Raw genomic sequence first — 229,738 nt, 5'->3', positions numbered from 1 at the left:
AGCAGGCGCCCTTCGTCGGCGGGGTCGGCGACCCAAAGCCGCAGGGTCAGGGTGAAGCGGGTGCCGGCGGGCAGGGTCTCCATGCGCCAGAACGCGCCGGGCGCGGCGGCGCCGCTGCCGGGGTCGACCCGGTTTCCGGCGCGCACGGCGATCCCGGCCTCGGGCGGGAGTTCGGCGAAGGCGTCGTCGATGTCGAGAGCGCTGGCGGCGTTGACGGCGGTGCCGCCGGGGTCGGCGGGATCGGCGCCGCGCGCGGCCTCGCCGAACAGCTCGGCCACGGCGTCGGCGCGGTCGGGGCCCAGCCGCGCGGCCAGGTGGTGGCGCAGCAGCCCGGCCTGGGTGCTGGCGCGCAGCCGCGGCGCGTGGTCGAGGGGGTCGCGGTCGATGGGGGCGATGTCGGCGGCGGTGCGCGCGGAGTCGTCGGCCGAGCCGATGTGGGTGTCGCTGAGCAGCCGGACGCGGGCCGTGAGCTCCCACAGCACGACGGGGTGGCGGTGCGCGCCCGCGGCGAAGTCGGCCAGGTCGGCGGCGGGGTCGGCCGACCCGGCGCGGCCCGGGCCCGCGGGGGTCACCGGGCCTCCTCGCGGTGGCCGGTGTCGCGGCCGATCCAGGCGGCGGCCGCCAGCCAGCAGGTGATGAGCTGCACCGACAGCCGGGCGCGGACCTCGGGGCGGTCGCTCCAGGCGCGGGCGGCCGCGCCGGGGCCGCCGCCCCCGCGCCAGGTGAGGTCGACGGGCGCCAGCGCGGCGGCGAGCGCCGCGGGGTCGGGGCCGGCGTGGCGCCACCAGGCGCGGGGGTCGCCGGCGGCGGAGTCGAGCCACTGCGGCAGCGGGAGTTCGCGGTCGCCGTGGGGCACAGCGGTGGCCGCGAGGTCGGCGCGGGCGGGTTCGGGCAGGGGGGTGTGGGGCGCCGCGCGGTCGGGGTCGCCGGTGACCACGCCGGCCAGGCGGGTGAGGACGGCGCGGGGGTCGGCGGCGGGCGCCGAGGCGACCTCGCGCAGGCGGCCCAGCAGCGGCGCGGGCGGCAGCCGCGCCGAGCGGCGGGCGAGGTCGCGGGCGCGGGCGCGGACGGGGTCGGCCGCGGCTCGGGTGAGCAGGGTGTCCTGGAGCCGGGCCACGGGTGAGCGTGCGGGGTCGGCGGCGGCCTCGGCCGCGACCCAGGCGGGGTCGACGCGCACCGGGGAGCCGTCGCCGAGCGCCACCGGCCGGGTCCGGAATTCCGTCCTCTCCGGACCCGGCGGCTCCACGGCGGCTGGGGGGTGCGGCGGGGGGTCGGCGGTGTCCGTGCGGACCAGGGGGGCGTGGTCGGCGGGAACGGGACCGGGCGCGGCCACGGGCACCAGGACGGCGGCTCCGTGGCCGTCGGCCGCGCGGCGGCCCAGCGGGCGGGCCTCGACGGCGCGGATCTCGGCAAGGGTGATGGTCCGCAGCGCCCGCAGCCGGACCACGGAGCCGGGGGCGGCGGCCCACTGCTCGGCCATGGGGCCGCGGTAGAGGCGGTGGTAGGCGCCGACGGCCTCCTGCTGGATGTGGGCGCCCACGGGTTCGGCCGCGCCGGGGCCAAGGAGGTCGGCCAGCGCGCGGGCGGCCGCGGCGGTGAGCGCGGCGGGGGCGGGGCGGCCGCGGTGGTCGTCGACGAGCGCGGGCGAGAGCAGCAGGAGGTCGCGGACCTCGCCCGCGGGCCAGTCGCTGCGGCCGAAGTCGAGGCGGTCGGGGGTGAGCGGCGCGCCCTCGCCCAGCGCCGGGGCGACCCGGATGCCGCCGCCGTGGGCGCGGGTGCCGCCCGACCCCAGCGACAGCAGGCCGTCGGCGGCGGCCAGGGTGTCGAGGACGTGGGCGGCGAGGTCGGCCAGTTCGTCGGCGGAGCCGGCGGACAGCTGCCAGCGGGCCTCGTAGACCTGGCCGGGTTCGAGGCTGGTGGTGAGGTAGGGCACGCCGTGGCGGCCGGCGTCCTTGCGGGCCACGCCGAGGTACTGCTCGGTGCGGGTGAGGGGCACGGCGCGGCGGGCGAGGTCGGGGGTGACCAGGCCGCCGAGGGCGCGGTAGCTGATACCGGGCGCGGCGGGGGCGGCCAGGAGGTCGGCGAGGAGGGGGTCGGTGTGGCCGGGGGGCGTGTGGACGTGCCAGCAGCGCGGCGCGGGCACGGTGGCGGCGGCGCCGGCGGGGTCCTCCAGCCGGGGGAACGCCGGCGCGAAGCGGATGGCGCTGCCGCGGGCGATCCAGGGCTCCACGAGGTGGTCGCGGCCGGCGTGGCGCAGGGCGGCGGCGAGCATGCCGCGCTGCGCCCGGCCGTTGACCACGTGGTCGGTGGTGATGCGCAGGGGGTCGTAGCCCGAGCGGACCACCAGCGACTCGGTGAGCACGTAGCGCAGCGGAAGGTAGGAGTGCACGATCGCGCCGGGAGCGCCGGTGGGGTGGCCGGGCCGGAGGTCGGTGATCGTCACACCTCTCCTTCTCGGACACCGGGGCCCGGGGCCAGCCCCGCCCAGGTCAGGGTGGCGGCGTGGGCGGTGTCGGGATCGGGGTCGGGCTCGGCGGCGAGGCGGGCGTCGAGCCGCCCGCGCCCCCGGTTGGCCTTCAGCCCGGCCTGGGTGAACGCGAGGGCGGCCCGCGCCAGGCAGCGGAGTTCGGCGGGGTCGGGGCGGCGGGTCCAGCGCAGCGCGGCGGTGAGGCGCAGGCCGGGGTCGACGACGCGGACGGTGCGCAGCCGCGCCTCGGCGGCTGCGCCGTCGGCGTCGATCTCCACCCCGCTCTCGACGGAGGTGAAGGCGTCGGTCACGGCCCGCACCAGGGTGGCGGCCCCGCCGTCGAGGCCGCGCCGCTGCTCCACCGCCCAGGCGACGGCGGCCCGCACGGAGTGGGGCGGCAGGGCGTGGGAGACGCGCAGGATGCGGCCGGGACCGTGCTCGCGGGAGGCCCCGAACAGCGCGTGCGCGGCGGGCAGGAGGTCGGGGTCGGCCCGGACGGCGGTGACGGCGGCGTCGCGCAGCCGCGCGGCGATGCGGTGCCGGGGCAGGTAGGGCAGGCCGTGGGCGTCGGTGACGACGTCGGCGTCGGCGGCGGTGCCGGCGGCGCTGGTGCCGGCGAAGATGGCCGGCGCGGCGAGGTCGACCACCAGCACCGAGGGCAGGTCGGAGCGCTCCTCCGCGCCGTTCACCGGTGGCCTCCCGCCTCGGCTCCGGGCGCCGGCGGCGGCCGGGGGCCGGTCGGCGGGCAGGCCGGGACCGCCCGGGGCGGGGGTGGCCGGCGGCCGGGAGACGGGTGCGTGGAATGGGGTCATGGGCGGGAGGGTTCCTCGCGCGGGGGCGGCGGGCGGTGGGCCAGCGGGACGTCCAGGTGGAGGTCGAGCAGGGCGATGGCGTCGAGCAGGCGGCCGCGGTCGAAGGGTTCGGGCAGCCGGACCGGCAGGCCGAGGTCGCGGCGGCGGTCGAGTTCGGGCGCGGGGTCGCGGCCGTCCTGCAGCAGCGGGGCCAGCCGCGACAGCAGCCAGGAGCGCTGGCCCGCCATGGGCGCCGACCGCAGGCTGCCCGCCGACCCGGGGTCGAGGTAGCCGCGCAGGAACGCGCGGAAGTCGGAGCCGGACATGGGCAGGGCGGTGCGCCCGGAGCCGCCGGCGCGGTCCTCGTGCAGCCGCGCCACCACCCGGCCGGGGTCGTCGAAGACGTGGGACCAGGCCACCACGTGGTCGTGCATCCGGTGCGCGGCGGCCTTGCGGTGCTCCTTGGCGGTGTCGCACAGGGCGGCGCAGATGTCGTAGCCCACCGACAGCGGGGCGCCCACGGGCTGCACGGCGATCCCGATGCCCGCCGAGGGCACGCCCGTGGTGCGGCCGCCGGCGCCGAGCCGCCGGGTCCAGGGGGGTTCGCCGGCGCGGGCGGCCATGGCGGCGCGGGGGTCGCCGGCGGGGACCAGGGCGGGGTCGGTGTCGAGCCAGTCGAGGGCGAAGCGGGTGACGCTCCAGGCCAGGCGGGCGTCGCAGATGACCGTGAGGTCGTCGCCGGCCACCACCACCGGGCGCACCGGCACGTGGACGGCGCCGCGCACCGCGCGCGGGCGCAGCCGCCCGCCCGCGCCGTGCCCGAGGATGGCGGGTTCGCCGGAGTCGGGGTCGGTGCCGATGGCGCCGGCCACCGCGCGGATGACCGCCTGGGCCAGGCCCTCGGTGAGCCGGGCGATGTCGGCGGAGACGGTGCGCATGTGCGCCACGACGTCGGCGCCGGCCGCGTCGAGGGCGGCGTGGTAGCGCTTGAGGAGGTCGCCCAGGCCGTTGAAGTCGAGGTGGATGACCGCCAGGCGGCTGAGGTCGCCGATCTCGCGGCCGAGGTGGTCGACGTCGGTGGGGAGTTCGAGGCGGTCGGCCCCGGGCGGGGGCGCCAGGCCGCGCAGCCAGGTGCGGCTGTTGGTGTCGTGCCACTGGCGGGCGCGCACCCGGGCGGTGACGATGTCGCGCGCCGCGCGTTCGCGCACGGGCCCGCGGTCGCGGGTGTGGTCGAGCAGTTCGGCGGGGCGCCCGGTGACGTCGCAGGCGGCGGTGACGCCCAGCCCCAGCGCGGGCAGGTGGCCGGGCGCGGGCACCGCGCGGGCGGCCTGCAGCGCCGAGGGCAGCAGCCGCAGCGCCTCGGCCTGGGTGGCGGGGCCGGCGCCGGATGCGCCGTAGGCCACGTGCGTGACGATCGGGTTGAGCTGGTCGGAGAGGTCGCGCAGGCGGCGGGTGTAGCGGCCGGTGAAGGCGCGGGCGTGGTCGGCGGCGCGGAGGGGGTCGGTGAAGGCGATGTAGAGCGCGCCGCCGGCGTCGCGCAGCACGGCGCGGGAGTCGGCCGGGAGGTCGCGCAGCAGCGGCGCCAGGTGGGGCCCGGCGGGGTCGGTGAGGTCGGCCACGAGGGTGGCGCGGCCGATGGCGTCGAGCAGCCGCCGGCCCTCGTAGACGAACCGCTGGATGCCCGCGAGGTCGACGCCCACGACCACGCCGGCGGCCGGGCGCTGCCAAGCCGCCGCCGGCGGCGGGGCGGCCTGGGAGGCGGGGCCGGCGGTGGTCATGTGTGGTCTCCTGCGGGTTCAGAGCCGGAGGGCGGACAGGTGGGCGGCCAGGGCCGCGCGGAGGCGCGGGGTCCCGGGGTCCGCGGATACCACTCTCGGACGCCGGGTGTCCTCGTGGCCGGTGATCCGGTCGGCCGGGGGGGCGGTGTCGTCGGCGTCGTGGCCGGTGCCGCGCCACCAGGAGAACCAGTCGATGAGGTCGAGGGCACGCCGGGGGTCGCCGTCGCCGGGGCGGTGCAGGGCGAGGGTGGTGCCGGCGGTGCCGCAGCGGACGTTGAGGAGCGCGGCCGAGGCGAACACGTCGTGGGCCCACCCCCCGGCGCCGACGTCCTGCTCCTGGTGGGCGCCGCCGGAGGTGAAGTAGCGCAGCCGGGTGCGGCGCGGCGCGCTGAGGCCCAGGGCGCGGTCGGCCACGGTGAGGACGACGGTGGGGCGCTGCGGCGCGGAGTACTGCGGCAGCGGGGGCGCGCCGGCGGTGACGGTCTCGTCGACCCAGGCGGCGACCTCGTGGCCGGCCGCGAGGGCGCGGACCTCGGCGGCGGCGGCGTCGATGAGGGGGGCGTCGACCTGGCGGGCGGCGATGTCGGGGGCGATGGCCTCGGCGAGGGTGCCCGAGAGGAAGCGGTAGCCGCGCAGCAGCAGCCGCCACTCCACGGCCGCCGGGCTGTGGCGGCCCACCGGTCCGTGGGTGCGGCAGTAGACCTCGCGGGTGAGGGGCGAGACGTAGGTGATGCAGCCGCCGCGCTCGTGGGCGGCCAGGGCCAGGCCGATGCTCATGGCCTTGGTGCCGGTGGTGATGTCGGCCACGACGGGGGCGCGGGCGGGGCGGTACTGGTCGATCTTGGCGCGGGCGCGGGCGGCGACGTCGGCCACGTCGGCGGAGTCGACGGCGGCCTCGGCGAACTTCACGCGGTCGGGGTAGCCGTCGCGGCGCAGCCGGGCGGCGAGCCGGCGCCGGTTGACCGAGCGGAAGGAGTCGGGGTCCTCGGCGGCGAACAGGGCCCGCCGCACGGCGGAGTCGAGGGCGGACAGCTCCTTCTCGCTCTGCCGGGTGAACAGCAGCACGGCACGGGCGGGCAGGCAGGCGCGCACGGCGGCGAGGACCGACAGCCGGCTGCCGCCCAGCCCCATGATCAGCAGCGGGCGCGGCGCCGGGGCGGGGCCGTCGCCGGGCGGCGCGGTGTCGGCGGGGTCGCCGGACGCGGGGGCGGCGCCGCGCTCCGGTCCGGCCGCCGGGGCGCGGGGGGACGGCGGCGGGGTGTCGGCGCAGGGGGCGGGGGCCGCGGGCGGGGCGGTGGGGGGCCGCTGGGGGCGGTCGGGGGCGGGGCGGTCGGGGACGGGGGCGCAGCGCGCGGGGCGGGACAGGCTGGGGAGGCCGTGGGCGGGGGTGCGGTCGCGGGCGGACGCGGGGCGGGCGGCGACGCGGGCCGTGACGGCGGAGGCGCGCGGCGCGGGGTCGGCGGCGGCGGGGCCGCGCGCGGGGCGGCCCCCGCCGGTCGGTTCGGCGGCGGAAGGCGCGGCGGTGTCGCCGCCGGGCCCGGCGGGCCGCGCCGGTCCGGGCGCGGCGGGGCAGGACGCCGGGGGCGGGGCGGCGGGGGGCGGGAGGTGGAGGGCCGCCGGGTCGGGCGGCGCCGGGGCGGCCGGGCGGGGCGGCGCGGCGGGGAAGAAGCCGTCGATGACGTGCTGGGCCGAGGGGAAGTCGCGGGCCAGCTCGCCGAGGCTGCGGACGTGCAGGGGTGCCCCGCTGAGTTCGGGGTCGTAGGCCGCGAGGTGCTCGACCGAGCAGTCGCCCTTGCCGCCCTCGTGGACGAACAGCACCCGGGCCGCGCCGCCGAAGGCCCGCTGGGCCTTGGTGAGGGTCCAGCCGGCGGCGTCGAGGATGTGCGAGGGGTCGCGCTTGACCTCGACGCACAGCACCCGGTGCCGGTAGCGCACGATGAGGTCGAAGTCGCCGATGGAGGCGTGCGGGGCGCGGGGGTCGGGCATGACGCGGTTGCCCAGCACCTCGGCGCCGGGCACGCCGGCGAGCCGGCGGCGGAACAGTGCCAGCACCCGGGCCTCGGCCATGTCGCCGCTGCCGAGGTCGGCGGCGCGCCCGCGCCGCAGCCACGCCTCCTGCGCCGCCGCCTGGTCGCCGGGCCGCAGGTCGACGCCGTGGACCGCCGCCAGCGCGTCGACGGTCAGCGCGCCGCTGTCGATGCCGCCGGGGTGGAAGGAGCCGTCGGTGAACCGCAGGGTCTCCGACGTGGCGTCGAGGTAGCTGCGCCAGCGGTGGCGGTCGGGGAAGCGCTCGACGTGGCGCAGCACCGCGTGGGTGCTCATGACCTTGGTGCCGCCGGTGTAGCACAGCCGCCAGTCGCGTTGGAGGTCGGCCGCGAGCGCGGTGAAGCGCGCCCCGACCGCGTGGAAGTCGAAGGCGTCGTCACCGATGTCGAAGCGGCGGGCGACCTCGATGCGGGGGCACAGCCGGCGGGCCGTGGCCACGATGCGGGCGGCGCGCCGCGCGGTGTCGGCGGTGTGCACCAGCACCAGGCGGCGGGGCGTGAAGGTCAGCGCCGCCAGCAGCGCGGGCGTGGGACTGGTGCCCGCCAGGACGACCAGGGTGTCGGGGCCGCCGCCACCGTCGTGGGGGGCGGGGGTGTGGCTGTGCTCCGGTCTCCGCTCCATGGATCCGTTTCGCGCTGTCGCGTGCCGATACGGCACTTCCGGTAGTGATTCCCGCAATCAACCAGAAACCACTCTTTTCACCCCTGTGTCCGAGAGAAGTCATGCGATGGAGGTGATCACCCCTACGAACCACGACCAAGCCGCTCATGCAGGCACATCCCCTCGCACATACACGCTAGGCCCCGCACCGGCCCCTGGTGCGGACCGTCCACAGCAGGCGCCTCCGCCGCCACGGCGGCCGGAAGGAGGAGCGGTGCCACCACGACGGACACGGAACCACGTCGAGGCCCCGGACCGCCCCGGTTCTCCCCAATCCGCCCCGGCCCCGCCGGGGCACGGCACCGGCGGTCCCGGTCGCCGCGGTCAGCGCGGACCCACCCGGCAGACGGGATAGACCCACCCACCGCATGTTCCGCGCGTCGATCAGGGAAGTGGCTTCCCACCCCGGCCGACGGGACAGCGACCGCGCAGAGTACGACCTTGGCTTCCTTTTCGTCGTCCATCCCCGGTTGACGGGATAACAACGCCAGTTGTTGATGGGCGCTCCGTCCAGGGTCGGTCCTCCCCGGCAGACGGAATCTTTCCAACATCTGGCTCGCCTGCGAACGTGTTCGCCCAGCCCATATCCGGCAGACGGGATGGCTGCGGCCGAGGCTGTGGCAACACGGGCGGTTCCGGTCCCTGGGCGCTCGCCGCCCCGCGACCGGAACCGCCCGTTGCCGCGTGCGCCTGTCTCCGCACCGCAGCACCGCCGCACCCGCGGACGGTGCGCGGCCGGTGCCGCGGCGGGCCGGGTCCACTCCCGTCCTCCCCGTGTCCGCCACCACCTGAGCGCCCGGGGTCCGCGCCCACCGCCCCGGCGGCGCCGGCGCAGCCTCCGCCGGCGCCGGGGTCAGGCGCTGCGGCGGCCCAGGGCCTTGCAGCCCACGATCGTGCCGTCGGAGGAGCGCACCAGATCGGTCGGCACCAGCAGGTCGGTCCGCTCCGGATGGGCCATGGCCACGGCGGCCGACACGATGTACCACACGCCGCTCGCGGGCGCGGGCAGCATCGCCCGGCCGTAGTCCTCGGAGAACACCGGGATGCCCCCGATGCGGCCGATCTCGCAGCGGTCGACGGCCACGCGCACCGGCTTGGCCGCCGCCGGACAGCGGACGACGACGCGGTCATTGGAATCGAAGATCGTCACCTCGTGCGGTGTCAGGTTGACCAGCGGAACACGCATTCTTCCCTCTCACATCCCGAGCCGACGAGGCGGGCCGAGCGGACCTGCGCATGCTGCGGATCCCGCGCCCGCGGCCGAGGTCAGTCGAACAGCAACCCGTCAAATTCCTGTTCCTGAAACTCCGCGTACGTGGGACGCGGAGGCCGGGGCCGCCGGCGGTCTCGGGCGGGACCCCGTCGCCGCCCGGCTGCCACGTCGTTGCCGGTGGTGAGGGTGTCGACGCGCAGCGCCCCGAATCCCTGCGCGGTGTACTTGCCCACCCCGGTCAGCTCGATGAGTTCCAGTAGCGCCCCGAAGTCGGCCAGGCGCCGGCCGTCGGTGCCCCGCGGCAGGGTCAGCCGCAGGCCGCCCTCCCACCCGGGAACCGTGCGCCCGGCCGGGCCGGGGTGCTCGGTGGCGCGGATGGGCGCGGATTCGTCGGGGGCGCGGCGCAGCAGCGTGGTGACGTCGTCAATGCGGCGCAGCCAGGGCTCGGCGAGGTCGCGCGGTGCGAAGCGGGCGACGGCGCCCACCGCCCCGCTGCCGCTGAGCTGGCCCGACGCGGTGCGGTGCACCACGCCGAACAGCAGCCGCGGGCCGGGCCACGCCTGGAAGCTGTCCTCTCCGTCGTAGTTGCGGGCCAGGGAGACCACCGGGCTGAGGGTGTGCAGGGCGGCCTCGTGTACGACCCTGCGCGGTTCGGTCAGGATCGCGGTGTAGTCGCGCGCGTGGACGTCGGTGACCGAGAGCGGTTCGAGCAGGTGGTCGCCGACGCGCTGGACGCGGCCGACCAGGTCGGCGGGATCGGTCTCGGGCGGCTCGTCGTCGAGCCAGGTCAGGGACCACACCCACAGCCGGTCGGCCAGGGGCTGCGGCCATCCGTTCATGGCCCACTTCTTGGCTGCGCCGTGCTCGGGTCCGGGCTGCGGCCACCAGGTGTTCAACAGACCGTGACAGTCAACGGCGCGCACGGGCCGGGCGGCGTCGGCGTGGTCGCGCAGGACCAGCGTCCAGCGTCGTGGCATCGTCACTCCCCCTTTTCGCCGATGTGCCTCGGCCGTCGTGGGCGCGTCCGGATCGGGCCGGAGCATCCATTGCTCTCGGACAGGGACACCGGCGCCGTCCGAGAGGTGTCGGCACACGATCGAGCAGGAGGACGGGCCATGGCAGCACGCTGCTCGGCGGACCAGGACGGAGCCCGCTAGCCCATGAGTTGCGCAGACGACCACCCCGACCCGCAGCCCACGAACCGCGGCGCGCCGCGGCCGAGGCCACGCGACTGGCTGGACGCCTACGTCGACTGGCGGGTGTCGCGGCTCGACCCCGACCTCGCCGAGCCCGAGCCCGGCCGCGGCGGCGCCGAGGGAACCGATTCCCCGGCCGGCGCGGGCCCGGCGCGCGAGGCCCGCGCGGCGCCCGCGCCGCCGGTGCCCGAGGTCGCGGCCCCCGACCTCGCCGCCCACCTCGCGGAGCTGGCCGAGCGCTACCGCCGCCGCTCCGGGTAGGCGGCGGCCACCGCGGGCGCGGCCCGGCGGCCCGCCCGGCGGTGAGGCGATCGGCACACCGCGGCGGATCCGCGCGGGCGCCGTCCACCGCGGGCGGACCGGCTCCGACACCCGCCCGCCACTCAACAAAACACCGTTTCGCGTCCGGCATCCCCTTCCGTGCCTGCGCTTCTTGACTGTGCGCCGCGCGGGGCCCTACTTTCGTAGGTGACCACGCGCGTCACCAGGGCGGTGCCCCCTCGGCACCAGCCGACGTGGGTGTGTCACCGGGCACAACCGTCCTTCTTCTATGCACTTTCCCGGAGGAGCTGGGGAAGAGCCTCAGCCCCGTGCCACGGGGAGTAGAAGGACCTTGAGCACGCGCTGCCTGTTCACTGACCTTTTCGGTTCGACCGCGTTCCTGCACGCCCTGACCCGCGCCTTCGGCTGCGGCCGCTGCGACACCGGCCAGCACCAGCCCGCGCCCGAGACCCTGCAGACCTGCGACCGCCACGCCGCGCAGTTCGACTCCGCGGTCACGCTGCTGAGCGAGCACTGCCCCTGCGCCAGACACGGCGGCGCCGCCGACTCCAAGATCGCCAAGCGCATGGCCGACGTCCACGCGTCGCTGGACGCGGGCCAGTCGGTGTCGGCCCAGGTGCGCCGGCTGGGCTTCGCGCTGCGCGACACCGAGACCGACCGCGCCTTCGCGCGGCTGCGGCTGGTCTTCCCGCAGTGGTCGGGCCGCACGCTGCGCTGCGCCTTCTCCGAGCGCCCGCGCCGCTGGGCGCGCCAGCAGTCGGTCGCCTCGTGGGTGGCGCCCAGCGTGCTGGAGCAGGAGGCCCTGGCCGCGCTGGTACTGGCCGCCGGGTTCGGCCACCCCGCCGTGGACCTCCCCGACGAGCAGCCCGACGACCCCGAATCCGGCCTGGCGGGCGTGTTCGGCCGCGTCGGCGACCACGGGTTCACCCAGGAGTCCGGCGCGGTCCCGGTCGCCGACCGCGCCGGGCGTGCCGTCGCGGTCGTGCGGGAGCGCCCGCTGGTGTCGGTGCCCACCGCCGAGTACGTGCTGCGCAAGCTGCGCGAACTCGCCGACGGCGTCGACCCCGCGCGCGCCCGCACGGCCGACGAACTCCGCCGGGTGGGCCTGGCCGAGGCCCTGCGCGGCCTCGACGCCGAGGCCCTGGCCCGCATGCTCACCGGTGTGCTGCGCCGCCTCGCCGAGCGACTGCCCGAGCACTTCGACCTGCTGGAGCGGGCGCGCGGCCGGGCCCGCAGCGCCCCCTACCACCCCGTCGCCGACCCCGCGCCGACCGCGCCCGAGCCCTCGGCGGCCCGCTCCCCCGAGCGCCCCCGCCCCGAGTCCCTGCCCGAACCCGAGCAGGCGTGGCTGCGCTGGACCGCCTGGACCCTGGTCACCCAGGCGCGCCGCAACCCGGTGCACTACGCCACCAACCCCGCGGCCGCGCTCGACCGGTTCCTCGACGCCCACCTGCGGTCGCGCTCCTGGGCCATCCCCGCCGCCTGGTCGGCCGCCGTGCACGACGACGACGTCCGCGCCGACCTCCTCGACACCCTGGCCGAACTCGTGACCGCGGTGGAGTGAGGCGCCGGCACGCCCCGGTCCCCGGGCCCGCGGGGGTGCGGCCGACACCGGCCGCACCCCCGCGGGCCCGTTCACATGCGCACAGGGGCGGCACTGCGGTAGAAACCCGTCCATGACTGCATTCGACTGCCCCAAGTGCCCCGGAACCCTCTCGCGCCGCACGCTCGTCGGCGTCACCGTCGACCAGTGCGAGAAGTGCCGCGGCATCTTCCTCGACCGCGGCGAACTGGAGGAGCTGCTGGAGGCCGAGCACCGCTGGAGCCGCGGCTACGACGCCTCCTACACCGGCGGCCGCCACCAGCGCAGCGACGCCGAGGACCGCTTCGAGGACGACGACGCCACCCCCTACTACGGGGAGCGGCGCAAGCGCCAGGCGAGCTTCCTGGACGAGATCTTCGACTAGCCGGCCGGCCACCGGCACCCGCGCGGCGCCGCGCCCATCGTCCGCGATCGGCGCGGCCCCGTACCCGGGCCGGGCTCAACTGCGGGCCGGCACCGGTTCCCCGGCGTGGACCCGCTCGGCGCCGATGCGCGCGATGCGCTCGGTCCCCCACCGCCCCAAGGCCTCCAGGGCGGCGTTCAGCGACACCCCGTGCTCGGTCAGGGAGTACTCGACCTTCGGCGGCACCTGGCGGTACACCTCGCGGTGCACCAGGCCGTCCTCCTCCATCTCGCGCAGGTGCTGCACCAGCATCTTCTCGCTGACCCCCGGCAGGCCGCGCCGCAGCTCGGCGAACCGGCGCGTGCCGTGCTGCTCCAGCTCCCACAGGATCAGCGACTTCCACTTCCCGCTGACCACGTCCATCGCCGCGTCGATTCCGCAGAAGTACGGGCCGCGCCGCTCCGAGACCGCCATTCGCCCTCCCCTGGGCACTTACCCCAAGGTAAGTACCGCACTTTGAAGTCCGTACTGGTCAACGGTACCGCCAGACGGAAGGATCAGGGCAACGGGACAGACCGCGAGACGGTGAGAAAGACATGTCAGCCACGAAGGGCCTCCAGGTGAGCGTGCTGGGCCTGGGCGAGATGGGCCGCGCCCTGGCCGGCGCCCTGCTGGAGGCCGGCTACGCCACAACGGTGTGGAACCGCTCGCCGGGCAAGGCCGACGACCTGGTGGCGCGGGGCGCCCGCCCGGCGGAAACGGCCGGCGACGCGGTCCGGGCGGGCCGCCTGGTGGTCGTGTGCCTGCTGGACCACGCCTCGGTCCACGAGGTGCTCGACCCGGTCGCCGGGGACCTGGCCGGCCGCGCCGTGGTCAACGTGACCACGGTGACGCCCGACCAGGCGCGGGAACTCGCCGCCTGGGCGGCCGCGGCCGGGGCCGATTACCTGGACGGCGGGGTCATGGCCGTGCCGTCGATGATCGGCACCCCCGGCTCCTCGGTCCTCTACAGCGGCTCGGCCGAAATCTTCGAGGACTACCGGCCACTGCTGGAGGCGTGGGGAGCCGCCACCTACCACGGCGAGGACGCCGGCCTGGCGTCGCTGTACGACCTCGCGCTGCTGGCGGGCATGTACGTCATGTTCGCCGGGTTCATGCACGGGGCGGCCATGACGGCCCCGGCCGGACTGAAGGCGCGCGAGTTCGCCGCCATGGCCGCCCCGTGGCTGGCGGCCATGACCGCCGGCTTCGCGGGCTTCGCCGAAATCATCGACGGCGGCGACTACACCGTGCCGGGCCAGCAGAGCCTGCTGTTCTCCGACCTGGGCGACATGCTGGACGCCAGCGCCGCGCAGGGCATCAGCACCGAGGCGGTGGCGATGGTGCAGACCCTCATCCGGCGCCAGATCGACGCGGGGCACGGTGAGGAGGGCTTCGCCCGGATCTACGAGAGCATCAGGAACCCGCCCGCCCGCTCCTAATGGCGGGCCCCGGAGACCGCGGCGGCCCGGCGCGTGCGCGCCGGGCCGCGGCGGCGCGCACCGGCGATCATGATCACCGGGCACCCCGCGCTCCGCTAGGCTCTGCTGCGGACTTCGCGAAGTTCCGACCGCGATGTTCGTACACGTGTATGATTCGGTGGTGAACCCGCACCCACTACCGAAGGGACGCACCGCCGTGGTCACTGAGGTCTTCACGCGCAAGTACTGCGATCCGCACGCCCTCCGCGAGGAGAAGGTCGAGGCGACCGACGTCATCCAGTTCGCCTGGGAGGGCACGGTCCGCGAGGTCGACGCCTGCGACGAGTGCCGCAAGGAGCACGAGACCCGCTACGAGCCGCTGGTCGACTACTCCCGGCCCGTGAAGAAGCGCCGCGCCACCACCAAGAAGGCCGACACCAAGGCCGCCGCCCCGGGCGACGGCGACAGCGCCGACGGCTCCGACGAGTCCTGAGCCGGCGCTCTGACGTTCCCGGTGCTCCAGGCTTCCGCGGCCGGCGCGGTTCCATCCGGTGCCGGCTGCGCCGCGGCCGCCGCGCGCGCCGCACGCGGGCCGCGACCGTCCCGGCCGGTGCCCGGGTCCGGCCCCCGATGCGCGGCGCCGACGGCGTGAGCGGGGGAGACCAGCGCCCCATTTCACCAGTCTCCCCCGCCGCCTTTCAGGAGGGCTCTTCTCAGGTGCCGGCGGCGCCCGGCTCGGTCATCAGACCCGCCAGCGGCCCCATGCGCCGGGCGGGCAGCGCGCCCGCCACCGGCAGCCGGGCCTGCACCACGCCGTCGCGCGGCGGGCCGATGGTGGCGCCCATGCGGCGCATGATCCGCTGCATCTGGGCGTTGCCGGCCACGGTCTCGGCGCGGACCTCGGCCAGTCCCCAGTCGGCCGCGACCGCGGTGAGCACGCGGGTCAGCGCCGTTCCCACGCCCTTGTTCTGCCACTCGTCCTCGACCAGGAACGCGATCTCGCCGACCCCGGGGTCGAGGGTGTACATCAGGTGGGCCAGCGCCACGGGATCGCCGCCCCGGGCGGGGTAGGCCGCCAGGGTGAGGCCCAGCTCGGGGTCGCAGAACACCCCGAGCATGCGCGGCGTCAACTGGCGCACGCTGGAGAAGTAGCGCCGCCGCGTGGTCTCGCCCGAGCAGCGGCGGTGCAGCCGCTGGATCGCCTCGGCGTCGGCCGCGCCGACCTGGCGCACGTTGAGGTCGACCCCGCGCCCGGTGACCAGGCGCCCGTCGGTGGGCGCCGGGCCGCTGGGCGGCAGCACCGAGCGCACCAGGGCGTCGGCGCGGGCGGTCTCGGTCCAGGTGAACGGCTGGTCGGGGCGGCGCAGCCGCACCCCTCGCAGCGGCCCCACCGGTACCACCAGCGTGGTCTCGGGCTCCTCCAGGAACTCCGGTGCCGAGCGCGTGAGGTTGGTCCAGCGGGCGTCCTCGGCCTGCAGCAGCTCCCCCAGCGCCTCGGGCAGCCGGTTGGGCGCGCTGCGCAGCCGGGCGGTGAGCAGCAGGGCCTTGGTGACGTCGTCGCCGACCTCGCGCGGCTGGGCCGGGACCGCCGTGACGGAGTCGCTGTCGCTCACGCTGCGCCGCGCGACCTCGCGCAGCAGCGTGTAGTGCTCGCCGGGGACGTCGACGACGAACTCGTCCACCACCCCGGCCGCGTCGGCGTGGATGGACAGCCCCACGATGTTGCCGCCCTGGGCGGCCATGGCGTCGACCAGTCCGGCCAACTGCCCGGGCCGGTCCTCCACGACGGTGCGGATCCGCCACAAAGCCATTGCGCCCCCTTGCCGCTAGAGCGCGTCCCCCCGGGAGGCGCCGTTGCCTCCCGGGGGTGCGCGCCGACTCCCTTCCAGGATGGGAGGGGCACATTTCGGGCGTGCTACGCCGACGTTAGGACCTGCCGACACCGGTCGCGCTTTGCCGCGCGCCCCTCATGGCCGGCCCGCCACCCGCTCCCCGTCCTTCCACACCGCCGCGACCAGCGGCACACCGGGCCGGTAGGCGAGGTAGACCGGGTTGGGGGCCGCCAGCAGCACCAGGTCGGCGCGGGCGCCCACCCCCAGGTGCCCCACGTCGGTGCGGCGCAGCGCGCGGGCGCCGCCCGCCGTGGCCGCCCACAGCGCCTCGGCCGGCGTCATGCGCATCTCGCGCACGGCCAGCGCCACGCAGAAGGCCATGCTCGTGCTGAAGCACGTGCCGGGATTGCAGTCGCCGGCCAGCGCCACCACCGCGCCGGCGTCCAGCAGGGCGCGCGCGTCGGGGTAGGGCTGGCGGGTCGAGAAGTCCACGCCGGGCAGCAGTGTGGCCACCGTTCCCGGGCCGCCTGCGGCGGCGTCGGCGAGCGCGGCCACGTCCTCGCGGGTGAGGTGGGTGCAGTGGTCCACCGACGCCGCTCCCTCCTCCACCGCCACGCGCACGCCCGGCCCGGGCCCGAGCTGGTTGCCGTGCACGCGCAGGCCCAGCCCGCGCTCGCGGCCCGCCCGCAGCACGGCGCGCGCCTGGTCGGCGTCGAACGCGCCGCGCTCGCAGAACACGTCGATCCAGCGGGCGTGCGGCGCGCACGCCGCGAGCATGGGGCCGGTGACCAGGTCGACGTAGCCGGCGGGGTCCTCGGCGTACTCGGGCGGCACCACGTGGGCGCCCAGGAAGGTGGTCTCCTCGGTGAGGGAGGCGGCCACCCGCAGGCAGCGCTCCTCGTCGGCGACGCTGAGGCCGTAGCCCGACTTCACCTCCAGGGTGGTGGTGCCCTGGGCGCGTGCCTCGCGCAGCAGCCCGGCGGCGGTGGCCGCCAGTGCGGTGTCGTCGGCGGCGCGCACGGCCGCCACGGTGGTGCGGATCCCGCCCGCCTCATAGGGGCGTCCGCTCATGCGCGCCTCGAACTCCCGGCTGCGGTCACCGGCGAAGACGATGTGGGAGTGGCTGTCGACGAACCCGGGCACCACGCAGCGCCCGGCCGCGTCCACGCGGGTGTCGGCGGCGGGCGCCTGGGCGCGCGGCCCGGCCCAGGCGACCCGGCCGCCCTCGGCGACCAGGGCGGCGTCGGTGATCTCGCCCAGCGGGCCGGTGCCCAGGGCGGGGTCGTTGGTCACCAGGGTGCCGATGCGGTCGACCAGGACCGAGGCGGCGGCCGGCGCGGCGGGGCCGGGCGGGGTGGTGGTCACGGGCGTCGCGGCGCCGGGCCGCCCGTTCGGGCGCCGGGCGCCTGCCTCCCTTCCGGGTGCGGGCCGGCGGGCGCCGGCTCGGGGTTCACGCCGCGACCTCGCGGACGGCGGCGTCCAACTGGGCGGGGGCGTCGGGGATCAGCGTGTGGACGCCGTCGCGCACGATCCAGCGGCCGTCGGCCATGACGTGGCGCACGTCGGCGGCGGTGGCGGCGAAGACCGCGGCGTCGGCGGCGCGGGCGGGGTCGAACCCGGCCAGCCGCACGCCGTCGAGCCCCAGCACGACCAGGTCGGCGCGGGCGCCCGCGGCGATGCGCCCGGCCTCGGCGCCGCGCTCCCCCGTGGACCCGGCCCAGCCCAGGGCGGCGTGCCCGGCGGTGTGCAGCGCGGTGAGCAGGTCGGCGGCGGCCAGGGTGCCGCGTCGGCCGGTGCGCAGCCGTTCGTGCATCTCGGCGCCCCGGGCCTCCTCCCACAGGTCGATCGCGGAGTGGCCGTCGCTGCCCAGGGCCAGCGCGGTGCCGCGCAGCGCGGCCAGGTCGGGCAGGCCGTCGGCGAGGTCGCGCTCGGTGGTGGGGCACAGGCACACCCGCGCGCCGGCGGCGCGCACCAGCGCGGCGTCCTGGGGGGTGAGGTGGGTGGCGTGCACGAGGGTGGGCCGCAGCCGGTCCAGGAACCCGGTGTCGGCGAGGAGCCGGGCGGGGGTGGCGCCGTAGAAGGCGCGGCAGGCGGCGTTCTCGGCGGGCTGCTCGGAGAGGTGGACGTGCACGGCCGGCCAGCCCGCCTCGGCGCCGATGGCGGTGATGCGGGCGATCTGGTCGCGCGGGACCGCCCGCACCGAGTGGACGGCCGCGCCGAGCCGCGCGTGGCCGCCGCCGGGCTCGAACGCGGCCACCCGGGCGGCCCAGGTGTCGGCGTCGGTGTCGCCGAAGCGCGCCTGGGGACCCTCCAGCGGGGCGTGCCCGGCCGCGCCGTCCAGCCCGCCCGCCAGGTAGCAGGTGTCGAGCAGGGTGATGCGGATCCCGGCGTCGGCGGCGGCGGCCACCAGCGCCGCGCCCATGGCGTTGGGGTCGGCGTAGCGCCGCCCGGCCGGGTCGTGGTGCACGTAGTGGAACTCCCCGACGCAGGTGACCCCGGCCAGCGCCATCTCGGCGTAGACCGCGCGGGCCAGCCGGTGGTAGGAGTCGGGGTCCAGCCGCGCGGCCACCCGGTACATGGCGTCGCGCCAGGTCCAGAAGCTGCCGCCGTCCTCGCCGGTGCGCCCGCGCAGCGCCCGGTGGAAGGCGTGGGAGTGGGCGTTGGCCAGGCCGGCCACGACCAGCCCGTCCAGCCGCTCGGCGTCGGGCGGCGGCGCGGTGCCGGTGGACACGGCGGTGATGACCCCGCCGGCGGTCTCGACCAGCACGCCCGGCTGCGCGGCGCCGCCCGCGCGGGAGTCCGGCAGCGCCCACGCGCACCAGTGGCGTGCGGGCCGCGCGGCGGCGCTCACGCCTGCCCCTCCGGACCGGCCCCGGCGAGTTCGGCCAGCACCTCGGTCAGCGCGGCGACCCCGGCGTGGCGGTCGGCGGGCTCCACGAACTCCTCGGGGGCGTGGGAGAGACCGGTGGGGTTGCGCACGAACAGCATCGCGGTGGGCACCGCGCTGGACAGCACGGCGGCGTCGTGGCCGGCCCCGGTGGGCAGCACCGGCGCGGGGCCGGCCGCGCCGCCCACCAGCGCCGCGATCCGGTCGCGCAGCGCGCGGTCGAAGTGCACCACCGGCGAGGCGGACTCCAGGTAGGTGGCCAGGGTGACCCCGTGGTCGGCGGCGCTGCGCCGCGCGGCGGAGTCGACGCGCTGCACCACGGCGCGCAGCGCGGCCTCCGAGGGCGCCCGCGCGTCCAGCCAGGCGCGCACCCGCGAGGGGATGGCGTTGGTGCCGTTGGGCGCCACGTGCACCTTGCCGATCGTGGCCAGGGCGTCGTTGGCGTGCGCGGCGGCGCGGGCGGCCAGGACGGTCTCGGCGAAGGGCAGCATGGGGTCGTTGCGGTCGGCCAGCCGGGTGGTGCCGGCGTGGTCGGCCTGGCCGGCGAAGTCCAGCCGCCAGCGGCCGTGCGGCCACACCGCCGAGGCCACGCCGACGGGGGCGTCGGTGCGGGCCAGGGCGCGGCCCTGCTCCACGTGCAGCTCCACGAACACCCCGACGCGGCCGAGGAGGTCGGGGTCGGCGCCGATGCGCTCGGGGTCCAGCCCGGCCCCGGCCATGGCCGCCGCCCAGGTGGTGCCCTCGGCGTCGGTCAGGCGCGCGGCCCGGTCGGGGGTGATGGCGCCGGTCAGCAGCCGGGTGCCCAGGCACGGCACGCCGAAGCGGGCGCCCTCCTCCTCGACGAACACGGTGACGGCCAGGGGGCGGCGCGGGCGCAGCCCGCGCCCGCGCAGCTCGGCCACCGCCGCCAGGGCGCTGACCACGCCCAGCGGCCCGTCGTAGGCGCCGCCGTCGGGCACGGAGTCCAGGTGGGAGCCGGTGACCACCGCGTCGGGCCCGGGGGCGCCCCACCACGCCCACAGGTTGCCGTTGCGGTCGGTCTCGACGTCGAGGCCGAGCGCGCGGGCTGACTCGGTGAACCACGCGCGCACCTCGGCGTCGGCCGGGCCCCAGGAGAACCTGCGGTAGCCGCCGGTGGTGCGGTGCCGGCCCAGCGGGGCGAGCCGCTCCCACAGCCGGTCGAAGACCTCGCTCATCTGCCGCGTCCCCTCGTGGTGACTGGTGCTTGCGCCGCGTGCGCCGCGGGCCGTGCCGCGCCTTCGCCCGCGCCGGGCTAGCCGGCGGGGTCGGGGCCGCCGCCGTCGCGCATGGGCAGCCGGATGCCGTGGCGGTGCGCGACCTCCTCGGCCTCGGCGTACCCCGCGTCGGCGTGCCGGATGACACCGGTGGCGGGGTCGTTTGTCAGCACCCGCTCCAGCTTGGCGGCGGCCAGCGGGGTGCCGTCGGCCACGCTGACCTGCCCGGCGTGCAGCGACCGCCCCATGCCCACCCCTCCGCCGTGGTGGACGGACACCCACGAGGCGCCCGAGGACGCGGTGACCAGGGCGTTGAGCAGCGGCCAGTCGGCGATGGCGTCGGAGCCGTCGCGCATGGCCTCGGTCTCGCGGTAGGGCGAGGCCACCGACCCGGTGTCGAGGTGGTCGCGGCCGATGGCCAGCGGCGCGCTGACCTCGCCGGAGGCGACCAGTTCGTTGAACCGCAGCCCCGCCGCGGCGCGCTCGCCCTGGCCCAGCCAGCAGATGCGGGCGGGCAGCCCCTGGAACGCCACCCGCTCCCGCGCCATGCCGATCCAGCGGGCCAGGTGGGTGTTGTCGGGGAACAGCTCCAGCACGGCCCGGTCGGTGCGGGCGATGTCGGCGGGGTCTCCCGACAGCGCCGCCCACCGGAAGGGGCCCTTGCCCTCGCAGAACAGCGGGCGGATGTAGGCGGGCACGAACCCGGGGAAGTCGAACGCGCGGTCGTAGCCGGCGGCCCGCGCCTCGCCGCGGATGGAGTTTCCGTAGTCGAACACCTCGGCGCCGGCGTCGGCGAACCCGACCATGGCGGCCACGTGCGCGGCCATGGACTCCCGGGCGCGGCGGGCGCACTCCTCGGGGCGGGCGGCGGCGTAGTCGGCCCAGTCGGCGAAGTCCACACCGCTGGGCAGGTAGGCCAGCGGGTCGTGGGCGGAGGTCTGGTCGGTGACGATGTCGACGGGCGCGCCGCGCCGCAGCAGCTCGGGCAGCACGTCGGCGGCGTTGCCGAGCACGCCGATGGACAGGGGCCGGCGCTCGTCGCGGGCGCGTTCGGCCAGCGCGAGCGCCTCGTCGAGGCCGCCGGCGCGTGTGTCGAGGTAGCGGTGGGCGATGCGGCGCTCGATGCGGGAGGGGTCGCACTCCACGACGATCGCCACGCCCTCGTTCATGGTGACGGCCAGCGGCTGGGCGCCGCCCATGCCGCCCAGGCCGGCGGTGAGCGTGATGGTGCCGGCGAGGGTGCCGCCGAACCGCTTGGCGGCCACGGCGCCGAACGTCTCGTAGGTGCCCTGGAGGATCCCCTGGGTGCCGATGTAGATCCAGGACCCGGCGGTCATCTGCCCGTACATGGTCAGCCCGAGGGCCTCCAGGCGGCGGAACTCCGGCCAGGTGGCCCAGTCCCCCACGAGGTTGGCGTTGGCGATGAGCACGCGCGGCGCCCACTCGTGGGTGCGCAGCACGCCCACCGGCCGCCCCGACTGCACCAGGAGGGTCTCGTCGTCGGCCAGCGCGCGCAGTTCGCGGGTGATCGCCTCGAAGCTGGCCCAGTCGCGGGCGGCCCGGCCGCTGCCGCCGTAGACGACCAGCCGGTCGGGGTGCTCGGCGACCTCGGGGTCGAGGTTGTTGTGCAGCATGCGCAGGGCGGCCTCCTGGGCCCAGCCCTTGGCGGTGCGGGCGGTGCCGCGGGGCGCGCGCACGGTCCGCGCACCCGGTGTGGTGGTCATGGCGGGGTCCTCCTGGCGGTCAGCGCAGCGGGGTGACGGTGCGGGCGGCGGCGGTGACGGCGCCCTCGGCGATGAGGTCGGCGGCGGCCGCGATCTCGGGGGCGAGGTGGCGGTCGGGGCCGGGGCCGGGCACCCGGGCGCGCACGGCGTCGCGCACGGCCGCGGTGGCGGGCGCCGGGGAAAGCGGGGCGCGCAGGTCCAGGGCGCGGGCGGCGGTGATCAGCTCCACGGCCAGCACGGAGCGCAGTCCCGCCAGGGCGCGGCGCAGCTTGCGCGCGGCCGACCACCCCAGCGACACGTGGTCCTCCTGCATGGCCGAGCTGGGGATGGAGTCGACGCTGGCGGGCGCGGCCAGCCGCTTCAGCTCGGCGACGATGCCCGCCTGGGTGTACTGGGCGATCATGTGGCCGGAGTCCACGCCGGGGTCGTCGGCGAGGAACGCGGGCAGGCCGTGGGAGCGGGCGACGTCGAGCATGCGGTCGGTGCGCCGCTCGGCGATGGCGGCGACGTCGGCCACCGCGATCGCCAGGAAGTCCAGGGCGTAGCCCACGGGCGCGCCGTGGAAGTTGCCGTTGGACTCCACCCGGCCGTCCTCCAGCACCACCGGGTTGTCGATGACGGCGGCGAGTTCGCGCTCGGCCACGGCGCGGGCGTGGTCGAGGGTGTCGCGGGCGGCGCCGGCGACCTGCGGCGCGCAGCGCAGCGAGTAGGCGTCCTGCACGCGGGTGCAGTCGGGGCCGCGGTGGGAGGCCACGATCGCGGAGTCGGCCAGCAGCGCGCGCATGTTGGCCGCGGCGGCGGCCTGGCCGGGGTGAGGGCGCAGCGCCTGGAGTTCGGCGGCGAAGACCCGGTCGGTGCCCAGCAGCGCCTCGACGCTCATGGCGGCGGTGATGTCGGCGACCCGCAGCAGCTCCGCCAGGTCCGCCAGCGCCAGCAGCAGCATGCCCAGCATGCCGTCGGTGCCGTTGATGAGCGCCAGCCCCTCCTTGGCGGCCAGCCGGACCGGCTCCAGCCCGGCCGCCGCCAGCGCCTCGGCGGCGGGGCGCACCGCGCCCTCGGCGTCGCGCACCCGCCCCTCGCCCGTGAGGGCCAGGGCGACGTGCGCCAGCGGTGCGAGGTCGCCGGAGCAGCCGAGGCTGCCGTACTCGTGGACCTCGGGGGTGATTCCGGCGTTGAGCAGGCCGGCCAGGGCCTCGGCGGTGCCCGGGCGCACGCCCGTGGCGCCGCTGGCCAGGGTGCGCAGCCGCAGCACCATCAGCGCGCGGACCACCTCGCGCTCCACCTCCTCGCCGGTGCCGGCGGCGTGGGAGCGGATGAGCGAGGTCTGGAGGCGGGCGCGCGACTCGGGGGCGATGTGGCGGGTGGCCAGCGCGCCGAACCCGGTGCTGACTCCGTAGGCGGGCGCGGTGTCGGCGGCGAGGGCCTCGACGCGCTTGCGGCCCGCGGCCAGGGCCGCGCGGGCCTCGGCGGTGAGGCGCACGGGGGCGCCGTGGCGGGCCACGGCCACGACCGCCTCGGCGGTCAGGCCGCGGGGGCCGATGTCGATCGGGGTGGGCATACCCCTATTGCACGCGCCGCGGGCCCGGGGCGCGAGCCCCCACACCGTCGATGCGTCTGGTATCTCGGACGCGGGGGCCGGGCTTCAGGCGACGGCGGGCTCGGCCGCCTGGCGCGGGGACGCCGCGGCCGCCTCGGCCACCTCGCGCAGGGCCGCCAGTCCGTGCGCGACGGCCGGGTGGTCGGCGCTTCCGGCGCGCACGCAGGTGAGGATGGAGCGCACCGGCGTGGCGGAGCCGTGCAGCGGCACCCGCGCGATGGGGTGGGCGGTGGCGATCGGCAGCATGCGCGGCGCGAGGGTGACACCCAGCCCGTGGGCGACCAGCGCGGTGGCCGCGCTCCACTCGGTGGCCACGTGCGCCACGCGCGGGGTGAACCCGGCGGAGGCGCAGGCCACCTGCACCAGCCGGTGGTGGCCGCAGGAGTCGTCGGGGATGACCCAGTCCTCGCGCGCGGCCTCGGACAGGGCGACGCTGGACCGCCCGGCGAGGGGGTGGCCGGCGGGCACCAGCAGGTCGTGCGGCTCCTCGATGAGGACCCGCTGGTCGAAGCGGGAGTCCTCGGCGACCACGACCGTGGGATCGGGCACGAACACCGCGAGGTCGGCCGAGCCCGCCAGCAGCATGTCGAAGCACTCCCCGGTCTCGGCCTGGGTGACCGACACCGACAGCCGCGGGCGGGAGCGGCGCAGCAGTGCGGCGGCGGGCGCCAGCAGCACGGCGATGCCCGTGGCGAAGCCGGCGATGCGCAGCGGCCCGGCGTCGCCGTCGGCGTGCACGGCGAGGTCGGCCAGCGCCTGCTCCCAGCGGGTGCTCAGCGCGTCGGCGTGGTCCAGCAGCACCACGGCCGCCGAGGTCAGCCGCACCCGGCGGCCGTCGGGCTCCAGCAGCGCCACGCCCAGCTCCTTGGCGAGCTGGCGGATCTGCTGGGAGACGGCCGAGGGGCTCAGGTGCAGCGCCTCGGCCGCGCCGGTGACCGTGCCGTGGTGGTGGACCGCCCGCAGCACCCGCAGCCGTCGCAAGTCGAACATGAAGCCGAGGCTACACGGTTTCGTGCGCAAACCTGCGATGGACATGAACATAAGCGGCGGTCGAGACTGGAGGCATGGAAGCACACGCCGAACACGAGGCCCGCTGCCCCGACTGCGGATGGCCGGAAGCGGACGTCTACCAGGTGGTGTCGCGGCACCCGACCTCCACCGGAATGCTCCTCTACACCCGCTGCGCCTGCGGGCGGCTCCAGGTCCGCGCGCTGCGCGTGCCCGGCGTGGGCCGCCCCTGCGGCACCTGAGAGCCGATACCGGGCATGCCACAATCGCGGTATGAGCCATGTTCCAGCAGCCACGCGGGCCCTGCGGCTGCTGCGCTACCTGGCGACCCGCCCGGGCCCGGTGGCGGCAACGGCCATCGCCTCGGAGCTGGGCCTGCCGCGCTCCAGCGTCTACCAGCTCCTGGAGGCGATGGCCGAGGAGGGGTTCGTCGTCCACCTGCCCGAGGAGCACCGGTGGGGGCTGGGGGTGGCGGCCTTCGAGATCGGGTCGGCGTTCCTGCGCCACGACCCCCTGGAGCGCCTGGCCCGCCCGCTGCTGCGCCAACTGGTCGAGGAGACCGGCGCCACCGCGCACCTGGGCGTCCTGCACGGCGCCGACACCCTCTACCTGCTCAAGGAGCATCCGCCGCACACGCCCGCGCTGGTCACCGGCGTGGGCGTGCGGCTTCCCGCGCACCTGACCGCCTCGGGCCGGGCCCTGCTGGCCCACCTGCCGCGCGCCCAGGTGCGGGCGCTCTACCCCGACGCCGGGCACTTCGTGGACCGCACCGGGCGGGGGCCCCGCACCCCCGGTGAGCTGCGGGAGGTCCTGACCGCCGAGCGGCGGGCGGGGTTCTCGGTGGAGGAGGGGCAGGTGAGCGAGGGGTTCTCGTCGGTGGCGGCGGCCGCCTTCGACCACAACGGCGCGCCGGCGGCGGCGATCAGCCTGACCGTGCCCGCCGGCGACCGGCCGCTGCCGGTCCCGGCGCTGGCCGCGAGCGCGCGCGAGGCCGCCGCCGAACTCACCCGCAGGCTGGGCGGGCGCCGGCCGGGGTGAGTCGGCGGGCGCGGCGGGGCCGAGCGGTCAGTTGGCGTTGGCGCGCATGTAGGCCTCGACCTCGGCGCGGTCGGCGCGCAGCTTGGCCAGGGCCTCGTCGAGGATGAGGCGGCCCTCCTCCTCGCTGCGGCGCTCCTTCACGTAGGCGAGGTGGGTCTTGTAGGGCTCGGTGCGCGGCGGCGCCGGCGGGTTCTGCGGGTCCTTGCCGGCGGGGAAACCGCAGCGGGGGCAGTCCCACTCGTCGGGGACGGCGGCCTCGTGCGCGAAGCTCGGAACCACCTCGTGCTTGTTGGCGCAGTAGAAGGGGACCCGGATGCGCGGCGCGGACTCCCCGCGCTCGGCCTCACCCATCGGTCCGGCACCGACGCGGCTGCCACGGATGGCGCTGCCACTTCCCACGAGTAACTCCTTTGTCAACGGCGAAAGTGCGCTCCGCACGGCAACAGGGTGCGGTACACGCGGACCCGCGCCACGCGGGCGGGGCCAGGGGGCGTGTGGAGGAGGGCGGCTAGACGCCGCCCTGGTTGAGGAGCAGGCCCAGAGCCACCACGGCGACGATCCACACCAGGCCGATGGCGATGGTCAGCCGGTCCAGGTTGCGCTCGACGACCGAGGACCCGCCCAGGGAGGACGTGACGCCGCCCCCGAACAGGTCGGAGAGCCCGCCGCCCTTGCCCTTGTGCAACAGCACCATCAGGACCAGCAGCACGCTGCAGAGCATCACGACTATGGACAGACCGAGGATCACGTGCTCACCCGTAACTCGACCCCGATGCGGGGGAATTGATGACCTTGGGCTCCCCGGGTCCGTGTACCGGTCCACCGCGGCGGGCCGGCGGTCCAGTGGAGGAGGGACCGGGGACAATGCTGGATTCTACCGTGTGCCGCTGAGGCATACGTTGATTGCGGAAAGGTACCTCCGGGCAGTCTAACCCGGCGCCGGCGCTCCCTTGTCCGTTCCGGCCGCCCGCGCCCCCGCGCACGGCGGGGCCGGAGGCCGGGTGCCCGGCCGGGGAGGGGGCGCGGCGGCCCCGCTCCCCCGGCCGGGCACCGGGCTCAGCGCTCCCGGCCCAGACGGGCGATCCGCACGAACTCCTCGGGCTTGAGGCTGGCGCCGCCCACCAGGGCGCCGTCGACGTCGGCCTGCTCCATGATCCCGGCGATGTTGTCGCCCTTGACCGACCCGCCGTAAAGGATCCGGGTGGCGGCGGCGGTCTCGGCGGAGTACAGCTCGGCCAGGCGGGCCCGCAGCGCGCCGCAGACCTCCTGGGCGTCCTCGGGCGTGGCGACCTCGCCGGTGCCGATGGCCCACACCGGCTCGTAGGCGACCACCAGGCGCGCGGCCTGCTCGGCGGTGACGTCCTTGAGGGCGCCGTCGAGCTGGGCCAGGGTGTGGGACACCTGCCCGCCGGCCTTGCGGACGTCCAGGCCCTCGCCCAGGCACAGGATCGGCGTGATGTCGGCGGCGAAGGCGGCCTTCACCTTGGCGTTGACGACCGCGTCGTCCTCGTGGTGGTACTCGCGGCGCTCGGAGTGGCCGGCCAGCGCGTAGGCGCAGCCGAGCTTGGCGAGCATGGGGCCGGAGACCTCGCCGGTGTAGGCGCCCTTGTCGTGGGCGGAGATGTCCTGGGCGCCGTAGCCGATCCGCAGCTTGTCGCCGTCGACCAGGGTCTGCACGCTGCGCAGGCTGGTGAACGGCGGCAGCACGACGACCTCGGCGGTGTCGTGGTCGGCGTCGGTGAGCGAGAACGCCAGCTTCTGCACCAGGGCGATCGCCTCAAGGTGGTTGTTGTTCAGCTTCCAGTTGCCGGCGATCAACGGGGTGCGGGTGGGCTGTGCCATGGGTGTCGTTCCTCGGGGCTTGTGTGCGTGAAGGGCGTGCGCCGGCGGACCGGGGACGGGCCGCCGGCGCGGGGTCAGTCGGCCAGCGCCTCGATACCGGGCAGCCGCTTGCCCTCCAGGTACTCCAGGCTGGCGCCGCCGCCGGTGGAGATGTGGCCGAACGCCGACTCCGCAAAGCCCAGCGACCGCACGGCCGCGGCGGAGTCGCCGCCGCCCACCACGGTGAAGGCCCCGGAGTCGATGAGGGCCTGGGCCAGGGCGCGGGTGCCGTGGGAGTAGGGCTCCATCTCGAAGACGCCCATGGGCCCGTTCCAGAAGACGGTGGCGGTGTCGGCGAGCCGGCTCGCGAACAGCTCGCGGCTCTTGGGGCCGATGTCCAGGCCCATGCGGTCGGCCGGGATGGCGTCGGCGTCGACCGGGGCGTGGGGGGCGTCGGCGGAGAACGCCTCGGCGGCCACCACGTCGACCGGCAGCACGATCTCCACGCCCTGCTTCTCGGCGCGCTGGAGGTACTCGCGCACGGTGTCGAGCTGGTCCTCCTCCAGCAGGCTCTTACCGACCTCATAGCCCTTGGCCTTGAGGAAGGTGAAGACCATGCCGCCGCCGATGAGCAGGCGGTCGGCGGTGCCCAGCAGGTTGTCGATGACACCGAGCTTGTCGGAGACCTTGGAGCCGCCCAGGACCACCGCGTAGGGGCGGCGGGGGTCTCCGGTGAGGGTGCGCAGCACCTCGACCTCGGCCAGGACCAGGCCGCCCACCGCGTGCGGCAGGCGCTGGGGCAGGTCGTAGACGCTGGCGTGCCTGCGGTGCACCGCGCCGAAGCCGTCGCCGACGTAGAGGTCGGCCAGCCGCGCCAGGCGGTCGGCGAACTCGCCGCGCTCGGCGTCGTCCTTGCTGGTCTCGCCGGGCTCGAAGCGCAGGTTCTCGATGAGGGCGACCTCGCCGTCGGCCAGCGCCGCGGTCACCTCGCGGGCGGAGTCGCCGGCGGTGTCGGTGGCGAAGGCGACCTCGGTGCCCAGCAGCTCGCCCAGGCGCGCGGCCACGGGGCGCAGGGAGTAGGCGGGGTCGGGCGCGCCCTTGGGGCGGCCCAGGTGCGCCGCGACGACGACGCGGGCGCCGCGCTCGCGCAGCGTGGTGATCGTGGGCAGGCTGGCCCGGATGCGGCCGTCGTCGGTGATGCGGTCGCCGTCGAGGGGCACGTTGAGGTCGGCCCGGACGAACACGCGCTTGCCCGAGACGTCGAGGTCGTCGATGGTGCGCATGGGGTCTCCATTCCGCGGGAGTGGCGCCGTGTGGGGCGGGCCCGCGCGACGGCGGCGCCCCTCGCCACGGGCGGGGGGCGCCGCACCGGCGCTCACACGGCTGGGGTCGTCCGGAACTACAGGCGGGAGCCGACCAGCTTGGCCAGGTCCACGAGGCGGTTGGAGTAGCCCCACTCGTTGTCGTACCAGCCGATGACCTTGACGGTCGAGCCGAAGGCCATGGTCAGGCTGGAGTCGAAGGTGCAGGAGGCCGGGGTGCCGACGATGTCGGAGGAGACGATCTGGTCCTCGGTGTAGGTGAGGAACTGCTTGAGCGGCCCCTCGGCGGCGGCCTTGAACGCGGCGTTGACCTCGTCCTTGGTGACCTCGCGCTCCAGCTCCACCACCAGGTCGGTGACCGAGCCGTCGGGCACGGGCACCCGCATGGCGATGCCGTCGAGCTTGCCCTGCAGCTCGGGCAGCACCAGGGCGGTGGCCTTGGCGGCACCGGTGGTGGTGGGGATGATGTTCTGCGCGGCGGCGCGGGCCCGGCGCAGGTCCTTGTGCGGGAAGTCCAGGATGACCTGGTCGTTGGTGTATGCGTGGGTGGTGGTCATGAGGCCCTTGACGATGCCGAAGCTGTCGAGCAGGACCTTGGCCATCGGCGCCACGCAGTTGGTGGTGCAGGAGGCGTTGGACAGCACGTGGTGCTGGGCGGGGTCGTACTTGTCGTCGTTGACGCCCATCACGATGGTGATGTCCTCGCCCTTGGCGGGCGCGGAGACGATGACCTTCTTGGCACCGGCGTCGATGTGCTTCTTGGCGTCCTCGGCCTTGGTGAACCGGCCGGTGGACTCGATGACGACGTCGACACCGAGGTCGCCCCAGGGCAGCTTGCCCGGGTCGCGCTCCTCAAGGGTCTTGACGGTGGCGTTGCCGACGCGGATGGAGTCGTCGCCGACCTCCACGTCGCCTTCGAGGGTGCCCAGGACGGTGTCGTACTTGAGCAGGTGGGCAAGGGTGGCGTTGTCGGTGAGGTCGTTGACCGCGACGATCTCGACCTCGCTGCCGGCGGCGCGGGCCGCGCGCCAGAAGTTGCGGCCGATCCGGCCGAAACCGTTCACGCCTACACGGATGGTCACGGTAACCAAGCTCCTCACGTGTTCGTAGGTACTGCTGCCGCGGCCGACGCGAGGTCGGGCCAGGCGTGTCTTCAGCGCCGGGTTCACTTCCGAGCCTATCGCCCCCCAGCAGGGCGGTCGCGCGTGCCTCACCCCGGTACGGGGGGCCGGCGCCGGGACCATGCTCGCACCGGCACCGCTACAGGTCTAGACCATTTTCCGAAGTTTTCCGGACGGTCTGACCAGTCACAAAACGGCACACGGCCGGGCCCGCGCGCGGGGCCGCAGGGCGGCTCCGCGGCCCCGGGGACCGGGCGTGTGCGCCGGTGTTCAGGGCACCAGCATGTCGGCCGTGAGGTTGGCCTCGGTTCCGGGAATCCCGAGGTCGGCGGCGCGCTTGTCGGCCATGGCCAGCAGGCGGCGGATGCGCCCGGCGATGGCGTCCTTGGTCAGCGGCGGCGAGGACAGCTGGCCCAACTCCTCCAGCGACGCCTGCTTGTGGGCCAGCCGGAGCTGCCCGGCGGCCACCAGGTGCTCGGGCGCCTCGTCGCCGAGGATCTCCAGGGCCCGCTCCACGCGGGCGCCGGCGGCAACCGCGGCGCGGGCGCTGCGCCGCAGGTTGGCGTCGTCGAAGTTGGCCAGCCGGTTGGCGGTGGCGCGGACCTCGCGGCGCATCCGGCGCTCCTCCCAGGTCAGCACGCTGCCGTGGGCACCGAGCAGGGTCAGCAGCGCCCCGATGGAGTCGCCGTCGCGGACCACCACGCGGTCCACGCCGCGCACCTCGCGGGCCTTGGCGTGCACCTTGAGCCGGCGCGCGGCGCCCACCAGCGCCAGCGCGGCCTCGGGTCCGGGGCAGGTGACCTCCAGCGACATCGAGCGGCCCGGCTCGGTGAGGGAGCCGTGGGCCAGGAAGGCGCCGCGCCAGGCGGACTCGGCGTCGCAGGCGCCCCCGGCCACCACGTGGCGCGGCAGCCCGCGCACCGGGCGGCCGTTGTTGTCGATCAGGCCGGTCTGGCGGGCCAGGCTCTCGCCCTCCTTGATGACGCGCACGACGTAGCGGCTGCCCTTGCGCAGGCCGCTGGGCGCCAGCACGACGACCTCGGACTCATGGCCGAAGACCTCGGAGATGTCCTTGCGCAGCCGGCGCGCGGCCGAGCCGGTGTCCAACTCGGCCTCGATGACGATCCGGCCGCTGACCAGGTGCAGCCCGCCGGTGAAGCGGAGGATCGTGGAGACCTCGGCTTTGCGGCAGCACGGCTTGAGAACGGTCAGTCGGCTCAGCTCGTCCTTCACCACGCCGGTCATCGCCATGGACGCGTCCCCTCGCACACTCGGCTCCCCCGCGCACCGCCTGCCGGCCGCGCGCGTCCTTTCGTCGCAGACTACTGAACGCGGAGGAGATGGCCACGCCCCCGCCCGCGTGTCCGAAACCCCTGATCGAAACGGCGAGTCGTGATTTCCGATCCATGCCGTTCTCTGCCGATAGGCGACCGGGCCGGTGGGCGGGCCCGGGCGCCGGCGCGAGTGCCGGGCCCGGCCGGGCGCCCTCGCGTGGGTGGGATCACACGGAGGGGGCGCGCGGGCCGGGCTGCCGGGCCGGGCCGCCGGGCCGCCGGGCCGGGCGGAGGGGGCGGGCCGCTCTCAGTCGAGGGCGGACCCGCGCACGGGCAGCCCGGCGGCGCGGTAGACGGCGTCCAGCAGCGCCATGGTGTGCACGGCGTCGCGGGCGGGCGTGAGCACCGGGGCGCCCTCGCGCACGGCGGCGGCGAACGCCCGCAGCTGGGCGGTGTAGGTGGCATCGCCGGGGACGGTCTCGGTGCGCACGCCGTGCGGCGTGCGCACGCGCAGCCGGTGGAAGAGGTGCGGCATGAGGAAGTTGGCGACCCGCAGCTCGCCGTGCTCGCCCACCACGCGGGCGCCCACCGACAGCAGTTGGGCCGACCACAGCGAGGCCCGCAGCCGCCCGGAGGCGCCGGAGGGGAACGCCAGCTCGGCGGTCACCGCGCGGTCCACGGCGAGGGCGCGGCGCAGCGTGGCGGCGCGGGCGGCGACCACCTCGGGCTCCTCGCCGCCCAGCAGCCGCGCCAGGTGGGCGGCGTAGCAGCCGGTGTCCATGGCCGCGCCGCCGCCGAGGTCGTAGCGGTAGCGGATGTCGCCGGGCAGGGGCAGCGGCACGCACATGTCGACCTCCACGCGCCGCACCCGGCCCAGCTCACCGCCGCTGCCGGGGGCGGCGATGGCCGTTTGGGCGACCGTGGATGCCGGATCGTCGCGAAAGGCCCCGATTTTGTCTCACCCCGTGAGATTCAAGGCCTTGGGTGACCGGTTTGCCCGGTTTGCTCCCTGCGGCCCCACGCGGAGCGGAGAACGGCCGCGCTCGGCCTCCCCAGCCCCGGCCCGGCAGGCACCCGACGCCCCGGCCGCCTGGCCGCCGCCCGGCCCCCACTGAAAACGCCGCACTCCGCACTCCGATGCCACCTCAGACATCCGCAGCCCGAACGGATGACCGCACACCAGAGCCCGCCGCCGCCCTCGCCGCCCCCCGATGCCACCTCAGACGCCCGCAGCCCGAACCGATGACCGCACACCAGAGCCCGCCGCCGCCCTCGCCGCCCCGACGCTGCCCGAGCCATCAACCCGGCCGACCGAAACCGCCCGCCTGCGACCAACCGCCGGACTCGCCGCTGCCGTCACCGCCCTGGCCACTGCGGGGCGGTACCGGTGGGCGCTCGCCCGTACCCGAAGCGACCTGAACGGCTTTTCGGCACCGTTCCGCAACCGCGTTGCGCCACTGCGCCCTACTTCGCGGAACTCTTCCTGTCCGCGCTCCTTCTGTCGGCGCTCTTGTTGTCCCCGCTCTTCTTCTCGGGGCCCTTCTTCGCGGCGCCGCTCCGCTCCGCGCCCTTGTCGCCCCTGCCCTTGCCCTGCTCCTGCTTGCCGTTCCCCTGCTCGCCCGTCTTGCCCGACTTGCCCGTCTCCCCGGCCGTCTCCAGGAGGTAGTCGCGGAGCACCATCGCGTGGTTGCGGTCGGTGTCGTGGGCGGCGTAGAGCAGGGTCACCGGTCCCTCGGCCATGGCCTCCCGGAGGGGGCGCAGCGCCTCGGGGTTGTCCTCCAGTTCGGCGCGGTAGCGCCGCTGGAACCGGGGCCACCGCTCGGGGTCGGCGTGGAACCAGCGGCGCAGGTCGCTGCTGGGGGCGGCGTCCTTGGCCCAGTCATCGAAGTGCAGGGCCTCCTTGCTGACCCCGCGCGGCCAGAGGCGGTCCACCAGGAAGACCCGGCCGGGCGGCGGGGCCTCGTCCAGGTGGTCGCGCACCCGCCGCAGGTCGATGCGGTGCTTGCTCATACAGTGCCGATGCCCCGGTGCCCGCTCGCTAACCCGGCGTCCGGAGACCGGTGACCGGGTTGCTCCGGACCGGTGATCATCCCGTGACCAGGTGCTTCGCGCTCCTCCGAACCCGTACCCGCCGGTCGGGAACCGCCGCCCGCACCCAGCCGCGCCGTCCAGCCGGGCCGCCCGGCCACGCCCACCGCACCCCGCCCGGCCCCGACAGGCCTCCTCAGCCCCGCCCAGCCCCTGGCTAGCCCCGGAAGACCTCATCGAAAGCCGCCGCCAGCAGGTCCGGGTCGTGACGCGGCGAGCCGTCGCCGGCTGCCACGTCCTGCACGACGAGCCGGCCGCCCATCTCCTTGGCGACCTCGCCCACCCGGCTGGTGTCGCCGACGACCCCGCTGTCGGCCAGGACCACGTCGATGCCCAGGTGCGGCGCGTGCTCGGCCAGGACCTCAAGGTAGGTCTCCGGCCGGAAGTTGTCCGTCTCGCCCTTCTGCGGGGAGAGGTTGAGGGTGACCAACCGGCGCGCCTTGGTCTCCACCAGGGCGCGGGCGAGATCGGGCACCAGCAGGTGGGGCAGCACGCTGGTGAACCACGACCCCGGGCCGAAGACCACCCAGTCGGCCTCGCGGACCGCCTTCACCGCCTGCGGCGAGGCGGGCGGCTCCTCGGGGACCAGCGAGATCGAGCGCACCCGCCCCCGGGTGCTGGCGCAGGCGACCTGGCCGCGCACCGTGGTCAGGTCGTAAGGGCGGGCGGGGTCGACGCCCTCCACCTCGGCCACGATGTCCAGCGGCACCGAGGACATCGGCAGCACCCGCCCGTGGGCGCCCAGGAGCTGGCCCACCCAGTCGAGCCCGGCCACGGAGTCGCCCAGCAGCTCCCACAGCGCCACGATGAGCAGGTTGCCCACCGCGTGGCCGTGCAGCTCGCCTTCGGAGCGGAAGCGGTGCTGGATGACCTCGCTCCAGGTGTGGCCCCACTCGTCGTCGCCGCACAGCGCCGCCAGCGCCATGCGCAGGTCGCCCGGCGGCAGCACGCCCAGCTCCCGGCGCAGCCTGCCGCTGGAGCCCCCGTCGTCGGCGACGGTGACGACGGCGGTGATGTCGGTCGTGACCCGCCGCAGCGCCGAGAGCGACGCGTGGAGGCCGTGTCCGCCGCCGAGGGCGACCACCCGAGGCGGGGTGGGCTCGGCGGGGTCGTGTCTGCCCGGATCCATCGACGGCGCGGCGCTGGTCCCGCGTCTCCCGTCGTCGCTGCCGGGGCTGTTGTCTGACATGTGAGTCTGCGTACCTCGTGTCCCGATCATCGTGGACCGACCGCAGCGGCGATCGGCCGACCGCCGCGTCCATGACGCGCGGCGGCCACCGCGGATTCAGCCAATGCTAGGGCGTACCTGATCGGTACTCGTCCTGCTTCGCGGCTTTCGCACCCCGAATCGCGGCGGTCAGGGTGCCGATCCCCGTTCGCTCCGGGCGCACCGCCGCGGGGCGGGACACGCGCCCGCTCCGGCGCGTCGCGGCGGCGCTGCCGCGCAACCCGGCCACCGGGTGCGCCCGGCGCCACGGGCCGCCGCGGCCACGCGGCCCGGGGAGCCGGACGGCGGGACGGGCGGGGGGCAGCGGGACGGAACCCGGCAACACCCGCAGCCCCCGGCCCCGGTCGCGGCTCCGGCCCGAACCGGCCCAACCCGAACCCCGGAGGCCCCAACCCGGGCCGGCCCCGGTCCGGAACCCGAACGGCCCCACCCGACCCCGACCCGAGCCCGGCGGCCCGACCCGGACCCCACACCCGGCCGCCGGGTCACTCCCGCCCGACGTCGCGGTGCACCACGTGGACCTCGACCCCCTGCTCGCGCAGGCGCTCGCCGAACTGCTCGGCCATGGCCACACTGCGGTGCTTGCCGCCGGTGCAGCCGATCGCCAGGGTCATGTAGTGCTTGCCCTCGCGCTGGTAACCGGAGATGACCAGCCGCAGCACCTCGGCGTAGGAGTCGAGCATCTCCTTGGCACCGGTCTGGGCCAGCACGTACTCGCGAACGGGGGCGTCGCGGCCGTTCATGGCCCGGAGCTCGGGGACCCAGTGCGGGTTGGGCAGGAACCGGCAGTCCAGCACGAGGTCGGCGTCGACCGGCAGGCCGTGCTTGTAGCCGAAGGAGACCACGTTGGCGCGCGGCCGGGCCTCCTCGGCGTCGCCGAAGAAGCCGATCACCTTGGCCTTGAGCTGGTGCACGTTGAGCTGCGAGGTGTCGATCACGAGGTCGGCCTCGCCCCGGATGGCGCGCAGGGTCTCGCGCTCGCGGGAGATGCCGTCGGTGAGCCGGCCGTCGCCCTGTAGCGGGTGCGGGCGGCGCACGCTCTCGAAGCGGCGGACCAGGGTGTCGTCGCCCGCCTCAAGGAACACCACCCGCGCCGCGATGCCGCGTCTGCGCAGCTCCTCGACCGTGGAGAGCAGGTCCTCGGTGAAGGCCATGCTGCGGACGTCGACGACCGCCGCCACCCGCGGCACCGCGCCCTGGGTGCGTCCGGCCAGGTCGATCATCGTGGGCAGCAGCCCCGGCGGCAGGTTGTCGACGACGAACCAGTCCAGGTCCTCCAGCGCCCGCGCCGCGGTGCTGCGGCCCGCGCCCGACATTCCGGTGACGATGACGATCTCGGGCGGGAGTTCCCCGCTGAGGTCGCCGGCCGGCGTCTGGTCATCCCCCATGGTGTTGTCCGTTCCCGTCCGCCGTGCCGCGTTCGACCGTGCCGACGCCGCCCCTGTCATGGTTTCCTTCCTCGCCCGAGAGCCGCGCGTGGATGACCCCCGCCGTGGTCTTGCCGATACCGGGCACCTGCGCGATCTCCTCCTCGGTGGCCGCGGCCAGTCTCTTGACCGAGCCGAAGTGCTTGAGCAGTGCCGTGCGCCGCGCGGGCCCCAGGCCCGGGACGTCGTCCAGCGCGCTGCCGGTGAGCGCCTTGGCCCGCTTCTGCCGGTGGTAGGTGATGGCGAACCGGTGGGCCTCGTCGCGCACGCGCTGCAGGAGGTACAGGCCCTCGCCTGTGCGGGGCAGGATCACCGGGTCCTCGTCGTCGGGGAGCCACACCTCTTCCAGCCGTTTGGCGAGCCCGCACACCGCGATGTCGTCGATGCCCAGTTCGTCGAGCGCGCGCCGCGCCGCCTGCACCTGGGGCCGACCGCCGTCGACCACCACCAGGTTAGGGGGGTAGGCGAACTTGGCGGGCGCCTCGGCGGCGGGGCGCGCCGGGGCGCCGCCCGCGGCCTCGGCCCCGGCCGCGGGGCCCTCGCCGGGGCGTGCGGGGTCCGGTGCCCCGGGCGCCGCCGGACCGGCGCCGCCGGGGGCGGTGTCGCCGGGGGCGGAGCCGCCGGAACCGGCGTCGGCGCCGAGTTCGGCGCCCATGCGGTCGAGTTCGCCGGTGCGGCTGCTCTCCTCCAGGTAGCGGCTGAAGCGGCGCTTGATGACCTCGTGCATGGCCGCGACGTCGTTCTGCTCCGAGCGCCGCGCGGAGTCGCCGCCGACGCCGCCGGCCGCGCCCCGGATGCTGAACCGGCGGTACTCGGACTTGCGCGCCAGGCCGTCCTCGAACACCACCATGGACGCCACCACGTGTTCGCCCATGAGGTTGGAGATGTCGAAGCACTCGATGCGCAGCGGGGCTTCGTCAAGGCCCAGGGCGTCCTGGATCTCGCTGAGCGCGCGGCTGCGGGTGGTGAGGTCGCCGGCCCGCTGGGTCTTGTGCCGGGCCAGGGCCTGTTCGGCGTTCTTGGCGACGGTCTCCAGCAGGGCCTTCTTGTCGCCGCGCTGGGGGACCCGGAGGTCGACGGCGGCGCCGCGCCGCTCGGTGAGCCAGGCGACCACGGCGTCGCGGTCGGCCGGGGGCGCCGAGACCAGGACCTCGCGCGGGATGGCCGCGGTGTCGCCGCCCTCGGGCGAGCCGCCGCGGGGGGCGGGGGCGCCGGAAGTGTCGCCGCTACCGTAGGTCTGGGCGAGGAAGCGCTCCACGAGTTCGCCGGTGGTGACGTCCTCGACCTTGTCGACGACCCAGCCGCGCTGGCCCCGGATGCGCCCGCCGCGCACGTAGAAGACCTGCGCGGCGGCCTCCAACTGGTCCTCGGCGATGGCGATGACGTCGCAGTCGGTGGAGTCGCCCAGCACCACGGCCTGCTTCTCCAGCGCGGTGCGCAGCGCCTGGATGTCGTCGCGGATGCGGGCGGCGCGCTCGTACTCCTGCTCGGCGGCGGCCTCGCGCATGCTCTGCTCCAGGCGGCGGATGAACCGGCTGGTGTCGCCGGCCATGAAGGAGCAGAAGTCCTCGGCCAGGTGGCGGTGCTCCTCGGGGTCGACGCGGCCCACGCACGGGGCGGCGCACTTGCCGATGTAGCCCAGCAGGCAGGGCCGCCCGCTGTTGCGGGCGCTGCGGAACACCCCGGCCGAGCAGGTGCGCACCGGGAAGACCCGCAGCAGGAGGTCGACGGTCTCGCGGATGGCCCAGGCGTGGCCGTAGGGGCCGAAGTAGCGCACCCCCTTGCGCTTGGCGCCGCGCATGACCTGCACGCGCGGGAACTCCTCGTCCATGGTGACGGCGAGGTAGGGGTAGCTCTTGTCGTCGCGGTACTTGACGTTGAAGCGGGGGTCGTACTCCTTGATCCAGGAGTACTCCAACTGCAGGGCCTCGACCTCGGTGCCGACGACGGTCCAGTCGACGTCGGCGGCGGTGGAGACCATGGACTGGGTGCGCGGGTGCAGCCCGGCGAAGTCCTGGAAGTAGGAGGACAGGCGAGCGCGGAGGTTCTTGGCCTTGCCCACGTAGATGACCCGGCCGTGGGAGTCGCGGAAGCGGTACACACCGGGTGAGGTGGGGATCGATCCAGGGCGGGGCCGGAGGTGGGATTGCGCTGCCATGGCTCCATTGTGGTGGGCGGCGGGGGTGCTCGGCCACTCGTCGGGCCGCCTGGGGAAAACCCGGCCGGGCCGCCAGGACCGGGCGCCGCCGCGGCGGCCGCGGCCGGTGCGGCCGTTGGTCCCCGGCGCGCCGGACCGCCGCCGTCTAAGCTGGATCGCGGTTCCACGCGATCCCGCCGCGTGCGCAGTCTCATGTTCCGAATGTCACGATTCAGCATACACATGCCCTAGGTTAGGCGGGTATCGACCGAATTTCCCTAGAGCGAAGGGGACAGTTTCCGTGGATGTCGCACAGTGGATCGGGCTCGGCGTGGCCGTCCTGGTCTCCGTGCTCGTGGTCACGGTGGCGCACTGGCTGCTCACCCACCAGCTCTCCAAGGTCTCACCCCTGGCCGGCCCGCTGGTGAGGCACTGCCGCTACTCCGCCTACGCGGCCGCGGCGGTCATCGGAGTCAACGTCGCCCTGCCCACGCGGCGCGAGATGGAGGACCGCTCCCTCTTCCCCGTCATCGACCACGCCATGACGATCCTGCTGATCGCCACCCTGACGTGGTTCGCCCTCGGTATCGCCTACGCCATCACCGACACCGTCCTGGACCGGCTCGCGGTCAAGAACGCCGACGACGACCACCGCTCGCGGCGCCTGCAGACCCAGGTCCGGCTGCTGCGGCGGGTGGCCGCCACCGTCATCGGCATCCTGGCCGTCGCCGCGATCCTGTTCACGTTCCCCGCCGTGCAGGGCCTGGGCGCCGGGCTCCTCGCCTCGGCCGGCCTGCTGTCGGTCGTCGCCGGTATCGCCGCGCAGTCCACCCTGGGCAACGTGTTCGCCGGCCTCCAATTGGCCTTCAGCGACGCCCTGCGCCTCAACGACATCGTCGTCTTCCAGGGCGAGTGGGGTCGGGTCGAGGAGCTGAGCCTGACCACCGTCACCCTGCGGATGTGGGACGAGCGCCGCCTGGTCGTGCCCGTCTCCCACTTCACGACCAACCCCTTCGAGAACTGGACCAAGCAGGGCGCCTCCATCACCGGCTGGGTGATGCTGCAGGTCGACTGGGCCGTGCCGATCGACAAGATCCGCGAGGAGGTCGGCGAGTACGTCTCCCACCACCCCCTGTGGGACGGCCGCCGCTGGTCGCTGCAGGCCACCGACATCCTGGAGGGCGGCCTGGTGCAGCTGCGCGCGGTGGTCACCACCGCCGACTCCGACGCCCGCTGGGACCTGTGCTGCGACCTGCGCGAGCACCTGATCACCTACATCAACGAGAACTTCCCCGAAGCGCTCCCCCGCCGCCGCACCGAGTTCATCATGCCCGGCGACGAGGAACTGCCCTTCGCCGCGGTCTACACGGAGTCGGCCTACCGCTCCCGCACCGGCCGCGACGGCCACCGCGCGGGCTCCCCCGGCCCCGACGGCGCGCTGGCCGTCAAGGGGTCGAGCGGTTCGGAGACCGACACCCGCCCGGCCGAGGACGGCTCCGACGGCGAGTAGGGCCGGGTGCTCCGGGCGGCGCGGGCGGACCCCGCGGCGCCGCCCGGATCAGCGCGCGGGGGCGTCCTCGTCCAGCGTGATCTCGCCGTTGGCCACCGTGATCGGCAGCTCCCGCAGCGCCTCCACGGCCGGGCCCTTCAGCACGTCGCCGGTGGAGACGTCGAACTCGCTGCCGTGGCACAGGCAGTGGATGGTGCGCTCGACCTCCTGGATCGTGCATCCCGCGTGCGTGCACACGGCGCTGAACGCCTTGAAGTCGCCCTCGGCGGGCTGGGTCAGGACCATCTTGCCGTCGATGACGATCGTGCCACCGCCCACCGGGACCTCGTCGGTGCGGGCGATGACCGTGCCGCGCAGCCGCTCCCAGGGCGCGGGCCCGTCCTGGGGCGAGCCGCAGGCGCTCACGCCGAGCGCGGCCGCCCCCGCGACCCCCGCCGCCCCGAACAACCGCCGCCGGCTCATCCCGCAGGCACTTCCTGCGCACATGGCGCGGCCCCCCTTCAGCACGACCCTGGATTACTACGCACTGTAGTACCTGTGCGGGGGTGCATCGTCCGCGGGGCGGGGTGCGCGGGCGCTCAGTCCGTGCGGACGACCACCGTGGCGGCGATCTTGTCGTGCAGGCCCTGCCGGTTGGGCCGGTCCCACAGCGGCCACAGGTAGCAGGCCAGGATCACCCCGACGCCCACGGTGATGGTCCAGCCGGTGCTGTAGGACACCAGCGTGGGCAGGTTCAGCACGGAGGCGCGGGCGATCATCGACAGCACCGGGATGGGGCCGGGCCGCCCCGCGCCGCGCACCGGGGCGACCTCCAGCCCCATCAGGTGCATGCCCAGGGTGCGGCGCCACCGCTTCACGCAGACGGTCTCGTAGACGACCGACAGCACGAACGTGACGATGCCGTAGACGATCGAGAAGCTGGTCTCGGAGAACCCGCCGCTCAGCGCCTGGGCGCCCGCGAAGGTCAGCGACACGATGAACCCGAGGACCGCGATGGGCAGGGTCACCGCGACGCCGTCGATGACGCGGGCCCACACGCGCCGCCACCAGTCGGCGAGCGGGCGCCGCCCCGAGGGGTCGGCCGCCGGCCCCGCACCGCCCGGCACGGGGCGGTAGGGCGGCAGGGGCTCGTGCGGGAGCGGGACGGCGGCGGGGCCCTCGGCCGCCGGGTAGCGCGGCGGGGCGGCCGCCGGGCCGTCGGGGCCCGGGTAGGGCGGCGGAGCCGCGGCGTGGGGCAGCGGACCGTCGGGGCCCGGGTAGGGCGGTACGTGCCCGCTGGGGGCACCGGCGCCGCCGGCGTGCGGCGCGCTGCGGGGGGACCCGGCCGCGCCGTCATAGGGCGGGGGGTAGCTCATCGGGTCCGGACCTCCTCGGCGACTGCGGTGATCGAGAGTGTCGATTGGTATCGGGGGGTACTGGCGCAGTCCGACCCTACCGCCCGGCCGCCCGGCCCGGACCGGGCGCCGCGCGGCCGGTCCCGCCGCTCACCACGGCGGTTCCGGCGGCCTTGTCCTGCAGGCCGCGGTGGCGCGGGCGGTCGACCAGGGAGGACACGACCGCGTAGACCGACACCACCAGGCCCAGGAAGCTGACCACCGGGACGAAGTTGAGCAGCACCGACACGTACAGGATGGAGGAGCGCTTGAGCACGGCCACCGCGCCCGCGCGCGGCGCGCCCACCACCGGCTCGGCCTCGACCACGCGCAGCCGCAGCAGCAGCTTGCCCGGGGTGGCGCCGTAGACGGCGGTGAAGGCGGCCTCGTAGCCCAGGTAGAGCGCGAACAGCCCCACCGACAGCAGCAGGGTGGGCAGGACGTCCATGCGCAGGGGGTCGTCGGCGCCGGGCACGGTGCTGACCACCGCGGCGGTGACGAGCATGCCGATGGCGCCCAGGACGATTACGTCGACCAGCCGGGCCAGGATGCGGCGGCCGAGTGCGGCCGGCCGTTCGGCGGGGGTGTCCTGGCTCATGGTCGCTGTGCTCCTTTGCTGTCGGCGCGGCGGCCGGGGCGCCGCCGCGCCCGCCGCTAGACGATCTGGGCGAGGAAGTGCCCGGTGTAGGACTCCTCGACCTTGGCGACCTCCTCGGGGGTGCCGGTGGCCACCACGGTGCCGCCGCGCGATCCCCCCTCGGGGCCCATGTCGATGATGTAGTCGGCGGTCTTGATCACGTCGAGGTTGTGCTCGATGACGATGACCGTGTTGCCGCTGTCGGCAAGGCGGTTGAGCACGCCCAGCAGCTTGCGGATGTCCTCGAAGTGCAGGCCGGTGGTGGGCTCGTCCAACACGTAGACGGTACGCCCCGTGGAGCGGCGCTGGAGTTCGGCCGCGAGCTTCACCCGCTGGGCCTCGCCACCGGAGAGGGTGGTGGCGGGCTGGCCCAGCCGCACGTAGCCCAGGCCGACGTCGTTGAGGGTCTGCATGTGCCGGCGGATCGCGGAGATGGGCTCGAAGAAGTCCAGCGCCTCCTCGATCGGCATGTCGAGCACGTCGGCGATGGTCTTGCCCTTGTAGTGGACGTCGAGGGTCTCGCGGTTGTAGCGGGCGCCGTGGCAGACCTCGCAGGGCACGTAGACGTCGGGCAGGAACTGCATCTCGATCTTGATCGTGCCGTCGCCGGCGCACGCCTCGCACCGGCCGCCCTTGATGTTGAACGAGAAGCGGCCCGGCTGGTAGCCGCGCATCTTGGCCTCGGTGGTCTGCGCGAAGAGCTTGCGGATGTGGTCGAAGACCCCGGAGTAGGTGGCCGGGTTGGAGCGCGGGGTGCGGCCGATGGGGCTCTGGTCGACGTGCACGACCTTGTCGACCTGGTTGAGGCCGTTGACGCGGGTGTGGCGGCCGGGCACCGAGCGCGCGCCGTTCAACTCCTTGGCCAGCGCCTTGTACAGGATCTCGTTGACCAGGGTGGACTTGCCCGAGCCCGAGACGCCGGTGACGGCGGTGAACACGCCCAGGGGGAACGCGACGTCGATGTTCTTGAGGTTGTTCTCGCGGGCGCCCTTGACCACGAGTTCGCGGCCCTTGGCGCGCGGCCGGCGGACCTCGGGGACCTCGATGCGGCGGCGCCCGGTGAGGTAGTCGCCGGTCATCGAGGTGGTGCTGTTGAGGAGGTCGTTGACGGTGCCCGAGACGACGACCTCGCCGCCGTGCTCGCCGGCGCCGGGACCGATGTCGACCACCCAGTCGGCGGCGCGGATGGTGTCCTCGTCGTGCTCGACCACGATGAGGGTGTTGCCGATGTCGCGCAGCCGCTGGAGGGTCTCCAGCAGCCGGAAGTTGTCACGCTGGTGCAGGCCGATGGAGGGCTCGTCCAGGACGTAGAGGACGCCCACCAGGCCCGACCCGATCTGGGTGGCCAGGCGGATGCGCTGGGCCTCGCCGCCCGACAGGGAGCCGGCGGACCGCTCCAGGGAGAGGTAGTCCAGGCCGACGTCGAGCAGGAACCCGAGCCGGGCGTTGATCTCCTTGAGCACCTGGGCGGCGATGACCTGCTCGCGCTCGCTCAGCTTGAGGTCGCGCAGGAAGGCGGCGCACTCGCTGAGCGGCAGGGCGCTGACGTCGGCGATGGAGGAGCCGCCCACGGTCACGGCCAGCACCACCGGCTTGAGGCGGCGGCCCTGGCAGCTGGGGCAGGGCACGGTGCGCATGAAGCCTTCGAGGCGCTCGCGCCCGGAGTCGCTCTCGCTCTCGGAGTGGCGGCGCTTCACCCAGGGGATGACGCCCTCGAAGTTGGTGTAGTAGGAGCGGGTGCGGCCGTAGCGGTTGCGGTAGCGCACGTGCACCTGGGTGTCGTGGCCCTCCAGCAGGGCCTTGCGGGCGGCCTTGGGCAGCCGCTCCCAGGGGGTGTCCATGTCGAAGCCGATGGCGTCGCCCACGGCCTGGATGAGGCGGCCGAAGTACTCCAGGGCGTGCCCGCCCGACCACACCGCGATGGCGCCCTCGTTGAGGGTCTTGGCGGGGTCGGGGACCAGGAGTTCGGGGTCGACCTCCATGCGGGTGCCCAGGCCGGCGCAGTCGGGGCAGGCGCCGTAGGGCGAGTTGAAGGAGAAGGACCGCGGCTCCAGCTCCTCGAAGGAGAGGTCGTCGTAGGGGCAGTAGAGGTGCTCGGAGAACACCTTCTCGCGCTCGGGGTTGTCCTCGGGCTCGTCGACGAAGTCGAGCACGATGGTGCCGCCGGCCAGCTGCAGCGCGGTCTCGACGGAGTCGGTGAGCCGCTTCTGGGCGGACCCCTTGACGGTGAGCCGGTCGACCACGACGGAGATGTCGTGCTTCTCGTACTTCTTGAGCGCGGGGGCCTCGTCGAGGCGGACAAGGGTGCCGTCGACCATGGCGCGGGTGAAGCCCTTGGTCTGGAGGTCCTTGAACAGCTCGGTGTACTCGCCCTTGCGGCCGCGCACCACCGGCGCCAGCACCTGGAAGCGGGTGCCCTCGGGGAGCTCCAGGACGCGGTCGACGATCTGCTGGGGGGTCTGGCGGGCGATCTCACGCCCGCACTCGGGGCAGTGCGGCACGCCGATGCGCGCCCACAGCAGGCGCAGGTAGTCGTAGACCTCGGTGATGGTGCCGACGGTGGAGCGGGGGTTGCGGCTGGTGGACTTCTGGTCGATGGAGACCGCCGGGGACAGGCCCTCGATGAAGTCGACGTCGGGCTTGTCCATCTGGCCGAGGAACTGCCGGGCGTAGGCCGACAGCGACTCCACGTAGCGGCGCTGGCCCTCGGCGAAGATGGTGTCGAAGGCCAGGGAGGACTTGCCCGATCCCGACAGCCCCGTGAACACGATCATGGAGTCGCGCGGCAGGTCGAGCTTGACGTCCTTGAGGTTGTGCTCCCGGGCGCCCCGGATCACCAGCTCTTCGGCCATGTGGTTCATCAGCCCTTTCGGGATCGGCTCGCGCGTTCGGCGGCGGGCGGAGGGCCCGGCGCGAGGTTGGCGCGGTGGCATGGGGCAGACCGAGGACGATGGCTCGGTGCCGACCGCGGCGCGGGTCCGGACCTGTCAACGGTAACGAACCGGCCGAGGAGAAACTTCCGCCCCAGGCAGCGCCGCCCCCGGCCCTGGGGCCGGGGGCAACCACTATAGACGAACAGCCGTTCGAGTGCGGGTCACTCGCCGGAACCGCCGCGGACACCGCTTCCGGTGGGCTCGGGCTCCTTGCCCGGCTTCGAACGGGACTGGAACAGGCTGGCCACGACGGTGATGGTCATCACGCCGCAGATGACGCCCAGCGACAGGCCCGTGCTGATCTCGGGCACGGGCACGTGGTTCTCGTGCAGGGCGTGCAGGATCATCTTGATGCCGATGAACACCATGATGGCGGCCAGGCCCCAGCTGATGTAGGCCAGGCGGTCCATCAGGCCGGCCAGCAGGAAGTACAGCTGGCGCAGGCCCAGGAGCGCGAACGCGTTGGCGGTGAACACCAGGTAGGGGTCCTGGGTGAGGCCGAAGATGGCCGGGATGCTGTCGATCGCGAAGATGAGGTCGGTCATGCCGATGGCGACGATGACCATCAGCATCGGGGTGACGTGGCGGCGGCCGTCGAGCTTCACCATCAGCTTGGCGCCGTGGTAGTCGTCGGTCACCGGCCAGATCTTGCGGACCATCCGGACGGCGAAGCTGTCGGTGTAGTCCTTGTCCTCTTCGTCCTGCTTGACGTGGTCGCGGACGATCTTGATCGCCGTGAAGATCAGCAGCGCGCCGAAGGCGTAGAACACCTCGCTGAAGGCGTTGATGGCCTGGGCGCCGATGGCGATGAAGATACCGCGCATGATCAGCGCGATGACGATGCCGACCAGCAGGACCTCGTGCTGGTACTTCCGTGGCACCGCGAAGCTGCTCATGATCAGGTAGAACACGAACAGGTTGTCGACGCTGAGGCTCTTCTCGGTGATGAACCCGGCGAAGTACTCGCCGGCCAAGGTGCCGCCGCCGACATACCAGATGCCGAACCCGAACAGGATCGCGATGCCGATGTAGAAGGCAGCCCACCAGGCCGCCTGCTTCATGCCGAACTCGCGGGGACCGGACTTCTTACTCCAGGGGTGGTCGACGATGGCGAGATCGATTACCAGGATGGCAATCATGCCACCGATTGTGACCAGCCACACCCACAGGGGAACATCCACAGGCTACTCCTCCGGTTCCCATGCCCAAGCGCCGCTGCTGTGGACACACTCAAAGACCGGAGGTCTTTCCCGCCCGTCCGGCAGCCCCGTGTGAGACAGCCGTTAGGACCGACGGCACCGGGTCCGCGCCCGTGCGGACCGTGATGACGACACCGTCGCGTAAGGGATACTCCCCTCACCGCGTACCGCAGGACCCAACGCGTCGCGTTTGAAAATGGTTCCTCGGTCTCCTGTCATGATGCCATCCAAGGTCGTGTCGTGGAACCGTGCTTTGTGCCAGACCAACGTGGCGCACGTCGCATCGGCGTCCCGGACCATCGTGCGGTGAAGCGGGGACGGCCGCCCCCGCCGCGCAGGGTCGCGTAGACGCCGAGTACCTGGTCAAGGACGTCGTCCTCGGTGGGCAGGTGGGCCGCCGCGCGCGCCGCGCGGGTGCGCAGCCGGGCCGCCAGGTCGGGGTCGTCCAGCACCCCGCCCACCGCGCGGGCCAGCGCGTCGGGGTCCTCGGGGGCCACCAGCAGCGCGGACTCGGCGTAGCGGTCGGGGATTCCCCCCACGCAGGTGGCCACCACCGGGAGCTGGGCGCGCAGCGCCTCCATGACCACCAGCGAGGGGCCCTCCCAGCGGCTGGGCAGCACGAACACGTCGGCCGCGGCCAGCAGGTCGGCGACGTCGGCGCGGTGGCCCAGCAGCCGCACCGGCAGTCCGCGCTCGCGGACGGCGGCCTCGGCGCGGGCGCGCAGCGGGCCCTCCCCGGCGACCGCGATGACCGGGCGCGGGGTGCGCGCGCAGATGGCGGGGGCGGCGCGCAGCAGCACGTCGATCCCCTTCTGCGCGGCCAGGCGCGCCACCACCAGCACCAGCGGCCCCTCCCCCGCACCGAGTTCGGCACGCACCAGGTGGGGCGGGCGCCGCAGGGCGGCCAGCGGGGGCGCGGCCACCACGGCCGGGCGCACCCGGCGGGCACCGCCGCGGCGCATGCGCGCCTCCAGGTCGCCGGAGACGGCCAGGACCGCCTCGGCGCGGCGCGCCACCACGCGCTCCAGCACCGGGAACACCAGGCCGGCCGGACCCCGCAGCCGCGGCGGGGCGTTGTGCACGGTCACCGCGAGCGGCGCGGCTCCGGCCAGGGCGCACAGGGCGCCCGCGCGCACGCCGTGGGCGTGCACGACGTCCGCCTTGGCGCACAGCGCGCTGAGGCGCGCGAGCGCGGCGGTGTCGTGGAGCGGACGGGGGGTCCCCCCGATGTCGACCGCCGCGAAGCGGGCGCCGACGGCGGTGAAGCCGAACCGCTCCTCCGTGCCCGCCGGCCCGAGGACCGCCACCCGGTGGCCCCGGGCGGCGAGCCCCTCCGCCAGTGCCCGCACGTGATTGCCCACGCCTCCGCTACTGACCCCGATCACCAATGCGATGCGCATCCGCTCCGCCCTTCCCCTCCGCGTCGCGGCACCCCGCCGCCCGGATCCGGCGTCGTGCCTGGTCATGACCCCTGCATCCGCCCGGACCGGTACCGGAACCGGACGGAATCCACCGCGGCGCGCCCGGGCCGCGGTCGGCGCCGAGGGCCCGCCGGGGCGTCCGGGCGCCGTGGTCGGGTCCCCTGCCCGGGTCGCCGCGAGCCCACCCGGAGCCCGGGCCCGGCGCGGTCGGCGCGCCGCCGGGGCGGCCGGCCTGGGTGCCCGCCGCCCCGGCGGACCGGGCGGGTGCAGGGCCGCCGCGCCCCCGCGCTCACGGAGCGCCGCCGAGGTGGCCGCCGTGCTCGGGCGGGGCGGGGCGCGCGCGGCGCAGCCGGGCCAGGGCGGCGCGGGCCGAGGCCGGGTCCAGTGCCGACGCCGCCACGGCGAAGACCGCCGACGACACGGCGGCGGCCAGGAGGGCGCCGCCGGCCTCGGCGGCCGCGCCCCCGCCGTCGACCAGGGCGGCGGCGCCACCGCCCGCCACCGCGCCCAGGCAGCCGCCCACCACGGCGGCGGCCAGGGCGCGGCCCACCCCGGCCAGAGCCGCGCGGCCGTGGACGGCGAGGGTGGCGGCCACCAGCAGCACGGCGGCCAGGGTCAGCCCGGCGGAGGCGCTCGCGCCCAGCGCCGCGACCGTCCAGGCAGGCGGCACGATGGCGACCAGCACCGCGCCGCAGACCGCGACCCCCACCCACCCGGTGACCTGGGCCGCCGCGGCGGCGCGGCCGTGGTGGGAGGCGTACAGCGCCCGGCTGAGCAGGGCGCCCAGGCCGAACCCGAGCACGCCGGGGGCGTAGGCGACCAGCGCCCGGTGCAGGCCCTGGGGGTCGTGCTGGGCGAACACGGCGGCCACCGGCGCGGCCGCGCCCGCGAGCGCGGCGGCGAGCAGTCCGGCGGCCATCACCAGCGCCCGCGCGCTGCCCGCCAGCGTGGCGGCGAAGCCGTCGCGGTCGCCCTCGCCGTGGCGGACCGACAGAGCGGTGAACGCGCTGGTGGCGATGGGCACCGCCACGATCCCGTAGGGAAGCGTGAAGAGGGTCCAGGCGTAGGTCTGCAGGACCGCCGCTCCCCCGCCGCCCCGGTTGGCCAGGGCGAGGTTGACCAGCAGCACGACCTGCATGGCGGCCGGGGGCAGCAGCGCGGCGGCCGCCAGCGCGCGGGCGCGGCGGCCGGTGCCCGGCGGGAACGTCAGGCGGGGGCGCAGCCGCAGGCGCAGGCGGCGGGCGGGCACCAGCGCGGTGAGCAGGAGCGCGGCGACCCCGGCGGTGGTGCCCGCCGACAGCGCCAGTTCGGCGGGCACGGGCAGCCCGGCGGGGTCGTCGCGGTGGGGTCCGGCCAGCGGCACGAACGCGATGTAGGCGGCGATCACGACGACGCTGGAGACCAGCGGCGCCAGCGCGGGGGCGAGGAAGCGGCGGTGTGCCTGCAGGATGCCGTAGAGCACGGCGGCCAGGCCGTAGAGCAGCACCTGGGGCGCGAAGACGAGGAGGAACCGCGCGGACAGGGCCAGCAGGGCCGCCCGGTCGCATCCGGCGGCGGGCCCGAGCAGCACCGACATGGCGGGCACCGCGAGCGCGGCGGTCGCCGCGCTCAGCGGCACGGCCGCGACGGCCACCCACGTCAGCAGGGCCGAGGCGGTGTGCTCGACGTGCTCGCGCTCGCCCCGGGCGGCGGCCGAGGCGAGCACCGGCACCACCATCCCGGCCACGGCGCCGCCGATGACGGTCTCGAACAGGACGGTGGGGAGCTGGTTGGCGGTGACGTAGGCGGTCCCCAGGCAGGTGTCGCCCACGGTCTGGGAGAACACCAGCGTCCGCCCGAACCCGGCGAGCCGGGCCAGCGCCGTGGCCCCGGCGATGACCACCGCCGCCCCGGCCACCCCCGCACCCAGCCGCAGCGGAGTCACCGCTCCCCCGGCCCGACCCGACCCGCCAACCGCGCGTCCGCGCGCGCGAGGGGGTGGCCCCCGGTGGGGTGGACGCCGGTGCGGACCTGGCCCGCGGTCCCCGCGCACGCGGGGATGGTCCCCAGCGGAGCACGCGTGGCCGCTCGGGCCGGGGATGCGCCCCGCACGCGCGCGGGGAGCGCTCCGGTGCCTCCCCCGCCCTGGTCTTCGGCGCACGGTCTCCCCGCACGCGCGGCGAGCACCGCTCGGACACGGCCCGCGCGGCCGGCCCATCCCCGCGCGTGCGGGAAGCACAGGGCACCGTCGACCTCCGGCATCGGCGTTCGAGGCCCCTGCCAGCGCGCGCGGGGCGCGGGTGCCAGTGCGGAGCCGCCGGCCGGGTGCGTCGACACCCCCGCGCCGCGCCCGTGTTCGGGGCGCTGCGGCGGGTCGGCGGAGGGTAGCGTGCCCGGTGGCCTGGGGCCGCGCGGGCGGGCCGCGGCGGCGGCGCCGGGTGGGCCGGGTGAAGGGGCCCGGGGTGGACAGGTCATGGGCGACCTCTAGTGGTGGGGTTCGCGGGCGCCCCGCTGGCGGGGGACGGTGGGGCGGCGGGCGGGCTGCGGGGTGGGACGCGGCATGGGGGCGGTGGCGGCGACCGGGCCCGGAGGGTCGGCGGGACGGCGGCCGAGGTGGTCGAGGCGGCGCAGGGCCGGGGTGGCCTCGATGACCTCGGTGAAGCTGACGAACTCCGCCGCCAGGGTCAGCCCGGCGACCGCGCCCAGCGCCGCCAGGCGCGCCGGACGGGGCAGCGACGCGGCGGCGGCCGCGCCCAGGGCGGCGCCCAGGGCGTTGGCGCCGCAGTCGCCGAGCATCGCGCGCTCGGCCAGGTCCTCGGGCAGCAGCGCGGCGGCGGCCCCGGCCACCGCCCCCGCCAGGCCCGGGGCCGGACCGGCCAGGGCGGGCGCGGCTACCGCCAGCGCGGCCTTGGCCGCCCGGCCCGGTCGCAGATCGAGCAGGTTGCACAGGTTGGCGGTGGCGGCGATCAGCGCACCGTCGAGCAGGAGGTCGCCGGGGCGGCGCCGGCCCGAAAGCGCCGCGGCGGCCACGCCGGTGGCGCCGATCCCGGCGACCTTGACGGTGCCGGTGGTGAGGCGGCCCCGGGTGAGCGCGCCGAGGTGGCCGGCGAACCCGCGCGCGGTCGGCTCACCGGCGAGGTCGTCGTAGGCGCCGAAGACGGCCCCGCCCGCGGCGGCCATGACCGCGGCGGCGCGCAAACGCCGGGGCGTGCGGGGCGCCAGCGCGGCGCCGGCGCACAGCCCGAAGGCCAGGGCGGGGCCTTCGAGCAGGGTGACCTCGGCCCCTCGGTGGTTGGTCCGCGCCCACACGTCGCGCGACCGCTGCCGGGTGTGGAAGACGTCCTCGACCCGGCCCGCCTGGCGCGGGCTGACGAGCAGCCGGTAGGCGGTGCGGGCCGCTGCCGCGCCCAGCGCGGCGGAGGCCGCCCCGCCGCCCAGCCGCGCGAGGGCGGCGGGTGATCCGGGGGCCGCGGGCCTGCGGTGCGCGCGCCGGACGGCTGCGATGCCGCGCGGACGGGGCGCGGCGGGAGCCCACGCGGGCGGGAGCACGGCCATGGCGCGGTGTCCTTCCTGGCGGGTCGGCTGTCCGGTGAGCGGGCTATCCGGTGGGGTGGTCGCGGTCGGGGCGGGGCCGGGGCGCGGCCTTGCGGTCCTGGGCGGGGTCGGCCTCGTCGGTGGGCTCCGCCTCCTCCTCGGCGCGCGGCGCGGGCAGGGGGTCGGGCAGGAAGCCGTCGGTGCCCTCGGCGGTGCCGTAGGCGCCGGTGCGGCCCTGGGCGGCGGCGGCCACCACGAGCGCGGCGGCGACGTCGCCGGAGGCGCGGCCGGCGGAGTCGACGGTGCTGTAGGGCACCTGCTCGGCGCGGGCGCGGCCGACGAGTCCGCCGGGTCCGACCGAGGTGGTGCCGCCCACCAGCACGGCGGCCTCGGCGGCCTCGTGCAGGCCGCCCGCCACGGCGAGCATGATGTCGTTGCCGGTGGGCGCGTCGGTGCCGCCGGGTGCGGTGGAGGACGCGGCGGTGGCGGTGTCGGCGGCGAACGGTTCAGAGGGCGCCAGGACCACGGCGATGCGGGCGGCCTGGGCGGGTTCGCCGTGCACGGTCACCAGCCCGCCCTCGGCGAACGCGGCCAGCGCGGCCTCGGCGTCGAAGGCGGTGGTGTCCTTGCCGTCGGGGTCCTCGGTGCCGGTGACCTCGGGCACCAGGACGGCGTGGGCCAGCAGGGAGCCCGCGCGGGTGTGGGCGGCGCCTTCAGGCAGGTCGGCCCCTGCGGCGAGCTGGTCGGTGAGTTCGCCGACGAAGGCGGACTGGTCGGGGTCGAGGTAGGCGTCGGTGAGGACGACGCGGCCGGCGACCTCGCCGCCGGCCTGCTCGATGCGTTCGACCACGCCCGAGCGGAGGTCCTCGTGCACGCCGGGGGCCTCCACGACGGCCACGCCGACGCCGCTGAGGCGGTCGCGCAGCGCGTCCTCGGCGGTGGCGTCGGCGAGCTGGTCGACGCCGGTGCCGTAGCGCTCGGTGACGTCCTTCTCCGAGCGGAGCCGGTCGGACTCCTCGCGCAGTGCCGAGGTCTCGTCCTTGAGGGCGTTGAGCAGCGGGTCCTGGAGCATGGTGGTGCCCAGGACGATGCCCACGGCCAGCGCCAGGAAGACGGCGACGATGGACACCAGGTGGTAGCGGAAGTCGATCACGTCAGCAGTCCCGTGAACCAGTAGAGGAACGCGTCCCAGCGCGCGGCGATGGACGTGCGGTAGACGACGCCGGCCGGTGAGCTGTAGGCGGCCACGACGACGGTGAGCAGGGAGGCCGCCACCAGGAGCAGCAGCGCCCAGGGCGAGATGCGGTTGCGGTAGAGGCGGCTGACGCCCTTGGCGTCGACGAGCTTGCCGCCCACCCGCAGCCGGGTGAGGAAGGTGCTGGCCATGCCGGCGCGGCCCTTGTCGAGGAACTCCTCCAGGGTGGCGTGGGTGCCCACCGCGGCGATCAGCTCGGCGCCGGAGTCGTCGGCGAGCATCATGGCGACGTCCTCGCTGGTGCCGGCGGCGGGGAAGACGACGGCGTCGTGGCCGAGGTCGTGCACCCGCTTGAGGCCGGGCGCGCGGCCGTCGCGGTAGGCGTGCACGACGAGTTCGGCGCCGCAGGTGAGGGCGTGGTCGGAGACGGAGTCGAAGTCGCCGACGATGATGTCGGGGCGGTAGCCGGCCTCCAGCAGGGCGTCGGCGCCGCCGTCGACCCCCATGAGCACGGGCCGGTACTCGCGGATGTAGGAGCGCAGCGCGGCGAGGTCCTCGCGGTAGTGGTAGCCGCGCACGACGATGAGGACGTGGCGGCCCTCGATGCGGGTGGCGATCTCGGGCACGCCCACACCGTCGAGGAGGAGTTCGCGTTCGCGCCGCAGGTACTCCATGGTGTTGGCGGCGAACGCCTCCAGCTGCACCGACAGCCCGGCCCGCGCCTGGGCCATGGCGGCGTCGACGGCGGCGGAGTCCTGCACCACGCCCTTGGCCAGCGGGGTGTCGCCCCGGTAGAGGACGCCGCCCTCCAGCCGCAGGACCTCGCCCTCGCGGACGCGGGCGAAGACCTCGGGGCCGACCTGGTCGACCACGGGGATACCGGCCTCGACCAGGAGGCGGGGACCGAGGTTGGGGTAGCGCCCGCTGATGCCCTTGGCGGCGTTGACGACGGCCGCCGCGCCGCGTTCGACCAGGGCCTCGGCGCTGACGCGGTCGAGGTCGACGTGGTCGATGACGGCGATGTCGCCGGGGCGCAGCCGTTTGGTGAGGTCCTTGGTGCGGCGGTCGCAGCGTACGGGCGCGGTGACGCCGGAGGCGGTGCCGCCGCGCGGACGGCGCGCGCGGACCAGCCGCGCGCCGATCGCTTCGGGGACCTTCATCGCTCGCACCGTCCCAGGCCTGCGCCGTTGGAGTGACAGGAGCGTTACACAGTGTGATCGCAACAGGGCGCACGAGCCCCCGTGCCACACACCGTGTGCCGCATTCGCCACCCTAGGCGCTGAAGTGCTCACCGTGCGCGCACGACACCAGAGTTGTGGACAACCGGGGCGCAACCGCCCGCCCGCGCCGCGGCGGCCCCGGCCGGGCCTGGGGGGACGCGGGGGGCGGACGGTCAGTCGCCGCGGTCGGCGGCGGCGATGGTCAGCAGCTCCTCGGCGTGGGCGCGGCCCAGCTCGGAGTCCTCCAGCCCGGCCAGCATGCGCGACAGCTCGCGGGTGCGGCCGTCGCGGTCCAGGCGGGTCACGCCGCTCTCGGTGACGGTGCCGTCGTTGGACTTCTCGACCACCAGGTGGGCGTCGGCGAAGGCGGCCACCTGGGGCAGGTGGGTGACGACGATGACCTGGGCGCGGCGCGCCAGCCGGGCCAGCCGGCGGCCGATCTCGACGGCGGCCTTGCCGCCGACGCCGGCGTCGACCTCGTCGAAGACGAACGTGGGCACGGGGTCGGCCCCGGCGAAGACGACCTCGATGGCGAGCATGACGCGGGACAGCTCGCCGCCGGAGGCGCCCTTGTGCAGCGGCAGCGGCGGTGCGCTGGGGTGCGGCGCGAGCAGCACCTCGACGTCGTCGCGCCCGTGCGGGCCGAACTCGGTCCCGGTGGTGATCCGGACGCTGACGCGGGCGTGCGGCATGGCCAGCGCGGTCAGCTCCTCGGTGACGGCGGCGCCGAAGGCGTCGGCGGCCTCGGTGCGCACGGCCGTGAGGGTGTCGGCCAGCTCGGCGAGCCGGGCGCCGAGTTCGGCCTCCTCGGCGCGCAGCGCGTCGATGCGGTCGTCGTCGCCCTCCAGCTCGGCCAGCCGCTTGGCGGCGTCCTCGGCCCAGGCCAGGACGTCGTCGGTGGTGGCGCCGTACTTGCGGGAGAGCTGGGTGAGCAGGGCGCGGCGCTCCTGGACGGCGGCCAGCCGGGCGGGGTCGGCCTCGACCGACTCGGCGTAGGAGGCCAGCTCGGTGGCGGCGTCGGTGAGGACGTAGCCGACCTCGTCCAGGCGGTCGGCGATGGCGGCCAGGGCGGTGTCGTGCTCGCGCACCGCCGTGAGGGCCTGGCGGGCGGCGGCCAGCAGCCCGACCACGTCGGCCTGCACCTCGGCGGTGGGGTCGCCGGTCAGCGCCTCGTTGGCGGTGGTGGCCGCGATGCGCAGGGAGTCGGCGTGGGCCAGCCGGGTCTCCTCGGCCAGGAGTTCGGCGTCCTCGCCGGGCACCGGCTCGGCGGCGGCGATCTCCTCGACGCCGAAACGGAGCAGGTCGGCCTCCTGGGCGCGTTCGCGGGCCTGGGTGGTCAACTCCTCCAGCGCGGCGCAGACCTCGCGGTGGCGGCGGTAGGCCACGGTGTAGGCGTTGAGGGTGCGCGAGAGGGCCTCGCCAGCGTAGCGGTCCAGGGCCGCGCGCTGGCGCTCGGGGCGCAGCAGCCGCTGCTGGTCGGACTGGCCGTGCACCGCGACCAGGTCGTCGGCGAGGTAGGCCAGCACGCTGACCGGGGCCGACCGGCCGCCCAGGGTGGCGCGGGAGCGGCCCTCGGCGGAGACCGAGCGGGTGATGATGAGGACGTCGTCGTCGAGTTCGCCGCCGGCCTCGGCGACGCGCTCGGCGACGCGGCCCTCGGCGGGCACGGTCAGGCGGCCCTCGACAACGGCGCGGTCGGCGCCCGGGCGGACCCGCTGGGGGTCGGCGCGCCCGCCGAAGAGCAGCCCCAGGCCGGTCACCACCATGGTCTTGCCCGCGCCGGTCTCACCCGTGACGACGGTGAGGCCGGGCGACAGCTCCAGCACGGCGTCGTCGATGACGCCCAGTCCTTGGATGCGGACTTCTTCGAGCACCGGATCCTCTCCTGCTCACCTTCTGGTGTCCTCGGTCTCGGCGCGCCGACCAGGCCGGTCCGGGCGCGCCGCCGTTGCCCCGGCTCGGTCTACAGGTCGCGTTCGGCGCGCCCGCGCCAGCCGGCGACGGGCAGGGCGAACTTGGCGACCAGCCGGTCGGTGAACGGCGCCCGCTGCAGGCGCGCCAGGCGGACGGGCACATCGGAGCGGGTCACCTCGATACGCGCCCCTGCGGGCAATTCGACCATACGGCGTCCATCGCACCAGAGCACGCCCGCCGTGGTGTCGGGGACGATCTCGAAGGCCACGGTGGACTCCGGCGAGACGACGATGGGCCGCGCGAACAGCGCGTGGGCACTGATCGGGACGACCACCAGCGCCTCCACCTCGGGCCAGACGATCGGCCCTCCGGCGGAGAACGCGTGCGCCGTGGACCCCGTGGGTGTGGCGCACACCACACCGTCGCAGCCCCAGCGGGACAGCGGGCGGTCGTCGATCTCCAGCACCATGTCGAGCATCCGGCGGGAGTTGGCCTTCTCCAGGGTGGCCTCGTTCAGGGCCCAGGTGCGCACCGGCGGCGCGGTGCCGTGGCGGCCGCCGTTGAACACGGCGACGTCGAGGGTCATGCGCTCCTCGACCTCATAGGCGCGGTCCACGACGCTGCGGACGGTGGAGGTGAGGTCCTCGCGCTCGGCCTCGGCGAGGAACCCGACGTGGCCGAGGTTGACGCCCAGCAGCGGCGCGCCGGCCGGGCGCGCGATCTCGGCGGCGCGCAGCAGCGTGCCGTCGCCGCCCAGCACCAGGACCAACTCCACCCCGGCGGCGGCGTCGACCCCGCCGACCGCCTCGACGGGGTCGAGGTGGCAGCCGGCCAGCTTCAGCTCGTCGACCTCGGAGGCGAGCATCCGGACCGTCAGCCCGGCCTCGGTGAGGTTGCGGTGGACCAGTTGGGCGCTGCGGGTGGCCGCGGGGCGGCCGGTGTGCACGAGCAGCAGCACGCTGCGTCCGTCCTGGCCGGGGCTGGTCATCGCTGTCTCCGTACTATCGGGTGGCCGGGCGGGCAGGCCGCCGGGGCCTGGACCGATCGGGCCGGTTCGTCGTGGCGGCGGCGCCGGGGGCGGACCGCGCGGCCGGGGGCGACCGCCGAGCCACGCTACCCGCCCGCGCGGCGCGCATCTCCTCCGACGTTATCGACTCCGGCCGACACCGGGAGGCCGCCGCCGCGGCGCTACGGCCGCGCGGGCGGCGGGGCCCGGCTATTGCGGCCCCTCCTCGATGGCGCGGGCCAGCCGGTCCTCGGCCAGCGGCCCGGCGCCGGCGCGCAGCCACAGGAAGTACTCCACGTTGCCCGAGGGGCCCGGCAGCGGGCTGGCGGTGACGTCGGCGGTGCCCAGGCCCAGGGTGGCGGCGTGGCCGGCGACGGTGCGCACGGCGTCGGCGCGCAGCGCGGGGTCGCGCACCACGCCGCCCGCGCCGACGCGGTCGCGGCCCACCTCGAACTGCGGCTTGACCATGAGGGCGAAGTCGGCGCCGGGGTCGGCGCAGCGGACCAGCGGCGCGAGGACCAGGGTCAGGGAGATGAAGGAGAGGTCGCCGACGACGAGCGTGGGCAGGGGGTCGCCGACCTCTTCGGGGGTGAGTTCGCGGACGTTGCGGCGCTCCATGACGGTGACCCGGTCGTCGGCCCTCAGCGACCAGGCGAGCTGGCCGTAGCCGACGTCCACGGCCACCACCTGGGCCGCGCCCCGGCGCAGCAGGACGTCGGTGAAGCCGCCGGTGGAGGCTCCGGCGTCGAGGCAGCGGCGGCCCGCGGGGTCGATGCCGAAGGCGTCGAGGGCGCCGACCAGCTTGTGGGCGCCGCGCGAGACGTAGCCGGGGTCGGTGTCGGGGGCCTTGACGACGATGGCCTGGTCGGTGCCGACCTGCGTGGCGGGCTTGCTCGCGGGAACGCCGCCGACCAGGACGTGGCCGCCCTCGATCAGCTCCCCGGCGTGCCCGCGCGAGCGGGCGTGCCCGCGACGGACGAGTTCGGAGTCGAGTCGAGCGCGCCTAGCCACGGCGAACCCGCCCACGGACCATGGGCCGCACCTTGCACATGGCCCCACCTTAACGGCCCGAACCGACCCGGCCGCGCCCGTTTCCACAGCCCCCGGGGGACGGCCGCCCCGGCTCGCGGGCGGCGGAGCCGTTGTGCCGGGCCACCCTCGGGCGGGGGCGGAAGCCGGCGGCAGGGGAGCGGTTTCACGCCTGCGGCGCAAACGGTCAAGGGCCTCTCCCGAGCGGCGCGCTGCGACCGGACGACCGCAATTCCGGAACGACCCAAAAGGACATATGGCACAAACTTAAGCAAATTCCTTATTCGCCCGCCCGTGTCGCGGAAGGCGCCCCCGCCCTCGCCCGCACGCGGCCGCCCGGCAATGTCCCGTGGCCACCGCAGAGAATCGGCCGCCGTTTTCCGGGCCCCGCGCCGCGCCCCCTGCCCGCACCGGGTTGCGGACAGGGGGCGTGACGAATTCCGGACACGGTGAACGCAGGGGGTAGCGGCGAGCAGGCGTGCGGGGCCGCCGGATCCCGTGGCCGGGGAGGGGTGCCGGGGCGATCGTTCGACGGTGAGGGACCGCAGCCGCTCCGCCGTGGGGCGGCGGTGCCCGGCGGACGCGGGTACCGCGCGGCTGCGGGAAGAGGCGGGCGACGGCGCTAGCGGGACCGGGGCTCGCCCTGGTCCAGGCCGTTGAGGACGGTGGAAAGCTCGCGATGGAGTTCGTCGAAGACGGCAACGTGGTCCGACGTGGGCAGGTTGTCCAGCGCGGCCAGTCGTTCCCGCGCCATTTGCAGGGTTCGCTCGGCGATCCCGGCGGCTTGCTCGTCTTCCATGGCCGAATCGAGAGGGGTGCCGGTGTGGTTCACTTCCGTCACTTCCGCTCCGCCCTTCTCAGTGGACGTTGTGTTGTGCGCCCGCGCACGACCCGCCAAGGGTGTGATCACGGGAGTTGGGGATGGGAGCCCGGCCCACGCGGCCCGGCTCCGTGTCGCACTTGGCTGCTGTACTTCGCTTTAGTCGTTTTTCTTTCCCGACGTGCTGTTCCTACCACGTCCACCGGACCGCTTGGCAGTCGTGTTCTTGGCCGAACCGCTCTTGGCCGCCGCTCCCGAACGGGATGAGCTGGTCCGGGCCTTGGCCGACCGCTGCTGCTTGCCGGAGCCCTTCGCGGGCGCGGCGGCGTCGGGCGCCGGCTCGGCCGACGCCGCACCGGCACCGGAGTCCGGTGCGGGGGCCTCGTCCACGGCGCCGTCCACCGCACCGTCCGCCTCCCCCGACCGCTCCCGCGCCGCGGGTGCGGCCTCGGGCGCCGCGGGGGCGTGCTCGCCCTCACCCAGGACGAGCTGCCCCACCGCGGCCTGCCGCTCGGGCCCGGGGTCGCGCGGCGCCGACGGCCGCTCGCCGCCCGCCGGATCGGCGACCTCGTCAGCGGCGGGCCGCGCCTCCGGTCTTCCCGGAGCACTCGCGGACAGGTCGCCGGCGCCCTCCTGCGCGGAGGGCTCGGCCGCCGGCGCTCCGGTGGGGGCCGCGGCCTCGGCGAGGGGCGCCACGACACGCGGCTGGGCGCGCTGGGCGGCCAGCCGCCGCTCCAGCTCGGCGACGCGGCGGCCCAGCCGGTCGTACTCGGCGCGGCTGACGAGTTCGCGGCGCTCCAGCACGCGCTCGACCTCGGCGGCGATGAGGGAGTTGAGCGCCTCGCGGTTGGCCTGGCTGGTCTCGATCAGCTCGGCCGCCAGCGACTGGATGGTGGCGCCCGAGCGCGCGAAGCCGTTGGCGGCGGGTTCGCCCTCGCCCGCCGGCGCCGCCGTTGCCGGACCGCCGCCCACGGCGGTAAGCCGCGGCGCCGGAGCCGCCGGGCGGTCCTCGCCCGCCCGCAGCAGCACCTTGGCAGCGGCGACGGCACGCTTGCGGGTCAACTCGGTGAGCCCGTTGACGGCTTCGAGATAGGCGCGCACCGCGTCGACGACCATGGTTTCGTTGCTCCTTGCTGCTGGATTCCCGACTCGCTGGGGTCCACCCGCCGACTGCCGTGCGGCCGTGCCCGATCCGGTATGCCGCAGGGGGGACAGAGGGGGACGCAGGGGTCAACGCTACCGGGCGCCGCGCGTTCACGGGCGGTACTCGCCGGGGCTCCGGCGCCCCGGCCGCGCCCCCGCCCGCCCGGCCCGGCGCCCCGCCAGAGGCGCCCGCAGCACACCGGGCGCCCGGCCGGGCGCGTCCGCGCGCGGCACCATGCGGCATGATGGGGCCATGGCCAGCATCGAGCAGTGCCGGGAGGCGATCGACCGCGTCTCCGAACGCATCGCGAAGGTCGACCCCGCCGATCGGCGCAAGCACATCGTCGAGCGCTCCGTCAGCGTGATCGTGAGCGACCTGGACGCGGTGTTCGACATGCGCCTGACCGAGGACGGGCTGCGCGACGTGTCCCAGCGCGCCGCCGCCGACCCGGGCCAACGCGCCCAGGTGCGGATCACCGCCTCCAGCGACGACCTGGTCGAACTGGCCGAGGACCGGCTGGACTTCGCCAAGGCGATGCTGTCGGGCCGGGTCAAGCTGGACGCCGGCTTCGGCGACCTCATGCGGTTGCGCAAACTGCTCTGACCCGCCGCCCCCGGCGGGCTGTGAGAGGCCGCACCCGCCCGCGCCGGGGGACACCCCGGCGGCTGCGGGTATCGTTCCAGCGTGCGGACAGATGCGGGCGCGGAGGCCCTGGAGTTGGCGCCGCTGCGCGGCCTGCGCTACGCCAGTCCCGACGCGCGGACGCTGCTGGACTCCCCCGACTTCAACATCGCCCTGGCGCTCGCCCCGCCCTACGACCTCCTCGACGCCGCCGCGTTCGCCGACCTCACCCGGGCCGAGCCGCACAACGCGGTCCGGCTGACCGTGCCCCCGGCGGCGGTGGGGCAGGAGCCCGGCGGCGCGGAGCCGCCGATCACCGCCGCCGACCGCTACGCCGCCGCGGCCCGCACCCTGCGGCGCTGGATCGCCCAGGGGGTGCTGGTACGCGACCCCAGGCCCGCGCTCTACGTCTACGAGCAGACCCCGCCCGGCGGGCAGCGCCAGCGCGGGCTGATCGGCGCCCTGCGGCTGCCCGCGCCCGGCAGCGCCGTGGTGCGCCCGCACGAGGACGTCGCGCCGGGGCCCGTGGAGGACCGCGCGCGGCTGATGGCCGCCACCCAGGCCAACCTGGAGCCGATCTTCCTGCTCTACCGGGGCGGGACCGGCGCCGCGCGCGGCGCGGCCGCGCAGGTCACCGACACGGTCGCCGCCAGCCGGCCCCACCCGCTGGTGGACACGGTGACCGAGGACGGCGTGGCCCACCGGCTGTGGGCGGTCACCGACCCCGCCCTGCACCGCCAGGTCGCCGAGGACCTGGCGCAGCGGTCGGCCATGATCGCCGACGGCCACCACCGCTACGCCGCCTACCAGCGCCTCAAGGCGGGGCGCCACGGCCCCGGCCCCTGGGACCACGGGTTGGCGCTGCTGGTGGACTCCGACTCCTCCCCGCCCCGGCTGGGGGCGATCCACCGCGTGCTGCGCGGCATGGACGTGGACGCGGCGGTGGCCGCCCTGGCGGGCGCCGCCGAGGTGGTGCCGCTGCGCACCGACGGCGCCCCGGGCCGCCCCCGTGGCGACGCCGCCTACGGCGCGGCGCGGGCGGGCGGCACCGCCGGCGAGGCACCCGCCCTGGTGCTGGCCGACCCGGCCGACCACCGCCGGAGGTTCCTGGTGCGCGTGCCCCCCGACCGGCTGGCGGAGGCGTTCCCCGACCGCTCGTCCGCCTGGCGCGCCCTGCCCACCGCGCTGTTCCACCACCTGCTGCCGCGGTGGGGGGGCGAGGACCGGGTGGACCTGGTGCACGACGATCCCGAGGCCGCGGTCGCGGCGGCGCGGCCGGGCCGCGACACCGCCGCCCTGCTGGGACCGGCGCCGATCGAGCAGGTCTACGCGATCGCCGCGCACGGGGAGCTGACACCGCGCAAGTCGACGTCGTTCGGGCCCAAGCCGCGCACCGGCCTGGTGCTGCGCGGCGTGGAGGGCCCCTCGGCGGCCGAGCCGGGACCGCGCCGGCGCGCCCGGTGAACCGCGCGCCGCGCCGCCCCCGCGCAGGGGCGGCACCGGGCTGACCCGGCGCCGCGCCGCCCACGGGGCCGCACGCCGCGCGGCCCACCGCCCCGGCGCCACCGGGTGCGGGCACCGGAGGCGCCCGACCACCGCGGCCACCGCACGCACCGACACCGACACCACCGACCGCACCGCCATCCACGACACCGCGACGAAGGACGGATGATCCACGGCATGACACTGCTGAGCGCCCCCCAACCGCTGAACAGCGTCTACGACGCCGCCCTGCTCGATCTGGACGGCGTGGTCTACATCGGCCCCCGGGCGGTGCCCGCCGCCCCCGAGGCGGTGGACAAGGCCCGCGCGGCGGGCATGAAGGTGGCGTTCGTGACCAACAACGCCGCCCGCACTCCCGCCCGCACCGCCGAACGGCTCACCGGGATGGGGGTGGCCGCCGCGCCCGAGGACGTGGTGACCTCGGCCGAGGCCGCCGCGCGGCTGGTGGCCGACCGGTTCCCGGCGGGGTCGCCGGTGCTCGCGGTGGGCGACACCGGACTGCGCCTGGCCCTGCGCCGGCGCGGGCTGCGCCCGGCGTCGGTGGCCGCCGAGCGCCCGGTGGCGGTGGTGCAGGGCTACTCGCCCCGCCTGACCTACGACCTGATGGTGCAGGGCGCGCTGGCGGTCGCCGCCGGGGCGCTGTTCGTGGCCACCAACAACGACACCACCGCGCCCCTGGAGCACGGAATCCAGCCGGGCAACGGGGCGGCCGCCCGCGTGATCGCCCACGCCACCGGGCGCGAACCGGTGGTGGCGGGCAAGCCCGCGCGGCCGCTGCACGAGGAGGGCGTGCTGCGCACCGGCGCGGTGAACCCACTGGTGGTGGGCGACCGCCTGGACACCGACATCGAGGGCGCGACCGCGCGCGGCGCGGCGAGCATGCTGGTGCTGTCGGGGGTGACCACCCCGCTGGAGGCGGTGTGCGCGCGGCCCGAGCACCGCCCCTCCTACCTGGCGTGGGACCTGGCCGGGATCAACCAGACCCACCCCGAGGTGGCCGTGACCGCCCCGGGCACGGCCACCTGCGCCGGGTGGACGGCGGCGGCGGCCGGGGACACCCTGGCGCTCACCGGCGACGGCGACCGCCTCGACGGGCTGCGCGCGGTGTGCGCCGCCGCGTGGTCGGTGTTCCCCGACACCGCCCCGCCGCAGGCGCACGCGGCGCGGGCCCTCGCCCGTCTGGAGGGCCCGCGCACCTGAAAGCCCTGCGGCCGTACCGCGCCGCCCCGGCCGGGAAGCGGCCGGCGGCCGTCCCCGCGTGCGGGCCGTGCCCGGCTCAGGCGAACGCCGCGCCGACGCGCGGGGCCCGGTGGGCCGGACAGGTGCCCGCCGGTGCGGCCGCGCGGGGCGGAGCGGGCGGCGGCTCAGTCGGCCGCCGGACGTGCGGGCTCGCCCGCCGCGGCGGAGGGCTCGGCCCGGGCGAGGCGCCGCACGTGGCGGGCCTCGATCTCGACCACGCTGGCCGATCCCTTGGCCGAGCGCCAGAAGCGGCGCCGCAGCGCGCCGCTGACCTGGACGGTGTCGCCGATGCGCCAGTCGCGGGTGTCGTGCTCGATGGCGGTCTGGAAGCTGACGCACGTGATGGGGTCGGACGCCTGGTTGGGCCGCTGCTCCGACGGCGGGCGGGCGATCGACACCCGCCAGGAGGTGAGGCGGTCGCCCGAGGGGAGTTCGCGCACCGCGGGTTCGGCCGTGATCCGGCCGGCCACCACGACCTCGTTGCGGTGGCCGGCGGGATCGCGCCGCCGCACGGGGCGCGGCGCGGCGCCCCCGACCCCGGCGCGGAGGTCCGCTCCGGCCGTGGCGGCCGGGCCCGCGGGCGGCGCGGTGGCGAGAGCGGCGGTGGTGGACTGGGGCATGGTTCCTCCTGCGTTGGGCGCCGGCGGCTGACCGGACGTCGGCGGCTGCCGCCGCACCAGGCGGCGGGCCGGTTCGGACAACACCAGCATGGGCAGCCCCACCGCCCGCCGCACCCGCGATCGCGCACCTGTGGATAACTTCGCCGCGCCCACACCCGCCCCGCCCGTCCGCCCCACCTCCGCCGTGAACTACATTCGGTGGTCAGGGCGGTGGAAGGAGGCACACGGTGCACGACGACGTGGAACCGAACGCACTGCCCAGCGGGGTCACCGCGCTGGGCGACGACATCTTCGCGATCGACACTCGGATGGCCGGCTATCCCGGCATCACCTCCAGCTACCTGATCCGCACGGAGCGACCGTGCGTCGTGGAGGTGGGCACCGCCGGGTCGGCGCCCGTGCTGCGCGACGCGCTGGCGGCCCTGGGCATCGGCCCCGAGGACCTGGCCACCGTCGTCGTCACCCACATCCACCTGGACCACGCCGGCGGCGTCGGCGACATCGCCACGATGTTCCCCAACGCCGAGATCGTCGTCCACGAGCGCGGCGCACGCCACCTCGCCGACCCCGCGCGGCTGATGCGCAGCGCCCGCATGGTCTGGGGCGACAAGCTCGACCTGCTCTTCGGCGACCTGCGCCCCACCGACGCCGACCGCATCCGCGCCGTCGGCGAGACCGGCCGGATCGACCTGGGCGCCGGCCGGGCGCTGGTCAGCCACTACGCGCCCGGCCACGCCAAGCACCACATGGGGCTTGTCGACTCCGCCACCGGCGACCTCTACGTCGGCGACGCGCTGGGTGTCTACAACCCGCACACGGGCGAGGTCCGCCCGGCCACCCCGCCGCCCGACTTCGACATGGAGGCGGCGCAGTCCTCGCTGCGGCTGTTCGGCGACATCGCCCCCCGGCGGCTCATGTTCTCCCACTTCGGCGCGGTCGACACCGTCGAGCAGACGCTGGAGTCCTCCGCCGAGGAGCTGCGGGCCTGGGTCGACACCGTCCGCACCGCACGCGCCGACTCCCCCGACCTCGACCACGCCGTGGCGATGGTCCGCGAGCGGGTCGTCAGCCGCTACCGGCCGCGCCCCGAGGCCGCCACCGGCGACGACGCCCGGGCCGCCGAGGTCATGGACCTGCTGAGCGGCGTGCACAGCAACGTCGCCGGGATCGTCCACTGGCTCGACCGGGTGGCCGAGGACCAGCGCGCCGCCCGCGAGCGGGCGCGGCAGCAGGCCCAGGGCTGAGCCCACGCGGCCGCCTTACCCCCGCGGCGGGGGCGCCCCGGGCAGGCCCAGCGCGCGCAGCAGGTGGGCGTAAATGCCGTCGTCCCACGACAGGTCGTGCGGCAGGGTGTCGAACGCGCGGACCTCGGCGGTCTCGAACTCCCCCGTCAGCGGGGCCAGCGCGGCCACCTGGGCGTGGGTGACGACGGTGGTGTGCCCGTCGCGCAGGACGTAGTGCCCGGCGACGTGCACCTCGCCCAGCTCGGCGCCCGCCTCCTCGCGGGCCTCGCGGCGCGCGGTGGCCTCGGGGTCCTCCCCCGGCTCGGTGTGGCCTCCGGGGAACTCCCAGGCGCGGCGCCGATGGCGCACCAGCACCGGCCGGTCCCCGGCGAACAGCAGGCACACCACGGAGTCGTGGCGCTCGGGCAGCCGGCCCAGCACCACGGTCGCGCCGTTCAGCGGCTGCCGGCCGGTCATGGTGTGCGGCCACCTCCTTCTCACGCTCGTCGGCGCCCCCGCGTCCGCGCAGCTCACGGAGTCCGCGCCGCACATCGTAGTACCGGCCGCCCCGGCCCGGCCCGCAGCGCCCGGCCTGCGCTCCCCGCGCGGTCGAAACCCGGCCCGCCCGGCGAACACCCCCGAGCCGGACACAACATCGCAACAGCCCCGCGTGGGCGCACCGGTGTGGGGGTAGGTTGACCAAAACGCTCCCCGACCTCCCCATCCCCACCGTCGAAGGACCCCGGATGCCCCTCGGTCGTGCGGTTCACCCGCTGCGGCACGCGGTCGGCGCCGGGCGCCCGGCCGCCCCAGGACGACTGGTCGCGCTGGCGCTGGCGGCGGCCCTCGCCGCCGTGCTCACCGCCTGCTCGCTGCCCGGCCGGCCGAGCCAACCCGGGACGCTGACCACCGTGGCGGGCAGCGGTGCCACCGGCTGGCTGCACGGCGGCTACTCCGGCGACGCCGGGCCCGCCGCCCAGGCCCGCCTCAACGCCCCCCGCTCCATCGCCTTCAGCGCCGACGGCACCCTCTACATCGCCGACACCGACAACAACCGCATCCGCAGCGTCCACCCCGAAAGCGGCACCATCAACACCGTCGCCGGCGGCGGATCGGAGGACTGGGCCCAGGCCGACAGCGCCACCGCCGTGGCCCTGCCAGAGGTCACCGACCTGGCCGTGGACCCCTTCGGCCGGGTGCTCTACCTCGCCTCGATGCTGGACAACCAGGTCGCCGCCGTCGACCTGCACACCGGCCGCATCGAGATCCTGGCCGGCCGGCTCGACGGCACCGCCGCCGACACCCGCGACAGCGTCGACAGCGCCACCACCGGCCTGTGGTGGCCCTCGGGCATCGACGTCGGCCCCAACGGCACCCTCTACATCGCCGACAGCGGCAACCGGCGCATCCTCGCCGTCAGCCCCGACCACCTTCGCTACGACGGCCGCCTGCGCCCCGACTCCGTCCGCGTGATCGCCGGCACCGGAGCCGAGACCCCGTCCGGCTCCGACGGAGGCAACGGCGGTCCGGCCACCGAGGCCACCTTCGGCGAACTCGGCCGCATCACCGTGGCCCGCGACGGCACCGTCTACGTGGTCGACGGCCGGCGCCGCCTGCGCAGCATCGACCCCTACCGCCACACCATCCACGACGCCTGGACCGGGCGCCTGCCGCCCACCCCCGACGCCATGGCCGTGGACCCCCGCGAGGGCACGCTGTATGTCGCCGACGCCGCCACCCACCGCGCCATCGGGTTCGTGCCCGGCCGCCAGGACCCCTACGTCGTGGCCGGAACCGGCGACCCGGGGTTCTCCGAGGACGGCACGCCCGCCGAGGAGGCGCTGCTGCACGCGCCGGGCGGAATCGCCCTCAGCCCCTCCGGCGACCTCTACATCGCCGACACCCACAACCAGCGGGTGCGCCGCATCCCCGACATCCGCGCGCTCACGCCCGACCCCGCCCACTGACGGCCCCCCGCGCGCGCCTCGCCTCGGCCTTCGCCATGATGGTGCCACCGGCCGTCCCGCGCCCCTGCCCCGCCCCTCGGCGCCCCGGCCGCCGGCACCGCCGCCCCGGACCCGAGGAGCCCGCCCCATGGACGACCGCGAATCGCTCGGCGCGCTGTTCGAGGAGCACCGCCCCCGGCTGCGCGCGGTGGCCTACCGCCTGCTCGGCTCCGCCGGGGACGCCGACGACGCCGTGCAGGAGGCGTGGCTGCGGCTGAGCCGCAACGGCACCGACGGCGTGGACAACGCGCGGCGTGGCTGACAACCGTGGTGGGCCGCGTCAGCCTCAACATGCACATGCTGCGGGCGCGCAAGGCCCGGCGCGAGGACCCGCTCGACCCCGCCCCCGGCCGCCCCGGACCCCTCGCGGACGCCGCCGCTTTCGCCGAAACCCGCACCGCGCCCGCCGAGCGCCCGGCCGCGGACGACCCCGAGGAAGCGGCGGTACTCGCCGACTCCGTCGGCCTGGCGATGCTGGTCGTGCTCGACACCCTCTCCCCGGCCGAGCGGCTGGCGTTCGTCCTGCACGACATGTTCGCCGTTCCCTTCGACGAGATCGGCCCCCTCCTGGAGCGCTCCCCCGCCGCCGCCCGCCAGTTGGCCAGCCGCGCCCGCCGCCGGGTGAAGGGCGCTCCGGCGGTACCTGAGACCGACCTCGCCCGGCGGCGCCGCGTGGTGGAGGCGTTCCTCGCGGCCGCGCGCACCGGCGACTTCGAGGCGCTGGTGGGGCTTTTGGACCCCGATGTGGTGCTGCACGCCGACGGCGAGATCGTTCCCGGAGGCAGGCCCGTCGTGCGCGTCGGCCGCGACGCGGTGGCCCGGGGCGCGGTCCTGGCCTCGGTCCGCAGCCGCTTCGCCGAACCGGCGCTCGTGGACGGCTCGGTCGGCCTGGTCACGGCGCCGGGCGGACGGCTCTACTGCGTCCTCGCATTCACCGTGGTCGGCGACCGCGTCACCGCGATCGAGGTCATCGGCGCGCCCGAGCGGCTGCGCGGCCTGGAGATTCGCCGTGCTCGACGCGTGAGCCCCGCGCGGGCGGCGGGGCACGGGCACCCTGGAGGCCGGCGCGCCGGAGACGGGCGCGGGCGCTCCTGGAGGCCGCGCACGGTGGCGGAGCCCAGGAGCGCGGACGGATACGGGCCTCCTTCAGCCGGCGCGGACGGAAGGCGCGGTGTGCGGCGGAGGAACGGAAAAGGGCCGCGCCGCACCCCCGCAGGCGGGTGTGCGACGCGGCAGCGGTGCGCAGGCGCGTCGGCGTGGCCGACGTGCCTGGCGTGGACCGGTGCGGGTCGGGGCGCCGTGCCGCCGACCGCTACTGCTCCTCGTCCACCGAGCCCTCGGCCAGGTCGAGCGGCTGGGCATCGCGTCGCGGCGCCGCCGCCGGGGAGGCGGGGCCGGAGTCGGCGCCCGCCTCGGAGCCGCCGGCTGACGACCGGGCGGGTTCGACGGACTCGTCGCCGGACTCCTCGGAGGACTCCTCAGCGGGGGCCTCGTCAGCGGGCACCGCAGAGGACTCCACGGACGCCTCGGCGCCGGCGTCCGCCTCGGGCTCGACCGGGGCGGGCCCGGCTTCAGCGGCCGCGTCCTCGGCATCGGCAGCGGCCTCGGCCGAGGACACGGCGCGCTCGGCGGCCTCCGCCTCCTCGCCGGCCTCATCGACGCGCGGCCCCGGACCGGGCTTGCCGCCTTCGGCGGCCTCCGGCACGGCGGCCGCCTCGGGGCGGTCCGCGGAGGCGTCGGCCGCGGGCCGCCCCTCCGCCTCGGCCTCGGCGAACCCGTCCTCGTCGCCGTCCTCTGCGTAGGGGTCTTCGGCGTCGGTCCAGATGACGTCATCGCCGACGTCCACGATCTCGACGCCCTCCAGCGCGGCCAGGCGCTCGTCGGCGTCCGTGACACCCTCGCGGTCGACGGCCGAGGCGCGGGCGAAGAACTCCCGGGCCTCCTCCTCGCGCCCCACCTCAAGCAGGGCGTCGGCGTAGGCGTAGAACAGCCGGGCCACCCACGGGCGGGCGCGCCGCTCCTTCAGCTCCGGGACCTGGAGCTCCACCAGGGCGGCCTGGGGCTGCCCCAGGTCGCGGCGGGCTCCGGCGGCGACGATGCGCAGCTCGATGCGGTCCTCGATCGGCAGCTGGTCGGCCGCCGGATCGCGGGCGATGTCCAGAGCGCGCTCGGGACGGCCCAGGCCGCGCTCGCAGTCGGCGATGACCGGGAGGAAGTTGTCGCGCCCGGTCATGCGGCGGGCGGCCCGCAGGTCCGAAAGCGCCTCCTGCCACTTGCCCACCGTGTAGGCCGCGATGCCGGCGGCCTCGCGGACCACGCCGATGCGCGACGCCTTGCGGCGTGCGAAGACCGCATGCTGGTAGGCGCGCTCGGGGTCCTCGTCCAGCAGCCGCCCGGCCATGACCATGTGCCGGCCGACGACCTCGGCCAGCGTGCGCGGCAGCGTGCCCAGCTCGCTGCGGATCTCCGGGTCCAGCTGGGTGATGTGCACGTCCTCGGGGACGCTGGGGGCGACGTCGCGCGGGTCCTTCTCCTCGGCGGCGCGGTCGCGGTAGCCGGTGCGGCCGGCGCCCTGCTGCGGTCGGCCGCCGGGGCCGCCGCGCCGGTCCCGGTCGGGACGTCCGCCGCCCCCGCCGAACCGGCGGTCACCGGTCCGGCCGTCGCGGCGGCGGTCCTCGAACCGGCCGGTGTCACCGTCGCGGCCGCCTTCTCGGGCGTCGCGGCGCTCGCCGGATCGGAAGTCACGGTTGTAGGAGCCGCCGCGCTCGGAGCGCTCACCGGAACGGGAATCGCGGCTGTAGGAACCGCCGCGGCCGTAGGAGCCACCGCGTTCGTTGCGGTCGCCGCGCTCGGAACGCTCACCGCGCTCGCCGCCGCGATACCCGCCGCCTCCGGCGCCGCCGCCGTTCCCGCGCGGTCTGCCCGAGCCACCGCCGGAGCGGCCGGCCCCGAAGCCGCCGCCCTGGCGGTTGCCTCCTCTGCCACCGCCCTGGCCGCCGCCGTCGCGACCGCCACGGAAGCCGCCACCACGACCACCGCTGTCGCCGCTTCCGCGCCCGTACCCCGCTCGGGGACGACCGCTGTTGCCGCCACCTCGGCTACCACCGGTCCCTCCGGAACGGTGACCTCCATGGTTGCGTGCTCCGGAGCCTTCCCGGCCCCCGCGGCTATCGTCAGTCATGCTTCCGTCCGTAAACAGTCAAAAGCGCTGCCACTTGCGAGTAGCAGCGCATTGTCATTCTCGATCTTTCACTGTACGGCATGGTGTCACCCCCACCGGCCAGCTCACCGCGGGCCCCGCGTCCGTCGCAGGCCCCCAGCAGGACGAGACGCGCGACCGGCCGGCTGGGGGCAAGCGTCGACCGGAGGCGGGGGCGGGCCCCGGTCCGCCCCCGGCGGCGTGCGCAGGATGGCCCCGCCCCTCCGGAAGGGCCGGAGTTGCGTTTGATGCCCGCCCTGCGGCGACGCGATCGACGCCGGCAAGCCGACTGCGGCCTGGCCTCGGGCATAAAAAAAGGGGGTGGAGCCCCAAAAGACTCCACCCCCAACAAGAATTGCGGCAGCAACCTACTCTCCCACCCCACAACAGGGCAGTACCATCAGCGTAAAGAGGCTTAACGACCGGGTTCGGAAAGAGACCGGGTGTGACCCTCCCACCATAACCACCGCAAACCCAACCCCCACACCCACCAACAAAGCAGGCCCAGGGAAAACCAAAAACAATGAACAATGTGCGCGAACACCCAGCATCCATGGCGGACAAGCCCTCGGCCCATTAGTACCGGTCAGCTCCACGCCTCACAACGCTTCCACCACCAGCCTATCAACCCAGTCATCAACTGGAAGCCTTACCCCCACAACAGGGCAGGAGACCTCATCTCGGAGCAAGCTTCCCACTTAGATGCCTTCAGCGGTTATCTCTCCCGAACGTAGCCAACCAGCCATGCCCCTGGCGGAACAACTGGCACACCAGCGGTTCGTCCGTCCCGGTCCTCTCGTACTAGGGACAGCCCTCCACAAGTCTCCAACGCGCGCAGCGGATAGGGACCGAACTGTCTCACGACGTTCTAAACCCAGCTCGCGTGCCGCTTTAATGGGCGAACAGCCCAACCCTTGGGACCAACTCCAGCCCCAGGATGCGACGAGCCGACATCGAGGTGCCAAACCATCCCGTCGATACGGACTCTTGGGGAAGATCAGCCTGTTATCCCCGGGGTACCTTTTAGCCGTTGAGCGACACCACTTCCACACGCCGGTGCCGGATCACTAGTCCCTGCTTTCGCACCTGCTCGACACGTCCGTCTCACAGTCAAGCTCCCTTGTGCACTTACACTCACCACCTGATTACCAACCAGGCCGAGGGAACCTTTGGGCGCCTCCGTTACCCTTTAGGAGGCAACCGCCCCAGTTAAACTACCCACCAGACACTGTCCCCGAACCGGATCACGGCCCAAGGTTAGATGCCCGAAACAGCCAGAGTGGTATTTCACCAACGCCTCCACCACCACTAGCGTGACAGCTTCACAGGCTCCCACCTATCCTACACAAACCATCCCAAACACCAATGTCAAGCTATAGTGAAGGTCCCGGGGTCTTTCCGTCCTGCTGCGCGAAACGAGCATCTTTACTCGTACTGCAATTTCACCGGGCCCGCGGTTGAGACAGCGGGGAAGTCGTTACGCCATTCGTGCAGGTCGGAACTTACCCGACAAGGAATTTCGCTACCTTAGGATGGTTATAGTTACCACCGCCGTTTACTGGCGCTTAGATTCCCAGCGACACCCCTCCGAAAAAGGGGCTGACCAGTCCTCTTAACGTTCCAGCACCGGGCAGGCGTCAGTCCGTATACAGCGTCTTACAACTTAGCACGGACCTATGTTTTTAATAAACAGTCGCTTCCCCCTGGTATCTGCGACCCCACCCAGCTCAAGACGCAAAGGCCCATCACCAGACAGGGCTCCCCTTCTCCCAAAGTTACGGGGACAATTTGCCGAGTTCCTTAACCACGGTTCACCCGAACGCCTCGGTATACTCTACCTGACCACCTGCGTCGGTTTCGGGTACTGGCCGCCTGCGCACTCGCTAGAGGCTTTTCTCGACAGCACGGGATCACTCACTTCACCAAAAACGGCTCGGCATCACGCCTCACCCCTCACAGGGCACGGATTTACCAACACCCCGGGCTACACGCTTACCCCCGGACAACCACCGCCGGGTAGAGCTACCCCACTGCGTCACCCCATCACTTGCCTACACACCCATCGGATCCCAGACGCACCACAAGGCCAGACCCGAAGGCCCAACCCCAGACACGCCCGGTTAGCATCAGGGCTATCAACATGGACGCGCACAAACGGGTACGGGAATATCAACCCGTTATCCATCGACTACGCCTGTCGGCCTCGCCTTAGGTCCAGACTCACCCTGGGCGGATTAACCTGCCCCAGGAACCCTTAGTCAATCGGCGCCGGAGTTTCCCACTCCGGTATCGCTACTCATGCCTGCATTCTCACTCGCACACCCTCCACCCCAGATCACTCTGGAACTTCACCGGACGCACGACGCTCCCCTACCAACCCACACTCGCGTGCAGGCTCCACAGCTTCGGCGGTGTACTTAAGCCCCGCTACATTATCGGCGCAGAATCACTTGACCAGTGAGCTATTACGCACTCTTTAAAGGATGGCTGCTTCTAAGCCAACCTCCTGGTTGTCTCAGCAACTCCACAACCTTTCCCACTTAGCACACACTTAGGGGCCTTAGCTGATGATCTGGGCTGTTTCCCTCTCGACTACGAAGCTTATCCCCCGCAGTCTCACTGCCATGCTCCACTCCACCGGCATTCGGAGTTTATCTGACCTCAGTAACCTTGTCGGGCCCATCAGCCAAACAGTAGCTCTACCTCCAGGGAGCACCACACAACGCTGCACCTAAATGCATTTCGGGGAGAACCAGCTATCACGGAGTTTGATTGGCCTTTCACCCCTACCCACAGCTCATCCCCCAGGTTTTCAACCCTGGTGGGTTCGGGCCTCCACGAAGTCTTACCTCCGCTTCACCCTGGCCATGGGTAGATCACCCCGCTTCGGGTCCACAGCATGCGACTCAACGCCCTATTCAGACTCGCTTTCGCTACGGCTACCCCACCCGGGTTAACCTCGCCACACACCACGACTCGCAGGCTCATTCTTCAAAAGGCACGCCATCACCCCACACCAAAGCAGAGCTCTGACGGCTTGACAGCACACGGTTTCAGGTACTATTTCACAACCCCTCACCGGGGCACTTTTCACCTTTCCCTCACGGTACTCGTCCACTATCGGTCACCAGGACGTATTCAGGCTTAGCAGGTGGTCCTGCCAGATTCACACGGAATTCCTCGGGCTCCGCGCTACTCGGGAACGCATCCAATGAGACATGCCCTGCCTTCACCTACGGGACTCTCACCCACTACGGCGCCGCTTCCCAACGGCTTCAGCTAACAGAACACACCCCACACCAGGCCGGCAGACCCAGTACAGACACGCCCCACAACCCCACGAACGCAACGACTGCCGTCTATCACACGCCCGCGGTTTAGCCACCATCCCCTTTCGCTCACCACTACTCAGGGAATCACTATTGTTTTCTCTTCCTGCGGGTACTGAGATGTTTCACTTCCCCGCGTCACCACCAACCGCCCTATACATTCAGGCAGCGGCAACCCGACACAACTCGGGCTAGGTTCCCCCATTCGGACACCCACGGATCACAGCTCGGTTGACAACTCCCCGTGGACTATCGCGGCCTCCCACGTCCTTCATCGGCGCCTGGTGCCAAGGCATCCACCGTATGCCACACATACTTGGCCACCACAGATACAAGATGCTCGCGCACACTATCCACAAATCAAAACACCAGCCACACACCCAACCACAACCCCACAAACCCCACTCACAGAGGCTTGAGACCACGGGTCTTCATCAGGGTGGCAAGCAGGAAACAACCAACGGTTGCCCCCTCAGACACCCAACAGCGCGTGACAACATCCTTCGAACCACCCCGGAAACAGCCACCCAGGCCAGCCTGCACAACGCAGACCAACCCAGGCACCAACCGGGTCCACTTACGAGTCCGCCGGCATAACGGAAAAACAACCGGCTCAAAAGACTCCTTAGAAAGGAGGTGATCCAGCCGCACCTTCCGGTACGGCTACCTTGTTACGACTTCGTCCCAATCGCCAGCCCCACCTTCACTCACTCCCTCCCCGAAGGGTTAGGCCACAAGTTTCGGGTGTTGCCGACTTTCATGACGTGACGGGCGGTGTGTACAAGGCCCGGGAACGTATTCACCGCGGCATTGCTGATCCGCGATTACTAGCGACTCCACCTTCATGGGGTCGAGTTGCAGACCCCAATCCGAACTGAGACCGGCTTTTAGGGATTCGCTCCACCTCACGGCATCGCACGCCCACTGTACCGGCCATTGTAGCATGTTTGCAGCCCAAGACATAAGGGGCATGATGACTTGACGTCATCCCCACCTTCCTCCGAGTTGACCCCGGCAGTCTCCCATGAGTCCCCACCATCACGTGCTGGCAACATGGAACAAGGGTTGCGCTCGTTGCGGGACTTAACCCAACATCTCACGACACGAGCTGACGACAGCCATGCACCACCTGTCACCGATCCCAAAAAGGACCCACCATCTCTGATGGATTACCGGCGATGTCAAACCTTGGTAAGGTTCTTCGCGTTGCGTCGAATTAAGCAACATGCTCCGCCGCTTGTGCGGGCCCCCGTCAATTCCTTTGAGTTTTAGCCTTGCGGCCGTACTCCCCAGGCGGGGCGCTTAATGCGTTAGCTACGGCACGGGAACCGTGGAAAGCCCCCACACCTAGCGCCCAACGTTTACAGCGTGGACTACCAGGGTATCTAATCCTGTTCGCTCCCCACGCTTTCGCTCCTCAGCGTCAGGTAAGGCCCAGAGACCCGCCTTCGCCACCGGTGTTCCTCCTGATATCTGCGCATTTCACCGCTACACCAGGAATTCCAGTCTCCCCTACCTACCTCTAGCATGCCCGTATCCACTGCAAAACCGGAGTTAAGCCCCGGACTTGCACAGCAGACGCGACACACCACCTACGAGCTCTTTACGCCCAATAATTCCGGACAACGCTCGGACCCTACGTATTACCGCGGCTGCTGGCACGTAGTTGGCCGGTCCTTATTCCCCACCTACCGTCAACCCCCACCGATATGGGGGCCTGCGTCAGTGGTAAAAGAGGTTTACAACCCGAAGGCCGTCATCCCCCACGCGGCGTCGCTGCGTCAGGCTTCCGCCCATTGCGCAATATTCCCCACTGCTGCCTCCCGCAGGAGTCTGGGCCGTGTCTCAGTCCCAGTGTGGCCGGTCGCCCTCTCAGGCCGGCTACCCGTCACCGCCTTGGTAGGCCACTACCCCACCAACAAGCTGATAGGCCGCGAGCCCATCCCCAACCGAAACAACTTTCCACACACCACCATGCGGTGGCGTGTCGTATCCGGTATTAGACCGGGTTTCCCCGGCTTATCCCAGAGTCAGGGGCAGGTTGCTCACGTGTTACTCACCCGTTCGCCGCTCGTGTACCCCGAAGGGCCTTACCGCTCGACTTGCATGTGTTAAGCACGCCGCCAGCGTTCGTCCTGAGCCAGGATCAAACTCTCCATTAAAGGTCTTCAATCCTGACCGGCCCACCCACACAGGGCGGACCCATCAAAGGAACCCCGAACACCCGAGGGTGTTCAACGGGGCCAAAACAAACATGGCACAAAGAATGTCATACACGCGCTGTTGAGTTCTCAAGAAGCAACCGCTCACCGGGTACAAACCCCGAACCCACTCAATCGGCAGGCCCGCAAAGGCTCTTCCCCCACGGGGCGGATTCATCCGCTCGCGGAATCCCGAATCTTTTCGTGATCCCGTTTCGTTCTGGCTTTAATTTACCAGCCCTTCACGTGACCGCCAAATTGGCTTCCACCGTCCGGCCGGCGAATTCATTCGGCGAGTGCCGAGATGAGCCTTGAATCCACCAGGCACAACGCGCGGCCGTGCCGGGTTTCAGCGGATATCGGATGGTCCGGCTCGAACTGCCCGCACACCGGCGCGCGTTCACCGTCCCACAGCGACTTGCTTACGATAGGGTCCGCGCACGGAAACGTCAAACCAGCAGGTCGCGACGCTGATCGGGTCGCCGCGGTCGATCCGAGGGGATTCGCCTGATCTCGCTTCCGTGCTCACACGGCCGGGGGGCACTGACCTTCAGTGGCGGTCCGGTCCGCGTGGTAGGTCAAGTCTTGTTGTCTGCTCCCAGGAACCTGCCCCTGGGTCTGACGGGTTAAACACCTTCCCGGCGATCGATCATTCCGGCCCGCACCGGCCCCGCATCCGCCCGGTCCCGCGCCACCGCCCCCTCGTCCCCCGCCCCGGAGCCGACCGCGGACGCCCCGTCCCCGTGAGGGCCAACGCGAGCGCCGCCGGGGTCCGGGATTTCGGTCGTTGCCGGTAATCATTTGTTCACTCAGTGCGGCTTTACGGTTGCGTGGCCCGCGGGTGAGGCTCGGGATGTCCGAACCCCCGCTCAGGTTGGAGACACCATGCCGCATCCCGCCCGGTGGAGCGCTTCCGCGTTCCGCGCCGTCCTGGCCGCGCTCGCCGTGCCGGCCCTCCTCTTCGGCACCGCCGCACCCGCCCACGCCGCCCCTCCCCCGCCGCCGAGCCTGGCCGAGGCCCGCGAGCAGCTCGCGGCGCTCACCGTCGAGGCCGAGGGCTCGTCCTCCTCCTACGACCGCGACCTCTTCCCCCACTGGTCGCCCGTGGAGGGCAACTGCAACACCCGCGAGACCGTGCTGCGCCGCGACGGCACGGGCGTGGAGGTCGGCTCCGACTGCTACCCCGACGCCGGCTCCTGGACCAGCCCCTACGACGGCGCGACCACCTCGGTGCCCTCGGAGGTCAGCGTCGACCACATGGTGCCGCTGGCCGAGGCCTGGGTCTCGGGCGCCGACACGTGGTCCACCGCGCAGCGCGAGGACTTCGCCAACGACCTCTCCAGCCCGCAGCTGTGGGCCGTCAGCGGGTCCAGCAACAGCTCCAAGGGCGACCGCGACCCCGCCGAGTGGCTGCCGCCGCGCTCGGAGATCCACTGCGACTACGTCCGCAGCTGGATCAACGTGAAGTACGTGTGGGACCTCAGTGTGAACTCCGCCGAGCGCACCGCGCTGGGCGACCTGCTCGACAGCGCCTGCTGAGGCCGGCGGGGCCCATCGGCGGCCGGCGCGCGGGACGGCACGCGCGCCGGCCGCCGCCGTGTCAGCGGGCGAAGACGACCTTCTCCCCCAGGTACTCGGCGATGGCCAGCGACGACGTCGCGGCGGGCGAGGGCGCGTTGCGCACGCACACGATCCGGTCGTGGGTGTCCACGGCGAAGTCGTCGAGCAGGTCGCCGCGCCGGGTCAGCGCCTGGGCGCGCACGCCGGCCTCGGCCGGGCGGAGGTCGGCGGCGGTGATGGCGGGGACCAGTCGGCGGGCCTCGCGGGCGAAGACGGCGGCCGAGGCCGACACCGCCATCTCCCGGGCGCCCACGGTCCAGTGCCGCCGCGCCAGCCGCCAGAAGCCCGGCGCGGCCAGGGTGTCGGCGACGTCGCGCAGCCGCACGTCCCGCATGCGGTACCCCTCGCGGGCGGTGGCCAGGATGGCGTTGGGGCCGGCCATGACCTCGCCGTGCACGTGCCGGGTGAGGTGCACGCCCAGGAACGGGTAGCGCGGGTCGGGCACCGGGTAGATCAGGCCGCGCACCAGGTGGCGGCTCTCGGGGGCCAGCTCGTGGTACTGGCCGCGGAAGGGGACGATGCGGGGTTCGCGGGAGGCGCCGGCCATGCGGGCGAGGCGGTCGCTGTGCAGGCCGCCGCAGATCACCACGGTGTCGAAGGAGCGCTTCACGCGCTCGCCGCGCGGGTCGCCGGTGAGCACCTCGGCGCCGCCCGCCCCCTGGCGGAGCGCGATCACCGGCGCGCCCAGCAGCACCCGTCCGCCGGCCCGGCGGACGTCGTCGGCCAGGGCCTCGGCCACGGCGATGTAGTCGGTGATGGCGGTGGTGGGCGAGTGCAGCCCGGCCACGCCGCGCACGTGCGGCTCGATCTCGCGCAGCCCCTCGGGGCCTAAGCGCGCCACCCCCGGCACGCCGTTCTCCCGCGCCCGGCGCTCGATGTCGTCCAGCCGCGCGGCGTCCTCGCCGGTGCGGGCCACGAGCACCTTGCCGACCTGATCGAAGGGCAGGCCGCGCTCGGCGCAGTAGTCGCGCAGCAGCCCGGTGCCGCGCCGGCACAGCACCGCCTTGAGCGAGCCGGGACGGTAGTACAGCCCGGCGTGCACCACACCGCTGTTGTGCCCGGTCTGGTGGCGGGCGACCGCGTCCTCCTTCTCCAGCACCGTGACGCGCGCCCCCGGCCGGTTGAGGGTGATCCACCGGGCGAGGGCCAGGCCGATGATCCCCCCGCCGATGATCCCGATCCGCTCGATGTTCATCTGCGCACGGTAGCAAGGCGTTCCGGGCGGTCGCGGGCTCGGGGCGCGGTCACAGCGCGCGCAGGCCCTCCAGCAGCACGTGCAGCAGGTCGTCGCCGGTCAGCGCGGGTGCGGTGGCACAGGCGCGGAGGTCGCCGGCCTCGATCATGTCGGTGATGAGCAGCTTGGTGACGCTCAGCGGCAGGCCCAGGTGGGCGGACAGCTCGGCGACGCTCTGCGGCTGCTCGGCCAGCCGCAGCAGGGCCTCGCGCTCGGGGCGCAGGTGGTCGCCGGGCCGGGGCGCCCGTGCCGCCGCGACGCGGGTGAGCAGGTCCAGCCCGGTGGCGCCGCGCGCGGAGTCCAGGCCGATGGCGAACGGCCGCACCAGCCGCCCCGGAGACTCTTGCGCGGAGGGCCTACCGCTCACCGCGGGGCTCCGCGGGCAGGGGCTCGATCTCGGAGCGGGGCTCGCCGGGCACGACCGCGGGGCGGGGTGTCTGCGCCGCCCAGTCCAGCAGGTGCTCGGGCACCACGGCGGTGGCGCAGGTGCCGCCGTAGGGCGAGGGGCGCAGCCGCACCACGACGCCGTGGCGGGCGGCCAGCCGCGCCACGACGAACAGGCCCAGGCGGGGCTCCTCGGGCAGGGCCATGACGTCGAACTCGGGCGGATCGGCCAGGATGCGGTTGGCCTCGGCGTAGCCGTCCTCGGTCATGCCCAGGCCGCGGTCCTCGACGTCGATGGCCACCCCGCCGCTGACCCGCCCGCAGTTGACGTCGACCGAGCACGCCTTGGGCGAAAACTGGGTGGCGTTCTCGACCAGTTCGGCGACGAGGTGGACCACGTCGGCGACGGCGGCCCCGCGCAGCCGGGCCCGGGGCGCCGAGGTGAGCCGGACCCGCTCGTAGTCCTCGGTCTCGGTGATGGCGGCGCGCAGGACGTCGGCGACGGGCATCGGGTCGCGCCAGCGGCGGGCCGACCCCGCTCCGCTGAGGATGATGAGGTTGTCGGCGTAGCGCCGGGCGCGCGTGGCGAGGTGGTCCAGCCGGAACAGCCGGCGCAGGGCGCGCGGGTCGTCCTCGTCGGACTCGATCTCGTCGAGGATGCTGAGCTGGCGCTGCACGAGGGTCTGGTTGCGGTAGGCGATGCCGAGGAACACCCGGTTGGCGCCCTTGCGGATCTCGGCCTCCTTGACCGCGGCCCCCACGGCCGTGCGCTGGGCGGTGTTGAACGCGTCGGCGACCTGGCCGATCTCGTCGTCGCCGTAGCTGAGCCGGGGAAGCTCGGCGTCGAGGTCGACCCGCCCCCCGGCGCGGGCGCTGTCGACGATGGCGGGCAGCCGGGTGTCGCTCAGGCCGAGGGTGTCGGTGCGCAGGCGGCGCAGCCGGGCGGTGAGGCGGCGCGAGGAGCGCGAGGCGGCCACGATCGCGGCGGCCCCGGCCAGGAGGGTCAGCACGCTGCCCGCCGCCCCCCAGCCGATGCGGCGCAGCGCGGAGTTCCAGGCGGTGTCGGCGGCGAGGTCGGCCTGGGCGGCCACCACCCGGCCCAGCGCGGCGTCGGCGGGTCGGGCGGCGCGGTCCCAGGCGCCGGCGCCGACGCCGATGGCGGAGTTCCACGTGGCCGGGGCCCCGGGGGTCTCCGGAGGTGCCACGGGCGAGCGGGTCACGACCATGCGGGACATGTTCTCGGTGTCGCGCCAGGCGGCGGAGTCGACCATGGCGTCGTAGCGCTCGCGGGGCAGGCCGCGCAGCCCGTTGGCGGCGTCGGGCAGGGTGTCGCGGTAGGCGGCGGTGAGGTAGGTGAAGTGCGCGGTCTCCTCGTAGTCCATGCCGCCGGCGGCGATGGAGCCCGCGAGCAGGGCGTCGGCGCGCGCGTGCTGCTCGTGGACGGTGAGCAGCCGCCGGGCCAGCACGGCGTCGGAGACGCTTTCGCCCTCCTCCATCGGGCGCAGCAGCGCCGAGGAGATGTCGGAGGCGGCGACGACGAGGTCGGAGTAGGCGGCCAGGGCGGTGGCGCGGTCGGTCCGGCCGGAGTCGACGTCGGCGCGCACGGCGCCGAGGCGGTCGCGGTCGGACAGGAAGTCCCGGACGGTGCGGGCGATCTCGTTGTCCTCGCCGGGGCCCAGGGTGGGCGCGATGCCGGCGGCGGCGTCGACGGCCTCGTCGGTGCGGCGGCGCTGGGCGGCCAGCGCGGAGTGGGCCTGGCCGTTGTCGGGGTCACCCAGCCGCACCTGCGTGAGCCGGCGCTCCTCGCGGAGGCCGTCGGCGAGCCGGGTGAAGGCCGCGATGCCGTCGCGGCCCCGCGCGACCGAGAGCATCAGCTCGCCCGCCTGCACGAACCCCGTGGCGGTCATGACGGTCCACAGCACCAGGAAGCTGACGCTGGGAATCAGCACGATGCGGGTCAGCTGTCTGCGGATGGTCGGCCGGCGTGAGCGGCCGGTGTGTCGTGTCTCCATGGTCCCCCCAACCTGGAGCCAAGACGCTATCGCAGAAAGCCTCCCGTGCGTGGCCGTTTGGTCACATCAGGTGACAACGGCGAGGTCGCGGTGTTCTCGGCGGTGCGGCGTGCCCCGTACCGCCGAGAACACCGCGACGCGGCCCCGGGAGGCTACTCGCGGCGGTGGCGCGAGCCCACCGGCGCGGGAAGCTCCTCGACCGAGGGCGGGGTGTCGACGCCGAGGGTGTTGAGGACCTCGGCGTAGCGCAGGGCGGCGATCTTGGCCAGCGTGCTGCCCACGCCCAGGGGCGCGCAGCTGCGGGCGCCGTAGCGCTGGGCCAGCGGCTCCAGCCGCTCGGCGGGGAACTCGGGGCCGACCACGCTGGGCGCCAGCACCGGCCGCGAGCACCCGGCGGCGCGCAACTGCTCGAAGGCGTGGTCGAGGCTGGCGGGGTCGCCGAGGTCGGCGGGCAGGACGGTGATCCCCAGGCGGGCGGCCAGCAGCACGGCGGTGACCCCGGTGGCGTTGACGGCCTCGGCACCGCCCGCGGCGCCGACGACAACGCCGTCGGTCATGCGGGTGCCGGGGGCCACGACGCTGATGAGCCGCATGCGGTCGGCCCGCACGAACCCGGCCTCGGCCAGGCGCAGGTGCACGACCTCGGCGAGCATGGGGTGGGGGCCGAGCGCCTCGGTGACGCGGATGTCGGCGCCGGTCTGCTCGACGGCGGCGTTGATGGCTGCGGCGGTGCCCTCGTGCGGGGCGGTCACCACGGGCACGACGACGCCGCGCAGCGGGTGGCCCTCGCGGGGGCCGAGGTCGGCCAGGGCCTCGGTCAGGCCGGCGGTGCCGGCGCGGCCGTGCCGGATGGCGACCTCGGGGCGGTAGGCGCGCACGAGGTCGACCATCTGCGAACCGATGTCGCCGGCGGGATCGGCGGCCTCGCCGGTGTCGCCGCGCTCCCCCGCGGGACCCGTGGGAATGGCGAGGATGAGGGTCGGGGTGCCCACCCAGCTGTCGAAGGACAGGGGGTTGCGATGCCGACCGGAACGACGCCGCGGAAGATCGCGAGGGGGCAGTCTGTCCGGGTTTTGCATGCTGTCAGGGTTCACGCGAAGAATGCTAACGACTAGTGGGTGTTGATCTCTCCCGAAAGCCGTTTCCCGCGCTGAAAAACAGGGCCGGACCTCGGACTTCGGTGGACCACGGTCCAAACGGTGCGCCTATCGTAGCGGCCGCGCGGCGGGCGCCGGGCTGCGTCGGCGCATTACGTGCTCCACGAGCGCCAGCAGCACCGCCTTGCCCGCCGCGCGGTCGCGGGCGTCGGTGAAGAGAACGGGCACGTCAGGCGCGAGGTCCACGGCTTCCCGGACCTCCTCGGCGCCGTATCCGCAGGCGCCGTCGAACTGGTTGACGGCGACCACGAACGGAACCCGCCGGTGCTCGAAGAAGTCCACGGCCGGGAAGCAGGTGTCGAGCCGCCGGGTGTCGGCGAGCACGACCGCGCCCAGGGCGCCCTCGGCCAGTTCGTCCCACATGAACCAGAACCGGCCCTGGCCGGGGGTGCCGAACAGGTAGAGGACGACCTGGTCGGTGACGGTGATGCGGCCGAAGTCCAGCGCCACCGTGGTGGTGGTCTTCTCCTCCACCCCGCCGAGGTCGTCGACGCCCATGCTGGCCTCGGTCATGACCTCCTCGGTGCTCAGCGGCGCGATCTCGCTGACCGAGCCGACCATGGTGGTCTTGCCGACGCCGAACCCGCCGGCGATGAGGATCTTCACGGCCAGCGGGATGCCGGCGCCGGGGGCGCCGGAGGTGCCCGGGGTGTCAGAGTCTGCGGATGCCATCGAGAACCGCCTGAAGTACGTCCAGTTGGGGTGTGTCCGAAACGGGCAGGGGCGCCCGCGCGAGTACGTCGCCTGCCGTGATGAGGTCGCCCAGCAGCACCTTGACCACGGTGATGGGCAGGTCGAGCTGGGCGGACAGCTCGGCGACCGAGACCGGCCGGTCGCACATCCGCAGGATCGCGGCGTGCTCGGGCTCCAGGGCGGCGGCGTCGGCGGACTCGCGGGTGGCCACCACGATGCTGATCATGTCCAGGCCGGCGTCGACAGGCCGGGTGCGCCCGCCGGTGACCGTGTAGGGGCGCACCAGCGGGCCTGCGGCGCCGTGGCGCGGACCGCCCGCGGCGTCGCCGTGGCGCTGGCGCCGCTCCCGGACCGACTGCCGCGCCGCCTCGCGCGCCCGCGCCCCCCGGGCGGCGCCGGGGCGGGTGTCGTACCCCGGGGGGCCGCACTCGCCCGCGGTCCTCATGACCCCGAGCTTCCGGCCGTGACCGACTGAGGGAAGCGCGGCGCGGAGGTGAGGAACTGGCCCACCCGCTTGACGCGCATGTTCATCTCGTAGGCGATCAGCCCGACGTCGGCGGTCTCGGCGGCCAGCACGGCCAGGCAGGCGCCCTCGCCCGCCGCCGTGACGAACAGGTAGGCGTGCTCCATCTCGACCACGGTCTGGCGGACCGCGCCGCCGCCGAACTGGCGCCCGGTGCCCCGGGCCAGGCTCTGGAAGGCCGAGGCGACCGCCGACAGGTGCTCGCCGTCCTCGGGCGTGAGCGCGCGCGAGCGGCCGATGAGCAGGCCGTCGGCCGAGAGGACGATGGCGTGCTCGGCGCCGACGACCCGTTCGACCAGGTCGTCCAGCAGCCAGTTCAGGTCTCCTGCGGCGTGGTTGTTGTGCACCGTCACTCGTTCTCTCCCGTGTGTACGCCGGTGGGCCGGACCGCGGTGCGCTGGCGTGCCGCGCCCACGGGGGTGGGTCGAAGGGGGGTGGTGTCCGTGTCGTCGCCGCGGGGGGCGCGCCGCTCGGTGTCGGACTCGGCGGCGCCGCCGTCGGCGGGGACCGGATCGCGATCGTCGTCGGCGCGGCCGCGCAGGGTTCCCGCCTGGAAGGCGCTCATGATCCGGCGGATCTCCTCGGGGGAGCGCTCATCGGCCGCGGCGGGGTGGTCGGCGGCGGTCGGGGCCTGGCGCAACTGGGGCGCGAGGCTTGCCTGGCGGCGGCGCTTGGGGAGCGCGGGGCGCTCGCCGGGGTGCTCGGGCCCGGGGCCGGCGGCCGCGGGCGCCACGGGCACGGGTTCGGTGGCCGCGAGGTCGGCGGGGTGTTCCCCGCCGGCGGGGCCGGGGAGCGGCGCGGGCGCGCCGCCCTCGGTGACGGCCTCGGGGCGGCGCCGGGTGCCCCGGCGGACGGGCGGCGCCAGCAGGTCGCCCTCGGCGCGGGCGCGGGCCGCCGCGGGCGGCTCGGGTCTGCGGCGGCGGGGTTCGGCCGAGGACACCAGCGCGGCGGGGATGAGCACCACCGCGCGGGTGCCTCCGTAGGGCGAGGGGCACAGCCGCACGCGGACGTCGTGCTTGGCGGCCAGCCGCGCCACGACGAACAGGCCCAGCCGGGAGTCGCGGTTGAGCGCCATGACGTCGAACTCGGGGGCGTGGTCGAGGGTGGCGTTGGCGGCGGCCAGGCCGGCCTCGCTCATGCCCAGCCCGCGGTCCTCGATCTCGACGGCCACGCCCTTGGGCACGACCTCGCTGTGGATGTGCACCAGGGTGTGCGGCGGCGAGAAGGCGGTGGCGTTCTCGATCAGCTCGGCCACCAGGTGGATGATGTCGGCCACCACCGCGCCCGACAGCGAGAGGTCGGGCACCGCCCGCAGCTTGACGCGGGTGTACTCCTCGGTCTCGGAGATGGCGCCGCGCAGGATGTCCACGAGCGGGATGGGGTGGCGCCAGCGTCTGCCCGGCTGGGCGCCGCCGAGGATGATCAGGTTCTCGGCGTTGCGCCGGCCGCGCGTGGCCAGGTGGTCCAGGTGGAACAGGTCCTCCAGGAGGTCGGGGTCGTCCTCCTCGCGCTCGATGCGGTCCAGCAGCTGGAGCTGGCGCTGCACCAGCGACTGGTTGCGGTGGGCGATGGCGAGGAACACCCGGTTGACCCCGGCGCGGGTCTCGGCCTCCTTGACGGCGGCGCTGACGGCGGTGCGCTGGGCGATGTTGAAGGCGTCGGCGACCTGGCCGACCTCGTCGCGGCCGTGGTCGAGGCGGCGCAGCTCGGTGTCGAGGTCGACGGGGTCGCCGTCGGCCAGGCGGCGCACGATCCGGGGCAGCTCCTCGCGGGCGAGCAGCAGGGTGTCGGCGCGCAGCCGGCTGAGGCGGCGGGTGAGGTGGGCGGCGGAGCAGGAGGCCACGCCGTAGGCCACGGTGCCGGCGAACAGCGAGATGATGCCGCCGCCCACGGAGAGGTTGAACAGCCAGCTCCCGGCGGTGTCGGTGGCGTTGACGACGGCGCCCAGCTGGGCGCCGACGAGCGAGGCCAGCCCGGTGTGGACCTCGTCGGCGGCCGGGCGCCAGCCGTCGAGGCCGTCGGGCAGGGCGCCGGTGGCCCGGGGCTCGCCGGTGGCGGGGTCGGTCTCGGCGTCGGGCTGGTGGCGGGCGACGGTGTCGGCGAGCGCGCGCACCCGTCGCCACTCCGCGGACCCGGCGAGGTCCTCGTAGGCGGTGGCGGCCTCTCCGGCCAGCGCCGGGGCGGCCTCGGTGATACGGGAGCGCATGCCGTCGACGAGCGCGGTGAACCGGCTCTGCCGCTGCGGGGTGAGGGAGTCGGCGGCGATGGCGGCGCTGAGGAGGGTGTCGCCGCGGGCGAACTGCTCCTGGGCGCGCATCAGCCGGACGGCGTCGGCGGCGGCGGTGGCCGAGGCGCCGTCGTCGAGGCGGCGGGCGCGCAGGTCGTAGAGGCGCAGGCCGTCGCCGACGATGTCGGTGTAGGCGGTGGAGGCGCCGCTGGGCCCCAGGTCGCCGGCCGAGACGCGGCCGCGGATCTCCGAGCGCTGCCGGAGTTCGGCGAAGTAGGCGTCGGCGGCGCGGGCGATGTCGGGGTCGCCGCGGCCGGCCAGGAGGTCGGCGCGGGCGGCGACCTCGGTGACGGCGTCGTCGGTGGCCTCGGCCTGCCGGCGCAGCGCCGCGAGGGTTTCGGACGTGCCCTCGGCCGCGTGCACGGCGGCGAGGCGGCGTTCGCGCTGCAGTTCCACGAACGAGGCGTAGAGGTGGATGTCGGCGCGGCCGTCGCCGGTGGCGATCCGCAGCGAGATCGCCTGGGTCAGCAGCACCGCGCTCAGCACGGCGAACAGCACCAGGAACGTGATGCTGGGGATCAGGACGATCCGGTTGAGCTGGGCTCTGATGCTGCGCTCGGAGCCGCCCTGCCGACCCATGAAGCTCCTCCCACGACGCGGACGCATGCCGTGGGCACCCGGTGCACGGGATCGGCGCCGGACCAGCGGCGACACGCCCCGTCGTCACGCAGCGCGCAGGAGGGGATACCCGTGGTGCCCACAGTCCCAGGACGCTACATCATCGTTCGGGGCGGCGACGGGGGTTTCGCCGAACTCGCCGGCGGGCCGGGCGCTCGCCGAAAACGCCGGTGGGGGCCGCCGCGGGTGCGGCGGCCCCCACTGTGGCGCTGGGGCGCGGGCACCGGGGTGCCGAAGGCGCCGCGCGGGCGGGCGGGAGCCTCAGCCCTCGCCGGCGCCCTCCGCGGCGTACTCCCGGTGCGCGGCGATCTCGGCGCGGACCCGCTCCAGCTGCTCCTTGACGCGGGCGGGCGCGGTGCCGCCCTTGGCCGAGCGGGAGGCCAGCGATCCGGCGACGGTGAGCACCTCGCGCACGTCGGGGGTCAGGTGCGGCGAGATCGCGGCGAGGTCGGCGTCGGTGAGGTCGGGCAGGTCGATGCCGCGCTCCTCGCAGGCCCGCACGCAGGCGCCGGCGATCTCGTGGGCCTCGCGGAAGGGCACCCGCCGCCGCACCAGCCACTCGGCGATGTCGGTGGCCAGGGAGAAGCCCTGCGGGGCGAGTTCGGCCATGCGCTCGCGGTTGAAGACGAGCGTGGCCACCATGCCGGTGAAGGCGGGCAGCAGCAGGCCCAGGGTGTCGACCGCGTCGAAAACCGGCTCCTTGTCCTCCTGGAGGTCGCGGTTGTAGGCCAGCGGCAGGCCCTTGAGCGTGGTGAGCAGGCCCGCGAGGTCGCCGACGAGGCGGCCGGCCTTGCCGCGCGCCAGTTCGGCGATGTCGGGGTTCTTCTTCTGCGGCATGATCGAGGAGCCGGTGGAGAACGCGTCGTCGAGGGTGACGAAGGAGAACTCCTTGGTGGCCCACAGGATGACCTCCTCGGCCAGCCGCGAGAGGTCCACGCCGGTCATGGCGGCCACGAACGCGAACTCGGCCACCACGTCGCGGGCGGCGGTGCCGTCGATGGAGTTCTGGGCCGAGGCGGGGAACCCCAGGTCGGCGGCGACCGCGTCGGGGTCCAGGCCCAGCGACGACCCGGCCAGGGCGCCCGAGCCGTAGGCCGACACCGCGGCGCGGGCGTCCCAGTCGCGCAGCCGCGCCACGTCGCGCAGCAGCGGCCAGGCGTGCGCCAGCAGGTGGTGGGCCAGCAGCACCGGCTGGGCGTGCTGGAGGTGGGTGCGCCCGGGCATGGGGACGTCGATGTTGGCCTCGGCCTGGTCGGCGAGCGCGGCGGCGAGGTCGAGCACGTCGGAGGCGATGGCGCGGGCCTGCTCGCGCAGGTACATCCGGACCAGGGTGGCGATCTGGTCGTTGCGGGAGCGCCCGGCGCGCAGCCGCCCCCCCAGTTCGGGGCCCACGCGCTCGATGAAGCCGCGCTCCAGGGCGGTGTGGACGTCCTCGTCGGCGAGCACGGGGGTGAACGCGCCGGAGGCGACGTCGGCCTCCAGCCGGTCCAGGCCCGCGATCATCGCGTCCAGCTCGGGGTCGGTGAGCAGCCCGGCGGCGTGCAGGACGCGCGCGTGGGCGCGCGAGCCGGCGATGTCGTGGCGGGCCAGGCGCCAGTCGAAGTGGGTGCTCAGGGAGAGCCGCGCCAGCGCCTCGGAGGGGCCGCCGGAGAAGCGTCCGCCCCACAGGCGGGTGACCTCGGGTTCGCGCTCGTTGGCCACGGGTCGGTCCTTGTCGTGTGTCGGTGGGTCGGGTGCCCGCCCCGCGGGGCCGGTGGCGGTGCCGCGGGGCGGGCGGGGCCTGCTGGTCGGGTGTCAGCCCTGCCTGCGGTCGCGCACGCTGGCGATCTTGGCGGGCATGCTCCAGATGTCGATGAAGCCGCGGGCCAGGGACTGGTCGAAGGTGTCGCCGGTGTCGTAGGTGGCCAGGTCGTAGTCGTAGAGCGAGGCCTCGCTGCGGCGGCCGGTGACCACGGCGCGCCCGCCGTGCAGGACCATGCGGATGTCGCCGGTGACGTGCTTGTTGGCCTCGGCGATGAAGCCGTCCAGGGCGTTCTTCAACGGGGAGAACCACAGGCCGTCGTAGACCAGCTCGCCCCAGCGCTGGTCCACGCCGCGCTTGAAGCGGGCCAGCTCGCGCTCGACGGTGACGTTCTCCAGCTCCTGGTGGGCGGCGATGAGGGCGATGGCGCCGGGGGCCTCGTAGACCTCGCGGCTCTTGATGCCCACGAGGCGGTCCTCGACCATGTCGATGCGGCCCACGCCCTGGGCGCCGGCCCGCCGGTTCATCTCCTCGATGACCTGCAGCGGGGTCAGCTCCTTGCCGTCGATGGCGGTGGGCACGCCCGCGGTGAAGGTGATGACCAGCTCGTCGGGCTCGCGCGGCTCGGCCGGGTTGTCGGTGTAGGCGTAGACGTCCTCGATCGGGCCGTTCCAGATGTCCTCCAGGAACCCGGTCTCCACGGCGCGGCCGAAGAGGTTCTGGTCGATGGAGTAGGGCGACTTCTTGGTGACGTCGATCGGCAGGCCCTTCTCCTCGGCGAAGGCGATGGCCTTGTCGCGGGTCATGCCGGAGTCGCGGACGGGCGCCAGCACCTTCAGCTCGGGGAAGAGGGCGGCCAGGCCGGCCTCGAAGCGCACCTGGTCGTTGCCCTTGCCGGTGCAGCCGTGGGCGACCATGGTGGCGTTGTGGTACCGGGCGGCGTCGGCCAGGTGCTTGACGATGAGGGGGCGCGACAGCGCCGAGACCAGCGGGTAGCGGTCCATGTAGAGCGCGTTGGCCTGGAGCGCCGGAACGCAGTACTCGGTGGCGAACTCGTCCTTGGCGTCGGCGACGACCGCCTCGACGGCGCCGCAGTCCAGCGCGCGCTGGCGTACGACGTCGAGGTCCTCGCCGCCCTGGCCGCAGTCGATGGCCACGGCGACGACCTCGGCGCCGGTCTCCTCGGCGATCCAGCCGATGGCGACGGAGGTGTCCAGGCCCCCCGAGTACGCGAGTACGACCCGCTCGGACATGTGGTTCTCCTTGTGTGTGTGGGTGTGTGGCGTGGCCGTGGCCGCCCCCGGCAGGCCGCGGTGGTGGGCTCAGGGACGGCGATCGGCGAGCCGCAGCAGCGCTGATGCCAGTTCCCCGCCGCCCTCGGGGTCGCGGGAGATCACCAGGATGGTGTCGTCGCCGGCGATGGTGCCGAGGATGGCGTGGAAGTCGGTGTGGTCGATGGCCGAGGCCAGGTACTGCGCCGCTCCGGGCGGGGTGCGCACGATGACCATGTTGGCCGACGCCTCGGCCGAGACCAGGAGGTCCTGGGCGAGGCGGGTCAGGCGGGTGTTGGCGGCGTGCTCCAGGTCCAGGGTGTCGGGACGGGCGCGCTGGAGGCGCTCACCGCCCTCGCCGGGCAGGACGTAGATCAGGTCGCCGTCGACGGTGCGGAGCTTGACCGCGCCCAGTTCGTCCAGGTCGCGCGAGAGCGTGGCCTGGGTGACCTGGACGCCGTCCTCTGCCAGCAGCCGCGCCAACTCCGCCTGGGACCGGACGTCGTTCCTGGTGAGGACGTCGGTGATGCGGGCGTGGCGGGCCGTCTTGGTCATGGGGGCCGACCCCGTACCGTCGAGGGTCATCGCGGCCGGTCCTCGGCGGCGGGGTCGGCCGCGGGGTCGGCGGCGCGGGCCAGCAGGAAGTGCAGCAGCGCCTTCTGGGCGTGGCGGCGGTTCTCGGCCTGGTCCCACACGGCGCTGGAGGGGCCGTCGATGACCGCCGCGGCGATCTCCTCGCCGCGGTGGGCGGGCAGGCAGTGCAGGACGATCGCGTCGGGCGCGGCGGCGGCCAGGGCGGCCTCGTCCACGGCGTAGGGGCGGAAGGGCTCCTGGCGCTGGGCGGCCTCGTCCTCCTGGCCCATGGAGGTCCACACGTCGGTGGCCAGCACGTCGGCGCCGGCGGTGGCGGCGGCGGGGTCGGTGACGGCCTGGACCGAGCCGCCGGTGCGCGCGGCGATCTCGGCGGCGCGGGCCAGGACGGCGGGGTCGGGCTGGTAGCCCTCGGGGGCGCCGACGCGCACGTGCATGCCGGCCAGGGCGCCGCCCAGCAGGTAGGAGTGCGCCATGTTGTTGGCGCCGTCGCCCAGGTAGGTGAGGGTGAGGCCGGCCAGGTGGCCCTTGCGCTCCCGCACGGTCTGCAGGTCGGCGAGGATCTGGCAGGGGTGGAAGGAGTCGGTGAGGGCGTTGACGACGGGCACCCGGCTGTGGGCGGCCATCGCCTCCAGCCGCTCCTGGGCGAAGGTGCGCCATACGATGGCGGCGACCTGGCGCTCCAGGACGCGGGCGGTGTCCTCGATGGGCTCGCCGCGGCCGAGCTGGCTGGTCTGGGCGTCGATCACCAGGGGGGAACCGCCGAGGTCGGCCACGCCCACGGCGAAGGACACGCGGGTGCGGGTGGAGGGCTTGTCGAACAGCAGCGCGACGGTGCGGGGGCCCGCCAGCGGCCGCAGGGCGTAGGGGTCCTTCTTCATGGCGTCGGCCAGGTCGAGGATCTCGGCCTGCTCGGCGGGGGTGAGGTCGTCGTCGCGCAGGAAGTGGCGGACCTGTCCGGGTGCGGGGGTGGTCATCTGGCCTCCTTCAGGATGGCGGGCAGGGCCGCGGTGAACTCCAGGACCTCGTCCCGGGTGATGGTCAGGGGCGGCGCGACGCGCACGACGTCGGGTGCCACGGCGTTGACGAGGAAGCCGTGGGCGGCGGCGCGCTCCTGCACGGCCGCCGCGGCGGGCCGGGTGAGCTTGAGGCCGCGCCAGAGTCCGGCGCCGCGGCTCTCGGCGAGGAGGGGGGCGTCCAGGTCGGAGGTGCGGGCGGCCAGCAGGGCGCCCAGTTCGGCGGCGTTGGCCAGCAGGCCCTCGGCCTCGATGGTGTCCAGGACGGCGAGGGCGGCGGCGCAGGCCACGGGGTTTCCGCCGAAGGTGGAGCCGTGGTCGCCCTTGGCGAAGGCGTCGGCGTAGCGGCCGAACCCGACGCAGGCGCCGATGGGCAGGCCGCCGCCCAGGCCCTTGGCCAGGGTGAGGACGTCGGGCACGACGCCTTCGGCCTGGTGGGCGAACCAGCGGCCGGTGCGGCCGATACCGCTCTGGATCTCGTCCAGGACCATGGCGGCCCCGGCGGCGTCGCAGACGCGGCGGACCTCGGCGAGGTAGCCCGGCGGCGGGGGCACGACTCCGGCCTCGCCCTGGAGGGGCTCGACCACGACGGCGGCGCAGGTGTCGTCCACGGCGGCGCGCAGGGCGTCGGCGTCGCCGAAGGGCACGAAGTCCACGGTGGCGCCGAAGGGGCCGAAGGGCTCGCGGATGGCGGCCTTGCCGGTGACGGCCAGCGCGCCCAGGGAGCGGCCGTGGAAGCCGTTCTCGGCGGCGACGATCCGGGTGCGGGCAGGGCCCTGGGCGCGCCTGACGAGCTTGAGCGCGGCCTCGTTGGCCTCGGTGCCGGAGTTGGCGAGGAAGACGCGGGGGCCGCCGCCGGCGGCCGGGCCGCCCAGGAGGGCGACGAGGCGTTCGGCGAGCCGGACCTCGCGCTCGTGGAGGAAGAGGTTGCTGGTGTGGGCGAGGGCGGCGGTCTGGTCGGCCACGGCGGCCACCAGGGCGGGGTGGCCGTGGCCCAGCGCCGAGACGGCGATGCCCGCGATGAGGTCGAGGTAGCGGTTGCCGTCAACGTCCCAGACGTGGCGGCCCTCGCCGCGCGCCAGGGCGATGGGCGGGGTGCCGTAGTTGGGCATCAGCACCGCCTCGAAGCGGGCGCGGAGGTCGTCGTTGGCGCTCACTCGAACTCGCCTTCGTAGATGTCGACGGGGTCGGTGGGCTCGTCGGCCTCGGCCACGACCATGGTGCCGATCCCGTCGTTGGTGAACACTTCGAGCAGCATGGAGTCGGGGGTGCGGCCGTCGAGGATGTGGGCCTGGGGCACCCCGCCGCGCACGGCGGCCAGGCACGCCTCCATCTTGGGGACCATGCCGGCGGACAGCTCGGGCAGCATGGCCTCCAGCTCGCCGGCCGTCAGGCGGCTGATCAGCTCCTCGCACACCGGGTAGTCGGCGTAAAGGCCCTCGACGTCGGTGAGCACGACGAGCTTGCCTGCCTCCAGGGCGACGGCGAGCGCGGCGGCCGCGGTGTCGGCGTTGACGTTGTAGATCCCGCCGTCCTCGCCGCGGGCCACGCTGGAGACCACGGGGATGCGGCCGTCGTCGAGCAGGGTGCGCACCACGCCGGGCTGGACGTCGACGACCTCGCCGACCTGGCCGATGTCGACGGGGGCGCCGTCGACGTAGGCGGCCTTGCGCTCGGCGGTGATGAGGTGGGCGTCCTCGCCGGAGATCCCGACGGCGAAGGGGCCGTGGGAGTTGATCAGGCCGACGATCTCGCGGTTGACCTGCCCGACCAGGACCATGCGCACCACGTCCATGGTCTCGGGCGTGGTGACCCGCAGGCCGGCCTCGAAGCTGCTGGTGAGCCCGAGGCGGTCGAGGTGGGCGTTGATCTGGGGGCCGCCGCCGTGCACGACGACCGGGCGCAGCCCGGCGTAGCGCAGGAACACGATGTTCTGCGCGAAGCGCTCGCGCAGGGCGGGGTCGGTCATGGCGTTGCCGCCGTACTTGACCACGACGGTCTTGCCGTGGAAGCGGCTGAGCCAGGGCAGCGCCTCGATGAGGGTGTTGGCCTTGTCCAGGGCCTGCTTGCGTGAGGTCATGAGCTGTAGGCCGAGTTCTCTTCGACGTAGCCGTTGGTGAGGTCGGTGGTCCAGACGGTGGCGGCGGCGCTGCCCGCGGACAGGTCGATGGTGACGGTGACGTCGCGGCCGCTGAGGTCGACCTTGGCGCGGTCGTCGCCGATGGCCCCGCGGCGGCACACCCACACCCCGTTCAGGGCGACGTTGATCTCGGCGGGGTCGAAGGCGACCGAGGTGGTGCCGACCTCGGAGACGGCGCGGCCCCAGTTGGGGTCCTCGCCGTAGATGGCGCACTTGAACAGGTTGCTGCGGGCCACCGCGCGGGCGGCGGTGACCGCGTCCTCCTCGGTGGCGGCGCCGACGACCTCCACGGCGATGGTCTTGGTGGCGCCCTCGGCGTCGGCGATGAGCTGGCGCGCGAGGTCGTCGCAGACCTCGGTGAGCAGGGCCGCGAACTCGGCCTCGCTGGGGACGGTGCCCGAGGCGCCGCTGGCCATCAGCACGACGGTGTCGTTGGTGGACATGCAGCCGTCGGAGTCGACGCGTTCGAAGGTGACGCGGGTGGCGGCGCGCAGCAGGCCGTCGCACTGGGCGGGGGTGAGGTCGGCGTCGGTGGTGATGACGGCGAGCATGGTGGCCAGGGCGGGGGCGAGCATGCCGGCGCCCTTGGCCATGCCGCCGATGGTGTAGCCGGTGCCGCGCTTGAAGGCGATCTTGGCGACGGTGTCGGTGGTGCGGATGGCGTCGGCGGCGCTGAGCCCGCCGTCGCGGGCGGCTTCGGCCACGGCGCGCTCGACGCCGTCGAGCAGTTGGGGCATGGGCAGCCGCTCGCCGATGATGCCGGTGGAGCAGACGATGACCTCGCCGGCGGAGTCCTCCAGCGCGGCGGCGGCGTGCTCGGCGGTGGCGTGGGCGTCCTGGAACCCGGGCGCGCCGGTGCAGGCGTTGGCGCCGCCGGCGTTGAGGACCACGGCGCGCACCCGGCCGCCCTTGGCGACCTGCTGGGACCACAGCACGGGCGCGGCCTTGACGCGGTTGCGGGTGAACACGGCGGCGGCCGCGCGGGAGGGGCCGTCGTTGACGACGACGGCGACGTCGCGGGCGCCGTCGGGCTTCAGGCCGGCGCTGACGCCGGCGGCGCGGAATCCGTTGGGTGCGGTGACACTCACGATGGTGCCTTTCAGAGCGGTGTCGGGGCGGTGCCGGTCAAGCCGTTCAAGCCGATCACGCCGATCAGGGTGCGGACCCGGGATCAGGGCGCGACCCCGGCCGTGGGCAGGCCGGTGGTCTCGGGCAGGCCGAGCGCGATGTTGGCGCTCTGCACGGCGCCGCCCGCGGTGCCCTTGGTGAGGTTGTCGAGCGCGGCCACGGCGACCATCCGCCCGGCGGCGGGGTCGACGGTGACCTGGACCAGGGTGGTGTTGGCGCCCAGGGTCATGGCGGTGCTGGGCCAGGTGCCCTCGGGGAGGACGTGGACGAACGGCTCGTCGGCGTAGCGGTCGCGGTAGGCGGCGGCGACCGCCTCGGCGGTGACGCCCGGGAGCACCGGCGCGCTGCACGTGGCGAGGATGCCGCGCGGCATGGGGGCCAGGACGGGGGTGAAGGACAGCCGCACCGGTCCCCCGGCGACGGCCGACAGGTTCTGCGTGATCTCGGGGTTGTGGCGGTGGGTGCCGCCGACGCCGTAGGGGCTGACCGAGCCCATGACCTCGCTGCCGACCAGGTGCGGCTTGGGCGCCTTGCCCGCGCCGGAGGTGCCGGTGACGGCGACGACCACGGCCTCGGGTTCGACCAGCCCGGCGGCGAGGGCGGGGAACAGCGCGAGGGTGGCGGTGGTGACGTGGCAGCCGGGGACGGCGATGCGGCGGGTGGCGGCGAGCGCGTCGCGGGCTCCGGGGAGTTCGGGCAGGCCGTAGGGCCAGGTGCCGGCGTGGGGGGTGCCGTAGAAGGCTTCCCAGGCGTCGGCGTCGCGCAGCCGGAAGTCGGCGCCGCAGTCGACGACGAGCACGTCAGGGCCGAGTCGTTCGGCGATGGCGGCCGACTGCCCGTGCGGAAGGGCGAGGAAGACGACGTCGTGCCCGGCGAGGGTGTCGGCGGTGGTCTCCTCCAGCACCCGGTCGGCCAGCGGCAGCAGGTGCGGCTGGTGCTCGCCCAGCCGGCTCCCGGCGTTGCCACCGGCCGTCAGCGCCCCGATCTCGATCTCGGGGTGCGCGAGGAGCAGCCGCAGCAGTTCGCCCCCGGCATACCCACTGGCCCCGGCGACGGCGGCCGTGTACCCCATCTCGAACTCCCCCGGTTTGGCTGGCTGGTTCGGCCACTACGGCCGGTCCGCTGTTCTGGCCGGTCCAGCTGGTGCAACGGGACGGAACGCGGCCTGCCTGCCGATGATCGCCCCGCCATGAACCATCATGCATCCTCATGCAAGGTTATGCAAGCGGTGAGGAGAGGGGGAGCGAGGGGGGTGGCGGAGGGCAGCGGCGGAGCGGAGAGACAGAGGGAGCGGAGAGGGCGGAGGAAGTGGAGGAGGGCGGAGGGGGTGGAGGGCCCGGGCAGGCGATCAACGGAATGGAGGTCGGGCGGTGGAGGTTGCGACGGGGCACCGACGGCAGCGGGCGGCCCGGGTACGCGATCACCGACCAGCAGGGCTGGACGGCCCAGGCGGCGACGGGGGCGGCGGGGCCCGGCGCCTCGGCAGAGAGGCAAGGAATCGGGCGAACCTGACGATAACCACCCGGGACGTCTCAACATATGAGACGCGGCCGCGTTATCCGCGGCGATCCAGCATCCCCGGCACCGGTTTTGTCGAAAACCTGCACCTCGTCGCCTTCGCAAGCCAAATTACCATCCCCCAAAACAGACATAAAGAATAAATCAGCCCGCGTACCGTAAGAGTCGTCTCACATAATGGACTACCGACCGCAATTCCCGCCGGGAGGGCGGCCATTTCTCGTCTCGACCGGGGGGCGATTCGGGCAATCATCTACAAAGGCCGTAGTTGAAAGTAGACCTGTCAGCGCTATTCGCTTTCCGCCCCCGCGACAGGCCGATATCGCCCGATGAGACCCGCCGCCCCCGTCGCCTCCGCCTGCCAACCGTCCCGCGACCCGATGACCGCCCACCCGAGCCATCCGTCCTCGTCGCCGCCCCGATGCCGCCTCCACCACGCACTCTGGGTATCGATGTCACGAGCCGCTGCCACCCGCCGCCGTCGCCGCCCCCGTCGCAACCCCGACCAACTGACCGCAGGACCGACAAACGGCCAGGCCAACCCACCGCCGCCCGTCGCCGCCCTCGCCGCGGCCCCGGCCGACCGGCGCGCGGAACGACGGCCGCCCCGCTCAGTCGTCTGCCGCTTTCAGCGCCGCCCCCGCAGCGCCGCCACCCTCAGCGCCGTCGTTCTCACCTGTCGCGACGCGCAGCCCCGAGCCCGACACCTGTTCGGGGCCCGGCCCCGACCGGCCCCAGGCAGGTGCTATCTCCCCGCGATGCGGCCCGCGATCTCGGCCAGGCGCGAGGTGCGGGACACGCGGTCGGACTCGCGGCGGTCTGCTCCCCGGTAGAGGCCGTAGACGAGGTGGGTGCCGACCCAGCGCAGGGGCTCCGGCTCCCAGCCGCGCACGCGGTGGCCGACCCAGGGCAGTTGGGTGAGGTCGGTGCGGCGCCCCAGGATCAGGTCGCGCAGGGTGCGGCCGGCCAGGTTGCTGGTGGTCACGCCGTTGCCGACGTATCCGCCCGCCCAGCCCAGGCCGCTCTCCTGGTCCAGGTTGACCGTGGGGCGCCAGTCGCGCGGCACTCCGAGGACGCCCGACCAGGCGTGGGCCACGGGGACCTCCGAGGCGACCGGGAAGAGCCGGGCGAGCACCCGCCACAGCTCGGCGATGGTCTGCGGCGGGGTCGCCCCCCGGTCGTCGCGGGCCGAGCCGAAGCGGTAGGGCACGCCCCGGCCGCCGATGGCGATCCGCCCGTCGGCGGTGCGCTGGGCGTAGAAGTACGCGTGCGCCTGGTCGCCGAGCACCTCGTGCCGCTCCCAGCCGATGTGGTCCCACATGGCCTCGGTCAGCGGCTCGGTGACGATCATCGAACTGTTCATCGGCAGCCACTCCCGCCGCCACCCCTGGATGGTGGAGGTGAAGCCCTCGGTGGCCCGGATGACGTGGTCGGCGCGCACCGTTCCGCCCTCGGTAACGGCGCCCGGCCGGACCGCGCCGTCACGCGGCTGGATCTCGGTGACGGCGGTGCCCTCGAAGATGTCCACGCCCAGCGCCTCGACCGCCGCCGCCAGGCCCACCACAAGCTTGGCCGGGTGGACACGCGCGGCGTGCGGGCTGTAGGCCGCCGCGACGGCGCCGTCGACCTGGAGGCGCGGTTCGCCGTGGGGGTCGAGCAGGTAGAGGTCCTCGGGCCAGTAGCCCCAGGTGTGCAGCTCCTCGACCTCGGTGATCAGCCGGGCCTTCTGCGCGGGGTTGGTGGCGACCAGGCGCATGCCGCCCTTGACGATGTCGGCCTCGATGCCCTCGGCGGCGGCGACCGCGATGACCTCGTCAACGGAGTCCATCATGGCGCGCTGCAGGGCGACCATTCCGCCCTTGCCGCCCTTGCCGCCCTTGCCGCCGGTGCCTGCCTTGGCGCCCGCACCGGCCCTGCCGACCTTGCCGATCCTGCCGATTCCGCCGCCGCCCGCGCCGCCGGCCCTCCCGCGTCCGGTGCCCCTGCCTCCGGGAGCGGCGTCGCCTTCGGCGCCGTAGGGCCGCCGCGACCCGGCGAACTCGGCCGAGAGCCAGCCGCCGTTGCGCCCCGAGGCGCCGAACCCGGCGAACTCCCGCTCCAGGACGGCGACGCGCAGGTCGGGCTGGGCTTTCTTGAGGTAGTAGGCGGTCCACAGGCCGGTGTAGCCGGCGCCGACAATGCAGACGTCGTAGTCGGCGGAGCCGGGAAGGGCGGGCCGGCGCTCGGGCAGGCCGATGTCGCGGAACCAGAACGACACGCCGCCGTTGCGGAACTCCTGGGAGCGCGGAATGGCGCGCATCTCGGCTGCGCTGGCGAACGGCTTCATGGAACCCCCGGCTGTCCGGCTGGCTGCTGCTGTGGATCAGCCGTCAGGCTATCGGGGGTACGGCGTCCGGATTCGCCCTGACTCCTGTGGTGTGCGCGACCTGGCCGGATGCGGACGGAATCGCCCCGCGCCGACGACGCGTGGAACGCGGGCCCTCGGCGCGCGCCCGCAGCGCGGGCGGCAGCCCCGCCCCGGCGCCGGAAACGCCTGCGGCAGCGCGGATCGCGGTTGGGGTCACCCTTGGTGGGCGCGGGCGCTGTCGCGCAGGATGCGGGCGTAGCGGGCGACGGCGCGCACGCCGTCCTCGCCCAGCGGCTTGAGGACGTGTTCGCGCAGCAGGCGCACGTGGCGGGCGCGGGCCTCCTCGGCGAGGGCGCGGCCCTCGGGGGTGAGTTCGGCGTAGACGACGCGGCGGTCGTGGTCGCAGGAGGCGCGGACCACGTACCCCTTGGCCACCAGGCGGTCGGCGAGCTTGGTGAATCCGCCGCTGCTCAGGCTGACCTCGCGGGCCAGGGTGCTCATGGGCAGCCGGTTGCCCGGGGAGCGCTGGAGGCGGATCAGCACCTCGAACCAGGGGCCGGCCATGTCCTCGCCGCTGGGGTGGACACCGCGCAGCAGGAGCGGGGAGGTGTCGTTGAGGGCCTCGACCAGCAGGCCCCACGCGGTGATCAGGTCGTCGTCGCTGGGGGCGGCCGGGGTGTGGGGGGCGGCCGGAACGGCGCCGCCGCCCTCGCCGCCGACGCGTTCGGGGGCCACCGCCCCGGATCGTTCGCCCACCGGTGCCTCCCCTGGTCACGTGCGGCGGCCGGCCTGGTCAGCCCGCACCGCGAAACTACCGCGCGCCACCGACAGGCCCGCGTCTCCGCGCCTCTCTCCGGCTGACGGCTGCGGGGCCGGCGGGGAACGCTACGTGGTGTCGATTGTACGACATAAAACTTATCACAAGGAAATATCTTCCCAGAAAGGGACAACGCGGGCAGGCGACCTTCTCCCCGCCGCTCCCGCCCCACCCGTCCGCACCCTCCCGCACGCCCTCCCGCACACATCCTCCCCACGCACGCCGGCGCCCGGGGCACGACGGGCCGGTGGCCCGCCGCACCCCGGGCGCCGGGGATACGGCCTTCGGACGGACGGCGCTCGCCGCGGGTCGCCACGGGTCTTTGCAGGTCGCCGCGGCTCCCGACGGCGGCGCCGCCCGCCCGCGCTAGTGCCGCTGGGCGACAGCGTCCAGCGCGGCGCGCAGGGTCGACACCAGGTGGTCGATCTGCTCCCAGGTGATGACGAGCGGCGGCGACACCAGCAGCGAGTGCGGGATCGCGCGCAGGATCACGCCGCGGGCGCGGGCCTCGGCGAAGACCTCGGCGGTGGTGATCCCGCGCTGCTCCAGCGCCTCCTCGGTGAGCTGCACCGCCGCCATCACCCCGGTGCCCGAGCGGACCTCGCGCACCAGCGGGTGGTCGGCCAGCGTGCGCATGGCAGCGTCGAGCTGGGACTCCACCTCCAGTGCCACCGTGAACAGGTCCTCGCGCTCCAGGATGTCGAGGTTGGCCAGCGCGGCCGCGCAGCACGTGGGGTGCCCGGCGTAGGTGGTGCCGTGGTGGAACGGGTTGCCCGGCCGGTCCCAGAACGGCTCGGCGATCGCGCCGCTGGTGATGACGCCGCCCAGCGGCAGGTAGCCGCTGGACACGCCCTTGGCGAAGACGATCATGTCGGGGCGCACGCCGTAGCGCTCGATGCCGAACCAGTTGCCCATGCGGGCGAAGGCGCAGATCACGCTGTCCACGACGAACAGCACCCCGTACCGGCGGCAGACCTCCGAGACCCCGGCGAAGTACTCGGCGTCGACGGCGTAGACCCCGCCCGAGCCGATCACCGGCTCGGCGAAGAAGGCGGCCACCCGGTCCGGCCCCACCCGCAGGATCTCCTCCTCCAGCGCCCGCACGGAGTCGTGCGGCACCACGGAGTTCTCGCGCACCATGGTGCCGAACCCGGTGCGGAAGCGGTCCATGCCGATGATGCTGGTGCCCACCCCGTGCAGGCCGTGGTAGCCCCCGGTGCGGCTGATGAAGTGGGTCTTGCCGGGCCGGCCCAGCGCCGCCCAGTAGCGCCGCGCCAGTTTGGCCGCGGTCTCGATGGACTCCCCTCCGCCGCAGGTGAGGATCACCCGGGGATCGGCGACGGGGGCGTGCGCGGCCAGGCGCTCGCTCAGCTCCAGGGCCGGGGCGTTGGCGAAGTCGCCGTAGACGGTGAACGCGTCGAGCTGGGTCAACTGGCGGTGGACCGCGTCGGCGATCTCGGTGCGGCCGTGGCCGACGTTGCAGTACCAGAGGCTGGCGGTGCCGTCGAGGTAGCGGTCGCCGTTGTCGTCCCACAGCCACGGGCCCTCAGCGCGGGCCACGACGAACTTCGGCCCCTGCGAGACCGAGTACATATCGCTGAACGTGTGCCAGAAGCGGCTGGGCTCCACCCGCTCTAGCGGTGTGCGCGCATACGAAACCACTGTTTCGGTCATGAAGCGACCTCCGAGCCGAGCGTGCGTGCGAACGCATGCAGAAAAACGCCGAATGAAACAGCCGTTCCGCGAGTGCCCGGGATCCGGATCGCGGCAGGTGCCTGCAGGTTAAGTTCTATGAAGCGCCGCGAGCAAGAGGCGAAACAAAGAAGTCTCCCCCGATTAACAGGGATCATGCGCGGTACCCGTGCACGTGCTTGCCAAAACCCCGCCCCAGCAGGGAAAACGGGCGGAAAAAAAAGTTGCCGCAACAGGTTTTGGCCCCGCCCCATCCGGTCGTGGACCGGGTGGGACGGGGCCGTGCGCCCCGGCGCGGGAGGCCGGAGCCCTGTGTGTCCGCCGTCCTCCGCTGGTCTCGGCTGCTCACCCGCCTTCGCGGGCGGCGGCGCGCAGCGGGCCGGCGCCCCGCACCGCCCACACCCGGGCGCCGCGGGGCGCCCCGCCTCAGCCGCGCAGCACCGCGCCGGTGCGCTCGGCCGCCGCGGCCACGGCGGCGTCGCGGGCCGCCGCGATCTCCTCGGTCTTCAGCGTGCGGTCGGGCGCGCGGAACCGCAGCGCGTAGGCGAGCGAGCGCCGCCCCTCCCCCACCTGGGCGCCGGTGTAGACGTCGAACAACCGGACGTCCTCCAGCAGCGCGCCCGCGCCCTCGCGCAGCGCGCGTTCGACGTCGGCCGCCGGCACGGAGTCGGACACCACCAGGGCGACGTCCTGCAGCGCCACCGGGTAGCCCGACACCAGCGGCGCCCGCACCGGAGCGCCCGCCGCGCCGACGGCGTCGAGGTCCAGCTCCACGGCGACCGTGCGCTCGGGCAGGCCGAAGGCGGCGACCACGCGCGGGTGCAGCTCACCCGCGTGGCCCACCAGCCGCTCGCCGCCCTCGGCCGCCGCGTCGGCGACGTACAGCGCGGCGCAGCGGCCCGGGTGCCAGGGCGCGTACTGGGCGGCCCGCACGGTCAGCTCGGCGTTGGCCAGCCGGGCGACCTCGCGCGCGGTCTCGACCGCGTCGGCCCAGGTGGCGGCGCGGCCCGCACCCCACCAGCCGGGCAGGTCGCGGTGGCCCGCCATGACGGCCGCCACCCGGCGCGGCTGCTCGGGCAGCGCGGTCTGCAGCGCGGCCAGCTCCTCGGCCGTGGGACCGCGGTCGACCGGGGGCATCGGCGCCCGGTCGGGGGCGCCGGGCCGGGGCAGGAACACCGGGCCGATCTCGTAGAGCGCGAGGTCGCCGAACCCGCGCCCCACGTTGCGGACCAGCGCCTTGAGCAGGCCCGGCAGCAGCGTGGTGCGCAGCAGCGGCTCGTCGTCGTTCAGCGGGTTGGCCAGCTTCAGCGCGGTGCGGCGGACGTCGTCGGCCGGCAACTGGAGGTTGTCGAAGTCGCGCACACCCACGAACGGGTAGGCCATGACCTCGGCGAACCCGGTGGCGGCGAGTTTGCGGCCCACCGTGCGGCGCAGCCGCTGCTCGGGGGTCAGCCCGTGGCCGGCCCGCGCGCGCGGCGCGATGGAGGGGATCGCGTCATAGCCCTCCAGCCGGATGACCTCCTCGGCGAGGTCGTTGGGGTCGGTGAGGTCGGGCCGCCAGGTGGGCGGGACCACGCGCAGCGTGTCGCCGTCGGCCTCGACCGCGCACCCCACCTGCGCCAGCCGCTCCCGCACCCGCTCGCGCGGGTACTCCACCCCGGCCACGCGGGAGGGGTGGTCGGCCGCGACGGCGATGGGCGCGCGCGGCGCGGTGGTGTCGATGTGGGTGTAGCCGGGCTCGACCGCTCCCCCGCCCAGCTCGGCCAGCAGCCGCACCGCGCGGGTGGCCGCCGCGAGCTGGAGCGCGGAGTCCACCCCCCGCTCGAAGCGGCGCGAGGACTCCGAGGAGAGCTGGTGGCGGCGCGACGCGCGGGCGATGTGGGTCTCGGCGAAGTGGGCCGCCTCGATGAGCACGTTGGTGGAGTTGAGCCCGATCTCGGTGGTCAGCCCGCCCATGACGCCGGCGATGTTGATCGGCCCGGACTCGTCGGCGATGACGATGTCGTCGGGGTCCAGTGTCCGCTTGACGTGGTCGAGGGTCTCCAGCCGCTCGCCCGGCCGGGCCAGGCGGACCTCGATGGGCCCGCGCACCGCGTCGCGGTCCCAGGCGTGCAGCGGCTGGCCCAGCTCCATCATCACGTAGTTGGTGATGTCCACGGCCAGCGAGACCGACCGCACCCCGGTCAGGGCCAGGCGGCGCTTCATCCACAGCGGCGTGGGCGCCTCGGGGTCGAACCCGGTGACCCCGCGCAGCACGTAGCGGTCGCACACCGCCGGGTCGGCCACCGACGCCGGGTGCCCGCCGCCGGGCGCGCCGTCGGCCTCGACGTCGGCGGGGTCGCGGAAGGCGGTGCCGTAGGCCGCGGCGGCCTCGCGCGCCACGCCCCGCACCGACAGCGCGTAGCCGCGGTCGGGGGTGACGGCGATGTCGAGGACGTCCTCGCGCAGCCCCAGCAGCGCGTAGGCGTCGTCGCCGGGCGCGGCGGCGCCCTCGGGCAGCACGATGATGCCCGCGTGGTCCTCCCACAGGGCCAGCTCCGAGGCCGAGCAGATCATGCCCTCGGAGACGCGGCCGTAGGTCTTGCGGGCCCCGATGGCGAACCCGCCCGGCAGCTCGCTGCCGGGCAGCGCCACCACCACCAGGTCGCCTTCGGCGAAGTTGCGCGCGCCGCAGATGATGTTCTGCGGCTCGCCGGTGCCGTTGGCCGCGCCGACGTCCACCCGGCAGTAGCGGATCGGCTTCTTGAAGCCGGTCAGCTCCTCAATCTCCAGCACCCGGCCGACGTGGATCGGCCCGGTGATGTCGGCGCCGACCGCGTCGACGGTCTCGACCTCCAGCCCGAGCGCGATCAGCCGGGCCGCCAGCTCGCGGGCGGTGGTGCCCTCGGGCAGGTCGGTGTACTCCCTGAGCCAGGAAACGGGGACGCGCATCAGATCTCCATCCCGAACGCCGCGGTGAAGCGGACGTCACCCTCGACCATGTCGTGCATGTCGGCCACGCCGTGGGCGAACATCAGCGAGCGCTCCACGCCCAGGCCGAAGGCCCAGCCGCTGTAGCGGTCGGTGTCCACCCCGGCGGCGGTGAGCACGCGCGGGTTGACGATCCCGCAGCCGCCCAGCTCGATCCAGCCCTCCGAGGAGCAGGTGCGGCAGGGGTTGGCGGGGTCGCCGACCGAGGCGCCGCGGCACACGAAGCACTCCATGTCGACCTCGGCGGAGGGCTCGGTGAAGGGGAAGTAGGAGGGCCGGAACCGCGTGCGCAGCCCGCTGCCGAACATGCCGTCGACGAAGGCGTCGATGGCGCCGCGCAGGTGGCCCATGGTGATGCCCTCGTCCACGACCAGCCCTTCGAGCTGGTGGAAGACGGGGGTGTGGGTGGCGTCCAGCTCGTCGGTGCGGTAGGTGGTGCCCGGCGCCACGACGTAGACGGGCAGCTCGCGCTCGACCAGGGCGCGCACCTGCACCGGGGAGGTGTGGGTGCGCAGGACCGTCCGGGAGTCGCCCCCGGAGGGCGACTCCACGAAGAAGGTGTCCTGCATGGTGCGCGCGGGGTGGTCGGGCAGGAAGTTGAGCGCGTCGAAGTTGAACCACTCGGCCTCGACCTCGGGGCCCTCGGCGACGTCGAAGCCCATGGCCACAAAGATGTCGGCCATGCGCTCGGCCACCGTGGTCACCGGGTGGCGCCCGCCGGGGGTGGAGCGGCGGGTGGGCAGGGTGACGTCGACCGCCTCCTCGACCAGGACGCGGGCGTCGCGCTCCTCCTCCAGCTCGGCCTGGCGGCGCTTGAGCGCCTCGCCGATGTCGCGGCGGGCGCCGCCGACGCGCTTGCCCGCCTCGGCGCGGGCCGCCGGCGGCAGCGCGCCGATCTCGCGGTTGGCCAGGGCCAGCGGGGAGCGGTCGCCGGCGTGGGCCAGCCGCGCGGCCTTGAGCTGGTCGAGGTCGGCCGCGGCGGCGACGGCGGCCAGGGCCTCGTCGCGCATGCGGGCGACCTCGTCGGGGCTGAGCGGGGTCACCTCGACCGGATCGTATGAGTTGTTGGGTGCTGACATGATTGATCGCCTCGCCGCCGCGCGCGGGACGCGGGCGGCCGTTACGGCCCACCGCACACGCGGGGGCTCAAGCCGACAGGAACCTGGTGGAGACCGCCCGCCGCGGTGCCGCCCTAACGCGCCCTCTCAGGCGAACTCGGGGGTGCCGGCGGGCACGGTAAATCGGAACTCGGCACCGCCGCTGGGCGCGCGGCCGACCGTGATCGCGCCGCCGTGGGCCTCGATCAGGCCCTTGACGATGAACAGCCCCAGGCCGGTGCCGCCGCGGCGCCGGGTGCGCCAGAACCGGCGGAAGACACGCGGAACGGCCTCGGGCGCGATGCCCTTGCCTTCGTCGCGTACCAGCACCACGGCTCCGTCCTCGTAGGGCTCGATCACAATGGTGACAGTACCAGCGCCGTGGCGCACCGCGTTTTCCACCAGGTTGGCGAGGATCTGCTCGATCTTGTCGGCGTCCAGCCACAGCTCGGGCAGCGGGCCGCGGACGTCGAGCCGGTAGCGTTCGGCGGGCTCCCCCGCCGCCACCCGCCCGGCCACGAGTTTGCGGGCGAGGTCGGGCAGGTCGACCACCTGCTTGCGGATCTCCAGCCGGCCCGCCTCGATGCGCGACACGCTCAGCAGCTCGGTGATGAGCCGGGTGACGCGGTCGGCGTCGGCGTTGACGGTCTCCAGCATGAAGATCTTCTGCTTGTCGGTGAGGCGGTCCCACTTGCCCAGCAGGGTGGCGGTGAACCCCTTGACGCTGGTCAGCGGCGAGCGCAGCTCGTGGGCGACGGTGGAGACCAGGTCGGCGCGGCCGCGTTCGCCGCGCGCGCGGTGGGAGGCGTCGCGCAGGGTGATCACCAGCCGCGACAGCTCGCCGCCGGGGGTGTCGCGGACGTAGCGCGCGGCCACCAGGATCTCGCGGCCGTCGACCAGGAACAGCGGCCGCTCGGGCTGGCGGGTGCGGGTGCGCAGCCCGCCGTAGGGGTCGCTGCACTTCCACCAGTCGCGGCCGTCGGAGTCGTGCAGGGCGAGCACGTCGCGGAAGTCGCGGCCCAGCGCGGACTCGGCGGGCACCCGCGCCAGCCGGGCGGCCATGCGGTTGAAGGTGACGACGCGGCCGGCGCGGTCGGCCACGACCAGGCCGTCGGGCAGGTCCTCGGCCGTGAGCACGGGAGCCGCGCCCTGCGGGTCCGCGCCGGATCGCTCCCCTGGTTGGTCGCCGCCCACGACCGCCTCCCCATGCCTCATGTGACCGCCCGCCGGAGATCATTACCCGCGGACACCGCCCGCTACGCTCGGCAGTGCCCGCCGCTGTGGCTGTGAGGCGCCGTGCGCGCCCCTCACCGGCGGCTCGTGGATGAGAGCTTGAGCGTATCGGCAATACGGGGGAGGCGGGCAACCCGCCGAACGCGGGAAAAGCTGGGCATACGCGGGATGGCGCGGAAACGGCGGCGGCTCCGGGGCGGGCGGGTCCCGGCGGGCCGGTCCGAGCGCCCCGGGCGGCGGGCGGACCGCAGCGGGCTAGGCCCCGCCCGCGTGGCCCGCGGCGGGCGCGCCCGCGCGCTGCTGGCGCGCGGTGGTGTACAGGCACACGGCGGCGGCCGTGGCCAGATTCAGGCTTTCCGCCGAGCCGTAAATGGGGACGCTGACGGCGCCGTCGGTCAGCGCCACGGTCTCCTCGGGCAGGCCCCACGCCTCGTTGCCGAACACCCAGCCCACGGGGCCGTCGAGGCCCCCGGAGTCGGCCACGGCGTGCAGGTCGCGCTCGCCGCCGCCGTCGGCGGCGAAGACGCGGGCGCCGGCGGCCCGCAGGTGCGCCACCGCCTCGGCGACGGGCACGCCCACCACGATGGGCAGGTGGAACAGGCTCCCGGCCGAGGCGCGCACGCACTTGCCGTTGTAGGGATCGACCGAGGCGTCGGTGAAGACGACGACGTCGGCGCCGGCCGCGTCGGCGGTGCGCACGACGGTCCCGGCGTTGCCGGGGTCGCGCACGTGCGAGAGCACCGCGGCCAGGCGGATCTCGCCGACGTCGGCCAGGCCCACGTCGACGAAGTCGCACACCGCGAGCAGGCCCTGGGGGGTGACGGTCTGGGCCAGTTCGGCCATGACCTCCAGGCTCACCCGGTGGACGGGGATCCCGCGCGCGTGCGCGGCGTCGGCCAGGTCCGCGTGGCGCTGGGCGGCCTCGGCGGTGGTGAACAGCTCGTGCACCCCGCCGGGCGCCGCCAGCGCCTCGCGTACGGCCTGCGGGCCCTCGGCGAGGAAGCGCCGCTCACGCTGGCGGAACGCGCGCTTGGCGAGCCGACGAGCCCCCTTGATCCGGGGTGACCTGGCGCTGGTGAACTCGTGGCCCGCCATGGCTTGCGACGTCCCTGTGCTGCGACCGGGCTCAGGCCGCGGTCTGCTTGATGTCGCCGGGCAGGGCGTCCTTGGCGGTCGTGACGAGGGCGGCGAAGGCGGCCTCGTCGTTGACGGCCAGTTCGGCGAGCATGCGGCGGTCGACCTCGATGCCGGCGGCCTTGAGGCCCTGCATGAAGCGGTTGTAGGTCAGGCCGTGGGCGCGCGCACCGGCGTTGATGCGCTGGATCCACAGCCGGCGGAACTGCCCCTTGCGGTCCTTGCGGTCCCGGTAGGAGTAGGTCATCGAGTGGAGCATCTGCTCCTTGGCCTTGCGGTACAGCCGCGAACGCTGGCCGCGGTAGCCGCTGGCCCGCTCGAGGACGACCCGGCGCTTCTTCTTGGCGTTGAGAGCCCGCTTCACGCGTGCCACTGTGACTCCCTTAGTGGTTGGACATCCGACGCGTCCGCGGAGGGGGCAGGGGTCGCCCGCCGGTTCCCGGCGCTGTCGAAGGGTGTGGAAGGAACGGTCCGGCTCTAGGCGCGGTTGCCGAGAAGCTTCTTGATCTTCTTGACGTCGTTCTGGGCCAGCTCGACCTGGCCGGAGATGCGTCGGGTGCGCTTGCTCGGCTTGTGCTCCAGCAAGTGGTTCTTGTTGGCGCGGAGGCGCATGATCTTGCCCGAGCCGGTCACGCGGAAGCGCCTGCTGGCGCCGCTGTGCGTCTTGTTCTTACTCTTCGACATGATCGCCGTCGTCTCCTACCTGCTCATCGATCGGCGCCACCGGGTTTGTGGTGGCGCGGCTACTGTGGGCACAGCACATCGGCACGCCGCGGTGTACCGCCGCCGCCGATGGCGACGGTGGTACACCGCGGTGCATCAACGTACTCCGGGCTGACGCCTACGGCCGGCGTCGGCCGCGAGTCAGCTGCCCTGCCCGGCCTGCTCCTCCTGGCGCTGCTCGCGCCGGGGTCGGGGGCCGGCCGCGCGGGCCTCGGCCTTGTGCTCGGACCGCCGCTTGTGGGGGCCGATCACCATGACCATGTTGCGGCCGTCCTGCTTGGGCTGGGACTCCACCGCGCCCAGGTCCTGGACGTCCTCCGCCAGGCGGGCCAGCAGGCGGCGCCCCAGTTCGGGACGGGACTGCTCGCGACCGCGGAACATGATCGTCACCTTGACCTTGTCCCCGCCCTTGAGGAACCGGACGACGTGACCCTTCTTGGTCTCGTAGTCGTGCGGGTCGATCTTGGGGCGGAGCTTGATCTCCTTGATGATCGTGTTCGACTGGTTCCGGCGCGACTCGCGCGCCTTGACCGCGGACTCGTACTTGTACTTGCCGTAGTCCATCAGCTTGGCGACCGGCGGGCGGGCCGTGGGCGCGACCTCGACGAGGTCGAGCTGGGCCTCCTCGGCCAGGCGCAGGGCGTCCTGCACCGGGACGATGCCGACCTGCTCTCCGTTGGGTCCGACGAGTCGGACCTCGGCCACCCGGATTCGGTCATTGATGCGGGGCTCGGCGCTGATGGGACCCCTCCCTAGCTTTGTCGTAATTCCTATGGGGGGCCACCCGGTCCGTACGCGGACCCTGAAAGCGAAAACCCCGCCAGCGGTGTGCAAGCGGGGTGATCCACCGGTACGCGTCGGGACCGGCGGGGCGAACCGCCACCGCCGCGACGCGTGAGCCGCCGTTGCCGACGACTACGGCACACCCACTGGTGCGCCGCCGACCGGAACCCGCCCGGAGCTGCGCCCCGGCAGGTGGGAGGATCCGCCTCCGCTTACGCGTGTCCGGCGCTTGGCGCGCCGGATCAAGTCAGAACACCACTCTATCAGGAAATCCGCCCTACCCAGTACCGCACCGGGCGGCCGGGTGGCAACCACCCCTGCCAACGCCGCCGGCCGGGGCGCTATTCCCCGAACCGCCCGCGCCATGGGGCCTGCCGCGCGTTGTCGGAAGGCATGGGGGCTAGGTCCTGTTTTTTGAAAGGTCTGCGGGGCGGGCTGGTCTTCGGTAATCCTTGGGATTCATGGTCCGACGCCATGAACTCACCGACGCCGAGTGGGACCTGCTCGCCCCGCTCATGCCCGCCCACCCCCGCAAAGGCAAGCGGTGGGCCGACCACCGCCGCGTCATCAACGCCATCCTCTACCGCACCAGGACAGGCATCCCCTGGCGCGACCTGCCCGAACGCTACGGCCCCTGGGAAACCGCCGCCGGACGCCACCGCCGCTGGTGCCTGGACGGCACCTGGCAGCGCATCGCCGACCGGCTGCGCATCGACGCCCTCACCGGCGCCGAACTCACCGCCGGTATCGACTCCACCGTGATCCGCGCCCACCACCACGCCGCCGGAGCCCCAAAAAAGGGGAGGCGGCCCGGGACGAAGGGGACAGGGCCCAAGCACTCGGGCGCTCGCGGGGCGGCTGGTCCACCAAGATCCACCTGATCGCCGACACCCGCCGGCGGCCGCTGGTCCTGGCCCTCACCCCCGGCCAGCACGCCGACACGGTGATGCTGCGGCCTCTGCTGGAGCGGCTGCGCCTGGCGCGCTCCGGGGGGCGGGCGCGCACCCGCCTGGACCGGTTGCTGGGCGATAAGGCCTACTCCAGCCGCGCCAACCGGTCCTACCTGCGCCGGCGCAAGACCAAGGCGACCATCGCCGAGCCCGCCGACCAGCGGGCCAACCGGCTGCGGCGCGGTTCGGCGGGCGGCAGGCCCCCGTCCTTCGACCGGGAGGCCTACCGCTTGCGCAACACCGTCGAGCGCGCGATCAACCTGCTCAAGCAGAACCGCGCGGTGGCCACCCGCTATGACAAGCGGGCCGTGATCTTCGAGGGCACCGTCCAGGTGGCCTCGATCAGAATCTGGCTGCGCGACCTTACCCGTTCAACAAACACTGCCTAGGCGCCGCCGGACGCGGCGCGCCGCGCCAACTCGGCCAGCCCGGCCTCGCGCATGGCCGCCACCGGCGCGCGCTCGGCACCGGTCATCAGCTCCACCTGCCGGGCGGCCTGGTGCAGCAGCATCGCGAACCCGCCGACCACGGTGCCCCCGGCGGCCTCGACGGCGGCGGCCGCCGCCGTGGGCCAGGGGGCGTAGACCACGTCGAACAGCGCCGCGCCGCTGCCGGCCAGCTCGGCGGCGTAGGGGTCGGCCGCACCCGAGGGCAGGGTGGAGACCACCAGGTCCACCCCCAGGTGCCGGCCGATGTCGGCGAGCGGCGCCACGGACACGCGCGTCTTCAGGCGTTCGGCGGCGGCCACCACGCCCCCGGCGCGCGCGGGGTCGCGGGCCAGCACGGTCACGGCGCCCTCAGCGGTGGCGCCCAGGTCGCGCAGCGCGGCGACGGCCGAGGCGGCGGTGGCGCCGCCGCCCAGCACCGCCGCCGAGGCGACCCGGTGCACGCCCCGCTCGGCCAGCGCGGCGGTGATCCCGTGGACGTCGGTGTTGTAGGCACGGCGCCGGCCGCCGGCGAACACCAGCGTGTTGGCGCCGCCGACCTCCTGGGCGGCGGCGTCGGCCTCGTCGGCCAGCTCCAGCGCGGCGCGCTTGAGCGGCATGGTCAGCGACAGGCCGGCCCAGGAGGCGTCGCACTCGGCCAGGAAGGCGGCCAGGCCGGGCTCGGCGCACTCGTGGCGGGAGTAGGTCCACTCCCCGTCCAGGCCCAGCGCGGTGTAGGCCGCCGTGTGCAGCACCGGCGACAGGGAGTGGGCGATCGGCGAGCCCAGGACCGCCGCGCGTCTCACAGGTCTCCTCGATTCTGCTCGAACTCCAGCTTGAGCTGCTCGAATTCCTCGTAGGTCTCGGCGAACTCGGTGACGCCGTTCTCGGGGTCGGTGGCCACGAAGTACAGCCACTCCCCCTCGGCGGGGTTCAGCGCCGCCTCGATGGCCTGCCGGCCGGGGCTGACGATGGGCCCGGCCGGCAGGCCGGTGCGGCCGTAGGTGGCGTACTCGCTGTCAGCGGCCTTGCACTCGGCGAGCTGGTCGTTGGTCAGTGCGATGCCGTACTCGCCGATGACGTAGAAGCAGGTGCTGTCCATGCCCAGCTCCATGACGGCTTCGAGCCGGTTGTAGACCACGCGGGCGACCTTGGGCATGTCCTCGGCCGAGCCCGACTCCGCCTGGACGATCGCGGCGACCGCCATGGCCTCGTTGGGCGTGAGGTTGCGCTCGGCGGCGGCGTCCTCCAGGTCGACGTCCTCGGCGACCTCGTGGAACCGGTCGACCATGCGCCGCAGCAGCGCCGAGGCGTCGGCGTCGGCGGGCATGTCGTAGGTGTCGGGGAACAGGTAGCCCTCGGCGCCCTGCTCGGCGTAGTCGGGCAGGCCCAGCGCCTCGGTGTCCTCCAGGGCGGCGCGCAACTCCTCCATGGGGATGCCGGTGTTCTCGTGGAGCAGCCGCAGCACCTCGTCGGCGCGCAGGCCCTCCTTGAAGGTGATGTGGGCCTGGAGCCGCGCGGAGGGGTCCATCAGCAGCTCCACGGCGGCGTCGCCGCTCATCTGCTCGTGCAGCCGGTAGGTGCCGGGCGCGACGTTGCCGCCGTGGGAGCCCAGCGCGTTGAGGAACGCGCCCGGGCTGGCGACGACCCCCTGGGCGACCAGTTCGTCGGCGATGGCCTGCCCGGTGGCGCCCTCCTCGACCACGATCTCGACCGAGCCGCTGCCCTCACCCTCGTAGTCGGGCGGGAACAGGTAGGTGCGGCCGAGCGCGAACCCGCCGGCGCCCACCCCGGTGACCAGGGCCAGGGCCACCACCACGGTCACGCCCTTGCGGGGCCGGGAGCGGGCGGTCCGGGCCCGGCGCGCGGCGCGGCGGCCGCCCGGGGCGGGGGTCTCGCCGTCGGGGTCTGGAGCGCTCCCGGCGCGCGCGGCGCGGCGGCCGCCGCGCCGGGACCGGCGGGGGCGGTCGTCGTCCTCGTCGTCGGCGGGGGCCGCGCCGTGCTCCTCGGCGGTGTCGGTGTCGTCGGGCCCGGGATCGGCGCCGCGGGCCCGCCTGCGGCGCGCCGGCGCGGCGGCGCGGCCGTCCGGATCGCCGCCGCGGGCGCGGCGGCCCCGGGGCGCGGGCTCGTCGGCGAGGTCGGTCCCGGCCTCACCCGGGGCGGCCTCGGCCGGTGCCGCGGCCGAGGCGAACCCGGCCTGGGCGACGAAGTCGGGGTAGCGCTCCAGGGCGCCGGTGTCGTGGCGGTCGCGGCGGTGGCCACCGCCCGCCGCGCCCTCGGCGCGGCGGGGCGCGGCGGGGTCGGCGTCGGCCCCGAAGGGGTCGGTGTCGGCCCCGCGCCGGCGGCGGCCGCCGCGCGGGGCGGGGTCGTCGGCGGCGGGCAGCGGGCCGGTGTCGCCGCGGCGGCGCCGGCGGCCCGCGGGCTGGTCGTCCTCCGGCGCGGCCTCGGCCGGGAAGGGGTCGGTCTCGGCGCGGCGGCGCCGGCGCCCCCGCCCGTCGTCGGGCTCGGGGTCGGCCGCCGGGAACGGGTTGGTCTCGGCCCGGCGGCGCCGCCGCCCGGAGCGGGCGTCGTCGTCGGTGTCGCGGGGCCGCTTGCGGCGCACCGGCACGGAGTCGAAGTCCAGCGTGCGCGGCGGCACGGGGTGGAACTCCTCGTCCTCGCCGGGCGCGGGCCGGGTCCAGGCCAGGTGCTCCTCGGCCTCGTCCACGCGCCCCCGCCGGCGGCGGCCGCGCGGCGCGGCGGTGTCCTCGACGGCGGCGGAGGGCGCGGTGTGCGGGCCGGTGCCGGCGTCGTCGGGCGCCTCGGGCGCGCGGTGGCGGCGGCCGCGCGGGCGCGCGGCGGGGTCGGTGTCGGCCGGTGCCGCCGGGGCACCGGCGTCAGGGCTCCAGCGGCGCGGCCGGGTCGGCAGCTCGGCCTCGCTGTCGAAGGCGCTGGGCCGCGTGGGCAGGTCGGTGCCCGGGCCGGGGCGGCCGGGTTCGGCGCGGCCGGGCCAGGGGTCGGTCAGCGGGTCGACCACCGGGCGGGAGTGCGCGGAGGCGCGCGCCGGCCAGGGGTCGGTGAGCGGATCGGCGACCTGGCGCCCGCCCGCAGCGGGCGGGCCGGTCCGCGGCCAGGGGTCGGTCAGCGGGTCGGAGCCGCCTTCGGGCGGGCGGCGCCGGCGGCCCCGCCGGCCGTGGCCGGTCTCGGAGTCGTCGTAGGGGGTGCGGTCGCTCATGCGGTCTCCCCGATGGTCTCACCGGGTGGGCGGCCGGTGTGCCGCTCGGTGTCGAGGGCGCTCTGCAGCAGTACCGTGGCGGCGGCCTGGTCGATGACGGCGCGGCGGGCCCGGCCGCCGCGCGCGCCGCGGGCGCCCATCGAGGCGCCCTGGCGGAGCTGGTCGGCGGCGGTGACCGTGGTCAGCCGCTCGTCGACGAGCCGCACCGGCACCGGCGCGATCCTGCGCGCCAGGGCCGCGGCGAAGGAGCGGGACCTGCGGGCGGCGGGCCCCGCCTCCCCGGAGAGGGAGGCGGGGTAGCCGACGACGACCTCGCACGCCTCGTGCTCGGCCACCAGGTGGGCGATGCGGTCGAGGTCGCCGGCGCCGCGGCGCACGGTCTCCACGGGGGTCGCCAGCAGGCCGCTGGGATCGCTGCGGGCGATCCCGATCCGGGTGCCGCCGGGATCGACCGCGATGCGTACTCCGTGCCTCAAGAAACGGGCTCCCCCACGAGGCGGCGGGGAGCGGCGGTTCGGAGAAGGAGCCGGATCATGGGGTGTCCTTTCTCGCCGCGCGCGGTCACGCGGTCTGCGCGACCTGCTGCTCGACCGCGCCGAGGGCGGTCTCGACGGCCGCGGGGTCGCTGCCGCCGCCCTGGGCGAGGTCGGGCTTGCCGCCGCCTCCGCCGCCGAGGGCGCGGGCCGCGGTGCCCACGAGGTCGCCGGCCTTGAGCCCCTGCCGCTGGCCGGCCTTGTTCACCGCGATGACCACGACCGGGCGGTCCTTGGGCACGGCGGCCACGGCGACCACGGCCGGGCGGTCCTCGCCCAGGCGCTGGCGGACGTCGGTGGCCAGGCGGCGGAGGTCGTCGGCGGTGGTGCCGTCGGGCGCGCGGTGGCCGACGAACAGGGCGGCGCCCCGGGTGGTGGCGGCGGCGGCCAGTCCGGCGGCGGCCTCCAGCACCTGGGCCGAGCGCAGGCGCTCGATCTCCTTCTCGGCGGCGCGCAGCCGGCCGACGATGGAGTCGATGCGCTCGGGGAGGTCCTCACGCGGGGTCTTGAGCTGCTCGGAGAGCTGGCCCACCAGCAGGGACTCCCGGGAGAGGCGGCGGAAGGCGTCGATGCCCACGGCGGCCTCGACGCGGCGCACGCCCGAGCCCACCGAGGACTCCCCCAGCAGCTTGACCACGCCGAGCTGGCCGGTGGCGCCGACGTGGGTGCCGCCGCACAGCTCGCGGGAGTAGTCGCTCATCTCCACGACGCGGACCCGGTCGCCGTACTTCTCGCCGAACATGGCCAGCGCGCCCATGGCCAGGGCCTCGTCGATGGAGGTCTGGAAGTCGCGGACCTGGATGTCGTCGAGCAGGACGGTGTTGACCTCGTCCTCGACCTCGGTCAGCTCGGCGGTGCTCAGCGGCTTGCTGGCGGTGAAGTCGAACCGCAGCCGGCCGGGCTGGTTCTCCGAGCCGGCCTGGCCGGCGGTGGGGCCCAGCGCGTTGCGCAGCGCGGAGTGGATGAGGTGGGTGGCCGAGTGGGACCGCGACACCGCGGCGCGGCGGTCGGTGTCGATGGCGGCGTGCACGCGGTCGTCGACGGTGATCCGGCCCTCGCGGACGGTGCCCCGGTGCACGAACAGGCCGGGGAGCGGGCGCTGGACGTCGTCGACGTCGACGACCCCGCGGCCCTCGGCGGTGACGGTGCCCTTGTCGGCGAGCTGGCCGCCGCCCTCGGCGTAGAAGGGGGTGCGGTCCAGGACGAGTTCGACGCTCTGGCCGGCCGAGGCGGCGGTGGCCGAGGCGCCGTCGACGATGAGGCCCAGCACGCGGGCCTCGCTCTCGTGGTCGGTGTAGCCGAGGAAGTCGGTGGCGCCCGAGCCGTCGAGCAGGCGGGCGTAGACGCTGATGTCGGCGTTGCCGAGCTTCTTGGCCTTGGCGTCGCGCTTGGCGGTCTCGCGCTGCTCGGCCATCAGGGAGCGGAAGGTGTCCTCGTCGACGCGCAGGCCCTGCTCGGCGGCCATCTCCAGGGTGAGGTCGATGGGGAAGCCGTAGGTGTCGTGGAGCTGGAAGGCGTCGGCGCCCGAGACCGTGGTGCCGCCGGTGGCGCGGGTCTTCTCGGCGGCGCGGTTGAACAGCGCGGTGCCCGAGCGCAGGGTGTCGGCGAAGTTGCGCTCCTCGGCGTCGATGACGCTGTGGATGGCGTCGGCGCCGGTGCGCAGCTCGGCGTACATCTCGCCCATGGCCTCGATGGCGGTGTCGGTGAGGTCGTGCAGGTAGAGCTTGTCGTCGCCGGAGAGCAGCCGCAGGTTGCGCACGGAGCGGCGCAGAATCCGGCGCAGCACGTAGCCGCGCTTCTCGTTGCCGGGGCGCACGCCGTCGGAGACGAGCATGGTGGCGGTGCGCATGTGGTCGGCGACGACGCGCAGGCTGACGTCGGCGCGGTCGTCGTCGCCGTAGACGGTGCCGGTCAGCTCGGCGGCGCGGCGCAGGATGCGGCCCAGGGTGTCGGTCTCGTAGATGTTCTCGACGCCCTGGAGGATCGCGGCCATGCGCTCCAGGCCCATGCCGGTGTCGATGTTCTTCTTGGGGAGGTCGCCGAGGATCTCGAAGTCGGTCTTGGACTCCCCGGGCCCGCGCTCGTACTGCATGAACACGAGGTTCCAGACCTCAAGGTAGCGGTTCTCGTCGGCGATGGGGCCGCCCTCGGCGCCGTAGGCGGGGCCGCGGTCGAAGTAGATCTCCGAGCAGGGACCGCAGGGGCCGGGCACGCCCATGGACCAGAAGTTGTCCTCCATGCCGCGGCGCTGGATGCGCTCGGGGGGCACGCCGACCGTGTCGCGCCAGATGGCCTCGGCCTCGTCGTCGTCGAGGTAGACGGTGACCCACAGCCTCTCGGGGTCGAAGCCGAACCCGCCGTCGGCGACCGAGGACGTCAGCAGGCGCCAGGCCAGGGGGATGGCCTGCTCCTTGAAGTAGTCGCCGAAGGAGAAGTTGCCCAGCATCTGGAAGAAGGACGCGTGGCGGGCGGTCTTGCCGACCTCTTCGATGTCCTTGGTGCGCACGCACTTCTGCGCGCTGGTGGCGCGGTCGAAGGGCGGGGTGCGCTGGCCGAGGAAGTACGGCTTGAACGGCACCATGCCGGCGTTGACCAGCAGCAGGGTCGGGTCCTCGGCGACCAGGCTGGCCGAGGGCACCACGGTGTGCCCGTTGTTCTCGAAGAATGCGAGGAAGCGGCGAGCGATTTCTGCCGTCTCCATCAGCGGCCGTCCTTCTGGTCGGGGGCGCCGATCGCGCCACGGGGTTGGCTGGCTCGGCCCGCAGGTGTGGTGGGGCCCGCGCCGTACTGGCGTCGCAGCTCGGCCTCGCGCCGCTCCATGGCGGCCTGGACGTCTTCGTTGAACTCGCGGAGGGCGGCGCGGTAGTCGGCGACGTGGTCCTCGACGCGGTCGGCGATTCCCGCCGGGCTCCAGGCTTGAGCGGTGCGGTTGAGCTTGTGCACAACATACCCGCCGAGGGCGGCACCTGCGACTAGGTAGAACAGGCGGGGGATCACCGGCGCTCCCTTCTGCGGCGGCGCCCGCGCACCAGCGCCAGGGCGCGGCGCTGGCCCAGGACGCGGCGCACGCCGTAGGAGAACGACGCCACCTTGACCAGCGGGCCGGTCACGACCGAGCGGGTCAGCGCGGTCACGGTCGACACGTCCTCGGTCGTGGTGGCGAGGTTGGCGGTGATCTCCTCGACCCGGTCCAGCGACGCGCCGGTGCGCTCGACGGTGCCGGCGAGGTCGTCGAGCATGGGCCGGGCGCGCTCGCCGAACTCCGCGACGACCTTCGTGGTCTCGGACAGCAGCCGGGTGAGCTTCACCAGGGCCACGCACATGAACGCGACCAGTACTGTCCAGACCACCGCCGCGATGAGCGCGGCAACCTCTCCTGCGGTCAGCATGCGGGCTCCGTAGGCGAATCGGGGTGGTGCGATCTCCAGCGGCGGTGCCGGGGGGAGTCCGCCTCGGGTGTCCGGCGGCGGCCCGCTCGTTTCGGCCGATCCGTCGGAGTGCGGAGATCCGAATACGCCGACCCTACCGTGTCCGGGCAAGGCGCCGCCCGCGCGGCGCCCCGCGCGTTGCGTGGCCGTGCGGGCACCGGGCGCGACGCCGCGCGGGGACGCATCGACGCGGCCCCGCCGATGCCGCAGAATCAGGGGGCGAGCGTTTCGCCACGGTCCTCAGCGGTCCTTGTTGGCGCCCCCCTTCCCGTGCAGACAGGAATTCCATGAGTCCCTCCGCCGAGCGCGAGATCTCCGTCCTGGTCCCCCCCGACCTCGCCCCCCTGGCACCGGGCGACCCCTCCTCCGTGGGTCCCTACCTGGTGATCGGGCGGATCGGCGCGGGGGCCACGGGCACCGTGTTCGCGGCGGTCGACCCCCGCACCACCGGGGAGCCGCTGACGGCGGTGAAGGTGCTGCACCCCTGGGCGGTGGAGGACGAGCCCACGCGGGCCCGCCTGCGGGAGCGCCTGGCGGCGCTGGCGGGCGCGGACGGCCGCTGCTACGTGCCGCCGGCCGTCTTCGACGCCGAGGCCGCGCAGCCGTGGCTGGCCATGGCCTACGTCTCGGGTGTGCGGCTGGACACGTTCATCGCCGAGCACGGGCCGCTGGGGCAGGGCCGGCTCATCGCGCTGGCGGCGACCCTGGCCGAGGGCCTGTCGGCGCTGCACCGCCGCGACCTCGCCTACGGCGACCTCAAGCCGGCCAACGTGGTGCTGTGCGCCACCGGCCCGCGGGTGCTGGACTGCGCGCTGCCGGGCCACGGCGAGCTGCTGCGGCGCACGGCGGGCCCGTGGACGGCCCCCGAGCGGCTGGCGGGCGGGCCGCCGAGCACGGCCGCCGACGTCTACTCCTGGGGCGCGCTGGTGGTGTTCGCCGCCACGGGACATCCCCCGGTGGACGGCGGAGGCGCCGGGGACGGGGGCGCCGGCGGTACCGGCGGCGCGGAGACCGGGACGCCCGCCGCGGACTCCCCGCGGCTGGCGGAGGTGCCCGAGGAGCTGCGGCCGATCGTGCGGCGGGCGCTGGCCGCCGACCCCGCCGCGCGGCCCTCGGTGCGCGAGCTGCTGGGGTCGGCCATCGCGGCGTGGGAGGCCATCAGCGGGGCGGGCGCGCCGCCGGTGCAGGGGACGGCCGTCACGCAGGTGCTGTCGCGGGAGTGGCGGGGCATCCCCGACCCCGGGCTGCTGCCGCGGGTGATCCACCTCGACGACGGCCGGCGCCGCAGACGGGGGCGCACGGGCCTGGTGGCGGGCGGTGCGGCCGTGGGGCTGGCGCTGATCGCGGGCGGCGCCTACGCCGCCTACGCGGCGCTGGGCGGGCCGGCCGCCCCGGCGCCCGAGCCCGGGCCCACGGCGTCGCCCTCCGCCGACGCCCCGGCCGAACCGGGCGAGCTGATCGTGCGGTTCGACCCCGCCGAACAGACCGGCGGCGCCGAGGGGCCGTGGGTCTACACGCGGGTGGAGCCCGCGCCCGACGCGCCGGCGACCCCGGCGGCCACCATCGCGCCCGAGGACTGGAGCGCGCAGTGGGTCCCGGTGAGCGAGGACGCGGTCGGCGAGACGGTGATCACGGCCGAGACCGAGGTGCTGTGCGCGCAGTTCTGCGTGCCGGGGCCCGGCCACATCGAGGACGACCGGGGCACCTACCCGGTGACCGGGCCGGACTTCGTCTCCTACCTGCAGTGGGGCCGGCCGGTGATCGCCGAGCTGGAGCTGGCCGAGCCCGAGGGCGACGGCCCGCCCGAGGCGGTGCGGATCACCGAGGTCTACCCCACGCCGCCGGACTAGCCGGCCGGGCCGCGCTCAGCGGCGGGGCCCGCCGCCGTCGTCGGCGGAGCGCAGGACCTCCTTGATGCGCTGGAGCACCTCGCCGTAGCGCCGCTCGGCGCCGTGGGTGGTGGGGGTGTAGTACTCGCGGCCGGCCACGGGGTCGGGCGCGTAGCGCTGGGCGGCCACCCCGCCGGGGTGGTCGTGGGCGTACTTGTAGCCGGCGCCGTGGCCGAGTTCGCGGGCGCCCTTGTAGTGGGCGTCGCGCAGGTGCGCGGGCACCGGCCCGGCCAGGCCCTTGCGGACGTCGGCCATGGCGGCGTCGATGGCGCTCACCACGGCGTTGGACTTGGGCGCCAGCGCGATGTGGATGACCGCCTGGGCGAGGTTGATGCGCGCCTCGGGCAGCCCGATCAGCTCCACGGCCTGGGCGGCGGCGACGGCGGTCTGCAGGGCGGTGGGGTCGGCCATGCCGACGTCCTCGCTGGCGTGCACGACGATGCGGCGGGCGATGAACCGGGGGTCCTCGCCGGCCTCGATCATGCGCGCCAGGTAGTGCAGTGCGGCGTCGGGGTCGCTGCCGCGCATGCTCTTGATGAAGGCGCTGATGACGTCGTAGTGCTGGTCGCCGGTGCGGTCGTAGCGGACGGCGTGGCGGTCCACGGCGCGCTCGACGTCGGCGACGGTGATCTCGGTGCGCCCGCCGGCCACGAGGGCGGCGGCCTCCAGGTAGGTCAGCGAGCGGCGGGCGTCGCCCCCGGCGAGCCGCACGAGCTGGTCGGCGGCGTCCTCGGCGAGGGTGTAGCGGCCCTGGAGTCCGCGCTCGTCGGTGAGGGCGCGGTCAAGGACGCCGCGGACATCGTCGTCGCCCAGGGACTCCAGGGTGAGCAGCAGCGAGCGGGACAGCAGCGGACTGACCACGGAGAAGAACGGGTTCTCGGTGGTGGCGCCGATGAAGCTGACCCAGCGGTTCTCCACGGCCGGCAGCAGGGCGTCCTGCTGGGTCTTGCTGAAGCGGTGGACCTCGTCCACGAACAGCAGGGTGCGGGTGCCGCGCATGCCCATCTGGCGGCGGGCGTCGTCGATGACGGCGCGGACGTCCTTGACCCCGGCGCTGACGGCCGACAGCTCCACGAAGCGGCGCCGCGTGGCGCGGCTGACGACGGTGGCCAGGGTGGTCTTGCCGGTGCCGGGCGGGCCCCACAGGAACAGCGACATGGGCGCGTCGTCCTCGACCAGGCGGCGCAGCGGGCTGCCCTCGCCCAGGAGGTGGGCCTGCCCGACGACCTCGTCCAGGGTGCGCGGGCGCATCCGCACGGCCAGCGGCTCCTGCGCGCGCTGGGCCTCGGCTCCGGCGTCGTCGAACAGTGTTTCGGACACGCGACCAGCCTAAGCGAGCGCGCCGGGGGCACGGGCACGCCGGGCGGCTCTAGCCGCGGTCGGCCATCCGCGCGATGAGCAGGGCGATGTCGTCGTTGCGGCCGGCCGGCGCCAGCTCGATGAGCGAGGTGGCCGCGGCCTCGACGTCGCCGGACTTGGCGCACAGGTCCTCGGCGACCATGCGCAGGCCCTCCTCCATGGCGACCTCGGAGTTCTCCACGAGGCCGTCGGAGCACATGAGCAGGGTGTCGCCGGCGCGCAGCCAGCGGGTGGTGACGGGGTACTTGCTGTCGGCGTCCACGCCCACGGGCGGGCCGGTCTCGGGCTCCCAGAGGTCGTAGCCGGAGGGCGTGGCGATGACGGCGGGCGGCTGCCCGGCCCAGGCCGCCTGCATCTCGCCGGTGTCGAGGTCGAGCACGAGGTAGCCGCAGGTGGCGAAGACGATCTCGCCGGTCTCGGTGAGCAGCCGGTTGGTCTCGGCCAGCACCACGCCGGGGTCGACCTGGTTGGTGGCGTAGGCGCGGAAGGCCACCCGGATCTGGCCCATGGCGGCCGCGGCCTCGACGCCGTGGCCCTGGACGTCGCCGACGACGAGGCCGACGCGGCGGCCGGGCAGCCGGATGACGTCGTAGAAGTCGCCGCAGACCCGCCACCCGGCGCGGGAGGGCAGGTAGCGCACGGCGATGCGCAGGTCGGGGAACTCCTCGATCTGCGGCGGCAGCATGCGCTGCTGGATGGCGTCGGCGAGCTGCTGCTCCTCCTGCTGGCGGCGGACCCGCTGGAGGGCCTGGCCGGCCAGCCCGGCGAGGGTGAGCATGAGGGCGCGCTCGTCGGGGGTGGCGTGGTGCGGCTCGCCCCAGGCGACCTGCCACACGCCCAGCGCCACGCGGCGGTCGCCGAAGATGGGGATGGTGGCCCAGGACTGCGCGCTGGTGCGGTGCAGGACCTCGGCCACGGCGGGGAACCGCTCCAGGATCTCGGCGCGGCTCTCGAAGAACCGGGGCTGGCGGTCCTGGACCACGGCGCCCATGGGGTGGGAGATGTCGGCGGCGTCGTAGCCGTCGGCCATGCCCATGGGCTCGACGGGGTCGGCGGTGGCCGGGGGCGAGGCGCGCAGGCGGCCGTCCTCGACCAGCATGACGCTGGCGCCGGCGCCGCCGAAGATGGGCGCGAACTCGTCGGTGAGCAGGCCGGTGACCTCGTCGACGGTGGTGGCCGAGACGAGCTTGGCGGCGAGGTCGGTGACCTGCCGGCCCTGCGCGGCCTCGATGCGGCGGCGGTCGGCCAGGCGGCGGATGAGCTGGACGTGCTCGGTGACGTCGTCGATGATGCCGATGAGGCGGGGCCGCTCGCCGCCGACGTAGCGGGCGCGGGCGTGCAGGGAGCGCTCGTCGCCGACCTCGTCGAACATGCGGAACCGCTGCTCGTAGTCGCGGCCCTGCTGGCTGGCCTCCATGGCGTCGCGGACGCGGGCGATGTCGTCGCGGTGCACCCGGGCGAGGACCTCTTCGAGGCCGCGCGCCTTGCCGACGAGCAGCCGGCCCAGCGGCGAGGGGCCGAACAGCTCCTGCAGGCGGCCGGTGCGCAGGTCCAGGGTCCACAGGGCGGTGTCGGCGTTCTCAGTGCGCAGCTCGCTGATGACGCGGAGGGTCTCCTCCTCGCGCAGGGGTTCGCGGAACACGATGACGACCCCGGAGGGCGTGCCCTCGGGGCCGCCGGCGGGCAGGGCGCGGGCCTCGGCGACCACGCGGTGCGGGATTCCGCCGTAGGAGGTCACCACGAGGCTGCGATGCTGCGCGAGGGTGTCGCCGAGGGCCGCCCGGTGCAGGGCCCACGCGGCGTCGGGGTCGCCGCCCGCGACGACCTCGGGCCAGGGGCGTCCGAGGACGCCGCCGGGGTCCTGCCCGGTGAAATCGGCGAAGGCGCGGTTGGTGAGCGTGACGCCGCCCGCGCGATCGGCGACGACCATGGCGGCGGGAGCCGAGGCGAACGCGATGTCGGGCCGCTCCGCGAAGCCGTCGGTAGAGCCGGTTGCACCGTTCACAAGTCGATCATCCCTGTATCTTTACGAATGTCCTATTCACGCGGGCCGCGCGCTCCTCCCTCGGACATCCGATTCGGCTCAGTCTAGCGACCGGTCCCCCAGTCCGCGCAGGTGAAGCGCTCCTCGTGCGCGGCCACCGCCACCGCCCCTTTACCCCCTCCGCCCCCGTGCGCCAATTGCGGCACAGGAAACCAATAGTCAACACGGGTGCCGGAAATACAACCGAATCGCGGACATGTCGCGCCGCCTTTTCCGGGAAATCGTTACGGTGGCGTGACCCCCGATGACCACCTCCGGACAGCGCGGCGAAAAGCCCTGAAAAATCCCGTTTTCAGAGGCGGCTGCCTGATCCGGCCATGGCCCGGGCGAAAAGTCCGGATTAAAATTCAGTCATGCGTGAATCAACGGTCAGCGCCGAAACCGCCATCCGCGAAGCGCTTATCCTGCGCAACTGGACCTGCCGCCTGTGCAGCTACAGCAACCCCGACAGCGAGGACATCTGCTGCCAGCGCTGCGGCGCCGTCAAGAAGTAGCCCGTCCCGCCCGTCCCCGCCCCCTGCCGCGGGACCCGGCCGGACACGGACCGCCGCGCCCCGCACCGCCGACCCGCTCCCCGGGGTCGTGCCGAACCGCTCACCGCGCCGGTCCCGCGCCCGGCGCCGCACCGCCCGACCGCCCGGCGGCGGGCGGGGCGTCCGCCCCGCCCGCCGCCTTTCGCGTGCCGGCCGCGGCCGCCTACTCGGCCTTCCCGGCCTTGGCCGCCTTCTCGGCCTTCTCGGCCTCGGGGTCGTGGTCGACCCCGGCCTCGGCGCGCTGCGCCGGGGTGATCGGGGTGGGCGCGCCCGTCAGCGGGTCGCCGCCCGAGGCGGTCTTGGGGAAGGCGATCACCTCGCGGATGGAGTCGCCCCCGGTCAGCAGGGTGACAAGCCGGTCCAAGCCGAACGCGATGCCCCCGTGGGGCGGCGGGCCGTACTGGAACGCCTCCAGCAGGAACCCGAACTTCGCCTCGGCCTCGGCCTTGCCGATGCCCAGCACGTCGAAGGCCCGCTGCTGGACCTCGCCCCGGTGGATACGGATCGAGCCGCCGCCGATCTCGCTGCCGTTGCACACCATGTCGTAGGCGTAGGCCAGCGCGTTGCCGGGGTCCTGGTGGAAGGTGTCGGTCCACTCCGGCTTGGGCGCGGTGAAGGGGTGGTGGACCGGGGTCCAGCCGCCCTCGCCGTCCTCCTCGAACATCGGGGCGTCCACGACCCACAGGAACGACCACTTCGAGGAGTCGATGAGCCCCAGCCGCTGGCCGATCTCCAGCCGGGCCGCGCCCAGCAGCTCCTGGGAGGCGCGGCGGGTGCCGGCGGCGAAAAACACGGCGTCGCCGGGGGCGGCGCCCACCGCCTCGGCCAGGCCGGCGCGCTCGGCCTCGGAGAGGTTCTTGGCGACCGGCCCGCCCAGTGTGCCGTCCTGCTGGACCAGCACGTAGGCCAGGCCCCGGGCGCCGCGCGCCTTGGCCCAGTCCTGCCAGGCGTCCAGCTCCTTGCGGGTCTGGGAGGCGCCGCCGGGCATCACCACGGCCCCCACGTAGGGCGCCTGGAAGACGCGGAAGGGGGTGTCGGCGAAGAACTCCGTCAGCTCGACCAGCTCCTGGCCGAACCGCAGGTCGGGCTTGTCGGAGCCGAAGCGGGCCATGGCCTCCAGGAACGGCATGCGGGGCAGCGGCAGCGGGATCTCGTAGCCCAGCACCTCGCTCCACAGCCGCGCCACCAGCGCCTCGCCGACGGCGATGACGTCCTCCTGGTCGACGAAGCTCATCTCGATGTCGATCTGGGTGAACTCCGGCTGGCGGTCGGCGCGGAAGTCCTCGTCGCGGAAGCAGCGCGCGATCTGGTAGTAGCGCTCCATGCCGCCCACCATCAGCAGCTGCTTGAACAGCTGGGGCGACTGCGGCAGCGCGTACCAGTGGCCGGGCTGCAGGCGCACCGGCACCAGGAAGTCGCGCGCGCCCTCGGGGGTGGACCGGGTGAGGTAGGGGGTCTCGACGTTGACGAACCCGTGCTCGCGCATGACGTCGTGGACCGCGTAGGTGGCCTGGGAGCGCACCCGCAGCGCCGAGGCCAGCTCGGGCCGGCGCATGTCGAGGTAGCGGTAGCGCAGCCGGGTCTCCTCGGCGATGTCCTGGGAGCCGTCCAGCGGGAAGGGCAGCGGGGCGGCCTCGCTCAGGACCTCGATCCGCTCGGCGACGACCTCGATCGCGCCGGTGGGGATGTCGGGGTTCTCGTTGCCCTCGGGCCGCACTCGGACCGTGCCGGTGACCTTGACGCAGTACTCGGCGCGGAGGTCGTGGGCGAGGTCGTCCTCGCGGACCACGACCTGGACCACGCCGGAGGCTTCGCGCAGGTCGAGGAAGACGACTCCGCCGTGGTCGCGGCGGCGGGCCACCCAGCCGGCGAGGACGACGGTGGCGTCTGCATGCTCGGCGCGCAGGGCACCGGCGTCATGCGTGCGGATCAACGGGGTTCTCCTTCGGGTCTTTCGTACCTACTCATCTTGCCTGACGTGCGCGGTGTCCGGCTCCCGGCGCGGGGGAGCCGGTGCCGCTATCTCGGCGCGGGGCGGTCCGGGGCGCGGGGGAGCCGGGCGCGGTGCGGGAGGCCGGAGCAGGTGCGGTGCCGGGCGGGCGACGCCGCGCGGGCCGCGCCCCCGGTGCCGGGGGCGGCCGCGTGGTGTGCCCGGTGGTGTCGTCTCTGTCATGTGGGCTGGGCCGTTCGTGCGCTGGTGCGGGGCCGAAGGGCGCGGCCGGCCCCGCCTGCCGGCGGGCCGGGCCGCGGGCCGCCGACGCGGGCGCGCCCACGGCGCGCCGGCGGCGTCAGCGGCCGGCGATATCGCGCAGGAACGGGTTGGTGGCGCGCTCGCGGCCCAGGGTGGTGCGGGGGCCGTGGCCGGGGAGGACGTGGGTGTCCTCGCCCCAGGCGGCGCAGACGCGGTCCAGGCTGGCCAAAATCTGGGCGTGGTCGCCGCCGGGCAGGTCGGTGCGGCCGATGGACCCGGCGAACAGGAGGTCGCCGGTGAACAGCACGCCCGCGCCGTCGTGGGCCTCGGCCACGCCGAAGGCCACCGAGCCGGGCGTGTGGCCGGGCACGTGGGCGACGGAGAACTCCAGCCCGGCCAGGGCCAGGCGCTCACCGCCCGCCAGCTCCACCAGCGGGTCGGGCTCGGCGGGCGGGGTGTCGCCCAGCAGCGCCGCGAGCTGGCCGCCCAGCACGGGGTCGAGCCCCTTGGCGGGGTCGGTGAGCAGCACGCGGTCGGCGGCGTGGACATAGGTGGCGCAGCCGTGGGCGGCGGCGACGGAGGCCGCCGACCAGACGTGGTCGAAGTGCCCGTGGGTGAGCAGGACCGCCTGGACCGCCAGGCCGTGGCGGGCCACCGCCTCGGCCACGCCCTCGGCGGCGTCCTGGCCGGGGTCGACGACGACGCACGGCGCACCGCTCTCCGCGGCCGCGGCGACCACGTAGCAGTTCGCGGCGAGCGGCCCGGCGGGGAAAGCGGTGATGAACACGGTGCGCGCGGCCTTCCTTCTTCTCGTTGGCGAGCACGGGCAAGCACGGGCGGGAGCGGGCGGGAGGCCGCGTGCGGCGGGGGCCGCGCGGCGGGCCGCACCGGGCGGCCGGTCCGGCTTCGGCCGCCCGGCCGCGCCGACCGGAGCCGGCGGGCCGCTCCTGCCGAGCCTACCGAGGTCCGCGCGGGCGGGCGACCGGGTTTGCCGGTGCCCGGCGCGCCCCCGTCGTTCCGGTTCATCACCATTCGATCACCGCGCCAGGCACGGCCCTTTGCCAAACGCCGCGTCAGTGTCATATTGGTCGCGTCGCACCCGCTCGGCGGCGCCCCGGGCGGCACCCCTCGACGCGGCCGGTCGAGCCGCTGATATGCGGCAACGCTGACCAGAAGCGGGCGGTATCCGGTGAGGTGTGCGGATATCGTGCATAGTCACGGCGGTTCCCGGCCACGGGCGGGGCGGCGCCGGGACCACCCGAACCTGGCCGCAGGAGCCAGGCTCATGACTGCTGGAGGACACGGTGACCACGGACCCCTGGGGCCGCGTTGACGACGACGGCACGGTCTACGTGCGCACGGGTGAGGGCGAGCGCGTCGTCGGCTCGTGGCAGGCCGGCGCGCCCGAGGAAGCCCTCGCGTTCTTCCGCCGCAAGTACGACGCCCTGGTCACCGAGGTCGAGCTGCTGGAGAAGCGGCTGCGCACCACCGACTTGTCCGCCGCGCAGGCCATGTCCAGTGTGGAGAAGCTGCGCACCGCCGTGCGCGAGGCCCACGCCGTGGGCGACCTCGACGCGCTGGAGCGCCGCCTGGACGCGCTGACCAGCCAGGCCGAGGAGCGCCGCGCCGAGCAGAAGCAGGCCCAGGAGCAGGCCCGTGTCGAGGCGCGCGAGATCAAGGAGCGCATCGTCGCCGAGGCCGAGCGGGTGGCCGCCGAGACCACGCACTGGAAGTCCGGCGGCGAGCGCATGCGCCAGCTCATCGACGAGTGGAAGGCCGCGCCGCGCACCGACCGCCCTACCGAGCAGGCCCTGTGGAAGCGCATGTCGGCGGCGCGCAACTCCTTCTCCAAGCGCCGCAAGGCCTACTTCGCCGGGCTCGACCAGCAGCGCGAGCAGGTGCGCGAGGAGAAGGAGCGCATCGTCGCCGAGGCCGAGTCCCTGGCCGACTCCACCGACTGGGGCCCCACCGCCGGGCGCTACCGCGACCTGATGCAGCAGTGGAAGACCAGCGGCCGGGCCGACCGGGCCAGCGAGGACGAGCTGTGGACCCGGTTCAAGGCGGCCCAGGACCGCTTCTTCCAGGCGCGCAACGCGGTCTTCGCCGAGCGCGACGCCGAGCTCCGCGTCAACGCCGAGGCCAAGGAGCGGATCCTGGAGGACGCCCGGCGCGAGCTCGCCGAGATCTCCGACCCCCGCGAGGCCCGCGCCCGGCTGCGCGACTTCCAGGAGGCGTGGGAGGAGGCCGGCCCGGCGCCGCGCGACTCCCGCGACCGGCTGGAGAGCGCGTTCCGCCGGATCGAGGAGGACGTGCGCCGCGCCGAGGACCAGGAGTGGCAGCGCACCAACCCCGAGGCCCGGGCGCGGGCCGAGGCCACGGCCGCCCGGCTGCGCGACTCCATCGCCCAGTTGGAGGGCGACCTGGCGCACGCCCGCGAGCGGGGCAACGAGCGCAAGGTCCGCGAGATCGAGGACGCGCTGGCCGCCCGCCGCTCCTGGCTGGAAGAGGCCGAGAAGGCGCTCAACGAGATGAGCTGAGGGCGGGCCCGGCGGCCGCGGCCGCCGGGCGCGTTCCCCGGGCCGCCCGAGCCATCGGGTCGCCCCGGCCCCGGGCCGCCCGCCGCCGGGGCAGGCGCGCGGGCGCGCGGGGTAGCTCAGGTGTCCATGACCACCGTGAGCAGCAGCGCGGAGTCCTCCAGCGCCTCGATGGTGTGCTCGGTGTCGGGCGCGGCCAAAAGGTCGACCGGGCGCCCCTCCCACGCGTCGGAGCCCGCGGTCAGCCGCACCCGGCCGCGCAGGACCACGACCGTCGACGCCACGGGGTTGGGGTGCGGGGAGACCGTGGCACCTTGGCGCAGGCCGATGACGGTGTGCCGCAGCGCCTGCTCGTGCCCGCCGTAGAACGTCTCGGAACTGCGGCCGGCCGACCCCGCCGCGGCCTCCTCCAGGTGCTTGCGTGCCAGTGCGTCGAGCGAGAACTTCTTCATGGCACCACTCTGACCGCTCAGCGCCGCCTCACACGTGCGGCCGCGCCGCCGGCGCCCGCACCCGCTCCCCCGGCGCCGCCTTCAGCCGCCGCCTCCGTCGCCGCCCCGGCCCTTGCCGCCGGCCAGGCGGCGACCGCCCCCGGCCGCGTGCCCAGCCTCGCGGGGCGGTCCGCCTAGGACACCTCGCGGCCGCCGGGGGGCGGGGCGAGGCGGCGGGCCTCCGCGTGCAGGATGTCGATCGCGTTGGTGACGTAGTCGGTGATGGCGGCGAGTTCGGCCGCGTCGTAGCGGGCCATGAGGTCGCCCATCGCCCGGGAGAGCCCCGAGAAGGCGTCGGAGAGGTCGGTCCGCGCCCGGGGGGCGACCGAGACGAGGACCCGCCGCCGGTCGGCGGGGTCGGGCACGCGCGTGACGTAGCCCAGGGCGCTCAGCCGGTCGACCAGGCCGGTGACGGCTCCGGGGGTGAGCCCCGTCAGTTCGGCCAGCGCGCCGGCGGTCAGCGGACCCTCGCGGTCGATCAGCCCGAGGGCGCGGTGGTCGAGCGCGCGCAGGCCCAGGCGCTGCCCGACCGCCTCGTGGAAGAGCACGACAGCGGTGCTCAGCCGCTGCCCGAGGGCGGCGCCCGCCTCCTGGGGCGCGGTGTCTGCGTCACTCACGACTCGATTGTCCCCTCTTCGCGGTACGCGGTTGCTTCAGCGCACCCAATATTTTAGTTTAGTGAAATAAAATATCGCGCCGAAGCGCGGCCGCCGACGCCTGGGAGCACCCGTGCCGGAGAACACCGCCCCCGCCCCGCCCGAGCCCACCCACCTGCGCCTGGCCCTGGAGGTCCCCCGGTGGGCGTGGGGCGCCTACCTGCGCCACCTGCCCCTCGTGGCCGGAGTCTCCCTCGTGCCCGCGGCCGAGCGCTTCGCCGTGGCGCTGTGGGGCGACTCCCTCGCGCCGGCGACCCACACGGCCCTGGAGGTGCTCGCCCAGAGCGCGCGCGTGGTGCTGGTTGTACTCCTGGTGCGGGTCCTCGTCCTGGCCGACGCCGAGGTCCGGGCGGGCGCGGCGGCCGGGTTCGGCCCGCGGATCCAGGCGTTCCTCGACCGCAGATGGCCCAGCGTCGTACTCCAGGCGGGCCTGCTGCTCGCGCTGACCGCCGTGTCCACCGTGGTCCCCGAGTGGCTGGTGCCGCTGTGGATCCCCGCCTCGGCGCACGACCTCTACTGGGCGGTGCTGCTCGCCGCCAAGAACGTCACCGTCATCGCCTTCGCCCTGGTCTGGGTGGTCGCGGCGGTCCGCCAGGCCCTGGCCGAGGGCGGCCGCCTGCTGCCCGGCGCCGCCCGAAGCGGGGGGCGCGGCTAGCTGCGCATCCGGTACACGTCGTAGACCCCGTCCACCCCGCGCACGGCCTTGAGCACGTGGCCCAGGTGGGTGGGGTCGGCCATCTCGAAGGTGAACCGGCTCAGCGCGACCCGGTCGCGGCTGGTCTGCACGGTGGCCGAGAGGATGTTGACGTGCTGGTCGGAGAGCACGCGGGTGATGTCCGACAGCAGCCGCGCGCGGTCCAGCGCCTCGACCTGGAGCGCCACCAGGAACATGGAGTCCTCGGTGGGCTGCCACTCCACGTGCACCATGCGGTCGGGGTCCAGCGCGCGGGTGTTGACGCAGTCCTTGCGGTGCACCGAGACCCCGTTGCCGCGGGTCACGAACCCGACGATGCTGTCGCCGGGCACGGGGGTACAGCACTTGGACAGCCGCACCCAGACGTCGGGGTCGCCCTCGACCACCACGCCGGGGTTGCCCGCCGGGCGCGGACGCGCCCGGGTGGGCACCGCGGACTCCGCGATGTCCTCCTCGGCGCTCTCGATGCCGCCGAGGGAGTCCACCAGCTTCTGCACGACGTTCTGCGGGCTGATCCGGCCCTCGCCCACGGCGGCGTAGAGCGCGTCGACGTCGTCGTAGCGCAGGTCGCGCGCCAGGGCGATCAGGGCCTCGCCGCTGAACAGCCGCTTGATCGGCAGCTCCTGCTTGCGCATGACCCGGGCGATGGCGTCCTTGCCCTGCTCGATGGCCTGCTCGCGGCGCTCCTTGGTGAACCACTGCCGGATCTTGTTGCGGGCGCGGGCGCTCTTGACGAACTGGAGCCAGTCGCGGCTGGGCCCGGCGTCGGGCGCCTTGGAAGTGAGCACCTCGACGGTCTCGCCGTTGTGCAGCTCGCTCTCCAGCGGCACCAGCCGGCCGTTGACCCGGACGCCCACGGTGCGGTGGCCGACCTCGGTGTGCACCGCGTAGGCGAAGTCGATGGCGGTGGCACCCTGGGGCAGGGCGACGGCGTCGCCCTGCGGGGTGAAGACGAACACCTCCTGCACCGACAGGTCGAAGCGCAGCGACTCCAGGAACTCGCCGGGGTCCTTGGTCTCCTGCTGCCAGTCGATGAGCTGGCGCAGCCAGGCCATGTCGCCGGCGCCCTTGGATCTGCCGTCGGCGCGCCCGGCCTCCTTGCCGGTGTTGCGGTCCTCCTTGTACTTCCAGTGCGCGGCGATGCCGTACTCGGCGCGCCGGTGCATGGCGCGGGTGCGGATCTGCAGCTCGACGGGGTTGCCGGAGGGGCCGATGACCGTGGTGTGCAGCGACTGGTACATGTTGAACTTGGGCATCGCGATGTAGTCCTTGAACCGCCCCGGTACGGGGTTCCATCGCGCGTGGATCGTGCCCAGGGCCGCGTAGCAGTCGCGGACGCTGTCGACCAGGACCCGCACGGCCACGAGGTCGTAGATCTCGTCGAAGCCGCAGTTGCGGGCGATCATCTTCTGGTAGATCGAGTAGTAGTGCTTGGGCCGGCCGCGCACCGTCGCCTTGATCTTGGCCTCGCGCAGGTCGGCCGACACCGCCTCGATGACGTCCTGGAGGTAGACGTCGCGGCGCGGCGCGCGCTCGGAGACCAGGCGGGCGATCTCGTCGAAGCGCTTGGGGTAGAGCGTGGCGAACGCGAGGTCCTCCAGCTCCCACTTGATGGTGTTCATGCCCAGGCGGTGCGCCAGGGGGGCGAAGATCTCCAGGGTCTCGCGGGCCTTCTTCTCCCGCTTGGCCTGCGGCAAATAGCGCAGGGTGCGCATGTTGTGCAGCCGGTCGCACAGCTTGATGACCAGCACCTTGATGTCGCGGGACATCGCCACGACCATCTTGCGCACGGTCTCGGCCTGGGTGGCCTCGCCGTACTTGACCTTGTCGAGCTTGGTGACGCCGTTGACCAGCTCGGCGATCTCGTCGCCGAAGTCGGCGCGCAACTGGTCGAGGGTGTAAGTGGTGTCCTCGACGGTGTCGTGCAGCAGCGCGGCGGCCAGCGTGGCCTCCTGCATGCCCAGCTCGGCGAGGATGGTGGCCACGGCGAGGGGGTGGGTGATGTAGGGGTCGCCGCTTTTGCGCTTCTGGTCGCGGTGGTGGTAGGCGGCGACCTCGTAGGCGCGCTCGATCAGCCGGACGTCGACCTTGGGGTGGGTCGCGCGCACGGTCTTGATGAGCGGTTCGAGAACCGGGTTCATGGACACCCCCCGCTGGGCACCGAGTCGGGCGAGTCTGCGGCGGACTCGCACGGTAGACGACGGGCTGGGCCGACTGGTGGAGGCGCTCCGGGGATCGGGCTCGGCGGTTCCGGCCGCCGGCGCCGCGGGAGCCGCGGCCCGCGCGCTTGCGGCGAGGGGCGCCGCGGTGTCCGCGGCGCCCCCTTGACGCTCCTGGGTGTCCGGTGTACCCGCGCGCAGCGCGGACGCCGCTTCGGCCGATACCGCTTCGCCTGGCATGGACATCCCTCCCGCGGCCAGTCGTCCCCGGGGCCGAGACCGCTACCGCGTACGGGTCGGGCACCGCCCGAAAAGGGGGCGGTGTCGCCGTGGTCCGGCCGCCGGGGTCGACGTCAGCGTCGTGAACGTTGTCGTGAACGTTAGGGCTCACCTGTACCAACGCGCCGCTGCGGCTCCGTTATGCCCGCAAGTCTACTGCCCGGGGGTCGGGCGGCCCGGCTCAAGGGGGCGGGGGCGGTTCCGGGGGCGGGGGACGCCTCCCGGTCGCCGACCGCTAGAGGACGGCGAGCGCGTGCAGCTCCACGTCGGTCAGTCTCCGCCGGCCCTCAAGGAACCCGAGTTCGATGAGGACCGAGAATCCCACGACCGTACCACCCGCCTGGCGGACCAGGCGCACCGCGGCCTGCCCTGTGCCACCGGTGGCGAGGACGTCGTCGACGATGAGCACGCGGCTGCCGGGCCGGACGGCGTCGGTGTGGATCTCGACCGTCGCGGAGCCGTACTCCAGATCATAGGTCGCCTGGTAGGTCTCGCGAGGCAGTTTTCCGGCTTTGCGCACCGGGACGAACCCGGCGCCCAGCTCCAGGGCCACAGGGGCGCCCAGGATGAAGCCGCGCGCCTCCAGTCCGAGCACGGTGTCGACGCCGCCGGGCGCGTAGTGCCCCGCGATCCCCTCGACGACCGCGCGCAGGGACGCGGAGTCGGCCAGCAGCCCGGTGATGTCCTTGAAGACCACCCCCGGCCGGGGGAAGTCGGGGACGTCGCGCAGGCCGGCCTTGATCAGGTCGGAGAGGTCCGCGGACATGGTGGAGTGGTCCTCGCCTTCGTCGCAGTGGTGCCGCGCGCGGCGGCCGGGAGGGGGAGGGCGGCCGACGCACGCGCGCGCCTACCGGCCCCGCGGCGGCGGGGCCGGTAGGCGCGCGGGCAGCGCCGGGTGGGGCGCTACTTGCCGTCGTTCTTGTCGTCGTTGCCCGGGAAGTCCGGGCGGTCCTCGACCGGGGTGTCGTCGGCCGCGGTCTCGTTGGGGCGCACGATGTCGCCGACACCCGCCTTGAGCATGCGGATGCGGGTGCCCGGGGACACCTCAAGCTCGACCTCGTTGTCGCGCACCTCGACCACGGTGGCGAAGAAGCCGGCCTTGGTCAGCACCTCGACGCCCGGCTGGAGCTCGCTCTGCATCTTGGTCTCCTGCTGCCTGCGCTTCTGCTGCGGGCGCAGGATCAGCAGCCAGAAGACGAGTGCGATGAGCACGAACGGCAGGAGCATTCCGAGGAGCCCGCCGTCCTGCGGAGCGCCGCCATTGGCCAAAATCGTCTGGGCCAGCACGGGGTGTCCTTCCCTTGGTTGTCTCGACCTTGGCGGCGCCGCCGACAGGGGACGGGGCCGCTACCACGGCGTTTGCCGCCGCCGGTCAACGAGTGGGTGGGCGGGTGTGTTCCCCGCCTCGGTGTCGGCGCGGCCATCGTTGCCGTTTCGCAAGGTCCGCTCCCCAGCTTAGGCCATCACCTGCGGGACTGGCCGCGACCGGTTGGCGGGGGGTGGGCGGAGGTGGGGTGGCGGATGGGCGGCCATCGATCGCGGGGCGGGCACTGGGGTTGCGACGGGGCGGCGAGGGCCGACTGGTGGCTCGGGCGAGCGATCACCGGACCCCGGCGCGGATGGCAGGCGGAGGCGACGAGGGCGGCGACGGCAGCGGGTGGCCGGGGCGCGTGGTTGTCGACCGGTTACTTGGGGGCGCGCCGGGTTCGGCGGCACTCGGCGGGCGATATCGGCCTGTCGCTGGGCTTGAAAACGACTAGCACTGACAGGACTACTTTCAACTACTACCTTTGCAGGCATTCGCCCGAATTGCCCCCCGGTCAAAGCGAGAAATGGTCGCCCTCCGAGCGAGAACGACAGTCGATTGTCCAGGATGTGAGACGACCCTTACAGCAGACAGCCCACTTTGGTACTTATGTCTGTTTTGAAGGGCGACAATCCAGCTTCCGAAGGCGACGAGGTGCAGGTTTTCGCCGAAACCGGTGCCGGGAATGCTGGATCGTCGCGAAAGAGGCCCCCCGTGTCTCATATGTTGAGACGAACTGGGGGGTTATCGCCACGTGTCCGATTCCTTGGCCCCTTGCCGGTGCGCCGGACCCCCGCTGCCCCCGGCCTCGGCCGTCCGCCCGCTGACCGGTGGCCGCACGCCCGAACCACCCACCGCCCTCGGCGCCCTCGTCGCGGCATTCGCCACCCGACCTGAACTCCGGTGACCGCGCACCCGAACCACGCGCCACCGTCGCTGCCCCCGTCACCACCCCGGCCGTCCACCCCGGGCACCGATAACCGCACACCCATGGGCCCGCCCTCCTCGCTCCCCCGTCACCACCTCCGCCACCCGCTCTGAGTGCCGACGGTCAGGCGCCCAAGCCACCCGCCGCCCTCGGCGCCCCGTCACCACCCCGGCCATCCGCCCCGGGCACCGACGACCGCCCCGCGCACCCCTCAACCCCTAGGACTGAGATGACCCGGCGCCACCGGGCGGAGCGGCGGCACCACCGGCATCCCCGGCGGCGGCCGGGACCCCGGCGCCGAACGCGGCGTCGGGCGGCGGGGTGATCCCCATGTGCTCCCAGGCGCGGGCCGTGGCCACCCGGCCGCGCGGGGTGCGGGCGATGAACCCCGAGCGCACCAGGAAGGGCTCGGCCACCACCTCGACGGTCTCGGGCTCCTCCCCCACGGCCACCGCCAGCGTGGACAGCCCCACCGGGCCCCCGCGGAACTTGGTCAGCAGGGCGTCCAGCACGGCGCGGTCCAGCCGGTCCAGGCCGTGGGCGTCGACCTCGTACAGCGCCAGCGCCGCGCGGGCGGTGTCGCGGGTGAGGCGGCCGTCGCCGTGCACCTCGGCGTAGTCGCGGACCCGGCGCAGCAGCCGGTTGGCGATGCGGGGCGTGCCGCGCGAGCGGCCGGCGATCTCGGCGGCGGCGTCGGGGGCGAGGTCGACCTGGAGCAGCCCGGCCGAGCGGTGCAGGATGCGCTCCAGGTCGGCGGGGTCGTAGAAGTCCATGTGCGCGGTGAACCCGAAGCGGTCGCGCAGCGGCGCGGGCAGCAGCCCGGCCCGGGTGGTGGCGCCGACCAGCGTGAACGGCGCGATGTCCAGCGGGATCGCGGTGGCGCCGGGCCCCTTGCCCACCATGACGTCCACCCGGAAGTCCTCCATGGCGACGTAGAGCATCTCCTCGGCGGGACGGGCCATGCGGTGGATCTCGTCGAGGAACAGGACCTCGCCCTCGTGCAGGGTGGACAGCACCGCCGCGAGGTCGCCGGAGCGCTCGATGGCCGGGCCCGAGGTGATGCGCAGCGGCGCGCCCAACTCGGCCGCGATGATCATGGCCAGGGTGGTCTTGCCCAGGCCCGGCCCACCCGACATCAGCACGTGGTCGGGGGCCCGGCCGCGCCGCTGGGCGCCGCGCAGCATCAGGGACAGCTGCTCGCGCACCCGCTCCTGCCCGACGAAGTCGGCCAGCCGCTTGGGCCGCAGCGCGCCCTCGATGGCGCGCTCGTCCAGGTCGGCCTCCGGCGAGACGGTGTCGCGTTCGTAGTCGGCCATCGTCTCCTCTTTCGGCTAGACGCGGCTGAGCCTGCGCAGGGCGCTGCGCAGGAGCAGGGCGACGTCGGGCGTGTGCTCGGCCTCGGGGGCGACGGCGTCGGCGGCGGCCTCGGCGTCCTTGGCCGACCAGCCGAGGTTGACCAGCCCCGAGACCACCTGGGGGCGCCAGGGCGACGCGGCCGTGGCGGCGGGGCCGCCCCCGGCGCCGGAGGCGGCCGCCGCGGCGGGTTCGCCCAGCTTGCCGCGCAACTCCAGCACGATGCGCTGGGCGCCCTTGGGGCCGATCCCGGGCACGCGGGTGAGGGCGGCGGTGTCCTCGGCGGCCACGGCGGCGCGCAGGGCGTCGGGGGTGTGCACGGCGAGGATGCCCAGCGCCAGGCGGGGGCCGACGCCGCTGGCCGACTGGAGGCGTTCGAACACCTCGCGCTCGTCCTCGTCGGCGAACCCGTAGAGGGTCAGCGACTCCTCGCGCACGACCAGCGAGGTGGCGACGGTGGCGGTCTCGCCCACGCGCAGCCGCGCCAGGGTGGCGGGCGTGGCGTGGACGGTCATGCCGACCCCGCCGACCTCGATCACGGCGGTCTGGGCGGAGCGGGCGGCGATGCGCCCGCTGAGGAACGCGATCACGGTCACCTTCCCTGGGGGTTGGGGGCCGGGCGCGCCCGGCGCGCGAGTTCGACCTTGCGGGCGAAGTCCTGCTGGGCCTGGGCGACCCGGGCCTGGGCGCCGCCGCGCCAGATGTGGCAGATGGCGAGGGCGACGGCGTCGGCGGCGTCGGCGGGCTTGGGCGCCTCGGCCAGGCGCAGCAGCCGGGCCACCATGGCCTGGACCTGGGCCTTGTCGGCGCGCCCGCTGCCGGTGATGGCGGCCTTGGCCTCGCTGGGGGTGTGCAGCGCCACCGGCAGGCCGCGGCGGGCCGCGCAGGTGATGGCGACGGCGCCGGCCTGGGCGGTGCCGATGACGGTGCTGACGTTGTGCTGGGCGAAGACCCGTTCGACGGCGACGGCCTCGGGGGCGTGCCGGTCGAGCCAGTCCTCGACGCCGCGTTCGACGCCCAGCAGGCGGTCGGCGAGGTCGGCGGCGGGGTCGGTGCGCACCACCCCCGCCTCGACCAGCTCCAGCGGCCGGCCCACGGCGCCCTCGACAACGCCGAGTCCGCACCGGGTCAGGCCGGGGTCGACCCCCAGCACACGCATCGCTCGCCTCCCCCTCGTGGACCTGCCTGCTCGAACGTCCGTTCGCAGAGCCTACCGCCGTGCGGCGGCCCCGCGTGCGCGGGACACGGCGCACGCACGCGGCCCGAGCGCTCAGCGGCCCCCGCGGGCGCGGACGGCCGCCAGGTCCTCGCCGATGCGGAAGACGACGATGACCATCTCCAGCACGACCCGGGTGACCAGCACCGCGACGGCGCCGCCGACGAGCGAGCCGAGCAGGGTGAGCAGGCCGTCGAAGGGCGCCATGGCCATCAGCCCGAAGGAGCCGACCACCCCGCTGAGCGTGGAGATGCCGATGAGCACCAGCGCCAGGACGAACAGCACGCGGGTGACCTGGGTGGCCACCAGGGTGCGGAACCGGAGGTCGAACAGGCCGCCGAGGAAGCCGGCGCCCTCCGCCTGCGCGCCGGGGGCGGGCGGCGGGACGGGTGCGGGGCCGCCGGGCGGTGGCGGCGGGCCGTAGCCGCCGGCGTGGGCGTGGTGGGGCGGCGCCTGGTCGTAGGCGGGGCCCGCGTAGGACTGCTGCGGCTGCTGCCCCTGCTGCCCCTGCTGCGCCTGCTGCGGCGGGTGGGGCTGCTGGGACCAGCCGTGCTGGGGGCCGGAGGGGCCGGAGGAACCGGAGGGGTCGGAGGCGCCGGGGTCGTACGGCGGGCGTCCGGGCTCGTAGGGGCTTTCGCCGGGGGGATTCATGGCGGCCTTCCTGATCGGTGTCGAAAGGTGTGGCGCGTCGGCGAGTGGCACCCTACCGGGTGGCGGCCGGCCCCACGGGGCGGCCGCGGGGGCGCCCCCCGAAACGCCGCACGCCCCGCTGCTGCGTGCGCGAGGCGTGCGGCGAAGGTGGGCGAAGCCGGCTCAGCCGATCTTCTCCATGATGTCGTCGGGGATGTCGGCGTTGGTGAAGACGTTCTGGACGTCGTCGGAGTCCTCAAGGGCGTCGACCACCCGCAGGACCTTCCGGGCGTCCTCCTCGCTCACCGGGACCTCGACGCTGGGCAGGAACGAACTCTCGGCCGACTCGTAGTCGATGCCGGCCTCCTGCAGCGCGGTGCGCACGGCCAGCAGGTCGCCGGCCTCGCAGACGACCTCGAACGCCTCTCCGAGGTCGTTGACGTCCTCGGCCCCGGCGTCCAGGACCGCCAGGGTGATGTCGTCCTCGGTGGTGCCCTCCTTGGGCACGATCACGACACCCTTGCGGTTGAACAGGTAGGACACCGACCCGGCGTCGGCCATGGAGCCGCCGTTGCGGGTGACCGCAACGCGGACCTCCGAGGCGGCGCGGTTGCGGTTGTCGGTGAGGCACTCGACCAGCAGCGCCACCCCGCCGGGGGCGTAGCCCTCGTACATGATGGTCTGCCAGTCGGCGCCGCCGCCCTCCTCACCGGAGCCGCGCTTGCGGGCGCGCTCGATGTTGTCCAGCGGAACGGAGTTCTTCCGGGCCTTCTGGATGGCGTCGTACAGGGTGGGGTTGCCGTCGGGGTCACCGCCACCGGTACGCGCGGCCACCTCGACGTTCTTGATCAGCTTGGCGAACAGCTTGCCGCGCTTGGCGTCGATGACGGCCTTCTTGTGCTTGGTGGTGGCCCACTTGGAGTGGCCGCTCATGCCTGTCCTTTCACCATGTCGACAAAGAGCCGGTGGATCCGCGGGTCACCGGTGAGTTCGGGATGGAAAGAGGTTGCCAGCAGGCCGCCCTGCCGTACCGCGACGATCCTACCGGCCCGCCCGCCGTAGGCCACCTGGCCGAGCACGCGCACGTCGGCGCCCACGGCCTCGACCCAGGGGGCGCGGATGAAGACGGCGTCGAAGGGGCCGCCCTCCAGCCCGTCGATGTCGACGGGGCCCTCGAAGGACTCGGTCTGGCGGCCGAAGGCGTTGCGCCGCACGGTGATGTCCAGGCCGCCGACGGTCTGCTGGCCCTCGGCGCCGTCGAGGATGCGGTCGGCCAGCATGATCATGCCGGCGCAGGTGCCGTAGGCGGGCATGCCCTCGCCGATGTGCTTGCGCAGCGGCTCCATCAGCTCGTAGCGCACGGCCAGCTTGGACATCGTGGTGGACTCCCCGCCGGGCAGGACGAGGCCGTGCACCCGGTCGAGGTCCTCGGGCCGCAGCACGGGCGCGGCGTCGACGCCCAGGGTGCCGAGGACGCGCAGGTGCTCCGCGGTGTCGCCCTGCAGGGCGAGCACGCCGATGGTGGGTGTGGCGGACAACGGCTACCTCGCTTGCGTGCGTGGGGGCGGGAGGGCGGGAGGGACGGCGGGCCCTGCGGCGCGGCAGGCCGGGCGCGGGGGTGGCCCCGCGCCCGGTCTGCCGCGGCGGGCGGGCGGCGGCTACCAGCCGCGCCCGGCGTAGCGCTGGGAGTCGTCCAGCTCGTCCAGGTTGATGCCGACCATGGCCTCGCCCAGGCCGCGGGAGACCTTGGCGATGACCTCGGGGTCGTCGTAGTGCAGGGTGGCCTGCACGATGGCGTCGGCGCGCTTGGCGGGGTCGCCGGACTTGAAGATGCCCGAGCCCACGAACACGCTCTCGGCGCCGAGCTGGCGCATCAGCGCGGCGTCGGCCGGGGTGGCCACGCCGCCGGCGGAGAACAGCGGCACCGGCAGCTTGCCGAGCTTGGCGACCTCCTTGACGATCTCGAAGGGCGCCTGGAACTCCTTGGCGGCGGCGTAGAGCTCGGGCTCGTCGAGGGTGCCCAGGCGGGCGATCTCGCGGCGGATGGCCCGCATGTGACGGGTGGCCTCGACGACGTTGCCGGTGCCGGCCTCGCCCTTGGAGCGGATCATGGCGGCGCCCTCGGCGATGCGCCGCAGCGCCTCGCCGATGCTGGTGGCGCCGCAGACGAACGGCACGGTGAACGCCCACTTGTCGATGTGGTGGGCCTCGTCGGCGGGCGTGAGGACCTCGGACTCGTCGATGAAGTCGACGCCGAGGGACTGCAGGACCTGGGCCTCGACGAAGTGGCCGATGCGGACCTTGGCCATGACCGGGATCGAGACGGCGTCGATGATGCCGTCGATCATGTCGGGGTCGGACATGCGCGCCACGCCGCCGTCGCGGCGGATGTCGGCGGGCACGCGCTCCAGGGCCATGACCGCGACAGCACCGGCGTCCTCGGCGATCTTGGCCTGCTCGGGCGTGACGACGTCCATGATGACGCCGTTCTTGAGCTGTTCGGCCATGCCTCGCTTGACCCGGGTGGTGCCGACGGCGGCGCCGGTGGCCGAGGTGTCAACGGTGTTGGTCACGGTGGCGGACTCCAAAGGGTTAGGGGCGCGACGCGGGGCGGCGGCCCCTGCGGCGCGCGGGGTGATCGTCGCGGCACGTCAGCCGCGCGCGGCGGGGGGCGCGCTCCGCCTCCAATGGTAGATCACCCGTTCGTACTGCTTTATGGACATAACGGCAAGGCGCCGGTCGCTGTTCCGCGACCGGCGCTCCTGGCGGCCCGGTCGGGGCCGCGCGGGTCACGGCGGCGCCGTGACCGGCGGCTCGTCGTCCATCTCGAAGAACTCCGGCATCGGGGCGCGTCCGGCCAGCCGCAGCAGCCGCACCAGGCGTCCGGAGCGGGCCTCGCGGATCCCGGCCACCGCGTCGTTGTAGAACCGCCGCGCCAGCATCACCCGCTTGGCGGCCGACTCCACCTCGGCCACCAGGTCGTCTCCCCCGGCCTCCGCGGCCTCCGCGGCCTCATGCGCGCCCAGGGCCTCGGCGAGGCCGGGTTCGGCCATCACCGCGCGCAGCGCCCGCGACAGGGTGCTCTCGGCCAGTTCCCGCTCGGCCCGCTCGGCGCCGTGGGCGCGGCGGGCGCGGGCGGCGGCGTCGCCCAGCAGCACCGCCGAGGCGGGTTCCAGCGCGGGCGCGGCGGCGAGCTCCAGCACCACCGCGCTGCGCCGCACCAGAGCGGCGTCCAGGGCGGCGTAGGCGGTCTCGACCCGGGTGTGCAGCCGGTCCAGCCGGCCGGCCCGCCACGACACGTAGGCCGACAGCAGCACCACGGCGGTCAGGACGAGGGCGGCGGTGGTGATCCAGGGGGGCATCCAGGCGGGCACGGGGGTTACACGCTCTCCTTGCGTCCGGCGGTGACGGGGCCGGCGGCGGAGGCCGGCAGCAGAACGGTCTCATAGACCCGCACCACGTCGGCGGCCACGGTGCGCCAGTCGTAGGCGCGCACGGCCGCGCGCGCCGCCGCGGACAGCTCGCGGCGGCGGGCGGGGTCGTCCAGCAGTTCGGCGGCGCCGCGCGCCAGGTCGCGGGCGTCGCCGGTGGCGAACAGCCGGCCGGCCGCGCCGCCGCGCAGCACCTGCTGGAAGGCGGGCAGGTCGCTGGCCAGCACGGGGGCGCCCGCCGACATCGCCTCGGTCAGCACGATCCCGAAGCTCTCGCCGCCGGTGTTGGGCGCGCAGAACACGTCCACCGAGTGGTAGGCGCGCACCTTGTCGGTGTCGTCCACCCGGCCCAGGGTGACCACGCGGTCGCGCAGGCCGGGTGCCACGCGGGCGCGCACCTCGTCGGTGTCGCCGGGTCCGGCGACCAGCAGCCGCAGGCCGGGGCGCTCGCGGCCGAGCAGGTCGAACGCCTCCAGCAGCACGGCCAGGCCCTTGCGGGGCTCGTCCAGGCGGCCCAGGAAACCGATGGCGCCGCCCTCGCCGGGCCAGCCGTCGAAGGGCCGGGCCCGGGCGTAGCGGTCAACGGCGACCCCGTTGGGGATCAGCACGGCGTCGCCGCCCAGGTGCTCCACCAGGGTCTTGCGCGCGGCCTCGGAGACCGCGATCCGGCCGCTGATGCGCTCCAGGGCGGTGCGCAGCGCGGCGGCCGAGACCGCCATGGCGCGCGAGCGCGGGTTGGAGGTGTGGAAGGTGGCCACGATGGGCCCCTCGGCCACCCAGCACGCCAGCAGCGACAGGCTGGGGGCGGTGGGCTCGTGGACGTGCAGCAGGTCGAAGGCGCCCTCGCGGATCCAGCGGCGCACCCGGCCGGCGGCGCGGAACCCGAACGCCAGCCGCGCCACCGACCCGTTGTAGGGCACCGGCACCGCTCCCCCGGCCGAGACCACGTAGGGGGGCAGGCCGGCGGCGGAGTCGCTGGGCGCCAGGACCGACACCTCGTGGCCCAGGTCCAGCAGCGCCTCGGCGAGGTCGCCGACGTGCTGCTGCACGCCGCCGGGGACCTCCCAGGTGTAGGGGCAGACCAGGCCCACCCTCATGGGCTCACCACTTCCGGGTCGCGCCGCCGCCGCGCTCCCGCGCGCGCGGCGGCGGTGCGGCGGCGGGCGGCTCGGTGGACGTCTGGGCAGACGTCTCAACGCTACCCACGCGGGGGCGCTCCTCACCGGCCCCCGGCGGGGTGTCGGCGCTGAACACCGGCTGGAGCATGTGCCAGTCCTCGGGGTGGGCGGCGATGGCGGCCTCGAAGGCGCGGGCCAGTTTCTGGGTCATCAGGCGCACCCGCTCGGCGCGGGTGGGCGCCTCGGGCACCGGGATCTCGGGGTGGACCTCCACGCGCAGGAGGTCGCCGTCGTACCACGGCGCCACGGGCAGCAGCGCGGCGCCGGTGCGCTCGGCCAGCACGGCGGGGCCGGCGGGCAGCCGCGCGGGTTCGCCGAAGAACTCCACCTCCAGCCCGGTGGCCGTGAGGTCGCGGTCGGCCAGCAGGCACACCAGGCGGCCGGCGCGCAGGCGCCGCGCCAGCACGCCGGCGATGTGGTTGCCCGCGCCGGTCAGCGGCAGCACCTCCATGCCCAGGCCCTCGCGGAAGGCGACGAAGCGGGCGAAGAGCGCCTCGGGCCGCAGCCGCTCGGCGACGGTGGTCGGGGGGATCTGCTGCCGGGCGACCCACGCCCCGGCCAGGTCCCAGTTGCCCATGTGCGGCAGCGCCGCGACCACGCCGCGTCCGGCGGCCAGGGCCTCCTGGACCCGCTCCAGGCCGGTGCACTCCACCCGGGCGGCGATCTCGGCGGGCGGCAGGGCCGGCAGCCGGAACACCTCGTAGAAGTAGCGCAGGTAGGACCGCATGCCGGCGCGCGAGAGCGCCCGGATGTGCTCGGGCGCGGCGCCGGGCCCGGCCACCCGGCGCAGGTTGGCCTCCAGCCGGCGCACCCCCGCGCCGCGCCGCCGCCACAGGTGGTCGGCGACGGCCTGGGCCGCGCGCCGCCCGGCGCGCTCGGGCGCGTACCGGACCACCCGCCAGCCCAGCAGGTAGACGGCGGCGGAGGCGCGCTCGGCGAGGCCCATCACGCCGTTTCGGGGTCGCCGGCGGGCCGCCGGGGCCGGGTGAGGCGGTTGCGGGTCTCGATGAGCCGCTGGACGACGGTGATCGCGCTGAGCAGGGCCAGCACGCCCAGGCCCGCCTCCAGCACGTAGGGCACGCCCAGGCCGCCCAGGCCCACGGCGACCAGGATGATCACCAGGCGCTCGGAGCGCTCGGCGATCCCGACGTCGCAGTTGGCGCCCAGCCCTTCGGCGCGCGCCTTGATGTAGGACACCCCGAACCCGCTGACCAGGCAGAACAGCGCGAGGTAGCCGAGCACGGGGTCGCGCCCGCCACCGAGGAACCACACCACCAGGCCGCTGAGGATCGCGGCGTCGGAGAGCCGGTCCAGGGTGGAGTCCAGGAACGCGCCCCACTTGCTGGCGCTGTCGGAGGCGCGGGCGACCGCGCCGTCGAGCATGTCGAAGAGGACGAAGGCGGTGATCACGGCCGATCCCGTGAACAGCTCGCCCTGGGGGTAGAACACGAGCGCGCTGGCGACGGTGCCCAGGGCGCCGAGGAGGGTGACCATGCTCGGCGTGACGCCGAGCCGGGCCAGGAATCGGCCGACGGGCAGCAGCAGCCGCGCGAGCAGGGGACGCAGATATCTCAGCATGATCTCTTCAGGATCGTACGGCCAGGCGGAGGGGGCGGCCACGCGGCGCTCCGGCGCGCGGGCGGCGGCACGGCGTGAGGGTCCTCACGTCGGGGGGCCGAGCGCACAGGCGGGGGTGCCGCCGGGCATGCGGTGGCGGTTGCGGGCGACCCACCGGTAGGCGGCGGCGCCCAGCGCGCGCACCGGAGCGCGGCGCAGCAGCCACCCGGCGGCGGGCCACCAGGGCCGGGGGCTGGCCAGCAGCAGCACGGCCACGGCGTCCACACCGCCCCACACGCGCCGCCCGGCCGCGTCCCGCAGCAGGACCTCGTGCCGGGCGCGTTCGGCGGTGCCGGGCGGCAGCCCCGCGCGCTGCCAGGGCACGATGTCGACGCCGGGGGCGACGCGGTCCCGGGCGAGCCGGGCGCAGTCGGTGCAGAAGCCGCAGTCGCCGTCGAAGACGAGAACGGGTCGGGACATGGGACGGCTCATCTCCTCGCCGGGGCGCCGGCGGCGCGTCAGTGGTCGGGCCAGGCTCCGGCGACCGTGTCGCGGGTCTGCCGCAGCAGTTCGGGCAGGACCTTGGTGCGCCCGATGACGGGCATGAAGTTGTTGTCGCCTCCCCAGCGGGGCACGATGTGCTGGTGCAGGTGGGCCGCGATCCCGGCGCCGGCGGCCGAGCCCAGGTTCATGCCGATGTTGAACCCCTGGGGCTCGTAGGCGCGGCGCAGCGCGGTGACGCCCTCCTGGGTGAGCGCGGCGAACTCGGCGGCCTCGGAGTCATCGAGGCCGGTGTAGTCGCCCACGTGCCGGTAGGGGCAGATGAGCAGGTGCCCGCTGTTGTAGGGGTAGAGGTTGAGCACCGCGAACGCGGTCTTGCCGCGCGCCACCACCAGGCTCTCGGTGTCGGGGAGGTCGGGTGCGCGGCAGAAGGGGCAGCCGTCCTCGGGCGCGGAGCCGCGCGGCTTGTTCTCGCCCTTGATGTAGGCCATGCGGTGGGGGGTCCACAGGCGGTCGAAGCCGTCGGGGTCGCCGGGGCGCGTTTCCCGCTCGGCCTCACTCATGCGCGCTCACCTCACCGCGTCGGCTGGTTGTCGTGCCCGTCATGGCGAGGGCGCCGTCCGCCGCCGGCGGACGGCGCCCGTTCATCCCTCCAGCATAGGAGTCCTGGGGCCGCGGGGGTGCCGCTGGGCGTGCGGGCGGCGGGCCACCCGCACGGCCGGGCTAGTCGCCGCCGCCGCCACCGCCGCCGTCGGAACCGCCGCTGCCGCCGTCGGAGTGGCCCGAGCCGCCCGGGCCGGCGGGCGAGGGGGTCGCGGCCGCGGCGGGGCTGGGGTCGGTGCCGGCGGCCGGGCCGGAGGGGTCGGCGGGGGTGTCGCTCCCGGCGCCGGCGGAGGCCGCGGCCGGGGCGCCGGCGTCGGACGAGGTGTCGGCGTAGCGGCTGTTGAGCTTGACCGGCTGGGCCTTGCGGCGGCGCCGGGCGAAGATGTTGAGCAGCTCCACGAACAGCGAGAAGCCCATGGCGAAGTAGATGTAGCCCCGCGGGACGTGGAAGTGCAGGCCCTCGGCCACCAGGGTGAACCCGATGAGCAGCAGGAACGACAGCGCCAGCATCTTGACCGTGGGGTGGGAGTTGACGAACCGGCTGAGCGGGCCGGCCGACACCAGCATGACGACGACGGCGATCACCACGGCCGCGACCATGACCCAGATGCCGCCGGGCTCGTCGCCGATCATGCCCACGGCGGTGATGACGGAGTCCAGCGAGAAGACCAGGTCCAGTGCCACAATCTGGAGGAGCACAGCGCCGAAGGCGGCGCGGACCTTGGACCCCTTGTGGTCCTCCTCGCCCTCAAGGCTCTCGTGGATCTCGTAGGTGGCCTTGCCGATGAGGAACAGGCCGCCCGCCAGCAGGATGATCGACTGCCCGGTGAACTCGATCCCGGCGACGGTGAACAGCGGCACGGTCAGCCGCATGATCAGGGTGATCGAGGCGAGCAGGACGAGCCGCCCGACCAGCGCCAGCGCGATGCCGATCTGGCGGGCGCGGGCGCGCTGGTGCTCGGGGAGCTTGCCCGCCAGGATCGAGATGAAGACGAGGTTGTCGATTCCGAGGACGATCTCCAACGCTGTCAGCGTGAAGAATCCGACGATCAGGTCTGTGCTCATGGCGGGGCGTCAGCTCCGGGGGCAGGTGTCGGTCGGGGGTCTACCACTGGCGTAGGGAGTCTAGATCATCCGTATACGCGGCTAGGTAACATCGCGCGGCGCCCACCTGGCCGGATCAGGACGCCCCGGTATCACCCGCCGGGCCCGCCCCGTCGGGGCTCCTCGCATGATCGCCGGGCGAGGAAGAGGAAGTCGTGTTCGTTCCGGGCCGTCCTCGGGGCGGCGGTCGAGTCCGTGGCGGACACCGCGTCGGCGATGGACCGCCGGGGTCCGGTCACACTTCCGGCGGCCCGTGCGTCATGCCTCCGTCGAATCGGTAACACGATGAACGGAGAAGCACCGGCGATGAGCGACATCGATGTCCACGGGACGGTCACCGGCGGTTTCGAGGCGGTGCGGGAGGAGTTCGCCGCCGCGGTGGCCGGGGAGAGGGGTCCGGGCCGGGCCGGCGCGCAGTTGGCCGTCTACGTCCACGGCCGCCAGGTGGTCGACCTGTGGGCCGGAGACGAGGTGACGGGCGGCACGCTGACCGGCGTCTACTCGGCGACCAAGGGCGCCGCGACCCTGGTGGTGGCACTGCTGGTGCAGGACGGCGCCCTGGAGCTGGACCGGCCCGTCGCGCACTACTGGCCGGAGTTCGCCGCCAAGGGCAAGGACCGGATCACCGTGCGGGACGTCCTCACCCACCGGTCCGGTGTGATCGGCGTCGACGGCGGCCTCACCGCCGACGAGCTGGCCGACGACCGGGTGATCGCGCGGCGGCTGGCCGGGCAGCGGCCGTACTGGCGTCCGGGCTCGGCCTACGGCTACGGCGGGTTCGTGACGTTCGCGGTCGTCAACGAGGTGGTCCGCCGGGCGACCGGCCGCCCGCTGCGGGAGCACTTCGAGGAGCGGGTCCGCGCACCCCACGGGCTGGACCTGTACCTGGGGCTGCCGGAGGCGCTGGAGGACCGGTTCCGGGAGGTGCTGCCGGGGCTGGCGTCCCCCGAGGAGCTGGCCGCGTTCTGGGCGAACGTTCCGGGACCGCACAGCATCACCGGCATCGGCTACGGCCTCAACTCCACCCCGCCGCTGGACCAGGTGGCCTTCCTCAACACCCGGCGGGTGCGCGCGCTCGGCCAGTCCTCCGCCGGCGGCGTCGGAAGCGCCCGCGGGCTGGCCCGGATGTACGCGGCCGCGGTCTGGGGCGTGGACGGCGCGGCGCCGCTGCTCACCCCCGACACCCTCGGCGAGTTCGCCATGCTCCACTCCACCGGCGGCGACCTGGTCACCGGCGAGGCCGGCCAGTACGCCCTGGGGTTCCAGGCCAAGGGGCTGCGCTACCCCTTCCTGAGCGCGAACTCCTTCGGCCACAACGGGTCCGCCGGTGCGGAGTCGTTCGCCGACCCGCGCGCCGGCATCGCCTTCGGCTACACCCGCCGCCGCTTCTCCTTCGACTGGTCTTACCCCGAACACGACCGGCTGGCCGCCGCGGTCCACCGCGCCGCCACCGGTGCCTGATGAGGAGGCTCGACATGACTTCGCACCTGGAGACCCCGTCCCGCACCCGGTCCGGTGGCCTGGCGCTGTGGGTGATGGCCGCGGCGCAACTGCTGATCGTGATGGACGGCACCATCGTGACCGTGGGCCTGCCCGCCATCGGCGCGGGACTGCGCATGGCAGAGTCCGATCTGGACTGGGTCCTGACCTCCTACGCGCTGGCGTTCGGGGGGCTGCTGCTGGCCGGCGGCCGGGCCGGTGACGTGTTCGGCCGCCGCAGGCTGTTCCGGATCGGGCTGGTGGTGTTCCTGCTCGCCTCCCTGCTGGGCGGCGTGGCGCAGACCGGGGCCACGCTCATCGCCGCCCGGGTGGTGCAGGGCGTGGGCGGCGCGATCATCGCCCCGGCCGCGCTGTCCCTGCTCGCCGACACCTTCCCCGCCGGGCCGGCGCGCGACAAGGCGCTCGGGGTGTACGGCGCGATGGGCGGGCTCGGCGCCGTGGTCGGGCTGCTGCTCGGCGGCGCGCTCACCGAGTACCTCGGCTGGCGGTGGATCATGTTCGTCAACATCCCCTTCGCCCTGCTGCTGCTCGCCGGCACCCTCGCCGTGGTACCCGGCACCCGGCGGCGCGGCGGGATCGACCTGCCCGGCGCGATCACCGCGACCCTCGCGCTGGGCTCGCTGGTCTACGCCGTCAACCGGGCCGGCTCCCACGGCCTGGGCGACGGGTTCCCCCTCGCCTTCGGCGCGGCCGGCCTCGTGCTGGCCGCCGTGTTCGTCGTCATCCAGCGCGGCGCCCGCACCCCGCTGGTCCCGGCCGGTGTGCTCGCCGACCGCACCCGGTTCGGCGCCAACCTGGTCATGCTGCTCATGGGCGCGGGCCAACTGGCGACGTTCTACTTCCTCACCCTCTACATGCAGGCGGTCAAGGACTACCCGCCCATGGTCACCGGGCTGGCCTACCTGCCGTTCGCGATCGGCATCGGCATCGGCTCCGGCGTGGTCGGCCCCCGCCTGCTCGCCCGCACCTCCATCCGGACCACGCTGACGGCCGGCCTGGTGGTGGCCGCCGCGGCGATGGGCTGGTTCGGCGTGCTGACCCCCGACCAGAACGCCCTGACCGCCTTGCTGCCGGCCCAACTGGTCGGGGGCATCGGCCTGGGGATCGGCTTCGTCGCCGCGACGATCGGCGGCGTGCGGGGCGTGGCCGCGGCGGACTCCGGCATCGCCTCCGGGCTCGTCAACACCAGCCAGCAGATCGGCGGCGCGCTGGGGCTGGCGGTCCTGGCCGGTGTCGCCGCCGCCACCACCGCCGGCCAGCCGGTGGGGGCGCCCCTGCGGGACGCGCTGACCGCCGGCTACACCACCGGGCTGCTCGGCGCGGGCGCGTTCTACCTGGCCGCCGTCTGCGCCGCCGTGCTCCTCATCCGGCCGCGGGCGGGCCGGGGCGGGGCCGAGCCGTCGCCCGCCCGCGGCGGGGCGTCCAGCACCGTCGCGTGACCGGGGCGCGGGCGGCGCGCCGGCCGCTGCCGCGCCCGCCGAAAACTCGTCGCGGCCACCGGTCACATTCCCCGCCCGCGACCCGTCAAGAAGACGACAGTCAAGACCGGAAGGGAAAACCCACCATGACCACCACCCCCGCCTCCGCCGCCCCGGAGACCGAGCGCACCGCCCACCAGTCGCGTCTGCGCAACCCCGCCAAGCTCGTCCCCGAGCTGGGCAAGGTCGCCGGGGCCCTGTTCCAGGCCACCGGAAACGGCTCGATCCCCAAGACCACGATCGGCCTGGTCCAGTTGCGCGCCGGGCAGCTCGCGGACAGCACCTACCTGACCGTCCTGCACACCGGCAACCTCCGCGCGGCCGGCGAGACGGAGGAGCGCATCTCCGCCGTGGCGTCCTGGCGGGACGCGCCCCACTTCACCGGGGCCGAGCGGGTCGCGCTCGAGCTCGTGGAGGCCGTCCTGACCCCCAACCCCCACGGCGAGCGGGTCCCCGACGAGCTGTACGCCCGGGCGGCCGCGCACTACGACGAGACGGCGCTGGCCACCCTCATCATGGCGATCGGCCAGGTGTGCTTCTTCCTCCCCCTCGCCCTCATCGGCAAGCCGCTGCCCGGGGTGTCGCCCGCGGAGCAGTGGCGGGACTAGCACCGGCGGGCTCAGGGGTGCGGAACGGCGACCGTTGCGCACCCCTTTTTCCGTTCGGCGGCGGACCCGACTCCGGCGGCCGGCGCGGCCCCCGCTCCCCTCAGCCCAGGCCGAGCAGGGTGCGCAGGTGGCGCGGTGAGGGCGAGCCGTGGGCGAGGACGGTGTCGTGGATCTCGCGGCGCGAGGCCTGGGGCCGGGCCGCGCGCAGGTCGCGCACGATCGCCGACACCTCCTGGTAGCCGACGTAGTAGGTGGCCAGCTGGGCGCTGGTGAGCTGGGCGCGGCGCCACTTGCCCGCGGCCTCGCCCTCCTCCTGGTGGCCGCGCTCGGTCAGCAGCGCCATCGCCTCGGCCTCGGTCATGCCGTGGGCGTGCACGCGCACGTCGAGGATGGCGTTGATGATCATGCGCAGCCGGGTCTTGAGCTGCATCAGCCGCAGCCGCCGGTTCTCGGCCTCGTCCTCGGACCACCCCAGTTCGGCCATGGCCTCCTCGGCGTAGACGGCCCACCCCTCCACGAAGGTGCCGCTGAGCAGCGCGCGGCGCAGCCGGGTGCCCCCGGTGTAGGCGGCGGCGTGCGCCAACTGGAGCGCGTGTCCGGGCACGCCCTCGTGCACCATCAGCTCGCGCAGCATGTCGGCGTTGTACTCGCGGTAGAACGACGCGCGGCGCTCGGCGGGCCAGTCGCCGGGCGGCGGGGCGACCGCGATGAGGGTGGGGCGCTCGGGGGTGGGCGACAGCGGGCCGGGCGGGTCGCAGTAGGCCACGGCCATGCCGCGCCGCGACTCGGGCATGGGGATCACCCGGACCGGGTGGTCGGGGACCGTGGCGAAGTCGAGTTCGCGGGTGCGGGCGTAGAGGTGCTCCAGGATGCGCTCGCAGCCGGGGCGGATGGTGTGCTCGTCGGTGGCGCTCTCGGCCGCGATGCGGTCCAGGACCTCGCGGACCTGGCCGGGCCGCGCGGGCGCGCCGGCGAACGCGGCGGCGGCCTCGGCCATGGCCTCCTCGGTGGCCAGCAGGTCGCTCTCGGCGCGGGTGAGCAGGGCGTCCTGGCTCAGCTCGGAGTCGAGGGTGTACCAGAGGCGGGCGGCGTGGTCGCGGGCGCCCAGCCGGGGGTCGGCGGAGGCGGTGTCGGCGCGGGCGGCCAGCCAGGCGGCGTGGTCGCCCAGGGCCTCGGCGGCGGCCGCGCGGGCGGCGTCGACGTCGCCGCGCAGCGCGGGCGCCTGCTCGACCAGGGCGTCGACGGGGGCGCCGAGCAGGCCGACGATTCCCCGTGCCTGGGCGGCGGCGGTCTGCACGTGGACCTTGGGCATGCCGGGGCCCTCGGCCAGGCGGGCGCGGGCGGTGGCCAGGAAGTCGGGCACGGCGCGGCACCGGGCGGCCAGCGCGGTCAGCCGCTCCTCGGCGGGCAGGTCCTCGCCGGCGACGAGGCTGTAAAGGGCGTCGCCGGGGAGCTGGTCGAGGGGGTCCCAGGTCTGCGGCCGCAGCTCGGTGAGCTGCCACAGGTCCGCCGACAGCCGGTTGCGCAGCATCTCCAGGTCGACCCGGTCGGCGGCCGGCAGCAGCAGGTCGTCGATCTGGTCCAGCGCGCCCAGCGCGTCGGTGATCACGCCGGCGCGGCGGGCCTCGCCCTCGGCGGAGTGGTCGCTGAGGCGGTCGGCGTAGCGGTGGTCCCCGAGGTCGTCGGCCCATTCCGGCGACTCGGCGAGCAGCGCGTCGAGGATGCGCTCGCCGACCTCGTGGAAGCGGTCGGTCATGGCGTTGGCGCCGGGGTCGGGCTGGTCGTGGGAAGGCTGTGGAGTCATCGGTTGCCATCTTGCCCCGTCGCGGTGCCCCGTGCACCCCGTACGGCGCCGCCGGGCGCACCGACCGCGTGGTATCCATGGCGCCAGGTGACGCGAGCCAGAAGGAGGCTGCCGTGCGGGCGGTGCGTGTGGTGGACCTGAGCCGGACGATCGGGCCGGAGACCCAGCCCTACCCGGGGGACGACCCCCCGGTGCTGGAGGAGGCGGCCACCCTGGCCGAGCACGGCTACACCTCCACCCGGGTGCACATGGGCTCGCACAGCGGGACCCACGCCGACGCGCCCTTCCACTTCCTGGCCGACGGCGCGCGGCTGGAGGAGCTGCCGCTGGAGCTGTTCGTCTGCCCGGCGGTGGTGGTCGACGCGACCGGCCGGCCCGACCGCTCCCCCATCACCTCCGCCGACCTGGAGCCGTGGGTGCCGCGCCTGGCTCCGGGCACGGCGGTGCTGGTGCGCACCGGGTGGGCGGCCCACTACGGCACCGACCGGTACTTCGACCACCCCTACCTCGACGGCTCGGCGGCCCGGCTGCTCACGGCGGCGGGCGTGCGCACGGTGGGCGTGGACACGCCCAGCCCCGACCCCACCCGGCGCGCGGGCGACCCCGAACCGGACTGGGCGGCGCACCTGGCGGTGCTGGGGGCGGGCGGCACGATCGTGGAGAACCTCTGCCGCCTGGAGGACGTGGACTTCCCCGACCCGCTGTTCTGCGCGCTGCCGATCCGGCTGGCCGGCGGCGACGGCGCACCGGTGCGCGCGGTGGCCGTGCGCACCGGCTGAGGGCCGGGCGCGCGTCGCGAGGTGCCCGAAGCGCCCGCCGGCGGCGCGCCGCCGCGGTGCGGGCCGGGATCCGGGGCCGGTCCGGTGCGGACCGGTCCCGGATCAGCGCCAGGAGCCCTGGCCGCCGGTGGAGGTGGGCTGCTGGCCGGCGCCGCCGGCGTCGCCCACGTTGATGGCGTGCTCGACCAGGGTGATCAGCGTGGCCTTGGTCGAGGTGCGGTCGCGGGCGTCGACCTGCACGATGGGGATGTCCGCGCTGAGGGTGAGGGCGTCGCGGACCTCCTCGGCGGCGTGCGGGTAGTAGCCGTCGAACCCGTTGATCGCCACGATGAACGGCAGCCGCGCCTCTTCGAAGTAGTCGATGGCGGGGAAGCAGTCGGCGAGGCGGCGGGTGTCGACCAGGACCACGGCGCCGATCGCGCCCTTGACCAGGTCGTCCCACATGAACCAGAAGCGGTGCTGGCCCGGGGTGCCGAACAGGTAGAGGATGAGGTCGGAGTCCAGCGAGACGCGGCCGAAGTCCATGGCCACGGTGGTGGTCTGCTTGTCCGGCGTCTTGGCGAGGTCGTCGACGCCGACACTGGCGCTGGTCATGACCGCCTCGGTGGTCAGCGGCACGATCTCGGAGACGGAGCCGACGAATGTCGTCTTGCCGACACCGAAGCCTCCGGCGACGACGATCTTGACCGACGTCATCGCACTCGCCGCAGCAGCGCCCTCGTCGGCCGCGCTAGAGCTTGCGAAGTCCACTGAGCACCCTTTCAAGAAGGTTGGCGTTGGGCCGGCTGTCGGTGTTGATCGTCGACCTGATCTGCAGCAGTCCCTGTTCGGACATGTCCGCGACCAGCACCCTGGCGACTCCCAGCGGGATCCGCAGCAGGGCTGAGATCTCGGCGACGGAGCGCCATTCGCGGCACAGGTCGCTGATGGCCTGGCACTCGGGGGTGAGGGTCCCCGACTCGGCGCGCGCGGTGGCCGTGGAGGAGATCAGGGTCTCCAGCGGCAACTGCGACTTCGGCTTGGTGCGGCCCTTGGTGACAGCGTAGGGGCGGACGAGCGAGCTGGGTGCTCCGGCCGCCGCCTGGTCGGCGTGTTGATGGGGGGATCGTGGAAGGTCCGCGCCGCCCGGCCCCGCCGCAAGCGGTCTGGAGGCGCCGGTGGGGTGCTGCCCGAACCACGACCCGGCATCTCGGCTGTGAGGTGCCACCACTTCCTCCTGTCGGTGGTGGGTCAGTGGATTCCCGAGGTGCGCGCCGCCGGGGTCAGCGCACGACCGGCCCGTTCGACGAGCAGGGTCATCTCGTATGCGACAAGGCCGAGGTCGCACTCGGCCGCCGCCAGTACGGCAAGGCAGGAACCGTCGCTGATCGACATGATCAGCAGGAGTCCGCGCTCCATCTCGACCACGGTCTGGGCGACAGCGCCGCCCTCGAAGACGCGCGCGGCGCCCTGGGTGAGGCTGGAGAGGCCCGAGGCGATGGCCGCGAGCTGGTCGGCCCGGTCGGCGGGGAAGCCGGTAGAGGAGGCGAGTGGCAGACCGTCCGACGAAACCACGATCGCGTGTGCGACGTCCGGCACTCGATTCGCGAAGTCAGTGATCAGCCAGTTCAGCTCATTCACCGGTTGATTCATCTGCTCTCCTGTCCATACCGGCCGGGGGAGTGACCGTGGCCCGCGGGCCGGCCGTCGACCGAGTGGGCTCCTGTAGTGACCTTATTCGAGTGGTTGGTGTCGATCATCACGGTATGCACAAATGGTTCGGTAGATCCTAGTCCGTGGCATTTCCGTGATCCACAGGGACCCGGATGGCACGGCCCGCGGGTCGGGCTGCGTCGAGTCGGAGGCCGTCCGCCCGTACTCGCGCGGTTCACTTGTCGTCCTCGCCCGGCTGGCCGCCCAACTGGCTGCGGCCCTCGCGGATTCCGCGCTGGAAGCCGGAGAAGCGGTTGCGGACCCGGTCGGCCGAGCGCGTAGGGACCTGCTTGACGTGCTCGGGCGCCGGAGCGGTTCCGGGAACCAGGTTCGCCTTGGGAACGCGCTTTGGCAACCCCGAGGAGGTGAGTCCGCCGGCGATGGGCTCGGCGGCCGAGCGGGCGGCCTGCCATCCGCGGTCGGCGTCGGAGCGCCACTCGTCCTCGGGCCGGCGGGCGCCCGCGCCGTTGCGCGAGGCGTGCCCGTTGGCGCCGGAGGACCCCGCGGCACCGCCGGAGGACCCGTTGGCGGCGGGGGCGGGCGCGGCGGGCGCCGACCCGTAGCGTCCGGCGGAGTCGGCGGCGGGGGGCTCGCGGCGGGCGCCGTCGGCCGCGCCGCTGTCGGCGAAGCGCGGCAGCGGGCCGGTCTCGGGCTCGGAGGCCGGTCCCCCGCTGCGGCGGCGGAACCAGTTGGACTCGATGGCGTCGAAGATCGGCAGCGCCTCGGAGCTGCTCTCCTCCGGCGAGGGCGGCACCACGGTGTTCTGCCCGGCGCCCGTGCCGCCGTAGCGGCGCGAGATGTAGGCGGTGGAGCCGTAGCCCTCGCGGGAGTCGTGGTCGCCGCTCCACTCGGGCCGGGGCGGCTGGGGGGTGCGCCGGCTGGGCGCGGCCCAGACGTTGTCGCTCGGCGCGGCCGGCGCGGAGTCGGCCTCCCACGGGCGGCGCTCCTCGGCGTAGGGCTGGGCCGGCGGAGGGGCGGGCCGCTCGTAGGAGCGCGGCGCCTCGGGCTCGGCGCGGCGGGGCTCGCCGCTCCAGCCGGGGGTGTCCCACGGCGAAGGGCTGCGCGGCGGCTCGGGCGCCGGGCGCTCGGGAAGCGGCGGCCGCTCGGAGGCGGGCGGCTCGGCACGCGGGGGCTCGGGCTCGGTGCGGCGCGGCTCGGCCGGCGGCAGGGGGCGGGCGCCCGGCGCGGCGGGCGGGTTGGCCCAGCCGGAGGAGCCGGCGGCCCACAGGTCCTCGCCGCTGGGCGGGTGCTCGGCGGGGGCGGAGGCGCCCGAGACGGCGGGCCGGTTGTAGCCGGGCTCGCGCTTGGGCAGGTCGGAGGCCGCCGAGGAGCGGCCGAAGTCCCCGGCGCCGCCCCACACCCCGGGCTCGGGCGGCGCGGGGTTGGCGGCGAAGGCCGCGGCGGCCTCGGCGTAGGTGTCGGGCGCCGAGGGGCCCAGCGCGGGCGGCTCGACGGGGGCCTGCGGCTCCACCGGGGTGATCAGCAGGTCGGGCGGCAGCACGGCCGTGGCGGTGATGCCGCCGTTGTGGGCCTCCGACAGCCACACCCGGATGCCGTGGCGGGCGGCCAGGCGGCTGACCACGAACAGGCCCATGCGGCGGGAGACGCCGACGTCGATGACGGGCGGCTCGGCCAGGCGGGCGTTGGTGGCGGCGATCTCGTCGGGCGGCATGCCGATGCCGCTGTCGGTGACCTCGACCCGCACGCCGCCGTCCTCCAGGACCTGGGCGTTGACCGCCACCTGGGTGTCCTTGGAGGAGAACGCCGTGGCGTTCTCGACCAGCTCGGCCACCAGGTGGATGACGTCGTTGACGGGGCGGCCCAGGACCGAGATGTGGGAGGGGGCGCGCACGTTGACGCGCTCGTACTCGTCGACCTCGGAGATCGCGCCGCGCAGCACGTCGACCAGCGGGACCGGCTGGGCCCACTTGCGGGTGTTGTCCTGGCCCGAGAGGACCAGCAGGTTCTCGTTGTTGCGCCGCATGCGGGTGGCGAGGTGGTCGAGCTGGAAGAGGTCCGACAGCCGGTCGGAGTCCTGCTCGCCCTGCTCCAGGCCGTCGATCAGGCGCAGCTGCCGCTCCACCAGGGTCTGGCTGCGGCGGGAGAGGTTGACGAACATCGCGTTGACGTTGCTGCGCAGGGCGGCCTCGTCGGAGGCCAGGCGCAGCGCCACGCGGTGGACCTCGTCGAAGGACCGGGCGACCTCGCCGATCTCGTCGCGGGAGGTGACCTCGATGGGGCTGACCTCGACGTCGCCGGGGGCAGAGCTGGACTCCTGCATGCGGGCGATGGCGCCGGGCAGGTCCTCCTCGGCGATGCGCAGGGCGCCCTCGCGCAGCGCGCGCAGCGGGCGGACCAGCGAGCGGACCACGATGGAGGTCAGCACGAACACGGCGATGAGGACGGCCAGCACCAGAGCGGTGTCCAGCAGCGCCAGGTTGAACGCGCCCGAGCGCAGCTCGTCGGCCTGGGTGCGCACCCCCGAGGCCAGGGTGCTCTCCAGGTCGTGCATCCGGTCCAGCGTGCCGTCCAGGGCGTCCTGGTAGTCCTGCGGCGTGGAGTCCTGCATCACGCTGGTGATGTCCTGGCTGTCCCGCGCCCGCATGACCGCCCGCAGCCGCATGGTGTCGACCTGGCTGACCTCGGGGCCGGCGTACATCTCCTCGTAGAGCTGGGCCTGCTGGGTCGTGGCGCTGTCGCGGAAGTTCTCGCGCTCGTGCTCGAACCCGGCGCGGCTGTCCTCGACCTCCGAGCGGATGCCGTTGGACATCGTGCCGGTGCTCAGCGAGTGCAGCATGAGGGCGCCCTCGTAGGACAGCTCCTCGCGGGCGTTGGCCAGGGCGGTGAGCGCGCGGACGCTCTCGCGCAGCTCGGTGTCGCTCGTGGCCTCGGCGATGATCTGGGTGAAGTCGGCGAGGGAGCCGATGACCTGGCGGTACTTGGTCACCATGGAGAGCACCGAGGTGCGCGTGGACTGCACCTCGGTGCGGACGGTGTCCAGGTTGCCCAGGCTGCCCTGGAGGCCCTGCAGCCGGTTGGCGGCGAGCTGGGTGCCGGGGTCGCCCAGGCCATCGATGAGGTTGCGGACCTCCTGCTCGGCCTGGCGGCTCTCCTGGATCTGCTCCTGGAGGGCGTCGAGCTTCTGCTGGGACCGCTCGTCGGGGTCGACGTTGTCGGCGATGTAGGCGGCGGAGTAGACCCGCTCCCGGCCCAGTTCGTCGCCGAGGTGGACCATCGACTCCGTCAGGGCCGCCATCTGCTCGATGCGGTCGTGGGTGACGGTGTTGACGATGCTCTCGGAGATCCGCAGGCCGCCCAGGACGAGCGCCGCCGCGGTGGGGATGACGATCAGAGCGATCAGTCGCGGGCGCACCCGCCATTCGCGCGGGGCCCACCAGCGCGCACGGGGCTCGGCCGCCGTGACGGCGCTGTCGGGCTGAGGCGCGCCCCGGACGGCGCCGCCTGCGTCATCTGTCGCTCGTGTCGGCACGGACCCTCGCAACCTTTCGTGTCCACCGCCTCGACTACCGGATGTTGGTCCCCATGAGGTGGTACCGGATCCGAAAGAGACCGTACGGGACCCTTGGTGATAGGCGCCAGAGCGGGCCTGCTCGTGATCGGCCGCCGGCGCGGAAAAGGTGGGGTTCCGCGCTCGGACGCTGCCTCAGGGGGAATGAAGAGGCGTTGTGCACCATAAACCAAAAATGGTGCACGTGAGGTGGATAGCGTATCAATCCGCGCAGAGGCCTCGCCGCTGGCGATCGTCCCCGCATTCCGGCGCGGCGGGCGCGGCGGAGATCCGGAACCCGGTGCCCACCCCCTCCGCGAGGCCGCGACCACGGCGGCTGTGCCGCCTACCCCGTGGACCGCATCACATTCATAACTTTTGGAACACGCCGGGAGCCTTCGGTGAAGACCCCTGTTCACCGTGTCACCGTTGCAGGTGAGACGCATGTTTTGGGGGGAGCGCCCGTGAACCCGGTTCCGCCTGCCGCACCCCGCCCCGGACGCGCGCGCCGCGCCGCCGCCCTGGGGCTGTGCCTGGCCGCCGTCCTGTCCGGTACCGCCCACGCCGACCCGCCCCGCGAGGCCGACGGCGAGGCGTCCCCGGCCGAGCTGACCAGCGACCTGGCGGCGGTCCGCGCCCGGCTCGACGACCTGCAGGCCGACGCCGACGCCGCCATCCTCGCCTACGCCGACGCCGCCGACCGGCTGGCCGAGGCCCGCTCCGAGAGCGACGCCGCCCGCCGCGCCGCCGACCGCGCCGCCGGGCGCGGCGCCCAGGCCCGCGGCGACGCCGCCCGCTACGCCGCGGCCGCCTACAAGGGCGCCGACCTCAGCCCGGCCGTGGCCTGGACCTCCTCCCGGGGCCCCCAGGAGGCCCTGGACCGCTCGGCCTACCTGGCGCTGGTCGGCGGGCGCCGCTCCGACACCGTGGCCACCGCCGACGCCGCGAGCACCGCCGCCCGGACCCTGGCCGAGCGGGCCGAGGACGCCGAGGAGGAGCGGGCCGCCGCGGCCGAGGAGGCCGCCGACGCCCGGGACGCCGCCCTGGAGGCGGTCGCCGAGCAGGAGGACGCCCTCGCCGACATCACCGCCGAGCAGACCGAGTTGGAACTGCGCCTGGCGCGGGTCCGCGGCGGCGGGGAGCGAGAGGAACTGGAGGACCGGCGCGAGGCCGCCCTGGACCGGGCTTCCTCGGCCGCCTCGGCCGGGAGCGGGGCCGGGCCCGCCGCCGGCGCGGAGCCCGCCTCCGGGGAGCCCTGCACCGCCTCGGGCGCCGAGGGGTACCCCAACGGCCGCATCCCGGAGTCGGCGCTGTGCCCGCTCCCCCAGCCCGGCGAGATGCTGCGGGCCGACGCCGCCGCCGCGTTCATCCGCCTCGACGGCGCGTTCCGCGAGCGGTTCGGCCGGCCGATGTGCGTCACCGACTCCTACCGGCCCTACGCCGAGCAGGTGCGGCTGTTCCGCGAGAAGGAGGCGGGCATGGCCGCCGGCCCGGGCACCAGCACGCACGGCGAGGGCGCGGCCGTGGACCTGTGCGGCGGGGTCAACGAGCACGGCTCGGCCGAGCACGCGTGGATGCTGCGCACCGCGCCCGACTACGGCTGGCACAACCCCGACTGGGCCCGGGGCGGGTTCGAGCCCTGGCACTGGGAGTACACCGGCTGAGCCGGCACCGTCGGCGGGCGCCGGCGCCCGCTGACGGGCGCTCAGGCGCCCGAGCCCACCCGGATCTCGAACTCCCCTAGCGGACCGCCGTCGACGAACAGCTCCTCGCCGGCCTCCAGCGGCCGGGTGCGCGCGGGCAGCACGGCCGCCGCGCCCGCCCCGGGCGCGCCCGAGGCCCAGGCCAGGCCGCCGTCCACGGCCGCCGCGGCCAGTTCGGTGTCCTCGACGGCGGCCGCCACCCGCAGCCCGGAGCCGTCGAACTCCTCGGGGGTCACCACGGCCGGTCCGGTGGTCAGCGCCACCTGGTGCCCCTCGGGCGTGCTCCACAGGCACGCCGGGGCGTAGCCGGTGTGCCGGCCGCGCTCGCCGAACAGCGCGAGCACGCCGATGTCGGCGACCAGGGCCTCGGCGCCCGGCGGCAGGGCGACGCCGTCGTCGGTGCCGCGCACCAGGGCGGGGTCGAGGTCGGTCCAGGCGTCGGCCACCCGGGCGGGCACCGGCGCGGAGAAGGAGATCGGCGCGCACAGCCGGGTCTCGAACTCCACGATGATCTCGACCGGCGCGGCCAGCGCCTTGTGGAAGGCGTCGGCGAGCAGGTCGGGGCTGCGCCCCAGCAGCTCGGGCAGGGGTTCGTCGCCGGGGTAGCCGAAGACGCAGCCGTCGTCGACCACGCCCGGCCGCTCCAGGCCCCCGCTGGGCGACAGATAGGTGACCCACCGCATGGCGCGCGCTCCCCTCACCGGCGACATGTCCGCTGGTTCACGGTATCTCGCCCGCACCGGTGCCCGGCGCGCCCCCGCTCAGCCGGACTCGCGGATGACCAGGTGGGTGTCGAGCATCCGCTCGGTGTGGTCGGCGGCGCCGGGGATCGCGATGTCGGCCAGGATGCGCGCCATCTCGCTGCCCATGCGCTCGGTGGGCTGGTGCACGCTGGTCAGCGGGGGGTCGCTGTGGGCGGCGAAGGGCGAGTTGTCGTAGCCGATGACGGCGACGTCGTCGGGGACGCGCCGGCCGGCGCTGCGCAGCACCTTGAGGACCGCCAGCGCCATGGGGTCGGAGGCGACGAACACCGCGTCGACGTCGGGGGCGGCCTCCAGGATCCGGCGCATGGCGGCCTCGCCGCTCTCGTAGCTGAAGTCGCCGCGGGCCACGAGTTCGGGCGCCGGGGGCAGGCCGGCCTCGCGCAGCGCCGTGAGGTAGCCCTCCAGGCGGTCCTCGCCGGCCACCATGTCGGGGGGGCCGGCGACGGTGGCGATGCGCCGCCGGCCGGTCTCGACGAGCCTGCGGGTGGCGGTGTGCGCCCCGCCGACGTTGTCGACGTCCACCGAGTGCACGGGGTGGCGGGTCTGCCACGAGGGCCGGCCGCCGATCACAAACGGCACCCCCGCCTCGACCAGGCGGTCGGGCAGGGGGTCGTCGGCGTGCAGGGACACCAGCAGCACGCCGTCGACGTGGTGGGCGGTGAGGTAGTCGCCCAGCCGCTCGTACTCGTCGGCCGACCGCACGGTGGTCAGCAGCATCTGCAGGCCCAGTTCGTTGAGCGCGGTGCTGACCCCCCGCACGATCTGCGCGAAGAACGGCTGGGCGAACAGGCGGTCGTCGGACTCGGCGATCACGAAGGCCACCGTGTCGGTGCGCCGCGTGACCAGGGTGCGGGCGGCGTGGTTGGGGACGTAGCCCAACTCGGCGATGGCGGTGCGCACCGCCTCGCGCGTGGCCGGACTCACCTGGTCCGATCCGTTGATGACCCGGGAGACGGTGCCGCGCCCGACCCCCGCGCGCATCGCCACCATCTCCAGCGTCGGCCGCCGGCCCCCATTCATCGCAACACCTTCCCCATCCCCTCGCACCCGACCCCGGGTGTCCCTGGGCGCCCGAGCGGGGCGGTCCTGCCCGCCCCGGCGCCCCTACCAGCATTACATCCCCTGCTACACGGCCAGCCCACCTCGCCGGATGACGTCGGCGTACCAGCGCCCGCTGTCCTTGACGCGGCGCTGCTGGGTCTCGTAGTCGACGTGGACCAGCCCGAAGCGCTGGGAGTAGCCCCAGGCCCACTCGAAGTTGTCCAGCAGCGACCACACGAAGTAGCCGCGCATGGGCACGCCGGCCTTCAGCGCCTCGTGCACGGTGCGCAGGTGGGCGTCGATGTAGGCGGTGCGCTCGGGGTCGTGCACCTGGCCGTCGGGGCCGACCTCGTCCTCGTAGGCCGCGCCGTTCTCGTGGACGTACATGGGCACGCCGGGGCACTCGGCGGCCAGGCGCACCAGCACCTCGTACAGCCCGGTGGCGTCGATCTCCCAGCCGATGCCGGTGCGCGGCAGGCCCTGGCTGACGAACACCACGTCGTCGCAGCCGACGTAGGCGCCGCTGTCGCCGCCGCTCTCCACGCGGGAGGGGTCGATGCCATCGCTGGAGGCCGAGACCCAGTGCGGGGTGTAGTAGTTGACGCCCAGGTGGTCCAGCGGCGCGTTGATCACGGCCAGGTCGCCGTCGCGGACGAACGCGAAGTCGCTGACGGCGGCCAGGTCCTCCAGCATGTCGGCGGGGTAGGCGCCGCGGAACAGCGGACCGGTGAACACCCGGTTGCGCACGCCGTCGGCGCGGCGGGCGACCGCGATGTCGGCGGGCGAGGTGGTGTAGGGCCGCACGGTGGTCTGGTTGAGGGTCAGGCCCACGCGCCGCTGCCCGCCGCCGGCGCCCTCGCGCAGCACCGCGGCCGCCAGGCCGTGGCCCAGCATCAGGTGGTGGGCGGCAGCCAGGGCGGCGGCCGGCTCGCGCCGGCCCGGGGCGTGCACGCCGTCGGCGTAGCCCAGGAACGCCGCGCACCAGGGCTCGTTGAGGGTGGTCCAGTCGCTGACGCGGTCGCCGAAGCGGTCGCGCAGCACCTCGGCGTACTCGGCGAAGCGGTAGGCGGTGTCGCGGTTGGGCCAGCCGCCCTTGTCCTCCAGCGCCTGGGGCAGGTCCCAGTGGTAGAGGGTGGGCCAGGGGGTGATCCCGGCGGCGAGCAGGCCGTCCAGGAGCCGGTCGTAGAAGTCCAGGCCGGCCTGGTTGACCGCCCCCGCGCCCTCGGGCAGGATCCGCGGCCAGGCGACGGAGAACCGGTAGGCGCCGATCCCCAGTTCGCGCATGATGCCGATGTCCTCGGCGTAGCGGCGGTAGTGGTCCACGGCGGGTTCGCCGGTGTCGCCGTTGAGGACCTTGCCCGGGGTGTTGGCGAAGGTGTCCCAGATGCTGGGGCCGCGGCCGTCGGCGGTGGTGCTGCCCTCGATCTGGAAGGAGGCGGTGGAGGCGCCCCACACGAAGTCCGCGGGGAAGCGGACGGCGGCCTCGGCGCCGGTGGCGGTGCCGGGTATCGGTTCGGCGGCGGTGGGCACGTGGGAAAGGGACTGGGTCACGCTTTGATCGCACCTTCCATGATGCGGCCGACGAGCTGGCGGCCGAGCACGACGAAAATGATGAGTAGGGGGAGGGTCGCGAAGGTCGCGCCGGTGAACATCAGGGCGAAGTCGCGCGCGTAGGCGGACTCGTTGAGCTGCTGGATGGAGAACTGGACCGTGGGGTTGCTCGGCGAGAGCACGGCGAGGGCCCAGATGAACTCGTTCCAGGTCTGCATGAACGTCAGCAGGCCCAGCACCACCATGGCCGGGCGCAGGGCGGGCAGCACGATGCTCCAGTAGATGCGGAACGTGGAGCAGCCGTCGATGCGGGCCGCCTCGATCAGCTCGTCGGGGATGGTCTGGGTGACGTACTGGCGCATCATGAACACGCCGAAACCGCTGACCATGAACGGCACGATCACCGACTGCAGCTCGCCGCGCCAGCCGAACCACTCCATGAGGATCAGCAGCGGCACCAGCCCGATCTGCACGGGCACGGCCATGGTGACCACGACCGCCACGGTGGCCACGGTGCGGCCCTTGAAGTTCAGCTTGGCCAGCGCGAACCCGGCCAGGGAGCAGAAGAACACCACCGAGACCGCCACCGTGGTCGAGGCGATGAGGGAGTTGAGCAGGCCGGTGGTGAAGTTGGCCGAGGGGTTCTCGAACAGGCGCACGATGTTGGCGCCGAAGTTGGGCCCGGGCAGCAGGGCCGGGGGGAACTGGCTGGCCGCGGTGGTGGTGCGGGTGGCGATGACGAACATCCACCACAGCGGGAACACCGACAGCACGAGGGTCAGCAGCAGCGCGAAGTAGGTCAGCGGCGTGGCCTGGCGCATGCGGCGCAGGGAGCCCGATCGCCGCCGGCCGGCCCTGCGGCGGTGCTGGGCGGGGCGCTGCGTGGAGGCCGGCCGCAGGGTGGTCGCCGTCATTCCGCACCTCGAATCCGGCTGGTGAGCCACGTGTTGAGCAGGCCGAGCAGCACGACGAGCAGGAACAGCACCCACGAGACCGCCGCGGCGTAGCCGTAGTTCTGGTAGGTGAAGACCTCTTCGAAGACGAGCATCATGACCGTCTGGAACTGGCCCTGGGTGCCGCCTCCGTAGCCGGCGCTGTTGTCGAAGATGGCCGGCTCGGTGAACAGCTGCATCTGGCCGATGGTCGAGATGATCACCGTGAAGACGATGGTGGGCCGCAGCAGCGGGATGGTGATCTGCCAGAACTGGCGCATGCGCGAGGCGCCGTCGAGGTCGGCCGCCTCGTAGACGTCCTTGGGGATCGACTGCATCGCCGCCAGGTAGATGAGCGCGTTGTAGCCGGTCCAGCGCCAGTCGATCATGACGGCGATCGCGGTCCAGGCGGCGTAGCGGTCGCCGTGCCAGGCGATGGGCTCCAGGCCCATTGCGGCCAGCAGCTGGTTGATCAGGCCGAACTGCTCTCCACCGAACAGCGTGCTGAACACGATGGCCAGCGCGGCGATGGAGGTGATGTAGGGCAGGATCAGCGTCATCCGGAACAGGTTGGCGAAGCGGATGCGCCGGTTGAGCGTGTCGGCCAGCAGCAGCGCGAGGAGCAGCTGCGGTACGACCGCCAGGACGAAGATGCCCAGGGTGTTGTAGAGAGCGTTCCAGAAGACGGGGTCGGTCACCAGGCGGGCGTAGTTGTCCAGGCCCGCCCAGCCCTCGTTGCCGCCGATCAGGCTCCAGTCGTGCAGGGAGACCCAGACCGTGTAGAGCAGGGGGAACAGCCCGAAGACCCCGAACAGCAGGAAGAACGGGGCGATGAACGCGTAGGGGGAGGCGCGGACGTCAAGGCGGCTCCACATCAGTCGGCGGCGCGCACGCGCCTGCCGCCGCGGGTCGCGGTCTCGGGTCCGGGCACCCCCGTCAACACGCCCTGGGGGGCGTGACGGCGGGGCGCCGTGCTGGAGGGAGGTCACGTCGCGCTCCTTTCAGATGTCTTGGTGTGCATGGGCGATGTCAGCGAGAAAGGCGGCCCGGCCTGGTGGTGAGCACGCGTGCTCACCACCGGAGGGGAGAGGCCGGGCCGCCGTGCCGGGACGGGCTAGCGTTCGCCGGTGGCGCGCTGGGACTCCTCGACCGCGTTGTCCCAGCCCTCATCGGGCTCGGCCTGGCCCTGCTCGACCGATTCGAGCGCCTGGCGGAACGCGTCGTCGATGGCCTGCATGTCCGGTCCGAAGTAGACCGGCTCCAGCTCCAGGGCGGTGGCGCTGTAGATCTCGCCGACCGGGGCGTCGTTGAAGTAGGGGCGGGTGAACCCGGTGACCTCCGCGCTCTCCAGCGCCTCGGGCGAGGACGGCAGCACGTTGGCCTCCTCCCAGGCGCTGAGCTGGCCCTCGGGGCTGGTCAGGAACTTGGCCAGCTCGGCGGCCTCCTCGGGGTGCTCGCTCTGCGCGGGGACCGCGAGGAAGGAGCCGCCCCAGTTGCCGCCCTCACCGGGGACGTCGGCGACGTTCCACTGGCCCTCGCCCTCCTCGCCGGCGGTGCTCTCGATGTGGCCGAGCATCCAGGCGGGGCAGGGCAGGGTCGCGAACGCGTTGTTCTGGATGCCGGCGTTCCACTCCTCCGACCAGATCGGCAGGCTGGCCGACAGGCCGGCGTCGGCCATGGCGGTCACCGTGTCGAAGGCCTCGCGGGTGGTGTCGCTCTGCTCCACGACCAGGTCGCCCTCGCGGTTCTGGAAGGGCTCACCGCCCTGCTGGGCGACCACGGAGCGGAAGTAGGGCTGGATGGTCGAGACGAAGGAGGCGCCGGTGTCGGCCTCGGTGAACTCCTCGCCCGTGGAGATGAAGTCCTCCCAGGTCGGCCACAGCTCGCTTACCTCGTCGGGCTCGGTGGGCAGGCCCGCGTCCTCGAAGAGCGGGACGTTGTAGCACATGCCCATACTGCCGATGTCGGTGCCCAGGCCGATGAGCTGGCCGTCGGCCGCGTGGCCCTGCTCCCACTTCCAGCCGAGGAAGTTGTCCTCCAGCTCGGCGCCCCCGTGGTCGTTGAGGTCCACGAACTGGTCGGGCTGGGCGAGGAACTGGGCGATGTTGGCCTCTTCGATGGCGACCACGTCGCCCGCGCCGCTGCCCGCCGCGATGTTCTGCTGCAGCTGCGGCGTGTAGTTCGCGAGGTCGGTGACGTTGCGCTCCTCGATCGTGATGTTGGGGTGCTCTTCTTCGTACTGCTCGATGAGAGCGTCGTAGCCCATCACGCCGAACGTGTCGAGGACGAGGGTGATCTCGCCGTCCTCTTCGCCGCCGCCTCCGCCGCACGCGGTGGCCAGAAGCACCGCTCCGCCACCCAGCATCGCGGCGGCCACTCTGGCACCGCGCCTACGCTTCCACATGGTTGCGACCCCTTACGTCACGAGGAATACCTGTTGACCGCGTCCCCGTACCCCCTTCTTGGGAGCGCTCCCACAAGACAAGCCCCATCACCCGCCGCAGTCAATGCCCGGACACACTGACGAAATTCAACCGTTACCCGCAGGGCCCCTCCCGCCGCAGGCGCCGACCCGGCGCAAAACACGGCGGGGTGCCGGCGCGACCGCGCCGGCACCCCGCAAGAGTAAGCCCCTGACCTGCGTTGACGTAACCCCTAAACGCGAAGCGGCATCAGGACTCGCCGCCGCCCTCCAGGGGCAGCACAACGCCGTTCCACTCCTCCTCCATGAAGGCGCGGACGTCCTCGCTGTGCAGCAGCTCGTCGAGCTTGGCAATGTTCTCGTCATCCTCCTGACCCGCGGGCACCACCAGGCCGTTGCCGTAGGGGCTGCCCTCGGTCTCCTCCCAGGCGAGCGCGTTGGCGGACTCCGCCAGCCCCGCCTCCAGGGCGAAGTTGCCGTTGACGACGGCGGCGTCGACGTCGGCCAGCGAGCGCGGCAGCTGGGCGGCGTCCACCGGGACCAGCTCGACGTCCTTGGGGTTCTCCTCGATGTCGCCCTCGCCGGCGGTCTCCCCCGCGCCCTCGGCCAGGGTGATGACGCCTTCGGCGTCGAGCAGGTTCAGCGCGCGTCCCATGTTGGAGGCGTCGCTGGGCACCGCGATCTCGGCGCCCCGCTCGATGTCGCCGACCTCCTCCAGCGACTCCGAGTACAGCCCGAACGCCTCCAGGTGGATGTCGGAGACCCAGGTCAGGTCGGCGTCGGGGTTGCCGTTCTCGTAGTCGGCCAGGAACGGCTTGGTCTGGAAGTAGTTGGCGTCGATCTCGCCCTCGGCCAGCGCCGCGTTGGGCTGGTTGTAGTCGGTGAACTCCACGATCTGGATGTTCAGCCCGGCGTCGGCGGCCAACTCCTCCTGCACGAAGCGCAGCACCTCGGCGTGGGGCACCGGCGTGGCGCCCACGCGCAGCGTGGTGCGGTCGCCGCCGCCGGAGTCCTCCTCGGCCGCCTGCTCGCTGGGGCTCCCGCACGCGCTCAGCCCCACGGCCAGGGCGGCGGCGCCCAGCACTCCGGAGATCTTTCGCAGCTCGCTGTTCATGGTTCCTTCTCAATGGGGACGGGGTGCCGGGTCGGCACCGGGGACGGCGGGGGGCGGTCGAAAGGGGCCGGCTAGCGGTGGGAGATCCGGCGGATCACCAGGTCGCCCAGGGACTGGGCGGCCTGCACCACGATCACGAGCAGCACGACCGTGGCCCACAGGTAGAGGTCGTCGAAGCGCTGGTAGCCCTCGCGGATGGCGATGTCGCCCAGTCCGCCGCCGCCGATGGCGCCGGCCATGGCCGAGTAGGACACCAGCGTCACCAGGGTCATGACCAGGCCGGCGACCAGGCCGGGCAGGGCCTCGGGCAGCAGCACCTTGGCCACGATGGTCGGCTTGCCCGCGCCCATGGCGTGCGCGGCCTCGACCACGCTGCGGTCGACCTCGCGCACGGCGGTCTCCACCAGCCGGGCGAAGAACGGGATCGCGCCGATGCTCAGCGGCACGATCGCGGCCGTGGGACCCAGCGTGGTGCCGGTGAGCAGGCGGGTCAGCGACAGCACCGCGACCATGAGGACGATGAAGGGCAGGGAGCGGCCCACGTTGACGACGGCGCTGAGCACCGCGCGCAGCGCGGGCGCCGGGGTGAGCCCGCCGCGGTCGGTGGTCACCAGCAGCACGCCCAGGGGCAGGCCGCCCAGGACCGCGAACAGCGCCGACCACACCACCATGTACACCGTGTCGAGCGTGCCCAGCCACAGCTGGGGGGCCATCTCGGGCCACCGGTGCACGATCTCGTCGATCAGAGCCGTCATCGCGCGGCCTCCACGAGCAGTCCCTTTCCGTTCAGCCAGGCCAGGGCGTCGGCCCGGCGGTCGCCGCTGACCTGCACGGCCAGCCGGCCCACCGCGTGGCCCGACACCTCCTCGATCGCCCCGCCCAGGACGTTGACGTCCACGTCGTAGCGCCGGGTCAGCTCCGACATCAGCGGCTCGTCGTAGGAGCGGGTGTAGGTGATGTGCACGGCGTCGGGGTGGTCGGTGGCGGGCAGGGGGAACAGCGAGCGCGCCAGCAGCGAGCCCGGGCGCCCGATGAGGTCGATGACCCGGCCCGACTCCTCCACGGCCCCGCCGGTGAGGATCGCCGCGGAGTCGCACACCCGCTTGATCACGTCCATCTCGTGGGTGATCAGCAGGATGGTCAGGCCCAGCTCGCGGTTGAGCCCCCGCAGCAGGTCGAGGATCGACTCCGTGGTGGCGGGGTCCAGCGCCGAGGTCGCCTCGTCGCTGAGCAGCACGGTGGGGTTGGACGCCAGCGCGCGGGCGATCCCCACGCGCTGCTTCTGCCCGCCGGAGAGCTGGGCGGGGTAGGCGCGGGCCTTGTCCGAGAGCCCCACCAGCTCCAGCAGCTCGCCCACCCGGCGGCGCCGCTCGGCGCGGGCCATGCCGGCGACCTCCAGCGGGAAGGCGACGTTGCCGGCGACCGTGCGCGAGGACAGCAGCGCGAAGTGCTGGTGCACCATGCCGATGCCGCGGCGCGCGGCGCGCAGCCGGGGGCCGCGCAGCGCGGTCAGCTCGGTGCCGTCCACCGTGACGGTGCCCGACGTGGGGCGCTCCAGGAGGTTGACGCAGCGCAGCAGGGTGCTCTTGCCGGCGCCGCTCTGGCCGACGACGCCGTAGACCTCGCCCTGCTCGACGCGCAGGTCCACGCCGTCGAGCGCGCGCACCTCGCGTCCCTTCAATCGGTAGACCTTGTGCAGGCCCACAGCCTCAATCACGGGATTCCTCGTCGTTGTCGCACCGCGCGCACGGCTGTGCGCGGGCGGGATGATGGGACGTCAGGGGACATCGGGGGAACGGTGGGGCACGCGTCCGGGCGGGGGCGCGGCGAGCGGACCCGGCGGTCGCGCGCGGCCGAGGGGCCGGGGCGCCGGATCGCGGAAGGGGGCGAAGACGGTGGAGGGGGTCCTCAGCCGGTACAGTGCCCGCGCATTCGACAGCGCCGACACGCGCCGCCGACTACGGGTCGGCGGCCGGGGTCAACGTCGCGGCGGTCTGTCGTGGGCACGTCCTCCAGCTAACCACAGGACCGCCCAAATGCCACGCCGCAGCGCGAGGTCAGGGCGTTAGGTTCGCCACAAAAGCCCCACCGCGCCCGGTGCCGCCGCGCGCCGCGCCCGCCCCACCGGGCGCGCCCGCCCCACCGGGCGCGTCCGCACCTCCGGGCGGGGCGGGGCTTCCGTAGAATCCAGAGGCGGCCCAAGGGCGGCCGATCGATTGGCAAACCCGGTGCGGTGCCCTACCCTGCTGAGGCCCGCGCCCGCACGTCCCGCGGGTGCTCGCCCGTGCCCGCGCCTTCGACCGCCGCGGCCGGCCCGAGCAACCGACCCCAGCGCGCGGCCCCCTGCTCCGCCCGGGTCCGCGCGCCAGCCGAGGAGCGAACCCTCGTGGAACCCGACCGATCCGACCGCGCGCGCGACTTCGCCGACTTCTGGGCCCCCGACCCCCCGTGCCCGCGCGACCCCGCCGTGCGCGCCGGCCGCCCCCGCCGGCCCGCCTCCGCCGTCCTGGCGGCGTGCGTGCTGGCCGGAGGGCTGGCGTCCTCTCCCGCGAGCCAGGCCGCGCCGCTGCCCGTGGAGAGCCTGGAGGAGCTGCGCGAGCGCTCCGACGCCCTGAGCGAGGAGTACCGGGGCGAGCTGCGCGACATGGAGGGCGTCATCGAGGCGGCCGAGGCCGCCGAGGAGCGCGCCGACGCCACCCGCGAGGAGGTCGACGACGCCCGGGAGCAGGTGCGCGAGCTCGCCGCGGCCAGCTACGCCAACGGCGGCATCGACCCCGCCATGGCGATGTTCGTCGAGGACGACCCCCAGTCGATCCTCGACCAGGCCCAGTTGGTGGGCCACCTCTCAAACACCAACCAGGACAAGATCGACCGGCTCCAGCAGGCCATCGAGCGCGATGAGAAGGCGCGCGACAACGCCGAGGAGAAGCTGGAGGCCGCCGAGGAGGACCTGGAGGAGCTGGAGAGCCGGCGCTCGGAGGTGCAGGAGCTGATCGCCGACTACCCGGCCCAGGAGATGGGCGGCCCCTACAACCTCACCCCGCGCACCGAGCAGATGCGCGAGCTGGTGATCGAGGAGTTCGGCGAGAGCCCCGAGACCGGCGGCGTGGGCTGCTACCGCCCCGTGGGCGGCTGGGTGGTGGGCGAGCACCCCAAGGGCCGCGCCTGCGACTTCATGCTCAACGCCAACGGCGAGATGCCCTCACAGGACCAGATCGACCGCGGCTACGCCATCTCAAAGTGGGCGCAGGACAACGCCGAGCGGCTGGGGATCATGTACATCATCTACCGCCAGCAGATCTGGGACGTCCGCCGCGGCGACGAGGGCTGGCGCGACATGTCCGACCGCGGCAGCATCACCGAGAACCACTTCGACCACGTGCACATCTCGATGTTCTAGGGGTTCTTGGCTCCGCCCGGCCCGGCCGGGCGCGGCTGCGGGCCGCGCTGTCAGCCCCCGGTGATCAGCGGGCCGTAGAGCACCGACAGGCAGCCGGTGATCAGGGTCAGCACCGCCGCGATCGCGGCGACGAAGACGGTCCAGGCCAAGATCCCGTGGCGCTGCCGGGGCGGGCCGGGGTCGTCCGGCGGTGCGGGGTCGGTGGGGCTCATCGCCGGCCTTCCCACCGCGCGGGCCCGCGGAGGCGGGTGCGCGGACACCGGGTGGAGGGGTCGCCGTCCACCGTAGCCGCCGCCCCCGCGCGGCGGCGGTCCGCCGGTTGCGATCGCGCAACGATCGCCGCCGCCCGCGGATTCCCGCAGGGAAACGGAACAACCCGTTCCCACCACGAATCGGTGACGATCTTCGCCCTTTCGTCCCGTTCATGGGGCCTCGCGGGGCACACTCGGTGGCTAGGATGCGAACGTCCTGCCCCCGCTCGGCCCCGCACCGCTTGCGCGGTGCCGCCCGCGCCCCAGGGGCGGGTCGTCACGTCACGTTCCGCCCGCGCCGCCGCGCCACCGTGCGGCGGAGCGCGGCAACGCCCGCGGGCGCCCCCGGCGGATCGTGTGCGGCAGGTGGAACCGGAAGCGCGCCGACGCGCGTCTCACAATGCGTTTAAAGCAAAGCTGGCGCGAGGGGAGTCATGAGCGACAACGGACCCTACACACAGCCTCCGCAGTATCCGGAAGGCGAGGGCGGAACCGGCGGGCAGCAGCCGCCCTACGGCGGCAACTACGGCCAGCCCGGTCCCGAACAGGGTGCCCCCTACCCCGGCCAGCCCTACGGGAGCGGCCCCTACCCGTCGCCCCAGGGCCCGCAGGGCCCCCAGGGGCCCTACGGCGGCGACCCCGGAGCCGGCCAGGGGGGCTACGGTCCCGGCTACGGCCCGCAGGGCGGACCGCAGTTCCAGCAGCCGGCCGACCAGCAGATGTTCTCTGGAGGCGGCCAGCCCCCCTACGGCCCCGGCCCCATGGACTCCGGCGGCTACCAGCAGCCCCCCAAGAAGAGCAACGCCGGGCTGTTCGTGGTCATCGGCGGCGGCGTGGTCATCGTCGCCCTGGTGATCGCGGTGCTCGTGGTGCTGCTGCGCAACCCCGAGGACCCGCCGCCGGTGCCCGACCCCTCCACGGCGCCCTCCCAGGAGCAGACCACCGACGCCCCGCCCGAGGAGTCCACCGAGCCGGCCGCGGGCGGTCCGCCCTACGCTCTGCCCGAGGACCCCTGCAGCGCGATCTCCGACGGCACGCTGTCGCAGTACGGCATCGAGGACGGCAGCAAGAGCCTCACCGACTCCTCCTCGTCCTGCAACTGGTACGTCGACGGCGAGGGCGAGACCTACGGCGGCGTCACGCTGACCTACCAGACCCCTTACGCGGGTTCGGACTCCGTCGAGGGCGCCAAGGAGGAGTTCCAGACCAACCTGGACTACGTCACCGACGAGAGCGGCAGCTTCAGCGAGCTGGAAGTCCACAACGAGGAGGACGTGGACCTCGGCGACGAGGCCAAGCTGGTCTTCTCCACGGAGGTCATCCTCACCACGCAGGACTCGGTGGCGACGATGCTCATCCGCAAGGAGAACATGAACATCGAGATCCGCTACTCGCTGTCCCCGGGCCTCAGCGCCTCGGAGGACACGCCGCCTCCGCTGGAGTTCTCCGACGTCGAGGACATGATGCACCAGCTCGGCGAGGAGGCCCTGGGCCCGGTCGGCGGCTGAGCCCGCCGCCCGCACACCACGGGCGTCGGGCGCGGGGGCGCGGCCGCGGGCCGCGCCCCCGCTGTGCTGTGCGGGGCCGTCCGGGGCCGGCCGCCCCGGACGGCGCCCCGCTCAGCGCGTCAGCCGGCCGCCCCGGACGCCGTGCCCGCCAGGTCGGCGCGGACCCGCCGCGCGGCCGCCACCATGTTGCGCAGGCTCGGCTCCACCTCGGCGTAGGAGCGGGTCTTCAGGCCGCAGTCGGGGTTGACCCACAGCCGCTCGGGCGGCACCGCCCGCAGCGCGGCCCGCAGCGCCGCCTCGATCTCCTCCACCGAGGGCACGCGCGGTGAGTGGATGTCGTAGACGCCCGGGCCGATCCCCCGCCGGTAGCCGGCCGCCGCCAGGTCGCCCACCAGCTCCATGTGCGAGCGCGCCGCCTCGACGCTGGTGACGTCGGCGTCCAGCGCCTCGATCGCCCCCACGATGCGGCCGAACTCCGAATAGCACATGTGGGTGTGGATGCGGGTGCCCGCCGCCACCCCGGAGGTGGCCAGGCGGAACGCGCCCACGGCCCACGCCAGGTAGTCGGCGCGGCGCTCCTCGCGCAGCGGCAGCAGCTCGCGCAGCGCCGCCTCGTCCACCTGGATGTGCCGGATGCCCGCGCGCTCCAGGTCGGCGATCTCGTCGCGCAGCGCCAGCGCCACCTGGCGGGCGGTGTCGCCCAGCGGCTGGTCGTCGCGCACAAACGACCACGCCAGCATGGTGACCGGGCCGGTCAGCATGCCCTTGACCGGCTTGGCGGTGCGCGACTGGGCGTAGGTGGTCCACCCCACCGTCATCGGCGCGGGCCGCGCGACGTCGCCGTGCAGGATGGGCGGGCGCACGCAGCGCGACCCGTAGGACTGCACCCAGCCGTTGGTCGTGGTGGCGAACCCGTCGAGCCGCTCGGCGAAGTACTGCACCATGTCGTTGCGCTCGGGTTCGCCGTGCACCAGCACGTCCAGGCCGATGTCCTCCTGGAGCGCGATCACCCGGTCGATCTCGGCGCGCATCAGCCGGGTGTACTCGGCGTCGTCGATCCGCCCGGCCCGGTGGTCGGCCCGCGCCCGCCGCACCTCGGGGGTCTGCGGGAAGGACCCGATGGTGGTGGTGGGCAGCAGCGGCTCGCGTCCGGGCGCGCCGCGCCGCTGCTCGCCGGCGCGCTCGGCCGACTCCCCCAAGGCGTCCAGGCGGGCGCGCACCCGCGCGTCGACCGCCGGGGCGGGCCGGGGCGCGCGGGCGGCCTCCAGCCGGGCCGCGGCCTCGGCGTCGCCCTCCGACAGCGCCCGGCCCAGCAGCACGACCTCGTCCACCTTCTGCCGGGCGAACGCCAGGCGCTCGCGCAGCGCGGGGTCCAGGCCGGGCTCGGCGGCCAGGTCGATGGGCACGTGCAGCAGCGAGCAGGAGGTGCTCACCTCGACCTCGCGCGCCAGCCCGAGCAGGGAGCCCAGCGCGGCCAGGGCGCGCGGCAGGTCGCAGCGCCACACGTTGCGGCCGTCGACCACCCCGGCCACGAGCGTCTTGCCGCCCAGCCCCGACACCCGGGCCAGGTCCTCGACCGACTCCGGGCCGCTGACCAGGTCCAGGCCCACCGCCTCGACCGGGGTGCGCTTGAGCGCCTCCAGGACGGCCGGTCCCACGGCGCCGAAGTAGGTGGACACCACCAGGCCGGGGCGCTTCGCCAGGCCGCCCAGGCGCGTGTAGGCGCGCTCCAGCGCGGCGGTCTCGGCGCGGCCCTCGTCGGTGGCCAGCACCGGCTCGTCCAGCTGCACCGACGCCGCGCCGGCCGCCCGCAGCAGGCCCAGCAGTTCGGCGTAGCACTCCACCAGCTCGTCCAGCAGCTCCAGGGGCCGCCAGCCGGCGGGGGCGCCGGGGGCGGGCTTGGCCAGCAGCAGGAGGGTGAGCGGGCCCACCAGCACCGGGCGGGTGGGGATTCCCAGGCCGCGCGCCTGGGTGTACTCGGCCAGCGGCTTGCGGCCGGCCAGGCGCGGCCGGGTGGCCGGCGACAGCTCGGGGACCAGGTAGTGGTAGTTGGTGTCGAACCACTTGGTCATCTCCATGGGCGCGAGGTGGTCGGTGCCCCGGGCCATGGCGAAGTAGGCGCGCAGTTCGGCGTCGCGGTCGCCGGCGGCGTCCACCAGGGGGCGGAACCGCTCGGGGACCAGGTCGAACAGCACGGCGTGGTCGAGCACGTGGTCGTAGTAGGAGAAGGTGTTGGAGCAGACGGCGGTGACGCCGGCGTCGCGCAGGGTCTCCCAGACGCCGCGGCGCAGCCGGGCGGCCGCGGCGTCGAGGTCGGCGGCGCCGATGCGCCCGGCCCAGTAGGCCTCGCTCGCCTTCTTCAGCTCGCGGTCGGGCCCGATACGGGGGTAGCCGTGGACGGCGGTGGTGGTCATGGTCGGCGTGTTCTCTCCCTCGTCGATCAGCCTGCGGGACCGCTGGCGTCCCGAGGGGAGGGGGAGGGCGCGCACGGGCACGCCGACGCACCGCCCTGGCCCTCCCTCGGGGCGCACGGACCCAGCCGTGGGCGCGGGGCGCGGCCACGGGCGGTGGCAGGTCTTCGGACTCGCGGGCGCGGAGGCGGCCGATCCTGGCCGCGTCCTCCTACCGGCCGTCGCTTCCCAGGCGCCTGCGGCGCCCAGTGCCGATGACGGCTTTCGTTCCCGCTTACCGCTGCGGGGCAGTCCCGGATTCGCACCGGGTTCCCTCTTACGACACGCACGCCGGGCGCGCGTGTACCGACCGCGAGCGCCAGTATAGGCGCGGCCCTCGCGCCGCCCCGGGGCGCGGTGCGGGCGGTGCCCAACGCGCCGGCCGGCGCGCGGATTCGCGCGGTCGGCCCCGCGACACGCACGGCTCGGCGTGCGCAGCCGGGCCGCGGCTGGCAGGATGGGCGCGGCTGTCATGACGCCCGCGGGCGCCCGGCGGGGCGCCGGCCCACGGCGCGCCCGGGTGCTCAGCCGCTCCCCGGCCCGCGACCGATTCGCGTGGGATGAACAAACCTTGCCGTAGTTGCCCGCATCATGACGCTCTCTGTTGCCTGTCCTGGCTTTTCGCCTTTTACGCTCGACCGATGGACCGTGTCCGAATTGATATATCAATCGCGGAACTCGCCCGGTTGTCAGGGGCGACAGAGTCACCGGCACTTGAACCCAGGACCGCGAAGGACGCTCACCCATTGAGGAACCAGCCCGTGCGCCCGCAACCGTTGACCTCTGACCGGCGCCGGCGCGCCGCCCGCCCAGGACCGGCCCTGCGCGCGGCCGCGGGCGCCGCCGTGCTGTCGCTGCTCGCCCTGACCGCCTGCTCGGGCGATGAGGCGCGGCCGACCTCGGGGGACGAGGCGCCCGAGCCGACGCCGGCCACGGGCGAGGCCGACGAACTGACGGTGGTCGACACCAAGCACGTGCCCGGGCTGTCGGAGGAGCGCACGGCGAGCAAGGACGGCGGGGTGGAGATCGACGTCGCCTACCCCACGGTCCGCAACGCCGGGCCGTTCGCCGAGCGGCTGGCCGAGATCACCGAGCAGGACGCCGCCGACTTCGCCGGCGCGGCCGACGACCCGAAGTCCTACACCGTCGACTGGCAGCTGAGCGTGGCCGGGCCGGGCGTCATGGCGGTCCGGCTGACCCAGCGCGAGAAGGACGGCGAGGGCGAGCGCACCGGCTACTCCACCTACTGGTACGACACCGAGTCCGGCCACACGGCCTACTCCACCGAGCTGCTGGGCGGCCAGCGCCAGCTCGACCGGCTCGACGCGCAGGTCAAGAAGCGGCTGAAGGACGAGGACGGGGTGGACGTCTCCACGCTGCACCCCATCGCCCGGCTCTACGACTCTATCGGGTTCAACCCCGACGGCGACCTCGTGGTGGAGTTCGACGAGGGCCAGATCGCGCCGGTCAAGGACGGGCGGGTGCACGCGGTGGTGCCCCGCGAGGACGCCGAGCCGCTGCTGTCGGAGTTCGGCGAGCGGGCGCGGTCGGCCGCCGTGGTGGTCACGCCGGAGTTCCGGATCGGCCGCGCGGCCAACGCGCCCAAGGACGGCCCGCCCGAGGGCGGGGTGCCCGGCGTGATGGCCGCCGCCGACTCCGAGGTCGACTGCTCCGACCCCGAGTCCAAGTGCATCGCGCTGACGTTCGACGACGGCCCGGGCGCGCGCACGCCCGAACTGCTGGACGCGCTGGCCGAGTACGACGCGCGGGCGACGTTCTTCGTCACCGGCGGCCCGGTGCGCGAGCACCCCGACGTCGTGCGGCGGGAGTACGCCGAGGGCCACGAGGTCGCCAACCACACGGTCCACCACCCCGACCTCACCTCGGTGGGCAAGGACGAGATCGACGAGGAGCTGTCCACGGTCAACGAGCTGGTGCGCCGGGAGACCGGCTACACCATGGACCTGATGCGCCCGCCCTACGGCGCCACCGACGGCCAGGTCGACGAGGTCACCGAGCGGCTGGGCCAGGCGCAGATCCTGTGGAGCATCGACACCAACGACTGGCGCGACCACAACCCCGGCCTGGTGGCGGACCGGGCGGTGGAGGACGCGCGCCCGGGGTCCATCGTGCTGATGCACGACATCCACGACACCACCATCGACGCCGTGCCCGACATCCTCAAGCGGCTCGACGAGAAGGGTTACACCATGGTCACGGTGTCGCAACTGCTCGGCGAGACCGAACCGGGCCGCTCCTACATCGACGGCCACCCCGAACCGGAGGAGTCGCCGTCGCCCAGCGACTGACCAGGCGCTGACCAGGGCGTTCGCAAATCCTCCGGGTCGGGGCGCATGTGGCGCGCGCGACACGCGGCGGGGTGTCCCCGGTGCGGGGGCACCCCGCCGGCGCGCGTAGGCTGGGTCGCCGTGGTGGGAGCGCCTCCTGCGGTACCCGCCCGGCGACCTCCCAACCGCCGGGGCGTGGCCTGAACCGGTCCGCTTGGCGGCGGCGCCAGCGGGAACCCGAGGTATAAAGGCGGTCGTTCCCGACGAAGAGAGCAGCCACCACAGCGTGACCCGTGGATGTGTGAAGGGAAGTCCGATGGCCGTTGCGTGCGCGCGCGACTATGCCTGGTTGCGGGAGACCCAGCCGGACCTCGCCGAAGCGTACTGCCTCTCCTATGTGCGGGGGCTGAGCAAGGCCGCCGCGCTGGGGCGGCTGGGGGTCGCCGAGCGCGACCTGCGCTCCCTGCCCATCGCCGAGGCCGTCGAGGCGGCGCTGTGCGCTGAGGGGCGTCCGCCGATGACCGTGCACGCGCTGTCGGTCAACGGCTGGACCGTGATCGTCGAGCCCACCGGCTGCCGCGTGACCCGGCCGGAGTGCTACCGCACCCTGTCGGCCGAGACCGAACTCGTGTCGGTGCGGGTGCTGATGGGCCACCGCTATGAGTTCCGCTGGGTCATCGACGGCGTTCTCCAGACCTTCTTCGACGCCCGCGCGCCGCAGGTGCGCCGGGGCACCCGCCCCGACGCCCTGGTGGCGCAGATGGGCGCCGTGGGCCTGGACGGCCGGACCCCCGCCACCGACCCCGGCGCCGCCGTGCTGGCCCTGGCCGACCGGGTCACCGGCGTGCGCATCCGCTCCTCCCACCTGGCCGGGCCGCTCCTGGGCGCCGAACTCGACGCCGCCCTGCCGATGGCCCAGCGCTAGTCCGCCGCTTCCCGACCACGACGCGGCCGCCGCGCGCGGCCCGGCACCGCCGCACCCCCTGCCGCGCCCGCGAGCGCCCCGCCGCCGGGCGCCGGCACGGCCCCGCCCGCACCCGGCCGGGCGGCCGCAACCGCCCGCCGCCCGCCCCCCGGCCGCCCGCGCGGGCGCGTGTCCTGATGTGGCCACATGTCCGGTGCGCGGTGCCGCTCCGGCGCCGGGCGATCTACGTTCGTCTTCTACGCCCCTCGCACGTTCGCCGACCGTTTCCTCCGGCCGCCGGCACGCGGCCCGTCCACCGCCGCGCGACCGCGCCCCCGCCGCGGCCGCCGGCCGTCCGAGAAGGAGCCCCCGGCGCATGCCCAGCCTCCCCCACGGCTCCCCCGCCCCGGTGCCGCAGCCGGGCCGGCCGCGCCGCACCGCCCGGGCCGCCGCCGTCCTGGCCGCCGGCGCCCTGCTGGCCGCCGCGGCCGGCTGCGGCAGCCTCAAGCCGCCCGACCCCGCGCCCACCGACACCACGCGCGTGGCCGACGGCAACGTCCCCGGCATCGACGCGCGCTCGGCGGGCGCCGGCCTGGGCGGCGCCGGATTCACCGTGCGCGCCTCGGTGCCCGACATCCCCAACGCCGCTCCCCTGGCCGACCACCTGGCCGGGGTGGTGCGCCAGGAGGCCGCCGACTTCCGCGCCGCCGTGGACTCCGCGACGCGGCTGGAGGTCGACTGGGAGCTGACCGCGGCCGGCCGGGGCCTGGTGGGCGTGCGGCTGGTCCGCACCGAGCACGACCACCGCGGCGTGCACGACTCCTACGCCACCTACTGGTACGACACCGCCACCGGCCGCACCGCCTACTCCACCGAACTGCTGGCGGGTGACGCCGAACTGCGCCGCCTGGACCGCCTGGTGGCCGCGGCGCTGGGGAAGGGCCCCGGCGACCCCGGCGCCCTCCACCCGGGCTTCCGCCTCTACGACTCCCTGGCCTTCAACCACGACGGCGACCTGGTGGTGGAGTTCGACGCCGGGCGGGTGGCGCCGCTGGAGCGCGGCCGGGTGGCGGCGGTGGTCGCCGCCGAGGACGCCCGCCCGCTGCTGTCGGACCTGGGCCGCCGCGCCCGCGCCGCGTCCGCGCTGGCGCCGCACGCCTTCGAGATCGCCGAGCCGCCGGCCCGGGACGCCGCCTCCGAGGTGCCGCCCGCCCCCGGCTCGCGGCCCCCGGCCCAGGACCACGACTGCGGCGCCACCGTCACCTGCGTGGCCCTGACGTTCGACGACGGCCCCGACAAGCGCACGCCCGAGGTGCTGGACCTGCTCGCCGAGTACGGCGCCAAGGCCACCTTCTTCATGCCGGGCCACTCCATCCGCAACGAGCCGGCGACGGTGGGCCGCGCCTTCGCCGAGGGCCACCAACTGGGCAACCACGGCGACACCCACGAGACGTTCGCGGGCGGCGACTTCGACCGCCTTGACGCCGAGCTGACCGCGGTGGACGCGCTGATCCGCCGCGAGACCGGCACGGAGGTGGACGTGATGCGCCCGCCTTTCGGGCTGACCGACCCCACGGTCGCCGAGGTCGCCCGGGAGCACGGCCAGGCGCAGGTCATCTGGGACACCGACACCGAGGACTGGACCGGCCGGGACACCGAGCAGATCGTCGCCAACACCATCGCGCGCACCCCGCCCAACGGGCTGGTGCTGCTGCACGACACCGAGGACGCCACCGTCGAGGCGCTCCCGGAGATCCTGGAGTACTTCACCGCCCAGGGCTACGCCCTGGTGACCGTGGCCGACCTGCTGGAGGGCACCGAGCCCGGCGAGGTGTACTACAGCGCCGACCCCGCCGCCAACGCGGTGTGCGCACAGCTGGCGGGCTGCCCCTGACCGCGCCCGGGACGCAGCGGCGCAGCGGCTCCAGGGTTCAGGGGCCCACCGAGGGCTCAGGCGCTCCCGGCCGCCGGGCTCGGGGCGTCGGCCCCCACCGCCTCGGCGACGGAGCGGTACCCGGCCGCGCGCACCAGGCGCGCCAGGCCCCGGTGGACGCGCAGCGGCCACAGCGGTCCGCCGTAGATGAGGCCGGTGTAGCCCTGCACCAGGGTGGCGCCGGCGCGGATGCGCTCCCAGGCGTCCTCGGGCGTGGCCACGCCGCCCACCGCGACCAGTACAAGCCGGTCGCCGGCGCGGGCGCGCAGCCGACGCAGCACCTCCAGGGAGCGGCGGCGCAGCGGCTCGCCCGACAGCCCCCCGGCGCCGGCGGCGGCGACCTCCTCGGCGGGGGTGGCCAGGCCCTCGCGGGCGATGGTGGTGTTGGTGGCGATGATCCCGTCCAGGCCCAGCTCGACGGCGAGGTCGGCCACCGCGTCGACGTCGTCGTCGGCGAGGTCGGGGGCGATCTTGACCAGCAGCGGCAGCGAGCGGCGGCCGTCCTCGTCCAGGGCCGCGCGCACCGCCGACAGCAGCGGGCGCAGCCGCTCCACCGCCTGGAGGTCGCGCAGGCCCGGGGTGTTGGGCGAGCTGACGTTGACCACCAGGTAGTCGGCGAAGGGCGCCAGGCGGCGGGCGCCGGTGACGTAGTCCTCGACCGCCTCGGCCTCGGGCACGGTCTTGGTCTTGCCGATGTTGACGCCCACGATCGCGCTCCGCCCGCCGGGGCGGGCGCGCAGCGCGCGCAGGTTGTCGGCGGCCACGACCGAGCCGTGGTTGTTGAACCCCATGCGGTTGACGATGGCGCGGTCGGCCGTCAGCCGGAACAGGCGCGGCTTGGGGTTGCCCGGCTGCGGGTGGGCCGTGACGGTGCCGACCTCGACATGGCCGAACCCCAGCGCGGTGAGCCCGATGACCCCTTCGGCGTTCTTGTCGAAGCCGGCGGCCAGACCCAGCGGGCCGGGGAACTCCCGGCCCAGCGCCGTGACGGCGAGTTCGGGCCGGCGCGGCCCCAGGACGCGGCGCATGGCCTCGGCCGCGCCGGGCACCGCCGCCAGCCCGCGCAGCGCGGTGAAGGCCAGCCGGTGGATGGACTCGGCGTCGGTGCGGCGCAGCACCGCGGAGAAGAGCAACTGGTAGAGCACGGGGTTCCTGTGGTCGGTGGGTGTGGTGGGCGCGCGGAGGCGGCGGGGCGGTGCCGGGCGGGTTCGAGGCCGCCCGGCACCGCCCCGGCTCAGCCCTCGGTGCCGCGTTCGCGTTCGGCGAGGAAGCGCTCCAGCTCCTCGCCGAGTTCGTCGGCGGTGGGCAGGTCGGACAGGTCGCCGCCGAACAGGGTGTCGCCGGTGCCGTCCTCGCGCGCCGACATGAACTCGTCGTACTGCCGCTCCAGGTTGGCCACCACCCGCTGGACCTCCTCGGAGGCCGACACCTGCTGGTCGATCTCGGTGTCGGTCTGGCGGGCGGAGTCCTCCAGCCGGTCGCCGGGCAGCGCCAGGCCGGTGGCGCCCGACACGTAGTCCAGGGCGGCGATGGCGGCGCGCGGGTACTCCGACTGCGCGAGGTAGCTGGGCACGTGGACGGCGTAGCCCACGACGTCGTGGCCGGCCTCGCCCAAGCGGTACTCCAGCAGCGCGGCGGCGCTGGCGGGCACGGTGACCCGGCTGACCCAGGGGGTGTGGTCGGCGACCAGGTCGGCGCGGGTGGCGTGGGCCGTGACGGTGGCCGGGCGGGTGTGGGGCACCGCCATGGGGATGCCGTGCACGCCCACCGTGAGCGTGATCCCGAAGCGCTCGATCAGCAGGCGGACGGCCTCGGCGAACGCCTCCCACTCCCGGTCGGGCTCCAGACCGTAGAGCAGCAGGAAGGGGGTGCCCTCGGAGTCGCGCATCTCATAGAGCGCGAGTTGCGGGGGCGTGTAGGCGGTGTAGGCGTTCTCGACGAAGGTCATCACGGGGCGCCGCGAGCGGTAGTCGAGCAGGCGGTCGATGTCGAACGCGGCGAGTTCGCGCGCCTCGAAGGCGTCGAACAGGGCCTCGGCCGTCTGGCGGCCGACCGTGCCGGCGTCCACGAACCCGTCGAGAACGACCAGCATGACCGTTGCGTCGGTTTCGGCGCCCGGGGTCAACCGGTAAAGATCGGCTGCGTGGTCACGCACCTGGCATGCTCCATTCGCACACGGACGGCTGTACGCGCGGTGGGCGCACGGCACGCGGGGTTCGCGATCCAGAATAGACGACCGGGACCGGCATACCCCCCGATCCCGGACGTCGCCGACCTCACGTGGAGCGCAGGACCCGCAGGCTGCGCAGCCGGTTGAGCGCCGCGGCCACCTCGTGGCGGCGCGGCAGCGCGTAGTCGCCGGCATAGCCCCGGCCCAGCGCGGCCGCGCCGTCGGCGCCCAGCCGCTCCTCCAGGGCGTCCAGCGCCTGGGCGAGCGTGCGCTCGCCGTCGAGCAGGCCGTCCTCGGCCAGCAGCCGCAGTGCCAGGCCCACCCCGATGACCTGGCCGGGGTCCACGAGCTGGGTCAGCCCGCGCACGTCGATCTCGTCCTCGCCGAAGGTGAGCACGTCCATGTCGCGGCGCTTGACGCGGGCGCGCCCGCGCGCGGTGGCGTCGACGGAGCGGGGGTCGACCACGCGGGCGGCGGGCATGGCGAAGTCGGCGTCGGCGCGCTCGGCGGCCAGCTCCTTGGCGCGCTCGGTGACGTCGTAGGGCCGGTAGCCGTCGAGCATGACCACCCGGTCGGCCACGTCGAAGTAGTCGCCGCTGCCGCCCATGACCAGCACGGTGGAGACGCCGTGGCCGCGGTGCAGGGGGCGGACGAGGTCCACGAAGGGGGTGAGCGGCTCGCGGTCGCCGTGCACGAGCCGCTGCATGCGGGCGTCGCGGATCATCAGGTTGGTGGCGGTGGTGTCCTCGTCCACCAGCAGGGTGCGCGCGCCCGCCTCCAGAGCCTCGGCGATGTTGGCGGCCTGGGAGGTCGACCCCGAGGCGTTGTCGGTGGAGAAGTCGGCGGTGTCGGCGCCGGTGGGCAGGTTGCGCACGAACGCGCTGACGTCGGTGCGCTCGACCCGGCGGCCCTCCTCGGCGCGGATCTTCACGGCGTCGGGGCGGGTGACCACGAGTTCGCGCCCGTCTCCGGGGACGTGGTCGTAGACGCCGCGCTCCAGGGCGTGCAGCAGGGTGGACTTGCCGTGGAACCCGCCGCCGACGATGAGCGTGATGCCCTCGGGGATGCCCAGGCCGGTCACGCGCCCGGCGTGCGGCAGGTCGACGGCCACCCGCATGCTCTCGGGCGCGGTGAAGGGGACGGCCGCGCCCTCCATCGGCGAATCGCTGACACCGCTGCGGCGGGGCAGGACCGCGCCGTCGGCGACGAACGCCACCAGGCCCAGCCCGGGCAGCAGGTCGCGCAGCGCCACGGTGTCCTCAACCGAGTCGGCGAAGGCGGTGGCCTCTGCGGTGTCCAGCGCGGGCCAGCGCAGCGCGTCGACCAGGTCGGGCAGCCGCTCGCACAGCTCGCGCTCGGCGGTGCGGGCGTCGATGCGGCGGCCGTGGCCGGGCAGCTCGATGCCCAGGCGCAGCTCGACGGCGCCGTCGCGGATACGCCCCGAGGCGCGGGCGATCACCTGCTGGCCGCCGGCGTCGATGCGCAGCCGGGCGCCCTTCAGCTCGCGGTGGGCGCGGCGCACCAGGTAGTCGGCGGTGGCGCGGCGGCGCACCGGGTCGCGCCAGGCGTGGTCGGGGAGTTCGGCGACCTCGGCGGGCACGCGCACGGCCACGCGGGAGGGCGGCGCGAAGGGGTCGGACTGCACGCGCTCGACGGTGAGGGTGAAGTCGGGGAAGGACCAGTCGCCGGTGAGCGACTTGTAGCGGCCGTAGGAGGCGCCGTCCATGCGGCGCAGCTCCTCGGCCAGCCGCGCGTCGTCGCGCCGGCCGCGGATCTCGGGTTCGGGGCGCCGCCCGGCGTGGGGCGGGCCGCCGTGGCCGCCGCGCCGTTCGGGACGTCCCCCGCCGTGGCGGCGCTCCTGGCCGCCGTACCGTCCTGGCATTGCCGCGGGTACCTCTCTTCCTTGTCCGTCTCGTCCGGGTGGGTCCCCGGCCGCCGGCCGGTGCCGGCCGGTGCCGGGCGCGGGCGGCGGTCGCCGCCGCCGGTCTCCCCCTACCCGCCGGGTCCGCGTGCAGGCTCGCGTTAAGACGGCGCGAAGGAAACGGCGCCACGCCGAGCGCGCCCGCGAAGTTCGGTCACACTGTCCCCGGCATGGTTAGTTTGTCCTGGAGAATCCGGTTTCATGGCACGGACCCCGGGGTGCCCGGCCCCGTGGCGCCCGCCTGAGCCGGGCGGCCGCCCGCGGTCGGCCCCGAGCACACAGCGCCGCCGAGTCGTCACACCCCGCCAAGGACAGCCGCACAGCCCGCCACAGCACCTGGTAAGCACACGGAAAGCACGGAAGACACAGTGATCGGACGCGGTTCTGCGAGCGACGTCTCACGGTGGTCGCGCCTGCTGCTGCGCGGCAGGCTGGGCCTGGAGTCGAGCCTGCACCGGCTGCCGGGCTGGGGCCGGCCGCCGCAGCTGACGGCGGCGGCGTTCGCCGCGGTGGTGGCCCTCGGCACCGCGCTGCTGACGCTGCCGGCGGCCACCGAGACCGGCGAGTCGGCCGGATGGCTCACCGCGCTGTTCACCGCCACCTCGGCGGTGTGCGTCACCGGGCTGATCATCGTGGACACCCCCGTCTACTGGTCCGCCTTCGGCGAGGTGGTCATCCTCGGGCTGATCCAGGTCGGCGGGTTCGGGATCATGTCGCTGGCCACGATGCTGAGCCTGCTGGTGACCCGGCGGGTGCGGCTGCGCTAGCAGGTGCGCACCGAGGCCGAGACCAAGAGCCTCACCCTGGGCGACGTGCGGCAGGTGGTCACCGGGATCGTGGTGGTCACCGCCGTGGTCGAGGCCGGGGTGGCCGCGCTGCTCACCGCGCGCTTCCTGCTGGGCCACGGCGAACCGCTGGGCCGGGCGCTGTACCTGGGGGTGTTCCACGCGGTCTCGGCGTTCAACAACGCCGGGTTCGCGCTCTACACCTACAACCTGGAGGACTTCGCCTCCGATCCCTGGATCCTGCTGCCGCTGGCCTTCGCGGTGGTCTTCGGCGGGCTGGGGTTCCCCATCTGGGTGGAGCTGTGGCGGCACGCGCGGCGCCGCCGCGAGCGGCACCACTGGACGGTGCACGCCAAGCTGACCCTGGCCACCACGGCCGCGCTGCTGGTGGTGGGGTTCGTCGCCTTCGCGGCGCTGGAGTGGCGCAACCCCCACACCCTGGGCTCGATGAGCGTGGCCGACAAGCTGCTCAACGCGTTCTTCCAGGCGGTGGTGCCGCGCACGGCCGGGTTCAACTCGCTGCCGTTCGGTGAGATGACGACCCAGACCCTGTTCGTCACCGACGCGCTGATGTTCGTGGGCGGGGGCAGCGCGGGCACGGCCGGCGGAATCAAGGTCACCACGTTCGCGCTGCTGGCGTTCGTCATCTACACCAACATCCGCGGCGAGACCACGGTGCACGTGGGCAACCGGCGGGTGGCGCGGGGGGCCATCGAGCAGGCCATCACCGTGGTCACCATGGCGCTGGGCCTGGTGTTCCTCTCGACGCTGTGCCTGCTGACCATGACCTCCTTCACCCTCGACCAGGTCCTGTTCGAGGTGGTCTCGGCGTTCGCCACGGTGGGGCTGTCCACGGGAATCACGGCCGACATCCCGCTGCCGGGCCAGCTCATCCTCGTCTTCCTGATGTTCACCGGCCGCGTGGGGCCGATCACGCTGGCCTCGGCCCTGGCGCTGCGCCGCCACCCCCGGCGGTTCGAGTACCCCGAGGAGCGGCCGATCGTGGGCTGAGGCGCCCGGGCGCTCACCGGCCGGCCTGGCCCAGCGCCGGCTCGTCGAGGATGAACATGGTCTGGGTGCTGCGGACCTCGGGGATGCGCTGCAGCCGCTCCAGCACGAACGTGCGCAGCGCGGCGGGGTCGGCCACCCGGACCAGCAGCAGCAGGTCGACGTCGCCCGAGACCAGGGCGGCGTGGTCGACCTCGGGGATGTCGCGCAGGTAGGCGCGGAACCGCTCCCAGGAGTGCTGCTGGATGCGCACCGACACGTAGGCCGACAGCCCCTTGCCGTACTTCTCGTGGTCGATGACCGCGGTGAAGCCGCGGATCACGCCGTCGGCGCGCAGCCGGTCGAGCCGGGCGTAGGCGTTGGCGCGGGAGATGTGCGCCCGTTCGGCGACCGCCCGGATGGACATGCGGCCGTCGGCGCGCAGGAGGTCGATGATGCGGCGGTCGACGTCGTCGAGGGGCACGGCCATGTGTCTCACCTCACACCGTCCACATGCTGGACGCCGGGGACGAATGCGTCGCGGCGACCGCTCCGCGCGGCCACCCGTCCACGGTCCGCGCCGCATTATGGACAGTATGCGGCGGCCGACCGCATATTCAAGGCATGACGACCAGCGACGCACCCGGCAGCCCGGCCGACCCGGCCCACCTGCTGCCCTCGCTGGAGCCGGTCCGGCTCATCGATCCCGACGGCACCCGCGCCGCCCCCGAAGCCGGCGCGGGCTTCGCCCTGCCCGAGCCCGCCGTCCTGCTGGCGCTGCTGCGCGCCATGGTGGTGGGCCGCCGCTTCGACCGCCAGGCCGACGCCCTGGCGCGGCAGGGCCGCCTCGCCGTCTACCCCTCCTCCCACGGCCAAGAGGCCTGCCAGGTCGGCGGCGTGCTCGCCCTGGCCGAGACCGACTGGCTGTTCCCCACCTACCGCGACTGCGTCTCGCTGGTCACCCGCGGGGTCGACCCGGTCGAGGTGCTGACCCTGCTGCGCGGCGACTGGCACAGCGGCTACGACCCCGCCCGCCACCGCTGCGCGCCGCAGTGCACGCCGCTGGCCACCAACGCCTCCCACGCGGTCGGGCTCACCTACGCCGCCCGCCGCAAGGGCGAGGACGTCGCGGCGCTGGTGCTCATGGGCGACGGCGCCACCAGCGAGGGCGACGCGCACGAGGCCTACAACTTCGCGGCGGTGTGGAACACCCCGGTGGTGTTCCTGGTGCAGAACAACCAGTGGGCCATCAGCGTCCCGCTGCGCCGGCAGAGCGCCGCGCCCACGCTCGCGCACAAGGCGGTGGGCTACGGCATGCGCGGCTACCACGTCGACGGCAACGACGCCGCCGCCGTCCACGCGGTGGTGTCGCGGGCCCTGGCCGAGGCCAGGGCGGGCGCCGGGCCCGCGCTGGTCGAGGCGCGCACCTACCGGATCGACCCGCACACCAACTCCGACGACCCCCGCCGCTACCGCGACGACTCCGAGGTCGACCACTGGCGGCGGCGCGACCCGGTGGCGCGGCTGGAGGCGCTGCTGCGCCGCGAGGGGCGGCTCGACGACGCCGGCCACCGCGCGATGGTCGACGCGGCCGACCGGCTGGCGATCTCGGTGCGCGAGCGGATCGCCCGGCTGGGCGGCCCCCGCCCCGAGGAGCTGTTCGACCACGTCTACGCCGCGCCGACGGCACCGCTGCGCGGCCAGCGCGAGGAGGTGCGGGCCTGGGCCGAGGCCCGCCGCGCCGCCCGGGCGGGCGCGCCCGCCGCCGACACCGGCGAGGAGGTCTGAGATGGCCGAGGTCAGCCTGGGCCGGGCGCTCAACCGCGCGCTGCGCGACGCCCTGGCCGCCGACCCCGACGTGCTGGTCTACGGCGAGGACGTCGGCCCGCTGGGCGGGGTGTTCCGGGTCACCGACGGACTCACGGCCGAGTTCGGCGAGGACCGCTGCTTCGACTCCCCCCTCGCGGAGTCCGGGATCGTGGGCACGGCGGTGGGCATGGCCATGTACGGGCACCGGCCCGTGGTCGAGATGCAGTTCGACGCCTTCGCCTACCCCGCCTTCCAGCAGGTCGTCTCGCACGTGGCCAAGATGCGCAACCGCACCCGGGGGCGCGTGGCCCTGCCCATCGTCATCCGGGTGCCCTACGGCGGCGGGATCGGCGCGGTGGAGCACCACGGCGACTCCTCCGAGACCTACTACGCCCACACCCCCGGCCTGCGCGTGGTCACCCCCGCCACGCCCGCCGACGGCTACTCGATGCTGCGCGAGGCCATCGCCTGCCCCGACCCGGTGGTGTTCCTGGAGCCCAAGCGCCGCTACTGGGCCACCGAGGACGTCGAGCTTCCGGTGCGCACCGCGCCCATGGACCAGGCGGTGGTGCGGCGGCCGGGCCGCGACGCCACCCTGATCGCCTACGGGCCCACCGTCGACACCGCGCTGCTGGCCGCCGAGGCGGCGGCCGAGGAGGGCCGCGAGGTCGAGGTGGTGGACCTGCGCAGCCTGGCGCCGTTCGACGACGCCACCGTGACCGCGTCGGTGCGCCGCACCGGGCGCGCGGTGGTGGTGCACGAGGCGTCGGCGTTCGCCGGGTACGGCGCCGAGGTGGCCGCGCGCGTCACCGAGCGGTGCTTCCACTACCTGGAGGCGCCGGTGCTGCGGGTGGCCGGGCTGGACATCCCCTATCCCCCGCCCCGGCTGGAGGAGTACCACCTGCCCAGCGTGGACCGCATCCTGGCCGCGATCGACCGGCTGCAGTGGGAGGCGGCGTGGGTGCCCCGCCCCGAGGCCGCGCGCTCGGACGGCGGCGCGGCGGCGGACACGGGCCCGGCGCACCGGCTGGAGGTGGGGGCGTGAGCGCGGCCGAGAGCGGCGGCGTGCGCCGCTTCCTGCTGCCCGACCTGGGCGAGGGGCTCGCCGACGCCGAGATCCTGGCCTGGCGGGTCGCGGTCGGCGACGAGGTCGCGGTGGACCAGCCGGTGGCCGAGGTCGAGACGGCCAAGACCACCGTCGAGGTCCCCTGCCCCTACGCCGGACGGGTCACGGCCCTGCACGGCGCCCCCGGGGAGTCCATCCCGGTGGGCGCGCCCCTGATCAGCGTGGACACCGGTCGGACGGAGGCCGGTGGCGGACCGGCCGCCGGCCCCGCGCCGGCGGCCCGCGCCGCCGCCGACGGCGGCGCGGACGCCGACGGTGCCCCGGCCCCGGCCGCCGGGGCCGCGGGCTCCCCCTCCCCGGCGGCGCCCTCTCGGCCGGGACCGACCCCGGCCGAACGCGTCCTCGCCGGCCCCCGCGCGCTCCCCGCCGACGCCCCTGTCGGCGCGCCGGACGGACCCGGGCCGGTACCGGCGGCACGCGGCGGGGAACCCGCGCCCGGCGGCGCCGACGGCTCCGCCCCGCTGTCCGGCGCCGTGCTGGTGGGCTACGGCACCCGCGCCGAACAGCGGCACAGCCCGTCTCGCCGCCGCCCCCAGCGGCGAGACCCGGCGGAGGGCGGCCCGCGGCCAACGGCGTCCGCGGCGCCGCCCCCGCCCCCCGCCGATCCCGGACCCCGCGGCGCGCGGCACCCGGTGGCGGTGGTGTCGCCCCTGGTCCGGCGGCTCGCCCGCGAGCACGGGATCGACGTCGCCCAGGTGGCCGGAAGCGGCGAGGGCGGCCTGGTCCTGCGGCGCGACGTGGAGGCCGCGGCCGCCGCCCGCCGCGCGGGGACCGCGCCGGCCGCCCCGGCGCCCCACGCCGGCACGGCGCCGGCGGCCGTGCCCGCCGCCCGGCCCGCGCCCGACCGGCAGCCGCGGGCCTGGTCTGAGCCGGGTCCGGAACCGGGCGCGGCGACCGCGCCCGCCGGCGCGCGGCGCATCGCGCTGAGCGGTCCGCACCGGGAGATGGCGCGGCGTATGGCGCGCTCGCGCCGGGAGATCCCCGAGGCCACGGTGTGGGTGGACGTGGACGCCTCCGGCCTGCTGGACCTGCGGGCGGCCCTCACCGCGGCCGACCCCGACCGCCCGGTGAGCCTGCTCGCCCTCGTGGCCCGGTTCTGCGTGCTGGGGCTGCGCCGCTTCCCGGCGCTGAACTCCCGGTTCGACGCCGAGCGCGGCGAACTCCTGGAGCCGCCGGGCGTGCACCTGGGGTTCGCGGCGCAGACACCGCGCGGGCTCGTCGTGCCCGTGGTGCGCGACGCCCACGAACTGACGACGCGGGAACTGGCCGCCGAACTCACCGGACTGACCGAGCGGGCGCGCGCCGGGGGCCTGCCGCCGGACCGGCTCTCCGGCGGCACGTTCACGGTGAACAACTACGGGGTTTTCGGGGTGGACGGCGCCGCCGCCGTGATCAACCACCCCGAGTCGGCCATCGTCGGCATCGGGCGGATCGTCAAGCGGCCCTGGGTGGTGGGCGACGACCTCGCCGTGCGGCCGGTGACCGAGTTGACCCTGGCGTTCGACCACCGGGTGTGCGACGGCGCGGTGGCGGCGGGGTTCCTGCGGTTCGTCGCCGACTGCGTGGAGCGCCCGGAACTGCTCATCGGCGACATGTGACCCGCGTCCCTCCTCCCCTCCCCCATGGAAAGAGGTGTGGTGGCGCCCCCGCGGCCGGGGCGCCACCACACCTCTCGTCGTCTCCTCTTTGCCTCGTTGCCCCTGAACGCGAACGGCGCCCCCGCCCGTTGCCGGGCGGGGGCGCCGTCGGTGCGCGGCGGGGCCGGGGCCGGTGGCCACCGGTCCGCCGGCTCACACCCGCGGTGCGGTGCGGCGGTGGTTACTCGCCGCCCTGCGAACCGGACCGGCGGTCGCGGACGCGGGTCCAGTACTCGCCGGCCGTGGCCTTGGCCTCGGTCCAGGAGCCGGGGAGCCGGTCGCGGACGGACTGCATCGTCTCGCGCAGGCCCTCGGCGGTGAGCAGGGAGTCCGCGCGGTGGCGGCCGCCCTCCGTGGCGTAGTCGGTGGCCGTGCGGCGGCGGCCGAAGAGGAACGCCACCAGCAGGGCCGGAACGATCGCCAGGGTGAGCAGGCCGGCGGCCATCGGCAGGTCGTCGCCCGCCAGCGCGATACCGGAGGTGTCGTTGGCCGCGGTCTCGGCGGTCAGCCCCTGGCCGGAGCCGTCGCCGCCGTCGTTCTTGCCGGACGGGGCGGCCTGCTGCTCCTCGGAGTCCTCGCCCTTGCCGGACGAGCCCTCGTCAGCGGACTGCTCCTCGGACTCGTCCTTGGAGCCGTCCTTGGCCTGCTGCTTCTCGCCCTGGTCGCCCTGGGACTCCTTCTTCTCCTCGCCGCCGTCGTCCTTCTTGGCGGAGGCGGGGATCGGCGAGACGGCGTCGTCGCAGACCTCGGACCCGCTCATCGGCTGGGGAGCGCCCGGGGTACCCGCGCCGTCACCCCACTTGGTGATGTAGTACTCGACGTCGATGTGGCCCTGACCGCCCGTGACGGTGTAGGAGTCGTCGTTCCAGGACTCACCGGTGAGCTTGGCGAAGGTCTTGCCGTCGAGGTCGAGGAGGACGTTGCAGCCTTCGGCGGGGTCGCCGGGACCGCGGTCGCCGATGAAGAACTCTTCCTTCTTGCCGTTGTACTCGACGTAGCCCTCGGTGCCGAGCGGCCAGCTCGGGCTGGCCGCCAGGCCCTCCTGCATGGGCTTGCCCGAAGCGGGGGCGCCGGTGTCGCCGTTGATGCCGGAACCGTCGTCCCAGAAGTAGGAAGCCTTGACGTTGCCGTACTGGACAGGATTCTCAGAACTCATCAAATGAACCAAAGTTTGGGTGCAGGGCCGAGCGAGGCCGGGTACAGGCGTGGGTCCCTGCTCCGGGCATGCCGGGTGGGCAGCCCGAATAAGGGCGGTTACCTGGTGGGGGCGCCCGCGTGGATCGCTGGGCGCTGCGGGAGGTCGGCCGCCGTTGGGAACGGCGCACCGGGCCGGCGTTGAGACCGCGCGGCCCACCCGCTGGAGGTTGGGGGCCTCGTTCCCCGGTGCCGGGGGGCACCTGGGGCTCGGCATCGGTCTGACCCGCAAGGTAATCCGCAGGTCACGAACCGATCACGAAGGACTCTAGCCCACGAAAAAGTCAAATGCCACGACTCAAAACGTAAAACCGCAGATCAGACACCTCGGGACAACATGGACACGCCCCCGATCCGCTGGCGCACACGGGATTTGCGGGCTTTAAACATGCGAAATCGTGACTCGTGTCACAATGCCGGCCAGAGCTTGCCACGGGGGTTTCGGGGCGAGTGAACGGCGCGGCGGCGGCCGGCGCGCCGTGGCTCAGGTCACCTGGCGGCGCCGCGCAAAGGCCGGGTCACGCCACTCCCCCGTGCGCACCACGTCCGCCAGCGCGGCGGCGGCGTCGTAGACGTCGACATAGCGCAGGTAAAGCGGGGCAAAGCCGAACCGCATGATGTCGGGCGCGCGGAAGTCGCCGACCACGCCGCGCTTGATGAGCGCCTGCACGATCGCGTAGCCCTCGGGATGGCGCAGCGACACCTGGCTGCCGCGCCGCGCGGCCGCGCGCGGGGTGACCGAGGCGAACCCGGCCCGCTCGGTCAGCTCCAGGAAGAGCTCCGTCAGCGCCAGGCTCTTGGCGCGCAGCCGGCCGAGGTCCACCCGCGCCCACAGGTCGAGGGCGGACTCCAGGGCGGCGGCCGCGATCAGCGACTGCGACCCGCTGAGGAAGCGGCTCGCGCCCTCGGCCGGCACGTACTCGGCGGCGAAGTCGAACGGGCGGGCGTGGCCGTGCCAGCCGGTGAGGGGCTGGCGGGCGGCGGCCTGGTGGCGGTGGGCGACGTAGGTGAACGCGGGGCCGCCCGGACCTCCGTTGAGGTACTTGTAGGTGCAGCCCACGGCGAAGTCCGCGCCGGTCGCCGCCAGCTCCACCGGCACCGCGCCCACGCTGTGGCACAGGTCCCAGACCGTCAGCACGCCGTTGGCCCGCGCCAGCCGGTTGATCTCGGCCATGTCCCGCAGCGCGCCGGTGCGGTAGTCGACGTGGCTCAGCACCACGGCGGCCACGTCCCCGGCCGCCAGCGCGGCGGCCAGCGCGGCGCGGTTGTCGGGGTCGACCCGGCGCTCGACCACGTCCATCAGCTCGGCCGCGCCCTGGGTGACGTAGAGGTCGGTGGGGAAGTTGGTGGACTCCCCCACGACCGCGCGCCGGCCGGGGTTCAGCCGTAGGGCCGCCACCAGCGCCTTGAACAGGTTGGCCGAGGTGCCGTCGCCCACCACCACCTCGTCGGGGGCCGCGCCCACCAGCGGTGCGAGCTTGGCGCCGAGCGTGCGCGGCTTGTCCCACCAGCCGGCGTCGTTCCAGCTCGCGATGAGTCCCCGGCCCCACTCGCGCTCCACCACCTCGGCGACCCGCCCGGGGGTGGCGGCGGGCAGCGCGCCCAGCGAGTTGCCGTCGAGGTAGATCACGTTCTCGGGCAGCGCGAACTCCGCGCGGAAGGCGGCCAGGGGGTCGGCGGCGTCGCGGCGGAGGCAGTCCTCGCGGGTGGTCGGTGTCATCTCGGCAGGGCCTTCCTAGCCTTCGGGCACTCGGCGCGGTCCAGCGGGCGCCCGGACCCAGGCGCCCGCACGGGGGTGCGGGGCGCGCGATCCGCACGGCCGGTGGCCAGTATCCCCGCGCGCCGCCGGTTCAGACCTGCCGACCCCCGCCGGATCCGGCCAGGTCCGGCCGTGCGCGCCGGGAGGCGGCCGCCCCGGGGCGCACGGGGGCGCGGACGGTGCGGGCGGCTGAGGCGGACGGGCGGTCTCACAGCGCGGTCCGCAGCGACCACAGCTCGGGGAACACGTCCTGCCCCGCGTTGCGCGCCAGCCAGTCCAGGCCGGTGGACCCGCCGGTGCCGGGCTTGGCACCCATGGCGCGCTTGACGGCCATGAGGTGGCGGTGCCGCCAGCGGGTGACCCGCTCGGCGGTGTCCACCAGGGCCTCGGCCAGGCGCAGCAGCTCGTTGCCCGGGCGGTCGTCGGCGTAGACCCGCGCCCACGCCTTCTCCACATCGGGGTGGGGCGTGTAGGGGCGGCGCCAGTCGCGGTCGGCCGCGGCGGCGGGGACGCCCAGGCCGCGCCGGTGCAGCAGCCGCAGCGCGGCGTCGTAGAGGCCGGGCTCGGCCAGGGCGCGCTCCAGGTCGCGGTGCACGTCGGGCTGGCCGCGGAAGGGGCGGATCATGCCCGCCGACTTGTTGCCCAGCAGGAACTCCAGGTGCCGGTAGCCGGGCGACTGCACGCCCGAGGCCACGCCGAGGGAGTCGCGGAACCGGTCGAACTCGGCGGGGGTGAGGGTGCCGAGCAGCGCCCACGACTCCACCAGGACGTCCTGGGCGCCGGTTCCCCGCCGCAGGGCCGCGATCGCCGCCTCGGCGTCGTCGGCCTCCAGCGCGTCGCGCGCGGCGGTCCAGTGCTGCCGGACCAGGGTGAACAGCAGCTCCATGACCTGGGTGGCGATGATGAACGACAGCTCGGCGGGCTCGCCGGTGCGGGGCCGCTGCAGGTCGAGCAGGGTCTCGGTGCGCACGTAGTCGGCGTAGGCCGCGGCCCGGTCGGCGGCCTCCAGGGGGCATGCTCCGGCCGCCCCGGTACCGCCGCCGGCCGCGTCCCGGTCGTGGGCCGCCGCTGCCACCGCCATGATCCGTTCCCCCTCGTGCCGTCGCCGGTCGCCGCCGCCCGCCGCGCACGCGCCTGTGGCCGGTGCGGCGGGAGTCCCCCAAGGATGCTCCCGTTGACGCCGTCGGCTGAAGCGCGAACGCGAGCGCCTGACCGGGACGGACTTAGCATTCATAAGTGAATTGGGACCATTCCCTGCCGATCGGGAGACCATGCTCGACAACGTGGACCGCCGCATCCTCGCCGAACTCCAGGCCGATGCCCGGCTGTCCTACAACGAGCTGTCGCGCCGGGTGAACCTGTCCCCTCCGGCGGTGGCCGACCGGGTCCGCCGCCTCCAGGACCGGGGCGTGATCACCGGCTACCACGCCCACGTCGACCCGGCGGCGGCCGGCCTTCCGGTGACGGCGCTGGTGCGCATGGAGTGCTTCGGCCCGCTGTGCCTGCTGCGCGACGAGGCCGCGATGTCCCGCCCGGAGATTCTGCAACTGCACCGGGTGACGGGCGACGCCTGCTGCGTCCTGCTCATCGCCGTCGCGTCCATGGCTCACTTCGAGCGGATCATCGACCACCTCGCCGAACACGGCCGCCCCTCCAGCACCATGGTCCTGTCCAGCCCCTACCCCTGGCGCCCCGTCCGCCCCTGACCGCCGCATGCCCGGAGGGAGTACTCCCGAGCCGCGTCTTCGGCGCGGTGCGGCCGGGCAACCCGCACCGGCGCCTCGGCCCCATCGGCTCCACGCCTCGGCCGGGGCGCACGTCCTCCACGGCCGCACGAAGGACGGGCGGCAGCCCTCCCCCTCGCCCGCACCTGCCCCGTGCCCCGGGACCCGCGGTCCCGGGGCACGGGTGCCCTGTCCCCAGTGCGGGTCAGACCGCCAGGCGGCGCATCATCCGGGTGCCCGCCGCCAGGGCGACGGCGGCGATCGCCACCGCCACGCCCGTTCCCGCCAGGACCGAGACGTCGCCGAAGTCGCCCGCGAACAGGGCGCGCTCGGCGTCGACCACGTGGCTGACCGGGTTGGCGCGGGAGAGCGCGTAGAGCCAGGCCGGGGCCAGGTCCATCGGCAGCATCACGCCTGAGAGCAGGATGAGCGGCATGATCATCGTCTGGAGCGCGGCGGCGAACATGCTCTCCTCCCGCAGCGTCATCGCCAGCAGGTAGGACAGCGTCCCCAGCCCGGTGCCCAGGACCATCAGCAGGGCCAGCCCGGCCGCCGCACCCGGCAGCGACACCTCCAGGCCGAAGGGCAGCACCGCGAGCAGGATGACCACCGACTGGACGAGCAGGACGGCCACGTCGCGCAGGACGCGCCCCAGCAGCAGCGCCACGCGGCTGGCCGGGGTCGCCAGCATCCGCTCGTGCGCGCCGCCGCGGATCTCGGGCAGCAGCCCGAACCCGGCGAACGCCGTGCCGAACAGGCCGAGCATGGCGAGCACGCCCGGCACGAACCACTGGAGGGAGTTGTCGCCCATGGCGCCGGGCATGCCCGACAGCAGCGGTGCGAACAGCACCAGGTAGAGCACCGGCTGGAGCATGCTGAACCCCAGGCCGAGCAGGGGCGCGTGGAGGGTGGGCCGGAGTTGGCGGAGGAAGACGATCCAGGTGTCGCGGAGGAAGGACATCGGGGTCTGCGTGCCTTTCGGGGTGTGCGGAACAGCGGCGGCGGCGCTCACGCGGCGCTCTCGCGCAGGCTGCGGCCGGTGAGGGTGAGGAAGACGTCGTCCAGCGAGGGCCGCTGGACCTGGACCGTGCGCAACTCCAGCCCGCGCGCGTCAGCGGCGCGCAGGATCTGCGGCAGGGCGCTGTCGCCCCGGTCCACGCGCAGGCGGACCGTGGGCCCGCTCGTGTCGAGGGAGCCGCCGGCGGCGAACGCGGCGACGGCCTCGGCCGCCTGGCGGGCGTCGCCCTCGCTCGCGGTCTCCAGGGTCACCAGGTCGCCGGCCACCTTGCCCTTGAGGTCGTCGGGGGTGCCGTCGGCGATCACCGTGCCGTGGTCGATGACCACCACCCGTTCGGCCGTGGTGTCGGCCTCGTCCAGGTAGTGGGTGGTCAGGAAGATCGTGGTGCCGTAGTCGTCGCGCAGCCGGGCGATGTGGGCCCACAGGTTGGCGCGGCTGTGCGGGTCGAGCCCGGTGGAGGGCTCGTCCAGGAACAGCAGGTCGGGCCGGTGGATGAGGCCCATGGCGATGTCGAGGCGGCGCCGCTGCCCACCGGAGAGCTGGGAGGTGTGGCGCTTCTCCAGCCCTTCCAACTCCAGGTCGGCCATGAGCCGGGCGGCGCGCGTGCGCGCCTCGGCGCGGGTCAGCCCGTAGAGCCGCCCCTGGGTGACCAGTTCCTCGCCGAGGCGCTGGCCGTATCCGGCGCCGTGGCCCTGGCCGACGTAGCCGATGCGGCGCCGCACCCCGTGGGGGTCGGCGACCACGTCGTGCCCGGCCACGGTGGCGCTGCCCGAGGTGGGCGCCAGGAGCGTGGTGAGCATGCGCAGGCTGGTGGACTTTCCGGCCCCGTTGGGGCCGAGGAAGGCGACGAGTTCGCCCGCCTCGACGTCGAGGGTCAGGCCGCGCACCGCTTGGACGGTGCCGGACTTCGTGGTGAAGCTGCGGGTGAGATCGCGGGTGTGGATCACAGTGCCCCCTGCGGGCGGCCGCCGGGCGGCCCGGCGCCGCGCGTCCGGTAGTCAAATTTGATTACTCGGCTTGAATCATCCCGCCGGAGAACCAGGTAGTCAAATTTGATTACCCGGTCTCGCGACGCTCCCCGGGCACCCCGCCCGTCGCCTGCGACGCGGCGGCCGGCTCGCCGAACGACCGCCCGCCCTCGCCCGCCATGCTGTAGGCGCCGCCCTCCAGCCGCTCGATCAGCTCCCGGGTGAAGGCCACATTCGCCTCGGCCGCCACCACCCAGGACCGGAACAGCTCGAACACGTGCGCCGGCTTGTAGCCCATGACCTCGGCCTCCAGCAGCGACTCCGCCGTGCGCCGGGCCGCCTCCAGCCCCTCCAGGCGGAACCGCAGGAGCCCGACGGCGCGGGCGCGCGGCAGCGCGGTCATGAACGTGATGGCCGCCCCGAAGTACTCCGGCTTGGCCTCGGCGTCGGACAGGGCCTCCTGGAGCAGCCGGAAGAACTCCTCCTCGCCGGCGGCGGTCACCTCGAACAGGGCGCGCTCGGGGCCCTCGCCGCTCTCCTCCACCCCCGCGCTGCGCAGCATGCCGCCCTTGAGCAGCTGGCGCAGCGCGTGGTAGATCGAGCCGGGCTTGACGTTGGCCCACTTGTCGGCGCCCCAGGACAGCAGCTCGCGCCGGACCTGGTAGCCGTGGGCGGGTCCGAACGACCGCACCATGCCCAGTACCAGCAGCCTCGTCGCCGACATCTCGCGCTCCCGCTCTCCTCGGACTCCTCACCCGAGCCTAGGTCGGCGGGCGGCTCCGCCGGGCCGCGGGGACACCGCCCCGACCGGCCGCGCCGCCCGCGCACACCGTCAATTCACCCGTCTTGCCGGTTAAAAGATGCCTTACGCGCACGAACTGTGCGTGACGCGTTCTCACTCAGTGTGACATGGTTCGGCTAAGGCGACGCTTGGCAGTGGGGAGACGACATGAAGGTCTGGGTGCTGGCCGGAATCACCGTGGGCGCGCTCGTGCCGGGCACCGCGCCCGCCTGGGCCGAGGCCGCACAGATCGAGGTCTCCCCCGAGGCGGTGGCCCCGGGCCAGTCGATCACCCTGACCACCGCCTGCGAGGGGGACGCCCGGCAGGTGGAGTTCACCTCCGACGTGTTCCCCGGCACCGCCTCGGCCGAACTGGTGAACACCTTCGGCACCGTGCCCGTGGTGGTGGCGCCGGGCACCCCGCCGGGCGTCTACGCCGTCCGCGCCGAATGCGTCGGCGGCACCTCCACCGAGACCGCTCTCGGCAAGGTCACCGTCATCCGCGGCGCGCTCACGCCCACGCCCTCGGGCGCACCGCAGACCGGCGGGGGCGGCGCTCCGGAGTCGGCACAGCCGGCGCGCGCCATGGCCGCCGGGCTCCTGCTGGGTCTGGCGGGCGCGGCCCTGGCCCTGGCGCGCCGCGCCGCACGCCGTGGCCGGTGAGGCGGCGGCCCACGCGCTGGCGGCCGTCTGCGCCGCCGGCGCGCTGCTGACCGCCTCGCTGGGCCCGGTGGCCGCCCCCGAGGCCGCCGCGCGCGGACCCGAGCGCCCGTCCCCGGACGGCGCCCCAGCCGGGCCCGCCGGCGCAGCCCGCCCGGCCACCGCACCCGCCCGCCTGGAGATCGACGCCATCGGGCTGCGCGCACGGCTGCTGCCCCTGGGCCTGGACTCCGCCGGCGGCCTGGCGCCGCCCCCGCTGGAGGACACCGGCGCGGCCGGGTGGTACGCCCTGGGCCCGGCCCCCGGCGACCCCGGGGCCGCCGTCATCAGCGGGCACCGCGACACCCGCACCGGGCCCTCGGTCTTCTGGCGCCTGGGCGAACTGCGGCCCGGCGACGAGGTCCGGGTGCGCCGGGCCGACGGCCGCGACGCGGTGTTCGAGGTGCGGCGCAGCGAGCGGGTGGACAAGGACGCGTTTCCCACCGAGGCGGTCTACGGCCCGGTGGCGCGCCCCGAGATCCGGCTCATCACCTGCGCGGGCGCCTTCGACCACGCCACCGGCCACTACGAGCGCAACCTGATCGTCTACGGCACCCTGGCGCGGGGCTGAACGGCGGCGCGGACGATCAGGCGCGGCCCGTGCCGCCGCCCGCGCTAGGGCAGGCGGTACTCCCGCGTGTCGAGGAGGGCGCACCGGCCGCCGATCTCGACCGTGCCCTCGGGGCCGGGCCGGGCGTCGATGCGCGACCCCACCCCCTGGCGGATCACCAGCGGGCGGCGCAGCAGCCCGCACAGCCGCAGTGCGGCCGCGCCCGTGGCCTCGTCCTCGCCGATGCCCATCTCGGCGGGGAACACCCGCACGCGCACCCGCCCGGCGGTCTCGTCCTCCCACGCCCACACGTGCAGGTTGACGCCGGGCTCGCCGCCGGCCAGGGCGTCGACCTCGGCAGGGGAGGGCAGTTGGCGGGTGTCGAACTCGGGCGCCAGCGCGGGGTCGGCGCGGATCCAGGTGTGGTCGCCGTCCTCCCAGGTGGGCACCACGCCGGCCGGCGGGTACAGGGAGTCGCGGCCCATCCCCTGGTGGCGCAGCAGCCAGGAGGTACCCACGAGCGGGTGGCCGGCCAGCGGCAGCTCGATCGCCGGGGTGTGGATGTGCATCCGGCCGGTGGCGGTGTCCTCCACGAAGACGGTCTCGGCGAACCCGAGGTCGGCGGCGACCGCCTGCCGGGTGGCGGCGGGCAGCCCCGACGAGCCGAGGAAGACGCCGAGTTCGTTGCCGCCCGTGCCGCCGTCGCCGAGGAAGACGGTGACGACGTGGAGTGTGGTGGTTGTGCTCATGCCCGCCATTTTGCCAGGACCGACCGCGAAGCTCCACTTACCCTTCCTTCACCGATGGTGAAGTTCTTCTTCGGGGTCCGCGCGCACCGCGACCGGCCCGGCCCTTCGTCACCCCAAGTGTGAACAGCCTCACGCGGCGCCATGGGAGCACGCGGCGGGGCCCGGGAACGCCCTGGCGGCAGGGGGTGCGGAGCCGCCGCCGCACCGCCCGCGACCTGCGCGCCATTCGCCCCGTTAAGCCTGCATTAAGGGGGGGTTGAGCGTGGCGGTCCCCCACGTATTCTCGGGAACCGTGCTTACGCTGTTCCCACCCCGCAGACGGACACCGGACCGTCGAAAAGAGGTCTCCGTGCCCCGAGTGACCGGTCTGGCGCACATCACCCTGTCGGTGCGCGACCGCGATGCCAGCATCGACTTCTACCGCACCGTGCTCGGGTTCAAGGAGTTCAAGACCCGGGACGGCAAGCAGTGGCTGCTCACCGAGTGCCGCCACCCCAGCGGTGTCGTGCTCGGGTTCATCCAGCACAGGGACCAGTTCAAGGCGAGCTTCGACTACCGCCACACCGGCATGGACCACCTGGCCTTCCAGGTGGGCAGCCTCGGTGAGCTGGACTACTGGGAGGACCGCCTCACCGACCTCGACATCGACCACTCGCCGATCGTGCACGCCGACCACGGGTCGATGATCTCCTTCTCCGACCCCGACGGCATCCAGTTGGAGCTGTACTGCCCGGCGGAGCTGGTCAGCGAGGACTGACCGGGCGCGCCCGCGCGGCGGCGCCGTTCGCCGGAGCCGCGCCCGCCCGTCCCGCCGGGCCGCGCCACGACCACACCCGCGCCGCCGGGCCGGGACCGGCCGGCGCCGCCCGTGCGGCTAGTCCGGCGAGACCAGTTCCAGCCGGACGTCCTGGGCGCGGATCTCGTCGACCGCCGACTGCGGCAGCCGGTCGTCGGTGATGATCAGGTCGAACTCCTCCAGGCGGGCCACCCGGAACGTCCCGAACTTGCCGTACTTGGTGCTGTCGACCGTGAGGACGCTCTTGGAGGCGATCCGCAGCAGCTGCTGCTTTGCCACGACCTTGGCCTCGGAGGGGGTCGTGGAGCCGCGGTCGACGTCCCAGGAGCTGCTGGCGATGAACGCGATGTCGACGTTGACCCGGCGCAGGAAGTCGGCGGTGAACTGCCCCACCGAGGAGTGGTCGGCGTGGGAGACCACGCCGCCGGTGTGGATCAGCTCGATGTTGGGGTACTCCATGAGGTGGCCCACGACGTTGAAGTCGTTGGTGACCACGGTCAGCCCGACCTTGTCGGTGAGCATGGGCACCATCTGCAGCGAGGTCGTGCCGGCGTCGAGGAAGATCGTGAAGTTCTCGCGCACCAGCTGCGCCGCGGCCCGCGTGATCGCCCGCTTGGCCGGGACCTCCAGCTGCGCCTTGGCCAGGTAGGACGGCTCGCTCTTGAGCCGCGCCGCCAGCCGCACCCCGCCGGTGACCGAGAGCACCTTGCCGTCGTTCTCCAGCGCCTGGATGTCGCGCCGCACGGTCATGTGCGACACCGACAGCATCGAGGTCAGCTCGTTGATGCTGAGCACGTGCCGCTCCTGCAGCAGCTTGAGGATGTGCTCGCGGCGCTGGTCGGGGATCATTCTTCGCCTTCGGAGTCGATGCGGGGGCGTGTTCACCAGTGTGAAGACGCGCGGGACACACCACAAGTTTCCCAGCCGGCCGCCGTGCGACGCGGCCCGCCCCGGGTGAGGACGGTCGCACTCGGGCGCGCGGGGAGACGGATTTGCGGGTCCCGCCCCCGTGCGCGCGCGGACTTTGGCACTCTAGTCTGCAGCACCCGGCGGCATCCCTCGCCGGTTCCTCGGGGCAACGAAAGACTGGGCACATGACGCTGGCGATCGCCCTCCGCGGTGACACCACCCGGTTCCGCGAGAACACGCTGCCTGCCATCCGCTCGGCGTTCGCCGAAGGCGCCGACGTCGTGGCCGTCGACCTGCGCACCACCGCCGACGGCCACGTCGTCGTCGTGCGCGACCACGCCCTGGAGTACACCTGGCGCCTGGCGCGCCCGGTGTCCCAGGCCACCCTGGCCGACCTCGCCGTGCTGGGCCACGACGTCCAGCAGCGCATCCCCACCCTGATGGAGGTGCTGGCCGAGGCGGCCGGCCCCCCGGTGCGGGCGCTGCTGCTCGACGTCGACCGCCTGGAGACCGCCCTGGCGGCCGAGTCGGTGGTGGGCGAGCACGGCATGGGCGACCACATCATCTACACCGGCCCCCTGGAGGTCCTGCGGGCGCTGCGCGCGCACCGGCCGCAGGCGGGCCTCCTGCTGTCCTGGGAGCTGCCCTCGCTGCCGCCGCCCGACGTGTGGCAGTCGGTGCGCCCGCGCTACTACAGCACCGAGCACCGGCTGCTGACGCGGGAACTCGTGGCGGAGATCCAGCGGCACGGGTACCGGATCGCCACCTGGACGGTCGACGACTTTCCGGAAATGGTCCGCCTGGCCGGAATGGGCGTTGACGCGATCATCACCAACAACATCGCCGAACTCGCCAACCTCAGCGGCCGCCAGGCCCCGCCGGGTATTTCGGGCCTGCCCCGCGGCCCGCACGATTCCTACAGCGCCGCAAACGCCCCCGCCACTCCCCCCTATGACCTGCACCCGGGCGACCCCCGGCGCTGAGCTCGACCCAATTCTCCTCCCGCTGGCGGACCGGAATTGCAGCCCCCGCGAGTGGAACTGAATTCAATTCATTCCGGCTGCCGTGCATGCAAAATACCGCGCGGATTTTCCTCCGGGCAACCTGCCCGCTTTTCCCTGAAAGCGACCCCGGGCGCCGCTATGCTGGAAACGGCCGGTGTTCCCCGCATCGGCGATCGCGGTGCACCGGGCCGGCCGAACCCGCGGCCCGCCTCCGCACCCGCGGCAGCGCTCGCCCATCCGCGCCGCGCGCACGGCTTCCCCGGCACGCCACCGCACCCGCTCCCACCCCTCGTCTACGCCCGCGACACCCGGGGCATTGCAGAGATGATCATGACAGCGGACCTGTCCCACATCGACGCGCGCGCCTTCGACCGCGCGCTCCACACCGCGGCGGGGCTGTTCGCCCGCCACGGCCTCAACGGCATCGGCATGGCCGCCATCGCCCACGAGGTCACCGCCGCCACCGGTGTCGACCCCGTGGCCTTCCGCAGAACCTTCCCCACCCGGCTCGACCTCGCCTACGCGGTGGCGCTGCACTCCACCCGCGACCTCGTGGACGCCCAACTCGGCTCCCCGGCCGACGGCCTCTCCCCCACCGAGCGCGTCGACCGCCTGGTGCGGCGGCACATCCGGCACTGCTGGCGGCAGCGCACCGCCGAACACCTGCGGCGCGCCCTGCTGCCCACGCTGCGGGCCATCCACCCCGAGCGGCACCGGGAGCTGACCGGCCTCCTCCAGGGCTACCGGGCGCACCTGCGCGCCCTCATCGCCGAAGGCGTCGCCGCCGGCGAGTTCCGCGTCGCCAACCCCGTCAGCGCCGCCGCCACCGTGGTCGACACCCTCGACTCCGTGCTCGACTGGTACGACCCCGAGGGCGGCCTGACCCTGGCCGAACTGGGCGACGTCAACGCCGACCTGGTGATCCACCACCACCTCGGCCGCCCGCGCGAGTAGCGGCGCCGGCCGCGGACCTCCGCGCCCCGGCCTCCCGCGGGTCAGCCCGCCAGGCGGTAGCCCATGCCCCGCACGGTCTCGATCCGCCCCGCGCCGATCTTCTTGCGCAGCGCGCGGACGTAGACGTCCACCACGTTGGAGCCGGGGTCGTGGTCGTAGCCCCACACGTGCGACAGGATCTGCTGGCGCGAGAGCACGTGGTCGCGGTGCCGCAGCAGCAGCTCCAGCAGGGCGAACTCCCGCGCGGTGAGGTCGACCGTGCCGGTGCTGGTGGCCGCCCGGCGGGTGCGCAGGTCCAGGGTGAGCCCGGCGGCGCTGAGCGTGGTGTGCTCGGCGGTCCGATCGGTGCGCAGCCGCAGCCGCACCCGGGCCAGCAGCTCCTCGAACCGGAACGGCTTGGTCATGTAGTCGTCGGCGCCGTTCTCCAGGCCCGTGACGGTGTCGGCGATCCCGTCCCTGGCGGTGAGGAAGATCACCGGCAGGGTGGAGCCTCCGGCGCGCACCCGCCGCAGCACGGCGAACCCGTCGAGGTCGGGCAGGCCGATGTCGAGCACCAGCAGGTCGAACTCGCCCGAGAGCGCGTAGTCCACCGCCTCGGCGCCGGTGGCCACCACGGCGGCCGAGAACCCGTTGGCCACCAGTCCCTTGCGGACGAAGGCGGAGATGCGCTCCTCGTCCTCGGCGATCAGGATCCGACTCACATCCGCTCCTTGGCTCTGTCGGGGTGGGTGGGGGGCAGGACCAGCGAGAACTCCGCGCCCCGACCGGGGACCGAGCGCAGCTCCACGCGGCCGTGGTGGGCCTCCACGATCGCGCGCACGATCGCCAGGCCCAGGCCCGCGCCGCTGCGGTTGCGGGTGCCCGAGCCCCGGGAGAAGCGCTCGAAGATCCGCTCGCGGTCGGCCTCGGGGACCCCCGGGCCGGTGTCGCCGACCCACAGCACGGCACCGCCGTCCTCGGTCATGGCCGACCCGATGCTGATGGTGTCGCCGGGCCCGGTGTGCTGCGCGGCGTTGGAGGCCAGCTGCACCATGGCCTGGGTGATCCGCTGCGGGTCGACGTGCACCGCGCCCTCGCCGACGTGCTCCAGCCGCCAGTTGCGGTCGGCCAGCGCCCGGACCTTGGCGTCGATGTCGCCGGTCAGCTCGGCCAGCCACACCGTGCGCGGCTGGACGAAGTCGGGGCGCTCGGCCTTGGCCAGCAGCAGGAGGTCGTCCACGATGCGGGCCATGCGGTCCAGTTCGTCGGTGACCAGCCGGACCACCTCGCGCCGCTCCTCGGGGTCGTCGCCCATCAGCTCCAGATGGCCCCGGACGATGGTGATGGGCGTGCGCAGCTCGTGTCCCGCGTCGTCGACGAACCGCCGCTGCGCCGAGAACGACTCCTCCAACCGGTCGAGCATGGCGTTGAACTGCTCGGCCAGCGCGGCGACGTCGTCGTTGCCGGGGACGTCGATGCGCCGGGTGAGGTCCTCCTCGCTGATCTGGGCCGCGGTCTGGCGCACCAGCCGGATGGGCGCCAGGATCCGGCCGGAGACCCACCAGGCGGCCGCGCCCGCGATGACCAGGCCCACCGCGCTGACCAGCCCCAGCGTGCCGATGGTGCGGTTGACGTCGGCCCGTTCGGCCTCGACGAAGTAGCCGATGACGAACCAGCCGCCGGGGTTGTCCGCGGACGCGTTGGCGAGGTTGAGCCGGGCCTTGTGCCAGCGCAGCACGCCGGCGGGGGTGTCCACCTCCCCGCGCGCGGCGGGCGAGCCCAGGATCTCCTCGCGCAATTCCTCGTCGGCCGAGACGTCGTAGAGCGGTTCGGGGTACTGGCGCACGCGGCCGGTGGGCACCTGGGCGCCCGGCGCGTCGTCCACGTGGCCGAAGATGATCTCGTTGTCGTCGGGGTACTGGCCGACCACGTAGGTGCGCAGCGCCGCGTCGACCGAGCTGAAGTGCTGCCGGGTCTCAGGGGCCTCGCTTTTGAAGAACCGGGAGAACTCGTCGTGCTCCTGGGTCAGCGCGCTGTCGATGCGGTCGTCCACCCCGCTGCGCAGCGCCTGCCAGGTGATGACGTTCACCAGGGTGAGCACGCCCACCATCAGCAGCACCACCCAGACCATGATCCGCACCCGGGCGGGGATGCGCCGCCACAGGGAGGGCGCCGCAGGCGGCGGCGGTGCGGCAGCGCGGTCGTCAGTCGTCGTCACCGTCGTCGTCACCGTCGTCGTCACCGTCGTCGTCGCCGTCATCGTCCCCTTCCTCGTCGTCATCGTCCGCGTCGTCGTCGCCGGTGACGGGGGGCGGCGGCGAGACGATGTCGTCCTCGGAGGGGTGCGGGGACGGACTGTCCGACGGCGCCGCCGAGGGGCTGGCCGACGCTTCGCGGCCGGGTCCCTGTCCGGCGGGGTTGGACGCGGGCGACTCTCCCACTATGACCTGCTCGGGAGGGGGCTCGGGCGCGGGGTCGCGGCTCACACCCCAGGCCAGGGCGGCGGTGACGAGGGCGGCGATCGCGACGCCGCCGATCAGCATGACGCGGTACAGCGGTTTCATGCCTGTGATCATGGCCCGCCACCGTGGAGGCGCCATGAAAGCCAGATGAGAAAACACTCATCCGGGGGCGGGACCCAACGCCCCAGGTCACCCGGGCGGCGCGCCCGCGCGGCGCGGCGGCCGGGGGGGGGGGAGAAAAAACGGGCGCCGCCGCCGGACCGGCGGCGGCGCCCTCTTTCGGAAGGGCAGAGGTGCTCGGTGGTGCCCCTCTAGGGCGCGTCGGGAATGGAGAACGCGGCCCAGACCACCTTTCCCTGCCCGTCGAGGATGTTCCAGCCCCACTTGGAGCTGTAGGTGTCGATGAGGCGGAGCCCGCGGCCGCCCTCTTCGCAGTCGTCGGGGTCGGCCATGGCCGGGGCGACGCGACTGGGGTCGAAGACCATGCAGGTCAGCTCGTGGTCGTCGCGCACGAGCCCGAACTGGATGGACCACTCCGAAAGGAGCCCGGCGTCGACCGGCGCGGCGTGCCGGCAGGCGTTGGTGACGAGTTCGGAGACCACCAGGCGCACGTCGGCGGACAGGCCGGCGAACCCCCACTCGGCGAGCACGGCGTGGGCGAAGTCGCGCGCGTCCTTCACCGAGGCCGGGTGGAAGCCAAGGCCGCGCACCGCGGTGACCGGCCGGACGAAGTGCTCCCCCACGGGCAGCGGAGCCGGTGACAGCCCCTGCCAGCCTCCCGGCACGTCGAGGCGGACGGGCGGCAGCCGTCCGCTGCTGGACTCCAGGAACAGGCCACCGGCTCTGAAGTGGGCAGAGTGCGCAGTCATCGCGCTCCTTGCGCTGTCGGGCTCGCACCGTACGGGTTCACGTGCACCCTTTTCTCTCGTCACTTACAGACGTAAGCACGAATGCATGTGCAAAACAGAGTCTAGTGAGAAGTGCTGCGCGTGTCCTCCCCGAAGTCGTTCGTTATGAAAACTTAAGCGAACCCCGGGAACACTCGGGCGTCCCGCGCGTGCGCGCGTTCCGCTTTATCGCAGGTCACCAAAGCACATCACGAAGCGTCACGGGAACCAGCCGCCCCAGGCCGCCGTGACCTGGGGCGATATCGGCCCGCAGTCAGTCCCATAACTCCCCAATCGTCACAAAGCGCCCGACTTGCGCCCGACGGAGGTAGATGGACGGGTATCGACGCACTTGGCGTGGTTTACTGACGCAAGCACCCCTGCAAACACATATGCACGTGCATCCGGTAGTCTGCGCGAGTCGCGGATGATCTTGTGGCGCGGCAGATAGGAGAGACCACAGATGCAGCAGACCTACAACGGCATCCCCGCCAGCCGGCTGCGGGGGGTCGTGTGGCGCAAGTCGGAGCTGAGCAACCCCAGCGGCAACTGCGTCGAGGTGGCCCAGCTGCCTGACGGAGCGATCGCCGTCCGCAACTCGCGCCACCCCAACGGCCCGGCGCTGATCTACACCCCGGCCGAGATGAAGGCGTTCCTGCGCGGCGCCAAACAGGGCGAGTTCGACCACCTGATCGACTGACCGCGGCTCCCGCCGCGCGCACGGCCCGCCGAGGCCGGCACGCGCGCCACCGCCCGCGCGGGCGCCGGGTCCGAAGGTGGGACGGCGCACGCCGGCAAAGCCCCCACGCCGGCAAAGGCACCGCCTCCGGCGGCCGCGCCGCGGCCCGCCCCTCTGTCCGCCGCCCGCCTCTCGCGGGACCGTCCCGGCGGGCACCGGCCGGGCCCCGACGGCACCGGGTGGCCAGGTGAAATGCCGCGTATTACCCCGCGCGCCGCACCGCGATCACCGGATTCCCGCCGGATTACCTGCACTTTCGCGGTACAGCGCAATAGGCCGGCAATTTCCCCGGTCGGCGTGTGGTGCGAACGCGCCCGCGCACCGCGGATCCCCGGCTACCCTCGGAACCGGATAGCGCACTATTCGCATTCGACCGGTCACCGGTGGGCACCGCAACCCCCGCCGCCTCGCGCAATGCCGAGCGGCTCGGCGATTTCGCGCCCGCCATCACAGGGCGTCGTCGCCGCCGCCGGGAGAGTTACGCGCGGTTCGACGGCGATTGCCGTAATGGTCGTTATTCTGATTCACTGGCGTCGACCAGCGCTCTCGGGAGGGCAAATGGAGGTAGTGCGGACGGAGGACGAGTCCCCTCCGGCGAACGTACTCGCCCAGTCACGCGGCGGGCCGACCGTGCTGCGCATCCTGCTCGGCACGCAGTTACGGCGGCTGCGCACCGCGAAGGGCATCAGCCGCGAGGCCGCCGGGTACGAGATCCGCGCCTCGCACGCGAAGATCAGCCGCCTGGAACTGGGCCAGGTGAGCTTCAAGGAGCGCGACGTCGCCGACCTGCTCACGCTCTACGGCGTCACCGAGCCCGAGGAGCGCGAGACCCTGCTCTCCCTGGCCCGGCAGGCCAACACCCCCGGGTGGTGGCACAAGTTCAGCGACGTGCTGCCGAACTGGTTCGAGGTCTACGTCGGGCTCGAGGAAGCCGCGTCGATCATCCGCACCTACGAACTCCAGTTCGTGCCCGGCCTGCTCCAGGCCGAGGAGTACGCCCGCGCCGTCATCATGCTGGCCCACGGCAGCGCGCCCGTCGATGAGATCGACCGCCGCGTGCACCTGCGCATGACCCGCCAGAAGCGGCTCACCGGGCCCGAGGCGCCCCGGCTGTGGGCCGTGGTCGACGAGGCCGCGCTGCGCCGTCCGCTGGGCGGCGCCCACGCCATGCGCGCCCAGCTCGAGCACCTCATCGAGATGGCCACACTGCCCAACGTCACGCTGCAGATCGTGCCGTTCAACCGGGGCGGGCACGCCGCCGCGGGCGGGCCGTTCAGCATCCTGCGCTTCACCGGGGCCGACCTCCCCGACGTGGTGTACCTGGAGCAGCTCACCAGCTCCGTCTACTTCGACAAGCCCGAGGAGACCGACCACTACATGGCGGTCATGGACCGGCTGTGCCTTGAGGCCGCGCCGGCCTCGGAGACCCCGCGCTTCCTCCGCCGCATCCTCGACGACATGGCCTGACGGCCGCCGCCGGCCGGGCCGCGCCCGCCGCCGCGCCACGGCCGCCTTTCGAAGCCGCCGCGAGGGCCCTGAGCCCCCGCGGCGGCTTCGTGCTGTGCGGTGCTGGGCGGACGGACACCCCGACCCGCCCGTTTCCACCCCCTCCGGCGGGATTGACTTTTGATTAGTCCGGAAACCAAACTAATCCCCGCGAGCATGTCGTGGATCACGTTCCCCTACCCCCACAGCGCTTGGAGGCCGACGATGCTGGTCGCGGGAGTGGACTCCTCCACCCAGGGCACCAAGATCGTGGTGCGCCGCGCCGACACCGGCGAACCGGTGCGCGCCGCCCAGGCGCCCCACCCCGACGGCACCGAGATCGACCCCCGCCACTGGTGGGAGGCGCTCCTGGCCGTCTGCGCCGACGGCATGCTGGAGGGGGTGTCCGCCATCGGCGTGGCCGCCCAGCAGCACGGCATGGTCGCGCTCGACTCCGCCGGCGAGGTCGTGCGGCCCGCGCTGCTGTGGAACGACAACCGGTCGGCCGGGGCCGCCCGCGACCTCATCGCCGAACTCGGCGGGCCCCGGGCGTGGGCCCAGGCGGTGGGCAGCGTCCCGGTGGCCAGCCTCACCGTCACCAAGCTGCGCTGGCTGGCCGAGCACGAGCCCGCCAACGCCGCGCGGGCCGAGCGGGTGCTGCTGCCGCACGACTGGCTCACCTGGCGGCTGACCGGCGGCACGGGCGGCGGCGAGGCGCTGACCGACCGCGGCGACGCCTCGGGCACCGGCTACTACTCCCCCGCCGAGGGCGCCTACCGCACCGACCTGCTGCGCGCGGCCTTCGGCCGCGACCTGGCCACCCCGCGCGTGGCCGGCCCGGCCGACACCGCCGGGCCGGTGCGCGCCGCCGGGCTGCCCGGGATCGGCACCGTCTCGGTGGGCACCGGCGACAACATGGCCGCCGCGCTGGGGCTGGGCGCCGGGCCCGGCGACGTCGTGGTGTCGTTGGGGACCTCGGGCACCGCCTTCGCCGTGGCCGAGGAACCCACCGCCGACCCCTCCGGCCTGGTCACCGGGTTCGCCGACGCCACCGGCCGGTTCCTGCCGCTGGTGTGCACGCTCAACGCGGCCCGGGTCCTCGACGCCGGCGCCCGGATGCTCGGGGTGGACCTGGCGGAGTTCGGCCGGCTCGCGCTGGAGGCGCCCTCCGGCGCCCACGGGCTCACCCTGCTGCCCTACCTCGACGGCGAGCGCACGCCCAACCTGCCCGACGCCACCGGCCGCCTCGACGGCCTCACCCGGGCCAACCTCACCCCGCCCGCCATCGCCCGCGCGTTCGTGGAGGGCATGCTGTGCGGCCTGGCCGACGCCGTGGACGCGCTGACCGCCCAGGACGTGCCCGTGCGGCGGGTGCTGCTCATCGGCGGCGCCGCGCGCTCGGCGGCGGTGCGCGCCATCGCGCCCCAGATCCTCGGCCGGCCCGTGGTGGTGCCCGAGCCCGGCGAGTACGTGGCCGACGGCGCCGCGCGCCAGGCCGCCTGGGCGCTGGCGGGCACCGCCGAGCCGCCGGAGTGGGGCTCGACCGCCGCGGCCGAGACCTACGAGGCCGACCCCGCGCCCGGTGTGCGCGAGCGCTACGCCCAGGCGCGCGCCGCCCTCACCGGCACCGCCTGACCCGGGCCCCGGCCCGGCCGGCTCCCCGGCGCCACCCGGCGCCGTCCTGCCCCAACACCGAAACGAGCGAGGACACCTGATGAACGACTACCAGCCGGTGCCGGAGGACAAGTTCAGCTTCGGCCTGTGGACCGTGGGCTGGCCCGGAGTGAACACCTTCGGCCAGGCGGTCCGGCCGCCGCTGGACGGCGCCGAGGCGGTGCGCCGGCTCGCCGACCTGGGAGCCTACGGGATCACCTTCCACGACGACGACCTGTTCCCGCCCGGCACCGGCGCCGCCGAGCGCGAGCAGATCCTCACGCGGTTCCGCGCGGCGCTGGACGAGACCGGGCTGACCGTGCCGATGATGACGACCAACCTGTTCAGCCACCCGGTGTTCCGCGACGGCGGCTTCACCTCCAACAGCCGCGACGTGCGCCGCTACGCCCTGCGCAAGGTGATCCGCAACGTCGACCTGGCGGCCGAGCTGGGCGCGCGCACCTACGTGTGCTGGGGCGGCATGGACGGCGCGGAGTCCGAGGCGGGCAAGGACGACCGCGCGGCGCTGGACCGGCTGCGCGAGGCGTTCGACATCCTGTGCGGCTACGTGCGCGAGAAGGGCTACGACCTGCGGTTCGCGCTGGAGCCCAAGCCCAACGAGCCGCGCGGCGACGTCCTGCTGCCCACGGTGGGCCACGCGCTGGCGTTCATCAACGAGCTGGAGCACCCCGAGATGGTCGGCCTCAACCCCGAGGTCGGCCACGAGCAGATGGCCGGGCTGAACTTCGTCCACGGCATCGCCCAGGCGCTGTGGCACGGCAAGCTGTTCCACATCGACCTCAACGGCCAGCGGGGCGTGAAGTACGACCAGGACCTGCGCTTTGGCGCGGGCGACGTCAAGGAGGCGTTCTTCCTGGTCGACCTGCTGGAGACCGCGGGCTACGACGGTCCGCGCCACTTCGACTTCAAGCCCCCGCGGACCGAGGACATGTCGGGCGTGTGGGAGTCGGCCGCGGCCTGCATGCGCAACTACCTGATCCTGCGCGAGAAGGCGGCGGCGTTCCGCGCCGACCCCGAGGTCGCCAAGGCGCTGGAGGCGGCGCGGGTGGCCGAGCTGGCCCAGCCGACGCTGGCGCCGGGCGAGTCGCTGGAGGACCTGCTGGCCGAGGACCTCGACCTGGCGGCGGCGGGCGAGCGCGGCTACCACTTCGAGCGGCTGGACCAGCTGGCGATGGACCACCTGTTCGGCGTGCGCTAGCACCCTCCGGCTCCGGCGCGGTCCGGGGCGGTGCGGCGGCCTGCTCGCGGGGCCGCCGCACCGCCCCTTTTCGCGTGTCCGCCCGGTGCCCCGGCGCCCCCGCTCCCCCCGGCGGCCGCGGCGCGCCCGGCCGGCGGTCAGGCCGCGGCCAGGCCCTTGCGCAGCCGGGTGAAGGCGCGCGGGCGGTCCAGGGCGACGGCCGCCACCGCCCGGCCGCCGCGCTCGTAGACGGCGGCGAAGGCGCTTTCGGCGAGCGCGCCGTCGACCACCCGCAGGGTGTCGCCGGGCCGGGTCTCGCCGGCGAACTGGAGGCGCCGGCCGTACTGGTCGGACCAGAAGTAGGGGACGCGGGCGTAGGCGGCCACGGTCCGGCCGGCGAGCAGGTTGCGCACGGCCACCGGCGGCTGGTCGTTGGCGGCGCTCCAGTGCTCGGCGCGCGTGGTGGTGCCGTCGGCGCGGCGCACCCGCGCGGCGTCGCCCACCGCCACCACCCCGGGCAGGGCGGTGCGCAGCCCGGGGTCGCACACCACGCCGCGGTCCAGCTCCAGTCCCGACCCGGTGAGCCAGTCGGTGGCCGGCCGGGCGCCGATCCCCACCACGACCACGTCGGCGAGCACCGTGCGGCCGTCGGCCAGCACCAGCCCGGTGACCCGGTCGGCGCCGGCGAGGGCGGCCACCGGCGTGCCGCACAGCAGCCGCACCCCGTTGGCGGCGTGCAGCCCGGCCACGGCGGCGGCGACCTCGGGGCCCAGCACGTGCTCCAGCGGCGCGGCGGCGGCCTCGACCACGGTCGTCTCCAGCCCCAGCGCGGCGCAGGCCGAGGCGATCTCGGCGCCGATGAAGGAGCCGCCGACCACGGCCACGCGCGGCGACCCGGACGCCAGCTCCGCGCGCAGGGCCTCGGCGTCGTCGAGGGTGCGCAGGGTGTGCACGCCGGCGAGCCGGGGCGCCCCCGGCAGCGGGAGCGCGGCGGCGCCGGTGGCCACCACCACGGCGTCGGAGGCGACCTCGGTGCCGTCGGCCAGCACCACGGCCCGGCGGCGCGGCTCCAGCGCCACCGCCCGCGCTCCCAGCCGCCAGCGCACGTCCAGGTCGGAGTCGTCCTCGGCGGTCAGGGCGAGGTCGGCGGCCTCGGCCTTGCCCAGGAGGAAGTCCTTGGACAGCGGCGGGCGGTCGTAGGGCGCGTGGCGCTCGGCGCCCACCACGGTCAGCGCGCCCGTGTACCCCTGCTCGCGCAGCGCGCGGGCGGCGGCCAGGCCGGCGAGGGACGCGCCGACCACGGTGACGGCCTTCACGCGGCGCCTTCGGCGACGGCCTGGGGCACGGAGGCGTGCACGTAGACGGCGCCGTCCTCGGCGACGGTGACGGCGTGGGTGCGCACCGGGCGCTTGGCCGGCAGGCAGGTCGGGGCGCCCGTGCGCAGGTCGAAGGACGCCTCGTGCAGCGGGCACTCGATGAAGCAGCCCTCCAGCCAGCCGTCGGAGAGCGACGCGTTCTGGTGGGTGCAGGTGTCGTCGACCGCGTACAGGCGGCCGTCGACGTTGAACACGGCGATCGGCACGTCGGCCATCACCCGGACGGACTCGCCCTTGGGCAGGTCATCGAGGTGGCAGGCGTAGATCATGGCATCTCCCATCTGGCGGCGGAGCTGTCGTGCGCCGAAGGTTCCGCTTGTCGTCCCCGGCGGGTGCCGGGGCGGGCGGGAGCCGGGCGCCCGGGACCGGGCGCGGGGACCAGTGGTGTCGGGAGGCGGCGGCCTCGGCGGAATACGCCACAGAGCACACGGCGGAGTGCGCAGGGCTTCCACGACCACGGGCCGAAGTCGCCCGATGCGCAACAGCGCGCCGAACACGCAACAGTGTCGGCTCGCCCTCCTACCCGCGTCAAGCCCTCCGAATCGCCTACCAGTCAGCAACTTCCGCGAAATATTGATTAACAGTCCGGGGGTTGACGGCGGGCCGGGCTGGACTTCAGCCTGTTGATGATCGTGCAGAGCGGTGCATGATACGCAACTTGAGTTCGGTCGCCCATGCGCGAAAGGGACGCCGCCGATGAGTACCGCCTCCGACCTGCCGCACCCCGCCCGCCCCACCTCCCGCCCCCGCGTCGTGGTCATCGGCGCCGGAATCGTCGGCTGCGCGCTGGCCGACGAGCTGACCGCACGGGGGTGGACCGACGTCACCGTGCTCGACCAGGGCCCCCTCTTCGCGACGGGCGGCTCCAGCTCCCACGCGCCGGGCCTGGTGTTCCAGACCAACGCCTCCAAGACCATGACCGCCTTCGCCGCCTACACCGTGCGCAAGTACTCCGGACTGAGCCTGGACGGCCGCTGGTGCTTCCGGGCGGTGGGCGGACTGGAGGTCGCCACCACGCCCGAGCGCCTGGCCGACCTGAAGCGCAAGTACGGCTGGGCGCGCGCGTGGGGCGTGCGCGCGGCGCTGCTGGACCCCGCCGAGTGCGCCCGGCTGTGGCCGGGCCTGGCCCCCGGCGCGGTGCTGGGCGGCCTGCACACCCCCGACGACGGCCTGGCCAAGGCGGTGCGCGCGGGCGAGGCCCAGGCCCGCGCCGCCATGGCGCGCGGCGCGCGGTTCCTGGGCCACCACACGGTGGTGGGGGTCGAGCGCTCCGGCGGCCGGGTCAGCGCGGTGGTGACCGACCGGGGGACCTTCCCCGCCGACATCGCCGTCTCGGCCGCCGGATTCTGGGGTCCGGCGATCGGGCGGATGGCGGGCGTCACCGTGCCGCTGCTGCCGCTGGCCCACCAGTACGCCTACACCGCGCCCCTGCCCGGCACCGCCAACCCGCCCGACCTGGAGGCCGCGCTGCCGCTGCTGCGCCACCAGGACCGCGACCTCTACTTCCGCGAGCACGGCGACCGCATCGGGATCGGCTCCTACGCCCACCGTCCGCTGCCGGTGGACCTGGCGGCCGTGGCCGCGCCGGGGCAGGCGGCCGAGATGCCCTCGATGCTGCCGTTCACCGCCGAGGACTTCGAGCCGAGCTGGCGCGACGCCTGCGCGCTGCTGCCGGCCCTGGCCGACTCCAAGGTGGACGAGGGCTTCAACGGCGTGTTCTCCTTCACGCCCGACGGCATGCCGCTGCTGGGCGAGGCGCGCGAACTGCCCGGGTTCTGGCTGGCCGAGGCGGTGTGGGTGACCCACTCGGCGGGCGCCGCCAGGGCGGTGGCCGAGTGGATGGTCGAGGGCCGGCCCCGGGTGGACGTGCACGAGTGCGACGTCCACCGCTTCGAGGAGGCGCAGCTGTCCCCCGCCTACATCGCCGACCGGGGCGAGCAGAGCTTCGTCGAGGTCTACGACGTGGTGCACCCGCTCCAGCCGATCGAGCGGCCCCGGCCGCTGCGCACGAGCCCGTTCTACCTCCGCCACCGGGAGTTGGGCGCCGTCTTCGGCGAGGCGGGCGGCTGGGAGCGCCCGCTGTGGTTCACGGCCAACGCCGGCCTGGCCGATCCGGACACCCCCGAACGCGACCCCTGGTCGGCCCGCCACTGGTCGCCCGTCGTGGACGCCGAGGCCCGCGCCACCCGCGAGCGCGTCGCGCTCTACGACATGACACCGCTGACCCGGCTGGAGGTCAGCGGCCCCGGCGCCCTGGCGTTCCTCCAGCGCATGTGCACCAACCAGCTCGACCGGGCCCCCGGCACGGTCACCTACACGCTGCTGCTCGACCACGCCGGCGGGGTGCGCTCCGACATCACCGTCACCCGCCTGGCCGAGGACGCCTTCCAGGTGGGGGTTAGCGGCCGGCTCGACACCGACTGGCTCACCCGCCACCTGCCCGCCGACGGCTCGGTGGTGCTGCGCGACATCACCGGCGGCACCGCGTGCGTGGGCGTGTGGGGGCCGCTGGCGCGCGACCTGGTGCAGCCGCTCACCGACGACGACTTCTCCCACGCCGGGTTCGGCTACTTCAAGGCGCGGCGCGCCCACATCGGCCATGTGCCGGTGCTGGCGCTGCGGGTCTCCTACGTCGGCGAACTGGGCTGGGAGGTCTACACCGGCGCCGACACCGCCCTGCTGCTGTGGGACACCCTGTGGGCGGCGGGCCGGCCCCTGGGCGCGGTCGCCGCCGGGCGCGGCGCCTTCACCAGCCTGCGGCTGGAGAAGGGCTACCGGCTGGCCGGGACCGACATGACCACCGAGCACGACCCCTACGAGGCGGGCCTGGGGTTCGCCGTGCGCCTGGGCAAGGGCGACTTCGTCGGCCGCGCCGCCGCCGCGGCGGCGGCCGAGCGCCCGCCGCGGCGCCGCCTGGCCTGCCTCACCCTGGACGACCCGCACCGGGTGGTCATGGGCCGCGAACCGGTGCTCGTCGGCGGCGCCCCCGCCGGATACGTCACCAGCGCCGCCCGCAGCACCACGCTGGGCCGCACGATCGCCTACGCCTGGCTGCCCGCCGAGGCCGCCGAGCCCGGCACCGGGGTGCACGTGGAGTACTTCGGCGAGGCGCTGGCGGCCACCGTGGCGGCCGAGCCCCTGGTCGACCCCGACATGGCCCGCATCCGCCGCTGAGGCCGATCGCCGAACCGACCCGCACGGAGGTACGCGTCCATGCAGAACACCGGCAGCACAGGCAGCACTGGCAGCACAGACAGCGCAGGCGGCACGAAAAGGGCGGTCAGCACGGCGGTCACCGGAGGCGCCGGGCGCTCCTACGACGTCGCCGTCCTGGGCCTGGGCGCGATGGGCGGCGCCGCCGCCCGCCACCTGGCCGCGCGCGGCCGGCGCGTCCTGGGCCTGGAGCGCTTCGGCCCCGCGCACGACCAAGGGTCCAGCCACGGCGGCTCCCGCATCATCCGCCAGGCCTACTTCGAGCACCCCGACTACGTGCCGCTGCTGCTGCGCTCCTATGAGCTGTGGGAGGCGCTGGAGCGCGACTCCGGCGCCGACCTGATGACGCTGACCGGCGCCCTGATGCTGGGCCGCCCCGACAGCCGCACGGTGGCCGGCAGCCGGGAGTCGGCGCGGCGCTGGGGGCTGCCGCACGAGATCCTGGAGCCCGCCGACATCCGCCGCCGCTTCCCCACCTTCGCGCCGCGCCCCGACGAGGTCGCGCTGTACGAGGCGCGCGGCGGGTTCGTGCGGCCCGAGGCGGCCGTGGCCGCCCACCTGGACCTCGCCGCGCGCGACGGCGCCGACCTGCGCTTCGGCGAGCCCGCCCGCACCTGGACTGCGCTGCCGGGCGGCGGCGTGCGCGTCACCACCGACGCGGGCGCCTACACCGCCGACCACCTGGTCGTCTGCCCCGGGGCTTGGGCACCGGAGGTGCTGGCCGGCCTGGGCGTCCCCCTCACCGTGGAGCGCCAGGTGCAGTACTGGTTCCACCCGCGCGGGGGCACCGCGCCCTTCGCCGCCGACCGCCACCCGGTCTATGTGTGGGAGGACGCCCGGGGCGTGCAGATCTACGGGTTCCCCGCCTACGAGGGGCCACAGGACGGGGTCAAGGCGGCGTTCTTCCGCAAGGGCGCCCCCTGCACCCCCGACACCGTCGAGCGGAGCGTGGCGCCCGAGGAGGTCGAGGCGATGGCCGCGCACCTGCGCGACCGGCTGCCCGACCTGCCCGGCCGGTTCCTGCGCGCCGCCACCTGCATGTACACCACCACGCCCGACGAGCACTTCGTGATCGCCGCCCACCCCGACCACCCGCAGGTCACGGTGGCCTGCGGGTTCTCCGGGCACGGGTTCAAGTTCACGCCGGTGGTCGGCGAGATCCTGGCCGACCTGGCCACCACCGGCACCACCGCGCACCCCATCGGCCTGTTCGACCCCCGGCCGCGCCGCGTCCGGCAGACCCAGCACGAGGTGACCACGTGACCGCGACGGACCTGCCCGCCACGCCCAGCCTGATCCCGACCCCGCCCGGCCGCGACTACACCGACCCCGGCGTCTTCGCCCGCGAGCAGCGGCTGATCTTCGAACGCACCTGGTTCTGCGCGGTGCGCGGCGCCGACCTGGCCGCACCCGGTGACTTCCGCACCGTGCGGGTGGGCCGCGAGAGCGTGCTGCTCACCCGCAACCGCTCCGGCGCCGTCCGCGCCTTCCTCAACGTGTGCCGCCACCGGGGCGCGCGGCTGTGCACCGAGGAGGCCGGCAGCGTCAAGCGGTCGCTGCGCTGCCCCTACCACGCCTGGACCTACGACCTGGACGGCCGCCTGGTGGCCGCGCCCAACCTCGCCGACATGGCCGGCGTCCGCCGCGAGGACCGGGGCCTGATCGGGGTGCACGTGCGCGAGTGGCTGGGCTACGTATGGGTGTGCCTGGCCGACGAGCCGCCGTCCTTCGCCGATACCGTGCAGGCGGCCGTGGCCGAGCGGCTGGGCGACCCCGCCGCCATCGACCGCTACGGGGTGGCGGACCTCGCGCTGGGCCGGCGCATCGGCTACGACGTGGCGGCCAACTGGAAGCTGATCGTCGAGAACTTCATGGAGTGCTACCACTGCGGCACCATCCACCCGGAGCTGACCGAGGTGCTGCCGGAGTTCGCCGAGGGCTACGCCGCCCAGTACTACGTGGGCCACGGCGCGCAGTTCGGCGAGGGGATCGACGGGTTCACCGTGGACGGCGGCGCCGGGTTCGGCCGCCTGGACGGCATCGGCGACCACCAGGACCGCCGCTACTACGCCATCACCGTCCCGCCGCAGGTGTTCGTCAACCTGGTGCCCGACCACGTCATCGTGCACCGCATGTTCCCGCTGGCGCCCGACCGCACCCGCGTGGAGTGCGACTGGCTCTACAGCCCGGAGGTGGTGGCCTCCGGTGCCGACCTGTCGCGCTCGGTGGAGCTGTTCGACCGGGTCAACCGGCAGGACTTCGACGCCTGCGAGCGCTGCCAGCCGGCCATGGAATCCCGGGCCTACCGCGACGGCGGGGTGCTGGTGCCGGTGGAGCACCACATCGGCGCCTTCCACGCCTGGGTGGGGCGCATGCTGGCCGAGCCGGACTCCGGCACCGCCGACACCGCCGACACCGCCGGCGGCCGGTAGCGGCCGGCCCGCGCGGCGGCGGGGCCGCCGGGTCCGTGCACCCGGGCCGGCGTGCGCGAACCCCGCCGCCGCCGGGCCTCCCGCCACGGCCGGATACCTCCGGTCCACCTCCGCGCCACCTGGCCGCCCCGCACCGGCCGCCTGCCGGGCGGACAATTCCCCCGGACAACGCGGAGCGCCGCCGCCGGGCATCGGCGCGGGTGAGGGGAGACCGGTGAGACGCGTCGGTGCGCTGGTGGTATCGGCTCTCCTGGTGGCGGGCGTGGCGGTCGCCGCCGTGTGGAACCTGTGGGGCTCCTCCCCCACGGTGGTCAGCGGCGTGATCGGCTCGGAGAAGGCCACGTTCTTCGCCGATCCCCAGGTGGTCGAGCGCCTGGCCGAACTCGGCTACGAGGCCGACATCCGCACCGGCGGCTCCCGCGAGATCGCCACCACCGACCTGGACGGGGTGGACTTCGCCTTCCCCAGCAGCGACCCCTCCGCCGAGGTCCTGCGCCGCAACAACGCCGTGGAGCGGGTGTACCGGCCGTTCTACTCGCCGATGGTGGTGCTCAGCTACCGGCCCGTCGCCGAGGCGCTGGCGCGCGCCGGGGTCGCCCGGCGCGCCCAGGACGGCGCCTGGGACCTGGACATGGCCGCCTACCTCGACCTCACCGAGGAGCGCACCCGCTGGCGCGACCTGCCCGGCGACGCGCTCGGCGGCGCCGGGCGCGGCGAGGTGCTGATACGCACCACCGACCCGCGCACCTCCAACTCCGCCGCGATGTACCTGGTGGTCGTCAGCTACCTGCTCAACGGCGAGGAGGTGGTCACCGACGCCGCCGCCGAGCCCGGCCTGGTGGAGGAGGCCGCCCGGCTGTTCCTCGCCCAGGGCAGCCCGCCCGCCAGCTCCCAGCAGCCCTTCGACCAGTTCGTGGCGCTGGGCGCCGGCCACACGCCGCTGCTGTGGGCCTACGAGCAGCAGTACATCACCGCCCGCACCGGCCCCGGCGGCCTGCCCGAGGACGTCGTGCTGCTCTACCCCGGCCCCACCACCGTGGCCACCCACACCCTGCTCCCGCTCACCGAGGAGGGCGACGCGTTCGGCGGGCTGCTGACCGAGGACCCCGAGCTGCAGCGCCTGGCGGCCGAGCACGGGTTCCGTACCACCGACGCCCGGCGCTTCGCCGACCTCGCGCGCGAGCGGGAGCTGCCCGTGCGCGACCAGGTCGCCGACGTCGTGCCCGCCCCCTCCTACGAGGTGGTCGAGGACCTGATCGGCCGCATCGAGGAGCGCTACACCGCCGACGGGAGGCCCGCGCCCGCCGGGGACGACGGCGCCGCCGGCGGCACCGCGGCAGTGACAACACCCGTACCGGAGGAAGTGGTGCGCACGTGAGCGCCGACACCCCGCTCTCGCCCCCCGAGGACGACCTCGTCCTGACCCCGCCCGAACCGGTGCGCCCGGTCCGGCCCGAGCGCGCCCGCGACCTCGTCCCCATCGAGGAGGCCAAGCGCGCGGAGCTGCGCCGGCGCGCCGACGGCTACGCCGCCGCGCTGGCCGGCCTGGACCCCCGCTCGCCCGAGTTCCTCACCCGCGTCGGCGACATCACGGCGCTGGGCGACAGCGAGATGCGCGCCTCGGCGGAGTCCACCAACCGGCTGCTGCGCCGCTCGGTGTCGGGCATGAGCGGCGCCCGGGGCGAGGGCGCCGACGCCCAGCGGCGGGTGGGCGAGGGGCTGCTGGAGCTGCGCCGCACGGTCGAGGACCTCGACCCCAAGGACGCCGGCCGCCTGACCGGGCGGCGGCTGCTGGGCTTCCTGCCGTTCGGCAACGCCGCGCTGCAGAACGAGCGGGCCCGGCTGTGGGAGACCATGGGCCGGCTGCAGGAGTACGCGGTGCTGGCCGAGGCGCTGGACGCGGCCGTGCAGCGCCGGGTCGACGCCGCCGACCCCGACACCGCCTCCCGGCTGCGCGCCGACGTGCTGTTCCCGGTGCGCCGGCGCCACCAGGACCTGCTCACCCAGCTCGCCGTGTGCGTGCAGGGCTACCTGGCGCTGGACACGCTGCGGCGCGGCAACGAGGAGCTGATCAAGGGCGTGGACCGCGCCGCCACCACCACGGTCTCGGCGCTGCGGGTGGCGGTCACCGTGGCCCAGGCGCTGGCCAACCAGAAGCGGGTGGTGGAGCAGGTCGACGCGCTGCGCGGCACCACCGAGGACATCATCGCGGCCAACGCCGAGATGCTGGCCACCCAGAGCGAGGACGTCCAGCGCATCGCCGCCGACCCGGCGGTGGGCGTGGAGACGCTGCGCGACGCCTTCCGCCGCATCTACGCCACCATCGACAAGATCGACCACTTCAAGGAGCAGGCGGTGGAGAACATGGCCGCCACGACCGAGGCCCTGCGCGGCGAACTGGAGGCCGCCGGCGAGCACCTGGCCCGTTCGCGCCGGCCCGGAGAGCCGGACCGGTGAGCCGGGTGCGGGCGTGGGCGGCGGCCGCCGCCGCGGCGGTGGTCGCCCTGTCGGGCTGCACGCCCGGCGCCGAGGGCCCCTCGGCCGGACCGGGCGTGGCCGGCGAGCTGCGGGTGCTGGCCGGCAGCGAGATCCGCGACCTGGAGCCGATCCTGGAGCGCGCCGCCGACGAGGTGGGCGTGACCGTCCACCTGGACTACACCGGCACCCTGGAGGGCGTCGAGGAGGTGGTGTCCGGGCGCACCGACGACCGCTACGACGCGGTGTGGTTCTCCTCCAACCGCTACCTCAACCTCCAGCCGGGCGGCGCCGAGGCGGTGGCCGAGGAGACCCCGGTGATGGCCTCGCCGGTGGTGCTGGGAGTCACCGAGTCGGCGGCGGCCGACCTGGGGTGGGCCGGCGGCGCCGAGGTCACCTGGGGCGACATCGCCGAGGCCGCGTCCAGCGGCGACCTCGCCTTCGGCATGACCAACCCGGCCGCCTCCAACTCCGGCTTCAGCGCGCTGGTGGGCGTCGCCTCGGCGCTGGCCGACACCGGGTCGGCGCTGCGCCAGGAGGACGTGGAGGCCGTGGCGCCCCAGCTGCGGGCGTTCTTCTCCGGCCAGGAGCTGACCGCGGGGTCCTCGGGGTGGCTGGCCGACGCCTACATCCGCCGCGCCGGCGCGGAGGGCTCCGGAGCCCGCGTGGACGCCCTCATCAACTACGAGTCGGTGCTGCTGTCGCTCAACGAGTCCGGGGACCTGCCCGAGCCGCTGACCCTGATACACCCGGCCGACGGCGCGGTCACCGCCGACTACCCGCTCTCGCTGCTGGCCGGCGCCGACGAGGGGGTCGCCGAGGGCTACGGCCGGCTGGTGGACCACCTGCTGTCGGCCGAGGTGCAGCGGGAGATCACCGACACCACGCACCGCCGCCCGCTGTCGGCGGAGGTCAGCGCCGAGGTGGAGTTCCCGCAGGTGGCCGAGCTGCCGTTCCCCGCCCGGGAGGAGGTCGCCACCGGTCTGGTCCGCAGCTACTTCGACGAGCTGCGCCGGCCCGCCCGCACCGTCTACGTCCTTGACCTGTCGGGGTCGATGGCCGGGGACCGCATCGCCGGCATGCGCACCGCCATGGGCACCCTGACCGGCGGCGACACCAGCTCGGTCAGCGGCCGGTTCCAGCGCTTCTACGGCCGCGAGCGGGTGACCCTGCTGCCTTTCGACGGCACCGTGCGGCCCGCCGAGACCTTCGAGGTGCCCGAGGAGGACCCCGGGCCGGTGCTGGACGACATCCAGGCCGCCGTGGAGGCGATGGAGCCGGCCGGCGACACCGCCGCCTACTCCGCGCTGGACGAGGCGTTCGAACGGCTGCGCGGCGAGGACGACGTGGCCGACCGCTTCACCTCGGTGGTGCTGATGACCGACGGCGAGGTCAACGCCGGGCTCACCCTGGAGGAGTTCCGCGCCGAGCACGCCGGCCTGCCGGCGGAGCTGCGGGAGGTGCCGGTGTTCCCGGTGGTCTTCGGGGAGTCCGACCCCGCCGAGCTGGAGGAGCTGGCGGAGCTGACCGGCGGGCGCGCCTTCGACGCCCGCGAGGACTCCCTCGACCAGGCGTTCCGGGAGATCCGTGGCTACCAGTGACCGGCGCCGCGGCCCGCTGCGCGCCGCGGTCGACTACCTGGGCTCCACCCGCAACCTGTGGGGCGCGACCGCCGGGCTCGTGGGCCTGGTGCTGGCGTTCACCGGGGTGCTGGGCGGGTTCTGGCCGCCGGCGGTGGCCGCGCTCTACGCCGCAGGCGCCCTGGCGGCGCCACCGCCCCGGGTGCACCTGGTCGCCGAGTCCACGCGGGCCGAGCTGCGGCGCACCCTGGACGCGCTGGACCGGCTGGCCGCGCGCGTGGGCGAGCGGCGCTCGCGGCTGCCCGAGGGGGTGCCCGAGCGGTTCGCGAACATGGCGGACAGGCTGCGCTACCTGCTGCGCCAGGAGGAGGTGGTGGCGGCCGACCCCGAGGTCGGCTACGAGCTGGAGCGGATCGTGCGCCGCGACCTGCCCGAGGCGCTGGAGACCTACCTCAACCTGCCGTGGTGGTACGACGCCTCGCGGCGGGCGGGGGGCGGCACGAGCGCGGCCGCGCACCTGCGCGAGCAGGTGGAGCTGCTGGACCGCGACGTGGACCGCACGGCCGAGCGGATGCTGGAGGCCCACGCCCGCCGGCAGGACGACCACACGACCTACCTGCGGGAGCGCCGGCGCGCGGGCGGGGCGGCGGACCCGCTGGAGCCCCCGTCCGAGGGCGGGGAGGCGGACTGAGGGGCCGGGCGCCCCGGCCGGCGGGCACGCGGGCGCCGGGAACACCTGCGCCGGCCGCCGCGGAGCACGGGACGCCGCGGCGCCCGCACGGTGCGGTGCGGGCGCCGCGGCGCGTCTGCGGAGGGTCAGCCGGTGTAGGTGGGCTGCGCCTCCTGCGGGGCGCCGGGCTCCGCCTCGGGCACCGCGTCCCACTCGAAGACCTCGGACTCCTCGGCCTCCGGCGGCGCGACCGGCTCGGCGATGGGAGGATCGGCGGGGTCGGCACCCTCGCCGGGCGGCGTGGGCTCGGCCTCCGGCGGCGCGGACGGGTCCTCGGCCGGGGGCCGGGAGGGATCGTCGTTGCCGGGCGGGATGGGGGAGGCCGAGGGCGGGAGCGCGGCCCCGGGGTCGTCGGGCCGGGGCGGTTCGGAGTCGGCGAGGGCGGAGCCGCCGCCGAAGAGCGCCGCCGCGGCGACGAACCCGGCGACCAGGGACATCTTGAGTCGCACTGACATGCCTTTCGTTGGTGTGTTGGGACGGTGCGGCGGGACGGTGTGCCCGCGCCGCACCGAGGGGCCGGCGCCGCACCCGGGATCACGTCGCACAGGCGCGGGGCCGGGGCTCATCGCGGGGGTGCGCTCACGTGCTCAGCGGGTGCACACCCGGTGCGCGCCCGGTGCCCACGGCGTCCTCGCTCGGTGCTCACTCGGTGACCTCGACCGGGGTGCCCAGCGGCAGGTTCTCCGCCATCCAGGTGATGTCGTCGTTGGCCACGCGGATGCAGCCGTGGCTGACCTCGCCGCCCAGCCCCGACTCGTCGTCGGTGCCGTGCACCGCGAGCTGGCCGGGGCCGCCGGCGAACTCCTCCAGGGTGGGCGAGAACCCGCTGAGGCCGAACGCGTAGGCGCCGTAGTCGCCGTCGGGCTCGGGCGGCCGCAGCAGCTCGGTGAAGTAGTAGCGGCCGGGCGGGGTGGGGGTGTCCTCGGTACCGATCGCGACGTCGCCGGAGCGCACCTCCTCACCGCCGTCGAGGACGCGGAACGCGAAGTCGCCGAGGTCCACGTGCAGGCTCAGGGTGGTGGTGCTCAGGGAGACGTCGGAGGCGCGCACCCACCCGGTGCTGCCGTTGGGGCGGACGGGCAGCAGCACCTCCAGCCACTCGCCCCGCTCGTCCTCGATCAGGAAGGTGCGGTCGGCGCCGAAGTCGTTGGGGCTGGCCAGGGTCTGGGTCACGGCGCCGTCCGGCTCGGCGTGCACGTCGATCTCCGAGCCGGTGGCGGTGGCGATCCGCGCGGGCTCCTGGCCCCGGCCCGCGGACGCGTCGGAGGTCGGGGCGGTGTCGGCCTGCTCGGCGGCGCCGTCGGAGGCGCCGTCCGAGGAGCAGCCGGCCAGCGCCAGCAGCAGGGCCGCCAGGGCCGGCGCCGCGGCGCCGCGCACGGCGGCGCCGGGGCGCCGCGTCAGGGGATGAGGGTTCATGCTTCCATCCGGTCGGGTGGTCCGCGGCCGGGGGCGCCGGGTCGTCGGCGATCCGGGCCCGCCGGGGCGGTGCGGGGAGGGACGGCAACGCACGCTGCCCGCCGGATGTGTGTCGGTCGTGAGGGAAATGTGTGAATTCTGTGTTCCCGCGCCCGCATCGCCTCCTCGGGGCGGACCGGCGCGGCCGGGCGGCATACGATCACCCGACAGGAGATCGCGCGGAAGGGGGCCGGCGTCGTGTGCGCCCATGTGCTCATCGCCGAGGACGACGTGCAGCAGGCCGATCTGGTCCGGCGCTACCTGGAGCGCGAGGACCACACCACGGCCGTCGTGCACGACGGCGGCGCGGCCCTTGCCGAGTACCGGCGCAGCCGGCCCGACCTGGTGGTGCTCGACGTGATGCTGCCCGAGATGAGCGGGCTGGAGGTGTGCCGGCGGCTGCGCGCGGAGTCCGACGTGGCCGTGCTGATGCTGACGGCGCGCTCCACCGAGGACGACCTGCTCGCCGGCCTGGACATCGGCGCCGACGACTACGTGACCAAGCCCTACAGCCCGCGCGAGTTGATGGCGCGGATCCGCACGCTGCTGCGGCGCGCCGCCGCGCCGGGCGGCCCCGACCGGCCGCTGCGCGCCGGGGCGGTGGTGGTCGACCCCGCGCGGCACACGGTGCACGTGGACGGCGCGCAGGTGGAGTGCACGCCGGCGGAGTTCCAGCTGCTGGCGGCGCTGGCGGCCCGGCCCGAGCAGGTCTTCACCCGTTCCCAGCTCCTGGAGCGCATCCACGGCATCGACCGGTTCTTCACCGAGCGCACCATCGACGTGCACGTGAAGAACCTGCGCAAGAAGCTGGAGCCCAACCCTCGGTCGCCCCGGCGGCTGGTCACCGTCTACGGGGTGGGCTACAAGCTGAGAGGCGGCGGTGAGACGCCGGCGTGAGGGCGCGCGGCGCCGCGGGGCGGTGCCGCGCGGCGCACGCGTGCGGGGCGCGCTGCGGCACAGCCTGCTGGGCCGCCTGCTGACCACCTCGGTGGTGGTGGCGGTGTGCTCCATCACCGCGACGGCGTGGCTGGCGGTGGAGGGCACATCCGAGTCGATCAGCGTGGAGCAGGGCCAGACGCTCACCATCGACACCCGCATCCACGACGAACTGGTGGCCCACGCCGCGACCCACCCCGAGTGGCGCGGGGTGGACGACGTGGTCGAGGAGCTGGCCGAGGACACCGGGCGGCGCATCGCGCTGACGACGGAGAACCGGCGCCTGATCGCGGACTCCGCGGCCGGTGGCACCCCGCTGCCCGCGCGCACCGCCTCGGTGGTCGACCCGCTGGCGGTGGACCTCACCCTGGCCGCCGAGGACGCCGACCGCATCGACCCGCGCGCGGTCGGCCCGTTCGCGCTGCCCGAGGACGAGCGGGGACGGCTGCGGCGCATCGCCGAGTCCGGCGCCGACTGCCTGGGCGTGCGGTTCGGCATGGCCGCCGAGACCGAGACGGCGCCCTCGGGGCGCCCGTTCGTCACCGTGCCCGACGGCCCGGTGACCGAGCCCGAGTGGGCCGCCTGCGAGCTGGCGGAGCTGGAGGACCCCACCGACACCGAGCGCGCGGCCCTGGCGGAGCTCAACCGGCTCATCGCCCCCTGCGCCCGCGAGCACGGGCTGCGGGTGCGCGCGCGGATCGACGCCGCCACCGGCGCCCCCGCCGCCGTGGTGGAGCCGCCCGCGCCGCCGGAGGTCGGCTCCGGCGCCGCCGACGAGGCGCGGCCGCCCGAGGTGGCGGACTCGCCTCCGGGCGACGACCCTTCCGCCCCGCCCGGCGCCCCCTCCTCCGCCCCCGAGCCCGTCGAGGAGTACCCCTGGCCGGGGATGAGCGACCCGGGCGCGCCGCAGGAGGACACCGCGGCCACTCCCGAGCCGCCGGAGGCCGACGGCGCGGCGCCCGTCGCCACCCCGGTGCCCGAGGAGACGCCGGAGCGCTCCGCCGACCCGGCGGCCCAGCCCTACGGCTCGGCGGCGGAGCTGGACCCGCGCGCGGCCGACTGCTTCGACTCGGGCCGGCGCCGCCAACTGGACCCCTACACCGCTCCGGCGGCGCTGCTGTTCATCGGCGACCCCGAGCCCCGGGCCGAGGGCGGGCTGGAGCTGTCGCGCGAGGGCCTCCTGCGGGTGACGGGGGTGGTGCTGCTGGTGCTGCTGCTGACGGTGGGCGTCAGCGCCGCGGTGGCCGCGCGGCTGGTGCGCCCGGTGCGCGACCTCACCGACGCGGTGCGGCGCATGCGCGCCGGCGCGGGCTCGCCGCGGGTGCCGGTGCGCGACTCCGGGGAGATCGGGCGGCTGGCCGAGGCGTTCAACGAGATGTCGGAGCACCTGGAGCGGCTGGAGGCCCAGCGCCGCGCCATGGTCAGCGACGTCTCCCACGAGCTGCGCACGCCGCTGAGCAACCTGCGCGGCTGGCTGGAGGCGGCCCAGGACGGGGTGGCGGAGCTGGAGCCGGAGCGGACCGCGCTGCTGGTGGAGCAGACGATCCTGCTCCAGCGCATCATCGACGACCTGCAGGACCTGGCGCTGGCGGAGGCGGGCAAGCTGACGCTGGTGCCCGAGCCGCTGGACGCCCGGGACCTGGTGGAGCAGGCGGTGGCCGGGCACCGCCTGGCCGCCGCCTCGGCCGAGGTGGAACTGGTCGCCGCCGCCCCGGCCGACGAGGTCGTGCTGGTGGCCGACCGGGTGCGCATGCTCCAGGTGCTGGGCAACCTGCTGGGCAACGCGGTGCGGCACACACCGGCCGGAGGGCGGGTGACGGTGCGGGCGCGGGCCGAGGACGACTCGGCGGTCATCGAGGTCGCCGACACCGGTACCGGGATCAGCCCGGAGCACCTGCCCAACGTGTTCGACCGGTTCTGGCGCGCCGACAAGTCCCGCAGCCGCCAGACGGGCGGCAGCGGGCTGGGGCTGGCCATCGTGCGCAACCTCGTGGAGCTGCACGGGGGGACGGTGGCGGTCGCCAGCGCACCGGGCGAGGGCGCGGTGTTCACCCTGCGCCTACCCCGCGGCGGCACCGAGCCGACCGCCGAGCCGGACTGAGGCGGCGGCGGGAGCGGCGGGGCGGGCAACGGGAGGGCGGGGCGCGGTCGGCTGGGCGGGCGGGAGGACAGGGGGGTGGTCGAGGGGCGCGGAGGGCCGGGGCACGGTCGGCCGGGGCGGCGGGGAGAGCCGGGGGCACGGTTGCCGGCGGCTGGCGCGGTCGGCGGGGCGGGCACCGGAGCGCCGGATGGGCGTCGGGCCGGTGGGCGCCGGTGCGGTGGGTGCCAGTGGGTCGGTGGGCACCGGTGGGCCGGTCGTCCGGATCAGCGGGCCGCGTGGCCGCTCTGGTAGGCCAGCCGGGCGTCAGCGGTGGCGGTCACCGGGGCGACGGCGTCGTCCAGCCGCAGGAACCACTCCCACGCCCGCCCTCCCGCGCACTCCGCCAGCCGCGCGGCCAGCATCTCCTCCAGGTCGGCCTCGCGCCTGCCCTTCCACACCTTGTCGGCGAGGCTGACCAGCAGGTCCTCCAACTCCACCGGCTCCGTGCGCCAAGCGGCGTGGGTGCGGGCGAACCGCGCCAGCCGCTCCTCCACGCCGCGCTCCCGCAGCAGGCGGTGCCCGGCCTCCTCGTGCCGCGACCCCGGCCCGAGCAGTTCGTCGGGGTGCCGAACCTTGCCGATGTCGTGCGTGGCGGCCCCGAACAGCACGGCCGAACGGTCGAAGACGGGCTCGACGCCGCCGCCCAGCGCCTCGGTCACCTCCCAGGCGGCGTGGTGCACGACGCGCAGATGCGCACCGAGCCGGGGCGGCGCGGCCAGGTCGCGCAGCAGCGCGGCGGCGTCGGCGGGCAGGGCGCGCAGCGGCGGGTCCGCGGGACCGGTCAGCGCGCGCTCCAGCGCTGCGTCGCCTGCGAGGGCACGGTGGTCGGTGGACACCGCCCCGACTTTAGACCGTTTGCACGGCCAGGGCTCCCCCTCACCGCATCGCAGGCGGGTACCCGGGGTGGCGACGACGGCGGCGACGGGGCGCCGAAGCCGGCGGACGGCCGAGGTGAGCGGCCATCGCCTCGCGGGGCGAGTGGCTGAGGCAGCGACGATGGCGGCGACAGCAGCGGACGGCCAGGCCAAGCGGTCATCGCCTCGCAGGGCGGATGGTCAAGGTGGGCAACGAGGCGCCGGGGGCGGTGCGGCGGCCGGGGCTCGGAGGTTTTTGCCGCCTCTCTCCCTGGACTCCCTGGGTGTGCGCCCCGAGCGCGACCGGCTCATCCTCATATCGGCACAAATAGGGCGCCCACCCTCCAAAATTTCACATAGTAAGACGAAAATGCTCCCTTTCACGACGACCTATGCCTACGAGTCACCGTTCTGACGAGGAGAGCACTTTCGTCGCTCAAGAAAACGGGCACTTCAGACAAAAGGGCACGCCATACACCGCGATCGTCTCACCATGTGAACATTGAGCGCTCGACATGTCCTCGCAAGCGCCCCCACAGTCACTCGCAGCGGGGACAAATGGTGCAGTGTTCCCCAAAGCTCCGCCTTGCATACAATCGACATTCGGCTTTTTGCTCGTCCGCCTCGACCGTCGTCGCACTCGGAGCAGAACCAAGCCATGCGGCCTCGCCGCGCGGGCGGGCACCCGCCCCGACCCTCGCCGCCCCGTCGCCACCCCGACCAACCGCCAACAGCGGCGACGGTCGCGGCCCCGGGTTCGGGTTCAGCGGACAGGGGGGTCACCCGGATTCAGGGCGGCTCGTCTGATCCTCAGCGGGCGCGGCGGGCATAGCGGCCGGGGTCGGCGCGGGTGCCGGTGGTTCGGAAGCGCCCCGGCCCGCTGGAGGCCAGCCCAGTTCCTCGCTGATGGCCGCCGCCGCGGCGGTGAGCCGCGGGACGAGGGCCAGCAGGTCGGGGCGGTCGACCACCACGCGGGGCGCCGACACCGACACCGCCGCCGCCACCGCGCCCGACGCGTCGCGGACGGGGGCCGCCACGCAGTGGATGAACTCCTCGTGCTCGAAGTCGTCCACCGCCCAGCCCTGCCGGGCGACCGCGGCGAGGTCGGCGTCCAGCTCCGCGCGACCGGTGCGGGTGTTGGGGGTGCAGCGGCGGAACGGCGGCGGGCCGAGGACGTTGTCGCGCTCGGCGGGGGCCATGTCCGCCAGGATCACCTTGCCCACCGCCGTGGCGTGCAGCGGCGCCGAGGCGCCCACCCGGGAGTACATCCGCACCGCGTGCCGCGACTCCACCTTGTCCAGGTAGACCACGCCGTCGCCCTCCAGCGCCGCCAGGTGCACCGTGTGCCCGCAGGCGTCGCCCAGGGCGCGCAGGTGGCCGGCCGCCGCCGCGCGGACGTCCAGGCCCTCCAGCGCCGCCTGCGCCAGGGTGGTCATGCGCGGCCCGATCCGGTAGCGGCCGTCGGCCATGCGGCGGACGAACCGCTCCTCCTCCAGGGTGCGCAGCAGCCGCAGCGAGGTGGTGCGGTGCACGTCCAGCCGCCGCCCGATCTCACTGATGGTGGCCGGGCCTCCGGCCAGTTCCACCAGGATGCGCAGCGCGCGCTCGACACTGCTGGACACCGCTCGGCCCTCCCTCCCCGACACCCTTGGCTGCGATGCGTTACCCGGCGTTCCCATTGTGGCGGCGCGCGCGTGCCCCCGGGTCAGCTCGGGCGGGGCGGGATGTCGCCCCGCACGCCCAGCGCCGTGCCCGCCAGGCGGGCGCCCTCGGCCAGCGACGCGGCGACGTCGGCGCCGGTGAGCAGGCCGTGCAGCACCCCGGCCGCGAAGGCGTCGCCCGCGCCCACGGGCTCGACCACCTCCACCTCGGGTGCGGGCGCGAACCAGCTCCGCCCGCCCCGGAAGGCCGTGGCGCCCTCGGCCCCCTGCTTGACCACCAGCAGGTCGGGGCCCTCCAGCAACTCCCGCACGTCGTCCAGGGTGGCGGCGCCCCACAGCGACTCGGCCTCGTCCAGCCCGCAGAAGACGACGTCGGCGCGGCGCGCGGTCTCGCGCAGCACCCGCGCCTCGTCGGGACCGTGCAGGGCGGGCCGGTAGTTGACGTCGAAGGAGCGCAGCGTGCCCGGCGCGGCCTCGGTGAACAGCGCGTCGACCAGGGCGCGGCAGCCCTCCGACAGGGCGGGGGTGATGCCGGTGGTGTGCACCAGGCGGGGCGCCTCGGCGCGCACGCGGGCGGCGTCGGCGGCGCCGAGGGCCAAGGCCGCCGAGCCCCGGCGGTAGTAGCGCACCCGGGTGCGGCCGGTGCCGTCGAACTCCTTGAGGTAGAGCCCGGTGGGGCGGTCGGGGTCGGTGCGCACGCGGCAGTCCACGCCCTCGGCGGCGACGCGGCCGCGCACGTGGCGGCCGAGGTCGTCGTCGCCCAGCGCGCTGTACCAGGCCACCCTCAGCCCGGTGCGGGCCAGGTGGATCGCGACGTTGGACTCCGCACCGCCGATCTCCAGCTGGAAGGAGCGGCGGCCGTCGGTACCGGCCGGGTCGGGCACCAGCAGCGCCATGGTCTCGCCGACGCACACGGCGTCGAGCCCGGCTCCCCCGGCGGGCGCCGGCGGGTCCTGCTCCCCGGG

The 229,738-nt window shown here is 74.6% G+C and carries 189 protein-coding genes, 3 rRNA genes, 3 pseudogenes and 1 riboswitch (2 of these 196 only partly in view); of the genes and pseudogenes, 54 read left to right on the top strand and 141 right to left on the bottom strand.

The features are described 5' to 3' along the window. The 7 genes from HNR12_RS25830 to HNR12_RS25800 form a co-directional block, all read right to left on the bottom strand. Positions 1–572, bottom strand: the start of a protein-coding gene (locus tag HNR12_RS25830; protein WP_246425175.1) for an RAMP superfamily CRISPR-associated protein. It extends 1,204 nt beyond the left edge of the window; only the first 572 of its 1,776 coding nucleotides appear in the window; it begins with the start codon at positions 570–572; the stop codon falls past the left edge of the window. Then, positions 569–2,443 carry a hypothetical protein gene (locus tag HNR12_RS25825; protein WP_179769977.1) on the bottom strand — a complete coding sequence of 625 codons (1,875 nt, stop codon included), beginning with the start codon at positions 2,441–2,443 and terminating at the stop codon, positions 569–571. The genes HNR12_RS25830 and HNR12_RS25825 overlap by 4 nt, the downstream gene beginning before the upstream one ends. After that, positions 2,440–3,156 (bottom strand): hypothetical protein, encoded by a 717-nt coding sequence (locus HNR12_RS25820; RefSeq protein ID WP_308118401.1) that lies wholly within the window; start codon positions 3,154–3,156, stop codon positions 2,440–2,442. The genes HNR12_RS25825 and HNR12_RS25820 overlap by 4 nt, the downstream gene beginning before the upstream one ends. A gap of 119 nt (positions 3,157–3,275) precedes the next feature. Further along, positions 3,276–5,036, bottom strand: a complete 1,761-nt coding sequence (locus tag HNR12_RS29290; RefSeq protein ID WP_218902053.1) for a hypothetical protein — start codon at positions 5,034–5,036, stop codon at positions 3,276–3,278. A gap of 18 nt (positions 5,037–5,054) precedes the next feature. Continuing rightward, entirely contained in the window at positions 5,055–7,703 is a 2,649-nt protein-coding gene (locus HNR12_RS29285) for a hypothetical protein (RefSeq protein WP_179769976.1), read from the bottom strand. Between the two features lie 892 nt (positions 7,704–8,595). Further along, entirely contained in the window at positions 8,596–8,928 is a 333-nt protein-coding gene (locus HNR12_RS25805; protein ID WP_179769975.1) for a hypothetical protein, read from the bottom strand. 80 nt (positions 8,929–9,008) lie between these two features. After that, positions 9,009–9,932 (bottom strand): CRISPR system precrRNA processing endoribonuclease RAMP protein Cas6, encoded by a 924-nt coding sequence (locus HNR12_RS25800; RefSeq protein ID WP_179769974.1) that lies wholly within the window; start codon positions 9,930–9,932, stop codon positions 9,009–9,011. A 183-nt stretch (positions 9,933–10,115) separates the two neighbouring features. On the opposite strand from HNR12_RS25800, the gene HNR12_RS25795 reads away from it, so the two are divergent. From HNR12_RS25795 to HNR12_RS25785, 3 genes are all read left to right on the top strand, one after another. Then, a complete protein-coding gene (locus tag HNR12_RS25795; protein WP_179769973.1) occupies positions 10,116–10,412 on the top strand; it encodes a hypothetical protein in 297 nt (98 codons plus the stop codon). 352 nt (positions 10,413–10,764) lie between these two features. After that, the gene (locus HNR12_RS25790) at positions 10,765–11,997 is read left to right on the top strand and encodes a hypothetical protein (RefSeq protein WP_179769972.1); all 1,233 of its coding nucleotides are present in this window, start codon (positions 10,765–10,767) and stop codon (positions 11,995–11,997) included. A 112-nt stretch (positions 11,998–12,109) separates the two neighbouring features. After that, positions 12,110–12,400, top strand: coding sequence for a TFIIB-type zinc ribbon-containing protein (locus HNR12_RS25785; protein WP_179769971.1), 291 nt, complete (start codon positions 12,110–12,112; stop codon positions 12,398–12,400). A 75-nt stretch (positions 12,401–12,475) separates the two neighbouring features. Here HNR12_RS25785 and HNR12_RS25780 read toward each other — a convergent pair whose 3' ends face one another. Beyond that, entirely contained in the window at positions 12,476–12,853 is a 378-nt protein-coding gene (locus HNR12_RS25780; protein WP_179769970.1) for a winged helix-turn-helix transcriptional regulator, read from the bottom strand. Positions 12,854–12,975: 122 nt separating this feature from the next. On the opposite strand from HNR12_RS25780, the gene HNR12_RS25775 reads away from it, so the two are divergent. Further along, positions 12,976–13,860 (top strand): NAD(P)-dependent oxidoreductase, encoded by an 885-nt coding sequence (locus tag HNR12_RS25775; RefSeq protein ID WP_179769969.1) that lies wholly within the window; start codon positions 12,976–12,978, stop codon positions 13,858–13,860. A 196-nt stretch (positions 13,861–14,056) separates the two neighbouring features. Next, positions 14,057–14,332, top strand: coding sequence for a hypothetical protein (locus HNR12_RS25770; RefSeq protein ID WP_179769968.1), 276 nt, complete (start codon positions 14,057–14,059; stop codon positions 14,330–14,332). Positions 14,333–14,552: 220 nt separating this feature from the next. Here the strand turns inward: HNR12_RS25770 and HNR12_RS25765 are convergent, their stop codons facing one another. The 7 genes from HNR12_RS25765 to HNR12_RS25735 all read right to left on the bottom strand — a co-directional run bounded on the left by HNR12_RS25765 (position 14,553) and on the right by HNR12_RS25735 (position 24,104). Further along, a complete protein-coding gene (locus HNR12_RS25765) occupies positions 14,553–15,650 on the bottom strand; it encodes a GNAT family N-acetyltransferase (protein WP_179769967.1) in 1,098 nt (365 codons plus the stop codon). A gap of 156 nt (positions 15,651–15,806) precedes the next feature. Further along, on the bottom strand, positions 15,807–17,036 hold the full coding sequence (gene hutI / locus HNR12_RS25760; RefSeq protein ID WP_179769966.1) for an imidazolonepropionase: 1,230 nt from the start codon (positions 17,034–17,036) through the stop codon (positions 15,807–15,809). Between the two features lie 85 nt (positions 17,037–17,121). Beyond that, positions 17,122–18,522, bottom strand: coding sequence for a formimidoylglutamate deiminase (locus tag HNR12_RS25755; RefSeq protein WP_179769965.1), 1,401 nt, complete (start codon positions 18,520–18,522; stop codon positions 17,122–17,124). Continuing rightward, a complete protein-coding gene (locus HNR12_RS25750; RefSeq protein ID WP_179769964.1) occupies positions 18,519–19,754 on the bottom strand; it encodes an allantoate amidohydrolase in 1,236 nt (411 codons plus the stop codon). Before HNR12_RS25750 ends, HNR12_RS25755 begins: the two co-directional genes overlap by 4 nt. A gap of 77 nt (positions 19,755–19,831) precedes the next feature. After that, the gene (hutU, locus tag HNR12_RS25745; RefSeq protein WP_179769963.1) at positions 19,832–21,517 is read right to left on the bottom strand and encodes a urocanate hydratase; all 1,686 of its coding nucleotides are present in this window, start codon (positions 21,515–21,517) and stop codon (positions 19,832–19,834) included. Between the two features lie 19 nt (positions 21,518–21,536). Then, positions 21,537–23,075: a histidine ammonia-lyase gene (gene hutH / locus HNR12_RS25740; RefSeq protein WP_179769962.1), complete on the bottom strand. Its 1,539-nt coding sequence runs from the start codon at positions 23,073–23,075 to the stop codon at positions 21,537–21,539. Between the two features lie 84 nt (positions 23,076–23,159). Further along, positions 23,160–24,104: a LysR family transcriptional regulator gene (locus tag HNR12_RS25735; RefSeq protein ID WP_179769961.1), complete on the bottom strand. Its 945-nt coding sequence runs from the start codon at positions 24,102–24,104 to the stop codon at positions 23,160–23,162. Between the two features lie 74 nt (positions 24,105–24,178). Here HNR12_RS25735 and HNR12_RS25730 point away from each other — a divergent pair, with 74 nt between their 5' ends. Together HNR12_RS25730 and HNR12_RS25725 are read left to right on the top strand one after the other, a co-directional pair. Further along, on the top strand, positions 24,179–24,364 hold the full coding sequence (locus HNR12_RS25730; protein WP_179769960.1) for a hypothetical protein: 186 nt from the start codon (positions 24,179–24,181) through the stop codon (positions 24,362–24,364). A 31-nt stretch (positions 24,365–24,395) separates the two neighbouring features. Continuing rightward, complete coding sequence (locus tag HNR12_RS25725) at positions 24,396–25,160, top strand: IclR family transcriptional regulator (RefSeq protein ID WP_179769959.1); 765 nt, start codon at positions 24,396–24,398, stop codon at positions 25,158–25,160. Between the two features lie 27 nt (positions 25,161–25,187). Here HNR12_RS25725 and HNR12_RS25720 read toward each other — a convergent pair whose 3' ends face one another. The 11 genes from HNR12_RS25720 to uvrC all read right to left on the bottom strand — a co-directional run bounded on the left by HNR12_RS25720 (position 25,188) and on the right by uvrC (position 37,599). After that, positions 25,188–25,559 carry an RNA polymerase-binding protein RbpA gene (locus HNR12_RS25720; protein WP_179769958.1) on the bottom strand — a complete coding sequence of 124 codons (372 nt, stop codon included), beginning with the start codon at positions 25,557–25,559 and terminating at the stop codon, positions 25,188–25,190. A 109-nt stretch (positions 25,560–25,668) separates the two neighbouring features. Further along, positions 25,669–25,908 (bottom strand): preprotein translocase subunit SecG, encoded by a 240-nt coding sequence (gene secG / locus HNR12_RS25715; protein WP_179769957.1) that lies wholly within the window; start codon positions 25,906–25,908, stop codon positions 25,669–25,671. A 308-nt stretch (positions 25,909–26,216) separates the two neighbouring features. Beyond that, positions 26,217–27,002, bottom strand: coding sequence for a triose-phosphate isomerase (gene tpiA / locus HNR12_RS25710; RefSeq protein ID WP_179769956.1), 786 nt, complete (start codon positions 27,000–27,002; stop codon positions 26,217–26,219). A gap of 74 nt (positions 27,003–27,076) precedes the next feature. After that, positions 27,077–28,264, bottom strand: coding sequence for a phosphoglycerate kinase (locus HNR12_RS25705; RefSeq protein WP_179769955.1), 1,188 nt, complete (start codon positions 28,262–28,264; stop codon positions 27,077–27,079). Between the two features lie 116 nt (positions 28,265–28,380). Further along, entirely contained in the window at positions 28,381–29,385 is a 1,005-nt protein-coding gene (gap, locus tag HNR12_RS25700) for a type I glyceraldehyde-3-phosphate dehydrogenase (RefSeq protein ID WP_179769954.1), read from the bottom strand. Positions 29,386–29,694: 309 nt separating this feature from the next. Continuing rightward, entirely contained in the window at positions 29,695–30,675 is a 981-nt protein-coding gene (whiA, locus tag HNR12_RS25695; RefSeq protein WP_179769953.1) for a DNA-binding protein WhiA, read from the bottom strand. A gap of 330 nt (positions 30,676–31,005) precedes the next feature. Beyond that, positions 31,006–31,575, bottom strand: coding sequence for a Gfo/Idh/MocA family protein (locus HNR12_RS25690; RefSeq protein ID WP_276516441.1), 570 nt, complete (start codon positions 31,573–31,575; stop codon positions 31,006–31,008). A 587-nt stretch (positions 31,576–32,162) separates the two neighbouring features. Then, a complete protein-coding gene (locus HNR12_RS29635) occupies positions 32,163–32,708 on the bottom strand; it encodes a DUF488 family protein, N3 subclade (RefSeq protein WP_218902051.1) in 546 nt (181 codons plus the stop codon). A gap of 235 nt (positions 32,709–32,943) precedes the next feature. Beyond that, positions 32,944–33,915, bottom strand: a complete 972-nt coding sequence (locus tag HNR12_RS25680; protein ID WP_179770915.1) for a gluconeogenesis factor YvcK family protein — start codon at positions 33,913–33,915, stop codon at positions 32,944–32,946. A gap of 584 nt (positions 33,916–34,499) precedes the next feature. Next, entirely contained in the window at positions 34,500–35,402 is a 903-nt protein-coding gene (gene rapZ / locus HNR12_RS25675; protein WP_179769951.1) for an RNase adapter RapZ, read from the bottom strand. Then, positions 35,392–37,599, bottom strand: coding sequence for an excinuclease ABC subunit UvrC (uvrC, locus tag HNR12_RS25670; protein ID WP_179769950.1), 2,208 nt, complete (start codon positions 37,597–37,599; stop codon positions 35,392–35,394). The genes rapZ and uvrC overlap by 11 nt, the downstream gene beginning before the upstream one ends. Before the next feature lie 280 nt (positions 37,600–37,879). On the opposite strand from uvrC, the gene HNR12_RS25665 reads away from it, so the two are divergent. Further along, entirely contained in the window at positions 37,880–39,088 is a 1,209-nt protein-coding gene (locus tag HNR12_RS25665; protein ID WP_217782518.1) for a mechanosensitive ion channel family protein, read from the top strand. A 48-nt stretch (positions 39,089–39,136) separates the two neighbouring features. On the opposite strand, the gene HNR12_RS25660 is transcribed toward HNR12_RS25665, so the two are convergent. The 15 genes from HNR12_RS25660 to HNR12_RS25590 all read right to left on the bottom strand — a co-directional run bounded on the left by HNR12_RS25660 (position 39,137) and on the right by HNR12_RS25590 (position 58,464). Beyond that, positions 39,137–39,574 (bottom strand): Rieske (2Fe-2S) protein, encoded by a 438-nt coding sequence (locus HNR12_RS25660; RefSeq protein WP_372451119.1) that lies wholly within the window; start codon positions 39,572–39,574, stop codon positions 39,137–39,139. Between the two features lie 92 nt (positions 39,575–39,666). Continuing rightward, positions 39,667–40,443, bottom strand: a complete 777-nt coding sequence (locus HNR12_RS25655; RefSeq protein ID WP_179769949.1) for an RDD family protein — start codon at positions 40,441–40,443, stop codon at positions 39,667–39,669. Between the two features lie 76 nt (positions 40,444–40,519). Further along, positions 40,520–41,059 (bottom strand): RDD family protein, encoded by a 540-nt coding sequence (locus HNR12_RS25650; protein ID WP_179769948.1) that lies wholly within the window; start codon positions 41,057–41,059, stop codon positions 40,520–40,522. Positions 41,060–41,115: 56 nt separating this feature from the next. Beyond that, a complete protein-coding gene (gene uvrA / locus HNR12_RS25645) occupies positions 41,116–43,950 on the bottom strand; it encodes an excinuclease ABC subunit UvrA (protein ID WP_179769947.1) in 2,835 nt (944 codons plus the stop codon). Between the two features lie 242 nt (positions 43,951–44,192). After that, on the bottom strand, positions 44,193–45,212 hold the full coding sequence (locus tag HNR12_RS25640) for a TerC family protein (RefSeq protein ID WP_179769946.1): 1,020 nt from the start codon (positions 45,210–45,212) through the stop codon (positions 44,193–44,195). 233 nt (positions 45,213–45,445) lie between these two features. Beyond that, positions 45,446–46,630 (bottom strand): glycosyltransferase family 4 protein, encoded by a 1,185-nt coding sequence (locus HNR12_RS25635; RefSeq protein WP_179769945.1) that lies wholly within the window; start codon positions 46,628–46,630, stop codon positions 45,446–45,448. Between the two features lie 310 nt (positions 46,631–46,940). Then, complete coding sequence (murJ, locus tag HNR12_RS25630) at positions 46,941–48,575, bottom strand: murein biosynthesis integral membrane protein MurJ (protein WP_338119827.1); 1,635 nt, start codon at positions 48,573–48,575, stop codon at positions 46,941–46,943. A 539-nt stretch (positions 48,576–49,114) separates the two neighbouring features. Then, positions 49,115–50,185, bottom strand: a complete 1,071-nt coding sequence (locus HNR12_RS25625; RefSeq protein ID WP_246425174.1) for a hypothetical protein — start codon at positions 50,183–50,185, stop codon at positions 49,115–49,117. 43 nt (positions 50,186–50,228) lie between these two features. Continuing rightward, positions 50,229–51,317: a copper transporter gene (locus tag HNR12_RS25620; RefSeq protein WP_179769944.1), complete on the bottom strand. Its 1,089-nt coding sequence runs from the start codon at positions 51,315–51,317 to the stop codon at positions 50,229–50,231. Continuing rightward, complete coding sequence (gene steA, locus HNR12_RS25615) at positions 51,314–52,519, bottom strand: putative cytokinetic ring protein SteA (protein WP_179769943.1); 1,206 nt, start codon at positions 52,517–52,519, stop codon at positions 51,314–51,316. The genes HNR12_RS25620 and steA overlap by 4 nt, the downstream gene beginning before the upstream one ends. A gap of 233 nt (positions 52,520–52,752) precedes the next feature. Next, positions 52,753–54,453: a DNA repair protein RecN gene (recN, locus tag HNR12_RS25610; protein ID WP_179769942.1), complete on the bottom strand. Its 1,701-nt coding sequence runs from the start codon at positions 54,451–54,453 to the stop codon at positions 52,753–52,755. Positions 54,454–54,542: 89 nt separating this feature from the next. After that, entirely contained in the window at positions 54,543–55,481 is a 939-nt protein-coding gene (locus HNR12_RS25605; RefSeq protein WP_179769941.1) for an NAD kinase, read from the bottom strand. A 228-nt stretch (positions 55,482–55,709) separates the two neighbouring features. Then, the gene (locus HNR12_RS25600) at positions 55,710–56,510 is read right to left on the bottom strand and encodes a TlyA family RNA methyltransferase (RefSeq protein ID WP_179769940.1); all 801 of its coding nucleotides are present in this window, start codon (positions 56,508–56,510) and stop codon (positions 55,710–55,712) included. Positions 56,511–57,150: 640 nt separating this feature from the next. Beyond that, the gene (locus tag HNR12_RS25595) at positions 57,151–57,327 is read right to left on the bottom strand and encodes a hypothetical protein (protein WP_179769939.1); all 177 of its coding nucleotides are present in this window, start codon (positions 57,325–57,327) and stop codon (positions 57,151–57,153) included. Positions 57,328–57,507: 180 nt separating this feature from the next. Then, positions 57,508–58,464: a membrane fusogenic activity family protein gene (locus HNR12_RS25590; protein ID WP_179769938.1), complete on the bottom strand. Its 957-nt coding sequence runs from the start codon at positions 58,462–58,464 to the stop codon at positions 57,508–57,510. 280 nt (positions 58,465–58,744) lie between these two features. Here HNR12_RS25590 and HNR12_RS25585 point away from each other — a divergent pair, with 280 nt between their 5' ends. The 3 genes from HNR12_RS25585 to HNR12_RS25575 all read left to right on the top strand — a co-directional run bounded on the left by HNR12_RS25585 (position 58,745) and on the right by HNR12_RS25575 (position 61,816). After that, positions 58,745–59,095: an SCP2 sterol-binding domain-containing protein gene (locus tag HNR12_RS25585; RefSeq protein WP_179769937.1), complete on the top strand. Its 351-nt coding sequence runs from the start codon at positions 58,745–58,747 to the stop codon at positions 59,093–59,095. A gap of 81 nt (positions 59,096–59,176) precedes the next feature. Beyond that, positions 59,177–60,577 (top strand): DUF1015 domain-containing protein, encoded by a 1,401-nt coding sequence (locus tag HNR12_RS25580; RefSeq protein WP_179769936.1) that lies wholly within the window; start codon positions 59,177–59,179, stop codon positions 60,575–60,577. 216 nt (positions 60,578–60,793) lie between these two features. Continuing rightward, positions 60,794–61,816, top strand: a complete 1,023-nt coding sequence (locus HNR12_RS25575; protein ID WP_179769935.1) for an HAD-IIA family hydrolase — start codon at positions 60,794–60,796, stop codon at positions 61,814–61,816. 164 nt (positions 61,817–61,980) lie between these two features. On the opposite strand, the gene HNR12_RS25570 is transcribed toward HNR12_RS25575, so the two are convergent. Further along, positions 61,981–62,475 carry a single-stranded DNA-binding protein gene (locus HNR12_RS25570; RefSeq protein ID WP_179769934.1) on the bottom strand — a complete coding sequence of 165 codons (495 nt, stop codon included), beginning with the start codon at positions 62,473–62,475 and terminating at the stop codon, positions 61,981–61,983. 227 nt (positions 62,476–62,702) lie between these two features. Between HNR12_RS25570 and HNR12_RS25565 the strand changes: the two genes are divergently transcribed. Beyond that, on the top strand, positions 62,703–63,719 hold the full coding sequence (locus HNR12_RS25565; RefSeq protein ID WP_308118931.1) for an MBL fold metallo-hydrolase: 1,017 nt from the start codon (positions 62,703–62,705) through the stop codon (positions 63,717–63,719). 15 nt (positions 63,720–63,734) lie between these two features. Here the strand turns inward: HNR12_RS25565 and HNR12_RS25560 are convergent, their stop codons facing one another. Next, positions 63,735–64,175, bottom strand: a complete 441-nt coding sequence (locus HNR12_RS25560) for an NUDIX domain-containing protein (RefSeq protein ID WP_179769933.1) — start codon at positions 64,173–64,175, stop codon at positions 63,735–63,737. Between the two features lie 269 nt (positions 64,176–64,444). Between HNR12_RS25560 and HNR12_RS25555 the strand changes: the two genes are divergently transcribed. The 3 genes and pseudogenes from HNR12_RS25555 to HNR12_RS29850 all read left to right on the top strand — a co-directional run. After that, entirely contained in the window at positions 64,445–65,665 is a 1,221-nt protein-coding gene (locus HNR12_RS25555) for an NHL domain-containing protein (RefSeq protein WP_179769932.1), read from the top strand. Between the two features lie 127 nt (positions 65,666–65,792). Then, the gene (locus HNR12_RS29855) at positions 65,793–65,966 is read left to right on the top strand and encodes a sigma factor (RefSeq protein WP_308251327.1); all 174 of its coding nucleotides are present in this window, start codon (positions 65,793–65,795) and stop codon (positions 65,964–65,966) included. Between the two features lie 29 nt (positions 65,967–65,995). Further along, positions 65,996–66,265 (top strand): annotated as a pseudogene (locus HNR12_RS29850) (hypothetical protein); the annotation flags it as partial. A 751-nt stretch (positions 66,266–67,016) separates the two neighbouring features. On the opposite strand, the gene HNR12_RS28815 reads toward HNR12_RS29850, so the two are convergent. The 4 genes from HNR12_RS28815 to HNR12_RS25530 form a co-directional block, all read right to left on the bottom strand. Continuing rightward, complete coding sequence (locus HNR12_RS28815; protein ID WP_308118930.1) at positions 67,017–68,195, bottom strand: hypothetical protein; 1,179 nt, start codon at positions 68,193–68,195, stop codon at positions 67,017–67,019. Between the two features lie 1,063 nt (positions 68,196–69,258). Then, positions 69,259–69,374 (bottom strand): 5S ribosomal RNA (rrf, locus tag HNR12_RS25540). Between the two features lie 84 nt (positions 69,375–69,458). Further along, positions 69,459–72,555, bottom strand: a 23S ribosomal RNA gene (locus HNR12_RS25535). A gap of 306 nt (positions 72,556–72,861) precedes the next feature. Continuing rightward, a 16S ribosomal RNA gene (locus HNR12_RS25530) occupies positions 72,862–74,394 on the bottom strand. Together the 16S, 23S and 5S rRNA genes form the textbook arrangement of a ribosomal RNA operon. Positions 74,395–75,318: 924 nt before the next feature. Here HNR12_RS25530 and HNR12_RS25525 point away from each other — a divergent pair. Next, positions 75,319–75,972, top strand: a complete 654-nt coding sequence (locus HNR12_RS25525) for an HNH endonuclease family protein (RefSeq protein WP_179769931.1) — start codon at positions 75,319–75,321, stop codon at positions 75,970–75,972. Between the two features lie 61 nt (positions 75,973–76,033). On the opposite strand, the gene lhgO is transcribed toward HNR12_RS25525, so the two are convergent. The 26 genes from lhgO to infC all read right to left on the bottom strand — a co-directional run bounded on the left by lhgO (position 76,034) and on the right by infC (position 107,102). Next, positions 76,034–77,248 (bottom strand): L-2-hydroxyglutarate oxidase, encoded by a 1,215-nt coding sequence (lhgO, locus tag HNR12_RS25520; RefSeq protein WP_179769930.1) that lies wholly within the window; start codon positions 77,246–77,248, stop codon positions 76,034–76,036. 49 nt (positions 77,249–77,297) lie between these two features. Beyond that, positions 77,298–77,654, bottom strand: a complete 357-nt coding sequence (locus tag HNR12_RS25515; RefSeq protein ID WP_179769929.1) for a DUF742 domain-containing protein — start codon at positions 77,652–77,654, stop codon at positions 77,298–77,300. After that, a complete protein-coding gene (locus HNR12_RS25510) occupies positions 77,644–79,683 on the bottom strand; it encodes a sensor histidine kinase (protein WP_246425173.1) in 2,040 nt (679 codons plus the stop codon). Before HNR12_RS25510 ends, HNR12_RS25515 begins: the two co-directional genes overlap by 11 nt. 152 nt (positions 79,684–79,835) lie before the next feature. Next, entirely contained in the window at positions 79,836–80,762 is a 927-nt protein-coding gene (locus tag HNR12_RS25505) for a sirohydrochlorin chelatase (protein ID WP_179769928.1), read from the bottom strand. A gap of 126 nt (positions 80,763–80,888) precedes the next feature. Beyond that, a complete protein-coding gene (locus tag HNR12_RS25500; protein WP_179769927.1) occupies positions 80,889–81,512 on the bottom strand; it encodes a GTP-binding protein in 624 nt (207 codons plus the stop codon). Continuing rightward, the gene (locus HNR12_RS25495) at positions 81,493–81,978 is read right to left on the bottom strand and encodes a DUF742 domain-containing protein (protein WP_179769926.1); all 486 of its coding nucleotides are present in this window, start codon (positions 81,976–81,978) and stop codon (positions 81,493–81,495) included. Before HNR12_RS25495 ends, HNR12_RS25500 begins: the two co-directional genes overlap by 20 nt. Then, positions 81,975–82,403, bottom strand: a complete 429-nt coding sequence (locus tag HNR12_RS25490) for a roadblock/LC7 domain-containing protein (RefSeq protein WP_372451100.1) — start codon at positions 82,401–82,403, stop codon at positions 81,975–81,977. Before HNR12_RS25490 ends, HNR12_RS25495 begins: the two co-directional genes overlap by 4 nt. A gap of 2 nt (positions 82,404–82,405) precedes the next feature. Beyond that, entirely contained in the window at positions 82,406–84,922 is a 2,517-nt protein-coding gene (locus tag HNR12_RS25485; protein WP_179769924.1) for a sensor histidine kinase, read from the bottom strand. A 300-nt stretch (positions 84,923–85,222) separates the two neighbouring features. Then, the gene (gene argH, locus HNR12_RS25480; protein ID WP_179769923.1) at positions 85,223–86,662 is read right to left on the bottom strand and encodes an argininosuccinate lyase; all 1,440 of its coding nucleotides are present in this window, start codon (positions 86,660–86,662) and stop codon (positions 85,223–85,225) included. Between the two features lie 93 nt (positions 86,663–86,755). Next, the gene (locus tag HNR12_RS25475) at positions 86,756–87,955 is read right to left on the bottom strand and encodes an argininosuccinate synthase (protein ID WP_179769922.1); all 1,200 of its coding nucleotides are present in this window, start codon (positions 87,953–87,955) and stop codon (positions 86,756–86,758) included. 69 nt (positions 87,956–88,024) lie between these two features. Then, complete coding sequence (locus HNR12_RS25470; RefSeq protein WP_179769921.1) at positions 88,025–88,558, bottom strand: arginine repressor; 534 nt, start codon at positions 88,556–88,558, stop codon at positions 88,025–88,027. Next, positions 88,555–89,541, bottom strand: coding sequence for an ornithine carbamoyltransferase (argF, locus tag HNR12_RS25465; RefSeq protein ID WP_179769920.1), 987 nt, complete (start codon positions 89,539–89,541; stop codon positions 88,555–88,557). Before argF ends, HNR12_RS25470 begins: the two co-directional genes overlap by 4 nt. Further along, positions 89,538–90,737 (bottom strand): acetylornithine transaminase, encoded by a 1,200-nt coding sequence (locus HNR12_RS25460; protein ID WP_179769919.1) that lies wholly within the window; start codon positions 90,735–90,737, stop codon positions 89,538–89,540. Before HNR12_RS25460 ends, argF begins: the two co-directional genes overlap by 4 nt. Further along, positions 90,734–91,660, bottom strand: coding sequence for an acetylglutamate kinase (gene argB, locus HNR12_RS25455; RefSeq protein WP_179769918.1), 927 nt, complete (start codon positions 91,658–91,660; stop codon positions 90,734–90,736). Before argB ends, HNR12_RS25460 begins: the two co-directional genes overlap by 4 nt. Continuing rightward, positions 91,657–92,808 carry a bifunctional glutamate N-acetyltransferase/amino-acid acetyltransferase ArgJ gene (argJ, locus tag HNR12_RS25450; protein ID WP_179769917.1) on the bottom strand — a complete coding sequence of 384 codons (1,152 nt, stop codon included), beginning with the start codon at positions 92,806–92,808 and terminating at the stop codon, positions 91,657–91,659. The genes argB and argJ overlap by 4 nt, the downstream gene beginning before the upstream one ends. A gap of 83 nt (positions 92,809–92,891) precedes the next feature. Continuing rightward, complete coding sequence (gene argC, locus HNR12_RS25445) at positions 92,892–93,920, bottom strand: N-acetyl-gamma-glutamyl-phosphate reductase (RefSeq protein WP_179769916.1); 1,029 nt, start codon at positions 93,918–93,920, stop codon at positions 92,892–92,894. 1,191 nt (positions 93,921–95,111) lie between these two features. Next, on the bottom strand, positions 95,112–96,665 hold the full coding sequence (locus HNR12_RS25440; RefSeq protein WP_246425172.1) for an NAD(P)/FAD-dependent oxidoreductase: 1,554 nt from the start codon (positions 96,663–96,665) through the stop codon (positions 95,112–95,114). 261 nt (positions 96,666–96,926) lie between these two features. Beyond that, a complete protein-coding gene (locus HNR12_RS25435; RefSeq protein ID WP_218903394.1) occupies positions 96,927–97,364 on the bottom strand; it encodes a MarR family winged helix-turn-helix transcriptional regulator in 438 nt (145 codons plus the stop codon). Positions 97,365–97,896: 532 nt separating this feature from the next. Further along, positions 97,897–99,123, bottom strand: coding sequence for an aminotransferase family protein (locus tag HNR12_RS25430; RefSeq protein ID WP_179770909.1), 1,227 nt, complete (start codon positions 99,121–99,123; stop codon positions 97,897–97,899). Between the two features lie 525 nt (positions 99,124–99,648). Continuing rightward, on the bottom strand, positions 99,649–102,153 hold the full coding sequence (gene pheT, locus HNR12_RS25425) for a phenylalanine--tRNA ligase subunit beta (protein ID WP_179769914.1): 2,505 nt from the start codon (positions 102,151–102,153) through the stop codon (positions 99,649–99,651). Continuing rightward, complete coding sequence (gene pheS / locus HNR12_RS25420) at positions 102,153–103,271, bottom strand: phenylalanine--tRNA ligase subunit alpha (protein ID WP_179769913.1); 1,119 nt, start codon at positions 103,269–103,271, stop codon at positions 102,153–102,155. Before pheS ends, pheT begins: the two co-directional genes overlap by 1 nt. A 126-nt stretch (positions 103,272–103,397) precedes the next feature. Continuing rightward, a complete protein-coding gene (locus tag HNR12_RS25415) occupies positions 103,398–104,504 on the bottom strand; it encodes a sensor histidine kinase (protein WP_179769912.1) in 1,107 nt (368 codons plus the stop codon). Between the two features lie 273 nt (positions 104,505–104,777). Continuing rightward, positions 104,778–105,617: a TrmH family RNA methyltransferase gene (locus HNR12_RS25410; RefSeq protein ID WP_179769911.1), complete on the bottom strand. Its 840-nt coding sequence runs from the start codon at positions 105,615–105,617 to the stop codon at positions 104,778–104,780. Between the two features lie 31 nt (positions 105,618–105,648). After that, the gene (gene rplT / locus HNR12_RS25405; RefSeq protein ID WP_179769910.1) at positions 105,649–106,029 is read right to left on the bottom strand and encodes a 50S ribosomal protein L20; all 381 of its coding nucleotides are present in this window, start codon (positions 106,027–106,029) and stop codon (positions 105,649–105,651) included. 104 nt (positions 106,030–106,133) lie between these two features. Then, positions 106,134–106,340: a 50S ribosomal protein L35 gene (gene rpmI, locus HNR12_RS25400; protein ID WP_179769909.1), complete on the bottom strand. Its 207-nt coding sequence runs from the start codon at positions 106,338–106,340 to the stop codon at positions 106,134–106,136. A gap of 180 nt (positions 106,341–106,520) precedes the next feature. Next, positions 106,521–107,102, bottom strand: a complete 582-nt coding sequence (infC, locus tag HNR12_RS25395; RefSeq protein ID WP_308118880.1) for a translation initiation factor IF-3 — start codon at positions 107,100–107,102, stop codon at positions 106,521–106,523. 521 nt (positions 107,103–107,623) lie between these two features. On the opposite strand from infC, the pseudogene HNR12_RS25390 reads away from it, so the two are divergent. Continuing rightward, positions 107,624–108,501 (top strand): annotated as a pseudogene (locus tag HNR12_RS25390) (IS5 family transposase). Here the strand turns inward: HNR12_RS25390 and HNR12_RS25385 are convergent. The 6 genes from HNR12_RS25385 to HNR12_RS25360 form a co-directional block, all read right to left on the bottom strand. After that, positions 108,498–109,343: a shikimate dehydrogenase gene (locus HNR12_RS25385; protein WP_179769908.1), complete on the bottom strand. Its 846-nt coding sequence runs from the start codon at positions 109,341–109,343 to the stop codon at positions 108,498–108,500. The pseudogene HNR12_RS25390 and the gene HNR12_RS25385 sit on opposite strands and share 4 nt — an antisense overlap. Beyond that, positions 109,340–111,751, bottom strand: a complete 2,412-nt coding sequence (gene mltG, locus HNR12_RS28810; protein ID WP_246425171.1) for an endolytic transglycosylase MltG — start codon at positions 111,749–111,751, stop codon at positions 109,340–109,342. The genes HNR12_RS25385 and mltG overlap by 4 nt, the downstream gene beginning before the upstream one ends. Beyond that, positions 111,748–112,227, bottom strand: coding sequence for a Holliday junction resolvase RuvX (gene ruvX / locus HNR12_RS25375; RefSeq protein WP_179769907.1), 480 nt, complete (start codon positions 112,225–112,227; stop codon positions 111,748–111,750). Before ruvX ends, mltG begins: the two co-directional genes overlap by 4 nt. An 85-nt stretch (positions 112,228–112,312) precedes the next feature. After that, positions 112,313–114,985, bottom strand: coding sequence for an alanine--tRNA ligase (gene alaS, locus HNR12_RS25370; RefSeq protein WP_179769906.1), 2,673 nt, complete (start codon positions 114,983–114,985; stop codon positions 112,313–112,315). Next, positions 114,985–115,281: a DUF6167 family protein gene (locus tag HNR12_RS25365; RefSeq protein ID WP_179769905.1), complete on the bottom strand. Its 297-nt coding sequence runs from the start codon at positions 115,279–115,281 to the stop codon at positions 114,985–114,987. The genes alaS and HNR12_RS25365 overlap by 1 nt, the downstream gene beginning before the upstream one ends. After that, on the bottom strand, positions 115,278–115,673 hold the full coding sequence (locus tag HNR12_RS25360) for a DUF948 domain-containing protein (RefSeq protein ID WP_179769904.1): 396 nt from the start codon (positions 115,671–115,673) through the stop codon (positions 115,278–115,280). Before HNR12_RS25360 ends, HNR12_RS25365 begins: the two co-directional genes overlap by 4 nt. A 326-nt stretch (positions 115,674–115,999) precedes the next feature. On the opposite strand from HNR12_RS25360, the gene HNR12_RS25355 reads away from it, so the two are divergent. After that, the gene (locus tag HNR12_RS25355; RefSeq protein ID WP_179769903.1) at positions 116,000–117,562 is read left to right on the top strand and encodes a serine/threonine-protein kinase; all 1,563 of its coding nucleotides are present in this window, start codon (positions 116,000–116,002) and stop codon (positions 117,560–117,562) included. Positions 117,563–117,577: 15 nt separating this feature from the next. Here the strand turns inward: HNR12_RS25355 and HNR12_RS25350 are convergent, their stop codons facing one another. Beyond that, a complete protein-coding gene (locus HNR12_RS25350) occupies positions 117,578–118,921 on the bottom strand; it encodes a replication-associated recombination protein A (RefSeq protein WP_179769902.1) in 1,344 nt (447 codons plus the stop codon). Positions 118,922–118,970: 49 nt separating this feature from the next. Next, on the bottom strand, positions 118,971–120,965 hold the full coding sequence (locus HNR12_RS25345; RefSeq protein ID WP_179769901.1) for a SpoIIE family protein phosphatase: 1,995 nt from the start codon (positions 120,963–120,965) through the stop codon (positions 118,971–118,973). Positions 120,966–121,357: 392 nt separating this feature from the next. Between HNR12_RS25345 and HNR12_RS25340 the strand changes: the two genes are divergently transcribed. Continuing rightward, positions 121,358–121,498, top strand: a complete 141-nt coding sequence (locus HNR12_RS25340; protein WP_179769900.1) for a hypothetical protein — start codon at positions 121,358–121,360, stop codon at positions 121,496–121,498. 202 nt (positions 121,499–121,700) lie between these two features. Here HNR12_RS25340 and aspS read toward each other — a convergent pair whose 3' ends face one another. Next, positions 121,701–123,470, bottom strand: a complete 1,770-nt coding sequence (gene aspS, locus HNR12_RS25335; protein ID WP_179769899.1) for an aspartate--tRNA ligase — start codon at positions 123,468–123,470, stop codon at positions 121,701–121,703. A 355-nt stretch (positions 123,471–123,825) separates the two neighbouring features. After that, a complete protein-coding gene (locus tag HNR12_RS25330) occupies positions 123,826–124,515 on the bottom strand; it encodes an MBL fold metallo-hydrolase (RefSeq protein ID WP_179769898.1) in 690 nt (229 codons plus the stop codon). Positions 124,516–125,032: 517 nt separating this feature from the next. Between HNR12_RS25330 and HNR12_RS25325 the strand changes: the two genes are divergently transcribed. After that, on the top strand, positions 125,033–126,265 hold the full coding sequence (locus HNR12_RS25325) for a DUF349 domain-containing protein (RefSeq protein WP_179769897.1): 1,233 nt from the start codon (positions 125,033–125,035) through the stop codon (positions 126,263–126,265). 116 nt (positions 126,266–126,381) lie between these two features. Here HNR12_RS25325 and HNR12_RS25320 read toward each other — a convergent pair whose 3' ends face one another. Then, a complete protein-coding gene (locus tag HNR12_RS25320) occupies positions 126,382–126,714 on the bottom strand; it encodes a LuxR family transcriptional regulator (RefSeq protein WP_179769896.1) in 333 nt (110 codons plus the stop codon). Between the two features lie 173 nt (positions 126,715–126,887). Then, positions 126,888–127,370 (bottom strand): MarR family winged helix-turn-helix transcriptional regulator, encoded by a 483-nt coding sequence (locus HNR12_RS25315; protein ID WP_179769895.1) that lies wholly within the window; start codon positions 127,368–127,370, stop codon positions 126,888–126,890. Between the two features lie 112 nt (positions 127,371–127,482). On the opposite strand from HNR12_RS25315, the gene HNR12_RS25310 reads away from it, so the two are divergent. Further along, positions 127,483–128,064: a hypothetical protein gene (locus HNR12_RS25310; protein ID WP_179769894.1), complete on the top strand. Its 582-nt coding sequence runs from the start codon at positions 127,483–127,485 to the stop codon at positions 128,062–128,064. On the opposite strand, the gene HNR12_RS25305 is transcribed toward HNR12_RS25310, so the two are convergent. From HNR12_RS25305 to HNR12_RS25225, 17 genes are all read right to left on the bottom strand, one after another. Next, positions 128,061–130,244, bottom strand: a complete 2,184-nt coding sequence (locus tag HNR12_RS25305; protein WP_179769893.1) for a RelA/SpoT family protein — start codon at positions 130,242–130,244, stop codon at positions 128,061–128,063. The two genes, HNR12_RS25310 and HNR12_RS25305, sit on opposite strands and share 4 nt — an antisense overlap. Positions 130,245–130,776: 532 nt before the next feature. Continuing rightward, positions 130,777–131,307: an adenine phosphoribosyltransferase gene (locus HNR12_RS25300; RefSeq protein WP_179769892.1), complete on the bottom strand. Its 531-nt coding sequence runs from the start codon at positions 131,305–131,307 to the stop codon at positions 130,777–130,779. A gap of 137 nt (positions 131,308–131,444) precedes the next feature. Further along, a complete protein-coding gene (yajC, locus tag HNR12_RS25295; protein WP_179770907.1) occupies positions 131,445–131,768 on the bottom strand; it encodes a preprotein translocase subunit YajC in 324 nt (107 codons plus the stop codon). Between the two features lie 1,225 nt (positions 131,769–132,993). Further along, on the bottom strand, positions 132,994–134,091 hold the full coding sequence (ruvB, locus tag HNR12_RS25290; RefSeq protein WP_179769891.1) for a Holliday junction branch migration DNA helicase RuvB: 1,098 nt from the start codon (positions 134,089–134,091) through the stop codon (positions 132,994–132,996). 15 nt (positions 134,092–134,106) lie between these two features. Next, on the bottom strand, positions 134,107–134,718 hold the full coding sequence (ruvA, locus tag HNR12_RS25285) for a Holliday junction branch migration protein RuvA (RefSeq protein WP_179769890.1): 612 nt from the start codon (positions 134,716–134,718) through the stop codon (positions 134,107–134,109). Positions 134,719–134,720: 2 nt separating this feature from the next. Continuing rightward, on the bottom strand, positions 134,721–135,287 hold the full coding sequence (gene ruvC, locus HNR12_RS25280) for a crossover junction endodeoxyribonuclease RuvC (protein ID WP_179769889.1): 567 nt from the start codon (positions 135,285–135,287) through the stop codon (positions 134,721–134,723). 111 nt (positions 135,288–135,398) lie between these two features. After that, on the bottom strand, positions 135,399–135,995 hold the full coding sequence (locus tag HNR12_RS29280; protein ID WP_179769888.1) for a DUF4282 domain-containing protein: 597 nt from the start codon (positions 135,993–135,995) through the stop codon (positions 135,399–135,401). 162 nt (positions 135,996–136,157) lie between these two features. Further along, the gene (locus HNR12_RS25270) at positions 136,158–136,907 is read right to left on the bottom strand and encodes a YebC/PmpR family DNA-binding transcriptional regulator (RefSeq protein WP_179769887.1); all 750 of its coding nucleotides are present in this window, start codon (positions 136,905–136,907) and stop codon (positions 136,158–136,160) included. Beyond that, positions 136,904–137,512 carry a pyridoxal 5'-phosphate synthase glutaminase subunit PdxT gene (gene pdxT / locus HNR12_RS25265; RefSeq protein WP_179769886.1) on the bottom strand — a complete coding sequence of 203 codons (609 nt, stop codon included), beginning with the start codon at positions 137,510–137,512 and terminating at the stop codon, positions 136,904–136,906. The genes HNR12_RS25270 and pdxT overlap by 4 nt, the downstream gene beginning before the upstream one ends. Positions 137,513–137,632: 120 nt before the next feature. Then, positions 137,633–138,562, bottom strand: a complete 930-nt coding sequence (gene pdxS / locus HNR12_RS25260) for a pyridoxal 5'-phosphate synthase lyase subunit PdxS (RefSeq protein ID WP_179769885.1) — start codon at positions 138,560–138,562, stop codon at positions 137,633–137,635. Between the two features lie 201 nt (positions 138,563–138,763). Next, on the bottom strand, positions 138,764–139,336 hold the full coding sequence (locus HNR12_RS25255; protein WP_179770906.1) for a hypothetical protein: 573 nt from the start codon (positions 139,334–139,336) through the stop codon (positions 138,764–138,766). Positions 139,337–139,353: 17 nt separating this feature from the next. Then, a complete protein-coding gene (locus HNR12_RS25250) occupies positions 139,354–140,502 on the bottom strand; it encodes a glycosyltransferase family 4 protein (RefSeq protein WP_179769884.1) in 1,149 nt (382 codons plus the stop codon). Positions 140,503–140,506: 4 nt separating this feature from the next. Next, positions 140,507–141,529 carry a phosphatidylinositol mannoside acyltransferase gene (locus HNR12_RS25245; protein ID WP_179769883.1) on the bottom strand — a complete coding sequence of 341 codons (1,023 nt, stop codon included), beginning with the start codon at positions 141,527–141,529 and terminating at the stop codon, positions 140,507–140,509. Next, positions 141,529–142,161 carry a phosphatidylinositol phosphate synthase gene (gene pgsA / locus HNR12_RS25240; protein ID WP_179769882.1) on the bottom strand — a complete coding sequence of 211 codons (633 nt, stop codon included), beginning with the start codon at positions 142,159–142,161 and terminating at the stop codon, positions 141,529–141,531. Before pgsA ends, HNR12_RS25245 begins: the two co-directional genes overlap by 1 nt. 84 nt (positions 142,162–142,245) lie before the next feature. Beyond that, the gene (locus HNR12_RS25235; RefSeq protein ID WP_179769881.1) at positions 142,246–142,620 is read right to left on the bottom strand and encodes a thiol-disulfide oxidoreductase DCC family protein; all 375 of its coding nucleotides are present in this window, start codon (positions 142,618–142,620) and stop codon (positions 142,246–142,248) included. Positions 142,621–142,658: 38 nt separating this feature from the next. Next, on the bottom strand, positions 142,659–143,204 hold the full coding sequence (locus HNR12_RS25230; RefSeq protein WP_179769880.1) for an HIT family protein: 546 nt from the start codon (positions 143,202–143,204) through the stop codon (positions 142,659–142,661). A 160-nt stretch (positions 143,205–143,364) separates the two neighbouring features. Next, positions 143,365–144,309, bottom strand: coding sequence for a TerC family protein (locus HNR12_RS25225; RefSeq protein ID WP_179769879.1), 945 nt, complete (start codon positions 144,307–144,309; stop codon positions 143,365–143,367). 345 nt (positions 144,310–144,654) lie between these two features. Here HNR12_RS25225 and HNR12_RS25220 point away from each other — a divergent pair, with 345 nt between their 5' ends. The 3 genes from HNR12_RS25220 to HNR12_RS25210 all read left to right on the top strand — a co-directional run bounded on the left by HNR12_RS25220 (position 144,655) and on the right by HNR12_RS25210 (position 147,934). Next, positions 144,655–145,809 carry a serine hydrolase domain-containing protein gene (locus HNR12_RS25220; RefSeq protein ID WP_179769878.1) on the top strand — a complete coding sequence of 385 codons (1,155 nt, stop codon included), beginning with the start codon at positions 144,655–144,657 and terminating at the stop codon, positions 145,807–145,809. Between the two features lie 14 nt (positions 145,810–145,823). Then, positions 145,824–147,287: an MFS transporter gene (locus HNR12_RS25215; protein WP_218902047.1), complete on the top strand. Its 1,464-nt coding sequence runs from the start codon at positions 145,824–145,826 to the stop codon at positions 147,285–147,287. A gap of 125 nt (positions 147,288–147,412) precedes the next feature. Continuing rightward, positions 147,413–147,934: a carboxymuconolactone decarboxylase family protein gene (locus tag HNR12_RS25210; protein ID WP_179769876.1), complete on the top strand. Its 522-nt coding sequence runs from the start codon at positions 147,413–147,415 to the stop codon at positions 147,932–147,934. 100 nt (positions 147,935–148,034) lie between these two features. On the opposite strand, the gene HNR12_RS25205 is transcribed toward HNR12_RS25210, so the two are convergent. Next, positions 148,035–149,690: a DUF885 domain-containing protein gene (locus tag HNR12_RS25205; RefSeq protein ID WP_179770905.1), complete on the bottom strand. Its 1,656-nt coding sequence runs from the start codon at positions 149,688–149,690 to the stop codon at positions 148,035–148,037. A 161-nt stretch (positions 149,691–149,851) separates the two neighbouring features. On the opposite strand from HNR12_RS25205, the gene HNR12_RS25200 reads away from it, so the two are divergent. After that, positions 149,852–150,517: a cyclase family protein gene (locus tag HNR12_RS25200; protein WP_308118403.1), complete on the top strand. Its 666-nt coding sequence runs from the start codon at positions 149,852–149,854 to the stop codon at positions 150,515–150,517. Between the two features lie 102 nt (positions 150,518–150,619). Here the strand turns inward: HNR12_RS25200 and HNR12_RS25195 are convergent, their stop codons facing one another. The 4 genes from HNR12_RS25195 to HNR12_RS25180 form a co-directional block, all read right to left on the bottom strand. Next, the gene (locus tag HNR12_RS25195; protein WP_179769874.1) at positions 150,620–151,213 is read right to left on the bottom strand and encodes a GTP-binding protein; all 594 of its coding nucleotides are present in this window, start codon (positions 151,211–151,213) and stop codon (positions 150,620–150,622) included. Positions 151,214–151,247: 34 nt separating this feature from the next. After that, positions 151,248–151,727 (bottom strand): DUF742 domain-containing protein, encoded by a 480-nt coding sequence (locus HNR12_RS25190; RefSeq protein WP_179769873.1) that lies wholly within the window; start codon positions 151,725–151,727, stop codon positions 151,248–151,250. A gap of 20 nt (positions 151,728–151,747) precedes the next feature. Then, entirely contained in the window at positions 151,748–152,149 is a 402-nt protein-coding gene (locus tag HNR12_RS25185) for a roadblock/LC7 domain-containing protein (RefSeq protein ID WP_179769872.1), read from the bottom strand. A gap of 235 nt (positions 152,150–152,384) precedes the next feature. Further along, entirely contained in the window at positions 152,385–155,582 is a 3,198-nt protein-coding gene (locus HNR12_RS25180) for a sensor histidine kinase (RefSeq protein WP_308118404.1), read from the bottom strand. A 599-nt stretch (positions 155,583–156,181) separates the two neighbouring features. Here HNR12_RS25180 and HNR12_RS25175 point away from each other — a divergent pair. After that, a complete protein-coding gene (locus tag HNR12_RS25175) occupies positions 156,182–157,381 on the top strand; it encodes a M15 family metallopeptidase (protein ID WP_308118405.1) in 1,200 nt (399 codons plus the stop codon). Between the two features lie 41 nt (positions 157,382–157,422). On the opposite strand, the gene HNR12_RS25170 is transcribed toward HNR12_RS25175, so the two are convergent. The 9 genes from HNR12_RS25170 to HNR12_RS25130 form a co-directional block, all read right to left on the bottom strand. Further along, positions 157,423–158,103 carry a hypothetical protein gene (locus tag HNR12_RS25170; protein ID WP_179769870.1) on the bottom strand — a complete coding sequence of 227 codons (681 nt, stop codon included), beginning with the start codon at positions 158,101–158,103 and terminating at the stop codon, positions 157,423–157,425. 78 nt (positions 158,104–158,181) lie between these two features. Next, complete coding sequence (locus HNR12_RS25165) at positions 158,182–159,204, bottom strand: LacI family DNA-binding transcriptional regulator (protein ID WP_179769869.1); 1,023 nt, start codon at positions 159,202–159,204, stop codon at positions 158,182–158,184. 105 nt (positions 159,205–159,309) lie between these two features. Further along, a complete protein-coding gene (locus tag HNR12_RS25160) occupies positions 159,310–160,734 on the bottom strand; it encodes a GH1 family beta-glucosidase (protein WP_179770903.1) in 1,425 nt (474 codons plus the stop codon). Between the two features lie 38 nt (positions 160,735–160,772). Further along, on the bottom strand, positions 160,773–161,597 hold the full coding sequence (locus HNR12_RS25155) for a carbohydrate ABC transporter permease (RefSeq protein WP_372451099.1): 825 nt from the start codon (positions 161,595–161,597) through the stop codon (positions 160,773–160,775). An 89-nt stretch (positions 161,598–161,686) separates the two neighbouring features. Then, positions 161,687–162,583 (bottom strand): carbohydrate ABC transporter permease, encoded by an 897-nt coding sequence (locus tag HNR12_RS25150; RefSeq protein ID WP_179769867.1) that lies wholly within the window; start codon positions 162,581–162,583, stop codon positions 161,687–161,689. 239 nt (positions 162,584–162,822) lie between these two features. Further along, a complete protein-coding gene (locus tag HNR12_RS25145) occupies positions 162,823–164,073 on the bottom strand; it encodes an extracellular solute-binding protein (protein WP_179769866.1) in 1,251 nt (416 codons plus the stop codon). Between the two features lie 307 nt (positions 164,074–164,380). Continuing rightward, on the bottom strand, positions 164,381–165,244 hold the full coding sequence (locus tag HNR12_RS25140; RefSeq protein ID WP_179769865.1) for a MetQ/NlpA family ABC transporter substrate-binding protein: 864 nt from the start codon (positions 165,242–165,244) through the stop codon (positions 164,381–164,383). Between the two features lie 71 nt (positions 165,245–165,315). Next, positions 165,316–165,999: a methionine ABC transporter permease gene (locus HNR12_RS25135; RefSeq protein ID WP_179769864.1), complete on the bottom strand. Its 684-nt coding sequence runs from the start codon at positions 165,997–165,999 to the stop codon at positions 165,316–165,318. Next, positions 165,996–166,949, bottom strand: a complete 954-nt coding sequence (locus tag HNR12_RS25130; RefSeq protein WP_179770902.1) for a methionine ABC transporter ATP-binding protein — start codon at positions 166,947–166,949, stop codon at positions 165,996–165,998. Before HNR12_RS25130 ends, HNR12_RS25135 begins: the two co-directional genes overlap by 4 nt. A 681-nt stretch (positions 166,950–167,630) precedes the next feature. Here HNR12_RS25130 and HNR12_RS25125 point away from each other — a divergent pair. Then, complete coding sequence (locus HNR12_RS25125; protein WP_179769863.1) at positions 167,631–168,644, top strand: coiled-coil domain-containing protein; 1,014 nt, start codon at positions 167,631–167,633, stop codon at positions 168,642–168,644. A gap of 50 nt (positions 168,645–168,694) precedes the next feature. Here HNR12_RS25125 and HNR12_RS25120 read toward each other — a convergent pair whose 3' ends face one another. Next, positions 168,695–168,856, bottom strand: coding sequence for a hypothetical protein (locus HNR12_RS25120; protein ID WP_179769862.1), 162 nt, complete (start codon positions 168,854–168,856; stop codon positions 168,695–168,697). Between the two features lie 473 nt (positions 168,857–169,329). Here HNR12_RS25120 and HNR12_RS25115 point away from each other — a divergent pair, with 473 nt between their 5' ends. Further along, the gene (locus HNR12_RS25115; protein ID WP_179769861.1) at positions 169,330–170,403 is read left to right on the top strand and encodes a DUF3558 family protein; all 1,074 of its coding nucleotides are present in this window, start codon (positions 169,330–169,332) and stop codon (positions 170,401–170,403) included. A gap of 119 nt (positions 170,404–170,522) precedes the next feature. Here HNR12_RS25115 and metE read toward each other — a convergent pair whose 3' ends face one another. Beyond that, a complete protein-coding gene (metE, locus tag HNR12_RS25110; RefSeq protein ID WP_179769860.1) occupies positions 170,523–172,817 on the bottom strand; it encodes a 5-methyltetrahydropteroyltriglutamate--homocysteine S-methyltransferase in 2,295 nt (764 codons plus the stop codon). A 138-nt stretch (positions 172,818–172,955) separates the two neighbouring features. Continuing rightward, positions 172,956–173,180, bottom strand: a riboswitch (cobalamin riboswitch). Positions 173,181–173,614: 434 nt separating this feature from the next. On the opposite strand from metE, the gene HNR12_RS25105 reads away from it, so the two are divergent. The 3 genes from HNR12_RS25105 (at position 173,615) to HNR12_RS25095 (ending at position 177,939) form a co-directional block, all read left to right on the top strand. Continuing rightward, on the top strand, positions 173,615–175,162 hold the full coding sequence (locus HNR12_RS25105; protein ID WP_308118406.1) for a polysaccharide deacetylase family protein: 1,548 nt from the start codon (positions 173,615–173,617) through the stop codon (positions 175,160–175,162). Between the two features lie 295 nt (positions 175,163–175,457). Then, positions 175,458–176,066: a DUF6461 domain-containing protein gene (locus tag HNR12_RS25100; RefSeq protein WP_179769858.1), complete on the top strand. Its 609-nt coding sequence runs from the start codon at positions 175,458–175,460 to the stop codon at positions 176,064–176,066. Positions 176,067–176,421: 355 nt separating this feature from the next. Next, on the top strand, positions 176,422–177,939 hold the full coding sequence (locus HNR12_RS25095; protein ID WP_179769857.1) for a polysaccharide deacetylase family protein: 1,518 nt from the start codon (positions 176,422–176,424) through the stop codon (positions 177,937–177,939). Between the two features lie 56 nt (positions 177,940–177,995). On the opposite strand, the gene HNR12_RS25090 is transcribed toward HNR12_RS25095, so the two are convergent. From HNR12_RS25090 to HNR12_RS25080, 3 genes are all read right to left on the bottom strand, one after another. After that, positions 177,996–179,123 (bottom strand): quinone-dependent dihydroorotate dehydrogenase, encoded by a 1,128-nt coding sequence (locus HNR12_RS25090; RefSeq protein ID WP_179769856.1) that lies wholly within the window; start codon positions 179,121–179,123, stop codon positions 177,996–177,998. A gap of 89 nt (positions 179,124–179,212) precedes the next feature. Continuing rightward, positions 179,213–180,133 (bottom strand): proteasome assembly chaperone family protein, encoded by a 921-nt coding sequence (locus tag HNR12_RS25085; protein ID WP_179769855.1) that lies wholly within the window; start codon positions 180,131–180,133, stop codon positions 179,213–179,215. Positions 180,134–180,254: 121 nt separating this feature from the next. After that, a complete protein-coding gene (locus tag HNR12_RS25080; RefSeq protein WP_179769854.1) occupies positions 180,255–182,030 on the bottom strand; it encodes an ABC-ATPase domain-containing protein in 1,776 nt (591 codons plus the stop codon). Between the two features lie 488 nt (positions 182,031–182,518). Here HNR12_RS25080 and HNR12_RS25075 point away from each other — a divergent pair. Beyond that, positions 182,519–183,865: pseudogene (locus HNR12_RS25075) on the top strand (TrkH family potassium uptake protein). 13 nt (positions 183,866–183,878) lie between these two features. Here the strand turns inward: HNR12_RS25075 and HNR12_RS25070 are convergent. Then, complete coding sequence (locus tag HNR12_RS25070; RefSeq protein WP_179769853.1) at positions 183,879–184,331, bottom strand: Lrp/AsnC family transcriptional regulator; 453 nt, start codon at positions 184,329–184,331, stop codon at positions 183,879–183,881. Between the two features lie 134 nt (positions 184,332–184,465). Here HNR12_RS25070 and HNR12_RS25065 point away from each other — a divergent pair, with 134 nt between their 5' ends. The 3 genes from HNR12_RS25065 to HNR12_RS25055 are packed head-to-tail and all read left to right on the top strand — an operon-like array spanning position 184,466 to position 188,374. After that, positions 184,466–185,629, top strand: a complete 1,164-nt coding sequence (locus tag HNR12_RS25065) for a thiamine pyrophosphate-dependent dehydrogenase E1 component subunit alpha (RefSeq protein WP_179769852.1) — start codon at positions 184,466–184,468, stop codon at positions 185,627–185,629. Position 185,630: 1 nt separating this feature from the next. Then, positions 185,631–186,695 carry an alpha-ketoacid dehydrogenase subunit beta gene (locus HNR12_RS25060; protein ID WP_179769851.1) on the top strand — a complete coding sequence of 355 codons (1,065 nt, stop codon included), beginning with the start codon at positions 185,631–185,633 and terminating at the stop codon, positions 186,693–186,695. Beyond that, positions 186,692–188,374, top strand: coding sequence for a dihydrolipoamide acetyltransferase family protein (locus HNR12_RS25055; RefSeq protein WP_179769850.1), 1,683 nt, complete (start codon positions 186,692–186,694; stop codon positions 188,372–188,374). The genes HNR12_RS25060 and HNR12_RS25055 overlap by 4 nt, the downstream gene beginning before the upstream one ends. 220 nt (positions 188,375–188,594) lie before the next feature. On the opposite strand, the gene HNR12_RS25050 is transcribed toward HNR12_RS25055, so the two are convergent. From HNR12_RS25050 to HNR12_RS25040, 3 genes are all read right to left on the bottom strand, one after another. Beyond that, positions 188,595–189,569: a hypothetical protein gene (locus HNR12_RS25050; protein WP_179769849.1), complete on the bottom strand. Its 975-nt coding sequence runs from the start codon at positions 189,567–189,569 to the stop codon at positions 188,595–188,597. Positions 189,570–190,091: 522 nt separating this feature from the next. Next, complete coding sequence (gene kynU, locus HNR12_RS25045) at positions 190,092–191,327, bottom strand: kynureninase (protein WP_179769848.1); 1,236 nt, start codon at positions 191,325–191,327, stop codon at positions 190,092–190,094. 247 nt (positions 191,328–191,574) lie between these two features. Then, entirely contained in the window at positions 191,575–192,447 is an 873-nt protein-coding gene (locus HNR12_RS25040) for a tryptophan 2,3-dioxygenase (RefSeq protein ID WP_179769847.1), read from the bottom strand. Between the two features lie 190 nt (positions 192,448–192,637). Here HNR12_RS25040 and HNR12_RS25035 point away from each other — a divergent pair, with 190 nt between their 5' ends. After that, complete coding sequence (locus HNR12_RS25035; RefSeq protein ID WP_179769846.1) at positions 192,638–193,072, top strand: Lrp/AsnC family transcriptional regulator; 435 nt, start codon at positions 192,638–192,640, stop codon at positions 193,070–193,072. Positions 193,073–193,295: 223 nt separating this feature from the next. Here the strand turns inward: HNR12_RS25035 and HNR12_RS25030 are convergent, their stop codons facing one another. The 3 genes from HNR12_RS25030 to HNR12_RS25020 all read right to left on the bottom strand — a co-directional run bounded on the left by HNR12_RS25030 (position 193,296) and on the right by HNR12_RS25020 (position 195,800). After that, complete coding sequence (locus HNR12_RS25030) at positions 193,296–194,051, bottom strand: ABC transporter permease (protein ID WP_179769845.1); 756 nt, start codon at positions 194,049–194,051, stop codon at positions 193,296–193,298. A gap of 47 nt (positions 194,052–194,098) precedes the next feature. Then, positions 194,099–195,055, bottom strand: a complete 957-nt coding sequence (locus HNR12_RS25025) for an ATP-binding cassette domain-containing protein (RefSeq protein WP_179769844.1) — start codon at positions 195,053–195,055, stop codon at positions 194,099–194,101. A 109-nt stretch (positions 195,056–195,164) separates the two neighbouring features. After that, positions 195,165–195,800, bottom strand: coding sequence for a PadR family transcriptional regulator (locus HNR12_RS25020; RefSeq protein WP_179769843.1), 636 nt, complete (start codon positions 195,798–195,800; stop codon positions 195,165–195,167). A gap of 225 nt (positions 195,801–196,025) precedes the next feature. Here HNR12_RS25020 and HNR12_RS25015 point away from each other — a divergent pair, with 225 nt between their 5' ends. Continuing rightward, positions 196,026–196,520: a hypothetical protein gene (locus HNR12_RS25015; RefSeq protein WP_179769842.1), complete on the top strand. Its 495-nt coding sequence runs from the start codon at positions 196,026–196,028 to the stop codon at positions 196,518–196,520. After that, positions 196,510–197,127 carry a class F sortase gene (locus tag HNR12_RS25010; RefSeq protein WP_308251258.1) on the top strand — a complete coding sequence of 206 codons (618 nt, stop codon included), beginning with the start codon at positions 196,510–196,512 and terminating at the stop codon, positions 197,125–197,127. The genes HNR12_RS25015 and HNR12_RS25010 overlap by 11 nt, the downstream gene beginning before the upstream one ends. A 44-nt stretch (positions 197,128–197,171) precedes the next feature. Here the strand turns inward: HNR12_RS25010 and HNR12_RS25005 are convergent, their stop codons facing one another. Beyond that, complete coding sequence (locus HNR12_RS25005; RefSeq protein WP_179769841.1) at positions 197,172–197,864, bottom strand: PhzF family phenazine biosynthesis protein; 693 nt, start codon at positions 197,862–197,864, stop codon at positions 197,172–197,174. 340 nt (positions 197,865–198,204) lie between these two features. Here HNR12_RS25005 and HNR12_RS25000 point away from each other — a divergent pair, with 340 nt between their 5' ends. Beyond that, entirely contained in the window at positions 198,205–198,612 is a 408-nt protein-coding gene (locus tag HNR12_RS25000; protein ID WP_179769840.1) for a VOC family protein, read from the top strand. 117 nt (positions 198,613–198,729) lie between these two features. Here HNR12_RS25000 and HNR12_RS24995 read toward each other — a convergent pair whose 3' ends face one another. Continuing rightward, entirely contained in the window at positions 198,730–199,500 is a 771-nt protein-coding gene (locus HNR12_RS24995) for a DeoR/GlpR family DNA-binding transcription regulator (RefSeq protein WP_179769839.1), read from the bottom strand. 245 nt (positions 199,501–199,745) lie between these two features. Here HNR12_RS24995 and HNR12_RS24990 point away from each other — a divergent pair, with 245 nt between their 5' ends. Together HNR12_RS24990 and HNR12_RS24985 are read left to right on the top strand one after the other, a co-directional pair. After that, a complete protein-coding gene (locus HNR12_RS24990) occupies positions 199,746–200,543 on the top strand; it encodes a glycerophosphodiester phosphodiesterase (RefSeq protein ID WP_179769838.1) in 798 nt (265 codons plus the stop codon). Positions 200,544–200,894: 351 nt separating this feature from the next. Next, positions 200,895–201,518 carry a TetR/AcrR family transcriptional regulator gene (locus tag HNR12_RS24985; protein WP_179769837.1) on the top strand — a complete coding sequence of 208 codons (624 nt, stop codon included), beginning with the start codon at positions 200,895–200,897 and terminating at the stop codon, positions 201,516–201,518. A 41-nt stretch (positions 201,519–201,559) separates the two neighbouring features. Here the strand turns inward: HNR12_RS24985 and HNR12_RS24980 are convergent, their stop codons facing one another. From HNR12_RS24980 to HNR12_RS24965, 4 genes are all read right to left on the bottom strand, one after another. Continuing rightward, positions 201,560–202,219, bottom strand: a complete 660-nt coding sequence (locus HNR12_RS24980; RefSeq protein ID WP_179769836.1) for a response regulator transcription factor — start codon at positions 202,217–202,219, stop codon at positions 201,560–201,562. Further along, on the bottom strand, positions 202,216–203,757 hold the full coding sequence (locus HNR12_RS24975; protein WP_246425169.1) for a sensor histidine kinase: 1,542 nt from the start codon (positions 203,755–203,757) through the stop codon (positions 202,216–202,218). The genes HNR12_RS24980 and HNR12_RS24975 overlap by 4 nt, the downstream gene beginning before the upstream one ends. Continuing rightward, a complete protein-coding gene (locus tag HNR12_RS24970) occupies positions 203,702–204,061 on the bottom strand; it encodes a hypothetical protein (RefSeq protein ID WP_179769835.1) in 360 nt (119 codons plus the stop codon). The genes HNR12_RS24975 and HNR12_RS24970 overlap by 56 nt, the downstream gene beginning before the upstream one ends. Positions 204,062–204,270: 209 nt before the next feature. Further along, complete coding sequence (locus HNR12_RS24965; RefSeq protein ID WP_179769834.1) at positions 204,271–204,828, bottom strand: ATP-binding protein; 558 nt, start codon at positions 204,826–204,828, stop codon at positions 204,271–204,273. A 481-nt stretch (positions 204,829–205,309) separates the two neighbouring features. Between HNR12_RS24965 and HNR12_RS24960 the strand changes: the two genes are divergently transcribed. The 4 genes from HNR12_RS24960 to xylA all read left to right on the top strand — a co-directional run bounded on the left by HNR12_RS24960 (position 205,310) and on the right by xylA (position 209,942). Next, a complete protein-coding gene (locus HNR12_RS24960) occupies positions 205,310–205,546 on the top strand; it encodes a DUF397 domain-containing protein (RefSeq protein WP_179769833.1) in 237 nt (78 codons plus the stop codon). A gap of 597 nt (positions 205,547–206,143) precedes the next feature. Beyond that, positions 206,144–207,052, top strand: coding sequence for a helix-turn-helix domain-containing protein (locus HNR12_RS24955; protein WP_179769832.1), 909 nt, complete (start codon positions 206,144–206,146; stop codon positions 207,050–207,052). A 243-nt stretch (positions 207,053–207,295) separates the two neighbouring features. Then, positions 207,296–208,705, top strand: coding sequence for a xylulokinase (gene xylB, locus HNR12_RS24950; protein ID WP_179769831.1), 1,410 nt, complete (start codon positions 207,296–207,298; stop codon positions 208,703–208,705). A gap of 79 nt (positions 208,706–208,784) precedes the next feature. Beyond that, positions 208,785–209,942 carry a xylose isomerase gene (gene xylA / locus HNR12_RS24945; RefSeq protein WP_179769830.1) on the top strand — a complete coding sequence of 386 codons (1,158 nt, stop codon included), beginning with the start codon at positions 208,785–208,787 and terminating at the stop codon, positions 209,940–209,942. Between the two features lie 137 nt (positions 209,943–210,079). Here xylA and HNR12_RS24940 read toward each other — a convergent pair whose 3' ends face one another. Next, entirely contained in the window at positions 210,080–211,237 is a 1,158-nt protein-coding gene (locus HNR12_RS24940) for an NAD(P)/FAD-dependent oxidoreductase (RefSeq protein WP_179769829.1), read from the bottom strand. Further along, entirely contained in the window at positions 211,234–211,566 is a 333-nt protein-coding gene (locus tag HNR12_RS24935; RefSeq protein WP_179769828.1) for a bifunctional 3-phenylpropionate/cinnamic acid dioxygenase ferredoxin subunit, read from the bottom strand. Before HNR12_RS24935 ends, HNR12_RS24940 begins: the two co-directional genes overlap by 4 nt. Before the next feature lie 427 nt (positions 211,567–211,993). Here HNR12_RS24935 and HNR12_RS24930 point away from each other — a divergent pair, with 427 nt between their 5' ends. From HNR12_RS24930 to HNR12_RS24900, 7 genes are all read left to right on the top strand, one after another. Further along, positions 211,994–214,471, top strand: a complete 2,478-nt coding sequence (locus tag HNR12_RS24930) for a GcvT family protein (RefSeq protein ID WP_179769827.1) — start codon at positions 211,994–211,996, stop codon at positions 214,469–214,471. 39 nt (positions 214,472–214,510) lie between these two features. Beyond that, positions 214,511–215,773, top strand: a complete 1,263-nt coding sequence (gene solA, locus HNR12_RS24925; RefSeq protein ID WP_179769826.1) for an N-methyl-L-tryptophan oxidase — start codon at positions 214,511–214,513, stop codon at positions 215,771–215,773. Continuing rightward, on the top strand, positions 215,770–216,942 hold the full coding sequence (locus HNR12_RS24920; RefSeq protein WP_179769825.1) for an aromatic ring-hydroxylating oxygenase subunit alpha: 1,173 nt from the start codon (positions 215,770–215,772) through the stop codon (positions 216,940–216,942). Before solA ends, HNR12_RS24920 begins: the two co-directional genes overlap by 4 nt. A 214-nt stretch (positions 216,943–217,156) precedes the next feature. Continuing rightward, positions 217,157–218,320, top strand: coding sequence for a hypothetical protein (locus HNR12_RS24915; RefSeq protein WP_179769824.1), 1,164 nt, complete (start codon positions 217,157–217,159; stop codon positions 218,318–218,320). Continuing rightward, positions 218,317–219,399, top strand: a complete 1,083-nt coding sequence (locus HNR12_RS24910) for a toxic anion resistance protein (RefSeq protein ID WP_179769823.1) — start codon at positions 218,317–218,319, stop codon at positions 219,397–219,399. The genes HNR12_RS24915 and HNR12_RS24910 overlap by 4 nt, the downstream gene beginning before the upstream one ends. Continuing rightward, positions 219,396–221,018, top strand: a complete 1,623-nt coding sequence (locus HNR12_RS24905; protein ID WP_338119825.1) for a VWA domain-containing protein — start codon at positions 219,396–219,398, stop codon at positions 221,016–221,018. Before HNR12_RS24910 ends, HNR12_RS24905 begins: the two co-directional genes overlap by 4 nt. After that, the gene (locus tag HNR12_RS24900) at positions 221,005–221,688 is read left to right on the top strand and encodes a hypothetical protein (RefSeq protein ID WP_222600369.1); all 684 of its coding nucleotides are present in this window, start codon (positions 221,005–221,007) and stop codon (positions 221,686–221,688) included. The genes HNR12_RS24905 and HNR12_RS24900 overlap by 14 nt, the downstream gene beginning before the upstream one ends. A 125-nt stretch (positions 221,689–221,813) precedes the next feature. Here the strand turns inward: HNR12_RS24900 and HNR12_RS24895 are convergent, their stop codons facing one another. Next, positions 221,814–222,182, bottom strand: a complete 369-nt coding sequence (locus HNR12_RS24895) for a hypothetical protein (protein WP_179769822.1) — start codon at positions 222,180–222,182, stop codon at positions 221,814–221,816. A gap of 187 nt (positions 222,183–222,369) precedes the next feature. Further along, positions 222,370–223,143, bottom strand: coding sequence for a L,D-transpeptidase (locus HNR12_RS24890; protein ID WP_179769821.1), 774 nt, complete (start codon positions 223,141–223,143; stop codon positions 222,370–222,372). 237 nt (positions 223,144–223,380) lie between these two features. Between HNR12_RS24890 and HNR12_RS24885 the strand changes: the two genes are divergently transcribed. Continuing rightward, the gene (locus HNR12_RS24885) at positions 223,381–224,079 is read left to right on the top strand and encodes a response regulator transcription factor (protein WP_179769820.1); all 699 of its coding nucleotides are present in this window, start codon (positions 223,381–223,383) and stop codon (positions 224,077–224,079) included. Next, a complete protein-coding gene (locus HNR12_RS24880; protein ID WP_338119824.1) occupies positions 224,063–226,219 on the top strand; it encodes a sensor histidine kinase in 2,157 nt (718 codons plus the stop codon). The genes HNR12_RS24885 and HNR12_RS24880 overlap by 17 nt, the downstream gene beginning before the upstream one ends. Before the next feature lie 263 nt (positions 226,220–226,482). On the opposite strand, the gene HNR12_RS24875 is transcribed toward HNR12_RS24880, so the two are convergent. From HNR12_RS24875 to HNR12_RS24865, 3 genes are all read right to left on the bottom strand, one after another. Next, the gene (locus HNR12_RS24875; RefSeq protein ID WP_308118466.1) at positions 226,483–227,094 is read right to left on the bottom strand and encodes an HD domain-containing protein; all 612 of its coding nucleotides are present in this window, start codon (positions 227,092–227,094) and stop codon (positions 226,483–226,485) included. 797 nt (positions 227,095–227,891) lie between these two features. Then, positions 227,892–228,734: an IclR family transcriptional regulator gene (locus HNR12_RS24870; RefSeq protein WP_179769819.1), complete on the bottom strand. Its 843-nt coding sequence runs from the start codon at positions 228,732–228,734 to the stop codon at positions 227,892–227,894. Between the two features lie 83 nt (positions 228,735–228,817). Next, on the bottom strand, positions 228,818–229,738 hold the 3' portion of the coding sequence (locus HNR12_RS24865; RefSeq protein ID WP_179769818.1) for a sugar kinase. 30 nt of this gene lie beyond the right edge of the window; only the last 921 of its 951 coding nucleotides appear in the window; its start codon lies beyond the right edge, outside the window; the stop codon is at positions 228,818–228,820.

Origin of the sequence: Streptomonospora nanhaiensis (assembly GCF_013410565.1) — a bacterium.
Classification (GTDB): domain Bacteria; phylum Actinomycetota; class Actinomycetes; order Streptosporangiales; family Streptosporangiaceae; genus Streptomonospora; species Streptomonospora nanhaiensis.
Note: the sequence above shows the minus strand (reverse complement) of the source record. Positions and strands in the feature narration are given on the sequence as shown.

Excerpts from the sequence above, each read along its gene's own strand:
- HNR12_RS25780 (WP_179769970.1), bottom strand. The coding sequence starts at position 12,853 with ATGGCGGTCTCGGAGCGGCGCGGCCCGTACTTCTGCGGAATCGACGCG.
- HNR12_RS25220 (WP_179769878.1), top strand. The coding sequence starts at position 144,655 with ATGAGCGACATCGATGTCCACGGGACGGTCACCGGCGGTTTCGAGGCG.
- HNR12_RS25165 (WP_179769869.1), bottom strand. The coding sequence starts at position 159,204 with ATGAATGGGGGCCGGCGGCCGACGCTGGAGATGGTGGCGATGCGCGCG.
- HNR12_RS25135 (WP_179769864.1), bottom strand. The coding sequence starts at position 165,999 with ATGACGGCTCTGATCGACGAGATCGTGCACCGGTGGCCCGAGATGGCC.
- HNR12_RS25155 (WP_372451099.1), bottom strand. The coding sequence starts at position 161,597 with ATGCGCCAGGCCACGCCGCTGACCTACTTCGCGCTGCTGCTGACCCTC.
- HNR12_RS25305 (WP_179769893.1), bottom strand. The coding sequence starts at position 130,244 with ATGAACCCGGTTCTCGAACCGCTCATCAAGACCGTGCGCGCGACCCAC.
- HNR12_RS25355 (WP_179769903.1), top strand. The coding sequence starts at position 116,000 with ATGAGTCCCTCCGCCGAGCGCGAGATCTCCGTCCTGGTCCCCCCCGAC.
- HNR12_RS25205 (WP_179770905.1), bottom strand. The coding sequence starts at position 149,690 with ATGACCGACCGCTTCCACGAGGTCGGCGAGCGCATCCTCGACGCGCTG.
- HNR12_RS25035 (WP_179769846.1), top strand. The coding sequence starts at position 192,638 with ATGCTCGACAACGTGGACCGCCGCATCCTCGCCGAACTCCAGGCCGAT.
- HNR12_RS25250 (WP_179769884.1), bottom strand. The coding sequence starts at position 140,502 with ATGAGGGTGGGCCTGGTCTGCCCCTACACCTGGGAGGTCCCCGGCGGC.
- HNR12_RS24985 (WP_179769837.1), top strand. The coding sequence starts at position 200,895 with ATGACAGCGGACCTGTCCCACATCGACGCGCGCGCCTTCGACCGCGCG.
- HNR12_RS25020 (WP_179769843.1), bottom strand. The coding sequence starts at position 195,800 with ATGTCGGCGACGAGGCTGCTGGTACTGGGCATGGTGCGGTCGTTCGGA.
- HNR12_RS29635 (WP_218902051.1), bottom strand. The coding sequence starts at position 32,708 with ATGAGCAAGCACCGCATCGACCTGCGGCGGGTGCGCGACCACCTGGAC.
- HNR12_RS25735 (WP_179769961.1), bottom strand. The coding sequence starts at position 24,104 with ATGTTCGACTTGCGACGGCTGCGGGTGCTGCGGGCGGTCCACCACCAC.
- HNR12_RS24970 (WP_179769835.1), bottom strand. The coding sequence starts at position 204,061 with ATGAAACCGCTGTACCGCGTCATGCTGATCGGCGGCGTCGCGATCGCC.
- HNR12_RS25245 (WP_179769883.1), bottom strand. The coding sequence starts at position 141,529 with ATGGGCCTCGCCGAGCGCGCCTCCGCCGCCGTCTACCTGCTGGGCTGG.
- HNR12_RS24895 (WP_179769822.1), bottom strand. The coding sequence starts at position 222,182 with ATGTCAGTGCGACTCAAGATGTCCCTGGTCGCCGGGTTCGTCGCCGCG.
- HNR12_RS25430 (WP_179770909.1), bottom strand. The coding sequence starts at position 99,123 with ATGTACTCGGTCTCGCAGGGGCCGAAGTTCGTCGTGGCCCGCGCTGAG.
- HNR12_RS25415 (WP_179769912.1), bottom strand. The coding sequence starts at position 104,504 with ATGAGGCATGGGGAGGCGGTCGTGGGCGGCGACCAACCAGGGGAGCGA.
- kynU (WP_179769848.1), bottom strand. The coding sequence starts at position 191,327 with ATGACACCGACCACCCGCGAGGACTGCCTCCGCCGCGACGCCGCCGAC.
- argF (WP_179769920.1), bottom strand. The coding sequence starts at position 89,541 with ATGACCACCCCCGCACCCGGACAGGTCCGCCACTTCCTGCGCGACGAC.
- HNR12_RS25440 (WP_246425172.1), bottom strand. The coding sequence starts at position 96,665 with ATGCGCGCCATTCCGCGCTCCCAGGAGTTCCGCAACGGCGGCGTGTCG.
- HNR12_RS25765 (WP_179769967.1), bottom strand. The coding sequence starts at position 15,650 with ATGGCTTTGTGGCGGATCCGCACCGTCGTGGAGGACCGGCCCGGGCAG.
- whiA (WP_179769953.1), bottom strand. The coding sequence starts at position 30,675 with ATGGCGATGACCGGCGTGGTGAAGGACGAGCTGAGCCGACTGACCGTT.
- HNR12_RS25570 (WP_179769934.1), bottom strand. The coding sequence starts at position 62,475 with ATGCCCCAGTCCACCACCGCCGCTCTCGCCACCGCGCCGCCCGCGGGC.
- HNR12_RS25195 (WP_179769874.1), bottom strand. The coding sequence starts at position 151,213 with ATGACGTCGGTCAAGATCGTCGTCGCCGGAGGCTTCGGTGTCGGCAAG.
- HNR12_RS25725 (WP_179769959.1), top strand. The coding sequence starts at position 24,396 with ATGAGCCATGTTCCAGCAGCCACGCGGGCCCTGCGGCTGCTGCGCTAC.
- rpmI (WP_179769909.1), bottom strand. The coding sequence starts at position 106,340 with ATGTCGAAGAGTAAGAACAAGACGCACAGCGGCGCCAGCAGGCGCTTC.
- HNR12_RS25785 (WP_179769971.1), top strand. The coding sequence starts at position 12,110 with ATGACTGCATTCGACTGCCCCAAGTGCCCCGGAACCCTCTCGCGCCGC.
- HNR12_RS25170 (WP_179769870.1), bottom strand. The coding sequence starts at position 158,103 with ATGCGGTGGGTCACCTATCTGTCGCCCAGCGGGGGCCTGGAGCGGCCG.
- HNR12_RS25655 (WP_179769949.1), bottom strand. The coding sequence starts at position 40,443 with ATGAGCTACCCCCCGCCCTATGACGGCGCGGCCGGGTCCCCCCGCAGC.
- HNR12_RS25340 (WP_179769900.1), top strand. The coding sequence starts at position 121,358 with ATGCGTGAATCAACGGTCAGCGCCGAAACCGCCATCCGCGAAGCGCTT.
- HNR12_RS29285 (WP_179769976.1), bottom strand. The coding sequence starts at position 7,703 with ATGGAGCGGAGACCGGAGCACAGCCACACCCCCGCCCCCCACGACGGT.
- xylB (WP_179769831.1), top strand. The coding sequence starts at position 207,296 with ATGCTGGTCGCGGGAGTGGACTCCTCCACCCAGGGCACCAAGATCGTG.
- hutU (WP_179769963.1), bottom strand. The coding sequence starts at position 21,517 with ATGACCACCACACCGGGTGCGCGGACCGTGCGCGCGCCCCGCGGCACC.
- HNR12_RS24930 (WP_179769827.1), top strand. The coding sequence starts at position 211,994 with ATGAGTACCGCCTCCGACCTGCCGCACCCCGCCCGCCCCACCTCCCGC.
- HNR12_RS24975 (WP_246425169.1), bottom strand. The coding sequence starts at position 203,757 with ATGACGGCGACGACGACGGTGACGACGACGGTGACGACGACGGTGACG.
- HNR12_RS24995 (WP_179769839.1), bottom strand. The coding sequence starts at position 199,500 with ATGATCCCCGACCAGCGCCGCGAGCACATCCTCAAGCTGCTGCAGGAG.
- ruvC (WP_179769889.1), bottom strand. The coding sequence starts at position 135,287 with ATGCGTGTGCTGGGGGTCGACCCCGGCCTGACCCGGTGCGGACTCGGC.
- yajC (WP_179770907.1), bottom strand. The coding sequence starts at position 131,768 with ATGCTCCTGCCGTTCGTGCTCATCGCACTCGTCTTCTGGCTGCTGATC.
- hutH (WP_179769962.1), bottom strand. The coding sequence starts at position 23,075 with ATGCCCACCCCGATCGACATCGGCCCCCGCGGCCTGACCGCCGAGGCG.
- HNR12_RS25080 (WP_179769854.1), bottom strand. The coding sequence starts at position 182,030 with ATGCCAGGACGGTACGGCGGCCAGGAGCGCCGCCACGGCGGGGGACGT.
- HNR12_RS25625 (WP_246425174.1), bottom strand. The coding sequence starts at position 50,185 with ATGGCCGTGCTCCCGCCCGCGTGGGCTCCCGCCGCGCCCCGTCCGCGC.
- HNR12_RS24960 (WP_179769833.1), top strand. The coding sequence starts at position 205,310 with ATGCAGCAGACCTACAACGGCATCCCCGCCAGCCGGCTGCGGGGGGTC.
- HNR12_RS25500 (WP_179769927.1), bottom strand. The coding sequence starts at position 81,512 with ATGGCATCCGCAGACTCTGACACCCCGGGCACCTCCGGCGCCCCCGGC.
- HNR12_RS25230 (WP_179769880.1), bottom strand. The coding sequence starts at position 143,204 with ATGAGTGAGGCCGAGCGGGAAACGCGCCCCGGCGACCCCGACGGCTTC.
- HNR12_RS25185 (WP_179769872.1), bottom strand. The coding sequence starts at position 152,149 with ATGAATCAACCGGTGAATGAGCTGAACTGGCTGATCACTGACTTCGCG.
- steA (WP_179769943.1), bottom strand. The coding sequence starts at position 52,519 with ATGAAGGTCCCCGAAGCGATCGGCGCGCGGCTGGTCCGCGCGCGCCGT.
- HNR12_RS25510 (WP_246425173.1), bottom strand. The coding sequence starts at position 79,683 with ATGGAGACACGACACACCGGCCGCTCACGCCGGCCGACCATCCGCAGA.
- ruvB (WP_179769891.1), bottom strand. The coding sequence starts at position 134,091 with ATGGCCGACTACGAACGCGACACCGTCTCGCCGGAGGCCGACCTGGAC.
- HNR12_RS25805 (WP_179769975.1), bottom strand. The coding sequence starts at position 8,928 with ATGCGTGTTCCGCTGGTCAACCTGACACCGCACGAGGTGACGATCTTC.
- HNR12_RS25800 (WP_179769974.1), bottom strand. The coding sequence starts at position 9,932 with ATGCCACGACGCTGGACGCTGGTCCTGCGCGACCACGCCGACGCCGCC.
- HNR12_RS25005 (WP_179769841.1), bottom strand. The coding sequence starts at position 197,864 with ATGGCGGGCATGAGCACAACCACCACACTCCACGTCGTCACCGTCTTC.
- HNR12_RS25705 (WP_179769955.1), bottom strand. The coding sequence starts at position 28,264 with ATGCGCACCATCGACGACCTCGACGTCTCGGGCAAGCGCGTGTTCGTC.
- HNR12_RS25590 (WP_179769938.1), bottom strand. The coding sequence starts at position 58,464 with ATGGTCGTCGACGCGGTGCGCGCCTATCTCGAAGCCGTCAACGGGCTC.
- HNR12_RS25270 (WP_179769887.1), bottom strand. The coding sequence starts at position 136,907 with ATGAGCGGCCACTCCAAGTGGGCCACCACCAAGCACAAGAAGGCCGTC.
- HNR12_RS25585 (WP_179769937.1), top strand. The coding sequence starts at position 58,745 with ATGGCCAGCATCGAGCAGTGCCGGGAGGCGATCGACCGCGTCTCCGAA.
- HNR12_RS25225 (WP_179769879.1), bottom strand. The coding sequence starts at position 144,309 with ATGAGCACAGACCTGATCGTCGGATTCTTCACGCTGACAGCGTTGGAG.
- HNR12_RS24890 (WP_179769821.1), bottom strand. The coding sequence starts at position 223,143 with ATGAACCCTCATCCCCTGACGCGGCGCCCCGGCGCCGCCGTGCGCGGC.
- HNR12_RS25470 (WP_179769921.1), bottom strand. The coding sequence starts at position 88,558 with ATGACCCTCGACGGTACGGGGTCGGCCCCCATGACCAAGACGGCCCGC.
- HNR12_RS25115 (WP_179769861.1), top strand. The coding sequence starts at position 169,330 with ATGAGCGACAACGGACCCTACACACAGCCTCCGCAGTATCCGGAAGGC.
- HNR12_RS25730 (WP_179769960.1), top strand. The coding sequence starts at position 24,179 with ATGGAAGCACACGCCGAACACGAGGCCCGCTGCCCCGACTGCGGATGG.
- HNR12_RS25100 (WP_179769858.1), top strand. The coding sequence starts at position 175,458 with ATGGCCGTTGCGTGCGCGCGCGACTATGCCTGGTTGCGGGAGACCCAG.
- HNR12_RS25560 (WP_179769933.1), bottom strand. The coding sequence starts at position 64,175 with ATGACCGGCCGGCAGCCGCTGAACGGCGCGACCGTGGTGCTGGGCCGG.
- pgsA (WP_179769882.1), bottom strand. The coding sequence starts at position 142,161 with ATGCTGAGATATCTGCGTCCCCTGCTCGCGCGGCTGCTGCTGCCCGTC.
- HNR12_RS25595 (WP_179769939.1), bottom strand. The coding sequence starts at position 57,327 with ATGGAAGACGAGCAAGCCGCCGGGATCGCCGAGCGAACCCTGCAAATG.
- HNR12_RS25235 (WP_179769881.1), bottom strand. The coding sequence starts at position 142,620 with ATGTCCCGACCCGTTCTCGTCTTCGACGGCGACTGCGGCTTCTGCACC.
- HNR12_RS25795 (WP_179769973.1), top strand. The coding sequence starts at position 10,116 with ATGAGTTGCGCAGACGACCACCCCGACCCGCAGCCCACGAACCGCGGC.
- rapZ (WP_179769951.1), bottom strand. The coding sequence starts at position 35,402 with ATGGGGGATGACCAGACGCCGGCCGGCGACCTCAGCGGGGAACTCCCG.
- pheS (WP_179769913.1), bottom strand. The coding sequence starts at position 103,271 with ATGTCAGCACCCAACAACTCATACGATCCGGTCGAGGTGACCCCGCTC.
- HNR12_RS24935 (WP_179769828.1), bottom strand. The coding sequence starts at position 211,566 with ATGATCTACGCCTGCCACCTCGATGACCTGCCCAAGGGCGAGTCCGTC.
- HNR12_RS24955 (WP_179769832.1), top strand. The coding sequence starts at position 206,144 with ATGGAGGTAGTGCGGACGGAGGACGAGTCCCCTCCGGCGAACGTACTC.
- HNR12_RS25495 (WP_179769926.1), bottom strand. The coding sequence starts at position 81,978 with ATGAGGACCGCGGGCGAGTGCGGCCCCCCGGGGTACGACACCCGCCCC.
- HNR12_RS25050 (WP_179769849.1), bottom strand. The coding sequence starts at position 189,569 with ATGAGTTCTGAGAATCCTGTCCAGTACGGCAACGTCAAGGCTTCCTAC.
- HNR12_RS25065 (WP_179769852.1), top strand. The coding sequence starts at position 184,466 with ATGACGACCAGCGACGCACCCGGCAGCCCGGCCGACCCGGCCCACCTG.
- metE (WP_179769860.1), bottom strand. The coding sequence starts at position 172,817 with ATGACCACCACCGCCGTCCACGGCTACCCCCGTATCGGGCCCGACCGC.
- HNR12_RS25605 (WP_179769941.1), bottom strand. The coding sequence starts at position 55,481 with ATGACCAGCCCCGGCCAGGACGGACGCAGCGTGCTGCTGCTCGTGCAC.
- HNR12_RS25040 (WP_179769847.1), bottom strand. The coding sequence starts at position 192,447 with ATGGCGGTGGCAGCGGCGGCCCACGACCGGGACGCGGCCGGCGGCGGT.
- HNR12_RS25660 (WP_372451119.1), bottom strand. The coding sequence starts at position 39,574 with ATGTGCGCAGGAAGTGCCTGCGGGATGAGCCGGCGGCGGTTGTTCGGG.
- HNR12_RS25030 (WP_179769845.1), bottom strand. The coding sequence starts at position 194,051 with ATGTCCTTCCTCCGCGACACCTGGATCGTCTTCCTCCGCCAACTCCGG.
- HNR12_RS25485 (WP_179769924.1), bottom strand. The coding sequence starts at position 84,922 with ATGGGTCGGCAGGGCGGCTCCGAGCGCAGCATCAGAGCCCAGCTCAAC.
- HNR12_RS25650 (WP_179769948.1), bottom strand. The coding sequence starts at position 41,059 with ATGAGCCAGGACACCCCCGCCGAACGGCCGGCCGCACTCGGCCGCCGC.
- tpiA (WP_179769956.1), bottom strand. The coding sequence starts at position 27,002 with ATGGCACAGCCCACCCGCACCCCGTTGATCGCCGGCAACTGGAAGCTG.
- HNR12_RS25150 (WP_179769867.1), bottom strand. The coding sequence starts at position 162,583 with ATGTGGAGCCGCCTTGACGTCCGCGCCTCCCCCTACGCGTTCATCGCC.
- HNR12_RS24965 (WP_179769834.1), bottom strand. The coding sequence starts at position 204,828 with ATGACTGCGCACTCTGCCCACTTCAGAGCCGGTGGCCTGTTCCTGGAG.
- HNR12_RS25140 (WP_179769865.1), bottom strand. The coding sequence starts at position 165,244 with ATGAACAGCGAGCTGCGAAAGATCTCCGGAGTGCTGGGCGCCGCCGCC.
- HNR12_RS25060 (WP_179769851.1), top strand. The coding sequence starts at position 185,631 with ATGGCCGAGGTCAGCCTGGGCCGGGCGCTCAACCGCGCGCTGCGCGAC.
- HNR12_RS25635 (WP_179769945.1), bottom strand. The coding sequence starts at position 46,630 with ATGCGCATCGCATTGGTGATCGGGGTCAGTAGCGGAGGCGTGGGCAAT.
- HNR12_RS25750 (WP_179769964.1), bottom strand. The coding sequence starts at position 19,754 with ATGAGCGAGGTCTTCGACCGGCTGTGGGAGCGGCTCGCCCCGCTGGGC.
- HNR12_RS29280 (WP_179769888.1), bottom strand. The coding sequence starts at position 135,995 with ATGAATCCCCCCGGCGAAAGCCCCTACGAGCCCGGACGCCCGCCGTAC.
- HNR12_RS25095 (WP_179769857.1), top strand. The coding sequence starts at position 176,422 with ATGCCCAGCCTCCCCCACGGCTCCCCCGCCCCGGTGCCGCAGCCGGGC.
- alaS (WP_179769906.1), bottom strand. The coding sequence starts at position 114,985 with ATGGAGACGGCAGAAATCGCTCGCCGCTTCCTCGCATTCTTCGAGAAC.
- HNR12_RS25410 (WP_179769911.1), bottom strand. The coding sequence starts at position 105,617 with ATGGCGGGCCACGAGTTCACCAGCGCCAGGTCACCCCGGATCAAGGGG.
- HNR12_RS29290 (WP_218902053.1), bottom strand. The coding sequence starts at position 5,036 with ATGACCACCGCCGGCCCCGCCTCCCAGGCCGCCCCGCCGCCGGCGGCG.
- HNR12_RS25555 (WP_179769932.1), top strand. The coding sequence starts at position 64,445 with ATGCCCCTCGGTCGTGCGGTTCACCCGCTGCGGCACGCGGTCGGCGCC.
- uvrC (WP_179769950.1), bottom strand. The coding sequence starts at position 37,599 with ATGGCAGCGCAATCCCACCTCCGGCCCCGCCCTGGATCGATCCCCACC.
- HNR12_RS25475 (WP_179769922.1), bottom strand. The coding sequence starts at position 87,955 with ATGTCCGAGCGGGTCGTACTCGCGTACTCGGGGGGCCTGGACACCTCC.
- HNR12_RS25575 (WP_179769935.1), top strand. The coding sequence starts at position 60,794 with ATGACACTGCTGAGCGCCCCCCAACCGCTGAACAGCGTCTACGACGCC.
- pheT (WP_179769914.1), bottom strand. The coding sequence starts at position 102,153 with ATGCGCGTCCCCGTTTCCTGGCTCAGGGAGTACACCGACCTGCCCGAG.
- argB (WP_179769918.1), bottom strand. The coding sequence starts at position 91,660 with ATGACCTCACGCAAGCAGGCCCTGGACAAGGCCAACACCCTCATCGAG.
- HNR12_RS25775 (WP_179769969.1), top strand. The coding sequence starts at position 12,976 with ATGTCAGCCACGAAGGGCCTCCAGGTGAGCGTGCTGGGCCTGGGCGAG.
- uvrA (WP_179769947.1), bottom strand. The coding sequence starts at position 43,950 with ATGGCCGAAGAGCTGGTGATCCGGGGCGCCCGGGAGCACAACCTCAAG.
- lhgO (WP_179769930.1), bottom strand. The coding sequence starts at position 77,248 with ATGAACATCGAGCGGATCGGGATCATCGGCGGGGGGATCATCGGCCTG.
- HNR12_RS25505 (WP_179769928.1), bottom strand. The coding sequence starts at position 80,762 with ATGCAAAACCCGGACAGACTGCCCCCTCGCGATCTTCCGCGGCGTCGT.
- solA (WP_179769826.1), top strand. The coding sequence starts at position 214,511 with ATGCAGAACACCGGCAGCACAGGCAGCACTGGCAGCACAGACAGCGCA.
- HNR12_RS25145 (WP_179769866.1), bottom strand. The coding sequence starts at position 164,073 with ATGCTGGGTGGCGGAGCGGTGCTTCTGGCCACCGCGTGCGGCGGAGGC.
- HNR12_RS25680 (WP_179770915.1), bottom strand. The coding sequence starts at position 33,915 with ATGGATCCGGGCAGACACGACCCCGCCGAGCCCACCCCGCCTCGGGTG.
- HNR12_RS25120 (WP_179769862.1), bottom strand. The coding sequence starts at position 168,856 with ATGAGCCCCACCGACCCCGCACCGCCGGACGACCCCGGCCCGCCCCGG.
- xylA (WP_179769830.1), top strand. The coding sequence starts at position 208,785 with ATGAACGACTACCAGCCGGTGCCGGAGGACAAGTTCAGCTTCGGCCTG.
- mltG (WP_246425171.1), bottom strand. The coding sequence starts at position 111,751 with ATGAGCGACCGCACCCCCTACGACGACTCCGAGACCGGCCACGGCCGG.
- HNR12_RS25255 (WP_179770906.1), bottom strand. The coding sequence starts at position 139,336 with ATGCCCCCCTGGATCACCACCGCCGCCCTCGTCCTGACCGCCGTGGTG.
- HNR12_RS25300 (WP_179769892.1), bottom strand. The coding sequence starts at position 131,307 with ATGTCCGCGGACCTCTCCGACCTGATCAAGGCCGGCCTGCGCGACGTC.
- HNR12_RS25525 (WP_179769931.1), top strand. The coding sequence starts at position 75,319 with ATGCCGCATCCCGCCCGGTGGAGCGCTTCCGCGTTCCGCGCCGTCCTG.
- HNR12_RS24990 (WP_179769838.1), top strand. The coding sequence starts at position 199,746 with ATGACGCTGGCGATCGCCCTCCGCGGTGACACCACCCGGTTCCGCGAG.
- HNR12_RS25070 (WP_179769853.1), bottom strand. The coding sequence starts at position 184,331 with ATGGCCGTGCCCCTCGACGACGTCGACCGCCGCATCATCGACCTCCTG.
- HNR12_RS25015 (WP_179769842.1), top strand. The coding sequence starts at position 196,026 with ATGAAGGTCTGGGTGCTGGCCGGAATCACCGTGGGCGCGCTCGTGCCG.
- HNR12_RS25360 (WP_179769904.1), bottom strand. The coding sequence starts at position 115,673 with ATGCTGACCGCAGGAGAGGTTGCCGCGCTCATCGCGGCGGTGGTCTGG.
- HNR12_RS25215 (WP_218902047.1), top strand. The coding sequence starts at position 145,824 with ATGACTTCGCACCTGGAGACCCCGTCCCGCACCCGGTCCGGTGGCCTG.
- argC (WP_179769916.1), bottom strand. The coding sequence starts at position 93,920 with ATGGGGTACACGGCCGCCGTCGCCGGGGCCAGTGGGTATGCCGGGGGC.
- HNR12_RS29855 (WP_308251327.1), top strand. The coding sequence starts at position 65,793 with ATGGACGACCGCGAATCGCTCGGCGCGCTGTTCGAGGAGCACCGCCCC.
- HNR12_RS25210 (WP_179769876.1), top strand. The coding sequence starts at position 147,413 with ATGACCACCACCCCCGCCTCCGCCGCCCCGGAGACCGAGCGCACCGCC.
- HNR12_RS25320 (WP_179769896.1), bottom strand. The coding sequence starts at position 126,714 with ATGAAGAAGTTCTCGCTCGACGCACTGGCACGCAAGCACCTGGAGGAG.